The 224,278-nt window shown below is 66.5% G+C and carries 214 protein-coding genes, 2 tRNA genes, 1 other RNA gene, 1 pseudogene and 1 riboswitch (2 of these 219 only partly in view); of the genes and pseudogenes, 129 read left to right on the plus strand and 89 right to left on the minus strand.

Translation table 11 applies throughout. The features are described from left to right. Both GD627_RS02225 and GD627_RS02230 read right to left on the minus strand, forming a co-directional pair. A protein-coding gene (locus GD627_RS02225) for an acetamidase/formamidase family protein (protein WP_146360291.1) crosses the window boundary here: on the minus strand, window positions 1-647 show its 5' portion. It extends 355 nt beyond the left edge of the window; 647 of the gene's 1,002 nt are visible here — the first part of the coding sequence; the start codon lies at window positions 645-647; the stop codon falls past the left edge of the window. 132 nt (window positions 648-779) lie between these two features. Continuing rightward, complete coding sequence (locus GD627_RS02230) at window positions 780-1,343, minus strand: MOSC domain-containing protein (protein ID WP_146360293.1); 564 nt, start codon at window positions 1,341-1,343, stop codon at window positions 780-782. Between the two features lie 166 nt (window positions 1,344-1,509). On the opposite strand from GD627_RS02230, the gene GD627_RS02235 reads away from it, so the two are divergent. After that, window positions 1,510-2,577: a hypothetical protein gene (locus tag GD627_RS02235; protein WP_152271177.1), complete on the plus strand. Its 1,068-nt coding sequence runs from the start codon at window positions 1,510-1,512 to the stop codon at window positions 2,575-2,577. A 116-nt stretch (window positions 2,578-2,693) separates the two neighbouring features. Here GD627_RS02235 and GD627_RS02240 read toward each other — a convergent pair whose 3' ends face one another. Together GD627_RS02240 and GD627_RS02245 are read right to left on the minus strand one after the other, a co-directional pair. Next, a complete protein-coding gene (locus tag GD627_RS02240) occupies window positions 2,694-2,936 on the minus strand; it encodes a hypothetical protein (RefSeq protein WP_146360297.1) in 243 nt (80 codons plus the stop codon). Window positions 2,937-3,084: 148 nt separating this feature from the next. Further along, a complete protein-coding gene (locus tag GD627_RS02245) occupies window positions 3,085-3,648 on the minus strand; it encodes a TetR/AcrR family transcriptional regulator (RefSeq protein WP_152271178.1) in 564 nt (187 codons plus the stop codon). Between the two features lie 87 nt (window positions 3,649-3,735). On the opposite strand from GD627_RS02245, the gene GD627_RS02250 reads away from it, so the two are divergent. The 3 genes from GD627_RS02250 (at window position 3,736) to GD627_RS02260 (ending at window position 7,143) form a co-directional block, all read left to right on the plus strand. Then, complete coding sequence (locus GD627_RS02250; RefSeq protein WP_152271179.1) at window positions 3,736-4,815, plus strand: saccharopine dehydrogenase NADP-binding domain-containing protein; 1,080 nt, start codon at window positions 3,736-3,738, stop codon at window positions 4,813-4,815. Between the two features lie 588 nt (window positions 4,816-5,403). Further along, a complete protein-coding gene (locus GD627_RS02255) occupies window positions 5,404-5,736 on the plus strand; it encodes a hypothetical protein (RefSeq protein WP_152271180.1) in 333 nt (110 codons plus the stop codon). 249 nt (window positions 5,737-5,985) lie between these two features. Continuing rightward, on the plus strand, window positions 5,986-7,143 hold the full coding sequence (locus tag GD627_RS02260; protein WP_152271181.1) for a polymer-forming cytoskeletal protein: 1,158 nt from the start codon (window positions 5,986-5,988) through the stop codon (window positions 7,141-7,143). 87 nt (window positions 7,144-7,230) lie between these two features. On the opposite strand, the gene GD627_RS02265 is transcribed toward GD627_RS02260, so the two are convergent. Together GD627_RS02265 and GD627_RS02270 are read right to left on the minus strand one after the other, a co-directional pair. Continuing rightward, window positions 7,231-8,310, minus strand: a complete 1,080-nt coding sequence (locus GD627_RS02265) for an alkene reductase (protein ID WP_152271182.1) — start codon at window positions 8,308-8,310, stop codon at window positions 7,231-7,233. An 876-nt stretch (window positions 8,311-9,186) separates the two neighbouring features. Next, the gene (locus GD627_RS02270; RefSeq protein WP_152271183.1) at window positions 9,187-10,611 is read right to left on the minus strand and encodes an AAA family ATPase; all 1,425 of its coding nucleotides are present in this window, start codon (window positions 10,609-10,611) and stop codon (window positions 9,187-9,189) included. 174 nt (window positions 10,612-10,785) lie between these two features. Between GD627_RS02270 and GD627_RS02275 the strand changes: the two genes are divergently transcribed. The 6 genes from GD627_RS02275 to GD627_RS02300 are packed head-to-tail and all read left to right on the plus strand — an operon-like array spanning window position 10,786 to window position 17,264. Then, complete coding sequence (locus GD627_RS02275; protein ID WP_152271184.1) at window positions 10,786-12,261, plus strand: fumarylacetoacetate hydrolase family protein; 1,476 nt, start codon at window positions 10,786-10,788, stop codon at window positions 12,259-12,261. Next, window positions 12,258-12,974: a GntR family transcriptional regulator gene (locus GD627_RS02280; protein WP_152271185.1), complete on the plus strand. Its 717-nt coding sequence runs from the start codon at window positions 12,258-12,260 to the stop codon at window positions 12,972-12,974. Before GD627_RS02275 ends, GD627_RS02280 begins: the two co-directional genes overlap by 4 nt. Before the next feature lie 37 nt (window positions 12,975-13,011). Beyond that, window positions 13,012-14,529, plus strand: a complete 1,518-nt coding sequence (gene hpaE, locus GD627_RS02285; RefSeq protein WP_152271186.1) for a 5-carboxymethyl-2-hydroxymuconate semialdehyde dehydrogenase — start codon at window positions 13,012-13,014, stop codon at window positions 14,527-14,529. A 44-nt stretch (window positions 14,530-14,573) separates the two neighbouring features. Then, window positions 14,574-15,659, plus strand: a complete 1,086-nt coding sequence (hpaD, locus tag GD627_RS02290; RefSeq protein ID WP_152271187.1) for a 3,4-dihydroxyphenylacetate 2,3-dioxygenase — start codon at window positions 14,574-14,576, stop codon at window positions 15,657-15,659. A 34-nt stretch (window positions 15,660-15,693) separates the two neighbouring features. Then, window positions 15,694-16,479 carry a 2-oxo-hept-4-ene-1,7-dioate hydratase gene (gene hpaH, locus GD627_RS02295; protein WP_152271188.1) on the plus strand — a complete coding sequence of 262 codons (786 nt, stop codon included), beginning with the start codon at window positions 15,694-15,696 and terminating at the stop codon, window positions 16,477-16,479. Continuing rightward, window positions 16,464-17,264, plus strand: coding sequence for an HpcH/HpaI aldolase family protein (locus tag GD627_RS02300; protein WP_194265930.1), 801 nt, complete (start codon window positions 16,464-16,466; stop codon window positions 17,262-17,264). The genes hpaH and GD627_RS02300 overlap by 16 nt, the downstream gene beginning before the upstream one ends. Before the next feature lie 379 nt (window positions 17,265-17,643). Here GD627_RS02300 and GD627_RS02305 read toward each other — a convergent pair whose 3' ends face one another. After that, window positions 17,644-18,354 carry a M23 family metallopeptidase gene (locus GD627_RS02305; RefSeq protein WP_152271189.1) on the minus strand — a complete coding sequence of 237 codons (711 nt, stop codon included), beginning with the start codon at window positions 18,352-18,354 and terminating at the stop codon, window positions 17,644-17,646. Window positions 18,355-18,583: 229 nt separating this feature from the next. Here GD627_RS02305 and GD627_RS02310 point away from each other — a divergent pair, with 229 nt between their 5' ends. Both GD627_RS02310 and GD627_RS02315 read left to right on the plus strand, forming a co-directional pair. Next, window positions 18,584-19,480 (plus strand): alpha/beta hydrolase family protein, encoded by an 897-nt coding sequence (locus GD627_RS02310; RefSeq protein ID WP_152271190.1) that lies wholly within the window; start codon window positions 18,584-18,586, stop codon window positions 19,478-19,480. Then, window positions 19,477-19,995: a MarR family winged helix-turn-helix transcriptional regulator gene (locus tag GD627_RS02315; RefSeq protein ID WP_210250438.1), complete on the plus strand. Its 519-nt coding sequence runs from the start codon at window positions 19,477-19,479 to the stop codon at window positions 19,993-19,995. Before GD627_RS02310 ends, GD627_RS02315 begins: the two co-directional genes overlap by 4 nt. 195 nt (window positions 19,996-20,190) lie before the next feature. On the opposite strand, the gene GD627_RS02320 is transcribed toward GD627_RS02315, so the two are convergent. After that, window positions 20,191-20,391, minus strand: a complete 201-nt coding sequence (locus GD627_RS02320; RefSeq protein ID WP_152271191.1) for a hypothetical protein — start codon at window positions 20,389-20,391, stop codon at window positions 20,191-20,193. Window positions 20,392-20,664: 273 nt separating this feature from the next. Between GD627_RS02320 and GD627_RS02325 the strand changes: the two genes are divergently transcribed. The 4 genes from GD627_RS02325 to GD627_RS02340 all read left to right on the plus strand — a co-directional run bounded on the left by GD627_RS02325 (window position 20,665) and on the right by GD627_RS02340 (window position 25,573). Further along, window positions 20,665-21,834, plus strand: a complete 1,170-nt coding sequence (locus tag GD627_RS02325) for a sugar ABC transporter substrate-binding protein (protein ID WP_152271192.1) — start codon at window positions 20,665-20,667, stop codon at window positions 21,832-21,834. Beyond that, window positions 21,834-23,489, plus strand: a complete 1,656-nt coding sequence (locus GD627_RS02330; protein WP_194265931.1) for a sugar ABC transporter ATP-binding protein — start codon at window positions 21,834-21,836, stop codon at window positions 23,487-23,489. The genes GD627_RS02325 and GD627_RS02330 overlap by 1 nt, the downstream gene beginning before the upstream one ends. Continuing rightward, window positions 23,482-24,552, plus strand: coding sequence for an ABC transporter permease (locus tag GD627_RS02335; RefSeq protein WP_152271194.1), 1,071 nt, complete (start codon window positions 23,482-23,484; stop codon window positions 24,550-24,552). Before GD627_RS02330 ends, GD627_RS02335 begins: the two co-directional genes overlap by 8 nt. Window positions 24,553-24,616: 64 nt before the next feature. After that, window positions 24,617-25,573 (plus strand): LysR family transcriptional regulator, encoded by a 957-nt coding sequence (locus tag GD627_RS02340; RefSeq protein WP_152271195.1) that lies wholly within the window; start codon window positions 24,617-24,619, stop codon window positions 25,571-25,573. Window positions 25,574-25,577: 4 nt separating this feature from the next. Here the strand turns inward: GD627_RS02340 and GD627_RS02345 are convergent, their stop codons facing one another. The 8 genes from GD627_RS02345 to GD627_RS02380 all read right to left on the minus strand — a co-directional run bounded on the left by GD627_RS02345 (window position 25,578) and on the right by GD627_RS02380 (window position 34,236). Then, window positions 25,578-26,600, minus strand: coding sequence for a fumarylacetoacetate hydrolase family protein (locus GD627_RS02345; protein ID WP_152271196.1), 1,023 nt, complete (start codon window positions 26,598-26,600; stop codon window positions 25,578-25,580). After that, window positions 26,593-27,711, minus strand: coding sequence for an amidohydrolase family protein (locus tag GD627_RS02350; RefSeq protein ID WP_152271197.1), 1,119 nt, complete (start codon window positions 27,709-27,711; stop codon window positions 26,593-26,595). Before GD627_RS02350 ends, GD627_RS02345 begins: the two co-directional genes overlap by 8 nt. After that, window positions 27,708-28,835 (minus strand): FAD-dependent monooxygenase, encoded by a 1,128-nt coding sequence (locus tag GD627_RS02355; RefSeq protein ID WP_152271198.1) that lies wholly within the window; start codon window positions 28,833-28,835, stop codon window positions 27,708-27,710. The genes GD627_RS02350 and GD627_RS02355 overlap by 4 nt, the downstream gene beginning before the upstream one ends. A 43-nt stretch (window positions 28,836-28,878) precedes the next feature. Further along, on the minus strand, window positions 28,879-29,859 hold the full coding sequence (locus GD627_RS02360) for a cyclase family protein (RefSeq protein WP_152271725.1): 981 nt from the start codon (window positions 29,857-29,859) through the stop codon (window positions 28,879-28,881). 26 nt (window positions 29,860-29,885) lie between these two features. Further along, window positions 29,886-30,878: a fumarylacetoacetate hydrolase family protein gene (locus tag GD627_RS02365; RefSeq protein ID WP_246165268.1), complete on the minus strand. Its 993-nt coding sequence runs from the start codon at window positions 30,876-30,878 to the stop codon at window positions 29,886-29,888. After that, entirely contained in the window at window positions 30,856-31,875 is a 1,020-nt protein-coding gene (locus GD627_RS02370) for a VOC family protein (RefSeq protein WP_152271199.1), read from the minus strand. The genes GD627_RS02365 and GD627_RS02370 overlap by 23 nt, the downstream gene beginning before the upstream one ends. Before the next feature lie 170 nt (window positions 31,876-32,045). Further along, window positions 32,046-32,858, minus strand: a complete 813-nt coding sequence (locus GD627_RS02375; protein WP_146360352.1) for a mycofactocin-coupled SDR family oxidoreductase — start codon at window positions 32,856-32,858, stop codon at window positions 32,046-32,048. A gap of 106 nt (window positions 32,859-32,964) precedes the next feature. Continuing rightward, window positions 32,965-34,236 carry a glycosyltransferase 87 family protein gene (locus tag GD627_RS02380; RefSeq protein WP_152271200.1) on the minus strand — a complete coding sequence of 424 codons (1,272 nt, stop codon included), beginning with the start codon at window positions 34,234-34,236 and terminating at the stop codon, window positions 32,965-32,967. A 154-nt stretch (window positions 34,237-34,390) separates the two neighbouring features. Between GD627_RS02380 and GD627_RS02385 the strand changes: the two genes are divergently transcribed. Continuing rightward, complete coding sequence (locus GD627_RS02385; protein WP_152271201.1) at window positions 34,391-35,275, plus strand: dihydrodipicolinate synthase family protein; 885 nt, start codon at window positions 34,391-34,393, stop codon at window positions 35,273-35,275. Window positions 35,276-35,333: 58 nt separating this feature from the next. Here the strand turns inward: GD627_RS02385 and GD627_RS02390 are convergent, their stop codons facing one another. The 3 genes from GD627_RS02390 to GD627_RS02400 all read right to left on the minus strand — a co-directional run bounded on the left by GD627_RS02390 (window position 35,334) and on the right by GD627_RS02400 (window position 37,807). Then, complete coding sequence (locus tag GD627_RS02390; protein ID WP_152271202.1) at window positions 35,334-36,329, minus strand: hypothetical protein; 996 nt, start codon at window positions 36,327-36,329, stop codon at window positions 35,334-35,336. A gap of 111 nt (window positions 36,330-36,440) precedes the next feature. Next, the gene (locus GD627_RS02395; RefSeq protein ID WP_152271203.1) at window positions 36,441-37,472 is read right to left on the minus strand and encodes a hypothetical protein; all 1,032 of its coding nucleotides are present in this window, start codon (window positions 37,470-37,472) and stop codon (window positions 36,441-36,443) included. Then, window positions 37,469-37,807 (minus strand): PadR family transcriptional regulator, encoded by a 339-nt coding sequence (locus tag GD627_RS02400; protein WP_152271204.1) that lies wholly within the window; start codon window positions 37,805-37,807, stop codon window positions 37,469-37,471. The genes GD627_RS02395 and GD627_RS02400 overlap by 4 nt, the downstream gene beginning before the upstream one ends. A gap of 158 nt (window positions 37,808-37,965) precedes the next feature. Here GD627_RS02400 and GD627_RS02405 point away from each other — a divergent pair, with 158 nt between their 5' ends. The 3 genes from GD627_RS02405 to GD627_RS02415 all read left to right on the plus strand — a co-directional run bounded on the left by GD627_RS02405 (window position 37,966) and on the right by GD627_RS02415 (window position 40,713). Next, complete coding sequence (locus GD627_RS02405; protein WP_152271205.1) at window positions 37,966-38,304, plus strand: PadR family transcriptional regulator; 339 nt, start codon at window positions 37,966-37,968, stop codon at window positions 38,302-38,304. Continuing rightward, window positions 38,301-39,284 carry a hypothetical protein gene (locus GD627_RS02410; protein WP_152271206.1) on the plus strand — a complete coding sequence of 328 codons (984 nt, stop codon included), beginning with the start codon at window positions 38,301-38,303 and terminating at the stop codon, window positions 39,282-39,284. Before GD627_RS02405 ends, GD627_RS02410 begins: the two co-directional genes overlap by 4 nt. A gap of 328 nt (window positions 39,285-39,612) precedes the next feature. After that, window positions 39,613-40,713 (plus strand): fatty acid desaturase family protein, encoded by a 1,101-nt coding sequence (locus tag GD627_RS02415; protein ID WP_146360363.1) that lies wholly within the window; start codon window positions 39,613-39,615, stop codon window positions 40,711-40,713. Window positions 40,714-40,810: 97 nt separating this feature from the next. Here the strand turns inward: GD627_RS02415 and GD627_RS02420 are convergent, their stop codons facing one another. The 3 genes from GD627_RS02420 to GD627_RS02430 are packed head-to-tail and all read right to left on the minus strand — an operon-like array spanning window position 40,811 to window position 45,762. Next, window positions 40,811-43,654: a molybdopterin-dependent oxidoreductase gene (locus tag GD627_RS02420; protein WP_152271207.1), complete on the minus strand. Its 2,844-nt coding sequence runs from the start codon at window positions 43,652-43,654 to the stop codon at window positions 40,811-40,813. After that, a complete protein-coding gene (locus tag GD627_RS02425; protein ID WP_152271208.1) occupies window positions 43,651-44,580 on the minus strand; it encodes an FAD binding domain-containing protein in 930 nt (309 codons plus the stop codon). Before GD627_RS02425 ends, GD627_RS02420 begins: the two co-directional genes overlap by 4 nt. Window positions 44,581-44,589: 9 nt before the next feature. After that, window positions 44,590-45,762: an XdhC family protein gene (locus GD627_RS02430; RefSeq protein WP_152271209.1), complete on the minus strand. Its 1,173-nt coding sequence runs from the start codon at window positions 45,760-45,762 to the stop codon at window positions 44,590-44,592. A gap of 506 nt (window positions 45,763-46,268) precedes the next feature. On the opposite strand from GD627_RS02430, the gene uraD reads away from it, so the two are divergent. From uraD to GD627_RS02465, 7 genes are all read left to right on the plus strand, one after another. Next, on the plus strand, window positions 46,269-46,811 hold the full coding sequence (uraD, locus tag GD627_RS02435) for a 2-oxo-4-hydroxy-4-carboxy-5-ureidoimidazoline decarboxylase (RefSeq protein WP_246165270.1): 543 nt from the start codon (window positions 46,269-46,271) through the stop codon (window positions 46,809-46,811). Further along, on the plus strand, window positions 46,808-47,149 hold the full coding sequence (gene uraH / locus GD627_RS02440; RefSeq protein WP_152271211.1) for a hydroxyisourate hydrolase: 342 nt from the start codon (window positions 46,808-46,810) through the stop codon (window positions 47,147-47,149). The genes uraD and uraH overlap by 4 nt, the downstream gene beginning before the upstream one ends. Window positions 47,150-47,152: 3 nt before the next feature. After that, window positions 47,153-48,088 (plus strand): factor-independent urate hydroxylase, encoded by a 936-nt coding sequence (gene pucL, locus GD627_RS02445; RefSeq protein ID WP_425481872.1) that lies wholly within the window; start codon window positions 47,153-47,155, stop codon window positions 48,086-48,088. After that, window positions 48,088-49,407 (plus strand): DUF6986 family protein, encoded by a 1,320-nt coding sequence (locus GD627_RS02450; RefSeq protein WP_152271212.1) that lies wholly within the window; start codon window positions 48,088-48,090, stop codon window positions 49,405-49,407. The genes pucL and GD627_RS02450 overlap by 1 nt, the downstream gene beginning before the upstream one ends. After that, window positions 49,404-50,228, plus strand: a complete 825-nt coding sequence (locus GD627_RS02455; protein ID WP_152271213.1) for a bifunctional allantoicase/(S)-ureidoglycine aminohydrolase — start codon at window positions 49,404-49,406, stop codon at window positions 50,226-50,228. Before GD627_RS02450 ends, GD627_RS02455 begins: the two co-directional genes overlap by 4 nt. A gap of 47 nt (window positions 50,229-50,275) precedes the next feature. Beyond that, a complete protein-coding gene (allB, locus tag GD627_RS17010; RefSeq protein ID WP_425481889.1) occupies window positions 50,276-52,393 on the plus strand; it encodes an allantoinase AllB in 2,118 nt (705 codons plus the stop codon). Between the two features lie 83 nt (window positions 52,394-52,476). Continuing rightward, window positions 52,477-53,322: an HpcH/HpaI aldolase/citrate lyase family protein gene (locus tag GD627_RS02465; RefSeq protein WP_152271215.1), complete on the plus strand. Its 846-nt coding sequence runs from the start codon at window positions 52,477-52,479 to the stop codon at window positions 53,320-53,322. Here the strand turns inward: GD627_RS02465 and GD627_RS02470 are convergent. The 3 genes from GD627_RS02470 to GD627_RS02480 form a co-directional block, all read right to left on the minus strand. Then, window positions 53,319-53,906 carry a dienelactone hydrolase family protein gene (locus GD627_RS02470; RefSeq protein ID WP_152271216.1) on the minus strand — a complete coding sequence of 196 codons (588 nt, stop codon included), beginning with the start codon at window positions 53,904-53,906 and terminating at the stop codon, window positions 53,319-53,321. The genes GD627_RS02465 and GD627_RS02470 overlap by 4 nt on opposite strands. 9 nt (window positions 53,907-53,915) lie before the next feature. Continuing rightward, complete coding sequence (gene rraA / locus GD627_RS02475; protein ID WP_146360401.1) at window positions 53,916-54,383, minus strand: ribonuclease E activity regulator RraA; 468 nt, start codon at window positions 54,381-54,383, stop codon at window positions 53,916-53,918. A gap of 73 nt (window positions 54,384-54,456) precedes the next feature. Further along, on the minus strand, window positions 54,457-55,023 hold the full coding sequence (locus GD627_RS02480) for a TetR/AcrR family transcriptional regulator (RefSeq protein ID WP_146360403.1): 567 nt from the start codon (window positions 55,021-55,023) through the stop codon (window positions 54,457-54,459). A 113-nt stretch (window positions 55,024-55,136) separates the two neighbouring features. On the opposite strand from GD627_RS02480, the gene GD627_RS02485 reads away from it, so the two are divergent. After that, entirely contained in the window at window positions 55,137-56,675 is a 1,539-nt protein-coding gene (locus GD627_RS02485; protein ID WP_425481873.1) for an MFS transporter, read from the plus strand. Here GD627_RS02485 and GD627_RS02490 read toward each other — a convergent pair. Then, window positions 56,672-57,112, minus strand: coding sequence for a universal stress protein (locus GD627_RS02490; RefSeq protein ID WP_146360405.1), 441 nt, complete (start codon window positions 57,110-57,112; stop codon window positions 56,672-56,674). The two genes, GD627_RS02485 and GD627_RS02490, sit on opposite strands and share 4 nt — an antisense overlap. Window positions 57,113-57,385: 273 nt before the next feature. Here GD627_RS02490 and GD627_RS02495 point away from each other — a divergent pair, with 273 nt between their 5' ends. After that, window positions 57,386-58,294 carry an SDR family oxidoreductase gene (locus tag GD627_RS02495; protein WP_152271217.1) on the plus strand — a complete coding sequence of 303 codons (909 nt, stop codon included), beginning with the start codon at window positions 57,386-57,388 and terminating at the stop codon, window positions 58,292-58,294. A 402-nt stretch (window positions 58,295-58,696) separates the two neighbouring features. On the opposite strand, the gene GD627_RS02500 is transcribed toward GD627_RS02495, so the two are convergent. Next, window positions 58,697-59,755 carry a YrzE family protein gene (locus GD627_RS02500; protein WP_152271218.1) on the minus strand — a complete coding sequence of 353 codons (1,059 nt, stop codon included), beginning with the start codon at window positions 59,753-59,755 and terminating at the stop codon, window positions 58,697-58,699. Between the two features lie 197 nt (window positions 59,756-59,952). Here GD627_RS02500 and GD627_RS02505 point away from each other — a divergent pair, with 197 nt between their 5' ends. Both GD627_RS02505 and GD627_RS02510 read left to right on the plus strand, forming a co-directional pair. Next, window positions 59,953-60,453, plus strand: a complete 501-nt coding sequence (locus GD627_RS02505; RefSeq protein ID WP_146360411.1) for a DUF456 domain-containing protein — start codon at window positions 59,953-59,955, stop codon at window positions 60,451-60,453. Between the two features lie 64 nt (window positions 60,454-60,517). Next, window positions 60,518-61,270 carry a class I SAM-dependent methyltransferase gene (locus GD627_RS02510; protein WP_210250439.1) on the plus strand — a complete coding sequence of 251 codons (753 nt, stop codon included), beginning with the start codon at window positions 60,518-60,520 and terminating at the stop codon, window positions 61,268-61,270. 81 nt (window positions 61,271-61,351) lie between these two features. Here GD627_RS02510 and GD627_RS02515 read toward each other — a convergent pair whose 3' ends face one another. After that, window positions 61,352-62,821 (minus strand): S10 family peptidase, encoded by a 1,470-nt coding sequence (locus tag GD627_RS02515; RefSeq protein ID WP_152271219.1) that lies wholly within the window; start codon window positions 62,819-62,821, stop codon window positions 61,352-61,354. 206 nt (window positions 62,822-63,027) lie between these two features. Between GD627_RS02515 and GD627_RS02520 the strand changes: the two genes are divergently transcribed. After that, window positions 63,028-63,909 carry a manganese catalase gene (locus tag GD627_RS02520; protein WP_146360414.1) on the plus strand — a complete coding sequence of 294 codons (882 nt, stop codon included), beginning with the start codon at window positions 63,028-63,030 and terminating at the stop codon, window positions 63,907-63,909. A gap of 90 nt (window positions 63,910-63,999) precedes the next feature. Here the strand turns inward: GD627_RS02520 and GD627_RS02525 are convergent, their stop codons facing one another. The 6 genes from GD627_RS02525 to GD627_RS02550 form a co-directional block, all read right to left on the minus strand. Continuing rightward, on the minus strand, window positions 64,000-64,377 hold the full coding sequence (locus GD627_RS02525) for a hypothetical protein (protein WP_194265932.1): 378 nt from the start codon (window positions 64,375-64,377) through the stop codon (window positions 64,000-64,002). A 20-nt stretch (window positions 64,378-64,397) separates the two neighbouring features. Beyond that, window positions 64,398-65,990, minus strand: a complete 1,593-nt coding sequence (locus GD627_RS02530) for a DHA2 family efflux MFS transporter permease subunit (protein WP_281349954.1) — start codon at window positions 65,988-65,990, stop codon at window positions 64,398-64,400. A gap of 329 nt (window positions 65,991-66,319) precedes the next feature. Beyond that, complete coding sequence (locus GD627_RS02535) at window positions 66,320-66,736, minus strand: META domain-containing protein (protein WP_210250440.1); 417 nt, start codon at window positions 66,734-66,736, stop codon at window positions 66,320-66,322. Beyond that, complete coding sequence (locus tag GD627_RS02540; RefSeq protein ID WP_146360416.1) at window positions 66,727-67,722, minus strand: magnesium and cobalt transport protein CorA; 996 nt, start codon at window positions 67,720-67,722, stop codon at window positions 66,727-66,729. The genes GD627_RS02535 and GD627_RS02540 overlap by 10 nt, the downstream gene beginning before the upstream one ends. A 160-nt stretch (window positions 67,723-67,882) precedes the next feature. Next, on the minus strand, window positions 67,883-69,802 hold the full coding sequence (locus tag GD627_RS02545; protein ID WP_152271220.1) for a heavy metal translocating P-type ATPase: 1,920 nt from the start codon (window positions 69,800-69,802) through the stop codon (window positions 67,883-67,885). Window positions 69,803-69,898: 96 nt separating this feature from the next. Continuing rightward, entirely contained in the window at window positions 69,899-70,123 is a 225-nt protein-coding gene (locus GD627_RS02550; RefSeq protein WP_152271221.1) for a hypothetical protein, read from the minus strand. 144 nt (window positions 70,124-70,267) lie between these two features. On the opposite strand from GD627_RS02550, the gene GD627_RS02555 reads away from it, so the two are divergent. Beyond that, window positions 70,268-70,786 (plus strand): mycothiol transferase, encoded by a 519-nt coding sequence (locus tag GD627_RS02555; RefSeq protein ID WP_152271222.1) that lies wholly within the window; start codon window positions 70,268-70,270, stop codon window positions 70,784-70,786. Between the two features lie 5 nt (window positions 70,787-70,791). Then, entirely contained in the window at window positions 70,792-71,049 is a 258-nt protein-coding gene (locus tag GD627_RS02560) for a hypothetical protein (RefSeq protein ID WP_152271223.1), read from the plus strand. 38 nt (window positions 71,050-71,087) lie between these two features. Here the strand turns inward: GD627_RS02560 and GD627_RS02565 are convergent, their stop codons facing one another. Continuing rightward, a complete protein-coding gene (locus tag GD627_RS02565) occupies window positions 71,088-71,492 on the minus strand; it encodes a four-helix bundle copper-binding protein (protein WP_194265933.1) in 405 nt (134 codons plus the stop codon). 210 nt (window positions 71,493-71,702) lie between these two features. Here GD627_RS02565 and GD627_RS02570 point away from each other — a divergent pair. From GD627_RS02570 to GD627_RS02585, 5 genes are all read left to right on the plus strand, one after another. Beyond that, a tRNA-Ala gene (locus tag GD627_RS02570) sits at window positions 71,703-71,775 on the plus strand. Between the two features lie 186 nt (window positions 71,776-71,961). Further along, on the plus strand, window positions 71,962-72,102 hold the full coding sequence (locus tag GD627_RS16550; RefSeq protein ID WP_186764171.1) for a hypothetical protein: 141 nt from the start codon (window positions 71,962-71,964) through the stop codon (window positions 72,100-72,102). 63 nt (window positions 72,103-72,165) lie between these two features. After that, window positions 72,166-72,726 carry a GNAT family N-acetyltransferase gene (locus GD627_RS02575; protein ID WP_152271224.1) on the plus strand — a complete coding sequence of 187 codons (561 nt, stop codon included), beginning with the start codon at window positions 72,166-72,168 and terminating at the stop codon, window positions 72,724-72,726. A 9-nt stretch (window positions 72,727-72,735) separates the two neighbouring features. Further along, on the plus strand, window positions 72,736-73,665 hold the full coding sequence (locus GD627_RS02580) for an ABC transporter ATP-binding protein (protein WP_246165271.1): 930 nt from the start codon (window positions 72,736-72,738) through the stop codon (window positions 73,663-73,665). Next, a complete protein-coding gene (locus GD627_RS02585; RefSeq protein ID WP_152271225.1) occupies window positions 73,662-74,537 on the plus strand; it encodes an ABC transporter permease in 876 nt (291 codons plus the stop codon). Before GD627_RS02580 ends, GD627_RS02585 begins: the two co-directional genes overlap by 4 nt. A gap of 222 nt (window positions 74,538-74,759) precedes the next feature. Here the strand turns inward: GD627_RS02585 and GD627_RS02590 are convergent, their stop codons facing one another. After that, on the minus strand, window positions 74,760-76,565 hold the full coding sequence (locus GD627_RS02590; RefSeq protein WP_152271226.1) for an HNH endonuclease signature motif containing protein: 1,806 nt from the start codon (window positions 76,563-76,565) through the stop codon (window positions 74,760-74,762). 253 nt (window positions 76,566-76,818) lie between these two features. Further along, window positions 76,819-77,364, minus strand: coding sequence for a GNAT family N-acetyltransferase (locus GD627_RS02595; protein WP_246165273.1), 546 nt, complete (start codon window positions 77,362-77,364; stop codon window positions 76,819-76,821). Window positions 77,365-77,471: 107 nt separating this feature from the next. Between GD627_RS02595 and trxB the strand changes: the two genes are divergently transcribed. After that, a complete protein-coding gene (trxB, locus tag GD627_RS02600) occupies window positions 77,472-78,449 on the plus strand; it encodes a thioredoxin-disulfide reductase (RefSeq protein WP_152271227.1) in 978 nt (325 codons plus the stop codon). 53 nt (window positions 78,450-78,502) lie between these two features. On the opposite strand, the gene GD627_RS02605 is transcribed toward trxB, so the two are convergent. From GD627_RS02605 to GD627_RS02655, 11 genes are all read right to left on the minus strand, one after another. Beyond that, a complete protein-coding gene (locus GD627_RS02605) occupies window positions 78,503-79,762 on the minus strand; it encodes an Nramp family divalent metal transporter (protein WP_152271228.1) in 1,260 nt (419 codons plus the stop codon). A gap of 161 nt (window positions 79,763-79,923) precedes the next feature. Beyond that, a complete protein-coding gene (locus GD627_RS02610) occupies window positions 79,924-80,415 on the minus strand; it encodes a DUF5684 domain-containing protein (RefSeq protein WP_152271229.1) in 492 nt (163 codons plus the stop codon). Between the two features lie 61 nt (window positions 80,416-80,476). Then, complete coding sequence (locus GD627_RS02615; protein ID WP_152271230.1) at window positions 80,477-80,839, minus strand: DUF1622 domain-containing protein; 363 nt, start codon at window positions 80,837-80,839, stop codon at window positions 80,477-80,479. 156 nt (window positions 80,840-80,995) lie between these two features. Next, a complete protein-coding gene (locus GD627_RS02620; RefSeq protein WP_152271231.1) occupies window positions 80,996-81,289 on the minus strand; it encodes a hypothetical protein in 294 nt (97 codons plus the stop codon). Window positions 81,290-81,370: 81 nt separating this feature from the next. Beyond that, window positions 81,371-81,748 carry a hypothetical protein gene (locus GD627_RS02625; RefSeq protein WP_152271232.1) on the minus strand — a complete coding sequence of 126 codons (378 nt, stop codon included), beginning with the start codon at window positions 81,746-81,748 and terminating at the stop codon, window positions 81,371-81,373. A 169-nt stretch (window positions 81,749-81,917) separates the two neighbouring features. Further along, window positions 81,918-83,384: an amino acid permease gene (locus GD627_RS02630; RefSeq protein ID WP_146360443.1), complete on the minus strand. Its 1,467-nt coding sequence runs from the start codon at window positions 83,382-83,384 to the stop codon at window positions 81,918-81,920. Window positions 83,385-83,613: 229 nt separating this feature from the next. Next, window positions 83,614-84,969 carry a GntP family permease gene (locus GD627_RS02635; RefSeq protein WP_152271233.1) on the minus strand — a complete coding sequence of 452 codons (1,356 nt, stop codon included), beginning with the start codon at window positions 84,967-84,969 and terminating at the stop codon, window positions 83,614-83,616. A gap of 55 nt (window positions 84,970-85,024) precedes the next feature. After that, complete coding sequence (locus GD627_RS02640; protein ID WP_152271234.1) at window positions 85,025-86,236, minus strand: glycerate kinase; 1,212 nt, start codon at window positions 86,234-86,236, stop codon at window positions 85,025-85,027. 107 nt (window positions 86,237-86,343) lie between these two features. Then, complete coding sequence (locus tag GD627_RS02645) at window positions 86,344-87,420, minus strand: CdaR family transcriptional regulator (RefSeq protein ID WP_152271235.1); 1,077 nt, start codon at window positions 87,418-87,420, stop codon at window positions 86,344-86,346. Window positions 87,421-87,460: 40 nt separating this feature from the next. Beyond that, a complete protein-coding gene (locus GD627_RS02650) occupies window positions 87,461-88,381 on the minus strand; it encodes an SMP-30/gluconolactonase/LRE family protein (protein WP_152271236.1) in 921 nt (306 codons plus the stop codon). Between the two features lie 128 nt (window positions 88,382-88,509). Next, entirely contained in the window at window positions 88,510-89,193 is a 684-nt protein-coding gene (locus tag GD627_RS02655; protein ID WP_246165276.1) for a nucleoside/nucleotide kinase family protein, read from the minus strand. 142 nt (window positions 89,194-89,335) lie between these two features. Between GD627_RS02655 and GD627_RS02660 the strand changes: the two genes are divergently transcribed. The 3 genes from GD627_RS02660 to GD627_RS02670 all read left to right on the plus strand — a co-directional run bounded on the left by GD627_RS02660 (window position 89,336) and on the right by GD627_RS02670 (window position 91,384). After that, complete coding sequence (locus GD627_RS02660; protein WP_146360452.1) at window positions 89,336-89,632, plus strand: hypothetical protein; 297 nt, start codon at window positions 89,336-89,338, stop codon at window positions 89,630-89,632. 203 nt (window positions 89,633-89,835) lie between these two features. After that, window positions 89,836-90,204: a transfer-messenger RNA gene (ssrA, locus tag GD627_RS02665) on the plus strand. A 130-nt stretch (window positions 90,205-90,334) separates the two neighbouring features. Continuing rightward, on the plus strand, window positions 90,335-91,384 hold the full coding sequence (locus GD627_RS02670) for a glucose 1-dehydrogenase (RefSeq protein ID WP_152271237.1): 1,050 nt from the start codon (window positions 90,335-90,337) through the stop codon (window positions 91,382-91,384). A gap of 132 nt (window positions 91,385-91,516) precedes the next feature. On the opposite strand, the gene GD627_RS02675 is transcribed toward GD627_RS02670, so the two are convergent. Further along, window positions 91,517-92,926: a hypothetical protein gene (locus GD627_RS02675; protein ID WP_152271238.1), complete on the minus strand. Its 1,410-nt coding sequence runs from the start codon at window positions 92,924-92,926 to the stop codon at window positions 91,517-91,519. A 329-nt stretch (window positions 92,927-93,255) separates the two neighbouring features. Between GD627_RS02675 and GD627_RS02680 the strand changes: the two genes are divergently transcribed. From GD627_RS02680 to GD627_RS02690, 3 genes are all read left to right on the plus strand, one after another. Continuing rightward, window positions 93,256-93,549: a hypothetical protein gene (locus tag GD627_RS02680; protein WP_152271239.1), complete on the plus strand. Its 294-nt coding sequence runs from the start codon at window positions 93,256-93,258 to the stop codon at window positions 93,547-93,549. A gap of 140 nt (window positions 93,550-93,689) precedes the next feature. Beyond that, window positions 93,690-94,412: a trimeric intracellular cation channel family protein gene (locus GD627_RS02685; RefSeq protein ID WP_152271240.1), complete on the plus strand. Its 723-nt coding sequence runs from the start codon at window positions 93,690-93,692 to the stop codon at window positions 94,410-94,412. A gap of 154 nt (window positions 94,413-94,566) precedes the next feature. Continuing rightward, window positions 94,567-95,946 (plus strand): NAD-dependent succinate-semialdehyde dehydrogenase, encoded by a 1,380-nt coding sequence (locus GD627_RS02690; protein WP_152271241.1) that lies wholly within the window; start codon window positions 94,567-94,569, stop codon window positions 95,944-95,946. 14 nt (window positions 95,947-95,960) lie between these two features. Here the strand turns inward: GD627_RS02690 and GD627_RS02695 are convergent, their stop codons facing one another. The 4 genes from GD627_RS02695 to GD627_RS02710 all read right to left on the minus strand — a co-directional run bounded on the left by GD627_RS02695 (window position 95,961) and on the right by GD627_RS02710 (window position 99,889). Continuing rightward, window positions 95,961-96,437: a GtrA family protein gene (locus tag GD627_RS02695; protein WP_152271242.1), complete on the minus strand. Its 477-nt coding sequence runs from the start codon at window positions 96,435-96,437 to the stop codon at window positions 95,961-95,963. 179 nt (window positions 96,438-96,616) lie between these two features. Beyond that, window positions 96,617-98,179: an ATP-binding protein gene (locus tag GD627_RS02700; protein WP_194265934.1), complete on the minus strand. Its 1,563-nt coding sequence runs from the start codon at window positions 98,177-98,179 to the stop codon at window positions 96,617-96,619. Between the two features lie 4 nt (window positions 98,180-98,183). Further along, on the minus strand, window positions 98,184-98,999 hold the full coding sequence (locus GD627_RS02705; protein WP_152271244.1) for an alpha/beta fold hydrolase: 816 nt from the start codon (window positions 98,997-98,999) through the stop codon (window positions 98,184-98,186). A gap of 356 nt (window positions 99,000-99,355) precedes the next feature. Beyond that, a complete protein-coding gene (locus tag GD627_RS02710) occupies window positions 99,356-99,889 on the minus strand; it encodes a dihydrofolate reductase family protein (RefSeq protein WP_152271245.1) in 534 nt (177 codons plus the stop codon). Between the two features lie 137 nt (window positions 99,890-100,026). On the opposite strand from GD627_RS02710, the gene GD627_RS02715 reads away from it, so the two are divergent. Continuing rightward, the gene (locus GD627_RS02715) at window positions 100,027-101,820 is read left to right on the plus strand and encodes a thiamine pyrophosphate-requiring protein (protein ID WP_152271246.1); all 1,794 of its coding nucleotides are present in this window, start codon (window positions 100,027-100,029) and stop codon (window positions 101,818-101,820) included. 159 nt (window positions 101,821-101,979) lie between these two features. On the opposite strand, the gene GD627_RS02720 is transcribed toward GD627_RS02715, so the two are convergent. The 3 genes from GD627_RS02720 to GD627_RS02730 all read right to left on the minus strand — a co-directional run bounded on the left by GD627_RS02720 (window position 101,980) and on the right by GD627_RS02730 (window position 105,053). After that, window positions 101,980-103,266: an ammonium transporter gene (locus tag GD627_RS02720; protein ID WP_152271247.1), complete on the minus strand. Its 1,287-nt coding sequence runs from the start codon at window positions 103,264-103,266 to the stop codon at window positions 101,980-101,982. Window positions 103,267-103,607: 341 nt separating this feature from the next. Further along, complete coding sequence (locus GD627_RS02725; RefSeq protein ID WP_146360475.1) at window positions 103,608-104,204, minus strand: HdeD family acid-resistance protein; 597 nt, start codon at window positions 104,202-104,204, stop codon at window positions 103,608-103,610. Window positions 104,205-104,369: 165 nt separating this feature from the next. Continuing rightward, on the minus strand, window positions 104,370-105,053 hold the full coding sequence (locus GD627_RS02730; RefSeq protein ID WP_152271248.1) for a phosphoribosyltransferase: 684 nt from the start codon (window positions 105,051-105,053) through the stop codon (window positions 104,370-104,372). A gap of 133 nt (window positions 105,054-105,186) precedes the next feature. On the opposite strand from GD627_RS02730, the gene GD627_RS02735 reads away from it, so the two are divergent. From GD627_RS02735 to GD627_RS02755, 5 genes are all read left to right on the plus strand, one after another. Then, on the plus strand, window positions 105,187-105,939 hold the full coding sequence (locus GD627_RS02735) for an SDR family NAD(P)-dependent oxidoreductase (RefSeq protein ID WP_152271249.1): 753 nt from the start codon (window positions 105,187-105,189) through the stop codon (window positions 105,937-105,939). A gap of 121 nt (window positions 105,940-106,060) precedes the next feature. Continuing rightward, window positions 106,061-107,026 (plus strand): ATP-grasp domain-containing protein, encoded by a 966-nt coding sequence (locus GD627_RS02740; protein ID WP_152271250.1) that lies wholly within the window; start codon window positions 106,061-106,063, stop codon window positions 107,024-107,026. Between the two features lie 82 nt (window positions 107,027-107,108). Beyond that, a complete protein-coding gene (locus GD627_RS02745; RefSeq protein ID WP_152271251.1) occupies window positions 107,109-108,797 on the plus strand; it encodes a long-chain-fatty-acid--CoA ligase in 1,689 nt (562 codons plus the stop codon). 214 nt (window positions 108,798-109,011) lie between these two features. After that, on the plus strand, window positions 109,012-109,986 hold the full coding sequence (locus GD627_RS02750) for a YsnF/AvaK domain-containing protein (RefSeq protein ID WP_152271252.1): 975 nt from the start codon (window positions 109,012-109,014) through the stop codon (window positions 109,984-109,986). 265 nt (window positions 109,987-110,251) lie between these two features. Next, window positions 110,252-110,749: a hypothetical protein gene (locus GD627_RS02755; RefSeq protein WP_152271253.1), complete on the plus strand. Its 498-nt coding sequence runs from the start codon at window positions 110,252-110,254 to the stop codon at window positions 110,747-110,749. A 93-nt stretch (window positions 110,750-110,842) separates the two neighbouring features. Here the strand turns inward: GD627_RS02755 and GD627_RS02760 are convergent, their stop codons facing one another. After that, window positions 110,843-111,742: a LysR substrate-binding domain-containing protein gene (locus GD627_RS02760; RefSeq protein WP_152271254.1), complete on the minus strand. Its 900-nt coding sequence runs from the start codon at window positions 111,740-111,742 to the stop codon at window positions 110,843-110,845. Window positions 111,743-111,882: 140 nt separating this feature from the next. Here GD627_RS02760 and GD627_RS02765 point away from each other — a divergent pair, with 140 nt between their 5' ends. Further along, the gene (locus GD627_RS02765) at window positions 111,883-115,347 is read left to right on the plus strand and encodes a proline dehydrogenase family protein (protein WP_152271255.1); all 3,465 of its coding nucleotides are present in this window, start codon (window positions 111,883-111,885) and stop codon (window positions 115,345-115,347) included. Here GD627_RS02765 and GD627_RS02770 read toward each other — a convergent pair. Further along, on the minus strand, window positions 115,344-116,960 hold the full coding sequence (locus GD627_RS02770) for an AMP-binding protein (protein WP_152271256.1): 1,617 nt from the start codon (window positions 116,958-116,960) through the stop codon (window positions 115,344-115,346). The genes GD627_RS02765 and GD627_RS02770 overlap by 4 nt on opposite strands. A gap of 177 nt (window positions 116,961-117,137) precedes the next feature. Here GD627_RS02770 and GD627_RS02775 point away from each other — a divergent pair, with 177 nt between their 5' ends. Next, window positions 117,138-117,902: an SDR family NAD(P)-dependent oxidoreductase gene (locus tag GD627_RS02775; protein WP_210250441.1), complete on the plus strand. Its 765-nt coding sequence runs from the start codon at window positions 117,138-117,140 to the stop codon at window positions 117,900-117,902. Window positions 117,903-117,923: 21 nt separating this feature from the next. Here GD627_RS02775 and GD627_RS02780 read toward each other — a convergent pair whose 3' ends face one another. Continuing rightward, window positions 117,924-118,157 (minus strand): hypothetical protein, encoded by a 234-nt coding sequence (locus GD627_RS02780; protein ID WP_152271257.1) that lies wholly within the window; start codon window positions 118,155-118,157, stop codon window positions 117,924-117,926. Window positions 118,158-118,269: 112 nt separating this feature from the next. Between GD627_RS02780 and GD627_RS02785 the strand changes: the two genes are divergently transcribed. The 4 genes from GD627_RS02785 to GD627_RS02800 all read left to right on the plus strand — a co-directional run bounded on the left by GD627_RS02785 (window position 118,270) and on the right by GD627_RS02800 (window position 123,689). Next, window positions 118,270-118,596, plus strand: a complete 327-nt coding sequence (locus GD627_RS02785) for a DUF6221 family protein (RefSeq protein WP_152271258.1) — start codon at window positions 118,270-118,272, stop codon at window positions 118,594-118,596. Window positions 118,597-118,661: 65 nt separating this feature from the next. Continuing rightward, window positions 118,662-120,830, plus strand: coding sequence for a 4-alpha-glucanotransferase (malQ, locus tag GD627_RS02790; RefSeq protein WP_152271259.1), 2,169 nt, complete (start codon window positions 118,662-118,664; stop codon window positions 120,828-120,830). Window positions 120,831-121,093: 263 nt separating this feature from the next. Then, window positions 121,094-122,107, plus strand: coding sequence for an ABC transporter substrate-binding protein (locus tag GD627_RS02795; RefSeq protein ID WP_152271260.1), 1,014 nt, complete (start codon window positions 121,094-121,096; stop codon window positions 122,105-122,107). Window positions 122,108-122,111: 4 nt separating this feature from the next. After that, the gene (locus GD627_RS02800) at window positions 122,112-123,689 is read left to right on the plus strand and encodes an acyl-CoA synthetase (RefSeq protein ID WP_152271261.1); all 1,578 of its coding nucleotides are present in this window, start codon (window positions 122,112-122,114) and stop codon (window positions 123,687-123,689) included. A gap of 50 nt (window positions 123,690-123,739) precedes the next feature. Here GD627_RS02800 and GD627_RS02805 read toward each other — a convergent pair whose 3' ends face one another. From GD627_RS02805 to GD627_RS02820, 4 genes are all read right to left on the minus strand, one after another. Then, on the minus strand, window positions 123,740-124,930 hold the full coding sequence (locus GD627_RS02805; protein WP_152271262.1) for an ABC transporter permease: 1,191 nt from the start codon (window positions 124,928-124,930) through the stop codon (window positions 123,740-123,742). Next, on the minus strand, window positions 124,927-125,808 hold the full coding sequence (locus tag GD627_RS02810; protein ID WP_152271263.1) for an ABC transporter ATP-binding protein: 882 nt from the start codon (window positions 125,806-125,808) through the stop codon (window positions 124,927-124,929). Before GD627_RS02810 ends, GD627_RS02805 begins: the two co-directional genes overlap by 4 nt. A gap of 104 nt (window positions 125,809-125,912) precedes the next feature. Beyond that, window positions 125,913-126,740 (minus strand): response regulator transcription factor, encoded by an 828-nt coding sequence (locus GD627_RS02815; protein WP_152271264.1) that lies wholly within the window; start codon window positions 126,738-126,740, stop codon window positions 125,913-125,915. 78 nt (window positions 126,741-126,818) lie between these two features. Further along, a complete protein-coding gene (locus tag GD627_RS02820; RefSeq protein ID WP_152271265.1) occupies window positions 126,819-128,216 on the minus strand; it encodes a sensor histidine kinase in 1,398 nt (465 codons plus the stop codon). A 225-nt stretch (window positions 128,217-128,441) separates the two neighbouring features. Here GD627_RS02820 and GD627_RS02825 point away from each other — a divergent pair, with 225 nt between their 5' ends. The 5 genes from GD627_RS02825 to GD627_RS02845 all read left to right on the plus strand — a co-directional run bounded on the left by GD627_RS02825 (window position 128,442) and on the right by GD627_RS02845 (window position 133,193). Beyond that, the gene (locus GD627_RS02825) at window positions 128,442-129,617 is read left to right on the plus strand and encodes a M20 metallopeptidase family protein (protein ID WP_146360513.1); all 1,176 of its coding nucleotides are present in this window, start codon (window positions 128,442-128,444) and stop codon (window positions 129,615-129,617) included. A gap of 37 nt (window positions 129,618-129,654) precedes the next feature. Further along, complete coding sequence (locus tag GD627_RS02830; RefSeq protein WP_210250442.1) at window positions 129,655-130,131, plus strand: DoxX family protein; 477 nt, start codon at window positions 129,655-129,657, stop codon at window positions 130,129-130,131. A 260-nt stretch (window positions 130,132-130,391) separates the two neighbouring features. Then, on the plus strand, window positions 130,392-131,372 hold the full coding sequence (locus GD627_RS02835; protein ID WP_152271266.1) for a sugar ABC transporter substrate-binding protein: 981 nt from the start codon (window positions 130,392-130,394) through the stop codon (window positions 131,370-131,372). A gap of 1 nt (window position 131,373) precedes the next feature. Next, on the plus strand, window positions 131,374-132,420 hold the full coding sequence (locus tag GD627_RS02840; RefSeq protein ID WP_152271267.1) for an ABC transporter permease: 1,047 nt from the start codon (window positions 131,374-131,376) through the stop codon (window positions 132,418-132,420). Further along, the gene (locus tag GD627_RS02845) at window positions 132,417-133,193 is read left to right on the plus strand and encodes an ATP-binding cassette domain-containing protein (protein WP_152271268.1); all 777 of its coding nucleotides are present in this window, start codon (window positions 132,417-132,419) and stop codon (window positions 133,191-133,193) included. The genes GD627_RS02840 and GD627_RS02845 overlap by 4 nt, the downstream gene beginning before the upstream one ends. Window positions 133,194-133,313: 120 nt before the next feature. Here the strand turns inward: GD627_RS02845 and GD627_RS02850 are convergent, their stop codons facing one another. Continuing rightward, window positions 133,314-134,645, minus strand: coding sequence for an acyl-CoA dehydrogenase family protein (locus GD627_RS02850; protein ID WP_194265935.1), 1,332 nt, complete (start codon window positions 134,643-134,645; stop codon window positions 133,314-133,316). Between the two features lie 151 nt (window positions 134,646-134,796). Here GD627_RS02850 and GD627_RS02855 point away from each other — a divergent pair, with 151 nt between their 5' ends. The 13 genes from GD627_RS02855 (at window position 134,797) to GD627_RS02915 (ending at window position 147,789) form a co-directional block, all read left to right on the plus strand. Further along, window positions 134,797-135,495, plus strand: coding sequence for a TetR/AcrR family transcriptional regulator (locus GD627_RS02855; RefSeq protein WP_152271270.1), 699 nt, complete (start codon window positions 134,797-134,799; stop codon window positions 135,493-135,495). A 25-nt stretch (window positions 135,496-135,520) separates the two neighbouring features. Next, the gene (locus GD627_RS02860; RefSeq protein WP_194265936.1) at window positions 135,521-136,117 is read left to right on the plus strand and encodes a TetR/AcrR family transcriptional regulator; all 597 of its coding nucleotides are present in this window, start codon (window positions 135,521-135,523) and stop codon (window positions 136,115-136,117) included. A 249-nt stretch (window positions 136,118-136,366) separates the two neighbouring features. Continuing rightward, window positions 136,367-136,888 (plus strand): nuclear transport factor 2 family protein, encoded by a 522-nt coding sequence (locus tag GD627_RS02865; protein WP_152271272.1) that lies wholly within the window; start codon window positions 136,367-136,369, stop codon window positions 136,886-136,888. Between the two features lie 3 nt (window positions 136,889-136,891). Continuing rightward, the gene (locus GD627_RS02870) at window positions 136,892-137,503 is read left to right on the plus strand and encodes an NADPH-dependent FMN reductase (protein WP_152271273.1); all 612 of its coding nucleotides are present in this window, start codon (window positions 136,892-136,894) and stop codon (window positions 137,501-137,503) included. 35 nt (window positions 137,504-137,538) lie between these two features. Further along, a complete protein-coding gene (locus tag GD627_RS02875) occupies window positions 137,539-138,897 on the plus strand; it encodes an acyl-CoA dehydrogenase family protein (RefSeq protein ID WP_210250443.1) in 1,359 nt (452 codons plus the stop codon). A 79-nt stretch (window positions 138,898-138,976) separates the two neighbouring features. Then, on the plus strand, window positions 138,977-140,164 hold the full coding sequence (locus GD627_RS02880; protein ID WP_152271274.1) for an acyl-CoA dehydrogenase family protein: 1,188 nt from the start codon (window positions 138,977-138,979) through the stop codon (window positions 140,162-140,164). A gap of 40 nt (window positions 140,165-140,204) precedes the next feature. After that, the gene (locus GD627_RS02885) at window positions 140,205-140,861 is read left to right on the plus strand and encodes a nuclear transport factor 2 family protein (RefSeq protein WP_194265937.1); all 657 of its coding nucleotides are present in this window, start codon (window positions 140,205-140,207) and stop codon (window positions 140,859-140,861) included. A gap of 64 nt (window positions 140,862-140,925) precedes the next feature. After that, window positions 140,926-141,426, plus strand: a complete 501-nt coding sequence (locus tag GD627_RS02890) for a flavin reductase family protein (RefSeq protein WP_210250444.1) — start codon at window positions 140,926-140,928, stop codon at window positions 141,424-141,426. A gap of 75 nt (window positions 141,427-141,501) precedes the next feature. Next, window positions 141,502-142,191: a VOC family protein gene (locus tag GD627_RS02895; RefSeq protein WP_152271276.1), complete on the plus strand. Its 690-nt coding sequence runs from the start codon at window positions 141,502-141,504 to the stop codon at window positions 142,189-142,191. A gap of 3 nt (window positions 142,192-142,194) precedes the next feature. Next, window positions 142,195-143,046, plus strand: a complete 852-nt coding sequence (locus GD627_RS02900; RefSeq protein ID WP_152271277.1) for a fumarylacetoacetate hydrolase family protein — start codon at window positions 142,195-142,197, stop codon at window positions 143,044-143,046. Further along, window positions 143,043-144,998, plus strand: a complete 1,956-nt coding sequence (locus tag GD627_RS02905) for an acetoacetate--CoA ligase (protein WP_210250445.1) — start codon at window positions 143,043-143,045, stop codon at window positions 144,996-144,998. The genes GD627_RS02900 and GD627_RS02905 overlap by 4 nt, the downstream gene beginning before the upstream one ends. Continuing rightward, window positions 144,995-146,572 (plus strand): bifunctional 3-(3-hydroxy-phenyl)propionate/3-hydroxycinnamic acid hydroxylase, encoded by a 1,578-nt coding sequence (locus tag GD627_RS02910; protein WP_152271279.1) that lies wholly within the window; start codon window positions 144,995-144,997, stop codon window positions 146,570-146,572. The genes GD627_RS02905 and GD627_RS02910 overlap by 4 nt, the downstream gene beginning before the upstream one ends. Next, window positions 146,569-147,789, plus strand: coding sequence for an acetyl-CoA C-acetyltransferase (locus tag GD627_RS02915; RefSeq protein WP_246165278.1), 1,221 nt, complete (start codon window positions 146,569-146,571; stop codon window positions 147,787-147,789). Before GD627_RS02910 ends, GD627_RS02915 begins: the two co-directional genes overlap by 4 nt. Window positions 147,790-147,868: 79 nt before the next feature. On the opposite strand, the gene GD627_RS02920 is transcribed toward GD627_RS02915, so the two are convergent. After that, window positions 147,869-148,522 carry a nuclear transport factor 2 family protein gene (locus tag GD627_RS02920; protein ID WP_152271280.1) on the minus strand — a complete coding sequence of 218 codons (654 nt, stop codon included), beginning with the start codon at window positions 148,520-148,522 and terminating at the stop codon, window positions 147,869-147,871. Window positions 148,523-148,563: 41 nt separating this feature from the next. Beyond that, window positions 148,564-149,751: an acyl-CoA dehydrogenase family protein gene (locus tag GD627_RS02925; protein ID WP_194265939.1), complete on the minus strand. Its 1,188-nt coding sequence runs from the start codon at window positions 149,749-149,751 to the stop codon at window positions 148,564-148,566. A gap of 97 nt (window positions 149,752-149,848) precedes the next feature. Between GD627_RS02925 and GD627_RS16555 the strand changes: the two genes are divergently transcribed. From GD627_RS16555 to GD627_RS02950, 6 genes are all read left to right on the plus strand, one after another. Further along, the gene (locus tag GD627_RS16555; protein ID WP_194265940.1) at window positions 149,849-150,226 is read left to right on the plus strand and encodes a hypothetical protein; all 378 of its coding nucleotides are present in this window, start codon (window positions 149,849-149,851) and stop codon (window positions 150,224-150,226) included. Window positions 150,227-150,727: 501 nt separating this feature from the next. After that, window positions 150,728-151,369, plus strand: coding sequence for an ABC transporter permease (locus GD627_RS02930; protein ID WP_146360516.1), 642 nt, complete (start codon window positions 150,728-150,730; stop codon window positions 151,367-151,369). Then, a complete protein-coding gene (locus GD627_RS02935; protein WP_425481875.1) occupies window positions 151,362-152,639 on the plus strand; it encodes an ABC transporter ATP-binding protein in 1,278 nt (425 codons plus the stop codon). The genes GD627_RS02930 and GD627_RS02935 overlap by 8 nt, the downstream gene beginning before the upstream one ends. Continuing rightward, window positions 152,636-153,415, plus strand: coding sequence for an ABC transporter permease (locus GD627_RS02940; protein WP_152271282.1), 780 nt, complete (start codon window positions 152,636-152,638; stop codon window positions 153,413-153,415). Before GD627_RS02935 ends, GD627_RS02940 begins: the two co-directional genes overlap by 4 nt. Further along, window positions 153,415-154,416, plus strand: a complete 1,002-nt coding sequence (locus GD627_RS02945; protein WP_152271283.1) for a glycine betaine ABC transporter substrate-binding protein — start codon at window positions 153,415-153,417, stop codon at window positions 154,414-154,416. Before GD627_RS02940 ends, GD627_RS02945 begins: the two co-directional genes overlap by 1 nt. Window positions 154,417-154,426: 10 nt before the next feature. Continuing rightward, window positions 154,427-155,104 carry a DUF6308 family protein gene (locus tag GD627_RS02950; protein ID WP_152271284.1) on the plus strand — a complete coding sequence of 226 codons (678 nt, stop codon included), beginning with the start codon at window positions 154,427-154,429 and terminating at the stop codon, window positions 155,102-155,104. 39 nt (window positions 155,105-155,143) lie between these two features. Here GD627_RS02950 and GD627_RS02955 read toward each other — a convergent pair whose 3' ends face one another. Beyond that, entirely contained in the window at window positions 155,144-155,440 is a 297-nt protein-coding gene (locus tag GD627_RS02955) for an EthD family reductase (RefSeq protein WP_152271285.1), read from the minus strand. 87 nt (window positions 155,441-155,527) lie between these two features. Here GD627_RS02955 and GD627_RS02960 point away from each other — a divergent pair, with 87 nt between their 5' ends. The 4 genes from GD627_RS02960 to GD627_RS02975 all read left to right on the plus strand — a co-directional run bounded on the left by GD627_RS02960 (window position 155,528) and on the right by GD627_RS02975 (window position 158,813). Beyond that, entirely contained in the window at window positions 155,528-156,625 is a 1,098-nt protein-coding gene (locus GD627_RS02960; protein WP_152271286.1) for an NAD(P)-dependent alcohol dehydrogenase, read from the plus strand. Window positions 156,626-156,685: 60 nt separating this feature from the next. Next, on the plus strand, window positions 156,686-157,234 hold the full coding sequence (locus GD627_RS02965; RefSeq protein ID WP_146360526.1) for a thioesterase family protein: 549 nt from the start codon (window positions 156,686-156,688) through the stop codon (window positions 157,232-157,234). 107 nt (window positions 157,235-157,341) lie between these two features. Continuing rightward, window positions 157,342-157,977 (plus strand): dihydrofolate reductase family protein, encoded by a 636-nt coding sequence (locus GD627_RS02970; protein ID WP_194265941.1) that lies wholly within the window; start codon window positions 157,342-157,344, stop codon window positions 157,975-157,977. A gap of 80 nt (window positions 157,978-158,057) precedes the next feature. Next, window positions 158,058-158,813 carry an IclR family transcriptional regulator gene (locus tag GD627_RS02975; protein ID WP_152271288.1) on the plus strand — a complete coding sequence of 252 codons (756 nt, stop codon included), beginning with the start codon at window positions 158,058-158,060 and terminating at the stop codon, window positions 158,811-158,813. Window positions 158,814-158,921: 108 nt separating this feature from the next. Here GD627_RS02975 and GD627_RS02980 read toward each other — a convergent pair whose 3' ends face one another. Next, window positions 158,922-161,024 (minus strand): YhgE/Pip domain-containing protein, encoded by a 2,103-nt coding sequence (locus GD627_RS02980; RefSeq protein ID WP_152271289.1) that lies wholly within the window; start codon window positions 161,022-161,024, stop codon window positions 158,922-158,924. A 313-nt stretch (window positions 161,025-161,337) separates the two neighbouring features. On the opposite strand from GD627_RS02980, the gene GD627_RS02985 reads away from it, so the two are divergent. The 3 genes from GD627_RS02985 to GD627_RS02990 are packed head-to-tail and all read left to right on the plus strand — an operon-like array spanning window position 161,338 to window position 163,288. After that, window positions 161,338-162,744, plus strand: coding sequence for an OFA family MFS transporter (locus GD627_RS02985; RefSeq protein WP_146360535.1), 1,407 nt, complete (start codon window positions 161,338-161,340; stop codon window positions 162,742-162,744). Further along, entirely contained in the window at window positions 162,741-162,842 is a 102-nt protein-coding gene (locus GD627_RS17015; RefSeq protein WP_194265942.1) for an MFS transporter small subunit, read from the plus strand. The genes GD627_RS02985 and GD627_RS17015 overlap by 4 nt, the downstream gene beginning before the upstream one ends. A 32-nt stretch (window positions 162,843-162,874) precedes the next feature. Next, window positions 162,875-163,288 carry a DUF5956 family protein gene (locus tag GD627_RS02990; protein ID WP_152271290.1) on the plus strand — a complete coding sequence of 138 codons (414 nt, stop codon included), beginning with the start codon at window positions 162,875-162,877 and terminating at the stop codon, window positions 163,286-163,288. On the opposite strand, the gene GD627_RS02995 is transcribed toward GD627_RS02990, so the two are convergent. After that, entirely contained in the window at window positions 163,282-163,716 is a 435-nt protein-coding gene (locus GD627_RS02995) for a hypothetical protein (protein ID WP_152271291.1), read from the minus strand. The two genes, GD627_RS02990 and GD627_RS02995, sit on opposite strands and share 7 nt — an antisense overlap. A 124-nt stretch (window positions 163,717-163,840) precedes the next feature. Between GD627_RS02995 and GD627_RS03000 the strand changes: the two genes are divergently transcribed. Continuing rightward, complete coding sequence (locus GD627_RS03000) at window positions 163,841-164,878, plus strand: NAD(P)-dependent alcohol dehydrogenase (RefSeq protein WP_152271292.1); 1,038 nt, start codon at window positions 163,841-163,843, stop codon at window positions 164,876-164,878. Between the two features lie 14 nt (window positions 164,879-164,892). On the opposite strand, the gene GD627_RS03005 is transcribed toward GD627_RS03000, so the two are convergent. The 3 genes from GD627_RS03005 to GD627_RS03015 are packed head-to-tail and all read right to left on the minus strand — an operon-like array spanning window position 164,893 to window position 168,078. After that, window positions 164,893-165,990: a phosphotransferase family protein gene (locus GD627_RS03005; RefSeq protein ID WP_152271293.1), complete on the minus strand. Its 1,098-nt coding sequence runs from the start codon at window positions 165,988-165,990 to the stop codon at window positions 164,893-164,895. Window positions 165,991-165,995: 5 nt separating this feature from the next. Then, window positions 165,996-167,252: an acyl-CoA dehydrogenase family protein gene (locus GD627_RS03010; protein WP_194265943.1), complete on the minus strand. Its 1,257-nt coding sequence runs from the start codon at window positions 167,250-167,252 to the stop codon at window positions 165,996-165,998. Window positions 167,253-167,283: 31 nt separating this feature from the next. Then, entirely contained in the window at window positions 167,284-168,078 is a 795-nt protein-coding gene (locus GD627_RS03015) for an SDR family oxidoreductase (RefSeq protein ID WP_152271295.1), read from the minus strand. Window positions 168,079-168,199: 121 nt separating this feature from the next. Here GD627_RS03015 and GD627_RS03020 point away from each other — a divergent pair, with 121 nt between their 5' ends. Further along, window positions 168,200-168,811, plus strand: a complete 612-nt coding sequence (locus GD627_RS03020; protein ID WP_152271296.1) for a TetR/AcrR family transcriptional regulator — start codon at window positions 168,200-168,202, stop codon at window positions 168,809-168,811. A gap of 3 nt (window positions 168,812-168,814) precedes the next feature. Here GD627_RS03020 and GD627_RS03025 read toward each other — a convergent pair whose 3' ends face one another. Continuing rightward, window positions 168,815-170,785 (minus strand): acyl-CoA dehydrogenase family protein, encoded by a 1,971-nt coding sequence (locus GD627_RS03025; RefSeq protein WP_152271297.1) that lies wholly within the window; start codon window positions 170,783-170,785, stop codon window positions 168,815-168,817. A 208-nt stretch (window positions 170,786-170,993) separates the two neighbouring features. Here GD627_RS03025 and GD627_RS03030 point away from each other — a divergent pair, with 208 nt between their 5' ends. The 8 genes from GD627_RS03030 (at window position 170,994) to GD627_RS03065 (ending at window position 177,909) form a co-directional block, all read left to right on the plus strand. After that, window positions 170,994-171,623, plus strand: a complete 630-nt coding sequence (locus GD627_RS03030) for a TIGR03085 family metal-binding protein (RefSeq protein ID WP_194265944.1) — start codon at window positions 170,994-170,996, stop codon at window positions 171,621-171,623. A 109-nt stretch (window positions 171,624-171,732) separates the two neighbouring features. After that, entirely contained in the window at window positions 171,733-172,227 is a 495-nt protein-coding gene (locus tag GD627_RS03035) for a MarR family winged helix-turn-helix transcriptional regulator (RefSeq protein WP_194265945.1), read from the plus strand. Between the two features lie 53 nt (window positions 172,228-172,280). Beyond that, window positions 172,281-172,625: a bifunctional 3-phenylpropionate/cinnamic acid dioxygenase ferredoxin subunit gene (locus GD627_RS03040; protein WP_146360556.1), complete on the plus strand. Its 345-nt coding sequence runs from the start codon at window positions 172,281-172,283 to the stop codon at window positions 172,623-172,625. After that, window positions 172,589-173,863, plus strand: a complete 1,275-nt coding sequence (locus GD627_RS03045) for an NAD(P)/FAD-dependent oxidoreductase (protein ID WP_210250446.1) — start codon at window positions 172,589-172,591, stop codon at window positions 173,861-173,863. Before GD627_RS03040 ends, GD627_RS03045 begins: the two co-directional genes overlap by 37 nt. A 115-nt stretch (window positions 173,864-173,978) precedes the next feature. Then, window positions 173,979-175,022, plus strand: a complete 1,044-nt coding sequence (locus tag GD627_RS03050; protein ID WP_152271300.1) for an iron-siderophore ABC transporter substrate-binding protein — start codon at window positions 173,979-173,981, stop codon at window positions 175,020-175,022. 71 nt (window positions 175,023-175,093) lie between these two features. After that, a complete protein-coding gene (locus GD627_RS03055) occupies window positions 175,094-176,317 on the plus strand; it encodes a mechanosensitive ion channel family protein (RefSeq protein WP_152271301.1) in 1,224 nt (407 codons plus the stop codon). A 110-nt stretch (window positions 176,318-176,427) separates the two neighbouring features. Continuing rightward, window positions 176,428-176,739: a PRC-barrel domain-containing protein gene (locus GD627_RS03060; RefSeq protein WP_146360562.1), complete on the plus strand. Its 312-nt coding sequence runs from the start codon at window positions 176,428-176,430 to the stop codon at window positions 176,737-176,739. 96 nt (window positions 176,740-176,835) lie between these two features. Next, a complete protein-coding gene (locus GD627_RS03065) occupies window positions 176,836-177,909 on the plus strand; it encodes a YihY/virulence factor BrkB family protein (protein ID WP_152271302.1) in 1,074 nt (357 codons plus the stop codon). Between the two features lie 86 nt (window positions 177,910-177,995). On the opposite strand, the gene GD627_RS03070 is transcribed toward GD627_RS03065, so the two are convergent. Continuing rightward, window positions 177,996-179,375 (minus strand): APC family permease, encoded by a 1,380-nt coding sequence (locus GD627_RS03070; RefSeq protein WP_152271303.1) that lies wholly within the window; start codon window positions 179,373-179,375, stop codon window positions 177,996-177,998. Between the two features lie 65 nt (window positions 179,376-179,440). Between GD627_RS03070 and GD627_RS03075 the strand changes: the two genes are divergently transcribed. Beyond that, window positions 179,441-180,424: an NAD(P)/FAD-dependent oxidoreductase gene (locus tag GD627_RS03075; protein ID WP_152271304.1), complete on the plus strand. Its 984-nt coding sequence runs from the start codon at window positions 179,441-179,443 to the stop codon at window positions 180,422-180,424. 40 nt (window positions 180,425-180,464) lie between these two features. Here the strand turns inward: GD627_RS03075 and GD627_RS03080 are convergent, their stop codons facing one another. Beyond that, complete coding sequence (locus GD627_RS03080) at window positions 180,465-181,511, minus strand: NAD-dependent epimerase/dehydratase family protein (protein ID WP_152271305.1); 1,047 nt, start codon at window positions 181,509-181,511, stop codon at window positions 180,465-180,467. Between the two features lie 133 nt (window positions 181,512-181,644). Here GD627_RS03080 and GD627_RS03085 point away from each other — a divergent pair, with 133 nt between their 5' ends. From GD627_RS03085 to GD627_RS16640, 9 genes are all read left to right on the plus strand, one after another. After that, window positions 181,645-182,706 carry a glutathione S-transferase family protein gene (locus tag GD627_RS03085; RefSeq protein WP_152271306.1) on the plus strand — a complete coding sequence of 354 codons (1,062 nt, stop codon included), beginning with the start codon at window positions 181,645-181,647 and terminating at the stop codon, window positions 182,704-182,706. A gap of 105 nt (window positions 182,707-182,811) precedes the next feature. Next, entirely contained in the window at window positions 182,812-183,876 is a 1,065-nt protein-coding gene (locus tag GD627_RS03090; protein ID WP_152271307.1) for a FecCD family ABC transporter permease, read from the plus strand. Between the two features lie 89 nt (window positions 183,877-183,965). After that, a complete protein-coding gene (locus GD627_RS03095; RefSeq protein ID WP_246165345.1) occupies window positions 183,966-184,937 on the plus strand; it encodes a FecCD family ABC transporter permease in 972 nt (323 codons plus the stop codon). Between the two features lies 1 nt (window position 184,938). Then, window positions 184,939-185,850: an ABC transporter ATP-binding protein gene (locus tag GD627_RS03100; protein ID WP_152271308.1), complete on the plus strand. Its 912-nt coding sequence runs from the start codon at window positions 184,939-184,941 to the stop codon at window positions 185,848-185,850. Window positions 185,851-185,954: 104 nt separating this feature from the next. Beyond that, the gene (locus tag GD627_RS03105) at window positions 185,955-186,956 is read left to right on the plus strand and encodes a siderophore-interacting protein (protein ID WP_152271744.1); all 1,002 of its coding nucleotides are present in this window, start codon (window positions 185,955-185,957) and stop codon (window positions 186,954-186,956) included. A gap of 73 nt (window positions 186,957-187,029) precedes the next feature. Next, window positions 187,030-188,058, plus strand: coding sequence for an iron-siderophore ABC transporter substrate-binding protein (locus GD627_RS03110; protein WP_152271309.1), 1,029 nt, complete (start codon window positions 187,030-187,032; stop codon window positions 188,056-188,058). After that, on the plus strand, window positions 188,042-189,145 hold the full coding sequence (locus GD627_RS03115) for a FecCD family ABC transporter permease (protein WP_210250447.1): 1,104 nt from the start codon (window positions 188,042-188,044) through the stop codon (window positions 189,143-189,145). Before GD627_RS03110 ends, GD627_RS03115 begins: the two co-directional genes overlap by 17 nt. Next, complete coding sequence (locus GD627_RS03120; protein ID WP_152271310.1) at window positions 189,142-190,209, plus strand: FecCD family ABC transporter permease; 1,068 nt, start codon at window positions 189,142-189,144, stop codon at window positions 190,207-190,209. Before GD627_RS03115 ends, GD627_RS03120 begins: the two co-directional genes overlap by 4 nt. Before the next feature lie 241 nt (window positions 190,210-190,450). Further along, the gene (locus GD627_RS16640; protein WP_210250448.1) at window positions 190,451-191,413 is read left to right on the plus strand and encodes a M23 family metallopeptidase; all 963 of its coding nucleotides are present in this window, start codon (window positions 190,451-190,453) and stop codon (window positions 191,411-191,413) included. 27 nt (window positions 191,414-191,440) lie between these two features. Here GD627_RS16640 and GD627_RS03140 read toward each other — a convergent pair whose 3' ends face one another. Continuing rightward, window positions 191,441-192,403: a diacylglycerol/lipid kinase family protein gene (locus tag GD627_RS03140; protein ID WP_152271313.1), complete on the minus strand. Its 963-nt coding sequence runs from the start codon at window positions 192,401-192,403 to the stop codon at window positions 191,441-191,443. 132 nt (window positions 192,404-192,535) lie between these two features. Between GD627_RS03140 and GD627_RS03145 the strand changes: the two genes are divergently transcribed. The 10 genes from GD627_RS03145 to GD627_RS03190 all read left to right on the plus strand — a co-directional run bounded on the left by GD627_RS03145 (window position 192,536) and on the right by GD627_RS03190 (window position 203,024). Continuing rightward, window positions 192,536-193,312: an SGNH/GDSL hydrolase family protein gene (locus GD627_RS03145; protein WP_152271314.1), complete on the plus strand. Its 777-nt coding sequence runs from the start codon at window positions 192,536-192,538 to the stop codon at window positions 193,310-193,312. A 210-nt stretch (window positions 193,313-193,522) separates the two neighbouring features. Further along, entirely contained in the window at window positions 193,523-195,118 is a 1,596-nt protein-coding gene (locus tag GD627_RS03150) for an MFS transporter (protein ID WP_152271315.1), read from the plus strand. A 141-nt stretch (window positions 195,119-195,259) separates the two neighbouring features. Next, on the plus strand, window positions 195,260-195,754 hold the full coding sequence (locus GD627_RS03155; RefSeq protein WP_152271316.1) for a MarR family winged helix-turn-helix transcriptional regulator: 495 nt from the start codon (window positions 195,260-195,262) through the stop codon (window positions 195,752-195,754). 109 nt (window positions 195,755-195,863) lie between these two features. Continuing rightward, complete coding sequence (locus GD627_RS03160; RefSeq protein WP_152271317.1) at window positions 195,864-197,006, plus strand: glucose-1-phosphate adenylyltransferase family protein; 1,143 nt, start codon at window positions 195,864-195,866, stop codon at window positions 197,004-197,006. A gap of 374 nt (window positions 197,007-197,380) precedes the next feature. Beyond that, window positions 197,381-197,617 (plus strand): 50S ribosomal protein L28, encoded by a 237-nt coding sequence (rpmB, locus tag GD627_RS03165; protein WP_146360594.1) that lies wholly within the window; start codon window positions 197,381-197,383, stop codon window positions 197,615-197,617. Then, complete coding sequence (rpmG, locus tag GD627_RS03170; RefSeq protein WP_013602737.1) at window positions 197,617-197,784, plus strand: 50S ribosomal protein L33; 168 nt, start codon at window positions 197,617-197,619, stop codon at window positions 197,782-197,784. Before rpmB ends, rpmG begins: the two co-directional genes overlap by 1 nt. A gap of 2 nt (window positions 197,785-197,786) precedes the next feature. After that, window positions 197,787-198,092, plus strand: coding sequence for a 30S ribosomal protein S14 (gene rpsN / locus GD627_RS03175; RefSeq protein WP_146360596.1), 306 nt, complete (start codon window positions 197,787-197,789; stop codon window positions 198,090-198,092). A 302-nt stretch (window positions 198,093-198,394) separates the two neighbouring features. Continuing rightward, complete coding sequence (locus GD627_RS03180) at window positions 198,395-198,682, plus strand: HU family DNA-binding protein (RefSeq protein ID WP_146360598.1); 288 nt, start codon at window positions 198,395-198,397, stop codon at window positions 198,680-198,682. 182 nt (window positions 198,683-198,864) lie between these two features. Further along, the gene (locus GD627_RS03185) at window positions 198,865-201,072 is read left to right on the plus strand and encodes a bifunctional copper resistance protein CopD/cytochrome c oxidase assembly protein (RefSeq protein WP_425481876.1); all 2,208 of its coding nucleotides are present in this window, start codon (window positions 198,865-198,867) and stop codon (window positions 201,070-201,072) included. Next, on the plus strand, window positions 201,072-203,024 hold the full coding sequence (locus tag GD627_RS03190) for an NHL domain-containing thioredoxin family protein (protein ID WP_152271319.1): 1,953 nt from the start codon (window positions 201,072-201,074) through the stop codon (window positions 203,022-203,024). Before GD627_RS03185 ends, GD627_RS03190 begins: the two co-directional genes overlap by 1 nt. Window positions 203,025-203,113: 89 nt before the next feature. Here GD627_RS03190 and GD627_RS03195 read toward each other — a convergent pair whose 3' ends face one another. The 11 genes from GD627_RS03195 to GD627_RS03245 all read right to left on the minus strand — a co-directional run bounded on the left by GD627_RS03195 (window position 203,114) and on the right by GD627_RS03245 (window position 212,364). Beyond that, a complete protein-coding gene (locus GD627_RS03195; RefSeq protein ID WP_152271320.1) occupies window positions 203,114-204,091 on the minus strand; it encodes a hypothetical protein in 978 nt (325 codons plus the stop codon). 107 nt (window positions 204,092-204,198) lie between these two features. Next, the gene (locus tag GD627_RS03200) at window positions 204,199-205,455 is read right to left on the minus strand and encodes an ABC transporter ATP-binding protein (protein ID WP_146360606.1); all 1,257 of its coding nucleotides are present in this window, start codon (window positions 205,453-205,455) and stop codon (window positions 204,199-204,201) included. A 39-nt stretch (window positions 205,456-205,494) separates the two neighbouring features. Continuing rightward, complete coding sequence (locus GD627_RS03205; RefSeq protein WP_152271321.1) at window positions 205,495-206,337, minus strand: carbohydrate ABC transporter permease; 843 nt, start codon at window positions 206,335-206,337, stop codon at window positions 205,495-205,497. Continuing rightward, complete coding sequence (locus GD627_RS03210; protein WP_152271322.1) at window positions 206,338-207,300, minus strand: carbohydrate ABC transporter permease; 963 nt, start codon at window positions 207,298-207,300, stop codon at window positions 206,338-206,340. Beyond that, a complete protein-coding gene (locus GD627_RS03215) occupies window positions 207,297-208,619 on the minus strand; it encodes an extracellular solute-binding protein (RefSeq protein ID WP_152271323.1) in 1,323 nt (440 codons plus the stop codon). Before GD627_RS03215 ends, GD627_RS03210 begins: the two co-directional genes overlap by 4 nt. Before the next feature lie 139 nt (window positions 208,620-208,758). Then, window positions 208,759-209,685, minus strand: a complete 927-nt coding sequence (locus tag GD627_RS03220) for an AEC family transporter (RefSeq protein ID WP_152271324.1) — start codon at window positions 209,683-209,685, stop codon at window positions 208,759-208,761. Between the two features lie 9 nt (window positions 209,686-209,694). After that, window positions 209,695-210,153 (minus strand): aspartate 1-decarboxylase, encoded by a 459-nt coding sequence (panD, locus tag GD627_RS03225; RefSeq protein ID WP_186764180.1) that lies wholly within the window; start codon window positions 210,151-210,153, stop codon window positions 209,695-209,697. 64 nt (window positions 210,154-210,217) lie between these two features. Further along, window positions 210,218-210,291 (minus strand) — tRNA-Gly (locus tag GD627_RS03230). Window positions 210,292-210,400: 109 nt separating this feature from the next. Next, window positions 210,401-210,682 (minus strand): protealysin inhibitor emfourin, encoded by a 282-nt coding sequence (locus tag GD627_RS03235; RefSeq protein WP_152271325.1) that lies wholly within the window; start codon window positions 210,680-210,682, stop codon window positions 210,401-210,403. After that, the gene (locus GD627_RS03240) at window positions 210,679-211,746 is read right to left on the minus strand and encodes a M4 family metallopeptidase (RefSeq protein WP_246165281.1); all 1,068 of its coding nucleotides are present in this window, start codon (window positions 211,744-211,746) and stop codon (window positions 210,679-210,681) included. Before GD627_RS03240 ends, GD627_RS03235 begins: the two co-directional genes overlap by 4 nt. Window positions 211,747-211,881: 135 nt before the next feature. Next, the gene (locus GD627_RS03245; protein ID WP_194265947.1) at window positions 211,882-212,364 is read right to left on the minus strand and encodes an SseB family protein; all 483 of its coding nucleotides are present in this window, start codon (window positions 212,362-212,364) and stop codon (window positions 211,882-211,884) included. 70 nt (window positions 212,365-212,434) lie between these two features. On the opposite strand from GD627_RS03245, the gene GD627_RS03250 reads away from it, so the two are divergent. Further along, window positions 212,435-213,289: a tryptophan 2,3-dioxygenase gene (locus GD627_RS03250; RefSeq protein WP_146360620.1), complete on the plus strand. Its 855-nt coding sequence runs from the start codon at window positions 212,435-212,437 to the stop codon at window positions 213,287-213,289. A gap of 22 nt (window positions 213,290-213,311) precedes the next feature. Further along, entirely contained in the window at window positions 213,312-213,932 is a 621-nt protein-coding gene (gene dcd / locus GD627_RS03255) for a dCTP deaminase (RefSeq protein WP_152271327.1), read from the plus strand. Window positions 213,933-213,967: 35 nt separating this feature from the next. On the opposite strand, the gene GD627_RS03260 is transcribed toward dcd, so the two are convergent. Continuing rightward, entirely contained in the window at window positions 213,968-215,347 is a 1,380-nt protein-coding gene (locus GD627_RS03260; RefSeq protein ID WP_152271328.1) for an MFS transporter, read from the minus strand. A 198-nt stretch (window positions 215,348-215,545) separates the two neighbouring features. Between GD627_RS03260 and GD627_RS03265 the strand changes: the two genes are divergently transcribed. The 6 genes and pseudogenes from GD627_RS03265 to mnhG all read left to right on the plus strand — a co-directional run. Next, window positions 215,546-218,596: a Na+/H+ antiporter subunit A gene (locus tag GD627_RS03265; RefSeq protein WP_152271329.1), complete on the plus strand. Its 3,051-nt coding sequence runs from the start codon at window positions 215,546-215,548 to the stop codon at window positions 218,594-218,596. Beyond that, window positions 218,593-219,078: a Na(+)/H(+) antiporter subunit C gene (locus GD627_RS03270; RefSeq protein ID WP_146360628.1), complete on the plus strand. Its 486-nt coding sequence runs from the start codon at window positions 218,593-218,595 to the stop codon at window positions 219,076-219,078. Before GD627_RS03265 ends, GD627_RS03270 begins: the two co-directional genes overlap by 4 nt. Then, on the plus strand, window positions 219,075-220,685 hold the full coding sequence (locus tag GD627_RS03275; RefSeq protein ID WP_152271330.1) for a Na+/H+ antiporter subunit D: 1,611 nt from the start codon (window positions 219,075-219,077) through the stop codon (window positions 220,683-220,685). The genes GD627_RS03270 and GD627_RS03275 overlap by 4 nt, the downstream gene beginning before the upstream one ends. After that, a complete protein-coding gene (locus tag GD627_RS03280; protein WP_246165284.1) occupies window positions 220,682-221,278 on the plus strand; it encodes a Na+/H+ antiporter subunit E in 597 nt (198 codons plus the stop codon). The genes GD627_RS03275 and GD627_RS03280 overlap by 4 nt, the downstream gene beginning before the upstream one ends. After that, entirely contained in the window at window positions 221,278-221,535 is a 258-nt protein-coding gene (locus tag GD627_RS03285) for an MrpF/PhaF family protein (protein WP_146361660.1), read from the plus strand. The genes GD627_RS03280 and GD627_RS03285 overlap by 1 nt, the downstream gene beginning before the upstream one ends. A gap of 4 nt (window positions 221,536-221,539) precedes the next feature. Then, window positions 221,540-221,926: pseudogene (gene mnhG / locus GD627_RS16730) on the plus strand (monovalent cation/H(+) antiporter subunit G); the annotation flags it as partial. Between the two features lie 178 nt (window positions 221,927-222,104). Here the strand turns inward: mnhG and GD627_RS03295 are convergent. After that, complete coding sequence (locus GD627_RS03295) at window positions 222,105-222,368, minus strand: DUF4235 domain-containing protein (RefSeq protein ID WP_146360634.1); 264 nt, start codon at window positions 222,366-222,368, stop codon at window positions 222,105-222,107. A gap of 90 nt (window positions 222,369-222,458) precedes the next feature. Further along, window positions 222,459-222,593, plus strand: a riboswitch (TPP riboswitch). Window positions 222,594-222,687: 94 nt separating this feature from the next. Between GD627_RS03295 and GD627_RS03300 the strand changes: the two genes are divergently transcribed. Both GD627_RS03300 and GD627_RS03305 read left to right on the plus strand, forming a co-directional pair. Continuing rightward, window positions 222,688-223,305: an ECF transporter S component gene (locus GD627_RS03300; RefSeq protein ID WP_152271331.1), complete on the plus strand. Its 618-nt coding sequence runs from the start codon at window positions 222,688-222,690 to the stop codon at window positions 223,303-223,305. 62 nt (window positions 223,306-223,367) lie between these two features. Then, window positions 223,368-224,278 carry the 5' portion of an ABC transporter ATP-binding protein gene (locus tag GD627_RS03305; RefSeq protein WP_152271749.1) on the plus strand. Its footprint extends 670 nt past the window's final position, so 911 of the gene's 1,581 nt are visible here — the first part of the coding sequence; the start codon lies at window positions 223,368-223,370; its stop codon lies beyond the right edge, outside the window.

Consider the following 224,278-nt stretch of genomic DNA (forward strand, 5'->3'; position numbering starts at 1 on the left):
GCGGTGCCGCAGGCTTCACCTTCGCCCTGGCGGTAGTGGCCGTCGCCGATGGAGAACAGTGCGCCCGGCTGGTTCACGCCGAGGTACACGGTGGTTCCGGCCTTCACCTCCGGGGCGTCCATGTTTCCGCCGAAGCGTTCGGGGACCAGGGAGGAGCGGACCTCCCCGCCGGGAGGAGCCACCCCGACCGTCCCCAGCATGGGTTCCAGCGGCAGGGCGACCTCAAAGTCCCCGAACCGCGCCTGGAAACCGACGGTGGAGCGGGCGGAGTCCACCTGATAGATCCAGGTGGTATCCGGCAACGGATCCTGCAGGAAAGCGGTGCGGTCGGTGCTGGTGAGCCCGCCGAAGAACGGGATGGTGGCGGAGGCGCCGTAGCTTCGCGCCGGGGTCAGCTCCACTATGTGCAGGGCGAGTGTATCGCCGGGTTCGGCACCTTCAACGTAGAACGGCCCGGTCTGCGGGTTGACGAAGTTGAGGTCGACCTTCTCACTGGACAGGTCCTCGACCGAAGTCAGCGCGTTGTTGAACGCGTCCTCCGACCAGAGCTTCAATGCGGTCCCCGGCCGGACCGTCATCACGGGTTCAGCCCCGCCGAAGGTGTACACCAGCTGGTCCGGATGCGGGCGGTACTCAAGGATTTCCATGGGGCCGGATGCTATCGAAGGTTTCCGGTTCTGGATATACGCGGTGTCGGACCTACGTCGCCGGGGACTCCTCGTCGCTCAGTCCGGAGGAGCCGTGCAGTACAGGGGGGACGCCGGCGGCGGCCGCGAGTGTCAGACGCACTTCAGCCGGCTCTGCGGCCCGGCCGGAACCTCGACACGGATCTCATCGCTGATGCTCACCATCCCGCCGCTCAGTACGATGCCCATGACGCCCGTCTTGCGCACGACTTTTCCGGCGCCGTCGCGGGGCAGTACCGCTTTGAGTAGTCCGGTTTGGAATCGGTCGATCTGCCGGCAGGGATTCCGCAGGCCGGTTACCTGAACGACGGCGTCGGGTCCGATACGCAGGAGTGTTCCCTCGGGCAGGTTCAGGAGGTCAATGCCGCGGGTGGTGATGTTTTCGCCCAGATCGGCGGGGTGCAGTTCGAAGCCGTCCTGTGCCAGTTCGTCGAACAGCTCCGCATGGATCAGGTGCACCTGCCGCAGGTTGGGCTCCGTGGGATGGGACCGCTTTCGAAACACATGCTGCACAGTGGTGCCGGAATGAGCGTCTCCCTCAACGCCCAGCCCTTCCACCAGCAGAACCGATTCCATCCGGGCCTTGCTGAAGTTGTGCTTGCTGCTCCGGCTGACCGAGACCACTGCCGGTCCTGGGGGATTCCATCTGACGGCCATGGACGGATCATTTCATATCCCGCCACGGCCTGCGGGAAGCCCCCGAAGCACGCCCACCGTGACGGGAAGTCGATTTTTCCGAACTCGACCTACACCTTGTGCCGACCGGCATTCGGTGCGCGCCGGCTCAAGAGGACACGAACAGGTAATGATTTCGGGGGCCGGTATGGACATGCACGTTCTGGGAACACAGGGTAAAGACAGTACACGTACTAATGTCAATCTTGGGGATGAAATGAGCCGCGTAATGCAATCGAACACTGTTTATCGAGGTGCAGCTACCCGACCTGTGAAGCAGCACCTCAGCACAACCCTGTGGTCCATCCTGACTATTGAGCCGGAGCGTAAGGATGCCGGCGACGACATTATCCGCCATGTTGTTGCCCCTTTGTCTTCCCAACTGCGGGTCGGGGAGGGGGGCCGGTTTCGGTTGTCACGCAGCCTGGAATCCGACCGTCGGGCCGTGCTCCTGCATTTGCTTGCCACCGACGACGTGGCTACGCGTCTATGGAAGTTTGCGCACGCGTTGGCGGACGAAAACGTTGCCACGCTGGGTGCCGTGAAGATCTCCCACTCGCCGGGACTCGTTTATCCACCACGGCCGGGCGAAGCGGTACCTGAGGTGGTGGAATCGGCTCTTGCACGGTTCGGTGGGACAAAGGGCTTGGACCTGGTAACTGAGGTTGGCGAGGTCTCCATGGATCTGACCCTGTGGGCGGTCAACCGCTTCCCCAGCCTCAACACGCGCTCGATGTTGGCCGCCCTGCTTCTCTTCGACGCCGGCCACGCGATGATGCGGGGCCCCCGGTCCGCTGTGTGGCCCGACTGCAGAACCACTAGCTGGGACTTCTTCTGGAACGCTCATCTGCACGCCTGCACAGGTTCTTTTGGCCCGCACGCTGCGCAAGCGCGCAGGGCAATGAGGACCCGGATTGCACCCCGGGTTATGCCCGCACATCGGGTGATGGCCGCTCTTGCCTCAGAGCCGGCAGTGGATGTCTGGCGGAAGCGGTGGGCGAGGGCCATGGATGAGTATTTGTACCGGGCAGACAAACACCGAGTCAGCCGCAGTGCGCAGCAGCTGGCTATGGAGGCTAGCCAGCACGCACTCTACGGGCTGGGCTTCGCGCTCAGGGAGCAGGCGACCCTTGGCCTATACGCGCGTGCCTGGAGTAAGGAAATTGAAGCGCAGTATTCCGGTGAGGAGCATTCGTTGCAGCCGTCAAAACGGTAAGAAACAACGGTGCAGGCGGCACAGTGCCGGATCGGAGCGGAGGATGGCACTCCTTGCTGGCAGCACGGGCTTCCACTCCTCGAGGGGCCAACTCTTTCCCCCCGGAACACTTCCTTCTACATGGGATCTCCCAACGATCTCGGGTGCGGGTCCGGGTTCTTCCACCCGCCCCGGTGCGTCATGGACGGCTCGACTGGTTCCGGTGCCTCCCGCACGACAATCAGGATCGTGGCAATGGGGCCCAACAGGAGGGATAACAGGAACCAGATCCAGCGGGAGCGGTTCTTCTGCTCGGCCAAGCCGGCATTGATCAGCGCCACCATGAACCAGAAGGTCCCGGAACTTATGTAATCGTCCATTGACCCACCTAACCACAAGCCGCAATACGCGCGGGCGCGGCCAGACCGGTGTCGGCTGTGCATGAATGAGCATCTCTGTCCCACGGGCGCCGCCACGAGAGGCGCGAAACTGAATCCCGTTGATACGGGTCATTCTGCAGTAGCTGCATCATTCCGTCAGAAAGCGGGCAATCACTGCGGCCGAAGCGTGAAGCTGGTCTGCGAACGAGCCTGGTGGTTCGTTTCTGAGGGTTCGCACGTACGCGGAGTGGAAGATCCCGGCGGAGAAGACTCCGATGCTGTGGGCATCTGCCGGAGGGGTGCCGCGAAGGACGAGGCCTGCAGCCAGGGCGGCGGCCATGTCGGCCAGTTTTGTCCGCTCGCGCTCCTGAAGCTCGAGACTGTCGTCGATGAGATCCTGGCGAAGCGCCTGGGCGGCCGGGTCGGCGAGGAGATAATCGCCCACCTGTGCAAGGGCTCCCATGACGGCCTCCCGTGCCGTCACATCCGGGGCATACTCCTCCACCAGCCGGGTAATCCGAGGGATGTTTCCGCGTGAGCCGGCAAAGAGCACCTCACGTTTGTCGGAGAAGTGGCGGAAAAAAGACCTCCGGGTCAGGCCGGCCTTCTCGGCAATGTCGGTGACCGTCACCGCGTCGTAGCCGTGCTGCCGGAACAACTCGACGGCGGCGGTGACAAGCCGCTCTTGCGGGTCGGGGTTCCAGCGGGGCATGGGTTCAGTCTATCCATGACGACACAGGGTGCCGTAGGGTGTTCTGACAACACACAGTGTCGTCATGGATGTGCGACGGAGGAACGCATGGACGACAAACGGAAAGATGAGATCTGGATTCTGGGGGCGACGGGCAAAGTCGGCAGGGCCCTCGCCGGGCGGCTCGCGGCAGCACGCATCCCCGGAGTGGTTCTGGTGGGTAGGTCGACGGAGCGGCTCGCCGCGATCGCCGACACCCTCAACGGCTCTGTCCGAACGCGGCAGCTTGCCGGCGTCGCCGAGATGCTCGCCGCAGTGCCACGGGAGCGTCCGCTCGTGGTCATCAACCTCCTAGGCTCCTATGCCGAGACCGCGATCCCGTTGGCGAAGGCATGTATGCCGGACGGCCACTACGTCGACCTGTCAATCGACATCAACACCCTCTCGGGCCTCGTGGATCTCCACGGCGAAGCCCGCGCCGCGAACAGCACGGTCATTGGCGGTGCCGGTTTCGGCGTGCTCGCCACGGAAGCCCTGGTCGTGCGGCTCTGCGAGGGCCAGCCCACTCCTTCGCGGGTGCAGATCGATGCACTCAGCTCCTACGCGCCCGACGACGGGGTCATGGGAGAGGCGCTCGCCATCACCTCTGTCGACGTAATGAGCATGGGCGGACGCGCCTACCGCGATGGGATCCTCACCCCGGTGCCGCTCGGCTCCAACCTCCGAAAGCACGCGCTCCCGGACGGGACAGCAGTGAAGTCCGCCGCGGTCCCCTCGGGCGAGCTGTTCGCCGCCCGCCAGGCCAGCAAGGCACCCACCATCGACTTCACCTCGGCGCTCGCACCGACGTCGCCCCTGATCCGCCCCGCCCTTCCGCTGCTGTCCCGGCTGCTGAAGTCCCCGACGATTCGGCGCACGATGATCACCTCGCTGGCGGCAAGCAAAACAAAAAGGGCGCCGCGGCCCCGCCCGCACTCGTGGGGCCACGCCGTCGTTGACTGGGCTGACGGCACCCGCCGCGAGAGCTGGCTGCGCGCCGACGACGCCATGGACTACACCGCCGACGTACTCACCGCCGTCGTCCGCGCGTTCGTCGACGGAACGGCACCCCGCGGTGCCTTCACGCCTGCCGCCGCCCTCGGCCCCGGCCTCGCCACCGACGCGGGGGCCACTTTCATTGACGGCTGAGGACGGCCACCCGCTCGATGCCCGGGAGGAATCACGGCAGGCAGTACTGGCGCCTGCGCCCCGATTCGAGGTGGCCCTGCTTTCATTAGCTATGGCCGATTCAAAGACTGCGTACCTGGTGTGTGGGACCCTGCTGGCCCTCGCGGGCCTGACAAGCTGCGTGGTCTTCGCCCTGCAGCCGTGGAGAAGCTGCCCGGAGATTGATGACAGTGCAGCCGGGTGCCCCGCCACTCCGGCCGATTCCCTTTTTCTGGTTCTCTCGTTTTTCATCCTGCTGGTTGGAGCGGTTCTTCTTGTCCGGGGGCTCATGCTGAGGCGGCTGCCGCCCGGTTGGTGATCACGGGACGGCCGACGACGGCGACGCCGGGTCCTCCGCCAACACGCTCTAGTTTCGCGCGCCTTCGTCCAGATGTCCCCGCAGGTAGCGGCCGGTGGTGCTGGCAGGATCTGCGGCAGCTTTTGAGTGTCCGCACGTATGCGGAGCCCTTCCGGTCCCGGCCCGTCCAGAAACAGCGGGAAGCCGGAATACTGCCCTAAAATCGCAGCGGAGGACCGGACGGAGGTGGGAACGTGCGCAGACTATGGGGAATGCCCCCTTTGTTCTGGTTCGGCAATATGCTTGTTGCCTTGTTTTTCGCCGCCGCCGTCTGGATATGGGGCGCCTTTTCCGGGGGCCTGGATATTGAAGAGACGTGTGCGGCCAGAGGCCAAACCTACGACCATGTATACCGCCAACTGAATTGGCAGGAGCCCGGCCGGCACTTCCCGCTGCACAACAGGTGCAACGCTGACTACGATGTGGTCCCGTTTTGGGTAAATCCCGCCGTGGTGCTCCTGGTGCTTCTGGCCGCAACCTTCGCCGCGTTCTGCCTCACCCAAGCCATCACGCTGCGGCGGGAGCGGAAGCAACTGCCACTGTAAGTGGTGAGGAGAGCGAGACCCGGGTAGTCCGTGCCGAGGGCGGCACGTGCTGACTCCGTAAATCATCCTCGGTGCCGTCCAACCGCGCCGTCGTCTCTATTGTGTGGCTGACATCTGCTGGACACTGAACATATTGGCCCCAGGACCGCGGCGCCGGATACGCACGGCAGCCCAACCGCGCGATGCCGCTGCATCAGCCCTCTGACGAGGAAGAACAGGCGAACACCGTACCCCGGAAAGGCATTTCCGATGAGACTTCCTTCTCCTACCCGGCGGGCTTTCTCCGCGCTTCTAGCCGTCTGCATTCTGGTCCTGGCGACGGGGTCGGGTGCATTTGCCGCGTCCCCGGATTCCAGCCCACAGTCCGCGCCCTTTGCCGTGGTGAACGACGGCTCCGGTCCGCAGTTCTACAGCGGAGTGAACATCGACGTCCAGGATGACGTCTCCGGTGACGTGTACGTCTCCGGGCAGAGCGTCACCATCAGCGGAAATGTAACGGGGGACGTGATCGCGGCAGCCCAAACGATTTCCATTACCGGCAACGTCGACGGAAACGTGCGGCTCGCCGGGCAGGACGTGACCATCAGCGGTGAGGTTGCGCGCAGCGGAACAATTTTCGCGGCAACCCTCACCATTACCGATGCCGGGTCATTCGGGGATGACCTGGTGGGCGCCGCGGGTGACATCTCAATCTCCGGCGCGATCGGCCGGGATGTCGAGGTCGGCGTCGGAAACCTCACCATCAGCGGGACGGTCGGGGGCAACCTCACGTACAACTCCGACCAGGAGGCCAATATCGCCGCGGATGCGGTCAGCGGCAACGTGGAGCGCATCGCCCCGGAGCCTGAGCAGGAGCCCTCGGCGGGGGAGAAGTTCGTTGGGTGGCTGCTCGGGCTGCTGTATTCACTGGTGGCGCTGAGTCTTATCACGGTGCTTGCGGGCTGGCTCTTCCCCCGTTTGCTGCACCGGGTGACGGACCGGCTCCTGCCCCGGCCATGGCAGGCGCTGCTGGTCGGTTTCGTGGCATCAATCGCCGTTCCCCTGGTGATGCTGCTCCTTCTGGCCACGGTCATCGGGGCTCCCCTGGCGCTGGCGGTCCTTTTGGTATGGATAACGCTCACGCTCGCCACCTTTGTTTTCGGCGCCTATCTCATTGGCAGGCTCATTTTCCGCGGTAACCAGCATCCGGTGATCAAGGCGCTTGTCGGGGGCCTGATTCTCATTGTCGCGCTGCATATTCCGTGGCTGAACATCGTCGTCTGGCTGGCCATGGTGTTCCTTGGACTGGGTGCGCAGCTGCTGGCAATCTACGACCGGCGTCCCTGGCGCCGAGTACCGTCAGCAGCCGGCATCGAGCCGCGGACGGACAGCGGCGGGGACCAGCCCCCAGCCGTCGACTCTAATTGACACGTTCCTGCGTCAGTGCCCGGTGAAAACGACGGCAGGCCTCCCGCATTCCGCGGAAGGCCTGCCGTCGTCGTTCTGCTTAGTTGCCTAGGAAACCGGTTCCAGCATCGGGTAGTCCGTGTAGCCTGCGGCGCCGTCGGTGTAGACGGTGGCCTGGTCGATCTCGTTCAGCGGCAGGTTTTCCTGCCAGCGGCGGGCGAGGTCCGGGTTGGCGATGACGGGGCGGCCGACGACGGCGGCGTCGGCCAGGTCCTCCTCAAGCAGCATGATGGCGTCCTCGCGGCTGGTGACCGTGCCGAAGCCGGTGTTCATCAGCACCGGGCCGCCGAAGCGGTGGCGCAGGTCCTGGATCAGCTCGTCGGCCGGGTCCTTGTGCAGGATGGACAGGTAAGCCGACTTCAGGTCGGCGATGCCGTCCACCAGGGCGGTGTAGGTGGCAGTTACGTCGGCGCGGTCGGTTTCCAGCACGCCCTGGATGTTGTGTTCCGGGGAGATGCGGATGGCGGTGTGCTCGGCACCGACCGCCTCGGCCACGGCGCGGAAGGTCTCGATGACCATGCGGGCCCGGTTCTCCGGGGAGCCGCCGTAGTTGTCGGTGCGGGTGTTGGAGACGGGGGAGAGGAATTCCTGCAGCAGGTAACCGTTGGCACCGTGCAGCTCGACGCCGTCGAACCCTGCCTTCATCGCGTTCTGTGCGGCGGAGACGAAGTCCTGCACGACGCCGGGGAGTTCGGCTTCGGTGAGGGCGTGCGGCACCGGGTAGGGCGCCTTGCCCTCGTAGGTGTGTGCCATGCCTTCGACCGCGATGGCGCTGGGGGCCTGTACTTGGCGGCCGCCGTTGATGTTCTCGTGCGCGACGCGCCCGGAGTGCATCAGCTGGGCGACGATGCGGCCGCCGGCCTCGTGCACCGCGTCGGTGACGCGCTTCCAGCCGGCGACGTGTTCCTCGGTGACCAGTCCGGGCATCAGGGCATTGCCCTGGCCGGGGAAGGAGGGGTAGATGCCGTCGGTGACGATCAGGCCCAGGGAGGCGCGCTGGCGGTAGTGCTCGACCATGATGTCGGTGGGCACGCCGTTGCGGTCGGCGCGCACGCGGGACATGGGTGCCATGACGAGGCGGTTGGGCAGTTCCATGGTGCCGACGGTGAGGGGGGTGAAGAGTTTCAAGTGGGGGTTCCTTCTGTTGCTCGCAGCGGGACTAGGGCTCTCCCGGACTGTGGTTCTTATATGCAGCAACCGTGAGGGGGGTAACGGATATTCCACCAGGTTCGCGACGTCACATCCGTCTGGCGCTTCGCTGGCGGATTATAGTGCTCCGTCACTCCCAGGTAGCAAAAGACAACACCGCTAACCATGCAAGGACGTCCCCACAGGCTGAGCCATTCCGCAAGGATCGCAGCCTTCCAGATGCCCCCATGTGATTGAGTCAGCTGGCCTCATAGACGCTTCGATAGCTCTTTCTTTTTGTGCAAAAGCTACAGGCTTAGCCTGTGGAGCCAAGCAATCATGAGTGGGCAGAGTCTTCAGGCGCACGTACACAGCGATAGGCTTCTTCGTCCTGGCAACCGGCCATTATCCACTCTTCCCAGCCGGTAGAGGACCCAGGGTTGAACCACTGCACCTTTCCCGCGAGCGGGTATCGGTCCGCCAGATCGGCTACGTAACGACGTTGCCTATCGTCCTGCGATGCGACGGGATAACTCTGGAGCATGGACAACTCCACCAGATGAGCGTCCTTCTCCATCGCAGCCCTAACACCGTCATCCTCTAGAGAAGCGAGGTGATTTCGGTAATCACTAACACGCCTATCGTCTTCAGTTCGGATCCGTCGACGGGACTCCATGCTCGCCCACCAACGTAGGAACATTGGGGACGCGTGTTTACGCCACTCGGCGTCTATTGCCGGGGTCAATGCGACACCGACCTGGCAATTCCTCTCCTGAAGAATTTGCGTAAGCCTTAGACAGGCTTCGCTGGTCGGGTGTCTTGCTGGTTCAGTGCAGGAACGTGCGATGTTTGCATCCACCACCAAATAGCGGTCCACTACACGGTTCCACGAATAGCGCTGATATATGCGAGATCGGCGTCTTGAGCAATTTCGTCGAAGTCGAGGGGCCAGTCTCCGAATCGTCCTTTACTGTCGAGATCGGCAACATCAACTTTCGAAAAACCAGTCTGTTCGTCTCGGCTAAACCAATTTAAAGAAACATCGGTCGCCGCTATCTCTCCTGACGCGATCTCGGTCTGAATGGCCCGAATCAACAAGGAACTATGTGTTTCCGCTATGACCTTCACACCCCGCTTGGAAGCGCGTACTAGCGTCTTTGCCAATTGTACTTGAGCACGAGGATGCAGATGGATTTCGGGCTGCTCCAAATACACGATTTGCCCCGGCGCAGCAGCAAGCAGGGCCACTACGACGGGTAAGGTTTGGCTCACCCCGAAGCCAACGTCAGCAACACTTACCATGTCTTGGCTTCCGCCCTGTTGGGCCTGGGGCATGCGGCCCACCAAGAGTTCGACAGCTGCATCGTTCTTTCGGCGTGCGTGCACTTTCCAGGTTAGGCCCAGTCGAGCAAGTTCACCCGCAAGAAGCTTCAGTTTGGTTTCATCCTTAACTGCCCATTCCAATACAATGCTGGCGACGTACGTATCTAAGGTTCCGGGATACGTATCGCCAACGGCAGATCGTGGATATTCACGCTCGGGGTTTCCGCGCAAACCGGGTACATGGATGATTCCTTGCAGAAGCCTTATCCATGATCGGGTGTATGTGCTCAGGAAATCGTCAGCTCCAAAGGATATCGGCCGTTTCCCTTCACGGTTGAATTGAAGGTTGACATCTAGGAAACTCCGCTGTCGCTGCACCGGAAAGGAGAGGGTGGTAGGGCCGCCCCCATCCCCAAAGAAATCTCCTTTGGCAAAGTGACTCATCATGCTTTCCCCGTAGTCGCTGAGAAAATCTTCAACGTCAGCACTTATTAGTCCTTCACCCGTTTCTGTCATTCGAATTGATTGCTCGCCTACGCCAGCAACGTCTTCTTCGATGATGTAACCACCCGCCGTGTCGGAATAGGTTACTTGACGATACACATCGCCCGCACGCATCGAAACTTGGAACTTAGAAACCTGACTAAGTTTTGACTTTCCTTTTGTTAAAGTCTGTGAGGCGTCGGTAAACTTAGCGTTTGGACCAAAAAGCAGGAGCGCGCCAGGATCAAAGCTTGAGTCAAGCGTCTGTTTCATAATCAAAAAAGGCTGCATAAAACTAGACTTGCCTGCACTGTTTGTTCCGGAAATAATGGTTAGCGGGGCGATGCGCAACGTGGTTTCAACGCCAATGGCTTTAAATCCAGAAACAGAGAAAAACAGATCTCCTGAATTGAAGTCCTCGTAGTGAGACGCTATTGGAGGGCGCCGTGTTTTCGATTTTCTGACACGTGCTCGGACCGCTTTGTTCGTTGCCATGTTCCCCCACTCCTATTCGAAGGTGGCGAAGAGTCTGGCTGCTCCTCATTCCTAAGCCTTCGTCGATTAGTGTAGGGGTGCAACTGCTCGTGCCGGTACTAAGCGACCCTTGACGTGATCCACACCACATGTAACCCTGATCATATACGATTTCGTACCTGATCCAGGAGAGACATGGGCAACGACGCCACCACGGACACGCTGAAGCAGGCCGGCAAGGTCATCGCCGTCCACATCAACTACCCCTCACGGGCAGCAGAACGCGGACGCACCCCCGAACAGCCCTCCTACTTCCTCAAGCCCGGCTCCTCCCTCGCCCTCACCGGAGGCAGCGTGGAACGCCCGGCCGGCTGCGAATTGCTCGGCTTTGAAGGCGAAATCGCCCTCGTCATCGGCAAGACTGCCCGCCACGTCAGCATCGAAGACGCCTGGAGCCACGTCGGGGGAGTGACCGCCAGCAATGACCTCGGCGTGTACGACCTGCGCTGGGCAGACAAGGGCTCCAACCTCCGCTCCAAGGGCGGCGACGGCTTCACACCCGTGGGCCCGGCCATCCTCAACGCGGCCGACGTCGACCCCGCCAACCTGCGCATCCGCACTTGGGTCAACGGCGAAATCGCGCAGCAGGACACCACAGCGGACCTGCTCTTCCCCTTCGCCCAGCTCGTGGCCGACCTCTCCCAGCTGCTCACCCTGGAACCGGGCGATCTGATCCTCACCGGCACTCCCGCCGGCGCCTCCGTGGCCGTCCCCGGCGACCGCCTCGAAGTGGAAGTCGACGTCCCCGGCACCGACAAGACCACCGGCCGCCTGGCCACCACCGTCACCGACGGCATCACCCCACTGGCATCTTTCGGCGCGCAGCCGAAGATCGACGACAAGCAACGGGAAGAAGCCTGGGGCTCCGCGGAAAAGGCCGGCCTCGCCCCGCAGCAGCAGGAAAAGCCAAAAACCCTCACCCCGGAACTGAAGGCCAAACTGGAATCGGTCGCCACCGCTACCCTGTCCTCCCAGATGCGCGCCCGCGGCCTGAACAACGTCTCCATCGACGGCCTCACCGGCACCCGCACCGGCCGCAAGGTGGTCGGCACGGCCCGCACCCTACGCTTTGTGCCCAACCGCGAGGACCTCTTCAAATCCCATGGCGGTGGCTACAACGCGCAGAAACGCGCCATCGACTCCGTAGGCGAGGGTGAAATCCTGGTCATGGAAGCCCGCGGCGAAAAGGGCACCGGCACCCTGGGCGACATCCTCGCCCTGCGCGCCAAGCACAACGGCGCCGCAGCCATCATCACCGACGGCGGCGTCCGCGACTACTCCACCGTCGCCGGTATCGACCTGCCCGTCTACTGCGCCAACCCGCACCCCGCCGTCCTCGGCCGCAAACACGTCCCCTGGGACACCGACCTCACCATCGCCTGCGGCGGCGCCACCGTGCAGCCCGGCGACATCATTGTGGCCGACGACGACGGCATCCTCGTCATCCCCCCGGCCATCGCGGAGGAGCTGGTGGAGGCCTGCATCAAGCAGGAACACCAGGAAGAGTTCATCGCCGAAATGGTGAAGGCCGGCCACGGCGTCGACGGGCTCTACCCGATGAACGCCGCCTGGAAGGAAAAGTACGAGGCCTGGGCAGCGGAACAGGCATGAGCGGCGTAAACGGGACCGCCAGCAGCACCGGGCAAGCCGCCAGCACCGCCGTAGGCACCGGCTCCAAATCCGAGCAGGCCTATTCTCTGCTCAAGGACCGCATCCTCGGCGGCGAACTAAGCCCGGGCTACCGCCTGGTGCTCAGCAGCATCGCCACGGAGATGGGCTTCAGCGTGGTCCCCGTCCGGGAAGCCATCCGCCGGCTCGAAGCCGAAGGGCTGGTGCACTTTGTCCGCAACGTCGGCGCCACGGTGGCCGGCATCGACCCGGACCTGTACCTGCACACCATGCAGACCCTCAGCATCATCGAGGGTGCCGCCACCGCGCTGGCCGCACCGAGCATCAGCGCCGGGGAACTGGCCCAGGCCCGCGAGCTCAACAACCAGATGCGCGAGGTCCTGACCAACTTCGACCCGGTCCGCTTCACGCAGCTGAACACTGAGTTCCACGCCCTGCTGTACGCCCGCTGCCCCAATCCGCACATCCTGGAGTTGGTTCACCGCGGCTGGAACCGGCTGGGCCGCATGCGCTCCTCCGTCTTCCGGTACGTCCCGGACCGGGCGCACGCGTCAGTGCAGGAACATGAGGCGCTGCTGGACCTGATCGACGCCGGCGCCGCAGCGGCCGACGTCGAGCACGCCGCCCGCGCGCACCGCACCAACACGCTGAACGCCTTCCTGGCCCAGAGCCACCAGCCGCCCTCGCCGATCTAGAACTTCCAAGAATTCAACGACGAAAGAGGAACACCCCATGACGACGCACTTCGTCCCCGAGAACCTGCCCACCCACATCCAGCACTTCATCAACGGCAAGTTCGTGGACTCCGTCAACGGCGCCACCTTCGACGTGCTGGATCCGGTCACCAACCAGACCTACGCCACCGCTGCCGCCGGGCAGAAGGAAGACATCGACGCCGCCGTCGCCGCCGCCCGCGAAGCCTTCGTCAACGGTCCCTGGCCGAAGATGAAGCCGCGCGAACGCGCCCGCATTCTCAATCGGATCGCCGACGCCGTGGAGGCCCAGGAGTCCCGCCTGGCCGAAATGGAAACCTTCGACACCGGCCTGCCCATCACCCAGGCCAAGGGCCAGGCCCTGCGCGCGGCGGAGAACTTCCGCTTTTTCGCGGACCTGATCGTCGCCCAGTTCGACGACGCCATGAAGGTCCCCGGCGCCCAGATCAACTACGTGAACCGCAAGCCCATCGGCGTGGCCGGGCTCATCACGCCGTGGAACACCCCGTTCATGCTCGAGTCCTGGAAGCTTGCCCCGGCTCTTGCCACGGGCAACACCGTGGTGCTCAAGCCCGCCGAATTCACCCCGCTCTCCGCCTCCCTCTGGGCCGACATCTTCACCGACGCCGGCGTTCCCGCCGGTGTGTTCAACCTGGTCAACGGCCTGGGCGAGGAAGCCGGCGACGCACTGGTGAAGCACCCGCAGGTCCCGCTGATCTCCTTCACCGGCGAAACCACCACCGGCAAGACGATCTTCCGCAACGCCGCGGAAAACCTGAAGGGCATGTCCATGGAGCTGGGAGGCAAGAGCCCCTGCGTGATCTTTGCCGACGCGGATCTGGACGCCGCGCTCGATTCCGCCCTGTTCGGCGTCTTCTCCCTTAACGGCGAACGCTGCACCGCCGGCTCGCGCATCCTGGTGGAACGCCCGGTCTACGACGAGTTCTGCGAACGCTTCGCCGCCCGGGCCAAGACCATCGTCGTCGGCGACCCGCACGACCCGAAGACCCAGGTGGGCGCCCTGGTGCACCCCGAACACTTCAAGAAGGTGGCCTCCTACGTGGAGATCGGCAAGACCGAAGGCCGCCTGCTCGCCGGCGGCGGACGCCCCGAAGGCCTCGAAGAAGGCAACTACATTGCCCCCACCGTCTTCGCCGACGTCGCCCCCGACGCCCGGATCTTCCAGGAGGAAATCTTCGGCCCCGTCGTCGCCATCACCCCGTTCGACACCGAAGCCGAAGCCCTGGAACTGGCCAACAACACCAAGTACGGCCTGGCCGCCTACATCTGGACGCAGGACCTGACCCGTGCGCACAACTTCGCGCAGAACACCGAGGCCGGCATGGTCTGGCTGAACAGCCACAACGTCCGCGACCTGCGCACCCCCTTCGGCGGCGTGAAGTCCTCCGGCCTGGGCCACGAGGGCGGCTACCGCTCCATCGACTTCTACACCGACCAGCAGGCCGTGCACATTTCCCTCGGCAAGGTCCACACGCCCAAGTTCGGGACCGACGACGTCGCCAAGGTCGACGGCTAAACCCTCCCCGACACTTCCCCCCGTTTTTGCAAAGGAGCAATTTCATGAGCTTTGAAGTTTCGAACCCGATCCCCACCCCCAGCATCAACCCGCCGGACATTGTCCGCTGCGCCTACACCGAACTGGTGGTCACCGACCTGGAACGGTCGCGCAAGTTCTACGTGGACGTGCTCGGCCTGCACGTCACCGAAGAGGATGAGAACGCCATCTACCTGCGCTCCCTGGAGGAGTTCATCCACCACAACCTGGTGCTGCGCAAGGGCCCGGTGGCCGCCGTCGCCGCCCTGGCCTACCGCGTCCGCACCCCCGAAGACGTGGACACCGCCGAGGCCTACTACAAGGAACTGGGCTGCCGCACCGAACGACGGAGCGACGGCTTCGTGAAGGGCATCGGCGACTCCGTACGTGTGGAGGACCCGCTGGGCTTCCCCTACGAGTTCTTCTACGAAACCGAGCACGTGGAACGCCTCACCCAGCGCTACGACCTCTACTCCGCCGGGGAACTGGTCCGCCTGGACCACTTCAACCAGGTCACCCCGGACGTGCCCCGCGGCCGCGCCTACCTGGAGGACCTGGGCTTCCGGGTCTCCGAGGACATCAAGGACTCCGACGGCGTCACCTACGCCGCCTGGATGCACCGCAAGCAGACCGTGCATGACACCGCCCTGACCGGTGGCGACGGCCCGCGCATGCACCACATGGCCTTCGCGACGCACGAAAAGCACAACATCATCCAGATCTGCGACAAGATGGGCGCCCTGCGCATCTCCGACCGGATTGAACGCGGCCCCGGCCGGCACGGGGTGTCGAATGCCTTCTACCTCTACATCCTGGATCCGGACGACCACCGCATCGAGATCTACACGCAGGACTACTACACCGGCGACCCGGACAACCCCACCATCACCTGGGACGTGCACGACAACCAGCGCCGCGACTGGTGGGGCAACCCCGTGGTCCCGTCCTGGTACACCGAGGCCTCCCTGGTCCTGGACCTGGACGGCAACCCGCAGCCGCTGACCACCCGCACCGAAACCTCCGAAATGGCGGTCACCATCGGCGCGGACGGCTTCTCCTACACCCGCGAACCGGGTGAGGAAAAGGGCTTCAAGGTCGGCTCCCAGCTCTAATTGCCCTCACCTCTACCGAACAGAAAGTAGTGCGGTGCTAGATAAACCAACCCGCCAGGCGATCGCCGATGAACTGGTCGACGCCAAGCAGACCCGGACCCCGGTGCCGCTGCTGACCGCCCGCTATCCCGAGATGACCATCGAGGATTCCTACGCGGTGCAGAACCTCTGGGCGGACCGGCTGCTGGCCTCCGGCCGCCGGGTGGCCGGACACAAGATCGGCCTCACCTCCAAGGCCATGCAGGCCGCCACCGGCATCACCGAGCCCGACTACGGCGTCATCCTTGATGACATGGTGCTGGAAAACGGCTGCACCCTGGCGTGGGACCGGTACACGCATCCGCGGATCGAGGTGGAGCTGGCGTTTGTGCTCGGCAGGCCGCTCTCCGGGCCGGACTGCACCCTGTTCGACGTCCTGGACGCCACGGACTACGTGGTGCCCGCGCTGGAAATCCTGGACTCGCGGATCGAGATGGAGGGCCGGACCATCGTGGACACCATCGCCGATAACGCGGCGATGGGCGCCATGGTGGTGGGCGGGAACCCGGTGAAGCCGGCCGACGTCGACCTGCGCTGGGTTTCGGCCCTGCTCTACCGGAACCAGGGCATCGAGGAAACCGGTGTTGCGGCCGGGGTGCTGAACCACCCTGCCGCCGGCGTGTACTGGCTGGCCAACAAGCTGGCCGCGCACAACACCTCGCTGGAAGCCGGGGAAATCATCCTCGCCGGCTCCTTCACCCGGCCCATGTGGGTTTACAAGGGTGACACTGTCTTTGCCGACTACGGACCGTTGGGAACCATCACATGCCGCTTCGAGTAGAGGAAACCTTCGCCGCACGGCTGGCCGCCCGCGGCCGACAGACCGGCATGTGGGTCTGCTCCGGCAGCCCCCTGATTGCCGAAATCTGCGCCGGCTCCGGCCTGGACTGGCTGCTGATCGACGCCGAGCACAGCCCCAACGGACTCGAATCGCTGCTGGCGCAGCTGCAGGCGGTGCACGGCTATCCGGTCACCCCGGTGGTCCGCCCGCCCATCGGGGACGCGGTGCTGCTGAAGCAGTACCTGGACCTGGGGGCGCAGAACCTGCTGATTCCCATGGTGGACACTGCGGAGCAGGCCGCGGAGCTGGTCCGAGCCGTCCGGTATCCGCCGCTGGGCATCCGCGGGGTGGGCAGCGCCCTGGCCCGGGCCTCGCGCTGGAACCGGATCGACGGGTATCTCGAGAACGCCGCCGAGTCCGTGACCCTGCTGGTGCAGATCGAAACCGCCGCCGCCGTCGAGAACGTGGCTTCGATTGCCGCCGTCGACGGGGTGGACGGGCTGTTCCTCGGGCCGGCTGACCTCGCCGCATCCATGGGCCACCTCGGCCAGCAGGAGCATCCCGAGGTGCTTGCTGCCGTCGAGCACTGCATCCGCGTGGTGAAGGCCGCCGGGAAACCGGTGGGCGTGAACGCGTTCGCCGAGGCCACCGCCCGCCGCTATATCGACGCCGGCGTGGACTTCATCCTGGTGGGCGCCGACGTCGCGATGCTGGCCCGGGGGAGTGAGGCTTTGGCGGCGAAGTTCATGTCCCCGGCCGAGAACGGGGTTCGGGAGAGTTACTGACCGGGGGTATCGGCTGGTTGCTGCGGTCGGGCCTTCACCGGTTCATAGGGCTGGATCATGGTGCCGGGTCGTTGGCCGGAGGGACGCTCCCCGGAGGGACGCCCCCTGACCCGGCCTTCCCACGCTCCGGTACTGGTGGGTCCCGTGTTTTCCCACCATGCACACCAGCCACACTCGGTGGGAGTTCCGGCGGGCCCAGAGGGGACGGATTGGGTCCGGGAACTGGCCAGACGGCTAGCCGCCCGGAGAATCGACCGGTTTGGGAAATCCCTGCCAGTTTGGGATTTTCCTGCCGGGTAAAGCCGTAGCAAAAAACGCAAACCGGCAGCAGAATCGCGAAACGGCAGGAAAAACCGTCTCCCATCCGGCGCGACACCAGTCAGGGCGCCAGGACCGTGGAACCTTCCTGCGGCAACACGTTCTCCCGCGGCAGGAACGTGCGGCCGCGGACGGGTTTCTCGCCGAAGGACCGGAAGACCAGCGGCAGTCCGCGGGCGGTCCACGGATCGGGTCCGTCCATGGCCTGCACATGCACGTGCGGCTGGGTCGAGTTCCCGGAGTTTCCGCAGTCCCCGAGGTGCTGGCCTTCCTCCACGTACTGCCCGGAGCTCACCCGGATAGAGCCCGATTTCAGGTGCATCACGCCGACCACAGCGCCGCCGTCGGGCACCTGGCCCGCGCCGCCGTCGGGCGCCTGGATGAGGACGTAGTTCCCGGCAATCGCTCCGGCGCCTTGCCGCAGCCGGGCCTGCTGGCCGAGCAGATAGGGGATGAGGGTTAGCTGCGACCGTCGGGCTTCATGGTCGGGCTCGCCGTCGCGGACGGTCACAACCTGGCCGGCAACCGGAGCCAGGATGGGACGGCCGAAGGCAAAGAAGAGCTCCGGCGGCTCGGTGCCTACCGCGGTGTGCCAGCTGACCCAGGGTGCCGTCCGCCCGGACTTGTCCACGCACACAAAGTCGATGGCGTAGGTGGTTGCGAGGAGATGGCTCCCGTGGCTGGGCACCCGGCGCAGCGGGCTGTTCTGCACCTTCCATGTTCCGGTAAACGGGAGGGCGAGCTCCAGCGGGGCGGCGGGGGTGTTCATCATGGTTCCCTTTATAGGGTTCGCGGACCCTCGTGCGCGATGACCTGTGCGGGTTTGACCCCGAGTTTGGCCCGGATGGTGCCGCAGGTTCAGGGGACGAGCCTAACCCGAAAGTGCACTGAGGGCGCGGGCGCGGCGACCAACTCCCTAACTCCCCGGCAGCGTCTCCGGCGTAGACCCACGGAACAAGCGGGGGTACACGGAACCCGCTGTCCCGTGTAGATTACTTCGCATGCGAAATAATAGTGTGGCGGCTGTCACGTCCGAACGAATCAGCATCCCCGTCCCTGCGGGCGGTGCGCTCGCCGGCACCGTGCGCCTGCCGGCCGACGACGCGCCCCGCGCTGCCGTCGTCATCCACCCGGCCACAGCCGTGGCCGAGCGCCTCTACACCGGTTTCAGCGAATACCTGGCCGAAAACGGGTACGCGGTGCTCACCTACGACTACCGCGGAACCGGTGCCTCCGGCAGTCCGAAGGCCAACCGGAAGCTGCGGATGCGGGACTGGATGAGTCAGGACGTTCCGGCCGCCGCGGAGTGGGTGTCCGCGCGGTTCCCGGAGCTGCCGCGCCTGGCCGTCGGGCACAGCATCGGCGGGCATGCGATGGCCCTGGATAACGGCACCGACGGACTGCTGGGGTTCGTGGCCGTGGCTTCGCACGCCGGTGTCACCCGAGCCATCCAGAATCCGAAGGAACGGCTGCGCGTGGGACTGGTCCTGCGGGTCCTCGGTCCGGTCACCAGTCGGCTGCTCGGCGCAGTGCCGGGCCGGAAAATGGGCCTGGGCGAGGACATGCCCGGCGGCGCCATGCTCGAGTGGAGCTCCTGGTCCCGCCGGCCCAACTACTTCTTCGACGATCCGAGCATGGACGCCGCCGAACGCGCAGCCCGGGTCAAGGCCGAGGTCCTGTCCATCGGCTTCACCGACGACCTCTGGGCCACGCCGGGACAGATCGACGCCATCTACGGCCGGCTCACCAACGCCGCGCTGGAGCGGCGCACCTACTCGCCAGACGACGCCGGGGTGCCCGCGATCGGGCATATGGGCTTCTTCCGGCGCGGCGTCAAGGACAAGCTGTGGCCTGAGATCCTCACCTGGCTGGACGGACGGATCGCGAACCGGACATGACCGCGGGCGACGGCGGCGGCGGGACGGGTGACGGCGGACGGACGGGTGACGGCGGCGGCGGGACGGGTGACGGCGGCCGGATGGACGACGGCGGCCGACAGCGGGCTCCGCGGCTGATCTTCCTGACGCTGACCGCCGAGCGGAGGCTGCGGCGGTGGATCGGACGCCGGGGTGAGGACCGCGGCCTCAGCGCGCCGGCCGCCGGCGTGCTGCTGTATCTGTCCGCCTGTCCCGGGGCGAGCACCGGCGAGGTGGCTGAAGCCGTGGACGCCTCGCCGGCCGGGCTGAGCGGGCTGCTGTCCCGGCTGGAGAGAGCCGGTCTCCTCACCCGGTCACCGGATCCGGCGGACCGCCGGATCGTCCGGGTGTACCTGACCGCCGACGGGAAGGCCGCGCTCGGCGTCGTGAAGTCCGCCCTAAGCGAGCTGAATGGAAAGGTCACCGACGGGTTCAGCGCCGAGGAGCTGGCCGTCGTCGCGCGCTGGCTGCAGCACGTGGGGAGGGTGCTGGATTAGTCCGGGTCTGCGAGGAAACCCCGCAGGGCAACGATGAAACCCGTCCGCTTCCGAGGCCTAAGTTCCATGACCTGCAGGCACGCCCAATTGCCGGACAAGCCCTGCGCGGGAACCAGGTCACCGACCACGAGCGAGGTGGTGGAAGTCGGTGAGAAAGGGAACCTCGGTGTTATTGGAGGCTCGGGCCGAGCCGGCTCAGACCGGGCCCGGGCGGAATCCCCGGTAGCCAAGTACTACGGCGAGGCTGAGCCAGATGGTGGCGGAAACGTAGTCGAACCATTCCGATGCGTTGCCGAAAGCAAGTATTGAGAACATCAACATGGCGACCGCACCACAGAAATACATGATGGCGTTACTTGAGCGGTTGTTGGATTCAGTGCCCCCGGGAATTGTCATGCTCGGAAGAATACCTTGTTCCACGCAGCATGCTGTTGAACAGAACGGGGGGGAGGCCCCGATGGTGACGGCGCATGCGCCAAGACCCCAGCGACTGGACTCCCGTAAGCACCGAGCGGCTGCTGCTGCGCCGGGGCCGGTACATCCACGTGGTTATCCGTTAAACAAATACGAGGTATCCCAATTAGTCTCTTCCTGACATAGCCAGGCTCCTTCACAGTGGTTGGAACGTGATGCACGTCACGCTTCCCTTTGACTGTCAATGGAGACCCGATGAGAAGCATGAAGCCGATGAAGGTCCGCGGCGCACTCGGCGCCTTACTGATTGCCAGCCTCGCTCTGGCATCCTGCAGTACGGCAACTGCAGAGGATGAACCCGCTGACGCACCATCCGCTTCGGCAGCAACCTCCGGGAGCACCGACGCCTTGGCTGCCGCATATGAAGGGACGGTCGGCACCCCGCCCACCGAATCGGTTCCAGTCCCCGAAGACCTCACGGCTTGGATTGTCTCCTGCGGACAGTCACAGGTGACGTGCTCGACACCTTCCCAGGCAGCGGCGGATGCGGCGGAAGCCATCGGCTGGCAAAGCAACATCTGTGACGGCCAACTCAATCCCAACGGCTGGGCAAGCTGCATTCGTCAGGGTGTGGGGGCCAACGCGGACGTCATCCTTGTGATGGGCCAGGACTGCTCCAGTTTCCAAGGCCCCCTCGAGGAAGCCCGTGCGGCAGGAATTACGACGGTGGGGGTCGGAGCCAACGACTGTGACATCGACGGCGGCGAACCGCTGTACTCCGGCATCACCAAGAAGCTGGACGGACTGGACAACGAGCAGTGGTGGAACATGGTCGGCAAACTGCAGGCAGACTGGCTGATCGGCCAGACCGACGGCGATCTGAAACTGCTGGAAGTGACGTTCGCCGACGCCAGGTTTGGACCCTGGATCAGCGCCGGCCTGAACGCCGAACTTGAGGACTGTGACACCTGCGAAGTGGTGGGAACACTGCAGCTGAGCAACCAGGACGCGGCGAGCGGCACCATGGCGCAGAAGCTCTCCACCGCCCTGCTCCAGGCGCCGGATGCCAACGCCATCTCCGTTCCGCTGGACGGCTGGTTCCTGGCAGGTCTCTCGCAGGCCATTGTGTCTTCCCAGCGTTCTGACGATCTGGCCGTCATCGGCACCTTCGGGCAACGCAGCAACCTGGACCTGATTGCGGCAGGCGAAGGCCAGGATGCATCCGTTACGTTCAGCCTGGAGTGGGACGGGTGGTCCGGTGTGGACACCGCTCTGAGGCTGCTCGCTGACCAGGAGATTGCCGCCTCCGGCGTCGGGCTCCAGGTAGTGGACGCGGAAACCAACATGCCCGCGGACGGCACCGCCTTCACGTATAACCCGGAAATCGATTTCAAGCAGGCTTATCTGGAGGCTTGGGGCGAGTAGTGGCTGCGCATAACGAACACCGCCGTTCCGTGCCCGCGGCAGCCGCGGGCACGGAACGGCCGGGTGAGCACGCGGGGACCGTTGCCTTGGCCGCGCACGGGCTGGTGAAGTCATTCGCCGGCGCCCCAGCGCTGTCGGGAGTGGACCTGACGGTCAGCGGGGGAACGATCCATGCGCTGCTCGGGGGCAACGGCTCGGGCAAATCGACGCTGATCAAGTGCCTCGCCGGCGTCTACCAGGCCGATGCAGGAACGATCAGCATCCACGGCGAAAACCTTCCGGCCCGGCAGGTGACCCCGCGCCGCGCACGTGCCGCCGGACTGAGGTTTGTTCATCAGGATCTTGGCCTGTTCGACTCCTTGAGTGTGGCGGAGAATTTTGCATTGGACGCGGGTTTCCCCACCAATCCGCTGCATGGAATCCGTTGGCGGGAATTGCAGAACCGGGTGGACGGGCTGCTTGCGCACTACGCCATAGCGGTCCGGGCAACCGACCGACTGGGTTCGCTGCGGCCCAGCCAAAAAACCATGGTGGCGGTGGCACGGGCCCTCGCCGACCAGCAGGAGAGCGAATACACGCTGCTTCTGGACGAGCCGACGGCGTCTCTGGCTGAGGACGAGTCCAGGGAACTGATGGCGGCACTGCGCTCCCGTGCCAACCACGGGCAGACCATCGTGCTGGTGACGCACCGTTTCCGTGAAATCGAGGAAGTGGCAGACCACGTCACAGTGCTCCGCGACGGCATCGTTGCCGGCGGCGGACCCGTGGCTGATACGTCCATCGCTGCCATCGTCGACATGATGTCGGGCGCCAGTCTGACCGCCGGTTCCGCCGGCGTTGAGGCTGCGCTTCGAACTCCGGCGCCGCCGGCTCAGGGGGCCGGCGCGCGGAGTCCCCTCTTTGAAGGCAGGGATCTTTCCAGATTCCCGCTGAGCGACGTAAACCTTTCGGTGGCATCCGGTGAAATTGTGGGACTGGCCGGACTGGCCGGTTCAGGCCGCTCTACCGTCCTGCGAGCGATTTTCGGAGACACCGCGCTGACCGGCGGAAGCATGAGCCTGGACGGGGCGCCCCATGAACCGTCCTCTCCCGCGGACGCGGTCCGTTCCGGCGTCGTCTTCGTACCGGAAAACCGCCACCGGGACGCAGCCTTCCTGGACCTCGGAGTCCGGGAAAATGCCTCCGCCACCGTCATCGGGCGCTACTGGCGCAGGCTCGTGATGAACCTGCGGATGGAACGCGATGAGACCCACCGGCTGCTGGCCGACCATTCTGTTCGCGCTGACGGAATAGAGATCCCGATCAGCAGGCTCTCCGGCGGCAACCAGCAGAAGGTGATCCTGGCACGCTGGTTGCGGCGAAAGCCCCGGCTGCTCCTGCTCGACGAACCAACCCAGGGGGTCGATGTGACCTCCCGCCGGGATATCTACCGGTCGCTGCGGGACATCGCAGCACAAGGGTGCGGAGTGCTGGTGGCCTCCAGCGACCTCGACGAACTCGCCGAGCTGTGCGATCGGATCCTGGTCCTGGTGGAAGGCCATATCGTCGCCGATCTTGACCCCGCAGACACCGGACGCAGTGCACTTGCCGCCGCCGTGATGGCCGCAGATCACACCCCCGTGCACCTCAGGAAGGACCAGAAGACTAATGGATAGCAGCCACGCACCGGCAGGATCCCTCGAGGCCCGTGAAGCCACAGTCGCCGGTCCGGCCGGGTCGGAAAGCTCCCGGTCCCGGCCACAACGCAGGTCGGGAGGCCGGCTTCCGGGCGCGCACCTGGAACGTTTTGCCCTGCCGCTGCTGCTGGTCCTGATCATCGCCTTCTTCGGTGTTTTCCCGGCCAGCTCCACTGTCTTTCTCAGCGGAGCCAACGTCTCGGTGGTGCTGGCAAACCAGTCCGTCGTTACCCTTGTCGCCCTCGCCCTGATATTTCCCCTTGTGGCAGGACACTTTGATTTCTCGGTTGGCGGTATCGCGGTCCTGAGCAGCGTAGTCACTGCAGCTTCCATGGCGCATTTTTCGCTGCCGCTGTGGTTGTCCTGCCTGCTCGGCGTGGCAGTAGCTGCCGTTGTGGGAGCGGTAAACGGACTGCTGGTGGCACGGTTTGGGATGAACGCCTTCGTCTCCACCCTCGGCATGGCCACACTTCTGGGCGGACTCATCCAGTGGTACACCGGCGGGCTAGCCATCATCGGCGTGGATCCGGCGTTCACTACGTTCGGCAGCAGCGCCTGGCTGGGCCTGCCGCGGGTGGTGTTCGTGGTGGCAGTGCTCGCTTTCCTGGCCTGGTATCTCCTGACACACACTCCCTTCGGCCGCGCCCTGTACGCCATTGGGTCCAATAACCGGGCCGCCGTCCTGGTGGGCCTGCCGCTGCGCCGCTACACCCAGACCGCCTTTTGCCTCTCCGGAACCCTGGCCGGGCTGGCAGGAGTCATCCTTGCGGCACGAACGGGCGGAGCCAATGCGGACAACGGAACCTACCTGCTTTTCCCTGCCTTGGCAGCTGTCTTTCTGGGAGCAACCGCCATACTGCCGGGCCGTTTCAACGTGGTCGGAACAGTGGTCGGAGTGCTGTTCGTCGCGGTCAGCGTCAGCGGCCTGACACTGAGCGGCGCCGCCAACTGGGTGGACCAGGTCTTTAACGGCGTGGCGCTTCTTATCGCCGTCGGGCTGTCCAGTTATCTCGGCCGGCGCCGTTCGGGCCAAGGGACGTAGTGGAAGGGCAGCTCTACCGCCCCGCCGGGAAGAAGCAAGTAGCCGCTCGCCTATGCTGTCCCGCATGAAGTCCATCGATCTGAACCTCCTGCCGACGCTTCAGGCCCTGCTGCGGCTGCGGAACGTGTCCCGGGCCGCGGAGCATCTGCAGCTGAGTCAGCCGGCGACAAGCGCCGCCCTCTCCCGGCTGCGCCGCTATTTCGACGACGAACTGCTCGTCCGTTCCGGCAGGCACTTCCAGCTCACCCCGCTGGCGCAGGACCTGGTCCCGCTGGTGGACGAGGCGTTGCAGGGCCTGGACCGGGTCACCGGCATCCGGAGCAGGTTCAATCCCTTCACCAGCGACCGCGAGTTCACCATCGCGGCGTCGGACTACGCAGCAACGGTGATACTGGAACCGCTGCGCCGCATCCTGCAGGTCGAGGCACCTGGTGTCAGCGTGAACGTTGTCTCGGGAGATGCGATGCCCCTGCACCAGGCCGATTTCACCCGCTGCGACCTGATGGTCGGACCCACCGGGTACTCCCTGCCCGGGGAGAAAAAAGCGGTCTTCCGGGACAGCTTCGTGGCGGTGGTCGATTCCGGGAACCCCATCCTGCAGGCGGACACCCTCACCGCGGAGGAGCTCGGCAGGCTCCCGCACGCCGTGGGCAACTTCGGCGCATCGATCAAAACCCCTGCGGACCTCTTCTGGGAAACGCTGGGGGTTAAACGCCGGGTCGCCGCGCAGGTATCCGGGTTGCTTGCCCTCCCGTTGCTCGTTGAAGGGACGGATCTGGTGGCGGTGGTTCCGAAAATGCTCGCCCTCAAATCGCAGCGGGGAGCAGGGATTTCGATCATCGAATTTCCCACGGAAACGGAACCCGTGCTGGTGGAGGCCATGTTCTGGCACCCCAGCCGGGCCCAGGACCCGGCGAACCTGTGGCTCCGTTCCGTGGTCCAGCGCGCCTGCGCGCAGCGGCACCCGGAGAGCACCGTCGTGACCCGCCTGGCGGAGGTCGGCGGAACTCTGCGCCCCTGACGGTTCAGCCCCGCGCCGCCGCGGCGCCGTCGTAACTGCGCGGCAGACGCTGCCGGGGCCGGGCACGCACCAGGGTGGATGCTTCACGCCGGGGACCCACGGTGTTGGTGATGGTGCCGATGCCCTCCACCGTCATGCTGACGCTGTCCCCGGTCTGCAGGGGAGGCGGAGCCTGATCGCCCTGGCGCCCCCACAGTTCGGCAAGGCAGCCGCTGCCGCAGGTGCCGGACCCCAGCACATCCCCCGGAAGCACCAGGGAATCCTGCGAGGCATAGGCCACCAGCTCGGCAAACGGCCAGCCCATGTTGGACAACAGGTCCTCGCCCACCCGGATGCCGTTGACGTCCACGCTCATCCGCAGGTCCAGGAAACCGTCGGCGTCCTGCCGGTGGGCGAACTCGTCGGCGGTGACAATCCAGGGTCCCAGGGTGCCGGCGAAATCCTTGCCCTTGCACGGGCCCAGGCTGACCTTCATTTCCCGGCGCTGCAGGTCCCGGGCGGACCAGTCATTGAAGATGGTGTAACCGAAGATGTGCCGCTGCGCCTGCTCCGCGCTGAGATTGCCCCCGCCGCTGCCGGGAACCCGCCCGACGACGGCGGCGACCTCCGTTTCGAAATCCAGCTGGTGGCAGCCTGCCGGAATGGGAATCTCATCCCCCGTGGCCCGGATGGTGTGCGGATTCGAGAAATAGAACGTGGGGGCCTGATACCACTCCTCCATCACTCCGGGTGCCCCGTCGATGCTGATCCGCATCCCTTCTACGTGCTCCTCGAAGGCCACAAAGTCACGCAGGGAGGCGGGGACCAACGGTGCCAGCAGCACGACGCCGGCCAGCGGGACAGGCGCGCCCGTTCCGGAGGTCGGGGCGCCCCCGAGGATCCGTTCCGCGGCGGCCAGGGACTCGTCCAGCCCGGCGTCCAGCAGGTCATTGACGGTCTGTCCGGCGGGCAGCGGGTACGCCCGGTCCCCCTGGATGAAACCGGCGCGGACCTCCCCGCCGTCGTTCCAGCGTGCGAGCTTAACCATCGTCTGCGTGTCCTTCCGTGGCCAGGGCAGGTGCGGCGCCGGAGTTTCTGAGGCCCGGCCGGATGCCGAGGGCTGCGGCATTGCCGGCGAGGATGCCGTGCTCCTCCCGGGCGGACAGATCCGCGGCGCGGACCTCCCCGGCGGGGTCGTCGGTGCCCATATCGAACGGATAGTCCGAGCCCAGCAGGATCCGGTCCGCACCCGCCGCCGCAGCCAGCGCCCGCAGCTCGGAAGGACTGTGGGTGAGCGAGTCGAACCACAGCCGGTGAAGGTAGGACGACGGCGGGGCGGCGCACCCGTGGGCATCCGGCCGGACCCGCCAGGCATGGTCCGACCGGCCCAGCGTGCCGGGCAGGTAGCCCCCGCCGTGCGCCGCGAGAATCCGCAGCTTCGGGTAGCGGTCCAGCACGCCGGAGAAGATCAGGTGGGAGAGGGCGACGGCGTTCTCCGCCGGCTGCGCCACGGTATTGGCCAGATAGAACCGGTCCAGCCGCTCATCCAGCGAGCAGCCGAACGGATGCAGGAAAACAAGCGCACCGAGTTCTTCGGCGCGGGCCCAGAACGGTTCCAGCCCAGGGTCGGACAGTTCCACGGTCCCGGCGTTCGGATCCTGCCCCGGACTGCGGTTCACCCCGGGGGCGTAGGAACCGATTTCCACGCCCAGCAGCCCGCAGTCCTGCACCGCATGCTCCAGCGCCGCGACCATGGAGCCCGGATCCTGCAGGGGAGCCAGTCCCAGTCCCGCCAGCCTGCCGGGGGCGGATTCCACCAGGTCCCGGACCGCGGTGTTGGCCCGGCGGGCGATTTCCGCTCCGAGTTCCGGCCCGGCGAAATAGTAATAGTGCGACGGCGAGGGGGAGACCAGCTGCACATCGATTCCTGCGGCATCCATGTCCGCGAGCCGCCGGGACAGGTCCACCAGCCGCGGCCAGCGGTCCCGGATCATGGCGCCGGAGATTTTCAGGGATTCGGCTCCCTGCCGCCGGGCGTCGAGCTCCTGGGCGGCCGCGAATTCCGCCGGGGCGCAGACCGCCACGTAGTCCTGCAGCGCCGGCAGGACCACGTGTGCATGGACGTCCACCACCGGGGGCACGGTGTCCGCGCCGCTCATGCGGGGATGCTCACGGCCGCGGCCACGGTGGCAATGACGCCGGGCACATCCGCGTCCCGCATCCGGCCCTCGAGCATCCACTGTCCCAGCTGGACCGATCCCCGGACCACGGTGCGGGCCCGTTCCAGCCGCCGCTGCGTGAAGGCCTCCCAGAGGGAATCGTCCAGGGTGTCCCGGCTGGTCAGCAGATCCGCCAGGACCGCCCCGTCTTCCACGGCCAGCGCTGCCCCCTGGGCGATGGTGGGCGGGCAGCTGTGGGCGGCGTCACCGATGATCACGGCCCGGCCGCGGTTCCAGGGGCCGTCCACCAGATGGGTGGTGAACCGGGTGTAGTTGATCCGTGCGCTGTGGTCGAGGCTGGCCCGGATCTCCGTCCACGGTCCGCCGTAGGCCGCCGCGAGTTCGGCCATGACTTGCGGACCGTCCTCTACCCGCCGTTCCTGGGCATCCTCCACCAGATAGGCGTACATGCTGTCCTTGCCGGTGGGGCAGTATCCGGCAATGTAGCAGGGACCGCCGTAGGTCAGGTCGGTGCGGACCACGTCGGCCGGCCGCTCCACGAACGCCCGCCAGATCCCCATGCCGGTGGGCTCCGGCTCGGCGGAAATCCCGAGGGCCGCCCGCACGGCGGAATGAAGCCCGTCGGCACCGATCAGCAGGTCATAGGCAAGGCGCTCGCCGTCGTCGGTAATCACCGTGACGGACCCGGCATCCTGTTCCACGCCCTTGACCTTCCTGCCGTAGCTGATCCGCACGCCGGCGCCGGCGGCGCGGCGCCGGAGCGCGTCGGCTAGGTCCGGCCGGTACATGCCCAGCGTGGCGGGCAGGTCCGCTCCGCCGGTCCGGACATCATCCACCACCGAGAGCACGGTGCCTGCCGGATCCGGGGCGCGGAACCCGAGCTCGCTGAACGCGAAGCCCTTGGCCTCGATTTCCTCCCAGATGCCCAGCTGCCGGAAAATCCGCAGGGCGTTGCCCTGCAGGGTGATGCCGGAGCCGAGCGGGGAGGGGCCGTCTTCCTTTTCCAGCACCTCCACGTCCACTCCTGCGTCGGCGAGGATAATCGCCGCAGTCAGTCCGGCGGCACCGGATCCGACGATGCCTACTCGCGTCACAGCTGCCATGATGCAAACTCCCTTGTTTTCATTCCGGCGGATGATGAATCGGCTATTTGACGGCGATGGGATTGACCGGCGAGCCGACGGCGCCGGTGATGGGCAGCGGCGCCGCCGTGAGCAGAAAGTCGTACTGCCCGTCCGCTGCGCAGGACGCGGCGAGCTGCTCCGGATCCCACATTTCGCCCAGATAGAGGCCGAGGTTGGGGATGGCGATCTGGTGCAGCGGCTGGAACGCGGTGTCGAATTCGTTGGGCCGCACCTCGAATCCCCACGTGTCGGTGGCGATGCCGGCAATCTCGCTGCGGTGCAACCAGGGCGCCGTGCTGAAGGACAATCCCGGTGCCGGTCCGCCGGCATAATCCCCCCAGCCCTGCCGCCGGGTCCGGGCGTACTGGCCGGTGCGCAGCACCACGATGTCGCCGCGCCGGATTTCCGAACCGGGCCCCTGTTTTTCGATGGTGGCCTCGAGATGCTCCGTGGTGATGGCGAATCCATCCGGCAGTTCACCGTCGTCGCTGCCCAGGCCGGGACCCAGCGCCCGGCCGACGTCGAGCAGCACACCGCGGGTGACGATCCGTGCCGCCGCCGTCTGGATGCCCGTGACCTGGTCACCCTCGCTGGTCACCACCTGCCCGGCCCGCCGCCCGTTCCACGCCTTGCCGCGGTCGAAAATGTGGCCGAGCCCGTCCCACTGCGTGGAACACTGCAGCGGCATCGCAATGAAGTCATCCGCACCGCCGATGCCGTGCGGAAACCCCTGGTTGCCGAACTCCGCCTCGGTGCCGGTGTCCGTCATGGTGTGCACCGGATTGATCCGGCGGCGCCAGCCCTTCTGCGGGCCGTCGGTATCGAACGGCTGGGACAGGGAAAACGTCCTGCCCGTGCGGACCAGCCCGGCCGCTTCCACCCGCTTCGCCTCGTCAATGAAGTTCAGGGTGCCCAGGACATCGTCCGGACCCCACCGGCCCCAGTTGTTGTGCGCGGCGGCCATGGCCGCGATGCTCCCCATCGCGTCGTCGCGGCGGATCATCGCCACGGCTTCGGCATCAATGTCGGTCACGGTGCCACCTCGTCCCTGCAGTGCACCAGCTGCGTTCCAAGTCCGGTGATGGTGCCTTCCATAACGTCGCCGTCGCGGAGCATCCGGCCCCAGTGCGCGCCGTTGCCGGCGGGGCTGCCGGTGAGGATCAGGTCCCCGGGCAGCAGCGGCATCTGCTGGGAGGCGGCGGACACCAGCCGGGCCGCGCTGAAGATCATGTCCGCCGTTGATTCGTCCTGCATGGTGTTGCCGTTGAGCCGCAGCGTCACCGTGAGGTCCTGCGGATTGTCCACGAACTTGGCCGGCAGCACCAGCGGTCCGGTCGGCAGGAATCCCGGCGCGTTCTTGGACCGGAACCAGTCACTGCCGATGGCCGGCATGTCCTTGCGAAAGACGAGATCCCGGGTGGTGATGTCATTGACCATCGTGTAGCCGAAGACGGAGTCCAGGGCCTCCTCGGGACCCACGCGGAAGGTGCGGGTGCCGACGACGACGGCGAGCTCCAGCTCCCAGTCATGGGCCCGGCTGTAGCCCGGAAGCACCAGGTCCTCCGTGGCGGAAGCCATCGCCGTTGGAAGGCCGATGAAGAAGTACGGTATGCCCTCGGCCCGCCGGTCCATGCTGGCGGCCGTGCGTGCCCGGACCTCCTCTTCCGTTTCGTCCGCGTCACGGTGGGACACGGCCAGGTCAATGACGTGCTGGCGGTAGTTGGCGCCGGCCTGCAGGATCTGCCGCGGCTGCAGCGGCGCCAGCACCGTGAGGTCCGCGTAGTCGAGCCAGCCTGCGCCGGCGGAGTCCTCCGCGAGCCGGTCCAGCTGGTCTTCGGCCTTGTCCCAGTGCTCGATGACGGACTCCAGGGTGACCCGGTGTCCGGGCAGGTCCAGAACGGTGTCCGTCAGCGGCAGGACCCGGCCGGCGGATTCCAGCCCGGCCCGGGGTTTCCCGGTGCCGGGGTCCTGGAAGGTGATCAGCGAGTAGGCCATGGTCTCAGCCCCGTCCGTGCTTGGCATAGGGGTTGAGCAGTGCCTGTTTCATTTCCTCCGACGCGCCTTCCTCCGTGGCGGTGAACCCGTCCGCGAGGGGGAAGGATTCCGTCAGCGAATGGGGCATGCTGCCGTTGCGGTAGAAGTTGTTGGAGCCCTGGGCGGGCGTCCAGGTGCGCGGCTCCCAGTCCGGAACGTAGTTGCGGTAGCCGCCCGAGTTCAGCTCCACCCGCAGCGCGCTGGGCTCCCTGAAATACAGGAAATTCTGTTCACCGACGCCGTGGATGGACGGGCCGTATTCCATCGGGGTGCCGTTTTCCATCAGCACGTCCGCCGCGCGCAGCAGGTCCTCGTGGGTATCCACCCAGAAGGCAATGTGGTTGACCCGCCCGGCCGTGCCGGAGGTGTCCATCACCACTCCCAGATCGTGCGACTTTTCATTGGTGGTGAGGACGGAGAAGACCGTGATCGGCGCCTCGTCCAGGTTGGTGAAGGCCATGGTCCGGAACCCCAGGATCCGGGTGTACCACTCGGCGAAACCGCGGACGTCACTGCTGGCCACGGTCACATGATCCAGAAAGCGCGGGGCGGCGGCGTGGCTGCTGCGGCGTTCGGGCCGGTCCGGGTAAATGGAGGCAAAGCCGGGCTCCGCGGTGTATTGCTCCACCTCGTAGAACAGTTTCATCCGGTGCCCGTAGGGACCGGTGAACTGATAGGCCTTGCCGTGGGCGTGTCCGCCCGGAACCCATTCGCCCTGCACTCCGGCGGCTTCCACATTGGCGGCCGCGGTCTCCAGGGCTTCGGGGGAGGCGGTGCGCCAGGCCATGTTTGCCAGGGCCGGTTCGTTTCCGGGCCGGACCACCAGGCTGTAGCGGTAGTAGTCACCCCAGCAGCGGAGGTAGGACGCGCCGTCAACGGTATCCACCAGCCGCATGCCGAACTTCTCCACATAGAACCGGGTGGAGGCCTCGACGTCGGGGCTGCTGACTTCCAGATGGGCCAGATGGGACAGGAGTCGTTCCACGGGCTGTCTCGCCTTCGTTAGTTGCTGAGCTGTTCAGAACCTAACTGTCACGCCGATCGTAGAGCCGGGGAAGCGCTCTTTTCCTATGTCAGGTATCCACGCGGTGGATGGCCGGCCGGGCTCCTCCACAAGGGCCCGGCCGGCCTCCTCTCCGCGCGGGTCCCTCGGCCTCATCGGGCGTTGAAGCCCGCGTCCACGGGGAGGGTCACGCCGGTGATATACCGGGCGTCGTCGCTCACCAGGAAAGCAATCGCGTTGGAGATATCGATGGCCTCGACCCACGGAACAGGCATCAGGTTCTTGACCGCATCGCCGCTGTCCGGGTTGTCGGCGAACAGCTTCTCGAGGACCGGATTCTGGACCATGGGGGTGGCGACTCCCGTCGGGTGGATCGAGTTGACGCGAATGTTCTGCGGGCTGAGCCAGTTGGCGAACGATCTCATGAGCCCCACGACTCCGTGTTTGGCGGCGGCATAGCCGGTTCCGGCTCCACCGTTGCCGCCGGTTCCCTTGAGGCCCTGGGTGGAACTCGTCAGGACGATGGAGCCCGCCTGCTTCGCGATGAGGCTCGGCACAGCAGCAATCACCGTGTTGTAGACGCCTGTGAGGTTGACGTCGATGACATCGAGGAAAGGCTGCTCGCGATCACCACTCAGTCCGAGAGGTGCAATGCCTGCGTTGGCCAGGATGATGTCGATGGGGCCGACGGTAACCTCGCCCTCCTTCACCGCTTTCTCAAGCGCGGCGAGGTCGCGGACATCAGCCTGCTGGGCGAAGATCCGGCGGTCGAGAGCTTCGACGAGGCGCACCGTCTCGGCAAGGTCCTCCGGGGTCGCCATGTCGTATTCGACCGACTCAATCTGACTGCAGATGTCGACGGCAATGATGTCGGCACCCTCCTCCGCCAGCTTGATAGCGTGGCTTCGCCCCTGGCCTCGTGCCGCACCGGTGATGAACGCTACTTTTCCGTCGAGCTTGCCCATGAGGGACTCCTTCATGCGTCGAGTCAGGAAACGCCGTTGATTCCCGACAGTGCCCGACAAGCTAACATGCGGTGCCATCCGGTGGGGAGCAGAATGTACTCGATTTTCACCGGTCCGCTTTTAGCCGGCCGGCCGGACGCACCGGTTCCGGGTCCGTGGCCCAGAACCCCAGCGCGGCCACCGGCAGCAGCACGCCCAGGCTGGTGAACAGCTCCAACGCCGCCGGACCCTGGCCGCTGACCGTGCCGGTGAGCATCATGGTGACGGTGATCGAGGAGAGCATGAATACCGGCACCAGCGCCACCAGCAGCGCGATGCCCGCGGCACGGACTCCGGCCCGGCGTCGTCGCACCGCCACCCACAGTGCCGGCAGCACCAGGGCGATCCAGACCCAGTGGTGGAACCAGGAAATCGGGGAGATCGCGAGCATCACGACGGCGTTCGCGCTGATCGCCGCCACGGTGTCGCCGCGCGCGTCCTCGCGGCGGATGGCGAAAAAGCCCAGCACGACGACGGCGGCCGAGGCCAGCAGCCAGAGCGGACGCTGCAGCGCGTCGGGGGTACCCAGATGTGCGAGGAAGGAATTCAGGGACACGTTGTACATGTCAGTGGTGTCCCCGACTCGGGTGGAATCAAAGAGGGAGTCGAGCCAGAACGTGCGGGACTGCTCCGGGGACGCCAGCCAGCCGACGGCAATGGTGGCGGCGAAAGTGAGGCCCATGGTCAGGATGGCCCGCCAGTCCTTCCGGACCAGGAAGATCAGCCCGAACGCCAGCGGGGTGAGCTTGATGCCCGCGGACAGGCCGATGAGGATGCCGCGCGGGAACCTGGACGACGCCGGGCGGAGCAGGTCCGCGACGATCAGGAGCATGAGCATCGGGTTGATCTGCCCGAAGCCCAGGCCCTCCCGCCACGGTCCCAGGATGCCGATCAGCAGGGTGGCAAGGACGGCGACGCCGGCGCTGCCGCCCAGTGAGGTGCGCAGCTTTGGCGGCAGCACCTCGTTCTCCCGCAGATAGCGGGCGACGAGGAACGCGGTCAGCACCAGGCAGAGGCACGACGTCGCGGTCAGCAGCACCAGCCCGACGGCCTCGGGCAGGACCGCGAACGGCGTCAGCAGCAGGGCCGCGAAGGGTGGATACGTGAACGGCAGGCCGCGGGTGTCGGTCTGGACCAGGATCGGATCGTAGAGGCGGTGCTCACCCAGGCCGAGGAACGCCCGGGCGCCCTCGCGGTACACAGTGAAATCCAGGCCGTGGATCTGCGCGCCGAGGACCACCAGAATCAGGGCGACGGGCAGCCCGACGGCGAGCCACAGGATCCGGGTGCGGGTGCTGGACGCCGGGTTCGCGGGGGAGTCCGCCGTTGATAAGGCCATGCCTGCCAGTTTAGACGGCGGCGTTCCGGCAGCTTGTCGGAGCGCTCCTCATTCTTCGCCGGGGACCGGCCGGACATCGGCGTGCCACCTCCGCGGCGGTGCGCCCACGTGGTGTGCTGGACCGGTCAGTTACCCGACGCTGAAGCGAGGTCCCGTGTTCACCGGCCTGTCCGCCTTTCCCCTGACCCCGGTCATCAATGACACCGTAGATCTGGACCTGTTCACTGCGTTGGTCCGCCGGGCGGCGGAGGTGGGAGCGGATTCCATCGGCGCCCTGGGTTCCACCGGCAGCTACGCCTACCTGTCCCGGGAAGAACGACGCCGCGTGGCGGAGGCCGCGGTCCAGGCAGCCGGAGAGGTGCCGGTGATCGTTGGCATTGGAGCCCTGCGCACCTCTGACGTGCTGCGCGGAGCGGAGGATGCACAGCACGCCGGCGCCGCCGGGCTGCTGCTCGCGCCGGTGTCCTACCAGCCGCTGACCGAGGAAGAAGTGGCCGGCCTGTTTGAAGCGGTGTCCGCGGCCAGTTCGGTGCCCATCTGCATCTATGACAATCCGACCACCACCCGGTTCACCTTCACTGATGAGCTGTATGCCCGGATAGGCGCCCTGCCGCACGTCGAGGCCGTGAAGATTCCGCCGCGTCCCGTTGCAGAGGCAGCCGAACGAATCCGGCAGGTCCGGATAGTGCTGCCCGCGGACGTTGCGCTGGGGGTAAGCGGCGACGAGTTCTCCGGCCCGGCCCTGAGTGCCGGAGCAGACGTCTGGTTCAGCGTTGTGGGCGGCATCCTGCCGGACCGGGCGCTCGCGCTTACCCGGGCCGCGCAGGCCGGGGATGCCGATACCGTCCGGCAGCTGTCGGAGCAGCTGGAACCTCTCTGGAACCTGTTTCGGGAGTTCGGCAGCCTGCGGGTGACCTCCGCGATTGCGTCACAGCTGGGTCTGGTGCCGCAGGACAACCTGCCGGCACCGCTGCGGCCGCTTGGGGAAGCAGCGCAGGTTCGGGTCGGCCGGATGCTCAGCGACCTGGAACCTGCCTAGCGGGCACCACAGCCGACGCCGGTGCCCGCCGCTCGGGCAGGCACCGGCATCCGGGGGGTTAGCGCCCCGTGAGCTCCCGGGCGGTGGCAGCGATCTCTGTCATGCGCGGGTTGAGCTTCTCCAGTTCGGCTGCGTGCTCGGCAATGGCTGCCTTCTTGGCCTCCCGGATTGACGCCGCGAACTCGTCCCGCGCTCCGGTTTCCAGGGAGCAGTTGTAGTACTTCACGGCGAGTGCGGCTTCGGCGGGAGTCGGAACGTAGGCAACCTCGGTGTCGGCGGGGATGATTTCCACGCCGCTGGACTTCTTCGGCCCGCTGCGCTCCGGGTATTCCACCGGCGTGCCCAGGTCAACGCCGGGCGTGATGCCGAAGAGCTGCCCCGGTGCCGGGGTCACCGGTTCCCCGGCGTCGACCAGGCACTGGATCACCTTTTCCTGCAACGGTGCCAGGGCGTCCATGGTCGGGTCGAAGATGCCCGACAGCTTGCTGGCCAGCCGGTTGTATTCGATCAGGGTGTCCTCGGCGCCTTCGCCCAGTGCGGCCCAGGCCTTGGTGTTGCACGCGGTGGCGACGGCGTCGAAGGAGGCATCGTGGACGTAGATCTTGGCGGGGGCGGGCGGCATCGGCTCGGACCGCAGGCCGCGTTCGGTGGCGTCCTGCACGCTGTCGAAGAAGACATCGGCGACGGTCAGCTGGTCCAGGATCTCGCTGCGGTGCTCGGTGCCGGGTTCCGTGGGGATGAACCCGTTGTACTCGGGGTAGCCGTTGTCCGCATAGCACTGGAAGCGCAGGACGTCCTGGGCGAAGAACGCCTGGTCCAGCTCCTCGGCCAGGTACGCCTCGAACGGATCGGCGGAGGAATCGGCCACCGGGGTCAGGGCCGCGCCGGCGCTGCAGCCGGCGAGCACGGGGGCGCCGAGGGCAACCACGGCGAGCCCCGCCAGGTAACGACGACGGCGGCGGGCCTGCGTGCCGGTGTCGTCGGCGGTTGCCGAGGGAGCGGTTGCCGGGGCGGCGGTTGCCGCCGGGCGAGAGGAGAAACGGTTCCGGTTCATGGGGTGCCCTTTCGAGACTGAGTCCAGGTGCGGTGCCGGACCGGCTCATCGGGAGCATGTCCGTAGAACGACTGCGGTAATCAGGTGGAGCAGGCCAAACGGGAAAGCGGCTCAGACGGTGCGGAGCCCGCGTGCCCGGGCCAGCCTCCGGGTACCGGAGGCCAGGGCTGCCACAGCAAGGGCGAGGACAAGGAACGCCCATTCCCAGTGCGCGGCGGCGGTGAGGGGAAGTCTGAGCCCGGCCAGCAGCAGCTCGGCGGTGTTGCCGGACCAGAGACGGATCAGCAGGGGAACGGCTGCCACGGCCAGGCCTGCCGTCCAGGGAAGTGCGCGGGGGCCGCTGACCAGGACCATTCCCACGGTCAGCATCAGTGCCGCCGCCGCCGTCGTCAGGGTCCGGGCATCAACGGCGATCCCGCTTGATACGTCATAGAAGAACAGGGCTGCTCCTCCGGTCAGCCGGCTCACGGCCAGCGCCAGGCCGGCCAGGGAAGCCCCCGCTGTAACGGCAGCAAGGAGCATCCGGCGGGAAGCCGTTGGAGCGGGATTCCCCACCAGTGCCAGCAGTGCCAGCGCACTCAGCGCCAGCATGGGAACCAGTGACGGAGCCAGCAGGCCGGCCACCTGCCCGGAGAGGGGAATCAGCGGAGCAGCGACCGCTGCGCTGAGGTACAGGGTGCGGCGGAGGGAGTGCCGTCCGGCCAGCGTTGCCGCGAACCCGGCGAGCAGTGCCAGATAGACCGCAGCGGCCGCCGTCGTAAACGGCCCCATGGCCATGAGTTCCTCGCTGAACCCTTCGCCGGTGGGCCGCCAGCGCAGCGTGCCCGGCCGGACCCACGGCCCCCATTCGCCCAGCAAAGTCAAGGTGACCGCTAGATATGTAGCCAGGACCGTGGCGGTGAACGCGAGTCCGTTCCGGCGCTTCCTGCCCACGCTGCCCAGGAGTTCCAGGCCGCGGGTTGCCAGTCCGTTGCCCACGAGGTTGAACAGTTCGGCCGGGGTGGCCGTGGTGCGCTGCTCGGAACGGGCGACGGAGAGCAGCACGCCGATCAATTCCTCGCCCTGCTCCCGGCGCCAGCGGCGCGGGTAGGCGCCCAGCGCCCGGGTGTAGGTGGCCTCCAGCTTGGAGGTTCCGCCGCTCATGCTCCGGCCTGCGCTGCACGCAGCCGCAGCTTGGACATTGCCTGCCGGGCGTTGGCTGCCAGGCGGTCCGCTTCCCGAGCGAGGGTGGCGGCACCGCCGTCGGTGATCCGGTAGTAGCGGCGGGCACGGCCGTCCACTACGTCCTCGCCGGAAATCTCCACCAGTCCGTCCTCCCGCAGCCGGTCCAGCACGCCGTAGAGGGTGCCGGGCTGCAGCTTTACCCGGCCGTCGGAGAGGTCCTTCGTCTCGGCGATCAGGGCGTAGCCGTGCTTGGGGCCGTCGGCCAGGGCCGAGAGGACCAGAAAGGTCGGTTCGCGCATCTCATGCTTGCTCATGCCGAGAACGATAGTCAGAAAAACTGAATATAGGGAAGAAAAGGATATAACGGTTGGGTCACGGTTGGGCCGGAGTTGAAACCGTACCGAGACAGGGCGCCGAAAAAGACACGGCCGGCACTGTTTCCATATTCATGTGACATACATATAGTGCTTCCATGAGCACCCGAGAGATGCGCGAACCCACCTTCCTGATCCTGACCGCGTTAGCCAGGGGCAGGCACCACGGATACTCCTTGCTGACCGAAACCAAGAAGCTTTCCGGCGGGAGGGTGTCGCTCAAACCCGGCAGCCTCTATACGACATTGGACCGCCTCCAGGAGGAAGGACTGGTACGGGACGACGGCGAGGAAGCAGTGGCCGGACGGCTCCGCCGCTACTACGCGCTGACTGACAGTGGGGCCGACGCCCTGAAAACAGAGGCCGATCGCATGGAAGCAGGCGCAGATGTCGCCCGACAGAGTCTGCGCATCCGGACCAAAGGGGCACTGGCATGAGCGAGGCAGCATTGGAGCGCGGGTACCGGCGGGCACTGCGGGCCTACCCTGCCAGCTGGCGCGCTCGGCACGGTGAGGAATTCCTTGGGGTAATGCTCGACGTCGCGGCGGGTGAAGGGAGAGGGAAACCGACGCGGTCCGAGCTGCTGCACCTGATGTTGCACGGGACTGCTGCGCGCGTGAACCGGGTTCTGCAGGGCCGCCGCCGGGACCGGATGGCGGCCATCGGGACCATCGGCGGTACGGCGCTCGCGCTGGTGATGATGGTGCTGGGTGAACTTGGCCGGTGGTTCCGTTGGAACAGCTACAACCTGGTGGATCACCCGTTCGGAGCGTTCACCACTCCCGCTGCAATCGCTTTTGTCCTGACCATCATGGCGTTCGCAGCCCTGGCCGCCGGCCGGCACACTACTGCAAGGGTCCTGCACGCGGCTGCTGTGGCCGCGAGCATCGCTCTGGCGGTCGTTCTCGGCGTCACGGATCCCGCCATCCCCGTGCATCCCCTCGTGTTCAGTTTCTTCGGAGCCGCGAATCTGCTGGCCCTGTTCGGCAATCCCGTCCGCACGTCGGTGTTGCGGAGGCTTGTCTTCATCGGCGCACCCCTGCTTGGCGTCTTTATCACCCTCACCAGCTATTTGCAGGGCGGCGGAGCGCAGCGGACCTTCTGGGGCGGCCCCTACCTCATCAGCGACCAGCGGTTGGCGTGGTGGTCCCTGGAGCTAGTGGTGCTTGCCGCGCTGCTTGCCGCTGCCGGGCCGAAAGCGCGCCCCTGGGCCTGCCTGGCCCTCATCCCCCTGGCTTCCCTCCCGCTTTCCGGTATGTTCCTCAGCCTCGGGGGTAACGCGGCTATTGGGCTCATCGGGATCCAGCCCGGGGTCTTCTATGTCTTCTGCTCCGTCATGGGCGTGGTCAGCGCATGGGTGGCCTGGAAGCGGCCCGTGTTGAGCTTCGGAAGCCGGGATGCTAGGCCTGCAGGCTAGTCAGATGCGGCCGGACATTGCGTTACTTTTCGCTCGTCCTAAATCACCGGAAAAACCGGCTAAGCTGGTTTTCGTATATGCTAAGCAGGCTTAGCATATACCGGCCACCAGCCGGAGATTCCAAACCCGCGGATTCGCGTCCCAGCCAAAGACCGGGAAGCGAATCCGGTGCTTTTCCGCAGCCCTTAATGCATCTGCTGCCGGGGCGGGAATCCGGTGTCATGTTCCTCCCCGGTACATGGCCCGGAGTCTGCGGACGCAGTGGTTTTGGTTAATATGACATGGACTTTGTTCGCCGATATGAGAGTGAATTATGGAAGACGCCCTTATGACGGGTGCCAGTGTGGATTCGAGTGCTGAAGGCAAACACCGGCCACCTGGCCCGGCCCGCCAGCGGCATCTCAGCGACTTCACGGCTTTGACCCGACAGGTCCAGGACGCCGGCTATATGCGCCGGAACTACGGCTATTACTGGGCCAAGCTGATTGGATTAACCCTGATTGGCGCGGTGCTGGCCGTGGCATTCATCCTGCTCGGGGATACCTGGTGGCAGATGGTGACCGCGGTGGTGCTGGCATTGCTGATGACGCAGATCGCGTTTCTCGGGCACGACGCAGCACATCGGCAGATCTTCGTATCGCCGAAGTGGAACGAGTGGGTCTCGTTGATCGTGGTTAATCTCTTTGCCGGTATGGGCCTTGGCTGGTGGAATGCAAAACACAGCAAGCATCATGCCGCCCCGAACAAGATCGGTACGGATCCGGACATCGCTCCCGGTGTCCTGGCCTTCACCCCTGAGGCAGCCGAAGCGCGCAAGAACCGTTTCACGCGCTGGCTTGCCACCAAACAGGGTTACTTTTTCTTCCCGCTGCTCCTGCTCGAGGGCGTCAACCTGCATGTGCAGGGAATCAAGCGGGTCCTGGGAAAGGGCCGGATCAAGCGGCGGTGGGTGGAACTCAGCTTCATCACCGTGCGCCTGGCCAGTTATGTGGTGCTGGTCTTCCTGGTGCTTTCACCGGGCAAGGGCGCAGCGTTCATCGGCGTCCAGCTCGCCGTTTTCGGGCTGTACATGGGCATTGCCTTCGCCCCGAATCACATCGGCATGCCCATCGCACCCCGGGAGGCGGGCATCGATTTCCTGCGCCGCCAGGTGTTGATGAGCCGAAACATCACCGGCGGCCGGTGGGTGGATACCTTTATGGGCGGACTGAACTTCCAGGTTGAGCACCACCTGTTCCCCTCCATGTCGCGCCCGAATCTGCGAAAAGTTGCCCCGCTGGTCCGCCAGCACTGCGATCAGCTGGGTGTGAAGTACACCGAAACTGCATTCGGCCAATCCCTGCGGGACGTTACCGCCTATATCAACAAGGTGGGCCGCGGCGGGGTCGATACGTGGGCCTGCCCGCTGGCGAGCACTCACCGCGTGTAAGTTCGGAAAACCTGCTTCCTTCGTTCGCGAAGATCGTACAAACCGGATCACCCCTCAGGGGGTGGTCCGGTTTCGTTTCCGGCAGCGGCCGCAGCGGCTACACCGCAGGAGCGGGCGCGTCCGTTTCCACGGGAACGCGTGCACCCCGCAGCCCCAGATACACCCGGTCCCGCGCGAACGGCGTCCGGACGAACCGGATTCCGGTGGCATCCCGCAGCGCATTGGCCAGCGCCGGAGCCACCGGATTGAACGGACTCTCGCTCATGGATTTGGCCCCCATCGGCCCCAGCGAGTCATCGGTGTCCGCAAAGAAGATCTCCGTGCGCGGCACGTCCGCGAACGTGGGGACGTGGTAGTCGCGCAGGATCCGGGTTTCCACCGAACCCTCGGCGTCGATCCGCACCTCCTCGAACAGCGCCGCTCCAAGCGCCTGGGCGATGCCGCCCTCAATCTGCCCGCGGCACTGCTGCGGATTGACGACGACGCCGGCATCCGCGGCGTGCACGCTCTGCAGGATGCGGAGCTCCCCGGTCCCGGCATGCACCGCTATCCGGAAACCCTGCACGTTGAAGGCCACCGACCGCGGGGTGCCGCCCCACCGGCCCTCCGCGGACAGGTCGATGCCTTCACCGCGGGCCCGGGCGGCGACGTCGGCCAGCGGCATCCGCTCGCCGCCGCACTCCACCGCGTCCGCCAGCAGTTGCACCTGCGCCGAGGTGTTGGAAAACAGGGACGCGGCGAAGCCCTTGAGCAGGAGGGCCAGTTCCTCCGCCGCAGCCAGCGACGCCTTGCCCGCCACCACGGTGCCGGTGGAGCCGTACGCCCCGGTGTCGTGGTCCACCAGATCGGTGTCCGACTGCCGGATCACCACCCGGTCCGCGGTGGTGCGCAGCGCCGTCGAGGCCAGCTGCGCGTGCACGGTGGTGGTGCCGTTGCCGAACTCGGCCGTGCCGACGTCGAGCCCGTACCGGCCGTCCTCGCGCAGGAAAATCCTTGCGTGGCTGATGTGCCCGCGCGGCGGCACGGTGTCGATCATGGCGACGGCGGTGCCCTCCCCGATCAGCCAGCCGCCGTCGTCGTCCGCGCCGGCCGGCTCGGGCGAAACCGCGAGCTCCGCCCCGGACGTCTCCGGCCGCTGCCGGCCCGCGGCCAGGGCGCCGGACACCAGGTCCAGGCACTGGTCCAGGCCGTAGCTGCCGTAATGCACGTCCTCGGCCGGAACGGGGGCGGTGGAGACCATGTCCTCACCCGGCAGCACCACGTTCCGGCGCCGGAACTCCAGCGGATCCATGCCTACGCCGCGGGCCAGCTCATCCATGGCGGACTCGATCGCGTAGATCATCTGGCTTAGCCCGTAGCCGCGGAACGCGCCGGCGGGCAGCGTGTTGGTGTAGACCGAGCGGGCGTCCACCAACTTGTTGGCGCACCGGTAGACGGCCACGGATTCCCCGCAGCCGTGGAACATCACGCCCGGGGCGTGGTTGCCGTACGCCCCCGTGTTGGCAGTGACCTCCAGGGCCAGCGCGGTCAGGGTGCCGTCCGCCGCGGCACCGGCGCGGACCTTCACGGCGAAGGGATGCCGGGTGGTGGTGGCGGTGAACTGTTCCTCGCGGGTCAGTTCCAGCTGCACCGGCCGGTTCAGCTTCAGCGCGGCCAGCGCGACGAGGTCCTCGGTGAGCATCTCCTGCTTGCCGCCGAACCCGCCGCCCACCCGGCCGGTGAGCACCCGCACTGAGGCGGGTTGCAGCCCGAACACCCGGCACAGTGCCCGCCGAATCAGGAACGGCACCTGGCTGGAGGTGCGCACCACCAGCCGGCCCTTCTCATCGAACCAGGCCACGGACCCATGCGTCTCCAGCGCCACATGCTGCAGCCGCTGGCTGTAATAGGTGTTTTCGTGCACGACGGCGGCTTCCGCGAGCCCCGCGTCGACGTCGCCGAGCTCGGAATGCAGTTCCGCCACGATGTTGCCGGCAGCGCCGGGGTGGACCTCGGGCGCACCGGGGGCCAGTGCGGCGTCGGGATCCAGCACCGCGGGAAGGAGTTCGTACTCAACCTTCAGGGCGCGGACGCCTTCCGCGGCGGCCCCCACAGTATCGGCGACGACGGCGGCTACCCGCTGGCCGCGGAACCGGACCACGCGATCCAGGACGCGGGTGTCATCGGGATCGTCGGTGTGCAGTTCGTGCTGGGCGGTGGAGAACAGCTGGTCCGGGGAGTCCTCGTGGGTCAGCACCGCTTCCACACCGGGTACCGCCAGGGCGGCGCTCGCATCAACGGAGAGGATTCGGGCGTGCGCGTGCGGGGAGCGGAGGATATTCAGGTGCAGCAGCCCGGGGAGCTCGTCTGCCGGGATGTCCAAGGTGTAGCGGGCACGGCCGGTGACAATGTCCGGTCCGGCCGGGGCCGGGACGCTGGTGCCCACGGTGCCGGGTCTCGGGCCGACGGCAGCGTCGGCGCCTCCGGCACCCGCGGCGGCTCTTTCCACGCCTCCTCCCGCGCTTCCTCCAACCAGCCGATGCCCGCAGACCGCATCCTCGATGGCCCGGTACCCGGTGCAGCGGCACAGATTGCCCTTGAGGTTCCGCGGCAGATCCTCCTTCTGCTCCTCGTCGAAGGTCGCGGCGGTCATCACCATGCCCGCCGTGCAGAACCCGCACTGGAAACCCTGCGCGTCCAGGAACTGCTGCTGCATCGGATGCAGCGCATCGCCGTCGGACAGTCCCTCGATGGTGGTGATCTCCCGGCCCTCCGCGCGCACCGCCGGATAGAGGCAGCTGTGCACCGGCTTCCCGTCCACGTGCACCGTGCAGGCCCCGCAGTCCCCGGCGTCGCACCCTTTCTTGACGCCAAGGGTGCCCTGCTCGCGCAGGAAGGTGCGCAGGCATTGGCCGGGAAAGGGGACGGCTTCCACCTCGGTCCTGTTGATCCGGTAGGTCATCGGCAATCCTCCTTCGGCGAGGGCTCGGGCTCGGGCGCGGGCTCGGGCCCCGGGGCAGGGTGCGGGGCAGGCGAAGGGGCCGCGGCTGCAGCTCCGGCAACAAAGCCAGGCGCCGCCAGCTCGGTCCGGATTTCCTCGGCAAGCCGGAAGGTCATGTCCTGCCGCCATTCGGGCAGTCCGTGAACGTCGTCGTGCCAGAGCCCGGGGTCCAGGTCCAGCCCGGCCCGCAGCTTGGCGGCGTCGGGCACCGCGGGAAAGCGCAGCTGGACCGGGGCTTTTGTGGCCGCCGTGACGGTGAGGACAAAGCCTCCGTCCGCATCCCGGCGGCCGATCAGCAGCACTCCGGAGCGGCCCAGACTGGTCAACGAGAGCCGGCGGAACGCCGCGCGGGAACGCAGTGCGGCGGCGGGAAGGGTAATGCTGCGCAGCAGTTCGCCCGGCGCCAGGGCGGTGCGGCCGTCACCGATCACCAGCTCGGCCACCGGCACCCGGCGCGAGGTGCCGCCGGGGGAGTGGACCTGGGCGACGCCGTCCAAAGCCGCGGTCAGCGACGTCATGGGTCCGGCGGGCAGGGCCGTGCAGATGTTGCCGCCCACGGTGGAGACATTCCAGATCTTGAAGGAGGCCACAAAGGAGTCGCAGCACGGCTGCACCAGGGACAGTGCGGGCCAGGCGGACACCAGCTCGGGCGGAGCAGCCTCCGGAAACGCGTACAGTTCGGCGATGGTGCAGGTGGCGGCGATCTCCAGGCCGACGTCGGACACCGTCAGCGGGTCCCAGCCAGCCGCCGTGACGTCCAGCAGCCGCTGCAGGGTGTCACTGCCGGAGGAGAAGAGCACCGTGCCGCCGGCCAGCCACGCATCCCCCGGGCGCCACTGCTGCGGGTCCGCGGTGCGGACCAACTCGGAAACGGTGGGCAGGTCCATGGGGGGCCTTCAGCTGGCGTGGAGACGGTTGACCGGATGGATGGGGCCTGACACTGCGCGAAGCGGCTGCCCGCTGGCTGCGGCACCGGATCGGGCGGCCACTATTTCCGCGAAAACGGACACCGCAGTCTCTTCGGGAGTGGCGGCCCCGATATCGAGACCAATGGGCGAGTGCAGCTTGGCCAGCTCGGCACCGGTCAGACCGGCCGCCCGCAGGGACGCCAGCCGCGAATCGTGGGTGCGGCGCGAGCCCATCGCCCCCACATAGGCAAAGTCCCGCCGCAGCGCTTCGGCCAGGACCGGAACATCGAACTTGGCATCATGGCTGAGCACGCACACCACGGTCCGGGCGTCCAACCGTCCGGTGTCCGCCTCCGCGCGCAGGTACGCGTCCGGCCACTGCACGTGCACCTCGTGGGCGGCGGGAAAACGGTCCGGGGTGGTGAAGGCCGGCCGGGCATCGCAGATACCCACGTGGTAGCCGAGCATTCGTCCCTGCCGGGCGAGCGCAGCGGAAAAATCGTTGGCGCCGATGAGCACGAGCCGCGGCGGGGCCAGCCTGGACTCCAGGAACAGGACGGCGCCGGCGTCGCACTCCGCACCGCCCGGCCGGATCCTCGGTCCGCCGCCGAGTTCGACGACGCCGGTGCGGCCGGCGGCCAGCAGAGGAGCGAGGCGGGCGGCGGCGCGCGCCGGGTCGGTGCCGAGCATCATGCCCAGGGCGGGGCCGTGGGCAGCGAGGAGGCGCGCTGCCGTGGCGGCCGTCCCTGCAGGATCCGCGATGAACACCGGACCGGGCTCCGCACCGTCGTCGATCCGCCGGATCAGGGCACAGGGAGCGCCGGCGGCGGGGGCGGCCGGGACAGCTCCGGGAAAGACGGGAGCAGTGAGCACATCCAGGGTGCCGCCGCAGCTGAGCCCGACGGCGAACGCATCAGTGTCGCTGTAACCGAAGGACTCGCGGCGGGGCCGGCCGTCGGCGAGGACCTCCTCGGCGACGGCGACGACGGCGGCCTCGACGCAACCGCCGGACAGGGACCCGTGGATGATCCCGGTGCCGCTGATCAGCATGCTGGTCCCGACGGGGCGGGGAACGGAGCCGGAGGCACGGACGATAGTTGCCACTGCGCAGGGTTTGCCGCCCGCCGTCACGGCGGCCAGTTCCTCCAACAGTTCCAACACTGCGGCATGCCCTCCAGCAACGTTTGCCGACGGCTACCGCCGCCGGGTTGGTCCGGCAATCAAAGCGGTGAGTTCCCCCTGCCGCCATTACCGGGCAGGGGCCTTGAATCCGCAGGAAAATGACAGATTACACAAGTGCATTACCGGAATACTGCTTTCCCGGCTGGAAAAGAATGCCATTCCAATACCTGGAAAGCAGGGTGTTTATCCGTAATGGCCCCGGTAATTGCAGGGAAGCGTACCACGGGGTTTGGGCCAAGGGGATACCCCGCGGAAGGGTGAACCGTTTCACCGCGGGGGTCTCCTGCGGGCGCCGGGTCTCTTCGTCATACGGCTGCGACGCGCCTTATTCCACCGCAGACAGATTCCTTGACAGACACCGCAGCGGCGCAGAGACTGTCTCAAATATCAGTTCCGTTCCCGAACATCGAATCAAGTCGGCCCCGCCGATGGTCAAGGGTGTCCAGCGCCGGCGGCGGAAGAGCTCTGACCGAAAGCTGACACCCGTGCCACCACAAGACACACCACCACAAGACACGCTCCCCGAAGCACCGGACTTCCTCACCGCGTTCAACGCCGCCTCCCGGAAAGATGCGGAGGCAATGCTGCGCCCCTGCGCCGACATTCCCCGCTGGTGCAATGAAGTGGCGGCTGCCCGTCCGTTCGCCACGGCCGGGGAACTGCTGAGCTTCGCCGAACTCGCCGCCCCGGACTTCACCGAAACCGAGATCGACGCCGCCCTGGCCCGGCACCCGCGCATCGGCGACAGGCCGGAAGGCTCCGGAACGGAAGCCAGCCTCTCCTGCACCGAGCAGGAATCCGTGACCGGGCTGGAACACGTCCAGGACCGGTTGCACGCCGGCAACCGGGCGTATGAAGACCGGTTCGGCCGGGTTTTTCTCATCCGTGCTGCCGGCCGCAGCGCCGAGGACATCCTCACCGTCCTCGAAGAGCGGCTGCAGCACACCGACACCGAGGAGATCCCGGTCATCGCGGCCCAGCTGCGCGACATTGCCATCCTCCGGCTCGAAGGACTGCTGAGCACATGAGCGGCAGCCATGTCACCACCCACATCCTGGACACCGCCGCCGGAAGGCCCGCCTCCGGCGTCGCCGTTTCCCTGTGGTCCCTGCACAACGGCGGGCAGACCCGGGTCGGGGAGGGAACCACGGACGGGGACGGACGGATCGGCAGCCTCGGACCGGCGCAGCTGCAGCCGGGCACCTACCGGATCGACTTCGCCACCGGGGACTACTTCGCGGCCGCCGGAACCGAGACCTTTTTCCCCAGCGTCTCCCTGACCTTTCGCCTCACCGACCCGGGCCAGCACTACCACGTGCCGCTGCTGCTGAGTCCGTTTGCCTACTCCACCTACCGAGGAAGCTGAGCCATGACAGAAGCAATGCAGGCCCCGGCGGGGGAAAGCACGGATGCTCCGAGGATCGTGCTCGGCCGCAACCAGTACGGCAAGGCCGAAATCCGGCTGGTAAAGGTCACCCGCGACACCGCCCGGCATTCCCTTGAGGACCTCAGCATCACCTCGCAGCTGCACGGGGACTTCGACGCAGCCCACACCCAGGGGGACAACGCCCATGTGGTGGCCACCGATACGCAGAAGAACACCGTCTACGCTTTCGCGCGCGACGGCGTCGGCTCGCCCGAGGCATTCCTGCTGCGCCTGGAACAGCACTTCACAGCCGGATTCGAGTGGGTCACCGGCGGGCGCTGGGCCGCGGAACAGTACTTCTGGAACCGGATCAGCGGCCACGACCACGCCTTCGCCAAGGACAAATCGGAAATCCGCACCGCCCTCCTGCTGTCCGTGGGCGGCGGGCGGCAGCTGGTCTCCGGAATCAGCGGCCTGACGGTGCTGAAAAGCACCGGCTCCGAGTTCCACGGCTTCCCGCGGGACCGGTACACCACCCTGGCCGAAACCACGGACCGGATCCTGGCCACCGATGTCACGGCCAAATGGCGCTACGCGCCGGAGACGGATCTGTCCGCCCTGGATTTCAATGCCCTCTACGCCTCCGCGCGGACCCTGCTCCTGGATGCCTTCGCCGGCACGCACTCCCTGGCACTGCAGCAGAGCATGTATGAAATGGGCAAAGCCGTGATTGCCGCCCATCCGGAGATCGTGGAGGTGCGCCTTTCCCTGCCGAACAACCATCACTTCCTGGTGGACCTGGCGCCGTTTGGCCTGGACAACCCCAACGAGGTGTTCTTCGCCGCGGACCGGCCCTACGGACTGATCGAGGCATCCGTGCTGCGGGAGGGCACGGACCCCGAGGCGCACGTCTGGAACACCGTGGGCGGATTCTGCTGATGTCCCCTCGGTCCGGTTCCCACCTGCCCCACCCCGTCCTCGGCGCCGACCATCTGGCCCGGCTGGAGGCCATCCTGACGGATACCGACCGGCTGCTCGCCGCCGCCTATCCGGGCGACGGCGGCTCCCGCCAGCCCGTCCACACCGTCTACATTCCGGCCGACCGTTGTCTGCCCGCGTTGCCCGGAACCTGGGGCGAGGACGCGCTGGCCGCCCTGGCGGCGTACGGATCCCTGGCCGAGCTGGCGGACCGGCTGGGCCTCGACCCGGACGTGGCCGGCGCCGTCGTGCCGCTGGTGGAGGCGAAGCTGCGCACCGAACCCATCGAGGACCTGCGCCTGGACTTCGAGGACGGCTACGGCATCCGGCCCGACGCCGAGGAAGACGGCCACGCCCGGCAGGCCGCCGCCGCGGTGGCCGGGGCCGTGGCCGCCGGCACCGCCCCGCCGTTTGTCGGTATCCGGTTCAAGTCCTTCGAAGCCGCCACCCGGGACCGCGGCGTCCGCACCCTGGACCTGTTCCTCGCCGGGCTGCTTGCAGCCGGGGACCTGCCGGACGGGCTGGTGCTGACCCTGCCCAAGGTGTCCACCGTGGAACAGGTCGAGGCCATGGTCTACGTCTGTGAACTGCTCGAGGACGCCCACGGCCTGCCCGAGGGGCGGCTGCGGTTCGAGGTGCAGGTGGAAACCCCGCAGCTGGTCCTGGCCGCCAACGGCACGGTGCCCGCGGCGCAGCTGATCCACCGGGCCAAGGGCCGGGTCTCGGCGCTGCACTACGGAACCTATGACTACAGCGATGCTGTGCAGGTGGCCGCCCCGTACCAGTCCATGGACCACCCCGCCGCGGACTACGCCAAAGCCGTGATGCAGGTGGCCGCCGCCGGCACCGGCGTCCGGCTTTCGGACGGTTCCACCAACATCCTGCCGCTGGGCACACCGGAGGAAATCCGCTCCGCCTGGCAGCTGCATGCCCGGCTGGTGCGCCGCTCCCTGGAACGCGGTTTCTACCAGGGCTGGGACCTGCATCCGGCGCAGCTGCCCACCCGCTTCCTGGCCACGTACGCCTTTTACCGGGAAGGGTTCGACGCCGCCGCATCGCGCCTGCGCAATTACGCGCAGCACCGTGCGGGCAGCGTGCTCGACGAACCGGCCACGGCCCGCGCGCTGGCCCGCTTTGTGCGCCGCGGCCTGCTCTGCGGTGCACTGACCGGTGCAGAGATTGAACACGGCACCGGGCTCAGCGGCGTCGAGCTTGCAGCCCTCGCCCATCCAGGAGCTCATTCCTCCGCCTCCGCCGCCGACGAAAAGGTCCAACAGTGAATAACCCCCGCTACTACGCCCCCGAGGGCGGCCTGCCTGCCCAGACCGATCTGCTCACCGGCCGGGCTGTGGTCACCGAGGCCTACACCGTGATTCCCCGCGGCGTACTGCGGGACATCGTGGTCAGCGTGCTGCCCGAATGGACCGAGACCCGCACCTGGATCCTCAACCGGCCCGTGGCCGGCGGCGCCGTCACTTTTGCGCAGTACCTGATGGAGGTGGCACCGGGCGGCGGTTCCCGGGCGCCCGAACCGGAACTTGAAGTGCAGTCCTTCATTTTCGTCCTCGAGGGCACCCTGACCGTGCGCCGGCTGGGACGGGACCATGAACTGACCCCGGGCGGCTTCGCCTACCTGCCGCCGGAAACGCTGTGGGGAGCATTCAACGAGGGGCAGGAAACGGTGAAATTCGCCTGGATCCGCAAGGCCTACCAGCCGCTCGTGGGACATACTCCGGCCCCGGTGTTCGGCAACGAGGCCGACATCACGCCGACGCCGATGCCCGGCACCGACAACAAATGGCGCACCACCCGGATGATCCCCGTGGACGACGTCGCCTATGACATGCACGTCAACGTAGTGACCTTCGAACCCGGCGCCGTGATTCCCTTCGCCGAAACCCACGTGATGGAGCACGGGCTGTATGTGCTCGAGGGCAAGGCCGTGTACCGGCTCAACCAGGACTGGGTGGAAGTGGAGGAGGGGGATTACCTGTCCCTGCGCGCCTTTTGCCCGCAGGCCTGTTACGCCGGCGGACCCTCGAACTTCCGCTACCTGCTGTACAAGGACGTGAACCGCCAGGTCCGGCTGGGAAGCCGGTGATGGTTCCCGAGGGCGGCGCCCGCGCCGGATACTCCGTGAACTGCTCCATGCTGTTCACCGAACTCCCGCTGCTGGAACGTCCCGCCGCCGCCCGGGCCGCCGGCTTCGACACGGTGGAGTTCTGGTGGCCGTTTGCCGAACCGGTGCCTCCGGCGGCAGAGGTGGCGGACTTTGAGACGGCCATCCGCGACGCCGGCGTGCGCCTGGGTGCCCTGAACTTCGCCGCTGGAACCATGCCTGAGGGCGAACGCGGCCTGCTGTCCCTACCGGACCGCGGTGCCGACTTCCGTGCCAATGTGCAGGTGGTTGCCGGCATCGGGCAGCGGCTGGGCTGCCGGCTCTTCAACGCGCTGTACGGCAACCGGTCCGCGTCCTACCGCCCGGAGGAACAGGACAAGGAAGCACAGCGGAACCTGCTGGAGGCGGCCCGTGCCGTCGCACCCTTCGGCGGGACCATCCTCCTGGAACCGCTCAGCGGTGCTCCGGATTATCCGCTGCGCACCGCTGCGGACGTGTTCGCCGTCCTGGACCGGGTGCACCGGGCCGGGGCGCCCAATGCGGCACTGCTGGCCGATTTCTACCATCTGGCGGTGAACGGCGACGACGTCGGGGCGCTGGCGGCGGCCGATGCCGGCCGGTTCGGGCACGTCCAGATTGCCGATGCTCCCGGCCGCGGAGCGCCCGGCACCGGAACCCTTCCCCTGGCGGACTGGGTCCGGGTGATCCGCAGCGGCGGATACCGCGGGGAGGTGGCGCTGGAATACTTCGCGCCCGCCGAGTCCGCTTTCGACTGGCTGGACTCGCCGGGGCCGGATTCCTCAGCAGCCCGCCCTGCGGAGCGCTACGACCTGGTGATCCGCAGCAACGCCGTCCTCACTCCCGAAGGAATCACCCCCGCTGAGGTGGGAGTGCGGGACGGGGTGATTGCCGCCGTCGTCCCGCTGGGCACCGGGCTGGCGGGGGAGCGGCTGCTGGAACTGGCCGGGGATGAAACCTTGCTGCCCGGGCTGGTGGACACCCATGTACACGTGAATGAGCCGGGCCGCACCGAGTGGGAGGGGTTCGCTTCGGCCACCCGGGCGGCGGCGGCGGGCGGCGTGACCACGCTGATCGACATGCCGCTGAACAGCATCCCGCCCACCGTGACCGTGGACGCGCTGGAAGCGAAGCAGACGTGCGCAGCCCCGCAGGCCGCCGTCGACGTCGGGTTCTGGGGCGGAGCCGTTCCCGGAAACGAAGCGGATCTGCGTCCCCTGCATGACGCCGGCGTCTTCGGCTTCAAATGCTTCCTGGTCCACTCCGGCGTCGACGAATTCCCGTACCTGGAACCGGCGGAAATGGAAACCGTCCTCGCCGAACTGAAGACCTTCGACGCCCTGCTGCTGGTCCACGCCGAGGATCCCGCCGCCATCCTGCCCGCTCCCGCCGGCCCGCAGTACGCCGGCTTCCTGGCCTCCCGGCCGCCGTCCGCGGAAAACAGCGCCGTCGGACAGGTCATCGAGGCCGGGCGGCGGACCGGGGCACGGGCGCACATCCTGCACCTGTCCTCCGCCGAAGCGCTGCCCCTGATCCGTGCGGCAAAGGACGACGGCGTCCGCCTCACCGCCGAGACCTGCCCGCACTACCTGACGCTGACGGCAGAGGAGATTCCCGACGGCGCCACCGCGTTCAAGTGCTGCCCGCCCATCCGCGGGGACGCCAACCGGGAACAGCTCTGGGCCGGTCTGGCGGACGGGACCATCGACTGCATCGTGTCTGACCATTCGCCCAGCACCCTGGACCTGAAGGACCTCGGGCGAGGGGACTTCAGTGTTGCCTGGGGCGGGGTGTCCTCGCTGCAGCTGGGCCTGCCGCTGATCTGGACCGAGGCCCGTGCCCGGGGAATTCCGCTGGAGCGGGCGCTGCACTGGATGTCCGCGGCGCCGGCGGAACTGGCCGGCCTGGACCGGAAGGGCGGCATTGTGCCGGGTAAGGATGCCGACTTCGCGGTCTTCGCGGCCGGAGACACCTTCACCGTGGATCCGGCCGCCCTGCAGCATCGCAACCCGGTCACGCCGTACGCGGGGAAGCATCTCACCGGCGTCGTGCGTCGGACGCTGCTGGCCGGAGTCGACGTCGATCCGGGGGCACCTGCAGGCCGGCTGCTGCGCCGGGGCGAGGCGTAGGGGTGACGCTGATTCGGGTGACAGCGGCCACATGAGCCCGTCGCATTTTCGGAACGGCCAGCCCTGAAAGTAATGTCGTATTCATGGCACCCTTCCGAAACAGCCGCGCCGCTGCCCTTCCCGCAAAACTCTCCCGCTCCTGGCTGCTGGCATCCGCCGCAGATGAAGCGAATTTTGCACCGGCGCTGGCGTCCGAGGCCGATTCGGTGGTCTTCGACATGGAGGACGCCGTCCCCGCCGGAGGCAAGGCCGAAGCCCGCGAACGGGTGGTTGAGGCACTGTCCACCGGCATGACCGCGTGGGTACGCGTCAACGGCATCGAAACCGATTACTGGGCTGACGATCTCGCGGCCCTCTCGAAGGCACCGGGCCTGCGCGGCGTGATGCTCGCGATGACCGAAAAGCCCGAGCAGGTCACGCACACCGCCATGCGCCTGCAGGCCGGCACCCCGGTCCTGGCCCTGGTGGAATCGGCCCTCGGCATCGAGAACGCCACCGCCATCGCCAGCGCACCGGGCACGTTCCGCCTCGCATTCGGCGTCGGCGATTTCCGCCGCGATACCGGTGCCTCGGATGATCCGATGGCCCTGGCCTACGCCCGCTCCAAGCTCGTGGTCGCCTCCCGCGTGGGCCAGCTGCCCGGCCCGATCGACGGACCCACCGTGGGTGCGCTGGGCGAGAAGCTGCTGGACGCCTGCAAGGTCACCCAGAGCATGGGCATGACCGGCAAGCTGTGCCTGATGCCCGAGGCCACGGACTTCATCAACCAGGGACTCTCACCCAGCGATTCGGAAATCACCTGGGCCCACGAGCTGCTGGAGGCGCACGCGGCCGGTGCCGTGGTGGGCGACGGATCCTACCTGCCGCGCCTGGCCCGTGCCCAGAAGATCTCCTCGCTGGCGGACTCCTACGGACTCTGGAACGCCTAGGCGGGTTTGTCTGCCCGCTCCAGCAGCTGGAGCACCAGCCGGGTGAGCGTGAACGCCGCGTCCATGTCGTAATCCGGCAGGCTGATGTCCGCGAACAGGTGCGAGGCACCCATGTAGAGGAAAAGGTCGGCGTCCGGCGTGGATGCGGCCAGGTTCTCCGCGGCGTCGAGGTCACCGCTGTCGACGAATTCCTCATCGGCGTCCATGCCGTGGATCTGCACCGGCACCCCGGCGGGCCAGGTATCCCCGAACATGCCCAGGGGTGCGCAGCCGCTGACCAGAACTGCACCCTTGGCGCCCGGACGGGTCTGGGCCAGCCGCTGGGCAGGCATCACGCCAAGCGAGAAGCCGATATAGACCATCTCCGGCGGGAAGCGCTCCGCGACTGCGACCCCTGCCTCTTCGACCGTGTCCATGCCGATGTCCTGCAGGTACTCCAGACCGTCCGCCAGTTCCGTGAAGGTATGCCCGTCATACAGGTCCGGCACGGTGACCGTGTGCCCGGCCTCGCGCAGGACCTCGGCAAAGGCATCCATGCCCGCCGTGAGGCCCTGCGCATGGTGGAAAAGCAGGACATTGGCCATGGGGATCTCCTAGGGCTCGACGAGAATGCCGTCCTCGTCCGCATACAGCACCGCGCCGGGGCGGAAGGTGACACCGCCGAACTCTACGGGCACATCCACCTCACCGACAGAGTCCTTGGCGCTCTTGCGCGGATTCGAGCCCAGCGCCTTCACGCCCAGCGGCAGCTTGGCGACGGCGGCGCGGTCACGGATGGCGCCGTTGATAACGACGCCGGCCCAGCCGTTTTCGACGGCGGCCCCGGCAATCAGGTCCCCCATCAATGCGGTGTTCAGCGACCCGGCGCCGTCGACCACCAGCACCGCGCCCTCGCCCGGGGAGTTCAGCAGGGACTTGATGATGCCGTTGTCCTCCAGGCAGCGAACAGTGCGGATGGGGCCGGTGAAGCCCACGTGCCCGCCCAGGTCCTGGAACTGCAGGGACACCGAGGCCAGCTCGTCGCCGCGTTCGTCGTACAGGTCTGCTGTGCTGATTTCCATGCCACTACTGTGACAGGCAGCACACCGGATCAGCGACCGGCCACGCCGGACGCTGCCGGGGCCGGCGGGAAAGTTACGCCCGGGTCTGCCGGGCGTGGGACTTCAGCACATCCACGATTTCCAGCAGGTCCGCCACCGAATGCGGGCTGGAATCCCCGGTGGCCTGCGGCCAGCCGCCGGGCAGTCCCTCGTTGTAATAGAGGCCGTCGGCCAGCAGGGTGATTGCGCGGGCAATCCCGGGATCCCCCACCTCGTCGCGGACCAGGTCGAACCAGCTGCGGTGGATCTCCTGCAGCAGCTCCGATGCCACGGGGTCCGAAGCCTGGGCCAGGCGGACCACGCCGATCAGGGCACGGTCCAGCTCGCTGCCCACATACACGGAACCGCGGACCAGGTACCGGGACGGCCCTTCCGGATCCTCGCGCATGGTCTGAAGGTCCGCGGCGGCCAGGTGCCGGAGCTTTTCGATCAGCGCACCGGCCATCGCTTCCTTGTTCTTGAAGTGGTACAGCAGGCCGCCCTTGGAGACCTCGGCGCGGGCGACGACGGCATCGAGGGTGGCGCCGCGTGGGCCTTCATTGATGAGCAGCTCCTCGTAGGCATCGAGGATGCGGTCCCGGGCGGGACGAGTATTCGGCATGCTTTCACGCTACGCCATCTGCCCGCGGATCAGCCTCAATTTGGCACCGTACAGTCTAGACGGTACAGTAGCTAGGCAGGTCTTCTCCTGCCTAAAACCCGAATTGATCATCCTTGAAGGAGGAAGCTGTGCTGGCGGTCCAGGAAAAACCCGCAGTTACGCGTGCAGGAACGCGCGAATGGTGGGGACTCGCAGTCCTGATGCTGCCCGTTCTGCTCATCTCCATCGACAACAACGTCCTGAGCTTCGCCATCCCGTCGCTCTCGCAGGCGCTGGCACCCACCGGCGTCGAACTGTTGTGGATCGTGGACGTCTACGCCCTGGTCCTGGCCGGCCTGCTGGTGCCCATGGGCAGCCTCGGTGACCGAATCGGCCGGCTCCGCCTGCTGATGATCGGCAGCGTGGGCTTCGGCGTCTTCTCCCTGGTGGCGGCCTTTGCGCCCTCGGCTGCCCTGCTGATTGTGGCCCGTGCACTCATGGCCGTCTTCGGCGCCATGCTGATGCCCGCTACGCTGTCGCTGATCCGCAATATCTTCACCGACCCGTCCCAGCGCCGCATCGCGGTGGCCATCTGGGCGGCGGGCTTCTCTGGCGGTGCGGCCCTCGGCCCGATCGTCGGCGGCGTGCTGCTTGAGCACTTCTGGTGGGGCTCGGTGTTCCTGCTGTCCATTCCGGTGCTGCTGCCCCTGCTCATCTTCGCCCCGATGCTGCTGCCCGAATCCAAGGACCCCAGCCCCGGCACCGTCGACATCCTGGGTGTCGTGCTGGTCATGGGAGCAATGCTCTCGGTGACCTACGGCATCAAGGGGTTCGCGCACGACGGCGCGGCGACCGGCCTGCCGTTCATCGCCGTCGGGCTGGTGCTGGGCTTCCTGTTTGTGCGCCGCCAGCTCTCGCGGGAAAAGCCGATGCTGGACGTCCGGCTGTTCCGGAACCCGGTGTTCAGCGGTTCCATCGCCGCCAACCTGCTCAGCCTGTTTGCCATGGTGGGCTTCATTTTCTTCCTCTCCCAGCACCTGCAGCTGGTGGTCGGACAGACGCCTATCGAGGCGGGCCTGACCATGCTGCCCGGCCTGGTGCTGACGATCATCACCGGGCTGGCCGTGGTGCCCCTGGTGAAGCGGCTCCGTCCCGGAATTGTGGTGGCCGGCGGGCTGCTCTTCAACGCAGCCGGGTACGCCTTGGTCTTCGCTGCAGGGGAATCGGTGACCGTCCTGCAGCTGGTCATTGCGTTCCTGCTGCTCGGGGTGGGCGTGGGCGCAGCCGAAACCATTTCCAATGACCTGATCCTGGCGAGCGTGCCGCCGTCCCGGGCCGGATCCGCCTCGGCCATTTCCGAGACGGCCTACGAGATCGGATCCGTGCTGGGCACGGCCGTGCTCGGCAGCATCCTGACCGCCGCGTACCGCAACGGCGTCGACGTCCCCGCCGGGCTCAATCCCGAGCAGGCCGCCTCCGCCGGAGAAACCCTTGGCGGAGCTGTGGAAGCGGCCCGCGGCCTGCCGGCGGAAACCGGCTCAGCGCTGCTGCACTCCGCACAGTCCGCCTTCGACTCGGGCGTCAGCGTCACCACGCTGATCGGCGTGATCACCATGGTGCTGGCCGCCGCCGCTGCCGCCGTGCTGCTGCGCAGGGTTCCCGCGCACCGCTAGTCCCGGTGTGGACGGGCAATCAGCACGGGGCAATAGGCATGGGCCGCCACCGCGGTGCTGACCGAGCCGAGCAGGAGCCCGGCAAATCCGCCGCGTCCCCGGTTGCCCACCACTAGCATTTCCGCTCCGCGGCTGGCTTCAATCAGCACCCGGGCGCTTTGTCCGGCCACCGTCGATTGGGAAAGATCCTGCGGAACGCCGTCCTCGGCGAATGCCGCTTCCACGGCTTCGGCCAGCGCCCGCTCGGCCTCCACCCGCGGCGACCACTCGGTGGTGGGAAACGGCGTGGCCAGTAAGGCCGGATATTCCCACACGGTGACGGCTTCGATCCGGCACCCCAGCAGGTCTGCCAGCCTGCGCCCCAGGCGCAGGGCCTCCAGAGACTCCTCAGAGCCGTCCACGCCCACGACAATCCGGTTTCGGGTTCCCTGCGCCATGGCGCTCCTTCCAGGGGTCTGCACGATACCCAGCAGTCTGCGCTTCTCGAAGGCGTAACGGCCAGAGCAGCGCCGGTCAAAGGTCCTCGAACGGTGCATATGCGGCGGGAGCCCCACCTGTGGTGTCGCCGTGTTCCCGAACCCCGACTTGAGTTGGAACACCGCCCGGGCATAGGGTAATAAGCATGCTTACGTTAGCGTGAGCCCCCGCCTTTTACGGCGGTCCTGGCCGGACCGCCCGAATGGACTGACCTACCGAAAGTGGGAACTTCTATGACAAACGGCAACAAGACAGATCAGTACACCTTCCAGAACCCCGTGGACCGCTACCCGTCCATCGCTCCGCCCGTCCAGGACCAGTCGGAGCCCGGTCTCGACAAGGACATGGCCCCGCACGTGGACCACGGTGAGGACACCTACCGCGGCACCGGCCGGCTCGAGGGCCGCAAGGCACTTATCACCGGCGGCGACTCCGGCATCGGCGCCGCAGTGGCCATTGCCTTCGCCCGTGAAGGCGCCGACGTCGCCATCTCCTACCTCCCCGAGGAAGAGCCGGACGCCCAGCACATCGCCGAGGTGGTCGAGAAGACCGGACGCAAGCTCGTTCGGCTTCCCGGTGACCTGAAGGACCCTGAATACTGCATTCAGCTGGTAGAAGATGCGGTCTCCGCCCTGGGCGGGCTGGACATCCTGGTCAACAACGCCGGCAAGCAGGTTGCCGTGGAGAACCTCGAGGACCTGTCCGACGAGCAGCTGGACCACACCTTCAAGACGAACATCTACTCGTTCTTCCGGGTGACGAAAGCTGCGCTGAAGCACCTGCCGGCCGGATCCAGCATCATCAACACCACCTCCATCCAGGCGTACAACCCGTCCGCGGATCTGCTGGACTACGCCAGCACCAAGGCGGCCATCAACAACTTCACCAAGGGCCTGGGCCAGCAGCTGGCCCCCAAGGGCATCCGCGTGAACGCCGTGGCCCCGGGTCCGTTCTGGACTCCGCTGCAGCCCTCGGACGGACAGCAGAAGGACGCCCTGCCGACCTTCGGCCAGGACACTCCGCTGGGCCGTGCCGGCCAGCCGACCGAACTGGCTCCGGCCTACGTCTTCCTGGCGTCGCCGGAATCCAGCTACGTGATCGGCGAAACCCTGAACGTCAACGGCGGCACCCCCGCGCCGTAACCGTTTCGCTTGGCTAAACGCCTGAGGCCCCGCAATCGCGGGGCCTCAGGCGTTTAAGCTGCCGCAGAGCAGCTTCGTTCCCACACTCTGGGGCAGGTGTGACTGCTGGGGTCCCAGGAGTCACACCAGTATCACTGGGTGGGAAGTCCGGGTAGGAAATCTGCCGTTGGGAAGTCGGCCAGGTGGAAAGTCCTGCCGGTGGGAGCCCCCCGGGTGGGAAATCTGCCGTTGGGAAGTTCGCCGGGTGGAAAATCCTGCCGCTGGGGAAGTCGTCTGGGTGGGAAGTCCGCCCGGTGGGAAGTGGGCCGGTGACGCAGCCGGCGGAGGGGAATCAAAAAGGCGGCCGCTGCACCTCCCGGAAACCGGGGATGCAGCGGCCGCCTGGACCGTGGGGTCCGCGTGTTAGCGGACGGTCGCCTCTTCCGTGCGGTAGTCCGCACGGTCAATGCGCCGGTGGTAACGCATGCCGGCCAGGCCACCCAGGACGGCGCCCAGCAGGGTGGCAACAACGCTCGCGGCGACGGCAATCCAGGTACCGGCGTCCATGCCCTCCAGATCTTCCGGCAGCGGGGCAACCGAGTTCAGCTGGCTGATGCTGCGGATGTCGCTGCCGAAGATCAGGCCCAGGATAATGACGACGACGCCGGCCACCAGTGCCCAGAGCCAGACGGCCAGGCCCTGCTTGGCGCCGTTGAACCGGGCCATGCGGCCGGCAACGTACCCGCCGGCAAAGTAGGAGAGCACCAGGACCAGGAGCATGATGATCGCTCCGATGATGCCGGCGGACTGGTTGGCGGCGGCGGATTCCAGTGCCGCGCCCAGATCGGTTTCCGCCGAGACACCTACGGCAGCGCCGATGGCTGCGGCCAGTGCCGACAGCAGTACCACCATGCCCGTAGCGGTCAGCCAGCCAAAGAATGCCGAGCCGAACTTGAAGCCGCCGAAGCGTTCCTTTTCCCGGGCGAGCAGTGCTTCGCGGTTGGGCAGCGATGCTTCGCGGACGACGTCGTCCCGGTCCTCGGTCCGTCGGTCACTGTTCCGCTTGGCGCCGCGGTCATGCCGGTCGTTGCGGTCCTGACCGTCTTCATGCCGGTTAGCGTAGCCGTCAGCGTCTACGTCGCGATGGTCGCGCACGGCGGAGACCGATGCGGCGCCCCGGTGCTCGCCGGTGCCGGCTGCGGGGGAAGCCGCGACGGGTGCAACCCGGGTGCGGGTGTCTTCGGCGTCCTGCCCGGAGTTCGAACCGTAGGCCGGCGTCGTGTAGTCAGCTGCGTCGTCGTTGGCGTAGCCCGTGACGGGTTCGGCAGCGTGGCTGCCGGCGCCTCGTCCGGAGGCGTGCAGCGGAGCAGTGGGAGCCGCGGCGTCGGTGTCCATGGCCCGGGTGGCGGTGTCCTCCCGGTGGCCGTCTGCGGCGCCACGTCCGGTGTTGGAAGCGTTTGTGTTCCCTGGTTCGGTGCTCATTTACTGCTCTCCTGGTTCCGTCCGGTGAATCGGGCTGAAGATGCCACCTTATAAGCATCCTTAGTATTTCCTCCACCTGAGGGTCGCGTGGCTGCGGAATTCCGGCCGCTGGAACGCTCCGGTGGAGGAGGAACCATCCCAAACCACCCGGAATCCCAAATGCGCCGTTAGCGGAGGACCGGTGGAACACTGGGGGCATGGATCCTGACCTTCTTGTCACCCTCGCCGCCGCCGTGGTGATCGCCGTGGGCCTGATCGGCATTGTGGTGCCCGTGCTGCCGGGCAGCATCCTGATCATCGTTGCCCTGCTGGGCTGGGCCCTCGGGGTTCAGAGCGCTCCGGGCTGGTGGGCCTTCGGCATCGGCGGGGTGCTCCTCATAGCCGGCATGCTCGCCAGTGCCCTCCTCACCGGCCGGCGGCTGAAGGAACGGGAGATCCCCAAACGCTCCATCGTGGCCGGTGTGGGCGTAGGCATTGTCGGTATGTTCACCATCCCCGCCGTCGGTCTGTTCATCGGCTTCGCCGTCGGACTGCTCCTGAGCGAGTGGCTCCGCAAACGGGACCTGCCCACCGCCTGGTCCTCCAGCGTGGCGACCCTGAAGGCGATGGGCCTCGGAATTCTTGCAGAACTGGCGCTGGCCCTGACCGCGGGCGGACTTTGGGGCGGAGCTGTCTGGCTGCATTTCGCCACGCGGTAGTTCGACGACGACGGCGGCCCGCAGCGACCTGCCGGTCAGGCACAGCGGCCAGTAGGCTCTCGACATGAATGAGCCCCGAATCAACCGCCGTCTGCGGTCCGTCGATGACCTGCTGGAGCTGATGGACGGCCTCTTTGCCCAGGACGCGGTGCGCTGGACTGAAACCGCCGGAGGAGTCTGGTGGGACGGGTTTTACTCAGACAGGAACCGTTCCGTGCCGTTCTTTGCGGACAAACCGGACGAAAACCTGGCCGCACTGGTGCGGGACACCGTGCGTCCACCCTTCCGGGCCTTGGACCTCGGTTCCGGTCCGGGCCGCAACGCCCTGTTCCTCGCTGAAAAGGGCTGCACCGTCGACGCCGTGGATCTCTCGGCAAAGGCCGTGCAGTGGGGCCGGGAGCGGGCCCGGGACCGGAACCTCGAGGTCTCGTTCACCTGCGGGGACGCGTTTACGCTTCCGCCCGAGGCCCTCCCCGGACCCTACGGCCTGATTTACGATTCCGGCTGCCTCCACCACCTTCCGCCGCACCGCCGGATCAGCTACCTGCAGCTGCTGGAGCGAACGCTCGCTCCGGGCGGATACCTGGGCCTGGCCTGTTTCGCCAGCGGCCGGATGGGATCGGAGCTTCCCGATGATCAGCTGTACCGGAACGGACGCTTCGAAGCGGGCATCGCCTTCAGCCCGGCAGACCTTCGCTGGCTTTTCGAAGGTTTCGAAGAACTGGAGATCCGGCCCATGATTCCGCAAGGGAACGAATCGCCGCTGTTCGGCGAACCGTTCCTGCTCACGGCCCTTTTCCGCAAACCCGAGGCCTAGCGGCCGCCGGGGGAGCAGCGGCCCGGTGCCCGGACCCACCCTCACGCCCCGGCGGACCCCGGCGTACCCCGGCGTACCGGGTTACTCCGCCCCGGTGACAAACTCCGCGAGGTTCCGCAGCTGGTCTGCACGGCATTCGGGCTTCACATACATCATGTGCCCGGCCTCGTAGTAGTGGTGTGTGAACCGTGCCCTGGCGTCCTCGGACAGCCGCATGTGCGCCCACACGTACTCGGCAGCAGAGTGCGGGGTGGCGCCGTCGTAATAGCCGTAGTCCACGTGCACCCGCAGGGCCGGGTTGTGCACCAGCAGCCGCTCCAGGGTGCCGGTGACATCCACGGGCACACCTTCGAAGCTCTTGTAACTCCACGGCTGGACGCGGCCGGTGAGGATCTCGTACGGCAGGTCATTCTCATAACCCAGCTCGGCACGCAGATAGTGGTTGACCGCCGCCGAATAAGGTCCGTTGATGGCCACCAGGCTGGGGTCATCCCAGTTGATCCAGTCCTGCTGGTGCTCCGGCGCGGCCGTGAACCGTCCGTCGATGCGGCCCACCGCCAGGTTGTCCTCCCGCAGCAGCTCCGCGGAGAACATGGCGTAGTCCCACCGCAGGTTCGTCCGACGGATGAAGCCCTCGCTCAGGGTGGTGATCGCGGCGAGGCGGGCCACGACGTCGTCGTATTCCTCCCCGCTCAACCGCGCACCGCGGTGCAGGGCGTAGGCATAGCCGCGTGAGGCATATTCTTCGGCTTCGCGGACGACGTCGGCCAACTCCCGGCCGGGATGGCGGCCGTGGTAGTGGGCGATGGCCGCGTAGGTCGGCAGGTGCAGCGGATACGGGGTGTCCCGGCCGGGAGCGAAATCCAGGGTGGCCATGTTCAGGACGGTGGAGATCAGGCCCAGGCCGTTGACCGCGAGGCCGTAGGCATCGAACAGGTTTCCGGCCACCGCCACGGCGCGCAGGGTGCCGTAGGATTCGCCGACCAGGTACTTGGGGCTCAGCCAGCGGTTGTTGCGCGTGGTCCAGAGCCGGATCACCTCGGCCACCAGGTCCCGGTCCTCCTCGAACCCGTGGAACTCGGCGGCGTCGTTGCCGTCCACCACGCGGGAGAAACCGGTGTTCACGGGGTCGATCAGCACCAGATCCGCGTGCTCCAGCAGGGTCTGCGGGTTGTCCACCAGACCGAACGGGGGAGGGGTCAGCGCACCGGCGTCACCCGAGTCCACCATCCGCGGTCCCAGCAGCCCCATGTGGAGCCAGACGGAGGAGGATCCCGGCCCGCCGTTGAACGCGAACACTACGGGGCGGCGGTTGGGGCCGGTCTCGGGTGCGTCCGCGGTGTAGGCGACCAGGAAGATCTCCGCCTTGGGCAGGAACCCGTCCGACTTCCCGTCTTTGACCTCCTCCTTGCGGAAGACCATCCGCCCCGTCGTGGTGGTGTAGTCCAGGCCCGAGGGCAGGGTGTGGCGGCGGACGGCAAAGTCGTCCGTCACCTGCGGGGATCCGGGCTGCGGCGGGGCGGGCGTTTCGGGGTGTTCGGGGGAGACCATGGGAAGCAGACTACCTGTGCAACCGCCGGCGGTGCGGGACTGAAACGGTCCAGTCCGCAGTTCTTGCCGGTCGCCCGGTTACCTCGTTTGTTAGCTCTTCCATGCACTCAGGCCGGGGTTTACGTTGGGAGCACCGTGACCGGCGGCGCGGCACCCGACAGTGGGAGTGGTCTCAGGCGGCCGGTCCATAAGGTGCGGAGGATTGCATGTTTTTCCATAAACAGGAACTCCAGTTCAAAGCCACTCCGGACAAGCCGGATGCCGTGTACGCCCGCAAGCTCCAGGAAGTGCTCGGCGGACAGTACGGCGAAATCACTGTGGCCATGCAGTACGAATTCCAGGCTTGGAATGCGCACATTCCCGGCAAGTACCGGGATCTGCTCTACGGCATTGCCGCTGAGGAAATGGGCCATGTGGAGATGCTGGCCATCATGATTGCGCAGCTGCTGGAAAAGGCGCCCCTGGGTATTACCGACGACGCCGTCCAGTCCGATCCCACGGTCGCAGCAGTGGTGGGCGGCATGGATGTGCAGCACGCCATCGTGGCCGGTGCCGGTGCCCGTCCGGTGGACAGCAACGGAAACCCCTGGACCGGCGGGTACGTGACTGCCAGCGGCAACCTGCTGGCCGACTTTACGTCCAACGCCAACATTGAAATGCAGGGACGCCTCGCCGTCGCCCGGCTCTACCATATGACCGATGACCACGGGGTCCGGGATCTGCTGGCCTTCCTGCTGGCCCGCGACACGATGCACCAGAACCAGTGGACCACTGCGGCCCTGGAACTTCAGGCGGAGAACATGGAACAACTGCCGGTCCCCAGCAACTTCCCGCTCAACAAGGAACACCGCGAGGTGTCCTACCAGTACCTGAACTTTTCCGACGGCGAGCATGCGAAGGAAGGTTCCTGGGCCAAGGGTCCGGCGCCGGACGGCAAGGGCGAATTCAGCTACCACGACGGGCCAACGACGTCGGCTCCGATGCCCCCGCCGACCCGCCCGGACGCGCGGTATTACGGCACCACCGACGTGCCCAATCCCGTGGAGAAGGCGGCAGGAAAGGCGCAGGACAAACTGAAGAAGGAGTAAACCGGCCGTGCCTGAACGAGGAGACGTAAACCGGGCGGGGCGGAAACCGGGCGCGGCCAGGAGGCCTGCGCCCGGTTTTGTGCCGAGTGGCTACGCCGGAGTGCGGATTTCCCGTGGCGGCTGCATTTCCTGGGATGCCGGACCGGGACCGACCGCGGCCCCGTCCGCGGGCTCGACGGCGGGCTCGTCCGCCCTGCCGAAGTAGTACGCCAGGAAGAAGGCCATGGAGACGGCTCCGGCCAGCAGGGCAGCGCGGTCGCGGGTGCCGGCCACGCCCCGCCCTAGGAGCGCGGTGCCGCCCACGGCGTTGACGGCGCTCCAGGCAGCGTTGGTTACGGGACCGGAGAGCCCGACACCGGGAGGCGAGGCAAACGGTGACGGGAATTCCCGGCCCTGTACCGCGCTGACTCCGTGCGGTACCGCGTTGGCCAGGAGGACCCCGGCGAAGAACTTCGAAACCATAGTCATGGGGTGAGCGTACCCGTAGATCAGTTTCTGCTGTCCGCCGCGCCTGCAGCGCCCCGGTCCGCTGTGTCCACGGCGTCCACGGTGCCCCGGTCCGCTGTGTCTACGGCGCCTCGGGAATCCGCGGTGTCCCCCGTGCCTGCTGCGGCCTGCGCGCCGCGGGAAGTGAGCTCGGGAGCAGGCTTGGCGTAGAACAGCGACGCCAGCAGCGCCACGATAATCACGGCCGCCGGCAGGAACAGGGACTGTCCCATGGCCTCGGAGTAGCCTGCCTTCAACGCGTCCGGGAACGCCCCGGCAGCCGGTGCGGTCCCGCCGTCGGCTGCACCCCCGCCCAGGTGGGCGGTGAGCCGGGACTGCATGATCGCCGCGATGGCGCTGCTGCCGATCACCGCACCGAACTGGCGGGTGGTGTTGTAGACGCCGGAACCTGCGCCGGCGACGTCGGCCGCCAGATTGCGGGTCGCCGTGAGCGAGACGGACGGCCAGATGCAGGCGTTTGCCAGGCCCATCAGCATCATCGGCAGGACAAGCTGCCAGTACGGCACATCCGGGCTAAGGAGTGCGCCGAGCCAGAGCAGTGACGCCGCCATGGCCGCGAAGCCGAAGACGGCAATGAACTTGGGGTTGCCGCGCTGTACGGTCTTACCTGCGATTGGGGCCAGGACGCCCGACAGGACCGCCATGGGGGCCAGCAGCAGGGCTGCCTGCGTGGGGCTCAGCCCGCGGACGTTCTGCGCGAAGAGGATCAGCGGCAGGGAGAAGGCCGTCACTGCGAACCCCATGCCGGTGATGGAGATGTTGGCCAGGGAGAAGTTACGGTCCCGGAAGAGCTTCAGCGGAAGCAGCGGCTCGGCGCGGTTCAGGTGCTGCCAGAGCACAAACAGGGCCAGCAGCACGATCCCGGCGATGATGAGGGACCAGACGGAGATGGGTCCGGCGATGGTGCCCCAGTTGTAGCTCTCGCCTTCCTGGATGCCGAAGACCAGGGCGAACATGCCCGCCGCACTGAGCAGCACACCCAGGTAGTCGAAGCGGTGCACGGCCGTGGAAAGCCTGGGCACCAGCCGGTAGGCAAGGATGAAGCCCACGATGCCAACGGGCACGTTGATGAAGAAGATCCATTCCCAACCCAGTGCGTCCACGAGGACACCGCCGAGGATCGGTCCCACCAGAGTGGCGACGCCGGCAGTGGCACCCCAGAGGCCCAGTGCGGTGCCGCGCTGGTGCGGCGGGAAGATCCGGGTGATTACGGACATGGTCTGCGGGGTCATCAGTGCGGCCCCGAAGCCCTGGAACACGCGTGCGAGGATCAGCGCATCCACGCTGCCCGCGAAGCCGCACCAGAGGCTGGACAGGGTGAAGACCACCAGACCGATCAGGTATACCCGCCGCGGACCGAACCGGTCCCCGAGCCGGCCGGTGATCAGCAGCGGCACGGCGTAGGCCAGCAGATAGGCGCTGATGACCCAGATGACCTCATCCAGGCCGGCGCCCAGGTCCTCCATGATGGCCGGGGTGGCGATGTTCACGATCGTGGAGTCGACGAGGATCATGAAGAATCCGATAACCAGGGACCAAAGTGCCGGCCACGGTTTGATAGTGGAGTTATTCAAAATGTGTTGCCGTTCGGGAGTAGTGGGGAGAAATTGCGGGGAAGCTGTCCGGGTGGGCTGCGGAGAGCCGCCGTGCCTGGCGAGGACCGGGGACCCGGACCCGACGGACCGCAGGGGCCAGACGGACCGGAAAAGCCGAGGTCTATTCTCGACCCGTCTGCCCTAGACGCAAACCCGTCACCGCGCCCCCGTATTCCGTCCCGCCGTAAACCCTGTGGCCACCTGCGTCGAAAACCGCGCCGTTGCGCGGTTTTGTGGCGAACCGCAGCGAACCCATGGCGGACCCGCGGCGCACCCGTGGCGAACCCGTGGCGAACCGGCACGGAAGGCTAGGAACCGGCGCGCGGACGCTGAAGAACCCCGATTTCCATGCCATCCCGGTCGTAGACCCGCAGGGTGTCGCCGTCCAGGTCAGCGGCGACGCCGGCGGCAAGCCAGGTGTCAATGCCCTGGCAGAACATCATGGTGGAGGCCATGTCCTGCAGGGTGACCCGCGTTCCCTCGATGCTCCAGTGGCCCATCAGCCGGTTGCAGCCGTCGGTTCCGCTGACCCGCCCGTCGGGGTCGAACTCCAGCGACGGCGCTTCGGTATTGGCCGTATCGCCCCAGACGCCGGTGACATCGGCATCCCGTGCGGCGCCGTCGTCGTTCCCCGATGCATTGCCGCACGCCGCCAGCGGGAGGAGCCCGAACAGCAGCAGCGCGGGCAGCAGGGCCGTGGCGGCGTGCCGGGGAGTCAGAGCCACTTGTTCCGCTTGAAGGTCAGATACAGGATGACGCCCATCCCGAGCATCGCCAGGATTGCCAGCGGGTATCCGAATTCCCAGCCGAGCTCCGGCATGTTTTCGAAGTTCATTCCGTATATGGTGCCCACCAGGGTGGGGGCAAAGAGGATGGCGGCCCAGGAGGAGATCCGTTTCACCTGCTCGTTCTGCTCAATGCTGGTCTCTGCCAGGCGGTTGGATGCCAGCGTGGAGGAGAGGGTGAGCGCGTTGTCCAGGATTGCCCGGTAGGCGTTGACCCGGTCGATCAGGCGGAGCACGTGGTCCATCACGTCGCCGAGATTGTCATGCAGGCCCGCGGGGATGCCGTACTGGTCCGCCTGCTGGCGCAGTGCGCCCACCACGGTTTCCAGCGGGCTGATGGCGCGGTGGAACTGGATGACCTCGCGGGAAAGCTCATAGATGCGGCGGGAAACTTCCGCGTCGCCGCCGAACAGCTGGTCCTCAATCTCGTCGATGTCGTTTTCCAGCCCGGCGGCCACGGGGGCATATTCATCCACCACCTGGTCCAGCACGGCGTAAAGCACCGCCTGCGGCCCAAGCGCCAGCAGATCCGGTTCCTGTTCCAGTCGCTTGCGGACACGGGCCAGGTCCGGGGACTCGGCATGCCGGACGGTCACCACGAAGTTCGGGCCCACAAACAGGTGCAGCTCACCGAACTCCACGCGCTCGGCGTCGTCCAGATAGCGGGCGGGACGCAGGACAAGGAACAGCTGGTCACCGTACTGTTCCAGCTTGGAGCGCTGATGGCCGGCCAGGGCGTCTTCGACAATTAGCAGGTTCAGGCCGAATTCCTCGGCCACGGCCAGCAGCTCCACTTCATCCGGGCGGTACAGCCCGATCCAGGCCATGCCGCCGGAGCTGCGGGTGAGCTCGAACGTTTCATCCATGCTGTCGGGGTCATGCCGGCGTTTACCGTCCACATACACCGCGTTGTCGATCAGCGTCATGGGCATTCCCTTAGCGTCGAAACCATGCACGGCACCCGCCGTGCAGAACAATGGGCAGCACCCCCGGCACTGAAGGCCCGGAGCACTGCCCATTATCCCCTGCTCACCGGTGTCGGCGTCGCCAGATGCCCCCGCAGGCCGGCCGCTGCCTAACCTCCGCCTATACGGGGTCCGTCGCGGGCCCCGGCGCGGCCACCGGGCGGGCCGCCGGAACCTGTTCCTTTTGCGTGCTGCCCCGCGGTCCGGTCAGGGCGCGCAGCGCGTTGAGGATGGCGGCCAGGTCCACCAGTTCCTGGATCAGTGCACCCGCCACCGCGGGGATGAACCCGAACGCGGCGGTCACCATCAGTCCCAGGCTGAGGGCGATGCCCAGCCAGATGCTGCCCAGCGCCACCCGCATAGTACGCCGGCCGATCTCGACGGCGTCGGCCACCCTGGCAATGTCATCGGCCACCAGCACGACGTCGGCCGACTCGCTGGCGGCGGTGGACCCGCGCGCCCCCATGGCGATGCCGACGTCGGCCGCCGCCAGCACCGGGGCGTCATTGACGCCGTCGCCCACCATGACCACCGGACGCGGGGACAGCGAGCGGACGGCGTTCACCTTGTCCGCGGGCAGCAGCCCCGCCCGGACATCCGTAATGCCCAAGCCTGCGGCTACGGCGCCGGCGGTGGCCGGACCGTCACCGGTGAGCATCACTGTCCGGCGGATGCCCAGGGCCGCCAGCCGGCTGAGCGTGGCCGCGGCGTCTGCCCGCACAGCGTCGCTCATGATCAACGTGCCGGCAAAGCGGCCGTCCACACCGATGTAGACCACCATCTGCCCGGGCTCCAGATGGGCGGGCACGGTATCCGGGGCAGCCTCCGCCACAAAGCGTTCCTTGCCCACCCGGACCGTGTGTCCGCCCAGCACGGCCTCGACGCCGTTGGTTGCCACTTCCTGGGCGGTGTCCGCGGATTGCAGGGCCAGGCCGTGGGCGGCTGCAGCCTGCTGCACCGAGGCAGCCAGCACATGGGAGGAATACTGCTCGGCGGAGGCGGCCAGGCCCAGCACGTCATCAGTGCTGAAACCCGGCTGCGGACGGATCGCCACCAGCTCGGGGTGCCCGTGCGTGAGGGTGCCCGTTTTGTCGAAGGCAGCGGTTCCGGCCCTGGACAGCTGCTCCAGCACGGCTCCGCCCTTGACGATGATTCCGGTCCGGGCCGCGCGGCTCATACCGCCCAGGAAGGCGACCGGGGCTGCGATCAGCAGCGGGCACGGGGTGGCCAGGACCAGCACTTCGGCAAAGCGGACCGGGTCCCCGCTGAGCGCCCAGGCCAGCCCGGCGATCAGCAGCGACACGGCGGTAAAGGGCACCGCGAACCGGTCCGCCAGGCGCACCACGGGCGCCTTCGAATCTGCGGCCTCGGCCACCAAAGCGACAATGCGCTGGTACTGGCTGTCCGCCGTCGTCGCGGTGGCCCGCAGCAGCACGGCGCGGGTGCCGTTCACGGAACCGCTCATCACCGCGTCCCCGGTTTGCCTGCTGGCCGGAAGGGACTCGCCGGTGAGGGAAGATTCGTCGAAGTCGGCGGGCCCGGAGACGAGTGTTCCGTCCACGGGGACCACTTCGGCGGGCCGGATCAGGAGCAGGTCGCCGGGGGCTACCGCGGTGGCCGGAATGTCCTCGGTACCCAGCTGGGTGTTGCCGCGGGGAAAGCGGTGGGCAATCTGCGGCGCCCGCGCCAGGAGGGCGTCGAGTTCGCTGCGCGCCCGGCCGGCGGCGTAGTCCTCCAGCGCCTGGCCGCCGGAAAGCATCAGGACGATGATCAGCGCTGCCAGGTATTCACCCACAACCACTGTGGCGACTATGGCAATGACGGCGAGGATGTCCAGTCCCCAGTGTCCCCCGAGGATGTCCCGGACCATGCCGGCGGCGGTTTTCGCGGCGACCGCGGACGCGAAGACACCGGCGGTCCAGGCTGCGGCAGTGCCGGCACCGAAGAACTGCAGGAAGAGGAACAGCACACCGACGAGCAGGGTTGCGAAAACCAGCGGGTAGCGGCGGACCGCGTTGGTGATCCGGTTCGAAGTCTCCATGCCTCTGTTTTAGGCCTGCCCGAGCTGGCTTTCCAGCAAGCGAAAGCTCTCCTAACTTTCCGGCCTCAGCTCCGTTCCTCGTCCGTCCCGGTGCTGTTACACGCCGCGCCGTCGGCTGAGCAGCCCGGACATCAGCAGGAGCAGCCCGCCGGCCAGCGGCCAGAGGACGTACATGCTCAGAAGGGCGCCGAAGGCCGCGACCACCAGGCAGATCAGCATGGCAGCGCAGACCAGGACCATTCCCAGCACGATCCGGGTCTGCCCGCGGTGCGGTGACGGGATGGGTGGAAGCCACGCGGGACGTTCATCAGTCCAGCTCATGCGGGCCAGTCTAGGACTGCCGGCCGTGGATGGAACCGCCCTGCCCCGGATTTCTCCTTTCACGGCCAAACCGCTCTTCACGGACCCCGGCCACCGTGAAAGGATGACGGCACCGTACCGCCGATGCAGAGGGAACCTGCCGCCATGAACCAGAGCGATCTCCTAGTTGACGCCTTCGGGCGGGTCCCCGGCATTGTCCGCAGGGTCGTGAACAATCTGGACGCCGCTGCGCTGAACCACCGTCCCTATCCTGAGGGAAACTCCGTTTCCTGGCTGATCTGGCACCTGAGTCGGGTGGAGGACCATCAGATTGCCGAGGTGGCCGGGCAGGAGCAGGCCTGGACCGCAGATGGCTGGGCGGAGCGTGTAGGGCTGCCGCTCGCCGTGGAAGACACCGGGTACGGGCATACCTCGGAGCAGGTGGGGCTGGTGCAGGTGCACTCCTCGGAGCTGCTGCTGGGGTATTACGACGAGGTGCACTCCCGCACCGAGGCCTTCGTCTCGGGGCTGTCCGAGGAGGAACTGGACCAGATCGTGGACCGGGCGTGGGATCCGCCGGTGACGCTCGGCGTCCGGCTGGTAAGTACCCTGGCGGACTGCCTGGAGCACGCGGGCCAGGCGGCATATGTCCGGGGCATGGTGTTGGCACAAGCAAGGGGGTAGGCGGCGTGAGGCAATCGATGATGAAGCTCTTCGGGGACCGGGAAGATCCCCGGATCCGGATCAGGGAGACCTACTGGCCCGATGCCGCGGATCCGCAGGCAGCGGCAACACATTGGGCGGTTGCCGCCATCCGGGCGAGGGGGCTGGATCCGAAAGATCCCCGGGACGGGATAGCCGCCGTCGCCGCCCTCCGTGCGGCGAAACCGGAACTGACGCTGAAGACCGCCGCGTTCCTGGCCAGGAGCGCCGGCAACAGTGCCTGACCCGGCCTGACCCTGCGGTGCCTCAGTGTGATGCCGGCCTAGCCGAGCGAGGTGAGCAGCTTTTCGCACGCGTTAATGCAGCGTTGGCAGGCTTCTGCGCAGATCCGGCAGTGCTGATGCATTGACGCGTGCTGCTGGCATTCTTCGGCACAGGCAGCGCAGGCGGCGATGCAGGCGTGCAGCAGGCTGGCCGTCGCGGGTCCGGAGGCTGCCGTCCGGGAGAGCACTGCTGCGGCGGCTGCGCAGATGTCGGCACAGTCCAGATCCGTGCGGATACAGCTGAGAAGATCCCCCACCATCGCCTCGCTCAGGCACGCATCAGCGCAGGCGTTGCAGACCTGTGCGCACTCTGCGCAGGTACGCAGGCAATCGGCGAGGAGGCGGGGATCCGAGGTACGGGGTCCGCCGGGATGGTTTTCGAACATTTCCGTGATCAGGGCCATGGCGTTCTCCTTGGATGCGGGGAGCTTCGCAGTGCCGCTTTCCCCGGCCGGACCGTGCTGGTTCCTCGACCGTAGCGAGCGGCTCCGGGCATGCCAAGGGACCTGACGGTTTGGCGGGCGCCGGAACGCGTGATTAGAATCGGTGTAGCCTAGCGGGGTGGTTGTTCAGCCCAGTGTGAACTGGGGTACGACGCCGCATGGTGCAGTTTCGGGGCTTTAGCTCAGTTGGTAGAGCGTTTCGTTCGCAATGAAAAGGTCAGGGGTTCGATTCCCCTAAGCTCCACAGTTTGTAGGGTCTGTTTTCTTGTAGATCAAGGAAGCAGGCCCTTTTTGTCTGCCCGGATTCCGGTGCCCGCCTGCCCGAAGCGCGGCGAAACCGCTGGGGTGTGTCGTCGGCCCGGAAGCGGGGGTGGTGGACACAACATGTTTTCCGGCCGCAGGGGTGCGGCACAATGCCTAGGCTGGAAGCATGAAAGTCACCGGCATCATCCGTCCTGTCGAAACCCGTGAACTGGAAGCCGAGGGAGAGGGATTCCTCGAAGCCCGCGAGGCGCTGCAGCAGCAGGTCCCCGAGGGTTGGCAGCTGATCATGGTGACCACCCACCCGTAGTTTTCCGGGGCGGACGCGAGGGCATCGGACCGGTGCCGGAACCGGCGCGCTAGACTCGCCCGCATGTCTATCACCCTCCGGAAGATGACTCCCGACGACGCCGGTGCGGTCACGGCCTTCCTGTCCTCCAATCGCTTCCCTTTCCATATGAATGCAGCCCCCACGGAAGCCGAGGCGAGCCGTCGGGTGGCGGCGGGGCACTTCTGGGGTGGGGAATCCCAGGGATTCTGGGTGCAGCACGATGATGATGACATTGGGCTGGTAGTCCTGGAGGACCTGGCCGACGACAATCCCGTGTTTGACCTGCGGCTGGCCGAAGAACACCGCGGCCGGGGCCTTGGGGTCGACGTCGTGCGTGCCCTGTGCGCATTGGCGTTTACCGAATTGCCGGAAATTGTCCGGTTCGAGGGCCAAACCCGCGAAGATAACCTTGCGATGCGCAAAACCTTCCTGCGCGCAGGATTCGTGAAGGAGGCCCACTACCGGCAGGCGTGGCCGACGGCGGACGGTTCCCGGGTCGCCTCCGTGGCCTATGCGATACTTCGGTCTGACTGGGAACAGAACACGGTGACTCCGTTGGAATTCGACGACCTGTTCCTGGACCATGAATCTTTCCAAGGCTAGGGGAACCGATTGGAAACAACGGAAGCTGCGATTGCCGTTCGAGGACTGACTAAGCGCTACGGCAGCATGACCGCTGTGGATGATCTGTCCTTTGAGGTGGAGGCAGGCAGCGTGTTTGCGTTCCTGGGGGCCAACGGTGCGGGGAAGTCCACCACCATTTCCTGCCTGACCACGGTTCTGCCGTTCGACGCCGGCACCGTCCTTGTCGCCGGACATGATGTGAGCGGCAGCGGAAACGGAGTCCGCGAAGCCATTGGAGTGGTGTTCCAGGATTCGATGCTGGATCCCATCCTCACCGGAAGGGAAAACCTCCAGACCCGGGCCCGCTTCTACTCCGCGGACAAAGCGGCCAACAACGCCCGCATTGAAGAGCTGGGCGGGATGGTTGGCCTGGAGGACTTCCTGGACCGGCGTTACGCCACCTATTCCGGCGGACAACGACGCCGGGTGGACATCGCGCGGGCACTGCTGCACTCGCCGTCGATCATCTTTCTGGACGAACCCACGGCCGGCCTGGATCCTGCCAGCCGTGCCCTGGTTTGGTCCACCATCCACGACCTGCGCGAAAACCATGGCCTTACCGTGTTCCTGACCACCCACTACATGGAGGAGACCGAGGAAGCGGACCGCGTCTGCGTAATTGAGAAGGGCAAGATCATCGCGGACGGTACCCCCACCACGCTGCGGGCCCGGTACAGCAGCAGCATCCTCTCGATCACTTCCGCCGATCCGACGGCGTTGGCATCCCTCGCGGGCGACCTTGGCGTCGATATCGCCGGTGCGGACGGCAAAGTGCTGCGGCTGCGGGTGGACCGGTCCGACACCGCCCGTCGACTTCTTGCGGCGCACGGCGACAGCGTCCTGGATTTCGAATTCCGCCACGGAACCATGGACGATGTTTTTCTGGCCTTGACCGGCCGGCAGGTGGAAGCAGCATGAACGTAGTCCTGGATATCACCGGGCGGAACCTGCGCCTGTACTTCCGTGACCGGCTCAACGTGTTCTTTTCCCTCCTCGGCGCACTGGTCCTGTTCCTGCTGTACACCCTGTTTCTGGGCAACCAGCAAACCGAAAGCCTCGCCGAGTCCTTTCCACTGGCTTCCAAGGAGGACATCAAAGGCCTGGTCGACGCGTGGATGTTTGCCGGGATTGTGGGAATCACCGCGATCACCACGGGACTCGCGGCGGTGAACGTGATCGTGGACGACACCGCAACCGGGCGCTTCCGCGATTTCCTCGTGTCACCGATCAGCCGAGGGCAATTGGTACTGGGCTATCTGCTTTCGACAGTGGTGATCGCCCTGATCATGACCACCGTGGTGTTCGCCGTGAGCCTGGCCTACCTGGCGGCGGCCGACTCCGTGGTGCTGACCGCAGGACAGGTGGCCCGCACCTACGGTTATCTGGTGCTCAGTTGTGCCGCCTTCGGCGCGCTCAGCGCTTTCATTGTCACCTTCGTCCATTCGCCCGGATCTTTCGCGGCGCTGTCCACCCTGGTAGGAACCATCCTTGGTTTCGCTGCCGGGTCCTACGTTCCGGTGGGCGCCTTCCCTGAAGGGGTGCGGAATGTTGTGAGCGCGCTGCCCTTTATGCAGGCCTCCATGGTGGTGCGCCAGGAAATGACCGCCGGGCCCCTGGACGAAGTCACGGACCAGCCCGAAGCAGTTGCCCAGGTGCAGGAGATTTTTGGCATCACCGCTCGGGTGGGCGACTGGGACGTGCCCACGGGTTATGTGGTGTTTGTGTTGGCAGCCATGGTGGTGGTTTTCATCCTGCTGGCGGCGCTGCGCATCCGGTCCCGCATCCGCTGAGCACGATCGATGTCGGCCGTAAGCACGGTCGATGTCGGCTGTACGGGAGGCGGAGCGCTGGTTCCTAAGAGGCGCCCCGGACACTGGTCCGTGCCAGGGTAACCAAACATTGGTTTTTACGAATAGGCACGAACGCTTGCTCGTAGGGCTGGACCCGGACGTCCGGAAGGGCAGTTGGAATGCTGATTCGCATGTTCCGGAAGCTCATGTTCGGAAAGTTCCTCAGAACGGTGCCGGTTCCTGCGGGCTGTCATCCTCACCCAGGGTCGATTCCGTGCCCGGCGGACCAGCGGTGTCGCGTACTACCCCCAGTTCCAGGAAGGGCTCGGTCCGGTAGACCCGTCCCGTCGGGGACGTCCATTCCATCACCCCGGGTGTGGGTTGGGTGGCTTTCCAGAACCCCAGAGTCTTGAACCGGTGGTGCCGGCGGCAGAGGTGTTCCAGGTTTCCGTGTTCGGTGTCGCCGCCTTTTGCCCAGTCGGTGGTGTGGTCGATTTCCGTGACCGCGGTGCTGACCCTGCAGCCGGGGAACCGGCAGGTCCCGTCGCGTGCCCGCAACCAGCGGGCCAGTCCGGCGGGGACTTTACGGCGTCTGCCTACCCCGAGGATCTCTCCGGTGGTTGGGTCCTGGGCCAGTCCGGTCCAGTGGACGGCGTTGCGTGCGAGTCTGCGGGCGGCGTCGGCGCTGATGGGTCCATAGCCGTGGAGTTCGGCCGGCTGTTCGTCGGCTCCGAAGAGGGTTTCGGCGTTGATCAGCACCATGATCTCTGCCCGCGGCAGAACACCTGCGGGACCCTCTTTGCCTGAATCGCTATCCGATGCGTGTCCTGGCTTCGAGGCACCGTCTCCGCGGGGTGAACCTAGGCCGCCCATGAGCAGCTGGGTCAGGATGTCGGCCCGCAGCTGGTCCGTTGTCCGCAGGTCCCCGTCAGCCTGCTCACCCCTAGCCGACGTACACAGGGCCGTGTATATCTGCTGGGCATGTTCGGCCCGTAGATGGGCGGAGAGCCAGGACATGCCGTCCTCGTCCCGTTCCAGGACCACTTTCCGTTTCTCGAACGCTGTCCGGCGCCGTTCGGGAATGGTCTCGGGATAGGTTTTCTCCCGCAGCCTGCGGGCTTTGGCGCAGAACTGTGGCCGGGTTATGCCTTCGGCTTTGGCGAGCAGTTCGGCCTCGAACTCGGGAAGTTCCGCGGAGGGTATGTTCTCGCACTGATCCAGGACCACCTGGGCGTGCGCATAGGAGAAGCGTCCTTGTTCCAGTCCGGTCAGGGTGGCGGTATGGGTGGTGCAGAGTCTGCCGGCTTCGACCATCATGCCTTGGGCGGTGGTCTGGGGAACGTTCAGGATCGCGGCGCATTCGGAGGCGGCGAGGCTGAACGCGAGCCCGGGACCTTCACTGCCGAAGTGCTTGCATACGTCCTTGCGGAACAGTTCCTCCATATGGTTGAGCGCGCGGGCCTGCTGGGCCTGCGTCCACCGGACCAAATGCGACAGACGGGCCAACACCTCACCGGTGGCGTGTTCGTCGAAGGACTCCAGATTCGCCATCGCCAGCACCCCGGTAAAACCGTCGGGAAAGCCATCAACTCCGGTGGCACCAGTGGCTGGTTCCGCAGGTTCAGCGGGTTCGGCAGATTCAGCGGGCTTTGCAGATTCAGCGGCCGCCGACCCTGTGGTGTCCCCTGGATCGTGGCGGGATTCTGCGGGTCCGGTGGTAGTCGAGGCGGACGCGGAATCCGGTGCGGGAATGGGTGCGTCAAAGAGGGTGGCAGCAGGCGCCGAAGCGGCATCGGTGGCCCTAACGCCGGAGGTGGTATCTGTGGAAGTGCCAGTGCCGGTCTGGGTACTGTCGTCGTCGGAGTCCGTACCGTCGCCACCGTCACCACTGGCATCCGGAACCGCCCGATATACCGCCAGCGTGCAGGGCGTGCGTGAAGCATCCGCTTCACCGGTCTGCCCACCCGGCAGCGGGTTGTCGGCGCCTGGTTCTTCGGTTGTCGGTTCGGTGTTCCCGAGCTGATCCATACCCTCAGGATTTCACCCGGCACTGACATTTCCGGCCCGAAAACAGGCCAAAACCGGCCCTCCGGGAAAGCCGGAAATACCTGTCTTTCGTGCGAAATTACCTGCCCTGAAATATGCCCTCCGGGTCAGGTTGTCTCGGACCCCGGGTGAAGCCAGCGGCCGGCATCGGGCAGTTTTTCTGCCGGGGAGGTAACAAGGTAAGGGGCTTATCCAGGCCACCAGGCACAGCATCTCCTTTGAAGGAAAAGACCGCCTACTCAGGAACGGTGCGGACAGCAGAGCCTGCCCCGCCGGCGTCGACCTCGTAGATGATTTCCAGGCCGTCCTCGTCATCCCATTGCTCACCCTTGGCGACAAAACCGTATTGTTCCACGAGGCGCCGGGACGCGGAATTGTCCGGGCTGATAGTGGCACGGACCGTATGGATGGACGGATCGCGGGCAGCCACCTCCAACAACGCCTGGAGTGCGGCCCGAGCGTAGCCCCTGCGCCGGTAAGCCGGATCCACCGAATATCCAACTTCCACCATTCCGCTGTCATCGGGAGGCCCATGGAATCCGGCAACGCCCACGGCCCGCCCCAGCCCGGGATCGTAGATTGCCCGCGAAATCCAGGCCGCGTCTGAGGGGTGCTCCTGCAGCTGGGCACTTCGCATCCGCCACAGCGACTGCCGGTCCTGCGAAAAATGCTCCGTGAGTTCCAACGGCGCCTGCCGGTTGGCTGCGACGAGATTACCGGCGGCGAGCGAATCAATGACGCCGCGGGAAAGCTGAAGCAGTTCGATGCGTACCGCTGCCACTGTGGCTCCTTTGCCGTGTCCGGTACCGCGAAAGCGCGCCCGGGGGTACACACCCTAACCCGCGCCGGGCCAGACTTGAAAGAACGCCGCAGGGAAGGGAAGAGCAGATGGGCACCGATTCCGTTCTCATCATCGGGTCCGGTCCGGCCGGATATACCGCCGGGATCTATGCCGCCCGTGCCGGGTTGAAACCACGGATCCTCGCCGGATCGGTTACGGCCGGCGGTGCCCTGATGAACACCACGGAGGTGGAAAACTTTCCGGGTTTTCCGGACGGCATCCTCGGCCCGGACCTGATGGACAATCTCCGACGGCAGGCGGAGAAATTCGGTGCGCTGGTGGAGTACGACGACGCCGTGTCAGTGGATCTGGCCACCCACACCAAGCGGGTGGCCACCGGCAGCGGGAAAACCTACAAGGCCCGCAGCGTCATCCTTGCCACCGGCTCCGTCTACAAGGAACTGGGACTGCCCGAGGAAAAGCAGCTCAACGGCCGAGGCATCTCCTGGTGTGCCACCTGCGACGGCTTCTTCTTCCGTAACCAGGACATCGTGGTGGTCGGGGGAGGGGATTCCGCCATGGAGGAAGCGCTGTTCCTGACCCGCTTCGCTGCCTCGGTGACCGTCGTCGTCCGCCGGGACGCGCTGCGCGCTTCGCGGATCATGGCCCAGCGGGCCAGGGACCATGCGAAGATCCGCTTTGAATTCAACAGCGAGGTCACCGCCATTTCCGGTACGGACAAGGTCACCGGACTGACGCTCACAGACACCGTCACCGGCACCACGCGGGAGGTGCCGGCGCAGGGAATCTTCGTCGCCATCGGCCATGCCCCGCGGACGGACCTGCTGGCAGGACAGGTGGATCTGGATGGTGAAGGCTATATCAGGGTCGCGGCTCCCAGCACCCAAACCAATCTGGACGGGGTTTTCGCGTGCGGAGACGCCGTGGATCACCGCTACCGGCAGGCAATCACCGCTGCCGGCACGGGTTGCTCCGCTGCGCTGGATGCTGAACGGTTCCTGGCCGCGCAGGCGGATGCGGACAGCATCGCCACCGCTCTGGTGGAAGGTTCCCTGAATCAATAACGCAGTCGGCGGCGGAACGCCCGCCGCTTGCGATGTCCGGCGTGGAACAGGAGTCAGGCGCCGGAAAAGGTCAGCACCAGCAGGGTGATGTTGAGCCCCACCAGCAGCACCGAGACCAGCACCCCCAGTCCCGTGGTCCACCAGCGGTTGCGGTGCGCGCCCATCAGATCCGGCTGTGCCGTCAGCCAGACCAGCGGAATCAGCGCAAACGGAATGCCGAAGGACAGGATGACCTGGCTGAGGATCAGCGCATAGGTGGGATCGATGCCGACGGCGAGGATCGCCAGTGCGGGAAGCAGGGTGATCAGGCGGCGCAGCAGCATGGGAATGCGGACCTTCAGCAGGCCCTGCATGATCTCGGCACCTGCGTAGGCACCCACCGACGTCGACGCCAGCCCGGACGCGAGCAGCCCGACCGCAAACAGGGTAGCCACCGCACCGCCCATTGAGACGGCGATGGCGGCATGCGCCCCTTCGAGGGTGTCGGTCCCCGCCACGCCCTGCAGGGAACCGGCGGCCAGCAGCAGGATGGCGAGATTCACTGAACCTGCCACGGTCAGGGCAATGGTCACGTCCCACTTGGTGGCCGTGATCAGCCGGCGTGTGGTGAGCGTGGCGGTCCGTGCGGGGAAGCGGTCACGCGTCAGCGCGGAGTGGGCGTAAATGGCGTGCGGCATCACGGTGGCACCCAGAATGGACGCGGCGAGCAGCACCGACTCGCTGCCCTCGAAACGGGGCACCAGGCCTTCAACCACCGCACCGCCGTCGGGCGGGGTGAGGAAGACACCGGCCGTGAAGCCGACGGCAATGACCAGCATCAGCGTCACAATGACATATTCGAAGCTCCGGTGCCGTCCGCTGTTCTGCAGTTGCAGCACCACCATGGAGATGCCGCCGGTGATGATTCCGCCCACGAACAGCGGGAGGTCGAAGAGCAGCCAAAGCGCGACGGCGCCGCCGATCACCTCTGCGACGTCGGTTGCCATGGCCACGAGCTCGGCCTGCAGCCAGTAGAGCCGCCGGGCCGGTTTGCGGCCAATGCGTTCCCCGAGCAACTCGGGCAGGCTGCGGCCGGTGACCAGGCCCAGTTTGGCGGAGAGGTACTGGATCAGCCACGCCATGATGTTGCCGGTCACCACTACCCAGACCAGCAGGTATCCGAACTTGGCTCCCGCCGTCATGTTGCTCGCGACGTTGCCCGGATCCAGGTACGCGACGCCGGCCACCAGCGCGGGGCCGAGCAGCCAGAGGATGTTGCGGGGACGGGCCGCAGGACGCGCAGCGGTGTCGGGGGACGGGACGGTACGTGCCATGACAGAAACCTAGCATCCTAAGTTCGGCATGCCTAACAATTTTTCAGGGTCCGCCGCCGGACATCGGTTTTCGCGTTCCGGATGCACGCCGGGAGGACCCCGGAGCAAAGAAGAAGGCGCGCATCCCTGCCGGGATGCGCGCCTTGGACGGATGAAAGGAGTTAGCGTCCGGCCGGCGTGTAGCTGGGCTGGGCCTGGTTGCCCGCACCGAAGGGGGCCTTGCTGGCCTGCGGACCGAGATAGCGGGCGGAGCCGTACGAGAGATAGAAGTACATGATGAAGCTGAAGAGGGCGATCAGCACGGCAATGACGGCGGTCTGGCCGAACACCTTCGCGAGGTTGATCGCCAGGAGCACCACGGCAACAATGTTCAGGAACGGCACCAGGCCAGCCAGGACCCACCAGCCGGACATGCCGGCAATGCGGTACAGAATGACCGAGGAATACACGGGAATGAAGGCTTCCCAGGTCTTCCGGCCGGCTTTCTTGAACATCCCCATCATGGCGAGGCCGCTCAGGACAAGGCTGATGACGAGGATGACGAGGAAACTCGCGATGACCATACCCGGGTCCACGTCTGGGTTAGTGGTGGTGGTGGTAGTGAATTCGGATGCGGAAATCATAAACGGAAGGCTCGAGACTGAATTGATCATGCCGAGAACGATATTTGCTTGGGCATCTATGTCAAGGCTAAAAACTGATTAAGTGGAACTGTTATTTGTTCTTATCCTCCACGGTTTCCACGGGACGCTTCCAGGGCAGGTGCCCTGTCACTTCCAACTGCAGTGAATAACTCAGAAATGTACGAATGAGCACGATAACGGCAAGTATTCCGACCGATTCGAAGGTAGGCGTCACTGCCACGGTGCGGATGATGTCCGCGGCCACCAGCAGCTCCAATCCGAGCAGGATGCTTCGGCCCAGACGCTGGCGGTATTCCTCGTAAACCGGACCTTGCCGACGCAGTGCGGCGGCGAACGCGGCGACGGTGGCGCCCGCGGCCCCGAGGACGATGGCTGCCACCCCCGCCAGGTCCATGAATTCACCCACGGCTTCAATCACATGCTTAAAGTCCACGCGCCAACGTCCTGCCGTCCGGAGCAAGTATCAACGGAACACGGTTCCGTGCGCAGCGGTTTTCGCTGTATTCCTCCATCTGCCCCCGCGCGTTGCGGTGCGTCAAGGGTGCACCGGCCGTGCCGGGACTTGTGCCGAAGTAATCCGCAGATTGGCTCAGGCGGCCAGGGCAGGCTGGTAATAGAAGCGGAAGTCGTCATAGGGGTCACGCCAGGCAGACTCATCCCGGGTAATCCTGCGCACCGTGGGAGCCGGCGTCCACCGGTTGTGGGCCTGGCCGTCGTCGTCAATCCAGTGCAGGAGGACCTCCGTGCGGGTCCAGGCCACGGCCTTCCCATCGACGCTGCCGCTGCCGGTCTGGCAGCGGACGTAGGGTTCCCGGCGGTAGCGGGCGTGGGTGACTGGAGCGGCGGGTGCGACGGGCATCCGGGTGCCGATGGAGGAACTCATGCCTCCACCTTGGCAACTGCCTCTGACATTCCGGTCCAGGACCAGGGAAAGACCGGGGAGGAGCTCAGGCGGTTGAGCGGATCAGGAAGCCAGGTCCCGCCATTTGGCGGCTGCTCGGCCGGTCAGCTCTGCTCCGCGGGCGGCGGCTCGGCCGGGAATCATCCGGATGACAGGTGCCAGCCCGTCCTCCTGCGCCGGGCGGGACTGTGGGGCGGCCGTCGATCGGGCCTGCGATGCAGTCTGTGACCCGGCCTGCGGCTTGTGGAGCACGAGGTATGCCACGCAAATGGGCAGGAAAAGCAGCGAAACAAGTGTCAGAGCGCCGAGGAGGCACACGGCCAGTGCGGCATGAATGGGCGATCCGAAAAGAGCGGCAACAAAATCCGCGGCACCGAAAAGCATCCAAAGCCAGAAAACGGCAATAAGCACTAGTCCGCTGCGTGCGCGACGGAAAAGCATAGTGGACCGCCTCCGCACAGCAGGCATGGTCTGAGACTGACTGCCCATTTGGTAATTCCCCCCGGCTAAGGGCCCAGTTATCCGGAACCCGTACCGCAGATAATAGCCGGTATTTATCGAAGGGGAAGATATGATGCCTGCCGGCATTCCGTGCCTAAGCGGTAACCGCTCAGTTTTCCGGTTGGGGATTTGCCCTCAGGGGCAGGTGCCTTGGACTGTTCGGGTTCAGCAGGGAATGTCGATATCCGTAAAATGCGTAGACCAGGATCCCGATGACCAGCCAGATGGCGAAGCGCAGCCAGGTTTCCCAGTGCAGCTGAAGCATCAGGAATCCTGACGCCAGCACCCCGAAGGCCGGCACCCACGGCATTAGGGGCAGGCGGAATTCGCGCGGGGCGTCCGGTTGGCTGCGGCGGAGCACAATCACGGCCACGCAGACCACCACAAAGGCGGCCAGGATGCCGATGTTGGTCAGATCCGCCACGGCTCGGATGGGGAAGAACCCGGCGAGCAGGGTGGATGCGCCGCCGGCAATCCACGTCACGCGCTGCGGGGTGCCGCGCTTATCGGTTCCGGCGAACCAGCCGGGCAGCAGTCCGTCGCGGCTCATGGAGAACCAGACCCGGGTGACGCCCAACAGGAAGGTGAGCATCACGGTAAGGATGGACAACACCGCGAAGGCTGAAATGACGGTGGCGATGACGGGCAGTCCAACCGATTGGAAGGCCGAGGCGAAACCGGCGGTGGGGCTGATGTCACGGTAATTCTGCATGCCGGTCAGTACCAGGGTGGCCAGAATGTACAGGACCATCGCCACCCCCAGGGACAGCAGGATGGCCTTGGGCATGTGTTTCTTCCCGTCCTTGGCTTCCTCTGCGGCGGTGCTCATGGCGTCATAGCCGAAGACGGCAAAGAATACGGTGGCGGCGCCGGTGAACACCGCCCCGAAACCGCTGGGCAGGAACGGTGTGTAATTGTCCGTATTCACGTAGAAGAATCCCAGCCCCACAATGAACAGCACCAGCAGGACTTTCAAACCCACGGCCACCAGCTCAAAACGGCCGAAGGTTTTGGTGCCGCGGCTGAGGATCCAGGTGATGAACAGGCACACGACGGCGGCGGGCAGGTTGATCAGCCCACCCTGGATAGTATCCGCGGTGCCCTGCATCCAGACCGGCATGTCGATGCCGAAACCGGCGAGGAACTCGGTGAAGTAGCCCGAGATGCCAATGGCCACCACGGCCACAATGGCCGTGTATTCCAGGAGCAGATCCCAGCCGATGAACCACCCGATCAATTCGCCCAGCGCCACGTACCCGTACGTATAGGCTGAGCCGGCACGCGGCACCATGCCCGCAAACTCGGCATAGGACATGGCCGCCGCGGCGCTGGCCAGGCCTGCAACCAGGAAAGAAATCAACACCGCCGGACCCACCGGGGAAGCATCCGCACCCCCGTTGGCCACCAGCCCGGCGAGGGTGAAAATACCGATGCCGATAATGCCACCCACACCGATAGCGGTAAGCTGCCACAGCCCGAGGCTCTTGAATAGTTTGGTGCCGGACTTTTCCTCATCGACGTCGTCAATGGGCTTCCGCCGGAGGAAGGACCTTCCCCCGCCCGAAGTGATGGCCATATCCGCTCCGATCCGTCTGCGGCTTACGCCGTCGGGACTGGGCGCCGTCCAGAGCCCGGGCGCCCGCTACGGCAGCAGTATGAACCCGCAGCGTACGGTCCGGATACCCCTCCGGCCGCTTTTCCGGACGGCCGGAGGAAGCCGGAGAAAGCCGGGCGGCAGGGTGGGGAAATGCCGGGGAAACAGGTACATTCCGTGCCGCAGCCTCAGGGTGTCAGAGCTTCACGTGTCAGAGCATAAACAGGCTCAGCACCCAGACCGCCGCGAAGCCGGCAACGCCCTGTACAGCGGTGGCCGGAGTCAGAGTGCGGTAGGCCGTAGCCGTGGGGATCCGGCTGAACTGCGAAACCACCCAGAAGTAGGAGTCGTTGGCGTGGGACACCACCATGGCGCCGGCGCCGATGGCGAGAACCGCCAGCACGGGACCGGCACCGGTGGCCAGGCCCAGCGGCTCCAGCAGCGGGAGCAGCATGGCCGACGTCGTGACCATGGCCACCGTGGACGAGCCCTGCGCGGTCTTCAACGCCGCCGAGATGACGAAGGGTACGGCGATACCCAGCCCCAGTGTCGCCAGATTGTCGGAGAGGAAAGCGGTGATCGGGCTCTTGCCCAGCACTCCGCCGAAGGCCGCACCGGCGCTGGTGATCAGCAGGATGGGGGCAGCCAGCACAATGGAGTCGGTGATCTGGGTGTTGAAGCTGGTGAGCTTGCCCTTGCCGTTGAGCAGGAACACGGCCGCCACCAGGCCAAAAGCCAGGGCGATGACCGGTGTGCCGATAAAGGTGACGGTGGCGGCCAGGCCGCCTGCACCCATCGGGGCACCGGGCAGCTTGGCTATGGAGGACAGGCAGATAAGCAGGATCGGCAGCAGAATCGGCAGGAAGGCCATAAAGCCGCTCGGCAGCTTTCCGTACTGCGTCTTGAGGTCCTCGTAGCTGACATCCGCTTCTTCGGCGGGGACGGGCAGCAACTGGATGTCCTTCTTCAGGAAGCGGTTGGCATAGAGCAGCGCGGCCCCGGCCGACACCGCAGCGACCACCAGGCCCAGGCCGATCAGCAGGCCCAGGCTGTCCACGACATTGAGGTTGGAGGCAGCAGCCAGCGGCCCGGGCGTGGGCGGAACCATCGTGTGTGTGGCGTACAGGCCGGTCATCAGCGCAATGGACATAGCCACCAGCGACACCTTGGTCCGCTCCGCCATGGCTTTTTTCAGCGAATTCAAAATGATGTATCCGGAATCGCAGAACACCGGAATGGAGACAATATAGCCGATGATGCTCATGGTCAGGGTGGGGAACCGCGTCCCCAAAACCTTGATCAGTGCATCAGCCATGGCAATCGCTCCGCCGGAACGCTCCAGGATCACGCCTATCATCGTGCCGAACAGGATCACCAGGCCGATGTTGCCCATGGTGTTGCCGAACGCCGTCGTAATGGTCGGAATGATTTCCTCAACGGGCAGCCGGAAGGCAAATGCACCGATGAGCGCTGCCCCAAGCAGGGCGAGGAAAGGCGAGATTTTAAGCTTCGCCGTGACGACGACAATGCCGATCACGAGCAGCAGCAGTATCAACAGATCAATCATGGGGTTCCTTTAAAGCGAAAAACGTCGATGTTTATCAACAGGACAAATCATGGAATCACGCGCTTTCGGCGAGTCCAAAACTCCGCTCGGTGCCCGGCAGGAACGCCAGCCCGCAGCAGGCCCGAGCAGCGGCATCCTCAATGAGCAGCTCCGCATTGGCGGTGAGTTCCGCCAGGGTTGCCGGTCCGCGGGCAATGGACACCGCAACCGTGATCCCGGCCTCCATGCTCTGCGCGGCGCTGAGCTGGACGGTTCCCGCGACCACGACGAGCGGACTGGCCGACGGCGCAAGACGCCGGACCGCATCCACTACCTTGCCGCCCAGCGACTGGGTGTCCAGGCAGCCCTCGCCCGTCAGCACGACGTCGGCATGGGCCAGGGCCGCCCGCAGGCCAACCGCATCACTCACCAGTTCCGCGCCCGGGACCGTTTCCGCTCCGAGCAGCGCGACCAGGGACAGCGGCAGGCCGCCGGCGGCACCGAAACCGGGGGCCGTGAGGTAGGTTCCGGGACGGCCGTTTGACTCCACAGGAGGACGGAAATCCGTGAGGACCCGGGCCAGGTTCGCCAGGCCGGCGTCCAGCAGCTTCACATCTTCCGGGCCGGCCCCCTTTTGCGGGCCGAAGACGGCGGCGGCTCCCTGTTCCCCGCAGAGCGGGTTGGCAACGTCCACGGCGACCCGCCATTTTACGGCTGCCGCGCGCGGGTGCAGCCCGGAAACGTCAACCGTGTGGATAGCGCCCAGTCCGGCGCCGCCCGGAGCCACCGGGTTGCCGGTGGCATCAAGGAAACGCACCCCGAGGGCGGAAAGCAGCCCGGTGCCGCCATCGGTGCTGGCCGATCCGCCGATGCACAGCAGGATCTCCTCGACGCCCTCATCCAGGAGGTGCCCGGCAATGGTGCCCACTCCGTAGCTGTCCGCGCGCAGCGGCTGCAGGGGTACATCTAATACGTCGGGAAGCCCGTTCCCCTCGGCCGCTTCGATGATGCCGGTAAGTCCGTCGGCGGACACCCCGTAACGGGCCGTTTTCGGGCGGCCCAGCGCGTCGGTGGCGGCGGTGAACAACGGCGGGCAACGCCAGGCAGCCAGCAGCGCATCGAGGGTCCCCTCGCCGCCGTCAGCCATCGGAATTTCGATAATCCGGGCGGCCGCGCCGAAAGCAAAGCGTGCCCCGCGGGCCATCGCAGCGGCCGCGCCGGCGGCGGAGATACTGCCTTTAAACGAATCAGGCGCAACAACAATCAGGGGCGGGCGGGAATTTGGCACCCTTTCAACATTAGTGTGCCTGCTCTCACAGACCTATGGCTGTTTTAGCCATAATATGCGCCGTCTTCGTGCAGAGGAGCGGCCATATTGCACACCGAGATAGCCGATTACACCCGGGCCGCAATTAAGCCCAGCCGCAGTGTTAACGCGTGGTTTGCGTCCCGGGGGTTCAACTGTGTGATCTCCGCGATGCGGTCCAGCCTCTGGATGACGGTGTTCCGGTGCGCAAAGAGGACACGGGAAGCTTCGGAAATTGACCCGCCGGCGTCCAGGAAAGCGGCCAGCGTTGTCCGCTGGGTATCGGTCAGGTCCGAGATGTGTGCGGCCAGCAGCCCGGCAGCCTCGCGGGGCATGCAGGCCACCGCCAGTTCGGCGCTCAACTCCCGAAGGTGAAGAACAGACTGCGTCGACGGGAGAAGTTCCGGACGGGCGACAAGCAGGTTGAGGGTCTTCGCCGTGGACTGGAGCGTCCCCCCTGCGCTGCAGGCACCACCCAGCAGCAGCACCGAGCCGCTGGCCGACACCGCATCGGCGAGCGCACCGGTGTCGTGGGCAGCCAGCAGGACCCAGAGAGCGCCCTGGAAGGAAGCCGAGCGGTAGCGGTCCGGCCGGGCCAGCACGTCACCGACCAGGCCGGAACGTACCGGGAGCCGGTGGACTGGACGGCCCGTGGGGGTACGGTCCAGGACCGCCGCCATCCTCCAGGGTCCGGGCAGGGACGGGGAGCCGGCGGCCAGTTCCCGCTCTACGGACGCCGAGGGGGCGCCGCCGTTGATGAGGCGGGCGAGCAGTTCCCTGTTCCGCGCCTCACGCAGTGCGGTACTGTCCATTTCCCGGTCGCGCTCCAGCAGCAACCGGATGGTCAGGACCACCACGTCGGCCAGCGGCATCACCACCTCGGGTGCGCCCGTCAGGCCAACCACTCCCACCACGGCACCGTCGAGTTCAATTGGACAGTTCACGCCGGCCCGCATGCCGTCGCGTTCCCCCGCATGCCGGATGACGACGGGGGCACCCGTTGCCACAACCTCCCGGGCACCTGCATGCATCGTCCCGATTCGGGAGGCATCCCGCGAGGCGATGATGAGTCCCGCGGCATCCATGACGTTGACGTTGTGGCGGAGGGTGGGGGAGATACGGTCCACGACGCGCTGCGCCAATGCACCGCCTAACGGCGCTGACATAACCCCAGTCTAGAACGGTGCCAGGTGCCGCGCGGTGCCCCTACCGGTTCGCGCGCAGGGCGGCCGCGGCGTCGCTGGCCGTGGTGCGGATCCGGTACAGGCTGGAGGTTGCCGTCATGTAGAGCGTTCGGCCGTCCTGCCCGCCGAAGCAGACGTTGCTGACGGTTTCAGGCACCGGGATGAACTCCAGCAGCTCGCCGGCCGGGGAGAAAACCCGCACGCCGTCGCCGCCGGAGGACCAGATATTCCCGTCCGTATCCACCCGGAACCCGTCAGGCACCCCCGGAGCAACGCGGACGAACACCCGCCCGTTCTTCGCCTGACGGCCCCCGACGACGTCGTACGCACGGATGGGATTGCCCGCGGACTGCGCCGGACCGTACGGGGAAACCGCTTCCTCGGCAGTATCCGAAACGTAGAGGACGGACTCGTCCGGAGAGAATGCCAGGCCGTTGGGGGCCATGATGTCGGTGATCACCGCGGTCAGGTCCCCGCTGGCCGGGTCGAAGCGGAACACATACCGGTCCCCGTACTCCAGCTCGCCGGGATGGCCCTCGGCCGGGTTGTCGATCCCATAGGAAGGATCGGAGAACCAGATGGTGCCGTCCGACTTCACGACGACGTCGTTGGGCGAGTTGAAGCGCACGTCGCCGAAGCGGTCCACCAGGGTTTCCACGGCGCCGCTGCGGTCGCGTTCGATGGCCCGGCGTCCGTGCGAGCACTGCACCACGGAGCCGTCCGGGTCCAGGGCGCGGCCGTTGGTGAACTCGATGTCCTGCCCGTACACGCTCAGCTCACCGGTGGTTTCGCTGTATTCCAGGATCCGGTTGGACCGGACATCGCTGTACCGCACCGCATTGCGCTCCGGGACCCAGGTGGGGCCTTCGGCCCAGACCGCGCCCGTGCCCACCAGCTCCAGCGAGGCTCCGTCTTCCAGCAGTGTCGAAGGGCGTGCGTTCATGCGGATGTCTCCTTAGGTGGGCGGCGGGGTCGACGGTAGCCGGCTCCTGCGGTCTGCGTCCTGTTATACGCGAGACGGGCCGGCGGCCCAAAGCTGCACGCGTTTCCCGGCGCCGCCGCTGCTGTCGGTCAGCCCCACGGCAGGCGGATCACGACGTCGGCGCGTCCCCGCAACGACTGGATCAGGCGGGCGTTGGGTTCGTCCACGTCGCGGACCCAGGCAGCGGCCTCGTCCGGTTCCTTGCCGAACCGCACGTGTCGTTCCACCAGGCGCTGCAGGCGCAGCTCGTCATCAGGATCGCAGTACCAGACCTCCGAGCACCGGGCCCGGACCTCCTGCCATTCCGGCCGGTCCAGCAGCAAATAGTTGCCCTCCGTCAGAATCACCTTCGCCGCCGGGAACACGGGTATGTCCCCTGCCAGCGGCTGCTCCAGCGTCCGGTCAAAACCGGGTGCGTACACCACGGCGTTCCGCGGGGAGCGGAGCCGGTCCAGGAGGGCGGCATAGCCGTAGGCGTCGAAGGTTTCCGGAGCGCCCTTGCGCTCCAGCAGGCCCTGCCGGGACAACTCCCGGTCGGAAAGGTGAAAGCCGTCCATCGGCACGTGCGCAAACCGCTGCGTTTCGACGTCGTCCGAAGCGCCGTTCAGCGCACGGACCAGCGCTTCCACCAAGGTGGTTTTTCCGGCACCGGGCACCCCGGCAACGCCGACGATTACGGTTCCCGTGTGCCGCCCGGCCAGCGCGGTGAGCCGGGTTTCCAACTCAGCGAGCGTTGTCAGGGAATCCATGGTCCTCCGCTCAGACAGGGTCACGGCCCAGTCTATGATGCACGTCCAGGGGTGCCCGGGAACGGGCCCCTGCCGGAGGAGGCACTGTCAGCCGCTAAACGCGCTGGGGTGTCGCTCGCCGGCCGGGGCATAAGCTGGATCTGTTGCCTACTTTGAGGAGAAAACCTTGTCCCTGCTGACCCCCCTGATCACCAGCGCCGGCCTGATCGGCGGCTTCCAGACCGCTCGTTCCACGGGAAATCGCCCGCTGGGCGGCGCCGTGCTTGCCGCTGCCGGTGCAGCTGCCTTCTCCCTGTGGAAGCGCGACGCCGGCACGGGCACTGCTGCCGCGCTCACCACCGGCTACGTGGCTGCCTTCGGTCTGTCCCACCCGCTGGCCAAGAAAATGGGTGCCTGGCCGTCCGTTTTCACCGTCACGGGCGCCGTGGCCCTGGCCTCGCTGGTCTTCGGCCGGAAGCGCTAGTTTGTAAGTCTTAGCGAGTTTGTAAGGCTTATCGAGCTGCCGTCCCGGTCCGCGGAGCCGTTCCACCGCTGCCTCCCCGAAGGTGTACGAAGGGAAGGCTCCGGCGGGAATGATCCGCGGACCGTCGTCGTTATATTCAGTGACGGTCCGCGAGGGCCGGGCGCAGGCTCCGGAAGGTGCCTCGCTGATTGGTAACTGAATACGGGGATGATCGGTTTCGACGATGTTTGTTGAGCCAGGGGAAGCGGGCCGAGAACGCAGAGTTATCTCGTTAACGCTCTCTGCAAAACAATAAGTGCCAAACCTATGCGCACTGACTTCGCTCTCGCTGCCTAAGCAGCCGGAGTAGTCCGTCAGCCCGGAGTTGCTCTCGCTCCGGATGCTGGCGTCGTTTAGAGGGCCACTGCCGGACACTCCCGCCGTCGGGGTGTCCGGGACAATTGACGGCTGGGCCCGGATCGGCCACCTGTATGCAGGATGGCCGGGGCCGAGAAAATCCGACGCATACTGCGCCCGGAGAAGTCCTGGCAATACAACATCGGACGGGGGTTCGATTCCCCCCATCTCCACACCCTTGAAGGCCCGCCTGCCGTGGCGGGCCTTCTCTGTGTCCGGACACTGTCCGGCACCCGGATCCGTGCCGCCGCGGGCGCGGGGCTAATCTGGGATACAGACAGCAGGCAGCCACGGGAAGGAAAACACATGCAGGCACTCATCATCACCCCGGGGCAGAAGGATTCCCTCGAACTGCGGGACCTTCCGGAACCGGAGGAAGCCGAAGGCAGCGTGCTGGTTCAGACAATCGCGGTGGGCTTGTGCGCCACCGACCGCGAGGTTATTGCCGCCGAATTCGGCACCGCACCCGAGGACCGGGATTACCTGGTGATGGGGCATGAGAACCTGGGCCGCGTAGTTGAGGCACCCGAGGACTCGGACCTTGCCGCCGGGGACCTGGTGGTCGGGATTGTCCGGCGTCCCTGCACTGAAAACTGCCGTGCCTGCGCCGCAGGCGAGTGGGATATGTGCCTGACCGGCACCTACACCGAGCATGGCATCGAAGGGCTGGACGGCTTTGCCCGCGAATACTGGCGCGGAGACCCCGAGGACATGGTCAAGCTCGAACCCTCCCTGGAACGCGTAGGGGTGCTGCTGGAACCGGCCACCATCCTGGCCAAGGCGTGGGAACAGATTGACCGGATCGGGAGCCGCGCCTACTTCCGGCCGCAGGTTGCCGCTGTGACCGGTGCCGGCCCCGTCGGGCTGCTCGCTGCCCTGCTCGGCGTGCAGCGCGGACTGGAAGTGCATGTTTTCGACCTCGAAGATGACGGGCCGAAGGAGAAGCTGGCTCAGGACCTGGGTGCCGTCTTCCACACCGACACCCTGCCCGAGTCCGGTATCAAACCGGACGTCATCATCGAATGCACCGGCGTGCCGACGGTGATCAGCGACGTCCTGCACCACGGCGGCAAGAACTCGGTCACCTGCCTCACCGGCGTCTCCGAGCCCGGAGGCGGGCAACCGGTGGACCTGGGCGCGCTGAACCTGAACCTGGTGATGGACAACCGCGTGGTGTTCGGCACCGTCAACGCCAACCGGCGCCACTACCTCAAGGCCGCGGATGCCCTGGCCAAGGCGGACATCCGCTGGCTCGAGCAGCTGATCTCGCGCCGTGTGCCTCTCGCCTCTTACGCCGAGGCTTTCGAGGACCGCGACGGCGACATCAAGGTGGTTCTTGACCTGCAGGACGCCTAACCGTTCCGGTGCCGGCACGGTAAGGCACCAAACCGACGGCGGCCCAGGCTAAACGCTCAGCTGATAACCCAGCCGGGCGTTTAGCCTGGTTCGTTCCTATCCAGCAAAAGAAGATCCGATGCGCTGCAGGATCTACCCGTTGTCCCGGACAAAAACGGTTTCATAAGCCACATTGAAGTTAGTCTCGAGGCTTGCCGGATGCTCGTCGGCAAAACTTGAACCGTTGATGTCACCGGACAACCTCAGGTCCATGGATACCCGAAAATCTCCCACGCCGGCAGGGACTTCAAAAATAAGCTGTGCTGAGTCGTTGTTCCAGGTGGAAGATTCACGAAACTCGTCTATCCGTATGGCCTCTGCGCTAAACGATTCCCCTGAGATGCTTTCCACAGTCGCGGACGTGACTTCGGTTTTCGGGGTGTACAGCGATGAAAATATGCCCTGCTGCCACACGAGCTCGTGCTTCCATCCCGTATTGACAATGAGCCATGCCTTGCCCTCGGGTGCCCACCCCAGCTCCGGCTCATAAGCATCGCGGGTTGTTGTGAGCTGCGATGCCCCCACGGACGCGTTCATGCCCTCCTCGGATTCGAGTTCACCAACTACTGTTCCACTCTCGGGATCGCTGCCCTGCAATTCGAGTCCGTCGTAATAGGCTGACGCGGACGAGGTGACTGCGCCGGTACCCAACGAGACCGTCTGGGTGAGCCCATCAGTGGTGATTTCCAGTGCCACCTCCGCCTCATCCTCCGGGAGTGACATCGACACAGTGCCATCCTTTGCAGCGCCGATCGAATAGGACTCCCCGCCGCTGGCGAAGGCCAGCGTGGTGGGGACCATTTCCTGGTCTTCCTGTTCCATCCCGTACTGGCCATCAGACGCAGAGTCGCCGTTGACACCTGAAATCGAGATTGATGCGAACCGGCGGTTGTCTCCTGCCATCAGGCGATCGCTGGACGAACCGATCCGTTCGCTGATCTTCCAGTTACTGAGCTGCAGCGAGACCCCGTTGGGCAAATTGACCGCTGAGGTGCCGTCCTCGGCGGTCGTATCCGTGTAGTCCTCCGGGTCCGCCCAGATGGCCTGCTCGGGAGGAGCCGTTTCGGCGTCCGGCTCGGGAATAACGAGATCAACGGGCGGTTCCTTGCCGTCAGGGCGGTAAAGGGTGGCGTTTCCGGCCCCGGAGGCCTCCTGATGGAAATTTTCGTCCGGGTTCAGGGAAACCGCAGTCTGTTTGTCCCCGGTTTGCGTGAAGCTCAAGGTCATGGCTTCCCAGACCTGGTCGTCATCACCGAGGTAATGTATGGGCCCGCAGATCGCGTTCTCGGACATGGCAAGGTCTGCAACCTGTGCATAACACCGGGAGCTTTCGTCCACATTGGACTTTATTCCGTCTGCGCGGTTCTGTATCCACATGGCATCGAGCGATTCAATGGTCTTGTCCAGGTCTTCGACTTCCGAACCTTCATACGTGGTTGCGGGTGAGCCGCATCCGGACAGTATGGCCACAGCCAGCGCAAGGGACGTTGGAAGTGCAGCCATGCGAGTTTTTCTCAATGTGTAATTTCCTCAGGTGAACTATCGATTGGCGACGCATGTCGGCCGGGAGATAGGAGTAGCGTGTATGTCTTATTTGTGCCCAAACGGATGAATATCGGTTTCTGCACACTAAAGACCTATCGTCTGCCTCTGGCCGGGCGTTAGGGCGTCGCGAGGATGGAACGCGGCAACGGACGGTCGCACATACCGACCCAAATCAGCTGTTGACGTTGCTGGGGGAGCCTCTTCAATCCGGCTCACTTCGGTGATAGACAGAAAGGACACCCAAGCCGCCGCGGCGGCTTCCGGCAACCCGCATTGGAGGCACACACATGCGCAAGGACGCTGATCAGCCGGTGATTCCCGGCGGTTCGGAGGCGGACAGGGCGGACCAGGCCGTCTCTGCCGTTCCCGGAGCGGACGACGCCGGACCTTCCGGGGACATCCACCGTGACGGTTCCGAAGCGGACGGTATTGAACAGGACATTCCTGCAGTTCCGGGCGCCGGCGACGCGGGACCGGAGGGATCAGTCCACCCCGAAGGGTCCGAAGCGGACATCCTGGAGCAGAAAGCGGACGTTCCAGGGAACGACGACGATTATCCGCCGGGCGCCGGCGGGGCCTGACCGTAACGCCTGACCGTGTTGTGGCCGGCGGGGGAATGCCTCCGCCGGCCGGATCAGCGGCCCCTCATCGCCGTTCCGCTTAGCGCCGTGCCACGTAGACTGGACGGCGGCACAATGGCGACGGAAACAGCAGGAGCGGCGTGGAGATTTTCGACCCGGGGGCGGTATTCAACGCCGTTGACCTCGCCGGCGTACTGGCCAACGGGGTCCTCGGAGGTGCCGTGGCGCGTCAGCTGCGGATGGACCCCGTGGGGTTCCTGGTCCTGGCGCTTACCTCGGCCCTGGGCGGCGGCGTGCTCCGCGATACCCTCCTGCAGGCCGGAGCGCCCGTAGCGCTGACGAACCCCGCCTATCTCTTCACGGCCATCGCCGGGGCCTTCATCGCCTACGCCATTGAGCTCAAGGGAAAATGGGCAAACCGGTTCCTCATCGTGATCGACGCCGTGGCGCTGGGCTGCTGGGCCGCCACCGGCACCGCCAAGGCGCTGGTGCTGGGGCTGGAATGGCTCCCGGCCATCCTGCTCGGCGTCGTCACCGCCGTGGGCGGCGGTATGATCCGGGACATTGTGGTGGGCCGGGTTCCGGCCATCTTCGGCGGCAACACGCTCTACGCTACCGGTGCGCTGGTGGCCGCCGTCGAAATGGTGATCCTGTACGGGCTGGGCCTGCAGAACGTGGGTATGGGGGTGGCCATCGCCTCCTGCGCAACGCTGTGCATCCTGGCCCGGCGGCGAGGCTGGAAGCTGCCGGGTCCCGGCGATTTCACTGTCCGGCTGGGCAGGCGGTCCCGCACCGAGGACCGCCGGAACTCAACCCAGGGCTGGCCGCGGCCGAGGTTCTGGAAGCCGCGTATCCGCCGCTGATCCGGCGGGCATCCAGGAACCAGCGGGGATTTCAAAACGTCCAGCGCCGACGGCGGTTTGCCTCAGTTTGTCGCCTAAAACAAGAACTACCCCGGAAATAGTCCCGAAAACGCAGGCTTTCGCAGACTGGAATTCCGGGAGTAGCGTGGCTGCCATGAGTGCTTACAAGAGCGTAAATCCAGCCACCGGAGAAACCCTTTCGGAATTCCCTGAAGCGACCGACGTCGAAATCAGCCAGGCCGTCACTGCGGCCCACGAAGCCTTTACCGGCTGGCGGAACGAGCCCGTGGAGGCCCGGGCCAAAGTCATTACCCGCGTTGCGGAACTGTACCGTGAGCGCGCGGACGAGCTCGCCAAGCTGATCGCCCTGGAAATGGGCAAGCCGCTGCGCGAAGCCAAGGGCGAGGTTGCCCTCTCCGCCAGCATCTACGAGTACTACGCCACCCAGGGGCCCGGTTTTATGGCCGATGAGCAGCTCGACCCCAAGGGCGGCGGAACCGCCGTCGTCCGCACGCTGCCGGTCGGTGCGCTGCTGGGCATCATGCCCTGGAACTACCCGTACTACCAGGTGGCCCGCTTCGCCGGACCGAACCTGATGCTGGGTAACACCGTGCTGCTCAAGCACGCCAACAACTGCCCGCAGTCGGCCCTGGCCATGGCGCAGATCTTCGCCGACGCCGGCGTGCCTGAGGGTGCCTACACCAACCTGTTCGCCACCAATGAGCAGGCTGCGGACATCATCGCCGATCCGCGGGTCCAGGGCGTCTCCCTCACCGGCAGCGAGCGGGCGGGCGCCGCCGTTGCCGAGGTCGCCGGCCGGAACCTGAAGAAGTACGTCCTGGAACTGGGCGGCAGCGACCCGTTCATTGTCCTGGACACCGAGGACCTGGACGCCACGGTCAAGGCCGCCGTCGCCGGCCGGATGGGTAACACCGGACAGGCCTGCAATGCCGCCAAGCGTTTCATTGTGATGGAGGACCTGTACGAGGAATTCGTGGAGAAGTTCACCGCCCGGATGGCGGCCATGGAGCCCGGCGACCCGCTGGACCCCGAAACCCGCTTTGGCCCGCTCTCCTCCCAGGCGGCCGCCGACGGGCTGGTGGAACAGATCCGCAATGCCGTGGACCAGGGTGCCACCCTGCGTACCGGCGGCGGACACATTGGCGGTCCCGGCGCTTATGTCCAGCCGACCGTCCTCACCGATGTGACCGCCGATATGCGGGCCTTTTCCGAGGAACTCTTCGGGCCGGCCGCGGTCATCTACAAGGTGGCCAGCGTGGATGAAGCGGTGGAGCTGGCGAACAATTCCCCGTTTGGGCTGGGCGGAGCAGTCTTCAGCGCGGATGAGGAGAAGGCACTTGAGGTGGCGGACCGGCTCGATGCCGGCATGGTCACCATCAACGGTGCCTCCGGGACGCAGGCGGACCTGCCCTTCGGCGGCGTTAAGCGCTCCGGCGTCGGCCGCGAACTGGGCCGCTTCGGCATGGATGAATTCGTCAACAAGAAGCTGATCCGCATCCCTGCAAAGAAGTAGTCCCGGCGCACGGGTTAGGCCGTGCGGGAGTCTTCCGGTGCTTTTTCCGGATGCCCCGCACGGTCGCTCGGGCCGTTAAAGACCACGTAGCGGTACGCGAAGTAGCGGAAAATGTTGCCCAGGCCGATACCCACCACGTTGCCGGAAATGTTGTCCGCAAAGGTGCTGCGGAAATCCAGCACGTAGTGGGAGACATACAGGCATCCGGTGGAGATGAGCAGACCCACCAGATTGGTCAGGGCAAAAAGCAGTGTTTCGCTGCGGATGCTCCGGGTGCGCAGTGTCCGGAAGGTCACATACCGGCTGCCCAGCCACGAAACGGTGGTGGCCACCAGGACGGAGATGACCTTCGCCCAAAGGGGGTGGTCCGGGAGCACGGTGGCTGAGAGAACATTGAACAGGGTGACGTCAACCACAAAGGCGACGGAGCCCACCGCTGAAAACGAGCCCAGACGGCGGACGATCGCGCGTCCTTTGCTGGTTTCTGCCATTACCGATAGATCCGTTCCCACCGTTGCCGCAGCATGCGGCCTCCCGCCCTTGCCGGATGCGCACATCCGGGAGGGACTTTTACCCTTCGGATGATTGCACACCGTGCATTTGGCCGCAAAATCCGCGGCAACGCAAACCGAATCAGGGCAGCGTGGATCAGGAATCAGCGAAGCGCGGATCAGGGCAGGGTGACAGTGAAGACAGTGCCCCTGCCGGCCTCGCTCTGCAGGGCGATGGTCCCGCCGTGTTCCTCCACAATGCGCTTGGTGATCACCAGGCCCAGTCCGACGCCCGGGATCTGCGCCCGGCGGGCGGTGCCGGAGCGGAAGAACTTGGTAAACACCTCCGCTTGTTCGGCGTCCGTCATGCCGATGCCGGAGTCCTCTACCCGAAGGACGGTGGTGCCTGCCTCGGTGCGCCAGGCGCTGACCGTTACCCGGCCGCCGTCGGGCGAGTATTTCACCGCGTTGGAGAGCAGGTTGTCCAGCACCTGGGAGATGCGCTTGGGATCGACCATGGTGGGCAGGGTTTCGGGGACCTCGGCCACGATCTCCACCGCGTTCATCTCGGCGCGCGGGGCGGCCGAGGTGATGCCGGAACGGATGAGGTCGCTGAGGTCGGTGACTTCCTGCACCACGTGGGCCGATCCGGCGGCCGCGGACAGCAGGTCCGAGACCAGGTGCAGGAGCTTCTCGGAATTGCGCTGGGCCACCTTGAGGGAGGACGCCACATAGGGCGGGATGGCGTCCTCTTCATCCAGCGCCAGTTCCAGGTAGCCCATGATGGAGGTCAGCGGGGTGCGTAGTTCGTGGGACACGTTGGCCACGAAATCGTCCTTGGCCGCTACGGCGTTCACCAGCCCGGTGACGTCGCTGTAGGCGATGACGGATCCGCGGAAGGCGTCGTCGTCGCCCTTCAGGGTGCGGGCGGAAACGCTGAGTGCCTTCTGTTCCTCGCCGGTGCCGTACCAGACGAGTTGGTCCGAGAAGGAGTGGCCCCGGGCGGCACGTTTGACCGGACGCTGATCCTCCGGGACAGGGGTGGTGCGGTCCGGACCGAAGATGTACATTTCGGCTTCGGTGGGGCGGTTGGTGAAGCAGGGAGCCGCCAGGCGCTCGTGGAGCTGCTGGCGGGAATTGGTAAGGATCCGGCGTCCGTTCTCGTCGATCACCGCCACCCCCACCCGGACAGTGTTCAGGATGGTCTCAAGGATGGATTCCTTGCGCAGGCTCTCCATCAGAGAGGACTGCAGCACCACGTCCTTTTCCTGCAGCACCACTGCCTGTGCGGTCAGGCTCGCTTCGGCCTCGGCGCGGGCGGCCTCCGCGTCTTCGGCGGTGCGCAGGGCGGAGATGAGCTCCCGTTCATACAGCCGGCGCTCGTGTGCATAAAAGGCCACCACCTGGTCCAGCGGCGGGCGGCCGTCAGCAGCAGGGGAGCGGGTGGCGGAGAGCAGGACCGGGATGCGCCGGCCCTCGGGGCCGAGGAGGTCGACCGCGAGTTCTGCAAAAGCCGCGCTCAGCGCCAGTTGCGGCATGGCATGGGTGGTGTACACAATCCGGTCCCCGACCGGGAGGTACTTCAGGAGGCTGGTGCCGCGGATCTCGTCGATGGACTTGGCGACCCACTTCAGCGCGGTGCCGTTGGCGTCCACCACTGTGCCGTCCGTCAGGGTGACGAAATACCCCGCCGGCGCGGTGTGGGACAGGGCACGGTAATCGAGCTGGAAATCCAGGTCCACGAAACTACTTTGACGGCTGCAGGTAGGAGAGGATGCTGTCGGCGGTCTCCTCGGGGGCGCTGACATGGGGGAGGTGGCCGGTGGCCTTCATCTGCACCAGTGTGCTCTGCGGGATGTGCTCCTGCAGGTAGCGGCCCACATGCTCCGGGGCCAGGAGGTCCTCGGATGCCTGGAGGATGAGGGTGGGGACCGAGACCTTGGGCAGCAGGGCCCTGACGTCGCTGAGGAAGGCCACCCGGGCAAACTGGCGGGCAACCGTCGGGTTGACCCGGCAGAAACTGCCTTCGAGCTCGGCGCCCAGGGCGGGCGCGGCGGGGTTGCCCATGATCACCGGGGCCATGGTGGCCGCCCAGACGAGGTAGTTGGTGTCCAGCGACTCCAGGAGCTCATCCAGATCGGCACGGCTGAAGCCGCCTTCGTAGCCGTCCTCGGGATAATCCATGTAGCTGGGTGAGGGAGCCACCAGGATAATTCGAGCAAGGCGCTCCGCTGCGGTGGCGCCGGCCGAGATGGCCATCATGGCGCTGACACTGTGGCCGATGAAAGTGACATCGCGCAGGTCCAGGTCCTCGCATACTTCCAGGACGTCGGTGACGTAGCCGTCCAGGGTGGCGTACTTGGCCGGGGTATAGGCAGCCGGATCGGACGCGCCGGAGCCAACATGGTCGAAGAGGACCACCTTGTAGACGTCGGTAAAGCGGTGCAGAAGCCGTGACCACATGCCCTGATCACAGCCGTAACCGTGGGCGAAAAGCAGCACCGGTCCGTCTGCCTGCCCCAGCACTTGAACATTGTTCCGGGTGCGAATATCAGTTGTCATATTCCTGCTTTTCCTAAGCCGTTCCCGCAATGGCATGAGCGGAGTCACAGCAAACACTACAGGTTCCGAGGCGATTAAAATGCCACCCGAGACGCGCCGGAATGCGTTTGAGGTGCAGTTCCAGTGCGGATTCATCTGACCACCTGCAAGCATGTCCGTTTCCGCCCGAAGTCCCCCGGGACGGGAATAATGCAGCCCGCTTCGCATGCCGCGGCGGGATGCGGGAAAAATGCGGAGAAAAGGGAAAGGCAAAGGACAGCCGTGCTGCCATGGCGGTATACAGAGGGGCATATTTCGAATTACGTTAAACAGCCCAATTCTGCCGTGGACGGTGCCCGCGAATTGCGGCCCGCTCTTCAGGCGACCGCGTAGCGGAGTTCGACGGCGCCGTTGTTGAAGGAGGTGGCGGACATCAGCTGCATGGGCGGCGTGGGTCCGGACACGGGAAGCAGCCGACGTCCGCTGCCCAGGGCCACCGGCATATACGTAATCCACAGTTCATCCAGCAGTCCGGTCTGGGCGAACTGCGCCGCCACGTTGCCTCCGCCCACCACCCAGATATTCCGCTCTCCCGCAGCGTCACGGGCTTCCGTCACCACCGCCCGGACGTTCCCCGAGGCGAACCGGATGTCCGCTGCCGGCGGGGCTGGGTCCTCCCGGTGGGCGAGCACCCAGCAGGGCTGCGTATATTCCCAGCCCTCCGGCTGCTCTGCCCTGAGCCAGCGGTAGGTCCCCGCACCCATCACCACGGCGCCGACGTCGGCCATGAAGCGGTCATAGTGGTCCTGAAACGCCTCAAAACCGAAATTGAGCAGCCAGTCCAGGCGGTTGTCCTCGGTGGCGATAAAACCGTCCAGGGATGACGCAACGTAATAGATGACCTTTGGCATGCCGCGAGAATAACGGTCTACGGCTACCCGGCGAAGCCTTCTGGGATAGGTTGGTAGCGGAAATACCATAAGCAGCCTGAATGTTTCTCCGGCGGCGGTTGCAGTCGCCGGGACGGGACAACGCGGAAGGGAAAACCATGAGCGGGAAGCTCGTAGCGGATGTGATTGTTGAACGCCTGCAGGCCTGGAACGTGGACCGGGTATTCGGTTACAGCGGAGACGGCATCAATACCGTTCTGGGTGCGATGCGCCGGAGCGGAAACCCCGAGTTCATCCAGGTCCGGCACGAGGAAAACGCCGCCTTCATGGCCACGGGGCATGCCAAATACACCGGCGGGGTGGGCGTGGTGATGTCCACCCAGGGTCCCGGAGCCATCCACCTCCTCAACGGTCTCTACGACGCCCGGCTGGACGGGGCCCCCGTGGTGGCCATTGTGGGTCAGCAGTCCCGCAGCGTTCTGGGCTCCTCCTATATGCAGGAGGTGGACCTGATGAACCTCACCCGGGACGTGGCCTCAGCCTTCCGCCAGCAGATCAATTCCCCCGAGCAGGTTCCGCTGGTACTGGACCGTGCGTTCAAGAAGGCCCTGGCCACCGGCACGCCCGCCGTCGTCATCATTCCGCATGACGTGCAGCAGGCGCCCGCTCCGGAACTGGAGCAGGAGCACGGGATTCTCAACACCGTGCCGGTGTTCAGTCCCGCACGGACGCAGCCGGCCAAGGCGGACGTGCGTGCCGCGGCGGATCTCATCAATTCCGGCGAACGGGTGGCTCTGCTGGTGGGGCAGGGTGCCCGCGACGCCCGGACACAGGTTGCAGCCCTGGCGGAGAAGATCGGCGCAGGCATTACCACCAGCCTGCTCGGGAAACCGTACGTGGATGAAACCTCGCCGCTGGCTGCGGGAACCATGGGGCATCTGGGCACCAGTTCCGCCGGATACGTGATGGACAACTGCGACACCCTGCTGATCATCGGCTCCAGCGACCCGTGGACCGAGTTCTACCCGAAACCGGGGACCGCCCGCGGGGTCCAGATTGACCGGGATGCGTCCGCGGTCGGCAACCGGTATCCGGTGGAAGTGGGCATCACCGGTGACACCGTAGCCGCCTTGGAGGCCCTGATTCCGCTGCTGGACGCCAAACCGGATACACCCTGGCGGCGGCAGGTGGAGGAAAGCGTCCGCCGCTGGCACGAGCTGGCCCGGGTGCGGGCCATGACGCCTGCCAATCCGGTGAACCCGGAGCGCGTGGTGTACGAGCTGAACCGGCGCCTGCCGCACAACGCGCAGGTGGCGGTCGACGTCGGCAGCTCGGTGTACTGGTACGCCCGGCACCTGCAGCTTCCGGAGGGCGTCCCCGCCCACCTGTCCAGCACGCTGGCCAGCATGGGCTGCGCCGTCCCGTACGGCCTGGCCGCGAAGCTGGCGTACCCGGACCGTCCGGTGGTGGCGCTCTCCGGAGACGGCGCCATGCAGATGGCGGGCGTGACCGAACTGATCACCCTGAGCCGGCTTTGGCAGAAGTGGGAGGATCCGCGGTTTGTTCTCTGCGTGCTGAATAACCGGGAGCTGGCCGAGGTCACCTGGGAGCAGCGCGAGATGGAAGGGGACCCGCGGTTCGAGGCCAGCCAGTCGCTGCCGGATTTCCCGTACGCGGAGTATGCCAAGCTGCTGGGGCTGGAAAGCATCCGGGTGGAAGATCCGGAGCTGCTGGGCGAGGCCTGGGAGGTGGCGCTCGCAGCCGAACGGCCGTTCCTGATTGAGGTGGTCACCGATCCCGCGGTGCCGCTGCTGCCGCCCTTCCCCGCCGGCGCGGCCCAGGCGGAGACCATGAAGGACGGCCTGGCACAGGAAGGCGCCGCGGGTGAGCATGCGCGGCGGTTGCTGGATCTTTACTTGGAGCAGGAAGAGGGCCTGTACCGGGACCTGTGAGCAAGGGGGAGTCAGGGGAGTCAGGGGTTCCCGGGTTCCACCGGTGCCGGAGGGGCGGGCGCACCCGCTGCAGGTGCGCCCGTCCCTCCGCCCGGTTTCGGGTTTCGGATCAGGTCTCTCGGTGCACGGTGCACGGTTCTAGGTGCATGGTGCATGGTCCTAGGGGCGGGCCGGTGCACCCAGCTCCACCGGATCTTCATCATTAAGGTAGGCCGACTCGGAATGTGCCATGAGGTCGATGCCCTTGAGCTCACTCTCCTCAGGGATGCGCAGCCCGATGGTCAGCTGCAGCACCTTGGCAATCAGCCAGGTCACCACGAAGGAGTAGACCAGCACGGCGGCACAGGCGACTGCCTGGATGCCGAGCAGGGAGAAGCCGCCGCCGTAGAAGAGCCCGCTCACCCCGTTGGGTGCCGCCTCGGTGGCGAACAGGCCAATCAGCAGAGTGCCCAGCAGGCCGCCGACGGCGTGCACCGCCACAACATCCAGTGAGTCATCGAAACCGAGGCGGAACTTCAATTCGATGGCCAGCGAGCACACGAGCCCGGCGATCGCACCGATGGCGACGGCGCCCAGCGGACTGACCGCCCCGCAGGCGGGAGTGATGGCCACCAGGGCGGCAATCAGGCCCGACGCCGCGCCCAGGCTCGAGGAGCGGCCCAGCCGCAGCCGTTCCATCAGCATCCAGCCGAGGAGGCCGGCGGCCGCCGCGACAGCAGTGTTCAGGAAGACCACGGAGGCGGAATGCCCGGCGCTCAGGGCGGAGCCGGCGTTGAAGCCGTACCAGCCGATCCACAGCAGGCTTGCTCCCAGCAGGATCAGCGGCCGGCTGTGCGGCTGGCCGTGAGAGTGGGGCCAGCCTTTGCTGCGGCCCAGGACCAGGGCGAGGGCGAGGGCGGCAACACCGGCGTTCAGGTGCACCGCGGTGCCTCCGGCGAAGTCGATGGCGCCCAGCCGGTTGGCAATCCAGCCGCCGACGACGGTGCCGTCAGCGTTGTCGAAGGCAAACACCCAGTGCGCCAGCGGGAAGTAGACCAGGGTGGCCCAGAGGCCCGCGAAGACCATCCAGGCGCCGAACTTCATCCGTCCGGCGGCGGACCCGGCCACCAGGGCCGTGGTCACGCAGGCAAACATCAGCTGGAACGCCGCGAACAACGCCCCGGGAATGGAAGCGGCGGGATCTTCCGCCAGAAGTGAGGAAAGCCCGAGATATTCCAGCGGATCCCCCAACAGGCCGAGCCCGCCCAGCGAATCTCCAAAGGCCGCGGAATAGCCGTACAGCACCCAGAGGACCGCCACGAGGCTGGCCCCGCCAAAGCACATCATCATCATGTTCAGGATCCGCCGTGAACCCACCATGCCGCCGTAGAAGAAGGCGATTCCCGGGATCATCAGGCAGACCAATGCGGAGCTGGCCAGCAGCCAGGCCGTGTTTCCAGAGTCCATGGAGGTACTCCCGTTCCGGTCGTGCGCCCGTTTCTGCCTCTGCCGATGCAGCCGGGCGGAGAATAAGGACGGGCCAGCCCCCCGTGGCTGGCCGGGCACCGAAGGTACCGGCGGTGCTGCTTTAAGCCTGGGGCCGGGATGTTACGGCAGGGAGCGCGTTGAGGTTAGCGGTGCGTTAACGGCGGCTGGACGTCTGCTGGGAGTATCCCGGACAGGGCGCTGCGCCTGACGGCCGGCAGGGGAGAGGCGGGGCTTGGCTGAGGCGTGACGAAGCGGGGTACCCGGAGCCGGGGTATCCGGAACCGGGGTATCTGAAGCCGGGGTGCTTGGGAAGCGGGAACCTAGGCGTTGCGGGGCATGCCGCGCCCGAACGCGAAGGCGCGGACAATCTGCATGATGCCCAGGACGACGAGGAAGATGCCGCCGTAGATCACCAGTACGGCGAGGGAACTCAGGGGAAGGAAAAGCACCACGATTCCGGCCAGGATGCTGAGGATCCCCAGGATGATCGCGAACCAGCGGGATCCGCCGCGGTCGGACTCGGCCAGGGCCATCACGCCCTCCACAATCCAGGCGATTCCGATGACCAGCCCGAGGGCGGTGAGGGTTTCCGCCGGGTTGCGCATGGCGATGACGCCTACCGCCACAAGGGCCAGGCCGATCAGGATGTTGAGGATTTTCAATCCCACTCCCAAACCGGTGAAAACCCCAAGCAGGATACGGACGGCGCCGGCGACAATGAAGTACAGGCCAAAGAGGACGGCGAGAACGTCCAGGGTTGCCCCGGGCCAGAAGAGCACCAGCAGCCCCAGGACCACAGAGACCACCCCGGTGGTCGCCAGTCCGAGGCGGATGCCGCGAATAGCTGTCTTGGCCAGGTTCAGGGCATCTAAGGCGAACCCGCCCTCTTGCTGGAAAGCGCTGCCTGATGAGGACATTCTTAAGACCTCCAGAGAGATTTTCCCCCGGTCCGGCGGACGCCGAACGCCCCCAATTATCCGCCGGGACCGGCCGGCTTCTCTAGTGATTGGTTCCGGAACCGGCCGCCCGGCCCGGGATAAGGTTCCTACCCTGAAACCCAGCCTTGCCCCCGATACCAGTCCCTACCCCTGAAAACCCAGTAGTGCCCGGACTTCGGTGTCAGTGGTCTGGCCGAACCGGCGGTAGGCGAGCCCCACGGCTTCCAGTCCGCTGTCCGGCCAGGCCACGACAACGTTGTCGGCCGGCGGGATGAGCAGCCCGCCGATACTCCCGCACGCCACCGGCGCCGAGGCGACCAGCAGCCCCGGACCAAGCTTCCGGACCGCTCCGAGGGCTGCACGCATGGTCGCCCCGGTGGCCAGCCCGTCATCCACCGCAATGACGGTAGCGCCGGTGATACTGCGCGCCGGGGCTCCGGCCCGGAACAGTTCCTCGCGCCGCCGGACCTCGGCAAGCTGTTCTCCGGCCGCGGCCGCAAACAGGTCCTCCGCGGCGGGGTCGCGGCGGCGCCAGGAGCGCAGCACGTCCTCGTTGCGGACCACGCAGACCGTTCCCGCGATGCCGGCGACTGCACCGGCGGCCAGTTCCGGCTGCTCCGGATGGCCGATTTTGCGGACCACCACGACGTCGAGGGGCGCCGCCAGTTCACGGGCCACCTCTGCGGCCACGGGAACGCCGCCGCGGGAAAGTCCCAGGACCAGCAGCCCCGGCGCACCCGCATAGGGCAGGAGTTCGGCGGCGAGAGCCCGGCCGGCGTCGGCGCGGTCCTGCCAACGGGCCGGGGGAGGCGACGGGGCAAAGTCCATGGGGCAGACGGATTCAGTGGGGGGAACTCCGGTTCGGTGCTCCTCCCAAGCTAGGGACCGCCGCCGGCTCCGGCAAGGGGGGTGCACAACCGGCCGCGTTGCCAAAGCCGCCGCGGCATAGAACAGTGTCGGTATGACGCAGACAGCAGTGATCACAGGAGCCACATCAGGGATCGGCGCGGAGTTCGCCCGGCAGCTCGCCCAGCGCGGGTACAACCTGGTGCTTACCGGCAGGAATACCGAGCGGCTGGAATCCACCGCAGATGAGCTGGCGCGGGATTACTCCGTGAAGACGGAGTGGATTGCCGCCGATCTCGCCACCGGGGAGGGGGTGGCCGCCGTCGCGGACCGCGTGGGGCAGCCCGACGTCGGACTCCTGGTCAACAACGCGGGCTACGGGCTGAAAAACGATTTTGCCCGCAACGAGCTGCAGGCCGAAGTGGACCACCTCAACGTGCTGGTCAATGCGCCGCTGCAGCTGAGCCATACCGCACTGAATGCCATGTCCTCCCGCGGCGGCGGCCGGATCATCAATGTGGCTTCGGTGGCCGGCTTCCTCCCCCGGGGAACCTACAGTGCAGCCAAGGCGTGGGTCATCAATTTCAGCCGCTGGGCCAATATCTACTACGGGGGCCGCGGCATCACCGTGACCGCTGTGTGTCCGGGCTTTGTCCACACGGATTTCCATGCCCGGATGGAGATGGACAAGACCGTGTATCCGAAGTGGATGTGGCTTAACGCGGACCGCGTGGTGCGCGAGGCCCTGGCGGATGCCTTTGCGGGCAAGGGCATCTCCATTCCGTCCAAGCGCTACCGCGTGCTGGCGACGGTGGGCAACCGCGCCCCGCAGGCACTGGTGGCGCGGCTGGCCGGCCGGGGCCGGTAGCCGGGGGGAGCGGACGACGCCGGACGTCACGGAAGCTGGCGGCGCCCGGGCAGCGGGCCTAGGGTTGCCCTGCACCGCGGCCCTTCCCCGGGCCGGCGACGAACCGGCGAAAGCGAGTCCCATGAGTACCCCCACGGTCTATGCCCTGCATGAGAATCCGGAATGGTTTCCGCCCTTCGCGCGCGCCTTCGAAGCCGAAGGCATCCACGTGGAGGAATGGCTGCTGACCGACGGCGTCCTGGACCTGGACTCCGTGCCGCCGGAAGGCATCTTCTGGTCCCGGATCAGCGCGTCCTCGCACACCCGGGACCACGGCCTGTCCAAGGACTACGCCCGGGCGGTGCTCTCCTGGCTGGAGGCGCACGGCCGGCGCACCGTCAACGGCCGCCGGGTGCTGGAGATGGAAATGAGCAAGGTGGACCAGCTGACGGCGCTCCGGGCGGCGGGCATCGACACCCCGCGCACGGTGGCCGCCGTCGGCCGGCACCGGATCCTGGCCGCGGCCAGGGACTTCCAGGCCCCGTTCATCACCAAGCACAACCAGGGCGGCAAGGGGCTGGGAGTCCGTAAGTTCGATTCCCACGAGGAACTGGCCGACTATGTGGCGTCGGAGGACTTCGAGGAGCCGGCGGACGGCATCACCCTGATCCAGGAATACATCGTGGCCGCGGAGCCGTTCATCACCCGGGCGGAGATTGTGGGCGGGGAATTCATCTATGCCATCAAGGCGGACACGGCCCGCGGCGGGTTCCAGCTCTGCCCTGCCGACGCCTGCGCTATTGACCCGTCCACCGGCAGGCCGATCATGCCGCCGGGCGCCACCATCGCACCGGATGCGGACACCCAGCTGTTCAGCCTGCGGGAGGATTTCGACTCCCCGGTGATCGGCAAGTACCTGGAGTTTGCCCGCCGCAACCGGCTGGAGGTCTGCGGCATCGAGTTCATCGAGGCCGCGGACGGACGGCTGCTCACCTATGACGTGAACACCAACACCAACTACAACGCCGCCGTGGAAGCCGTTGCTCCGCAGTCCGCGCCGCGTGCCCTGGCCCGGTATCTCGCGTCCCTCGGCGCCGCCGCGGAATAGCGTGGCGCGGCTCAACTTTTTTATCCACAGGCCTGTGGCCTAGCTATAGTCGTGGTATTGGCCAACCCCGAAGGAGACCTCCATGTCCGCTGCCCTGGAACCGCATTGGGTCAAGAACTACCAGCCCGGCGTCCCGGCGCAGATTGAGCTGCCCACGGAATCCCTCTCGGCCATGCTGGATGACGCTGTGGAGCGGTTCGGCGGCAAGGTGGCACTGGAATTCTTCGGCGCGGAAACCACCTACAAGGAGCTGGGCGACCGGATCAACCGGGCGGCCGAGGGCCTGCGCAAACTGGGCGTGCGCAAGGGCCACCGGGTGGCCATCATCCTCCCCAACTGTCCGCAGTACCTCATCGCGTTCTACGCCGTGCTCCGGCTGGGCGCCGTCGTCGTCGGCCACAACCCGCTGTATACCGAACGCGAGCTGCGCCATCAGTTCGAAAACCACGGCGCCAAGGTGGCCATCGTCTGGGACAAGGCGGTGGAAAAGGTCCAGGACTTCCCCGACGACGTAGCCGTGGAAACCATCGTGGCAGTGAACATTACCAGGGCGATGCCCCGCATGAAGCGAATGGCGCTGGCCCTTCCGGTTCCTTCCCTGCGGCGCACCCGCGCCGGCCTGACCGTCAAGACCGAGAACACCATGTCCTGGGAGGAGCTGCTGGATTCCGCTCCGCTGGCGCCGGAGCATCCCCGCCCGGACGTCAACGACCTCGCGGCCCTGCAATACACCTCGGGCACCACCGGCGTACCCAAGGGCGTCATGCTCACCCACTACAACCTGCGCTCCAATGCCCTGCAGGGCAAGGCCTGGATGCACGGTGCACAGGAGGGCAAGGAAGTCATTTACGGCGTGCTGCCGATGTTCCATGCCTTCGGCCTCACCCTGTACCTGACCTTCTCCGTCCTGACCGGCTCACGGCTGGTGCTGTTCCCCAAGTTCGACGTGGATCTGGTGCTGACCGCAGCCAAAAAATCCAAACCCACCGTCTTCTGCGCCGTTCCGCCGATCTACGAAAAAACCGCCCACGAGTCCAAGAAGCGCGGCGTGGACCTGTCCACCATCCGTTACGCCATCTCCGGCGCCATGACCCTGCCTGCCGCGACCGTGAAACTCTGGGAAGAGGTCTCCGGCGGCCTGCTGGTGGAAGGCTACGGCCTCACCGAATCCTCGCCGGTGGCCCTGGGCAATCCGTTTGCTGACTCGCGCCGGAACGGCACCATCGGTGTACCGTTCCCAAGCACCGAGATGCGCGTGGTGGACCCGGAACACCCGGAGAACGACGTCGAACCCGGAGCCGCCGGTGAACTGCTGATCCGCGGGCCCCAGGTCTTCGCCGGGTACTGGAACAACCCGGAGGACACGGCCGAAATCCTGCTCGACGGCGGCTGGCTGCGCACCGGTGACATTGTCACGGTGGACGGGGACGGCTTCGTGAAGGTGGTGGACCGCCGCAAGGAACTCATCATCACCGGCGGGTTCAACGTGTCCCCCTCCGAGGTGGAGGACGTGCTGCGCACCGCCCAGCACATCCTCGATGCCGCCGTGGTGGGCCTGCCCAAGGCGGACGGCGGCGAGCAGGTAGTGGCCGCCGTCGTACTGCAGGAAGGCTCCGAGTTGGATGAAGCTGCGCTGCGCGCCTACTGCCGCGAACGGCTGACTCCCTACAAGGTGCCGCGCAGGATCGTGGCCATCGAGGAACTGCCCAAGTCGATGCTGGGCAAGGTGCTTCGCCGGCAGGTCCGGGACACCCTGCAGCAGGACGCGTAGTTCCTTCCTCTCAGTAAGTACCTATTGACGCTCTCCCGGCTGGCGGGTGGAATTGTAAGTGGGCTTGGTATCTGTGCCAGGTTTCCCACCACGCAACCAGCCGGCCCGGAGCCGCAGGCGGTTCAGCCATCGCCCGTGTTGTCTCCGCTCAGGCGTGTGGTGAACTGCCGTCGGTCAACCGGCTCGGCGGATTCGCAGTCGCGAGGAGAACAAGATGATCACGAATCAGCAGGTCGAAGGACTTATGAGTGGTTCAGGCAATGTGATGGGCCCGAACGGTGACCGGATCGGTTCCGTAGGCACCTTCTACCTGGATGACCAGACCGACGAACCGGCATGGGTCACCGTGAACACCGGCCTCTTCGGTACGTCGGAAACGTTCATTCCCCTCAGTGAGGCAACCGTTGAGGGTGTTGACGTTATGGTTCCCTACTCCAAGGAAGAGGTACGGAACGCGCCGCACATTGAAAGCGACGGGTCGATCAGCCCCGAGGAGGAAGTCACCCTTTACCGGTACTACGGATTCAGCTACGACGACGGCTCGTCCGAGTCGATTTCCGAAACCGACACGATAACGGGCACGCGGGACAGTGACCTGCGCAGCGGCACGGTTTCGGACAGCCAAACGGCCGGAACCTCCAGCAGCACGGGGACGTCCGACTTTTCGGATTCCATGCACACGGATTCGGATTCGTCGCGCACGGATTCCTCGCATTCGGGAATCAGCGGAGACGACGCCATGACCCGTTCGGAGGAACGCCTCAACGTCGGCACCGAAAACCGGGCTGTGGGCAAGGCGCGGCTGCGCAAGTACATCGTGACGGAGACCGTCACCAAGCAGGTGCCGGTCAGCCACGAGGAAGTGCGGATCGAGCGTGAACCCATCACGGATGCCAACGCCGGTGATGCCCTCTCAGGTGCTGAACTCACCGAGGACGAGCACGAAGTGACGCTCCACGCCGAAGAGGCAGTGGTATCCAAGCACACGGAGCCGGTGGAGCGCGTACGCCTGGAGACCGAGACGGTGACCGGCACGGAGAGCGTGTCCGAAGAGGTCCGCAAGGAGCAGATCGACACGGACATCGACGATTCCTCCAGCCACGGAAAGTCCAGCGGATCGGGGTCCGGCGGTTCGGGTTCGGGGTCCTCCGGCTCCGGCTCCGGTTCGGGGTCCGGTAGCGGCCGCTAGGTTCCACACCTCCTGAGCGCACGACTTCTAAGCGCACGACGGCGGGTCCCGGGTTTCGGGGTCCGCCGTTTTGGTGTGCGGGGCCGGGGTAGCTGTTGTGTTGCCCGCTGGATCAGGACTGCTGAGCAGATAACGGGCTTATCGCGCGGTCATAGCCCCATTAGCTGCTCAGTAGGCGTGCCGGGAAGGCAGCGGCGCCAAAAGCCCCGCCGGTCCGGTGCAGGTGCTAGGTTGGGGCAACTGTCCACGATTTCCAGGGGAGACCATGAGGAAAGCCGCCGCCGCCATTCCGATCCTGGCTCTGCTGCTCATCACCGGCTGCGGCGCGGAGCCAACGGAGCCGGGAGCTGCCTCCGCCCCGGCTTCCGGCCCTGCTTCCGCCCCTGCTTCCGCCGCGGCAGGTGCCGGGTCGACCGCCGAGGCAGTGGCACTGGACTCAGCAGGGGAAACGTGCCGCAGGCTCCTCGGGGCCGACGGTAACGGCCCGCTCCAACAGGTCACCTCCCTCGTGAAAATCGGTGGCGGGACCAGCAGGTTCGAAGGAAGCGTGGAAACCGCCCGCGCCCTTCACCAGGAGATCCAGGGTTTGGCCAAGGATGCCCCTGAACAGATGCTGCCGCAGTTGAAGGAGCTGTCCTCCCCGGTGGAGAACACGCTAATGATTGCTGACAGCCCGGGTTCCGCCTGGACCTTCAACCCCGAGACCTGGTCTCGTGCCGCTGCGGAGCTCGAGACCGGTTGTGCGCCGTATCGGGCCCGCTAGAACCCGGGGCGGGATGATGGGAACAAGGGCCGCCCTTCCGGCGTAGGCCGGGGCCGCTCTTCAGTCCCACCCCGGAACCACAGGCACGGCCGGCTACGCCACCAGCCGGGCGGTCCGTTCCAGCACCTCGCGGCAGGCAAGGATGGCTGGACGCCGGCTGCCGGCCTCGCGCACCGAAGTGAAGATGGTCCGCCGGGGCTTGCCCGGCAGTTCCAGCAGCCGGACGGTCGGCGTGCGGCCGGTCCACACCAGCTCCGGCATAAGACCGACGGCGTTGCCGGACTCGATCAGCCGGATCTGCGCCTGCAGGTCAGCGGTCTCGTACCGGACATCCGGCTCGAACCCCGCCTGCCGGCACGCCTGCTCGGCCCAGTGCCGTGACGCCGCCCCGCGGGGCTCCATCACCCAGGCGAGGGATGCAGTGTCGGCGAGGGAACGGATCCCGCCGTCGTCCAGGCCGCCCGACGGCACCGCCAGGTGGATGGCGTCGGTGGTCAGCTCCATCCGGTCCAGCCCGGGGTGCCGGGGCGCCGCATGCCCGGGATACTGCTCGGCAATCACCAGGTCGAAATCCCGTGCCCACGTCTCATACAGCGCCGTTTCCGGTTCGCGCTGCGTCATTTCAATCCGCACCTCGGGGTAGTCCCGGCCCAGGATCGTCAGGGCATCCGGCATCAGGGCCAGCGCGGCGGATTGGAAAACCGCCAGCCGGACCGTGCCCGCAACCGTGGTCAGGGACTCCGCCAGATCCGCCTCCGCCCGTTCCATGGAGTCCAGGATCTGCGCGGCATGGTCCACCAGAATCTCGGCCTGCGGAGTCAGGGTGACCCGCCGTCCGGTTTTGCGCAGCAGCTCCACCCCCACTTCCTTTTCCAGCAGGGCCAGCTGCTGCGAAACCGAGGAAGGGCTGAAGTTCAGGGCAGTGGCCACGGATGCCAAAGTACCCCGCACCTTCAGCTCGCGCAGCAGCCGCAGACGGCGGATATCCAGCACTCGGAACTCCTCCTCGATTGTTCAGGAAAGCTGACCAGTACCAGTCAGAAAAGATCGCTTTATCTAATTGAACTACAAGCGGATGATGGGTCAGTACCCCGGGGGATAACCACTTGTTAGACGAAAAGAGCACCAGGACAATGACCGATACCTTTGAGGACCGCGCCGTCGCGGATGCTGTCCCCAACGCCGAGCTGGCAGAGCAGTCCGTAGCCCTGGTCCGCCGCTGGCTCACCGAGGCCGCTGCCGTCCCCGTGGACGCCTCGGCCGCCCAGCTGGCCGGCGTCCTGAAGGACCCCGACGGCCTGGGCTTCACCGTCGGCTTCGTGGACGGCGTTGTACGCCCCGAAGATATCCGCGTCGCCGCCCGCAACCTCGCAGCACTGGCGCCCCGCGTGCCCGGCTTCCTGCCCTGGTACATGCGCGCTGCCGTGCGCGCCGGCGGCATCCTCGGCCCGGTAGTTCCGCAGGTGGTCATTCCCGCCGCCCGCAAGGTGCTGCGCGAAATGGTGGGCCACCTGATTGTGGATGCCACGGACGCCAAGCTGGGCAAGGCCATCGCCGGTATCCGCAAGGACAACATCAGGCTGAACATGAACCTCCTCGGCGAGGCCGTCCTCGGCCAGCACGAGGCAGCGCGCCGGCTCGAAGGCACCCACGCCCTGCTGGCCCGCGACGACGTCGACTACGTCTCCATCAAGGTCTCCGCCACCGTGGCCCCGCACTCCCCATGGGCCTTCAACGAAGCCGTTGAACACGTTATCGAGTCACTGACCCCGCTCTTCCGCCGGGCAGCCCAGTCTCCGGTGAAGAAGTTCATCAACCTGGACATGGAGGAGTACAAGGACCTGGAGATGACCATGGCGGTCTTCACCGGCATCCTCTCCAACCCCGAATTTCGGGACCTGGAAGCCGGCATCGTGCTCCAGGCCTATCTGCCGGATGCCCTCTCGGCCATGATGCGGCTGCAGGACTTCGCGGCCGCACGCCGGGCCGACGGCGGCGCCGCCATCAAGGTGCGCGTGGTCAAGGGGGCCAACCTGCCGATGGAACAGGTCGAAGCCTCCCTGCACGGCTGGCCGCTGGCCACCTGGCACACCAAGGCGGACAGCGACACCAACTACAAGCGCGTGATCAACTACGCCCTGCACCCGGACCGCATTGGGAACGTACGCATCGGCGTCGCCGGGCACAACCTGTTCGACGTCGCCTTCGCCTGGCTGCTGGCCGGGGAACGCGGGGTCCGGGACGGCATTGAATTCGAAATGCTGCTGGGCATGGCCGCGGGCCAGGCCGAAGTGGTGCGCCGCGACGTCGGCAGCCTGCTGCTCTACACCCCGGTGGTGCACCCGGCGGAGTTCGACGTCGCCATCGCCTACCTGATCCGCCGCCTCGAAGAAGGCGCCAGCTCGGAGAACTTCATGTCCGCCGTGTTCGAACTGGCCGAGAACGAGGCACTGTTCGAACGCGAGAAACTGCGCTTCCTGGCGTCGCTGGAAAACCTGGATACCACCGTGCCTGCCCCGCACCGCGTCCAGGACCGGAACCTGCCCGCCGCCGCTGCCGCCACGGACAGCTTCGACAACACCCCGGACAGCGACCCGTCGCTGCCCGCCAACCAGGCCTGGGGACGGGACATCCTCTCCCGCGTCCCCGGCTCGGACCTGGGCAAGGCCGCCGTCGCCGCCGCCGCGGTCAACACCGAAGCGGAGCTCGACGCCGTCATCACCACCGCGGTCACCACTGCCAAGGCCTGGGGAGCGCTCAGCGGTGCCGAACGCGCCGAGGTGCTGCACCGTGCCGGCCAGGTCCTCGAAGCCCGCCGTGCGGAACTGATGGAGGTCATGGCCGCGGAAACCGGCAAGACCCTGGACCAGTCGGACCCCGAGGTTTCCGAAGCCATCGACTTCGCCCACTACTACGCCGAGCTCGCCCGCGAACTCGACACCGTAGAGGGTGCCCGCTTTGTCCCGTCCCGTCTGACCGTGGTCACCCCGCCGTGGAACTTCCCGGTGGCCATCCCCGCCGGGTCCACCCTGGCCGCGCTGGCCGCCGGCTCCGCCGTCGTCATCAAGCCCGCCCGCCAGTCCGCGCGCTGCGGCGCGGTCATGGTCGAAGCGCTCTGGGAAGCCGGCGTCCCCCGCGATGTCCTGCAGCTGGTGCAGCTGGGCGAGCAGGAACTGGGCCGGCAGCTGATCTCGAACCCGGCCGTGGACCGCGTGATCCTCACCGGCGGCTACGAGACGGCCGAACTGTTCCGTTCCTTCCGCCCGGACCTGCCGCTGCTGGCGGAAACCTCGGGTAAGAACACCGTGATCGTCACTCCGAGCGCGGACTTCGACCTCGCGGCCCGCGATGTTGCCGCGTCCGCCTTCGGGCACGCCGGGCAGAAGTGCTCCGCCGCGTCCCTGGTCATCCTGGTCGGGTCCGTGGCGAAGTCCCCGCGCTTCCGGAACCAGCTCGTGGACGCCGTCCAGTCCCTGAAGGTCGGTTACCCTGAGGATCCCACCACGCAGATGGGCCCGGTCATCGAACCGGCCGCCGGCAAGCTGCTGCGGGGCCTCACCGAGCTCGGGGAAGGGGAAACCTGGCTGCTGCAGCCCGAGCAGCTGGATGAGAGCGGCCGGCTGTGGAGCCCGGGCATCCGCACCGGCGTCCGCCGCGGCTCCGAATACCACCTCACCGAATACTTCGGGCCGATCCTCGGCGTGATGACGGCCGAGACGCTGGAAGAGGCCATCGACATGGCCAATGACATCGACTACGGCCTCACCGCCGGCCTGCACTCGCTCGAACCGGCGGAAATGGATGTGTGGCTGAACCGGATCGAGGCCGGCAACCTGTATGTGAACCGCGGCATCACCGGTGCCATCGTCCGCCGCCAGCCCTTCGGCGGCTGGAAGAAATCCGCCGTGGGTGCCGGTACGAAGGCCGGCGGCCCGAACTACCTGATAGGCCTCGGCAACTGGGAAGCCGTTGCCGGCACCTCCGAAGCGGCCGTCGAACTGCCCGCTGCAGCACCGTCAGCACGCCTGGTGGCTGCCGCGGAATCCGCCGGGTCGGTCTTCACCGCCGACGACGCCGCCTTCCTCCGCCGCGCGGCGAACAGCGACGCACGGGCGTGGAACAACGAGTTCGGCACCGCCAAGGACGTCTCCGTCCTGTCCGCCGAGCGCAACGTCTTCCGGTACGTCCCCGTTCCGGTCACCGTGCGCCTGTCCGAGGGCCAGCCGGCAGCCCGGCTCGTCCGGGTCCTGGCCGCAGCGCTGACGGCAGGGTCAACAGTGACCGTGTCCACCGCCGTCGACCTTCCCGCCGGCGTGCGGGCCGTCCTCGCCGAACTCGAACTGGAGTTCCGGGTGGAGGACGACGCCGCCTGGCTGGCCGGCGCTGCCGCGCTGGCTTCCGGCCGGGTCCGGCTGATCGGCGGCTCCGTGTCGGCGCTGGCCGAGGCCACCGGCGGCACCCCGGATATTGCCGTGTACGCCCAGCCCGTCACCGAATCCGGCCGCCTGGAGCTGCTGCCGTTCCTGCACGAGCAGGCCGTCAGCATCACCGCGCACCGCTTCGGAACGCCGAACTTCCTTTCGGACGCGCTGATCTAGGCGTTTACGGGCGGTTCCGACTCCGACGCCGAGCGGGAAGCACGCAGCAGGAAACGCTGCAGCTTCCCGCTCGGCGTTTTCGGAAGCTCGTCCACAAAGTGCACGGCCCGCGGGTAGGCGTGCGCGGCGTACTGCGTTTTCACCAACTGCTGCAGCTCCGCCGCCAGCTCGGGGGACCCGGTGCCGGAACGGAGCACCACGTAGGCCTCAAGCCGTTCTCCGCGCAGTTCGTCCGGCACCCCGATCACGGCGCTTTCGGCCACCTCGGGATGCGTGGCCAGCACGGATTCGACCTCGAACGGGCCAATCCGGTAGCCGGCCATGATGATCACGTCGTCATCCCGGGCGGAGAAGTAGGTATAGCCGTCGGCATCGCGGGCACCGGTATCCCCGGTGAAGTACCAGCGCCCGTCACTGCTGTAGCGTTCGGCGGTTTTCTCCGGATTGTCCGTGTACCCGCGGAACCACATCAGCGGGCTGGCCGGAACATCAATGGCGACCCGTCCCTTCTCACCCGGTGCGGCCGCGGTGTCCTCTTCCAGCGCCAGCACTTCGGTGCGGTAGCCGGGCAGGGCGTGGCCCATCGACCCCGGGCGGATCTCCCGGGACACCGTCTCCTCCCAGCCGTTCACAATGCACATGCCCATTTCCGTCTGCCCGTAGTGGTCCCGCACGGCGGTGCCCAGGCAGCGGGTGGCCCATTCGATGGTTTCCGCATCCAGCGGTTCGCCCGCACTGGAGGCGCGCTGCAGCGCCAGGGGGCCGACGCCGTCGGGCGCCTCCGCACGCAGCGAGCGGAAAATGGTGGGCGCGGCGGCGAAGTTCGTGACGCCGAACCGCTCCAGAACCTGCCAGCACAGCTTGGCGCTGAAGCCGCCGCGCAGCAGCAGGTTCCGCCGGCCTGCAGCCAGCGGCGCCAGGATTCCGTAATACAGGCCGTAGGCCCAGCCCGGATCGGCAGCGTTCCAGAACACGTCCTGCTCCTGGACATCCAGGCCATGGTGGAAGTAGGCGGAAAACGCTTCGAGTGCCTGCATCGGCACGGGCACCCCCTTGGGCGCCCCGGTGGTGCCTGACGTGAAGATTTCCACGAGCAGGTCCTCCGGGTTCAGGACCACCGCCGGCATGCCGGCCTGTTCGGCTGAAAGCAGCTGCTCCCAGTCCGGAATCTCCGGGGCGGAATCCGGGGCCGGTCCGGAGGCAAGGACCGTCAGGCCCAGCTCGGAAACCAGAGGAACAACCTTGTCCAGCTGGTTTCCGTCGGCCACCACCACCCGGGCGCCGCTGGTGGACAGCCGCACGGAAATGGCGGGCGTGGCAAACGCGGTGAAGAGCGGCACATGGACCGCCCCGAGCCGCCAGAGGCCCAGGAGCACGGTCACCAGGTTTCCGCTCTTGCCCATCAGGGTTGCCACCCGGTCCCCGCGGCGCACCCCCAGCCGGGCAAGCGCCGCCGCTGCCCGCTCAGAGCTCTCCTGCAGTTCCCCGTACGTCAGGTCCGTGGCAGACAGGTCCTGTTCAATGACGGTAAAGGCCACCGAGTCGGCTGGATGCCGGTCGCACAGCAGTACCGCAGGTGCCAGTGGTTCCCGGACAGTGAGGGCATCGAACATTGGATACGGCTCCGTTCTCTTGCAAATGTGCCGCAGGTCACTCCGCGGCCGTTGTCTCCATGCTAGGTCTCCGCCGCCGGCCGGCGGACATTGTGTCCGAAAGGGGCAGCGGCCCAAGATGGGGACCGGGGGATCAGCGGGGCGGCTCGGACCGGCAGGCAACCGGAAGGCGGAACCATGGAACCGATGCTCAACGGCAGGAATGCCGTCATCTACGGCGGAGGCGGCAGTATCGGCGGAGCGGTGGCATCCGCCTTTGCCCGGGAGGGGGCGCGGGTGTTCCTCGCGGGACGCACACCCGGCCCGCTCGAAGCCGTGGCGGAGAGGATCCGGCATCACGGCGGGACGGTGGAAACCGCCCTGGTGGATGCCACGAACGAGAGGGCGGTGAACGAGCATGCCGATGACGTGGTGGCAGCCGCCGGCAGCCTGGACATCTCCATGAACGTGATCCAGCACGGAGATGTGCAGGGGATGCCGATGGCTGAAATGTCCGTGGCAGACTACCTGCGGCCGGTCGCCACCGCCGTCGAGACTTTTTTCCTGACCTCCCAGGCCGCCGCCCGGCATATGATGCGGCAGCGGTCCGGGGTGATCCTGGTGTTCGGCGGATCCGGGAATCCGGTGCCCGGCCTGTTCCTGGGCGGGCTGCAGACGGCCTTCGAAGCGATGGAATCCATGCGCCGCCAGCTGTCCAGTGAGCTGGGATCCTACGGGATCCGGGTGCTGACCCTGCGCAGCGGCGGGATTCCGGAAACACTGCCGCAGAACATGGAAGGCGCCGGCGAAATCGCCGACGCCATGACCCGCTCCACGATGCTGGGCCGCGCCGCCACCCTGGACGACGTCGGCAACGTGGCCGCCTTCGCAGCCTCGGACCGGGCTGCGAGCATGACGGCCGCCACCCTGAACCTCAGTGCAGGCGCCCTGGTTGACCGCTGAGCCCGCCCGGAAGCGGAGTGGCTACACTTTCCAGAACGTGAAGTCGTCCATGCTGGCCGCCGTCCGCAGGCCCGTGGACTCATCGCGGATCCAGACAGTGGACAGACCGGGGGCGGTGTCCTGGACCTCCCCGCGGAAATAGGTGGTGCCGCCGCTGCGGGCTTCTACGGTGTCTCCGCGGCGGAGGGAACGGATACTGCGCACACGCTTGGCGCGCGCCGTCGTACGGGGGGAGTGGACGTTGGCTACCGGCAAAAGGCGTCTCCTGTTTAGTTGATACTTACAGCAACCACGGCTTGGGTCTTAAATATTCCCGTTCGTGCATGGACTCCTGACCGGCAGGCACCGGGGCAGGTACGATTCGGCCATGGATATCGTCGATTTCCTGGTCACACGTTTCCAGGAAGACATCTCCGAAGCCCGCAAACTACTCGCATCCTCCGACGTTTCACTCTCAGACCGCTGGTACGAGGAGCGGCTGCTGAAGGAATGCGAAACGAAGCTGATGGTCATCGAGATCATCGGTGGCGCCCGCCGCCATGCCCTGTCGCGCATGGTGGTGGATCCCGACGACGATCCGCAGTTCCGCGAGGAACTGGAATGGACGCAGCTGGCGCTCTCCGCCCTCGCTGCCGTGCATGAGGACCATCCGGATTACCAGGACAACTGGCGGCTGACGCAGGAACACCCCTAGCGGGCAGGGCCCGTGCCCCGGTGACGGAAGTGCGTTCAGCGGGGCCGGGGCCATAGATTGGGTTCATGAGTGAAAAGCCCAATGCCCTGTCCGCACCGGATCTGCTTCACCAGCTCGCCGATTTCCACAAGGTGGCCACCACCTTCACCGGATGGGACGGCTCAGAGCAGCCGGTCTCGGATTCCACACTGCGCAGCGTCCTGTCCGCGATGGGCCTGGCCACCGGCTCGGAACAGGACCTGGAGCGGTCCCTGGCCGAGTCGAAGACGGCCGCCTGGAAGCGGGTGCTGCCGCCCACCGTCGTCGTCCGCCGGGGCAAGCCCGGCACCGTGCCGGTCCACCTGCCGCCGGGCAGCTCCGCGCAGCTGACGCTCCATCTGGAAGAAGGCTCCGCGCAGGAACTCGACTGGCCGTCCGCCCCGGTTGAGGAACGCGACGTGGACGGCGCAGCCGTGGCACGCACCATGGTTCCCCTGCCCGCGGGCCTGGACCTGGGCTGGCACCGCCTGGAGGTGCACTGCGGCGACATTTCCGGCAGCGCCGTGCTGGTGGTGACCCCTGACCGGCTCGACACTGCGGACGCGCTCCAGGGCCACCGCGCCTGGGGTGTGCAGGCCCAGCTGTACTCCGTCCGTTCCTCCCGGTCCTGGGGGATTGGGGACCTCACCGATCTGGCGGACCTCGCCGCCGTTGCGGGCACGGATTACGACGCCGGGTTTGTCCTGATCAACCCGCTGCACGCTGCGGAGCCAGTGCCCCCCATCGAGCCGTCCCCGTATCTGCCCACCACCCGGCGGTTCTTCAATCCGCTGTACATCCGGGTGGAAGCCGTACCGGAGTACGCCTACCTTCCGGACAGCCAGCGGCAGGCCGCCGAGGAAGCGGCCCGCTCGCTGTACCCGGCCAACACCTCCTCGGCGGAACTGGACCGCAATGCCAGCTATGCCGCCAAACTGGAGGTGCTCCAGGACGTCTACCGGGTCAAGCGCAGCCCCAGCCGGCGAAAGCAGTTCCACGCCTTCACGGCTGACGCCGGGCAGGGCCTGGAGAACTTTGCCCGCTGGTGTGCCCTGGCCGAGGAACTGGCCCCCGGCGCTCCGGAATGGGCCGAGGCCACCGGCCCGGAGAGCGACTACGTGGTCAGCCGGCTGCCCAGGCTGCAGGACCGGATCGATTTCTTCAAATGGCTCCAGTGGATCTGCGATGAGCAGCTCGAAGCCGTCCAGCGGGCCGCAAAGAAGGCCGGCATGGGCATCGGCGTGATCCACGACCTGGCCGTGGGAGTGCACCCGAGCGGCGCCGATGCCTGGATGCTCCGTGATGTGCTGACCGCCGGAATCTCCGTGGGCGCACCGCCGGACATGTTCAACCAGCGCGGCCAGGACTGGAGCCAGCCGCCGTGGCACCCGGGACGCCTGGCCGAGTCCGGCTACGCCGCCTACCGCGACATGATCCGCACCATCCTCCGGCATGCCGGAGGTATCCGGGTGGACCACATCCTGGGCCTGATCCGGCTCTGGTGGATCCCGCAGGGCGCCGAGTCCCCGGGCGAGGGCGCGTACGTGTACTACGACCACGAGGCCATGATCGGCATCCTGGCGCTGGAGGCGCAGCGGGCCGGCGCCGTCGTTATCGGTGAAGATCTGGGCGTCTTCGAGCCGTGGGTCCAGGAATACCTCGCGGAGCGCGGAGTGCTGGGCACCTCCATCCTGTGGTTCGAGCAGACCGACGACGGCCCGCGTGCCCCGGAGGACTACCGGACGGGTGCGCTGACCAGCGTCAACACCCATGACCTCCCGCCGACGGCGGGGTACCTGGCCGGGGAACACGTAAACCTGCGCGAATCCCTGGGCCTGCTTAACCGGCCGGTGGAAGAAGAACGCAAGGCCGACAGCGAGGCGCAGGAGGCCGTCCTGGACGCGCTCCGGCAGCGCGGACTGCTGCCCGAATCCGCCGCCGGGCAGGTGGCCGGACAGATGCACGGCGAGGAAGTGCAGCAGACCGTGGAGGCGCTGCACGAATTCATCCTGCAGACCCCCTCGGTGCTTCTGGGTGTGGCCCTCGCCGATCTGGTGGGCGAGAAGAAAACCCAGAACCAGCCGGGGACCGCAGATGAGTATCCGAACTGGCGGATTCCCCTCTGCGGTCCCGACGGCGAGCCCGTGTTGCTGGACGATTTGGAGCGCAATGACAGGTTCCGCTCCCTGGCCGCCCTGATGCAAAAGGGGATCTAGGGTCACCCACGCGCCCGTCGTCGGGCGTCGCCGCGGGCGCGGCTTGGCACCGGTGCGGCGGTCTGCTTTGGCGGACCGCCGCACCGGCTTTTAAGCGAACCCGGGGTCCGGTGCCCGCCGGTGCGCGGGAAAAATTCTGTTGACATTTTCAACGATTCGGGGTGACATGGATCACACACCGCCACGGGGCGCGGCAGGTCTCGGATCCGCCGCCGGAGTGACGGCCAGGGCACCGCTCAACCACCACAATGAAGAGGTAGGTCATGAGGAACACGATCACCGGGAAACTGTCCACTGCTGCGGCAGGCGGAGTTCTGCTGGCACTGGCCCTGACCGGCTGCTCCGGGGGCTCCACTGCGGGATCCGACGCCGAATCCTCGCCGTCGGGCAGCGCCGGTTCCGGCAGCGGGGAAATGCAGGAGATAGTGGTGGGGGTCCTGTCCATCGCCCCGTCCTCGGCCATGCAGTACGGCATCGATGAGGGCATCTTTGAAAAGCACGGGCTGGATATCGAGCTCCAGCCGGGCACGGGCGGCGCAGCCATGCTGCCGGCAGTCTCCACGGGAGACATCCAGTTTGCCGTGGGCAATCCGCTGTCAGTCATGGTGGCGAAGGACAAGGGCCTGGACATGAAGATCGTGTCCGGATATTCCAACTCGCTGGCCGAAGGCAATGACATCAACGGCGTGGTGACCCGGGCCGATTCAGGAATCACTTCCTTCGGGGACCTGGAAGGAAAAACCACTACCGTCAACGCGATCAACACCCAGGGCGATCTGACCATCATGGAAGCCGCTGCCCTGGACGGTGCGGATCCGGAGAAGATCAAGTTCAATGAACTGCCGTTCCCGGACATGGAAGCCCAGCTGGAAATGGGCAACACGGACGCCATCTGGCTGCCCGAACCTTTCCTGAGCCGCGCCCTGGCCAATCCGGACTACGCGCTGGTTGGCTATCCGAACCAGGAAGCGGTCCCCGGGATGCCCACCATGGTCACCTTCACCTCCGGCCGGTACGCGGACGAGAATCCTGACACGGTCAAGGCCTTCAAGGAAGCCGTCACCGAAACGCTGACGCAGGCACAGGCCAACGTCGACGACGTCCGTGCCACGCTGCCGGCCTTCATGGGAATGGACGCCGCAGTGGCCGAGAAACTCAACATGGAGGAGTTTGACGGCGAACTCCGCAGCGATCAGCTGGACGATATGGGTGCCCTGATGCTGAAGTACGAGTTCGTTGCAAAGGAACCGGACGTCGATGCCATGACGGTGCAGTAGCGCCATGGAAAACCAAGGGCTGGGATCTTGGATACACCGCCGGCGCCGTAAATCCGCCGGCCGGACGGCGCTGGTCTTCCAGGGCCGCAGCATCAGCTACTCGGAGCTGGACGAGCGGATCAACCGGCTGGCACAGGCGCTGCGTGCCTCCGGCGTGGACCGCGGCACGCGGGTAGCGTTCCTCGGGGACAATCATCCGGCCTTTCTGGAGACGTTCTTCGCCGCGGGAACGCTGGGCGCCGTTTTTGTTCCGCTGAACACCCGCCTGGCGCCGCCGGAGATCCGGTTTGCGCTGCAGGATTCGGGCAGCCTCGTGCTGGTGCACACGGGTGCGCTTGCCGGGCTGGCGCAGCTGGGGTCCGCCGACACGTCGGTGACCGTGCGGCTGGAAGTGGCCGACGGCGCCGCATCCGCCGGTCGGCCGGCGGCGGGCGGGGCGGCGGGCGGCGTTCCGGGGGCGGACGCAGCAGTGCCGGACTTCGACGCCGTGATTGCCGGGGCCTCCCCGGACCGGCTGGACCTGCCGGTTGGCCTGGATGACGCGGCGATGATCCTCTACACCTCCGGCACCACGGGACAGCCCAAGGGTGCCCTGCTGTCCCACGCCAACCTGGCCTGGAACTGCTACAACGTGCTGGTGGACTATGACGTGTCCGGGACCGAAGTAGCCCTGATGATCTCCCCGATGTTCCACGTTGCGTCGCTGGACATGGGTGTGCTGCCGGTGCTCCTCAAAGGGGGAACGGTGGTGCTGGAAACACGGTTCGAACCCGGCCGCACGCTGGCCGCCATTGAGCAGTACGCGGCCACCTATATCAGCGGCGTGCCCACCACGTTCCAGATGCTGTGTGAGCATCCGGACTGGGATAAGCGGGACATCAGTTCGCTGACCACCATCACCTGCGGCGGATCGGCGGTGCCCCTGCGCGTCCTGGAGGCCTATGAGGCCCGCGGGCTGTCCTTCTCCAACGGTTATGGAATGACGGAAACGGCTCCGGGTGCCACCGCACTGCCAGCGGCCCGGTCCCGGGAAAAGGCCGGTTCCGCCGGGCTGCCGCACTTTTTCACCGACGTGCGGGTTGCGGGTCCGGACGGCGCGGTGCTTCCGGCGGGGGAAGTGGGGGAGATCCAGATTTCCGGACCCAACGTCATCCGCTCCTATTGGAACCGGCCCGCTGCCACCACGGATGCCTACGCCGAAGGCGCCTGGTTCCGGTCCGGGGACATGGGCTATTTCGACGACGACGGGTACCTGTTCATCTCCGACCGGCTGAAGGACATGATCATTTCCGGCGGGGAGAACATTTATCCGGCCGAGGTGGAGCAGGCCGTCGCCGAGCTGGAGGCCGTGGCCGCCGTGGCCGTGATCGGGGTGCCGGACAGCAAATGGGGCGAAGTCCCGCACGCGTTGATCAGTCTGCGGGAGGGATATGCGCTGACTTCCGAAGAAGTGCAGGAACACCTCTTCGGCCGCCTGGCCCGGTACAAGGTGCCCCGCACCGTCACGATGGTGGAGGACTTTCCCCGGACGGCGAGCGGAAAAATCCGCAAGGCCGAGCTGCGCCGGCAATACCCCGGCTAAGCCGTCACGGCTCGGCGTGGGGCGGGGAGCAGGGCTCCCCGCCCCACAGGCTACTGCTCCAGCTTCATGGCCTTGCGCAGGGTCAGCGAGCCGCCGCTCTGCATAACGGCGCGGCGGTAGATCCGCTCGCCGAAGCGCAGCAGGCCGTAGGCGGCCACCAGGGCGATGGCCAGGGAGGCCAGGGTCTGCCAGAGCGGCACCTCGCCGTTGAGCATCCGTACCGGCATGGCCACGGAGGAGACCACCGGCACGAAGGAAGCAGTAACCAGCAGCTGCCCCTTGGCGAACATGCCGGCGAACAGGGCGACGATGATCACGGTGAGCACCGGCGCGGAGCTGTTGTTCAGATCCTCGCTGCGGCTGGCCATGGAGCCGATCATGGCCCAGGCGGAGGCGAGGATCAGGAACCCGGCCAGGAAGAAGACCAGGAACCAGCCCGACGCCGGGATGATGGTTCCCACGGTTTCAGCGGTTCCGGTGAGGTTCAGTGCCAGCAGGGCGGCACCGGCATAGAGGGCGAGCTGGACCATGGCGAGGATGGTGTTGCCGGCCACCTTGCCGTAGAGCAGCTGCCGGATGGGGATGGCGGTGGCCAGGATTTCCACCACCCGGTTCTGCTTTTCCTCCAGCACCGAGGTGGCGATGGCCATGCCGAAGACAATCGCGGCCATGTAGAACAGGAAGGCGAAGACAAAGCCGACAATGGTGGCCAGAAGCTGGTTCTCCGCGCTTCCCTCCAGCAGCTCCGCTTCGAGCTCGGAGCCGGCCAGCAGTGCCTCGGCGGTGGTGCCGGCATCGGCCGCATTGGCCTCCAGGGCGTAGCCGCGCAGTGCCTCCGACAGGTCCGCCTGCAGGCCGTTGTCGATTTCGCTGAGGCCGGTGAGGGTCCAGGTGCTGCCGTCGCTCACCAGGGCGGCGTCGGCCTCGTCGTCGCGGACCAGCTGCAGGGCGGACTCGGGGGAGTCGGCGGTGACGCTGCTGAAGACCGTGTTGCCGCCGTCGGCCTGTCCGGCCTCGTCCGCGAGGGCGACGACCGCCTGGCCCTCGCTGCCGGTGACGGCCACCGTGTACTCTGCGCCGCGGGAACTCATAAACGCGTTGAACAGGACGGTGCCCACGATGATCAGCAGGGTGACCAGAGTAGAGATGAGGTAGCTGCGGTCACGGGCCTTCACCATCACCTCGCGGAGGGTGACGATGGCCCAGGGTGCGGTGCCGGCGGTGCTGCGTTCGGTGCTCATGCTGTGACCTCACGGTAGATCTCGCTCAGGGACGGGCGGATGGGGGAGAACTGCTCCACGGTGCCGCGGCTCAGGGCTGCGGCGAGCAGGCGCTGACCGGCGGCGTCGTCCTCGAATTCGACGACGGCGTCCGGCCCGGCGACGTCAATCACACGCACGCCGGTCTCTTCCCGGATCCAGCCGGCGTCGGGATGAACAATGATCCGGTGCCGGGTGGCGGCCCGGGCACGCAGGTCCTCGCCGGTGCCGGAGGCGATCATCCGGCCCTGCTGCAGAACCACCAGGTTGTCGCAGAGCCGGTCCACGAGGTCCAGCTGGTGGCTGGAGAAGAGCACCGGAACCCCCTGCGCGGTGTAGTCGCGCAGCAGTTCCACCATGGAATCCACGGCCACCGGATCCAGGCCGGAGAACGGCTCGTCCAGGATCAGGGCAGTGGGCCGGTGCATCAGGGAAGCGATGATCTGTACGCGCTGCTGGTTGCCCAGGGACAGGGATTCGAGTTTGTCCTTGGTCCGGTCCGCCAGCGCGAACCGTTCCAGCATGTCCCTGGCGGAGCTGCGCGCATCATTCTGGCTCATGCCGTGCAGCTGGCCGAGATAAACCAGCTGGTCCAGGATCGGCTGCTTGGGATAGAGGCCGCGCTCTTCGGGCATGTACCCGAAGCGGGAGCGCATCTTCGCCGTCAGGGGTACATCATCCATCAGGACTTCCCCGGCGCTGGGCGTGAGCACCCCCATGATCATCCGCATGGTGGTGGTCTTGCCAGCGCCGTTGGCGCCGACGAAGCCGGTCATCTTGCCGGACGGGACGTCGAAGGTGACGTCATCCACGGCGGTTTTATCTCCGAAACGACGGGTGAGGCTGCGGACCTGCAGCATGGGCTGCTCCTTTTCCCGGAACCCGGGGCTGGTGGCGATCTTTGTTTCGAGCTTAGGCAGAAGAGCACCGGAGCGGATCGCCCGCAGGGGGGAAGCTGCACGCCTCAGCCGGCGGCCGGCTTGTCCCCCGGGAGGATGAGGCCCGACTCATAGGCGAACACCACGGCCTGTACCCGGTCCCGGACCTGGATCTTGCCCAGCAGGTTGGACACATGCGTTTTCACGGTTGCTTCGGCCACGAACATGCCCGCCGCGATCTCGGCATTGCTCCGGCCTGCGGCAACGTTCACCAGTACCTCGCGCTCGCGGACGGTCAGCGACGCCAGCAGTTTCCGCTGCTCCGCGGTGCCCGACGGCGGCGCGGGCGGTCCGGGGATTGTCCCGCCCAGCGTTCCGGCCAGCGTCCCGGCCGACGGGACGACAGTGGGGGCCGAAGGGTTTCCGGCGGGATTATCTGCCCTCGGGGTGCCGGCGGGCATGCCCGGGGAACCGGCGGCCTCGGCATGCAGCTGCCGGGCGAAGCGTTCAATGACCCGGACCGTCATTTCCGGCGCCAGCAGGGCGTTGCCGCCCGCGACGGCATGCACCGCCGCGACCAGGTCATCCGGGTCGGAGTTCTTGAGCAGGAAGCCGCTGGCTCCGGCACGCAGGGCGTCAAAAAGGTAGTCATCCCGTTCGAAGGTGGTGAGGATAATGACCTTCGCGGTGCCTGCCTGCACCACCTGTTCGGTGGCCCGGATGCCGTCCAGCACCGGCATCTGCACGTCCATCAGGATGATGTCCACGGGGTGTGCCGCGGCGAACTCCACGGCTTCAAGGCCGTTGGCGGCCTGGCCCACTACTTCGATTTCGTCCTCGACGGAGAGCATCATGGCAAAGCCTGCCCGCAGCAGAGCCTGGTCATCGGCCAGCAGGACCCGGATCGGTTCCATCGGGTATGTCTCTCCTTCTTCAGACGGCATGCCTCCGGGACGCCGGCAAGGAGCCGCCCCCGGCTTCCACGGTAGCGGTCAGCGCACGGGAAAACGGACCCGGACGCGCCAACCCCCACCGGCCCGGGGTCCTATGTCCGCGGTGCCCCCGTGCAGATCGGCCCGTTCACGGATGCCCCGGATGCCGAAGCCCGAGCCGGCGGTGCTGCCGGTGCGGGGCCTGCCGTTGTCCACGGTTTCCACCTCCACCCAGCCGGTGCCGGCCGCCGAGGTGCCCGTGCGCAGGGCGACGACGGCGGAGCCCGCGGTGGAGTGCCGGCGGACGTTGGCGAGGGACTCCTGGACGGTGCGGTAAATGGACAGGCCGAGCGGCGCGGGCACCCGGTCCAGTACCTCTGAGACATCCCGGTGGAAGGACACGGACAGGCCCGGCTGCTTCTGCACCAGATCGGCGAGGTCCGCCAGGCCGGGCTCGGGAGTGCGCTGCACGCCGCCGTCGGCCTCCGGATCCGTGGCCTCCCCGGCGCGGAGCACGCCCAGCAGGGACCGCATTTGTTCAACGGCCTCCCGGGAAGATGCCTCGATGGACTGCAGGGCCTCCGCCGCGGCCTGCGGTTTTTTCTCCAGCACGCGCCGGGCCGCGCCGGCCTGGACGCCGATAACCGAGATGTGGTGGGCGACGACGTCGTGCAGCTCCCGGGCGATGCGCAGGCGCTCGTCCAGCACCGCCTGCCGGGCCAGCTCCGTGGCCTGGCTTTCCAGCTGCGCGGACTGCCGGACCAGCAGTTCACGCTGGTGCGCGCTGCGCCAGGCATTCATGCCGAACATGATGGCCCCGCCGAAGTAGGCGGCGTTGATCGCCAGGTTGTACAGGGCCAGGGAAACCAGGGGCGGCAGGAACCCGCGGTGGGTGTCGTCGCCTTCCATGATCCGTTCCAGCATGGAGTCATAGGAGGAGGAGACGGTGAAGGAGAAGATGACCCACAAAGCCATGACGGCAATGACCACGGTGGTGCCGAGCCAGAGCATCCTCCGGTCCTTTGCCCAGGCTACGGCAGTGTAGAGGGAGGCGAAATAGGCGGCCTGGAAGGTTGTCTGGACGGCGACCGAGGGCACCAGCAGGCTGAGGCCCAGAAACGCGGCGCTGCATACCAGCATGACGGCCACCGGATAGCGGCGGCGCACCACCAGCGGCAGGATGATTCCGGCCAGGGCCAGATGCTGGAACCAGATGGGACGGGTTTCCCCGGCCAGCGCGCCGATTCCGCGGCTGACCTCGAGGAGTAACGCCGAGACGAGCAGCAGGACCAGGGCCCCGACGACGTCGTGGCGCTGCTGCGCGCGGGTAGGTGCCGGACGCTCCCAGTCCTCCCCGGTCCGCCAGGGGAGCCGGGTGCGCCACCTCAGCCGGGCCTGGCCGCGGTCTTCGCTGCCGGTCTCGGCGCCAACCCTGTCGAAGGCCATGGTCTCGATCATGGTGCCCAGTCTAGGAGCTGCACGGTCGGAGGGGCTCCGCCGCGGGGATGAGGGTCCCGGGGATGAGGGCCGTCCGGACGGTACCTGTCCCCTCCTCGGCCCGGATACGGCCCCGGAAGGCCCCCGGCCGCTGTGCTGGAGCGAAAGGAATGATTTACTGCGTAGGTAGTAAACGGCTGACCGGGACGGCAGCCGGCCATCAGCGTCGATGACAGGACCTCAAGCATGTTTGTACAGGAAGCACAGGCGATCCTGCCTGAACTGGTGGCCCTGCGGCGCGAGCTGCACCGGGACCCGGAGACCGGAATCAACCTGCCCCGGACGCAGGAAAAGGTTCTCGCTGCCCTGGCGGGGCTGGACCTGGAAATCATCCTGGGCATCAAGACCACGTCCGTGGTCGCCGTGCTGCGCGGAGCCGAACCCGGACCCACGGTCCTTTTGCGCGGCGACATGGACGCCCTGCCGGTGAGCGAACTGACCGATCTGGACTATGCCTCCACCAACGGTGCCATGCACGCCTGCGGACACGACCTGCACGTTGCCGGCCTCGTGGGCGCCGCCCGCCTGCTCTGCGCCCAGCAGCAGGACCTCTCCGGCAACGTGATCTTCATGTTCCAGCCGGGGGAGGAGGGCCACGACGGGGCAAGCCTGATGCTGGACGAGGGCGTGCTCGACGCCGCCGGGGAACGTCCCGTTGCCGCCTACGGCATCCATGTGCGTCCCGGGCCGCTGGGGGTCTTCAGGACCAAGCCCGGTACCTTGATGGCGGGGGCGAACGAACTGCGCATCACCGTGAAGGGTTCCGGCGGCCACAGTTCACAGCCGCAGACGGCCATAGATCCGGTGCCCGCGCTGACCGAAATCGCCACCGCGCTGCAGATTATGGCCACCCGCCGGTTCTCCGCCTTCGATCCGATTGTGCTCACGGTGACGCAGCTTTCGGCCGGGGAAGCGATCAACGTCATTCCGGATACCGCCAGCCTCGGCGCCTCGGTGCGCACCCTGTCGGAGGAATCCCTGGACCGGGTGATTGTGGAGTCCAAGGCGCTCGCCGAGGGCATTGCCGCCGCGCACGGGTGCAGCGCGGAGGTGGATTTCACCATCAGGTACCCGGTCACGTGCAACGACGCGGACCGGACGCGGGAGGCCGTCACCGGGCTGCGCGAGATCTTCGGCGAGGACCGGGTGCTGGAATCCCGGGATCCGCTGATGGGATCGGAGGACTTCTCGCTGGTGCTCAACGAAGTTCCCGGGACCTTCATCTTCCTGGGCGCGACGCCGCCGTCGCTCAACCCGGTCACTGCGGCGTGGAACCATTCCCCGCGGGTGGTTTTCGATGACTCGGTGCTGGGGGACCAGGCTGCCGCCCTGGCCCAACTGGCCTACAACCGGCTGACCTAGGGGTCTTCCTGCCGGGCGGGGGTGCTAGCGTCGGGGCATGTCCGCTTTGTCGAAGGTCCTTGCCCTTGCCGCCCGTCCGGCACCGCCGACGTCGAAACCCCGCCGCATCGGTGCGATTGTGCTCGGGTCATTTCTGGCGTTCGCCGGCACCTCGCACCTGAGCTTCGCCCGGCAGGAGTTCCAGGCGCAGGTGCCGGAGTGGGTGCCGCTGAATGAGGATGCGGTGGTGCTGCTGTCCGGCGTGGTGGAGATCAGCCTGGGTGCGGCGCTGATCCTGCTGCCGAAACGCCGCGTCCCCGTGGGACTGGCTGCCGCGGCGTTCTTCATCGCGATCTTCCCGGGCAACATTTCCCAGTACGTCACGCACACGGACGCGTTCGGCCTGAGCTCCGACCGGGCCAGGCTGGCCCGGCTGTTCTTCCAGCCGCCGCTGGTGCTGTGGGCGCTGTGGTCCACCGGTGCGTGGAAGGCGCTGCGGGCGGAGCTCTCAAGCGCCGGCCGCACCCGGCGCTGAGCCCACCCGTCGCTGGGGGCCTCCGGTGCTGGGGAATGGTCGAAGAACAGGTAGCAGAGGCGGGCCGCGTTCCATCGCTTCAGGAATGAAGGAAGTGGGCGCGCCTGAGCGCCCGGGCCGCACGGCACATTCACCTCCGGACCACGTCCTGAGAGGGTATTGCAGATTGGGCTACTGGTCGGTACAGTGCAGAAACCGATAACGTCCGGTCGGGTGTCTATCGTCAGCAATGCTGCCATCTCAGTGCACAAGGAGTTTCAATGAAGAACACTCGCGCCCTCACCATCGCAGGGACTGCTCTCGCGGTCGGCCTGTTGACCCTGTCAGGATGTTCCGCATCCGAGGAAGCAGTTGCCGATCCCGCCGGTTCCGGCGGTTCCGCCGGTACGGAGTCGAAGGGAGAGATTGCCTTCTTCACGCCGTCCTCCCAGATCGACGTCGTCGCGGCACTGGCCGACGGCGTGGTCGAGTACTTCGAGGGTGAGGGGTACACCGTCTCCATCCAGGACGCGAACTTCGACGCGGTGAAGCAGGCCCAGCAGATCCAGCAGGCCATCGACACGCACAGCATCGTGGGCGCGTGGATCATGCCCGTGGCGCCTGAAACCGCCGCTCAGAGCCTTGCGGCACTGCAGGCGGCGAAGATCCCCGCAGTCGTGGAGGGTCCACCCATGTCGGTCAATCTGGAGGGTCCTCAGCCGGGGATCGCATTCGACGAGCCGGACTTCTTGAAGTACGGGACCATGATCGGTGACACTGCAGCGAAATGCGCCGTTGACGGTGAAGGACGCGAGGCGCTGTTCCTGATGCCGCCTGATGCCGCGGGCGGCACGGAGCAGGTCATCGGTGCCATCGAGGATTCCTTTGCAGCCGGAGCCCCGGATGTCCCCATCGCCGCGACCGGCGAGGCCGCGGACATTGCGAGTGCACAGACCACCGTCTCGCAGCTGCTCATCGCCAACCCTGATGCGAACGTCATTATTGCCGCAAGCGATGAGACCGCGCTCGGCGCGGCGGGTGCCTTCAAGGCAGCCAACAAGACTCCGGCCTGCATCGTGGCCGGCGGCGGCGGAGACGCGGCCGTGGCCGCACTCGAGGCCGGAGACATTACCTCTGTGGTCAGCTGGGACTACTCCAGTGCCGTTGGCGAGGCCGGAGCAGACCTTATCCGCCTGATCTCCGACCCCACCTCCCTGGGCGGGATCATCGAGACTCCGGTGAAGGCTACGGGCGGTAACTAATATGGCGCTGATTACCCGGGCTGAAACGGTGGGTCAGATCTCACCGAACAACGCCCTGCCGTGGAAGATCCGCGGGCTGCTCCTGATCCGTGACCAGGGCCTGCTGGCCCTCTTCATCGCGATCATCGCCGTCTTCGCCTTCTGGGGGGCTCCGTACTTCCTTACCCTCCCCACTGCCATCTCGGTATTGAACGCGGCAGCAATCGCGAGCATCTTCGCCGCGGGTGTTGCTGTGGGAATCATGACGGGAGTGCTGGACCTCTCGGTGCCCGGCACAGCCGCCCTGGCGGGGGTCGTCACCGGACGCCTCCTTCAGGAGGGGTTGCCGGCGGGACTGGCGATCATGTGCGGCTTGCTGATGGGGCTCCTGGTGGGTGTCGTCAACGCCGTCGTCGTACTCCGGGGGTTCAACCCCCTCATCGTCACCATCGCCATGCTTAGTGTGCTCAGCGGAGCGTCGCTCCTGATCGCCGGCAGCTACAACATCTCAGGGCTCACCCAGCTGGTGTTCATGGGGACACGGACGTACTTCGGCATTCCCGCACCGGTGTACATAGCGGTGGTCCTCTTCATCATTCTCACGGTGTTCCTCAAGTTCACCCGCGGGGGAACGCGGCTGCTGGCCGTCGGCGGCAGCGCCGAGGCCGCCCGCCGCGTCGGCATCGCGGTGAACTGGTACCGCATCCTTGGCTTCGCGATCTCCGGTCTGTGCGCAGCCCTCGGGGGAATCGTGACCGCGGCCTACATCACGACCGCTGTCCCGAGCGCCAGCGTGGGCACCGTCTTCACCGCGATGACGGCTGTTGCCCTTGCCGGGGTGCCGTTCGTCGGCGGGCGGGGGAGTCTCCCCCGAGTCGGGCTCGGCGTGATCGTGGTATCGACGATCTCTGCCGGACTGCTGCTGGCGAAGGTGCCGGCGGACTGGTCGTCGGTGGTGACGGGTGTGCTGCTGGTCGGCGGTCTCGGCCTGAACATGTGGACGACAAACACAACGTCAAAGCTCCTTCTCGCCAGCGGCGACGACGGCGCGAAAAGAGGGACACGATGAGCGACGCCGCACTGGAACTGAAGGACATCTCTGTCCACTACGGATATGCCCGCGCTCTGGAGCGGGTGTCCCTGGCCGTCAGTCCAGGCGAGGTGGTTGCGCTGCTCGGCGACAACGGTGCCGGCAAATCGACGCTGCTGAAGGTCATGTCGGGCGCGCACAGCCCCAGTTCGGGGCAGATCCTCGTGCACGGGCGTCCGGTGGATTTCAAGTCGCCGAGGGATGCTTCCGGCGCCGGTGTCCAGATGGTGTATCAGGATCTCGCCCTGGTGGAGGCGATGGATATTGCCGGGAACCTCACCCTGGGGCGGGAGCAGATCATGCGCGGGCCTCTCGGGTGGTTCGGTTTTCTCGACCACAAGGCGATGCGGCGTGAATCGGAGCGCGAACTCGACGAGTTGGGCATCCGGACGGCGCCGGTGACCCGCCCCGTGGAGATGCTGTCCGGCGGGCAGCGCCAGGTAATCGCCATCGCCCGGGCCAGCGCGCGGTTGCCTGAGCAGGGCATCCTGCTCATGGATGAGCCGACGGCTGCCCTCGGTCATGAGCAGACCGAACTCGTCGAGGAGCTCATCAAGGCACTCGCTGCACGCGGCACCTCGATCGTCGTCGTCACCCATAACCTTCCCCTCGCCTTTGCCGTGTCCGACCGCACCATCGTCCTCAACCGGGGACGCAAGGTGGCCGACACCGCAACGGGGTCAGTGGACAAGGAAAGCGTCATCGGGTGGATCACGGGAGCCTCCGTCCAGGAGGGCGTCCTCGAGTCCTGAGCTGCACACAGGGGGAAGGCCGGGCGGGACTTGCCCCTTCCCTCCACAGCAGCCCCGAAAAAACGATCCCGGGTGGAACCAAAATTCCACCCGGGATCGTTTTAGCGTCTGCCGTGCCGGCTACTTCTGTGCACCCTTGTCCTGCAGCCCACCGGCGAACATCTTGAACGGCGGCTGTCCGAGGAGTCGGCGGCCGCTGATCTCCGCCAGCGATTCGAGACGCATTGCGCCGTGGGAAAGTATGACGGCTGCGTCGCGCGAGTAACGCTGGAGGGGGTTGGACAGTGACATGCCCGACGACCCCAGGATGCGCAGGAGGAGGTCGATCGCGTCTTTCGCAAGCTGACCGGCGAAGGCCAGATCGGTGCATCCCTGCGCTTCCTCGTCGCCGGTGTAATCTTCGCCGAGAACCGCGAGATGGTCGATCTCGTCCGCATACTGGAGCACCGTCGCGCCCGCAACGCCGAGAAGCGCCTTGGCCTTGCCGGCTGCAACCTGGCTCGAGGCCATTTCGGCAATCGTGTCATAGGGCGGGCTGAACGGCTTCCGTTTCTGCGCGAGCTCCTGGAACACTTCCAGGGCACCCTCGGCCATGCCGACCAGTGCCGCCATGTTCAACACCGTGGCGGTCATCATGGATGCCCGGGTCTTCGCCTGGTAGGCAAGACCCGCGAACCGGTCCGCCGCAGTGTCCAGGTACATCGGAAGCTCTGCCATATCAATAAAGCGATGATCGGGCACGAACATCGGCTTGGTGGTGGTGATGGAATTTGAGTCGGATGCCATCATGCCGGCCACATGCCAGTCATCAAGCGGTTCGACGTCGGCCGGATCCATCATGAGCAGGGCATGGCCGCTGCGGTCTCCGTCGGTCCAGGCGGCACCGCCGAAAAGCCAGGCGGCGTCGTGGTTTCCCGATACATAGGTCCACTTCCCCTCGACCTTCCAGCCCCCTTCCGCTCTGACCGCCTTGCCTGTCACGGCGGCGAACGTTGAGCCCCCGGCGGACAGCGGGCCGACATGGCCCTGCTGTCGGCTGTAGAGCTCATCCACCAGGGGCTTGGGGAAGGCGCTGACCATGCGGAGGCTGGTGCCGACGAAGAAGGTCCAACTTGCCGCGGCGTCGCCCTGTCCAAGGGCCCGCGCAATCTCAGCGATATCGCGGGCGCCCAGGGCGGAGCCGCCGTACTCGATGGGCGCGCAGGCGCGGTAGAGGCCAAGCTCGGTGAAGGCCTCGACAATCTCCGGGCTGAGCCGGCCACGGCGTTCGGCCTCGGGTGCGAGCTCCCGAATGCGGTGCTGGAGGGCACGCGCCCCGGTTGCGAGCCGCTTCCCCTCCGCGCTGAGGTACCTGGCGGCCGGGGCATCCAGAGAGCTGGACCGCTCAGGGGGAGGCCCCGGGGGGAGGCCCGGGCTCAGTTCGTCAGGTGGCTGGGGAAGGGTGTCAGTCATATCATCTCCATCTCTACGGCTGGCCTGTACTGTACGGATCAGTTCGCTTATTGTCCATGCTTTCCGTACTGCTCCGTCCAGCACATAGGATGGCGATGAGCGGCGATTCGCAACTGCGGGTCGCGTCAGAGCGCAAACAGAGGAGTGCCGAATGCCACGGGCAAAACGAAGCGGCGGACGCAGCAAGCGCGACGCAGTGCTCGATGCTGCTGTTGAACTGCTGTTGCTCAACGGGTATGACGGCACGTCCATGGATGCGGTGGCGGCCCGGGCCGGAGTGTCCAAGACAACGGTCTACGCGCACTTCTCGGACAAGCTCGAGCTGTTTAAGGCTGTCCTGCAGCATGGAAGCATGGAGCTCGGAGAACGGTTGCGCGAGCTTCGGCAGCGCGACGCTTCGGTGGAGGGATCCGCTGAGGACCGGCTGGTCGGCGCACTGGTTGCAGCAACCAAGGCCGGCACGGGCGTGCAGGCCATAGCGTACTTCCGCGTGATGATCGCTGAGCACAACCGGCGGCGCGAGATCCAGGCTGCCTTCAACACCATCCCGATGCCCGATGTCTCGGACATCATCAGCATCATCGCCCAGCTGCTGGTTGACTATGGCTCCGAGCACGGCTTTGACGTTGATCGGCCGGAGGCGCATGCCTCAATGCTCCTGCGGATGACGGTGTCCGGCATCGAGTTCGATGCACTGATCTCAGACTTCGATGTCTCCGACGAGCTGCTGGAAGCCCATGTCGAGTACATTGTGCGTGTCTTCCTGCGCGGACTGCGGCCGATCGCGGGGGAGCGGGACCTGGTGCTCAAGCCCGGTTACGACTATCCGTGGGGCCCGGCGCTGGGCTAGGCATGACTGGAGAGAGGTTGTGACGGTGAGTGATCCAACGGAACGGCCCCGGCACAGCCGGCTCTCGCCGCACCGTGAGGCAGAGATCCTTGCCGAGACCCTTGGCCTGCTCGAGGAAGTCGGTTATGAAGGTCTGGCCATGCCCGCCGTGGCGAAACGCGCCAAATGCAGCACGGCGACGATCTATCGTCAGTGGCAGGGCAAGCCGGGCCTGGTGATGGCTGCCCTCAGGTCGCACTCCCAGCTGGGGGAGCCTGTCGATGTGGATACCGGCACCCTGCGCGGCGACCTGCTTGCCGTCATGGAGCAGATCGCCCACGTGGCGGAATCCGAGATGACGCTTCTCGCGGCCCTCGCCCACGCGTCGATGCGCGATGAAGCACTCGCGGAGACGATGCGTGAGCAGCTCTCCGCTCCTGCCGGTTCCCCGTTGGACCGGGTTATCGACCGCGCCGTCGAGCGCCGGGAAATCTCCGTTGATGCGACCGTTCGGCGGTACTGCCATCATGTGTTCCTGTCGATGCCGCTCGCCAAACACCTGGCGGAGGGGACGTTTCCTGACCGCGAGTATTTGACCGGCTTCGTCGACACGATTCTGATTCCGGCGCTCTCGCACCGCTGACACCTCACGCTCCTCCCCCCCCCGGATCGTGGGTGACCGGGGGCTAACAGTCATGCCCAAAAACCGTGCCGGAACGCACCAGCCTCCACGGCCATCTCCTGCCGCAGGAACGGATTGCGACAGTGTCGGGGGTTGCGCTCCCTGCGGCGTGGCAGTAGCGTGACCCTCGAGTTGATCGAAACGATGACGTTTCGATTCGCCGCCGCCCCGTAGCGCGGCGCGCCGACAGTCGCAGAGAGGATCCACAGCATGGCTGGATTTACCATCACCAATGGCATCGCAGAGATCAGTGATCCCGCGATCTATCAGAACTGGCTCGACAACGAGGAGTTCAAGGCGGCAGTCGCGGCAGATTCCTCGCCGGAGCGCACCGCGGTCAAGCGCCTGCTCGTCGACTTCGAAGCAGATCTGGCCCGCATCGTCCGTGATGACAAGGTGCAGGAACAGGTCGCCGAGGTGATGACCCGATATGCCGCCGAAGACTATGTCCAGCACGACCCGAACGCGGCCGGCAACGGACTCGGGAACCTCATCGAGCACTTCCGGCACGTCCCGGCCGTCGGGATCGTTCCGCCGCCGGTGGTGAGTGTCATTCTCGACGGCGAGGTCGCCTGCCTCATGATGCGCGAGGTCGTGCCGGATCCCGTTGTTCCGGGAGGGACGTACGAATGGAACATCCTCACTGTGTTCCGCGTGCACAACGGCAAACTGGCGGAGCACTGGAGCACTTTCCGCAAGGCGGTCCCCGGCCGGAATCCGCTGGGGGACTGACCGATGCCCAAACTGCAGATCATTGTCGGCAGCACTCGCCCCGGCCGCCTCGCCGGACCCATAGCAAAGTGGGCCTTCGAGCGAGCGGCGGCGGATGGGAGATTCGAGGTAGAGCTCGTCGACATCGCGGAGTATGAACTGCCCGTCCTCGACGAACGCCACCACCCTGTCCTGGGACGCTACGAGCATGAGCACACGCAGCGGTGGGCCGCGAAAATCAGGGAAGCGGACGCGTTCATCTTCGTTTCACCGGAGTACAACTACGGGCCGTCGGTCGCCCTGCTGAATGCTTTCGACTACCTCGGGCGCGAGTGGATGTATGCTCCCGTCGCCTTCGTCAGCTACGGCGGCATCGCGGGAGGTCTCCGTGCAGTGCAAGTCATGAAACAGATCGTCACGACTGTTCGCATGATGCCGCTGCCGGACGGCGTTGTGCTGCCGCTTGTTATGCAGAACTTTGAGGCCGGCGACTTCGTGCCGCCGCCTTCCGCCCAGGGTGCCGTCACACCGATGCTGACGGAACTGCTGCGGTGGACGCATGCGCTGGCGCCGCTCCGTGCCGAAGGCCCGCCGCCCCCGACGCTGCCGTCGGGTCCGCCCGCACCCCGCCCCTGATCACGGAAGCCTCAAAGAAGAGATTGGATCCCTCGATGAAGACACCACTCACCATGCCGGCGGCGTATGTTCCCGGCGGGAACCCGCCCCCGCCGGACGGGCTTCCGGCCGCCAGGGCGAAGTTCCCCGAATCGCCGTATCTGAGTGATGCCGGCCGCCGGATGTGCCACGAGATTGTCCGGCTCCTTCCGCTGCTGCGCGAACAGGCCGCTGAGGGGGAATCGCTCGGCGCACTCACCCCTGCCACCCTGGAGGCGGTGGACCGCGTCGGCGCCTTCAAAATAGCGATCCCCACCGAGCTGGGCGGCTACGCACTCGGGGCCCGCGATACTGCGGAGATCGTGAGGACACTCGGCCGGGGCGATGCGGCAGCCGCCTGGCTGGTCATCGTCTCGAGCGCGACCCGGAACATCCTCGGCTTCGACACGAAAGTCCGCGACGAGGTATTTGCGGGAATCGACGAATGGGTCGGTCCGCTCGTGTTCGGTGCAACCGTCTTCGCTCCGAAAGTCGGCGACGGCCGCAAGGTCGACGGCGGTTATCAGGTGAAGGGCAAGTGGTCATTTGGCAGCGGCAGCAAGCACGCTGCCTGGGGCTCGGTCGGATTCGAGTATGACGACCCGGCAAGCGGCGAGCGGCGGCGTGCAATGGGGGTCCTGTCCAGGGACCAGTACACGATCGTGGACGACTGGCACGTCATGGGGCTTCAGGCGACCAACTCGAACAGTGTCCGGGCGGACGAGGAGGTCTTCGTCCCCGACTACCGCGTTGTCCACACGGCTGACCTTCCACGTCTGAGCGATGCCCTTCGCGGAGCGTATTCGGGGTTGGGCTTCAAACACGGCGCGTTCGGGATGATGATCGGCAGCAGCGGCGCGTTCGCCGCGCTGGCCATCGGGATTGCAGAGGGGGCGCTTGATTCGTTCCTGGCGCAGGCCGCAAAGCGTCCGCCGTTCAATCTGCCCTACCCGACTATGTCGGAGATGGCATCAATCCAGGTTGTCGCCGGCAAAGCGCGTGCGGTCATCAACGCGGCGGACGCGGTCCTCGCCCGGCACATGGACGAAGCCGACCGGCGGGCGCTCGCGGGAGAAGACTACCTCCCGTCCGAAGAACCCGAAATCACCATGGATCTGGTCCACCTGATCCACCAGTGCCTTCACATGGTGGACGGACTCCTCCTCGCCCTCGGCTCGTCTGCGGTTGCGCTCTCGAACCCGCTGCAGCGTGCGGTGCGGGAGATTCATGTCCTGGCCACGCACGGTGCCTTCCGGATCGATCCGATGGCCGAGATCAACGGGCGGGACCTGTTCGGGCTCCCGCCGTTCCCAATGATGGCGGCCCTCAGCTCTCCGGCGGCCCCGCCTCAAGGGACGCCCCCGCCGCGGCCGTAGCCCTCTCCTCCTGAAGCACCCCTCACCTCTTCTCACCTCACCTTCGCCATATCCCGCCACCAAGAAAAGGTTCCCCGTCATGTCCCCTCTGCTCACCGCCCCACTCCCTTCCGAACTCCTGTCGAATGCCGAAGCACTGGTTCCCCTGCTGCGGGAGCGCGCGGCCGAGACCGAGGAGCTTCGCCACCTCCCGGCCGCAACGATTTCCGACTTCGAGAAGGCCGGCCTGTTCAGCGCGATGCTCCCGGCCACACTGGGCGGCTCCCAGATTGACCTCGTGGAGTTCGTCGACATCGTCCGCACCCTGTCCCGGGGCGACGCCTCGGCCGGGTGGGTCGGTGCGTTCCTCATGTCCCACAATCTCCTGCTCGCCCGTTACGGGGCGGAGGCGCAGGCCGACTTCTTCCAGGGCGGTAAGTACGCGCTGGCAGCGGCGGCGGCCACCCCTCCCGGAACAGCGGTGGAGACTGAGGGCGGTTACCTGATCAGCGGTCGCTGGCGCTTCGCCTCCGCCGTGATGCACGCGCAATGGGTGATGGTCAGCGTGGTCACTCCTGCGGGACCGCTCTCGGTGGCAGTACCCATCGAGGACGTGACGATCATCGACACCTGGCAGGTCCCCGGCATGAAGGGCACCGGCAGCAACGATGTCATGGCGCAGGACCTCTTCGTTCCCGAGCACAGGACGATCGAGTTTGGCCTGTTCTCCGCCGACTCGGAGCGGGCCGCTGCCCTGCACCCCGGCTACCCGCTCGCGGCGTACCCCGTCAACCGCATCCTGCCCGTCATCCAGGCCGCCGTTGCGCTCGGCACCGCGGACGCGGCCCTGGAGCTGTTCCGCACCAACGCGGGCAAGCGTGTCCGCATGCAGACGGGGCAGCGAATCGTGGATGACCCGCTGGTGCGATCGGCCTACGCCCACGCCTGGGACCTGCTGCACGTCGCAGAGCTGCAGATGAGGGACGCACTCGACATGACGGCCGCCATCTACGGACCTGAACACTCGCGGGAGGCCAGCCTGGAGAACCGCGCCGTGATCAATCTGGGCCTCACCGGCGCAGGGACCAAGGCCTTCGCTGCCGTGGACCTTGTGGTGCGCTCGTCGGGGGCCTCCATTTTCCGCACGGGGGACCCGCTGGAACGCATCTGCAGGGATGTGCAGGTCATTCGCAATCACGCATCGGCCGACTTCATGACCATGAGTGCCGTTGCCGGCGGTGTCCTCCTCGGACAGGGGCTCGGCGATTTTGTGGAACCCCTGTTCTGATCCATATCGCCACTCCATCCCTCCGTCACGAAAGGGCATGATGTCCGAACCTGCAGAGATCGCTCACCGTCTGGAACGCCTCGAAGCCGTTCACGAAATCGAAAACCTCATGGGGCGTTATGCGTTCTACCACTCGGCTTATCGGGACGACCTGATTCCACCGCTGTTCGCGGACCGGGAGGATCTGGTCGTGGAGATGCCGTTCGGTACGTTCACCGGACCGGACGCCGCCCGCAGGGCGTGGGCACCACCACCCGCGAAGGCTCCTGCGCGCGATCTGGCCGGCGAGTACGCCGAGCACCTGCTCACGACGCCGGTGGTGGAAGTCGCCCGCGACGGGCGCACTGCCCGGGCGGCGTGGATCTCACCCGGCGCCGAGGCACATCACCTCGGGTGGATTGAAGGCAACCCGCTGCGCGGGCTCTGGTACTGGGGGCGTTACTCGGCGGACTTCATCCGTGAAGGCGATGCCTGGAAACTCTGGCATTTCAGGCTCTCGGCCACCTTCATTACGGACTACAGTGCCAGTTTCACCGATACAGCCGCGCAGCTGAGCCCTCCGCCGCTGCCGCCGGTCGGCGTCGACGGGCCGGATGCCCCGCCACGCGGGCAGGTACCCTACTCGCCGGTCTGGGACCCCCGTGAACTCGCGCTCGCCCCGGAGCCGTACAGCACCTTTCCCGGCACACCGCAATAAACCCATTGCACTTATCTGCACTACACCGTACAGTACGACTATGAATCTCAATGAGGAGGTACCGGTGGATACACAGACAGAAGTTTCCGTAGATCCGCAGGCATTCCGCGCAGCTATGGGAGCCGTCGCCACGCCCGTCTCCATCGTGACGACCACTCTCGGTGTCCCGCACGGGACAACCGTCAGTGCGTTCGCATCCCTGTCGCTCGATCCGCCGATGGTCCTCGTGTCGCTTCAGCACGACTCGGACCTGCTCGAGCTGATCGCACGGTCAGGGCGGTTTGGTCTCAACGTCCTGGCCTTCGACCAGGCGGGGATCGCCTCGACCTTCGCCAGGCGTGGGCTGGACCGTTTCGCCGGTGTGAACTGGGTGATGGATCAGGGATTGCCGCGCATTGACGGCATCGCCTCATGGGCGGCGTGCCAGGTCGTGGACCTGGTGCGGGCGGGCGATCACACGATCGTGACGGGCCTTGTCGGCGCTGCGGACAGCTTCGACGTTGCCGGCCTCGTTTACCAGCACCGCCGGTTCGGTCACTTCACCCCGGTGGAGCCGGCGGCCTAAGGGCCCTCCTTACAACCGAGCCGTAAGTACAGCAATGAATCGGCTGCAGCGCAGCCGCCGAGTAAAGGAACAATGATGTCCCAGTCCATCTATGCCACCACGCCGAAACCGCGGCCCATCCGCGCACCAAAGCTCCACCACGCGACCTTCATGACCATGGAAATCGACCCCATGGTGAAATTCTACGAAGCTGTCTGCGGCCTGCAGCCGATCTTCTACTCGGAGAACGCCGCATGGATGGTCAACGATGAGGCGAACCACCGCATTGCACTTCTCCGGATCCCCGGAACGGTCCCGCCGGTGGACAAACCCCACTCGGCCGGAATCCACCACACGGCGTTCGAATACCCCGACTTCGACTCGTGGCTGGACAACTACGTCCGCCTGCGGGACCAGGACATTCTGCCCGCCTTCAACATGGACCACGGCATGACGATGTCCATGTACTACACCGACCCGGACGGGAACGGCATCGAGATCCAGGTGGACAACTTCCATGACTGGGGCAAATCGAGCGAGTGGATGTGGGCCTCGCGCGAGTTCGCGGAGGACCAGCTCGGACCGCAGTTCGACCCGGACAAGCTGGTTGCCGCCCGCGAGGCGGGGATGGACCACGACGAAATCCACCGCCGCGCGTATGCCGGCGAGTTCCGTCCCGCCGTCGAGGTTCCCAACCCGTCCTTCCCTGACCGCTGGGCCGAGAAGATCGCGGCGAATCCCGAGCTGCTGCGCGGAGTTCCCTTCCCGCTCGCTGCGGAGGCCTGACACATGCGTATTGCCAACCTGAACGGCCGTGCCTCCCTCGTGACCGAGGGGGGAGCAGTCGACATTGCCAAAGCCTCCGACGGCGCTTTCGGCCCTGACCCGATGGATGTCTACGAGCGCTGGAGTGACTTCTCCGCCTGGGCGGCCGAGGCCGCCCTGCCTGCTGGTGTGCCCTTCGAGCCGGCCGATCTCGGCATCCCGGTCCCGCGGCCGCCGCAGGTGCTTGCCATCGGCGTGAACTACAAGGACCACGCCGCGGAGGCCAACATCCCGGCACCCGAGGAACTGATCGTCTTCACGAAGTTCCGCTCCAGCCTCGCAGCGCCCAACGTGCAGGTCGAACTGCCGAGCGACGACGTCGATTACGAAACCGAGATTGTCGTGGTTATCGGTAAGGAAGGCCACCGGATCGGGAAGGCCGATGCGTGGCAGCACGTGGCCGGCATCGCCGTCGGCCAGGACTACTCGGAGCGCACGGTACAGCGCCGTCCCCCCGTGCCGCAGTTCTCGATGGGCAAATCGTTCCCGAATTTCGGACCGTTTGGACCGTACGTGGTCACACCGGACGAATTCCCGAACCGTGACTCCATCTCGTTCCACGCGGTGCTCGAGCGCCCGGGGGAAGAGGCGATCACCGTTCAGGACGGCGACACGGATCAGCTGTTCTTTCCGATTGACGAGAGCATCCACCGGCTCTCACAGATTGTGACGCTGCTGCCCGGGGACATTATCTTCACGGGCACGCCGGCGGGCGTGGGACTTTCGCGCGGGATCCTGATGCGGCCGGGCTATCGCCTCACCAGCACCCTCGACGGCTTCGGCTCGTTCACGAACGAGTTCACCGCGGCATCGTGACTCAGACGTCCGAGGCGCCCGAAGTCACCTGGGCGCCCACCGAGGAAAGCATCCGGAACACCCAGCTGTGGGCGCTCCGTGAGCTCGCCCTCGAACGCCACGGCGTGCTCCTCGATGACTACCCTGCCTTCTGGCGGTGGTCGGTCGAGGAGCCCGGGGCCTTCTGGGATCTCGTCCGTGAGCATGCGGGCCTGATAGGTGACGGGCTGGTGGGACCTGCCCTGTCGGAGCGCCGCATGCCCGGCGCGGTCTGGTACCCGGAGGCCCGGCTGAACTATGCCGAGAACGTCCTGCGGCATGCGGACGCACGGCCGGATGAGGTGGCAATCGTCGGACTGTCCGAGGACGGGCGCAGCGAGTGGACCTGGGCCGGGCTCCGGGATCGCGTCGCCGCCCTCGCCGCCCGCCTGCGCGGCCTCGGCGTCGGGCAGGGCGACGTCGTCGCGGGGGTCTTTCCGAACATCCCCGAGGCGATCGCTGCGATGCTCGCGGCCGCATCCCTCGGCGCCATCTGGTCCGTGTGCTCCCCCGACTTCGCCAAACCCGCCATCGTCGACAGGCTCGCACCGCTGGAGCCCCGCGTGCTGCTGGGTTTCTCCGGCTACACGTTCAAGGGCCGTGCGGTCGACTCCCGGCCGCTGGTGGACTCGGTTGGTTCCGCGCTGCCCACGGTGACCGACGTCGTGTACCTCGACGACCTCGATGCCTTGCCGCCCGCACCTGCGGACTACCGGCGCCTCCCGTTCGACCACCCCTTGTGGGTTCTCTTCTCCTCCGGAACCACCGGCGTCCCGAAGGGAATCGTGCACGGACACGGCGGAATGCTGCTCGAATCCGCCAAGGGAATCGGGCTGCAGTTCGACCTTGGTCCGGGCGATCGCTACTTCACCGCAGCGAACACCTCCTGGATGGTGTGGAACACCCTGCCGAACACGCTCAGCGTCGGGGCGTCCGTGGTTACCTTCCCCGGTGCGTCCATGTGGCCGGATGCCGACCGCCAGTTTGCCCTCGTCGCGGAGACGCAGGCGACGATGCTCGCGACCGGCGCGGCATATCTTGCCCTGGTGGAGAAGTCCGGTCTGCGTCCGGGGGACCGCTACGACCTCTCCGGCCTGGGCACGATCATGTCAACGGGCTCGGTTCTCGCCCCCTCGACCTGGCGCTGGGTTCACGCGGCAGTCAAGGCCGACGTCCATCTCTCCAGTGATTCCGGCGGTACCGATATCTGCAGCGGTTTCATCGGGGGCAACCCCTGGCAGCGCGTGCACCTCGGCGAACTGCAGGGCCCGACGCTCGGAACTCCCGTCCAGGTCCGCGCCGAGGACGGCCGGGAGGCGGCCGACGACGAAGTGGGCGAGCTCGTGCTGACCGGGCCGATGCCGTCGATGCCGGTCCGCTTCTGGGGCGATGAGGATGGCGCCAAGTACCGCGCAGCGTACTTCGAGGCCGATCCCGCCGTCTGGACGCACGGCGACTGGATCAGCCGCACCCCGCGCGGAGGCGTGGTGGTGCATGGAAGATCCGACGCGACGCTTAACCGCGACGGCGTGCGGCTGGGCAGCGCGGAGATCTACGCCGCGCTGCAGACCCTGGACGAGGTGCGTAACGGCGTCGTTCTGGGGATCGAAATGCCGGGCGGGCGGTACTGGATGCCGCTGTTCGTCGAACTGGCCGACGGCGTCGAACTCAGCGACGACCTGGTGGCGCGGATCCGGACCGCCATCCGTTCCCGGGCGACGGCGCGGCACGTTCCCGACGCCATCGAGGCCGCGCCGGGCATCCCCGTCACGTACTCCGGTAAGCGGATCGAGGTGCCCCTGAAAAAGGTGTTCCTGGGGCATGACCAGGCCAAGGCGGTCAACCGCGGATCGCTGCAGAACCCGGAGACGGTCGACTGGTTCGTCCAGCGGGCCCGGGTGTTCAACGAAGAGAATGGAATCAAAGCCAAATGAGCGACAACGATGTCGATGTGCTTGTAGTGGGGCAGGGTGTGGTTGGGCAACTGACCTCGCTCTACCTTGCACAGCGCGGGTACCGGGTGCTGGCCGTTGAGCAGCACCGCGAGCCGTATTCTCTGCCCCGGGCCGTCCACTACGATCCGGACGTCAACCGCTTCCTGGCCGGAGTGGGCCTGGACGCCGAGGAGCAGGCCACGTTCAGCGAGCCTGCCCTGAGCTATGACTGGCTGACTGCCGATCGGCAGCTGCTGCTGACCTTCCCCGCACCCCTGGACGGGCCGCAGGGCTGGCCGGAGTCCACGATGTTCGCCCAGCCGGACCTCGAAGCCGCGCTGCGCAGGCACCAGGAAGCGGCCGAAGGGCTCGAGATTCGCTGGGGGACCGCGCTGACCGGGTTTGACCAGGACGCCGAGGGGGTGTCGGCGTTCATTGACGGACCCGCCGGCAAGACCACCGTCCGGGCCGCATTCCTGGTGGGATGCGACGGCGCCAACTCAGCCGTGCGGGAACTCGCCGGGCTGGCAATGACGGATCTGGACTTCAGCTCGGACTGGCTGGTGATGGATCTCCAGATGGCCGAGCGTGCATGGACACCCGAGAACGGCCAGATCTGCGACCCGCTGCGTCCCACATCTGTTGTCTCCGGCGGTCCTGGCCGCCGCCGCTTCGAATTCATGCTGATGCCGGGGGAGGACGCCGCGGCATTCACGAGCACCGGAAACGCCTGGGAACTCGTCGCACCCTGGGGGGTGGACCCTGGGAACGCGGACCTTGAGCGTCTGGCGATGTACACGTTCCACGCGCGGTGCGTCACCGAATGGAGCCGCGGACGCGTGTTCGTCGCCGGCGATGCCGCGCACCAGATGCCGCCCTTCTTCGGCCGCGGCATGGTCTCGGGCGTCCGTGATGTTGCGAACCTTGTGTGGAAGATTGACCACGTGCTGAGCGGAGTCGCGCCGCTTGGCCTGCTCGACACCTACGGGAGCGAGCGGGGTGCACACGTCCAGCATGCGCTGATGATGTCGCTGGAACTTGGGCGGATGATCTGCGAGACCGCCCCCGCCAAGGTTGAGGCGCGGGACGCGCACTTCCTCAGCACCGGGCCCTTCCCGTGGAATGCCCTTCCTCCCATGCCCCCGGAAATCCTCGGTCCGGGCTTCTTCCCCGGCGGTGCGCCCGGGTCCGATCCGGTCGCCGGCCGAATCGGCGTGCAGGGACGGCTGCGCGGCCTCGACGGCAGCGAGACGGCCGCAGACCGGATTACCTGGGGTGAGTTCGTGGCCTTCGTCGACGGGCGCGTGGTGAGCGAGGACGATGCGGAGCGTATCCGCGCGGCCAGGCCCGCCGGATTCCCGTGCAAGGTCATCGAGGTCATGCCCGCCGATACCGCGGCCCGCAACCGCCACAGCGGCAGCGACGTCGACGGCCGGTACGGGGAGGTCTTCGACTCGGCCGTGGCCGTCGTCTACCGTCCGGACTTCCATGGGTTCGCCTCCGCAAAGACCGTTGACGACGCCATAAACCTCATGGCCGCCCTTGAAACAACCCAGCTGGGGGAATCCGCATGACCATGCTCACCGACAACGACGCCGTCATTGTCTCCATTGCCCGTACAGCCATCGGACGTGCCCGCAAGGGCGGCCTCGCAGATGTGCGCGGCGATGAACTGGCCCGCCAGGTCTTCGCCGGCGTCATCGACCGTGTACCAGGATTGTCCATCGACGACGTCGACGACCTGATGCTCGGCACGGCGGCCCCCGACGGCGAGCAGGGTTTCAACATGGCCCGCGTCGTGGCGACGCTGCTCAATTACGACACGCTGCCGGGCACCACTGTGAACCGCTTCTGTGCCTCCTCGATCCAAACCACCCGGATGGCCTTCCATGCCATCAAAGCCGGGGAGGGAGACGCGTTCCTCGTCGGAGGCACCGAGTCGACATCACACGCCGCCCCGCCTGCCGGGGCCGGCAACGCCGCGTTCGACGCCGCCGCCGAACGCACCGCGCAGGCGATGCTGTCGGGGGAGCCGTGGCATGACCCACGTGCCGAGGGGGAAATGCCCGACGCCTATATCCAAATGGGCCACACGGCGGAGTACGTGGCGCGGCTGACCGGCGTCAGCCGCGCGGAGCAGGACGCCTTCGCCGCACGCTCGCAGCATCTGGCGGCCGAAGCGCAGGCCAGCGGCTACCTGGCGCGTGAAATCGTGCCCGTGGTACGGCCGGACGGATCGGTCTTCGACCAGGACGACTCGCTCCGCCCGGGGACCACGGCTGAGGCGCTGGCCGAACTCAAGCCCGTGTTCTCGCCCGTCGGAACGGTCACGGCAGGCAACGCCTGTCCGCTGAATGACGGTGCATCCGCCGCAGTGGTCGTCTCCGGACGGTACGCGAAGGCGCACGGTCTGCAGCCCCTGGCGCGCATCGTCTCGACCGCCGTCTCGGGTCTGTCGCCGGAGATCATGGGGCTCGGGCCCGTGGAATCGTCGCGGCGGGCGCTGCGTCGGGCCGGCCTGACCATCCCTGACCTCGACCTCATCGAAATCAACGAGGCATTCGCCGTCCAGGTTGTGGCTTCTGCGCGGGAGCTCGGGATTGACGTGGACCGTCAGCTCAACACGCACGGCGGGGCAATTGCCATCGGGCATCCGTTCGGTGCGACAGGCACCCGCCTCATCGGCACGCTGATCAACGGGCTGTCGGCCGGGGACAAGACGCTTGGCATGGCCACGCTGTGCGTGGGCGGCGGGCAGGGAATGGCGATCGTGCTGGAGCGCCTCAGCTGATCGGCAGAACGGAAAGCGGCCGGGTGATTCGATCACCCGGCCGCTTTTCCGTTGTTCCTGGCGCTTTGTTCCTGCGTGCTTAGAACTCGTCCTCATCGACGAACGTGGCATAGGGCTCGGGCGCGTGCACGAGTTCCTTGGGATCCCACGACGGGGTGTACTCAACCTGGAACCGCGGAGCGCTGTCCGGTCCGCCGTTTCCAATCGGGGCGGGCGGCCGGGGGAGGCTGCCGTCCGTGAAGCTCTTGTAGTAGTCGGCAACAAATGTGAGGGAGTTCCGGTACTTCCAGATCTTCCAGGCGCCCTCCTCCTTGCGGAAGACCAGGTGGTAACGGCCCCAGTACCAGAACCCGTGGAGAGGATTGCCCTCGACCCATCCGAGGTGGTGCGCCTCGGCGCCCGGCGTGATCCAGGCGGCCTTCGCCGTTTCGAGGTCGTCAGCAACCTCGATGACGGGTGTGGACAGGAGGTGCTCAACGTACTCACCGCTGAGGTCGCGGGGCGGCAGGCCTTCGTCGAGAGCGCCGACGAAGCAGCGCTGCGCGGCGTCGGAACCGGTGTAGCGGCCGAACGGGAGTTCGATTACGGTGTCGGGCCGGGTGCTGAAGTACGGCACAATCGGTTCGTTCGCATAGGCGGAGTGGAGGAACTCAATCCTTCCCATGATGTTCGAGATCTCGATGTAGGCCTCGGTGCGGGAAATCCGGCGTTCAAGTGCAGCAATGTCGGTCATGCGGTCTTCCTTTTCAGTAAATGGTGGGCAGTCGGAGCGACTTAGAACATGGGCTCGGCGTAGTCGCCGATACCAACGCCGAGCAGCGCGCCGCCCGCGACCGATGCCATGGTCTCGAAGTCGACGGCGGCGTGATTGCGCATGACCTGCGTGTCCCGGACGATCCGTTCCAGGGGGTCCCCGGTGCGGAAGATGGAGGCACCGGCTGCCCGCACCACGAGGTCGACGGCCTGGAACGCTTTCTGCCCGGATCCAGTCAGCCCCAGATTGATGCGGGCACGATCCGCGAGCGTCGCGGGACCGGCCGAGTCCCTGCCGTAAACCCGGTCGGTGTGCGCAAGCGCGTCATGCAGCTGGAGACCCGCGACCTGGACGAGGTCCCATGCCTTGCCGTAGGTCTGGCGGGTGATCGGCTCGTCGATCTGCTTCTGCCGGGTCTGCATCCGGACCCGCTTGCCGACGCCGGCCGCGAAGAGCTCAAGGGCGGCGTCGGCGGTGCCGATGGCGACGGCGGAATGGATGAGGTTGAGCGTGCGGTTCATGGGGTAGCCGATGAGCGGGTATTCAGTCAGGGCCGCACCCTCGTTGTGCTCGGACGAGTACACGGGGAAGGAAACCGTGCGGTGGCGCGGAACAAAGAGTCCCTCCACCTTGATGTCGTTGGAGCCCGTTGCCTTCATTCCGGGCACGTGCCAGGTGTCGACGATCTCGGTCTCACTGACGGGCACCACAACGCTGAGAGGACCATCGGGGGACATTGCACTGAGCGCGGCCCACTCGGCGTGGAGAACACCGGAGCCGAAGCGCCAGGTGCCGGAGACGGTATAGCCGCCCTCCACCGGGGCTGCGGCTCCGGGCGGGCCCGCAGCTGCGACAGTGAGTCCGTACGGCTTGTCCGCGAAGAACTCACCCTGTGCCTGCGCGCCGTAGCGGTAGAGGAGGGTTGAGTGCGAGATGAGGAATGCGGCAATCCAGCCGGCGGAGGCATCGCCCCGCGAAAGGACACGGACGAGGTCTGCGAACTCGCTAAGGCCGAGTGCGGAGCCTCCGTGTTCAGCGGGCACCATCGCTGTGAAGAATCCGGCCGAGCTGAAATCCTCGATGGTCTCCTCGGGCTGCCGCCGGAGGTTCTCGGCCGCGGATGCACGCTCCCGCAACAGCGGGACCAGCTTTTCCGCGCGGGCGATGAGCTCGCTTGCTGTGGGGGCGGTCGTTGTCGTCGTCGACATCGGTATACCTCTCGTGGGTGACGTAATAACCGAACTATACTGTACGTACCAGTTCAGTGTTGCACAATCGTCTTCCGCCGCTGAGCTTCGCGCATTAATGTCGCCGTCTTCCGGCAAACCAAACGGGGATGCGGGGCGTGCCCAGCTGTTCTTCCCGTCTCCGCCGGTGCTGTGGGCGCTCTGGTCCACCGGTGCCTGGAAGGCGCTGGGGGCGGAGCTGAAAAACCTCCGGAAACTGTCCCGTACTGAAAAGTGGAGGGAACGCTTTAGTGGGGCCTTCCTGTCATCGCGCTCGTTGATCGGTTCCTCCAAGTGCCCAGCGCCGCTGAGGCAGCAGGAGGGGCCGGAGGGCGGGAGGGGGAAGGTCATGCGGGTTCCCCGGTTCCGTGACCTGACCATGGTCATGTTGATGCACGGCACCGGCGGCGAGGGACTCCAGCCCCCGTCGGCGGAGGGCGAAGAGGCTTGGCCCTGAACACTCATCTACTGAGCAGGTAACGGGCTTATCCCCGCGGAATAACCCCGCTATCTGCTCACCGGATTCTGCTGAGCACCGTTATCTGCTCAGTAGATGCCGCACCGCAGGTTCATGGTGCAGTAGGCGCTGCCTGCCGGCCGGTTAGAGGGTATCTGCTGCGCTCTGAAGGGACAGGAGTCCCTGTTTCCCGCAGAACATCCCAGCCGCGCAGAAGTCGAGTCGCCCCGGAATATGAGCCCCACACGGTCCGAGCCTCGAAGCCTTCCTCAGCCGCGAACCCTCGGAAGCAGCCCCGAATCCCATCCCCGCACGCCCTTCGGTGCCCCGGAAAACCCCGGCCCGGAACCGTTGCGAAAGCGTCACGTTGTTCCGGTTGGGGCCTTTTCGGCGCTTAATGTGAAGTAGGTAACGGTAAGGTTGCTTGGTAGTTTTCGCCCGGAAGCCCAGTGAGGCCGGGCATCGACCGGACATACGTAACCAAAGTGAAGAGGTCTTGATGTGTGGGAATTCGTGGCGGACCGGTATCAGCAGATCCTGTTCGCCGGATGGCAGCACTTCAGCCTAGTTGTTCAGTGCCTGATCCTGGCCACGGTCATTGCCGTGGTCATCGCAGCCCTGGTGTACCGCAGCAAAACCCTCAGCGGACTGGCCAACGGCGTTTCCGCGGTGGGCCTGACGCTGCCGTCCTTCGCCCTGATCGGCCTGCTGATCGCGCCCTTCGGCTTCGGTGCAGTGCCGGCCGTCATCGTTGTGGCGTTTTATGCCACCCTGCCCATCCTGCGTAACGCAGTAGTGGGCCTGTCCGGGATTTCCCCGACCGTGGTCGAGTCTGCCCGTGGCATCGGGATGAGCCGGCTGCGCACGCTGCTGCGCATCGAACTGCCGCTGGCCTGGCCTGTCATCCTCGCCGGAGTCCGCGTGTCCGCGCAGATGGTGATGGGCATCGCCGCCATTGCGGCCTATGCCCTCGGCCCGGGACTGGGCGGCTTCATTTTCACCGGCCTGTCCCGCCTGGGCGGCGCCAACTCCCTCGAATCCGTAGTGGTCGGCGTCGTCGGCGTCATTCTGCTGGCTCTGCTCCTTGACCTTCTCCTGGTCGGCCTCGGCCGGCTCACAACCCCGCGAGGTATCCGTGTCTGAGACTGAATCCATAACCAACGGCGCCAAGACCACCACCGCCACCGGCATCATGCTCGACGACGTCACCAAGCGTTTCCCGGGACAGACGAGGCCCGCGGTCGGCGGACTAACCATGGAAATCCCGCGGGGCAGCATCGTGATGCTGGTGGGCCCGTCGGGCTGCGGCAAAACCACCACGCTGAAGATGATCAACCGGCTCATCGAACCCACCAGCGGGCGGATCATCCTTGACGGCGATGATGTCACCGGGATCGACGGCGACCAGCTGCGCCGCGGGATCGGCTACGTCATCCAGGCCGGCGGGCTGTTTCCGCACATGACCGTCGCGGCGAACATCGCCGTCGTGCCCAAGATGCTCAACTGGGACAAGGCCCGCATCCAGGCACGCGTGGACGAGCTGCTTGAACTGGTTTCCCTCAACCCGGCCCTGTACCGGGACCGCTACCCGAAGGAGCTGTCCGGCGGTCAGCAGCAGCGCGTGGGGGTCGCCCGCGCCCTGGCTGCCGATCCGCCGGTGCTGCTTATGGATGAACCGTTCGGCGCCGTGGATCCGATCACCCGCCAGCGGCTGCAGGACGAGCTGCTGCACATCCAGTCCGAACTGCACAAGACCATCGTCTGCGTGACCCACGACTTTGACGAGGCAGTGAAGCTCGGAGACTGGATCGCCATCTTCGATGAAGGTGCCCAGCTGGTGCAGTATGACTCGCCGGAACGGATCCTCGCCAACCCCGCCAACGAGTTCGTGGAGAACTTCATCGGCTCCGGCGCGGGCCTGAAACAGCTCACCCTGACCCGCGTCAACGAGGTGGACCTGGTGATGCCGGTTACCGCCAACGCCGGCGACCTTGCGAGCGACACCCTCTCCCGGCTGCAGGGCGAGGGCGGGCAGAACGCCGTGGTGCTGGACGAACGCGGCCGGCCCATCCAGTGGCTCTCCCGCCGCCAGCTGGCACGCCTGGACCGGCACACGGACGCCGTTGACCCGAAGCTGCCGGTGATCGGCAACCAGGCCACCCTGAATGACGCCCTGGACACCATGCTGGTCTCCAGCACCGGCGCGGCACTGGTCACCGGCCCCCGGGACCGGTTCCTCGGGATGGTCACCGTCCAGACCGTGATGGAAGCGATCACGGCCGCGAACGACGCCGCGCAGCAGGGCTCCTCGAGTGCTCCCGTCGGCATCAACAGCGGCGTGATTGAACGCAGCGACGGAGCCTCCGCCCCGGTGGAGGGCGACGCCGCGCCCGCCGGACAGGGGACGCGATGAGCACGGTCCAGTCCGCCGCGCAGGCGAGGGTCGAAGCCGAGAGCGGCGCCGGTCCGACGTCATGGCGGCCGCTGCTGCTGCAGCTGGCAGGCATCGCGGTGGCCTTCGGGCTCCTGGTGCTCTGGCTGAACACCGCCGAGCTCAGCGCCACCGAACGCACCACCCTCGCCCCCGCCGCGCTCTGGGACTACACAGTGCAGCACCTGCTGCTCACCGGTGTGGCCGCGGTGATAGTGCTGGTGATCGCCATTCCGCTCGGCGTGCTGCTGACCCGCGGACCGATGCGCCGGTACACGGGCACGATCATGGCAGTGGCCAACATCGGCCAGGCCGCGCCGGCCATCGGCCTGCTGGTGCTGCTGGCCTTCTGGCTCGGCTTCGGCTTCCGGGCAGCCATCACCGCCCTGGTGGTCTACGCCCTGCTGCCGGTCATGCGGAACACGATGGTGGGGCTGCAGCAGGTGGACCCGCGCATTGTCGAGGCCGGCCGCGGCGTCGGCATGAGTTCCACCGGCGTGCTGTTCCGGCTGGAACTGCCCCTCGCGGTGCCCGTGATGCTCTCCGGTGTGCGGACCGCCCTGGTGCTCCTGGTGGGCACCGCCACACTGGCCACGTTCGTCAACGGCGGCGGCCTCGGCATCCTCATCACCACCGGCGTGAACCTGAACCTGACCACCGTGCTGGTTGCCGGCGCCCTGCTGGTGGCGTTGCTGGCCCTGGTGGTCGACTGGATCGGCCGTGTCGTCGAGCACGTTGCCCGGCCGAAGGGACTCTGATGAACAAGCCGGCAAATGCACGGGTCCGTCTGGCTGCCGCAGCCGCCGCCGCCGGCGCCCTGCTGTTTTCGGGCTGCGGGCTCCAGCCTGCCGATTCCTATGTGCCCGAGGCCGAGCCCGGCCTGATCCGGCCGGTTGAGGACCTGCCGGAGGACGCCAAACTCACCGTGACGAGCAAGAACTTCACCGAGCAGCTCGTCCTGGGCAAGATCGCGGTGCTGACCACGAAGGTCGCCGGCTTCGACGTCACCGACCTGACCAACGTTCCCGGCAGCCAGCCGGCCCGTGAGCTGCTCCTCTCCGGACAGGCCGGAATGACGTGGGAGTACACCGGCACCGGATGGATTGCCTATCTGGGCCAGAGCGAAGGCATCCCCGACAAGCAGGAACAATGGCAGGCCGTGCATGATGCGGATCTGGCCAACGGGGTGACGTGGGGCGACCCGGCACCGCTGAACAACACCTACGCGATGGCAATCCGGAGCGAAGCGGCGGAGGAACTGGGCGTGAAGAGCATTTCCGACATTGCCCGCCTGCCGGTGGAGGAACGGACCTTCTGCCTGGAAGCCGAATTCAATTCCCGGCCGGATGGCATGAATCCCATGCTGGAGAAGTACGGCATGCCGCGCGGCACCCCTGACGGGGTGCCGGACGCCAACATCGGGATCTACGACACCGGTGCCGTGTATTCGGCCACGGACGCCGGAGAGTGCAACTTCGGTGAGGTCTTCGCCACCGACGGACGGATTGATTCGCTCGGGTTGACCGTGCTGGAGGATGACCGGTCCTACTTCCCGGCGTACAACGCCGCACCGGTCTTCAACACGGAGGTGCTGTTGGAGTATCCGGTGCTGGCGGACATCTTCGCGCAGGTGTCCCCGTTGCTTACGGATGAGGAACTGCGGAAGATGAACCTTGCCGTGGATGTCAACGGCCAGGAGCCTGCCGACGTGGCCTTCGACTGGATGGTCGGGAAGGGCCTGATTACCGTACCCGAGTGAGGTGGAACCCGTGGACCTGCCAGCCATCCTTGACCCTGGGCGCGAACAGCAGGCCGCCGGGCTCCTGCGGAGCTACTACACGCGGAAACTGACCTCGGGGCGCGTCCGCACCGGAGCGTACTTCGACACCTGGGCCGGCGGAGGAGCTACCCCCGACGCCGTGAACCGGCTGACCGCCGACGACCTGGTGGCGATCACGCTCCTCGGTGAGGACCTCAAGGGCCCGGCGGCCCTCGGGCTGCTGGGCACCCATGCTGCCGCCATCGCCGCTCTGCTTGAATCCATCCCCGCGGATCTGGACATGGCGGACGTGACTCCCCGGGACTTCGCGCAGCTGTACGGCAAGGACAGTGCTGCCTGGCAGCTGTGGGACGTGGTCCGCGGATATGCGGGCGGGCAGTGGAGAATGGGGGCCGCAAAAACCAGCAAGCTGCTGGCCCGCAAACGTCCCCGGCTGATTCCCATCTGGGACCCCGCGCTGACCCGGGCAGCGGACCTGACCAGCTCGCTGACCTACTGGGCGGAATGGCACCGGCTCCTCACTGCCGACGGCGGCGCCCTGGCGCGCCGCCTGGATGCCGTTCAGGCGGCTGCGGGCCTGCCGTCCCCGGTCTCCGCCCTGCGGGCCATGGATGTTGTCCTGTGGATGGACGCTAAGCAGCGCAGCTACCGGAGCGGCGGGGAGTGAGCCGGAGCTGCGGGGAGTAACCCGGAGCTGCGGCGCCGGTTAGCGCCGGTAGGTGAACACCGTCACCCCGCCGGAGGCAAAGTGGGGGATGTCCGCGTTGGCCAGCTGGCCCTCGGCGGTGGTCATGGCCTCCCGCATAGCCCGTTCGTCGTCGAAATCCGCCTCAAACAGTGCGAAGTACGGCGCCGTGCCTTCGGTTCCGGTGAGCTGGTGGGAATGCCGATAATTGCGTATGCCGGGAATGTTGCGTGCCAGCGGCAAATGGACGGTAGTGAAATGATGCCGAAATGCGTCATGGTCCAGCGGGTGTCCGTAAAGGACAACAAGGGTCTGCATGCGGGGCAGGGTAGCGCGGCCAACGACGCCGGGACAGGGTGGCGCGCGGAGGGAGACAGTCCGGGCGTGCCGGGCTAGGGTCCTGTTATGGTCCTTTCCAGCTCTGCAGCCCCGGCGTCCGCCCCGGCCCTGCCCCCTGTCATGCGCGTGTCCGTCCTCCGTGTTCCCGAATCCGGGGCCGCACCCGGAGAAGCAGGGCACGGGGCTCCCAACGGGCTTTCCGTCGAGGAACGTCCGCTCCCGCTGCCGGGGCCGCACGAGGTGCTGGTGCGGGTGGCCGCCGTCGGTGTGTGCGGCAGCGACGTGCACTATTACCGGCACGGCCGGATCGGAGCGTTCGTGGTGGAGCAGCCGCTGGTGCTCGGCCACGAAGCGTCCGGGACCATTGCCGCCGTCGGAGCCGCCGTGGATCCGGCACGGATAGGCCAGCGTGTCTCGATTGAGCCGCAGAAGCCCTGCCGCCGCTGCGACCAGTGCAGGCAGGGCCGCTACAATCTCTGCCCCGACATGGCCTTCTACGCCACGCCTCCGGTCGACGGAGCGTTCGCTGAATATGTCACCATCGAGGCCGATTTCGCCCACCCCGTACCGGACACCGTTTCGGACGAGGCCGCGGCCCTGTTGGAACCGCTGTCGGTGGGCATCTGGGCCTGCCGGAAGGCCGGCGTCGGTCCCGGGCAGCGGGTGCTGGTGGCCGGCGCCGGACCGATCGGGGTGATTGTTGCCCAGGTGGCCCGCGCCTTTGGAGCCAGCGCCGTTTACATAAGCGACATTGCACAGGACCGGCTGGACTTCGCCGCCCTGCACGGGGCCACGCACACCCTGCATGCCTCCCAGCCGGTGGACGGACTGGAAGTGGACGCATTCATTGACGCTTCCGGTGCGCCCAGTGCCGTCCGCGCCGGCATCCGGGCCGTGGCCCCGGGCGGACGGGCCGTGCTGGTGGGCATGGGCGCCGAGGACGTGGAGCTGCCGGTCGGCGTGATCCAGAACCGCGAAATCTGGCTCACCGGCGTTTTCCGCTATGCCAACACCTGGCCGACGGCCATCTCGCTCGTGGCCGAGGGCAAAGTGGACCTGGATGTGCTGGTCACCCACGAATTCGGGCTCGGCGAGGTGCGGGAAGCGCTCGACGCCGGGCGCGAACCGGGTGCACTGAAGGCCATGGTCCAGCCGTGGCGCTGACGGCCCGCGGTCCGGCCGTGTCGCCTCGACACCAAGTTACTGAGCGGTAATATAGCGGCCATGCACCTGATACTGCGCACCATCCTCATCCTGTTCCGTGCCCGCCGCCGCGCCAAGCTCGGTTTCTTCGACACCTCCTCGGTGCCCATGACGGTGCTGGTGACCGACATCGACTTTGCGAAGCACCTGAACAACGGGATGTACCTCTCGCTGATGGACCTGGGCCGTTTCGACCTGCTGGTCCGCAGCGGCATGTGGGACCTGATGAAAAAGCGCGGCTGGGGACCGGTGGTCAACAACGAGACGATCAGCTTCCGCAAGTCCCTGCAGCTGCACCAGAAGTACAGTATCGAAACCAAAATCATCGGCTTTGACGACAAAGCCGTGTACCTGGAGCAGCGGATGGTGGCCGACGGCGAGATCTATGCGAGCGCCGTCATCGGCACCCGCTTCGTTTCCAAGCAGGGGCCGGTCAGCAACGCGGAGATTTTCGAAGCCGTGAACGCCGTCCCCCCGGCAGACATGGAACTGCCGGAATGGATCACGGAGTGGCGAGCTGCCGTGGCGCTGCCGAGCACCCGCCGTCCCGCCCCGCACACCTGGGCCTAGGCAGCGTCACCGCACTGCGCCGTCACACCGCCCGGGGGCTCGGAACCGTTGACACCCCCGGGCGCCGGGCCGAACCTTGAATGAGCAAGGGTGGCCTAGGGACAGGGATGCTCGTGAAGCTGACGGTCAATACTTTCCTGACCCTGAACGGCGTGATGCAGGCGCCGGGCAGCGTGGAGGAGGACCCCTCCGGCGGTTTCACCGGGGGCGGCTGGCTGACCCCGCATGCCGATCCGGACCTGGAGCAGATTGTGTCGGAATGGTACGGCATGGCGGATGCCCTGCTGCTGGGACGGCATACGTACGACATGATGCAGCCGTATTGGGAGGAAGCCAACGACCCCGGGGACTTCATTGCCCGGGCCCTCAACGGACTGCCGAAGTACCTGGTCTCCACGACGATGCCCCCCGTGCCCTGGCACAATACCCATTTGCTCCACGGGGAGCTGGTGTCCAGCGTGGAACGGGTGAAGTCGCTGCCCGGCGGCGAAGTGCAGGTGCACGGCAGTTACCAGCTGGTTCAGGCGCTGGCTGCGGCGGGGCTTGTGGATGCGTACCGGCTGCTGATTTTTCCGGTGGTGGTGGGCCGGGGCAAGCGCCTCTTCGAAGACATCCGGGAGGCTGCCTCGTACAGCATCTCCCGGCCGCAGACCACCCGGGCCGGAGCTATCTCGGTGACGCTGCATCCGAAGGTGCTGCCGGCCGGGCCGGTTTCCGACGCCGGATCTGAATTCTCTCTCTGAAGGCGTCTCAGCCACCTCCGCCGGGAAAAAAGTTTCCGCCCTGCGATAAAGTGTGGGCAAAGCGTCGGGGAGGGGCAAGGATGGCTGAGCGGGCCGCGGGATCCGGCGTGCAGTCGGTGGAACGGGTTTTTGAACTGCTGGAACGGATTGCCGACGCAGGCGGTGCGGTCACGCTAAGTGAACTGGCTGCCTCAGCCGAGCTTCCCCTGCCGACCATCCACCGGCTGCTCCGCACGCTGGTTGGCCTGGGATATGCGCGGCAGCTGCCCAACCGGCGCTATGCCCTTGGCCCGAAGCTCATCCGCCTCGGAGAAGGCGCCAATCAGCAGTTGGGTGCGTTGGCGATGCCCCAGCTCAAAAGCCTCGCGGACGAGCTGGGCGAGACCTCCAACATGGCGGTGCTCGACGCCGACATGGTGGTTTACATAGCCCAGGTACCGTCCCGGCACTCCATGCGGATGTTTACCGAAGTGGGGCGCCGGGTGCATACCCATGACACCGGCGTCGGCAAGGCCATCCTGGCGCAGCTGCCGGATGAGCAGGTCCGCGGCATTGTGGGCCGGGCCGGGATGCCCACCCCCACCGGGCGGAGCCTGGGCAGCACCGAGGCCCTCCTGGCGGATCTGGGCGGGATCCGGGAACGCGGGTACTCCGTGGACGAGCAGGAACAGGAACTCGGGGTGCGCTGCTTCGCCATGGCCGTCCCGAACGCACCCACGCCTGCCGCCGTCTCCGTCTCCGGACCTATCTCACGCGTGGATGAGGCGTTTGCGGAGCGTGCGGTGCCTCTGCTGCGTGCGGCCGTGGAGGAGATCTCCGCCGAGTTGAACCGCTAGGGCCGTCCTGCGGGGTTGGTTCCCGGGCACGGAAAAGGGCAGGTACCGCGGCTGCGGTACCTGCCCTTTCAGCAGTGATGCGATGTGATGTAGTAGTGCGGTGGTGCCTTAGCGCTGGGTTCCGCGGCGGGTGCCGGCAATCAGCATGCCGATCGGTACCAGCAGCAGGAGCAGCGGGATCAGTACGGCCAGGATCTTCGGGGACGTCATGATCTCCCCCGGAGTCAGGGCCGTGGTGCTGGCCCGCATGGTGTCGGCACCTTCGGAGATCTTGCCGTTGCCGTCAGCCAGGGTCTTGCTGCCTTCGGCCAGCTCGCCGTTGCCGTCGGCCAGTTCAGTAGCGCCTTCCTTCAGGTCCTTGGTTCCGGTGGTGAGGGTCTTGCCGCCGTCGTTGAGCTTGACCATGCCCTCGTCCAGGGACTTGGTGCCCGTGACCAGGCGGCCGGTGCCTTCGGAGAGGCTGATGGTGCCGTCGTAGATCTTGTAGTTGCCGTCGGCCAGCGTGTATGCGCCGGTCTCCAGGGTGGTCAGGCCGGTGGCCAGGCTGCCGGCACCGGCAGCAAGCTTGCCGTTACCTTCGGCCAGCGTGTATGCGCCGCCCTCCAGGGTGCCGAGGCCGGTGGTGAGGCTGCCCGCACCAACGGCGAGCTTGCCGTTGCCCTCGGCGAGAGTGGACGCCCCGGTGTTCAGCGTGTTCAGCCCGGTGGCGAGACTGCCTGCGCCGACGGCGAGCTTGCCGTTGCCGGCCGCGAGATCCTTGGACCCGGCTTCGAGTTCACCCAGTCCCGAGGCGAGTGCCCCTGCCCCGTCGGCGAGTGCGGCGTTGCCTTCGGACAGGGCCGCTGAGCCCTGCTTCAAGGTCTCCAGGCCCTTGTCGAGCTTCGTGGCGCCGGCAGAAAGCGTGCCGGCCCCGGCGTAGAGCTGTTCGATGCCATCGGCGGCGGAGGCGGCACCGGCGGCCAGGGCCGGTGCCGCAGCCTCGTTATTGAGCTGGGCGAGACCGTTGGACACGGCGCCGGCACCGTAAATAAGTCCGGGTGCTTCTGCGGTTCCGTTGCCCTGCAGGCCAATGTCGATCCCGGCAACCAGGCGTTCCAGACCCTCGAGCTTGGCAGCAGCCAAGCGCAGACGGTCGGCCTTTTCCTGGCCAATCAGCAGTTGAAGCTGATCAGCAGCGGCTTCGAGCTCAGCAGCGCCTGCGGACTCACCGGTCGGGCCGTAGGGGACGAGGTCCGCCTTGATCTGGCTGGCCACTGATTCGCTCTGGCCCTCCTGCACGCCGTTGATGCCCGCGTTGATCTGCAGCACCCCGCCGTTGACGGCCGCTGCGCCCGGAGCGGCCTGGGCGATGCCGCCCGCAACCTGCTGTGCGCCGCCGGCCAGGCCGGGCGCACCGTCGGCGAGGGGCTTCATTTTCGTGTAAAGGTCATTGGCTCCGGCCGCAAGGGCGGCTGAACCGTCCTTGGCGTCCGCGGCGCCGGCGGCCACTTGCTTGGCTCCATCGGATGCACTCTTGGCGCCGGTGGAGAGTTGCTTGGCGCCCGCGTTGGCGTCCTTATTCCCGGCGGCAACCTTGTTCGCGCCCTCCGCCGCGCTCTTGGCGCCGGTGGAGAGTTCCGTGGCACCGTTGTTGGCGGTGGTGGCTCCGGCGGCGAGCTTGCCTGCGCCGTCGGCCGCGCTCTTGGCACCGGCCGTGAGTTCCTTCGCGCCGTTGTTGGCGGTGGTGGCTCCGGCGGCCAGCTTGCCTGCACCCTCGGAGGCGCTGTTGGCGCCGGTGAGCAGCTGGACTGCGCCGCTGTTGGCGGTGGAGGCGCCGGCAGCCAGCTTATTGGCACCCTCGTTGGCGGCCTCGGCACCGGTGAGGAGCTTGAGGGCTCCTTCATCCAGGGTGGTGGCCCCGTCCTTCAGGGTGGTGACGCCGGTCTTGGCGGTGGAGATGCCCTTGGTCAGCGTGTTGGCGCCGTCGTCAACCTTCTTGGTTCCGGCAGCGACCTTGTCGGCGCCTGCCTTGGCCTTATCGGCGCCTGCCTGCAGGTCGCCTGCGCCCGTGGACGCGCGCTCGGCGCCGTCGCTGAGCTCCGTTGCTCCGCTGGCAACCTTGCCCGTGAAGAGCACGAAGAAGGCAAGCAAGAGGATGAGGAACAACGCCAAAAGTACGGTTAAAAGTGTATGCGGGCGGCTAGTGGTGCGCCCGGACGTGGAACTCGTCATTGAATATCCTTTTTCTGCTTCTTACTGGGTTGAGACTGACTGCGCGGCAATTCCTACGCCTGAGGGCGTAACCTGCGCCGGGTGCTGTTTGGCCGAATGCGTCACCACATAGAGACGCTGCCCGGCCAATGGGAAGTGTGATGTCTGTTACATCTAAGCTACCCGCGGGTAACAAAGCAATAGTTTTTGGAAATTAGTTACCGGCGAGTAGGTTTGCGCCGGTATTCGCGCGAATGCGTGTCGGCAGGGGGAACACGGCGCACATGGGGCATCGTTATTAGCTGACAGAAATACGTGAGATAAGGGAGTTTGTATGAGCTGGCTGGACCGCGACCGAACCATCGCGCCGCCTGGATTCAATAGGTGGCTGATCCCGCCTGCAGCCCTGGCGGTGCATTTGTGCATCGGGCAGGTGTACGCCACGAGCGTTTACAAGACGGCTCTGGTGGAGTACTTCGATGCAAGCCTCACGCAGATCGGCGTGATTTTCTCGATTGCCATTGTGATGCTCGGGCTCTCCGCAGCAGTCATGGGCACCTGGGTGGACCGCAACGGCCCCCGCAAGGCCATGTTTGTCTCCGCCGTTTTCTGGGCGGGCGGTTTCCTCATCGGTGCCCTGGGCATCTTTACCGGACAGCTTTGGCTGCTGTACCTGGGCTACGGCGTCATCGGCGGCATCGGCCTGGGCATCGGCTACATTTCCCCGGTCTCCACCCTGATGAAGTGGTTCCCGGACCGTCCCGGACTCGCAACCGGAATGGCCATCATGGGCTTCGGCGGCGGCGCGCTGGTCGCCAGCCCGCTGTCCTCAGCCCTTCTGGGCTTCTTCGATCCGGACTCCGGAACCGAAGGCTGGGTAGCCAGCGGCGACGCCGTGGGCAAACTGTTCCTCACCCTGGCACTGGTGTACCTGGTGTACATGCTTTACGGCGCATGGAGCATCCGGGTACCGGCGGCCGATTGGAAGCCCGAAGGGTTTGACCCCACCAAGGTCAAGGCCAAGGCCATGGTCTCCACCAACCATGTTTCGGCGGCCAACGCCATCAAGACCAAGCAGTTCTGGCTGGTCTGGATTGTGCTCTTCTGCAATGTCACCGCGGGAATCGGCATCCTCGAGCAGGCCGCCCCCATGATTCAGGACTTCTTCCGCCAGCCCGACGGCGCCTCCCTGGTCACAGCCGCCGTCGCCGGCGGGTTCGTGGGACTGCTCTCCATCGGCAACATGGGCGGGCGTTTCGTCTGGTCTGCAACGTCGGACCTGGTGGGCCGCAAGCGCATCTACATGATCTACCTCGGCCTCGGTGCCGCCCTGTACATCCTGCTGTCCCTGTTCGGCGGCGGGTCCACGTTCCTGTACGTGGCTTTGGCGTTCATCATCATCTCCTTCTACGGAGGCGGATTCGCTACGGCTCCGGCCTACCTGCGGGACCTCTTCGGCACCTACCAGGTTGGCGCGATCCACGGCCGCCTGCTCACCGCATGGTCGGCCGCCGGCATCGCCGGTCCGCTGATCGTCAACTCGTTCCTGGATTCCAAGGGAACCCCCGGTGAACTCACCGCCGCGGCCTACCAGCCCGCACTGTTGACCATGGTGGGCCTGCTGGTGGTGGGCTTCATCGCCAACCTGCTGGTGACTCCGGTGGCATCCCGCTACCACGAGCCGCAGTCCGCACCGGCTGCCCCCGAGCCGGCCGCTACCCTGAATGGAGAACGCGCATGAGCAAGGCACAGTTGACGGTGGGTTGGGCGCTGGTGGGAGTTCCACTGGCCTACGGGATCTTCCAGACCCTGAGCAAGGCTTCGGCGCTCTTCGGCTAGGCCCGGCTACGGAACACGGGGAGGGACGGGTGATGGTGAGCTGGAGTGATTTTCCTGTCCTCACGAAGGAAGACGACAGCTACACCCACCTGCCCTTCTCCGGCTGGTTCCTGATGACGGGGTGGGCGGCGGGGCCCGAGCATACCCGCCGCCGCCCCGGCACCCTGAATGACATCCTGCCCTCCCGCGAGATCCTCTCCGGCGAGGACGAGGAATGGCTGTATGAAATGGCCAATGACTATCTGGCACTGGCCGGCATTCCGCCGGCCCCGCGCGGATACGTCTGGTTTCTGGCCCGGCCCGCAGGGATTACCTCGGATGAATCCCTGTGGCGGCGGCTGAACGACGCTATTGACGAGCTCGGGGGCCTGCCCCGCCTCGACGGCCCGGCATACGTTACGGGCGCCTATCCGGTCATTGCGGAAGCGGTCCGCCGGCTTTACTGACCGGCTGCCGAATCCCTGCGCCCCCGAGAATCCTTCGCGTCCATGGCCTGGTCCAGAAGCAGGGAACTGAGCGCCGACGCCGCGGCCATCACCCGCCGCGGCCGGGCCACCCCGCGCCGGACCAGCCAGGCTTCGACACGTTCGTCCAGCACCAGTGTGAGTGCCAGGACTCCGCTGGCGGTTGCGCCCACCATGGCAGCGACAACAGCCGGACCGGCGAGCCTCATCCGCGGGCCGGTCCCGCTGCCTGCCGTTTCCCTCCCTCTTTGGGCACCGGCCCGGACGGCCAGGGCGCCGAGGATGCCGAGGGCTGCTCCCGGGACCAGCACAAAGCTACGGCGTGTCCGCGGAGACCAGTCCGCCGGACGCTGCAGGGTGAACAGCCCCGAGGAAGCAGCAAGGGCAAGCGAAAGCGGAAGATTCTTCATGGCCCACACGCTACCCGCCGCCCGGAGGGCTGTGGAACTTAGGTGGCGGGTGCAACGCTTAGGGGGCAATGTCCGTCCACCCGTGCCGTGGATCCCCCGCCGGTGCGGAGAGCAGGAGCATGCCATGAAGGCCCTTCAATACCGCGCAATCGGCCAGCCGCCCGAAGTGGTGGAAATCGATACCCCGGAACCCGGCCCCGGACAGGTCCGGCTCAAGGTCACCGCCGCCGGCGTCTGCCACTCGGATGAATACATCATGAGCCTGCCGCAGAGTGAATACATTTACGGCCTTCCCCTGACCTTGGGGCACGAAGGTGCCGGCGTGGTGGACCGGATCGGCGACGGGGTGCAGAACATCGAACTCGGTACCTCCATGGCGGTCTACGGACCCTGGGGCTGCGGCATGTGTTACGAGTGCGCCAGCGGCAAGGAAAACTACTGCCGGAACGCCGCGAAGCTCGGCATCGCCCCGCCGGGCCTGGGTGCCCCCGGCGCCATGGCGGAATACCTGATTGTGGACAGCCCGCGGCATCTGATCCCCCTGGGGGACCTGGATCCGGTGCAGAACGTATCCCTGACGGACGCCGGCCTCACCCCGTACCACGCGATCAAGGGTTCCCTGGAGAAACTGCCTTCCGGTGCCACGGCGGTAGTGATCGGTGTGGGCGGCCTCGGCCACGTGGCGGTGCAGATCCTGCGGGCCATGACGGCGGCCACCGTGGTGGCGCTGGACATTGACGAAGCCAAGCTGAACCTGGCCACCGACGTCGGAGCGCACTATACCTTCCCCTCCGAGCCCGGAGCGGTGGATATGGTCCGGGATTTGACCGGCGGCCGGGGCGTGGACGCGGTCTTCGATTTCGTCACCAACCAGGCCACCCTGGACCTGGGCCAGGCAATGGTGGCGGCGCAGGGAGACCAGGTCCTGGTGGGCGTCGGATCCGGCACCTTGCCGGTGGGCATGGCTGCAACCACGGCTTGGGAAGCGTCCATCCGGGCGCCGTACTGGGGATCCCGGTCGGAATTGTTCGAGGTGCTGGACCTCGCCCGCAGCGAGGGTATCAATGTCCATACCGAGACCTTCACCTTGGATGATGCGCCGGCGGCCTACGAGAAGCTGAAAAACAACCAGCTGATCGGCCGCGCCGTCGTTGTGCCGTAACCCCGGGGAAGGCCCTACAAGGGTGCCGGAGCCAGCCCGGCGAACCCGGCGGCGGCACGCAGCAGCTGTGGCACCCCGGCCTCCAACGACGGGCCGAAGACCAGGTCATGGGGCCGTTCACCCTTGAGCCAGCGGGTGTAGATGGCCTCGCAGAAGATGGACGCCTTCCACAGCGCCAGCGCCTGGTACCAGGGCAGCGCATCCAGGTTCAGGTCCATCCGCTGCCGGTACGCCTCGATGACGTCGGCCCGGGTGTAATACCCGGGGTGCCGGGTCACGCCGGTTAGCTCCAGGGGCGTGGAGGCACTGCCGGGTTCCGAATAGGTGGCGGTGAGATAGCCCAGGTCCGCCAGAGGATCGCCGACGGCGGACATTTCCCAGTCCAGGACGGCAATGACACGCGCGGGGGACTGGGGGGCGAACATCAGGTTTCCCGGCCGGTAATCACCGTGCAGCACCGCCGCGGCAGAGCTCTCGGGCACGTTGTCCGCGAGCCAGCTGCCGATCCGGGCCACCTCGGGCAGGCTGCGCGTGGTGTTGACGTCCCACAGTCCGGAGAACCGGGCCACCTGGCGCTGCAGGTAGCCCTCCGGTCTGCCGAAGGAGGCGAGGTCCCCGCTGCTCACGTCCACGGAATGGATGCGCACCAGGGCGTCCACGACGGCGGCACTGGTGGCCCTGCGCTCCTCCATGGAGGACAGGTTGGGCGGAATGGTGTTGGTGATGACCAGGCCGTCCAGGTAAGCCATCACGTAGAACGGCACTCCCAGCACGGACTCGTCCTCGCAGATGGCCAGGATTTCCGGCACCGGCACCCCCTGTCCGCGCAGCAGCTGCTGGATCCGTGCCTCGCGGACCATGTCATGCGTGGAGCGCGGCAGCGGCGGGCGCGGGCCGCGGCGCAGCACAAAGTCCTCGGCCCCGCGCCGGATCCGGTAGGTGATGTTGGACTGCCCGTCCCCGATGGAGGTCCAGGACAGCGGCCCTGAGCCGAGTCCGTGCTTGTCGAAAAACGCCGTGACCTCGTCCAGGATCAGCAGCGGGGGAGAGGCCAGTGCTTCGGCATCGGACCGGGTGGCTACAACTTCGGTGCCGTCAGGGCTGGTGTGCATGGGGTTCAGGCTTTCGCGTCGGCTGGGAAGGCGGCGGCATCGATCGGAGCGGAAACGTCGGCAAGGTCCGGAGCGCCGTGCTCCGCCTCGCGGCGGCGCCGGGCGGAGGCGCGGCGGGCAATGGCCCATTTGTGCGTCTCGTTGGAACCGTCATAGATGCGGAAGGCGCGGACCTCGTTGAGGTAGGCGGCCAGCGGCAGCCGGTCGGTCACGCCGTCGCCGCCGCACAGCTGCAGGCTGCGGTCGATCACCCGGTACACGGCTTCGGAGGTGTGGGTTTTGGCTACCGAGGACAGGGCCGAGCCGGCCTTCGCGTCGGTTTCCAGCAGGGCCGCGGTTTTGGTGATGATGGCGTCCGAGGTTTCAATGTCGATCACGGACTGGGCAATCATTTCCTGCGCCAGGCCGAGCTCGTTCATTACGGAACCGAAGATCTCCCGCCGGTTGGTGCGGTCCAGGGCAATGTCCAGGGACCGCCGCGCCAGGCCCAGCCAGCGCATGCAGTGGGTCAGCCGGGCCGGGCCCAGCCGCACCTGCGCGTAGCGGAACCCTTCGCCCGGTGTGCCCAGCACGGCGTCGTCGGGCACAAATACGTCCTCGAAGTGCACGTGCGGATGTCCGCCGCCGATGGCGCGGTCCATGGTGTGCAGCTGCTCGCCGATCCGCACGCCGGGGGTATCCATGTCCACCAGCAGCATGGTGGCTCCGGCGGGCGCGCCGTCCACGGCGTCGGTGCGCACCATGGCGATGCAGAACGCCGCGTTGTTGGCTCCGCTGGTGAAGCGTTTATGCCCGTTGATCCGCCAGCCGCCGTCCACCTTCTCCGCACGCGAGGCCAGTGCGGCCGGATCGGAGCCGGCACCGGGATGCGGTTCGGTCATGCCGAAGCAGGAACGCGCCTCCCCGGCAACCAGCGGAACCAGGTAGCGGCGTTTCTGCTCTTCGCTGCCGATCAGGTGCAGCATATGCATGTTCCCCTCGTCCGGCGCCATGCAGTTCAGCGCCGAGGGGCCGATCAGCGAGTATCCAGCCTCCTGGAAGATGGGGGACCAGTACTGCAGGGGCACGCCCTGCCCGCCGTATTCCTTCGGCGCGTGCGGAGCGTAGACTCCGGCCGCCTTGGCGGCGGAGCGCAGCTCCGCCAGCAGCTCCTCGGGAACGACGGCGCCCGGCCGCGGTTCCGCGGGCATCACCGTACCCCGGATGAATTCACGGGTGCGCAGGCGCAGGTCTTCGATGTCCGGTGGGAGTGCGGTGCTCATGGGCAGTCCTTAGGGGAGGCGGTGGAGACGGTCAGGCCGCGCCGCCGGCCACGAGCAGGCCGCCGTCGAGGTTGAGGATCTGCCCGGTGACCCAGGCGGCGTCGTCGGAGGCAAGGAAGGCTGCTGCCCCGGCAATATCCTCCGGAGTACCGAGCCGCTTCAGCGGGTAGGCGGAGCTCACCTTCTCCTCGCGGCCCTCGTACAGGGCGCGGGCAAACTGCGTCTTGACGACGGCGGGCGCCAGCGCGTTCACGCGGACGGAGGGAGCAAGTTCAACGGCGAGGGTCCGGGTGAGCTGTTCAACCGCTGCCTTGCTGATGCCGTAGAAGCCGATGCCGTGGGCCGGAGTCTGGGCCGAGACCGACGAGAGGTTCAGCACCGAGCCGCCGCGCCCCCGGAAATCCAGTGCCTCATGGGCGCAGACGGCGGAAACCCAGGCGAGCGTGCCGAGCACATTGACGTCCAGGATCCGGCGGGCGGCCTCCGGATCCAGATCGCTCAGCGGACCGTAGACGGGGTTGATGCCGGCATTGTTCACGAGGATGTCCAAGCGGCCCCAGGTTTCAGCCACCGTGTCCAGCACCTCGGCGCGGTGGTCCGGATCATCCGATTTGCCGGCCAGGAACAGCACGGAGCCTTCCGGGAACTCGGCGGCGGCTTCCTTCAGCGGACCGATGTTGCGGGCCGTGATGCAGACCTTCGCCCCTTCGGCGGCCAGGCGGCGGGCAATGGCCAGTCCGATGCCGCGGCTGGCGCCGGTAACGACGGCGGTTTTACCGTCAAGCCGCGGTCTGCCGGCAAACTGCCGGGGCGTCTGTTCCGTCATGTGCTCCGCCAACTTCCACTTGCAGGGGCTACCGAGCGACCGCTCGGTACGGTTAGTCTGGTGCAGGTCCCGGAAAGTGTCAAGGATCACATCCGGGTATTCGACCGTTGAGGGGACGTCCATGACCGCATCCCGTACGCAGTTCGACTGGCGGGACTTCTCCGTTCCCGCCCTCCCGCCGCTGCTGCGTGCCGCGATGGACTGCTTTGTGGAGCACGGATACCACGGCACGGCCATCCGGACCGTGGCCGGCCGCGCGGGTCTGTCGGTGCCCGGCCTCTATCACCACTACCCCTCCAAACAGGCGCTGCTGGTGGGGATAGCGGAATCCGCGATGGCCGATCTCCATGCGCGAAGCACCGCAGCCCTGGCCGAGGCCGGCGACGACGTCGAGGATCGGTTCGCCCTGCTGGTCGAATGCCTCGTCCTGGTCCACGCCTACCGGTGGGAGCACGCCTTCATTGCGGCCAGCGAGATCCGGAGCCTGGATGCTCCCGCCCGGGCCGGACACATTGCCGCCCGCGACCGGCAGCAGAAACTGCTCGACGACGTCGTGGCCGAAGGGGCGCGGCTGGGCCGCTTCGGCACCGCCCATCCCAAGGACGCGAGCCGGGCGGTGACCACCATGTGCACCGGCGTAGCCCAGTGGTACCGCACCGGTGGACCGCTCAGCCCCGAGGAGCTGGCGGTCCGCTACGTGCAGATCTGCCGGGGCGCGGTGGGTGCGCCTTAACCGCTACCGGTACCGGCGGTGCAGGTTCTCCTTCGGAACAGACCCGGGAGCGGTTTCGGAAATCCACGGTCCGGTCCCCTCGGACGCATCCAGCACCCCGTTTTCCTGCCAGGTGTAGCGTCCGTCCAGGATGCCCTTGGAAAGCTTCCGGTCGGAGTCATCCGAGTTACGCCACAGGCCCTCGAACAGCGACTCGATTCGGACCCGGGACTCCCGGCTGAAGGCGTCCGCGAGCTCAAACGCCCCGGCACCCTCCGCGGGATCCTCCCGCCGGATGTTCGCTGCCCGCAGGCATGAGGCCGAGATCGCGAAGATCTCCGCACCGATGTCCACAATCCGGCCCAGGAAGACCTGGTGGTGTTCCAGCCCTGCCTGCCAGCGGGCCATCCCGAGAAAGGTGGAGCGGGCCAGCCGGCGGGAGGCCCGCTCGGCGTAGCGCAGATGCCGGGCGAGGACGCCGAACTCGGCATAGGACGTAGGCATGTTTCCCTTGCCGGCGGCGAGCGTGGGCAGCCATTTGCCGTAAAAACCGCTGGCCTTCAGTGCGGCACGGGCTTTGGCCCCCGCCGGGGCGTCCGCAACCGCCAGGTCTCCGGCCGCAGACAAATGTGCGTCCACTGCCTCGCGGGCAATGAACAGGTGCATGATCTCGGTGGATCCCTCGAAGACCCGGTTGATGCGCAGGTCCCGCAGCTGCTGCTCGGCCGGGACGGCGCGTTCGCCGCGGGCCGCGAGGGAATCCGCCGTTTCGAAGCCCCGTCCGCCGCGCACCTGCACCAGTTCGTCGGCAACGTTGTAGGCCATCTCGCTGGCCCAGAGCTTGGCCAGGGCGGCCTCGATGCGGATGTCCTTGGTGCCGGCGTCGGCCAGTTGGGCCGAGAGCTCGAAGACCGCCTCGAGCGCGAAGCTCGTGGCCCCGATGTAGGCGAGCTTCTTCGCCACTGCCTCATGCCTGCCGATCGGCCGGCCCCACTGTTCGCGGGCGCCCGCCCAGCCGCGGGCGATCTTCAGCGACCATTTGCCGGCCGCCGCGCACATGGCCGGGATGGACAGGCGGCCGGTGTTCAGTGTGGTGAGGGCGATCTTCAGGCCCTGGCCCTCCCGGCCCAGCCGGTTGGCTGCGGGCACGCGGACGCTGGTGAACCGGGTGACACCGTTCTCTATGCCGCGCAGGCCCATGAAGTTGTTCCGGTTCTCCACCGAGATGCCGGGGGAATCCATTTCCACCACAAACGCGCTGATGCCGCCCTTGGAGTCGCCGTGCGGCGGCACGGCGGCCATCACCACCACGAGTTCGGCAATCACTCCGTTGGTGGTCCAGAGTTTCACGCCGTCAATCACATATTCGCTGCCGTCCTCGGAGGGAATGGCCGTGGTGCGCAGCCGTGCCGGGTCGGATCCGACGTCGGGCTCGGTGAGCAGGAAGGCGGTCACCGCCCCGGCGGCGCAGCGCGGCAGGTACTCCTCTTTCTGTGCGTCGTTGCCGAAGACCTTCACCGGCTCCGGGACGCCGATGGACTGGTGGGCGGAGACCAGTGCGCCGAGGCTGGGGTGGACGGAGCCCAGGATCATCAGGGCGCGGCCGTAGCTCAGCAGGGACAGCCCGAGGCCGCCGTACTGCCGGGGAATCTTGATGCCGAAGACACCCAGGTCCGCGAGCCCGCGCAGGTTCTCATCCGGAATCACGCCGGTGCGTTCGATTCCCCGGCCGTCGATGGTCCGGCAGTAATCCGTCAGTACCTCCAGGAACAGCCGGGCACGGGCATCTTCGTCAGGATCCGCCGGAGGCAGGGAGCCCACCAGGTCCAGGTTGTAGTTGCCCAAGTAGATGCCCTTGGCGAAACTCGGACGGGATTCCGCGGTGTCTCGGGCGGCTTCGGTGGCGTTGCGTGCGTCCTGCTCAGTGACCACGCGTTCCTTGATTCTGCGGGCGCTTCTGTTCCGGCTGGCGTCCGAAATGTCAGTGGTGCTCATGGGATTTCTCCTCCGTCACGGCCGGGCTGCCCGGTGCCGGTGCCGGCATCGGCGCAGCAGCCCCGGCTCACTGTGGGGACCATGCTACGCGTCAGTAGGTAGGGGTAAAGGGGGTTCGGTGGCTAATGTTGGCGGCAGGCTGCAATGTCGGAGGGAACCGCCTGGAACGGGCGGGAAACGGCAGCGGCACAACCTGAGGGAGAACAACATGGCATGGGTGGAGACGGAACGCGCTGAACTGGTCCGGACGCTGCGGGAGGCGGATCCGCTGGCACCGACGCTGTGTGAAGGCTGGGATGTGCGCCGGCTGCTGGCCCACCTGGTGCTCCGTGAACACGCGCCCTGGAAGATTGCGGCCGATGCTGTGCGCCGGCCGAAACCAGGGCAGGAAGTGCACCTGGGTGCCGAGGCTGCCGCCGCGGGCACGCCGGAGGGGTATGCGGCCCTGGTGGACCGGTTCGCCGCCGGGCCCGGCCGGTTCTCGCCCTACCGGCTGGATGCGGCAAACCTGGTGGAATACGTCATCCATCATGAGGACATCCGCCGCGGGGACGGCATGGCTGCACCCCGGGAACTCCCCGCCGGACAGCAGCAGGCCCTGTGGAAGCAGCTGGGCCTGATGGCGCGGATGGGATACCGCACCAGCCCCGTGGGAGTGGAACTGGCGCTGCCCGGTTCCGGCCGGCGCCGCGTGAAGAACGGTGCGTCCTCGGTGCTGGTTTCCGGAGACGTGGTGGACCTTGCCCTGCACTCCATGGGCCGGCGTGCGGCGGCCAATGTGAGCATCGAAGGCGGGGGCGAGGCGGTCCGGATGTTCAGGCAGTGGGCAGCCCGCTAATATTGCCCGGCTTGACAAGCACCCCCTCTATGCGGCTGAAATAGTAAGCACACTGATTGTTTCAGCGGAGCAGAACCGCCTACCAATGACGTATCAGGGAAGCAGGAAGATGCAGAACGAGGGGGACTGGGAACCCGTGCGGCTGCTCTCAACGGCTGCACGACTGGTAAGACGGGAAGTAGATAACTCACTGCGGGCCGTGGGGTTGACCCAGGAGCGCGTGACGGTGCTGAGGGTGCTTCTGGCAGACGGACCCATGCGGCGTGCGGAACTGGCGAGACGCCTGCGCGTCACCGCGCAGACCCTGGGCACGGCCTTGGCGAGCATGGCGGGGCAGGGCCTTGTGGAGGAGGTGCCGGCCGGCACAGTGGGGCGGTCCGGACGATGGATGGCGATCTCCGAGCGCGGGCAGAAGCTGCTCGCTGATGCCGAGAACCTCGAGCAGGACCAGTCCACGGCCGGAATCGGTCCGGAGCTGCGCCTTGAGCTGATGACACTCATCCGCGGACTCGAACACGGCAGGCCGCCGTCCCCCGGAATGCCCTCTGGAACCGGTATGGCTGACGGATCCCGGCTGGCGGCGCCGGCCGACCCGCCGGGGTAACGTGTTGACCAGGAGTAATTCGTACCTGGCCACGGGCCGGAGGAAGGAAGGGCATGAGCGAGGGTATCCGCGTTGCCGGTGTCGACGAGATAGAGGAGGGCGAAGCCCTCACGGTGGACGCCGAAGCGGCTGGTACCGCGGATGATATTGCCGTGTTCCACAGCGACAACGGACGCTTTTATGCACTGAATGACACCTGCACCCATGAGGATGCCTCCCTGGCCGACGGATGGATCGAGGGCGACGAAGTGGAGTGCCCCGTCCATTCCGCACGGTTCTGCCTGCGTACCGGTGCTGCCCTGTGCCTGCCGGCCCTCACCAATACGAAGGCCCACCGGGTCGAGGTGCGCGACGGAGCCGTTTGGCTGTACCCCAACGTGAGTCCGCTCGACGCCTGATGGGTGCTGCCCCCGCGTCAATCGCCGTGGCGGGCGGCGGAATCTCCGGGTTCAGTGCCGTCCGCGAACTCCGCCGGCAGGGTTATACCGGAACCCTGCACCTTGTGGATGCTGCAGGCCTGCCCTACGACCGGCCTCCGCTGAGTAAGGCGTTCCTTGCCGGCACCCTGGACCGTCCCGCCCTGCAGCTCGCCCCCGCCCGGTGGTACGAGGACAACGGCACCTCGGTTATCGCCGACACCGTGGACACCCTTGAGCCCGGCAACGGGATGGGCCCACCCGTCCTTACCCTCGGCTCGGGCAGGGAACTTGCCGCCGACGTCGTCCTGCTCGCGACCGGCGCCCGTGCCCGCCGGCTGCCGCTGCCCGGAATGGACCTGCCCCGCGTCTTTACGCTGCGCAGCGCCGGCGACGCCGAACTGCTGCGGGAACAGCTGGCACCCGGTGCGCACCTGGTGATCCTGGGCGCAGGGTTGATCGGCGCCGAAGTGGCTGGAACGGCACGTGCCCTGGGCGCGGCCGTCACGCTGGTGGATCCCGCCGAGCTGCCGTCCGCGCAGGCCGTAGGCCCGGAAATGGCCCACTACCTGCAGGGGCTCCACGCCGCGCACGGGACAACCTGCGTGCGCGGCACCGCTGCGGCGATCACCCCGGACGGGGCGGGTGTGACTGTGGAGCTGGCGGACGGCGGCAGGCTGCGGGCCACGGCCGTGCTGGTTGCGGCGGGCAGCGAACCCGAGACGGCACTTGCCGAAGCGGCAGGACTCGCCGTGGACGGCGGCGTGCTGGTGGACGGATCAGGGCAGACCTCCCATCCGCGCATTTTCGCCGCCGGTGATTCCTCCAGGCACCGGAATCCCGACGGCAGGCCGGGGCGCCGCTTCGAACATTGGGATGCCGCCCGCCGGACGGGCGAGGCGGCCGCCGCCGGGATGCTCGGCATCGATCCTCCGGCCGGGGCGGTGGACTGGTTCTGGTCCGACCGCTACGGCGTGCACCTGGAGGTGGCCGGCAGTATGGCGGCCCCGGGACAGAGCGTCCTCCGGGGCGGACCCGGTCCCGGGTTCACCGCCTTCCGGCTCGGTCCGGACGGGACGCTGGCGGGCGTGGCCGCCGTCGACGGCGGAACGGCCGTGCGTGCGGGGCGGAAGCTGATTGAAACCGGTCGTCTCCTCGACCCGGCGCAGCTGGCCGATCCCGCCGTTGACCTGCGCCGGCTGGCCCGCGGAAAGGCCTGAAGGACCGGTCCGGACCGATTAGGCAAGGTTAATGTTGCGTAATTGGCCGGGTCGTGGGTTAACCTAGCTTCTGGGGGGTCCGTTTCGTTCGTTATTTATATCCAAGGAGCCCACTATGGCCCTGTCCCGGATGCGCCGCGCTGCCGCGGCGGCCGCCGTCGCCGTCCTGTCCCTCTCCGCCTGCTCCACCGGCGCAACGGGTGAAAACCAGGCCTCCGGCACCGCCGCGGAAGACCAGTTCCCCGTCACCATTGAACACGCCTTCGGCGAGACCACCATCGAAGAGGCTCCCGAGCGGGTTGCCGCCGTGGCCTGGGCCAACGCCGAAACGGCGCTGGCGCTGGACGTGGTTCCGGTGGGCATGCCGCTGATCGAGTTCGGCGGCAATGACCACGGCACCACCCCCTGGATTGACGAAGCGCTGGATGGCCTGGACGCGTCCATCGGCACGGAAAACGCACCGGTGCAGTATTCCGAAGCCGACGGCATTGCCTTTGACGACGTCGCCGCCACCGATCCCGACGTCATCATTGCCGCATACTCCGGCCTGTCCCAGGAGGATTACGACAAGCTGAGCAGGATCGCCCCCGTGGTCGCCTACCCCGAGACGGCGTACGGCACCCCCTGGCAGGAGACCACGAGCATGATCGGCAAAGCCCTGGGCAGGAGCGCCGAGGCCGAACAGCTGATCGCCGACACCGAGCACGCCATTGCGGACAAGGCCGCTGAATACCCGCAGCTGGAAGGCAAGTCCTTCATCTACGCCAACCTCGTTCCGGGCGGGGATACCTCGATCTACACCGATCTGGACAGCCGCCCCAGGTTCCTCCAGGCCCTGGGCCTCACCATGGCCCCGGTGGTGGAGGAGAACATCAAGGGCGAGGAGTTCTACATCACGTGGTCGAATGAAAACCTCGACCAGCTGGATTCGGACATCTTCCTCAGCTGGGTGGCCAGCCAAGAGGTTGCGGACAGCCTTGCCTCCGATCCGCTGCTGGGCCAGATTCCCGCCGTGAAGAACGGCAGTTTCGTGGCCGACGCCGATCCGACGCGCACCGTCTCCATCTCAGCCATCAACGCCCTGAGCATTCCCTACGCCCTGGACAATGTGGTGCCGCTGATCGCCGACGCCGCCACGGCTGCCGACAACGCAAAGTAGGATCCGGCTCCTCCGGGTTGCGGGTCGGCCGATTGGACACTACGCCCCGTCGGTTTGCAATCATTTCAACCATGGATGACCTGCTTTCCCTGACCAGTAGTTTCACGCCGCTCTTTGCCGTCCTGGCGGCGGTGGGTGTGGCGCTGATCCTGGCCCGGGTCCTGCGGGAGGTGGTCCACCGGGCCTTCAGGAAGACGCCCGGCATCCGGGAAATCACCGTGAAGGCCCGGAATCCGCTGCGGCTGGGGCTCTCGCTGATCGGGGCGCGGATCGCCCTGGGCGCCACCGCCCACGGCGCCGTCTGGTTGAAGCCGGTGGACTACGTGTTGGTGCTGGGCCTGATCGGAGCCGTGGCCTGGCTGGCCGCGGTGCTGCTGCTCGTCATTGAGGCACTGCTTCTCACGAAGTACAGCACGGATACCCGGGACAACCGCAGGCTCCGGCGGCTCAAGACCCAGGTCATCCTGGGGCGGCGGGTCGGCATTGCCGTGGTGATCAGCCTGGCCGTGGCCTGCGTGCTGCTGACCATACCCGAGGTCCGTGCACTGGGCGCCGGTATCCTCGCTTCCGCAGGTGTCCTGTCCATTGTTGCCGGCCTCGCCGTGCAGGGCACCCTGACCAACGTCTTTGCCGGCATGCAGCTGGCCTTCACCGACGCGATCCGGGTGGACGACGTCGTTGTGGTGGAAGGCGAATGGGGCACCATCGAGGAAATCACCATGACTTATGTGGTGCTGCACATCTGGGATGACCGGCGGCTGATTCTGCCGTCCACCTACTTCACCACCACTCCGTTCCAGAACTGGACCCGGCGGCGGTCGGACATCCTGGGCACGGTGGAACTGGACCTGGACTGGCGCGTGCCGGTGGGGGAGCTGCGCACCCTGCTGAAGCAGACCCTCGCCGACACCGATCTGTGGGACCGGCGGACCAGCGTCCTGCAAGTGACGGACGCGGTGAAGGGAGTGGTCCGGATCCGCATTCTCGTGAGCGCAGCGGACAGCGGAACACTCTTCGATCTGCGCTGCCTCATCCGCGAAACCATGGTGACCCGGCTGCAGGAACGGCACCCGGAAGCGCTGCCGCGCCAGCGCTGGGAGGAAGTCCGGCCGCCCGTCCGCGATGCGCACGCCGCACCGCACCCGGCGCCGCGGCCCCGTCACGGGGACACCAGCGACTCCCAGTTGTTCACCGGCACCTTTGAAGCCGTGGAACGGCGGGCGAATTTCTCCGGCCCCGGCGAGGGCGTCATTGGTGAACGCGAGGAAAACGCCGACGGCACCGGGCGGCACTGACCCGCCGTTCTCCGGCAAAGGCGGCACGGAAGTGTTGACAGGAGGCGCTGCGCCGGGCGGAATAGGAACCCCGGCAGTTCCGCCGGGCCGCCGAGCGAGGGGACGAGAAGATGACCGATGCCTTTATGCTCCACGAAATCCAGGGCTCCAGCGTCTGGGCCAACGACGGCGAGCGGCTGGGCCTGGTGGGGGAGGTGCACCTCGACCGGAACACCGGTGATCCTGTCTGGATCACCGTTGACCTTGGCCTGTTCGAGAGCGAGGAACACTATGTTCCCCTGGTCAGTTCCCGCCGTGACGGGCAGGACATCTTTGTGAACTACTCGCGGCACCAGGTAGCCCATTCACCCGGAGCCCACCCGGAGAACCCGCTCAGCCCCGGCGAGGAGAACATTCTGATGGAGTATTACGGCCTGCGCTAAAGAGCCGGCCCCGGTGCGTCAGCCGAATCCCTTTGGTGCTAAGGACGCTTACTAATAGCATGGGGGTCAGAACACCCATCCCAGCAGGAGGCTCCAGTGTCGCAGGAAACGAACAGCAAAGCCGAGACAGCACCCAGTCCGGACGATGCCAGTAAACCGGATAAACCCACCGAAGTCTCCAAGCCGAGCTGGAAATACATCCTCAAGAAGACGGTCCGGGAATTTTCCAAGGACCAGTGCACCGACCTCGCCGCGGCGCTGACCTACTACACGGTCCTGGCGATCTTCCCGGCGTTGCTGGCCATGGTCTCCATTCTGGGTCTGGTGGGACAGGCCGAAAGCACTACCAATGCGCTGCTGGACTTCGTGAAGCAGTTCGCCCCCGAAGACGCCGCAAAGCTGATTGAAGGACCCATTGAGCAGCTGACCTCGTCCAGCGGTGCCGGGCTTGCACTGATCGTCGGTATCGCAGGCGCCCTGTGGTCCGCCTCCGGCTTCGTGAAGGCATTTGGCCGTTCCATGAACCGGATCTATGAAATTGAGGAAGGCCGGCCCGCCTGGAAGCTGCTTCCCACGCAGCTGCTGGTGACCCTGCTCCTGGTCCTCATGGCGGCCGCACTGCTGCTCATGCTGGTGATCTCCGGTCCGATCGCCGAAGCGATCGGCAACGTCATCGGCCTCGGCAGCGAAGCGGTGACCGTCTGGAACATCGCCAAGTGGCCGGTCATGGTCATCTTCGCCGTGCTGATCATTGCGGTCCTCTACTACGCCACCCCGAACGTGAAGCAGCCCAAGTTCCGTTGGATGAGCATGGGATCGCTCATCGCTCTGGTCATCCTGGCGATCGTCACCGCGGGCTTCAGTTTCTACGTCGCGAACTTCGGCAACTACAACGCCACCTACGGCGCCATCGGCGGCGTCATTGTGCTGCTGCTGTGGATCTGGCTGGCCAATGTGTCCCTGCTCTTCGGTGCGGAATTCGACGCCGAGGTGGAGCGCGGCCGCGAACTGCAGGCCGGCATCCAGGCGGAGGAGTCGGTACAGCTTCCCCCGCGTGACACCCGGCAGACGGAAAAGCGCCAGGAACAGGAAGAGAAGGACATTGCCGAGGGCCGGAAACTGCGCCAGCAGCACGCCGGCAAGGATTACGACGACGACCTGCACGAGTAGTCCCGCGCAGCATTAGCCGCGCAGACTGAAACCGCCCCGGACCGAACGGTCCGGGGCGGTTCTGTTTGCAGGTTCGGCTTCCGCGTCTAGCGCTCGTGCGGCTTTCCCGGAGTGTCACCCGCCGGATCCTTCGGGGCGCGGGGCTTGGAGCCCAGCGTCCTGCCCTTGGCCAGCCGCCGTGCTGCGAAGAGCACCAGGCCCACGACCATCAGGGCGCCGGCCCGCAGCCACGTGGAGCCGTCCTGCTGGCTGAGCAGCAGGATGCAGGACGCGATGGCCAGATAGGGGACCACGAGGGGGGTCTTGAAGTGCTTTTCCTCCACCGTGTCCCTGCGCAGCACAATCACCGCCACGTTGGTGCTCATGAACACGAAAAGCAGCAGCAGGACCACAGTCTCCGCCAGCTCGCCCAGCCCGCCGGTGGTAGTGAGGATCATGGCCACCAGGGTGGTGGCGACGATGGCCACCCACGGCGTCTTCCGCCGGGGGAGCACCTTCCCGAAGACGGCCGGCAGCAGGCCCTGTTCCGCCATGCCGTAGGTCAGGCGGGAGGACATGATCATGGTCAGCAGGGCGCCGTTGGCCACGGCGACCAGGGCGATCAGGCTGAACAGCCATGCGGGCACGCCGAAGCCGGTGGCGCTGACCACGTCGAGCAGGGGTCCGGTGGATCCGGCCAGTTCCTCGGTGGGCAGGGCGATGGCTGCTGCGAGTCCAATCAGGACGTACACCAGACCGGCGGTGAGCAGGGCGCCGAAAAGGGCCTTGGGGTACACCCGGCGAACATCCCGGACTTCCTCGGCAACGTTGGCGGAGACCTCGAAGCCCACAAAGGAGTAGTACGCGAGGATGGAGGCGGACAGGACCGCCGTGCCGGGGTTCACTCCGGCGGGGAATTGGGTGATCTGCTCGGGGGACCCCTCGCCCTTGCCCAGCATCAGGCCCACCAGCACGATGACCAGGACCAGTCCGGACACCTCGATCACGGTCATGACCACGTTGCTGCGCACCGATTCGGAGATTCCGCGGGCGTTCAGCAGGGCCACCAGCAGCAGGAAAACGAGGGCGGCCGGGACCGGAGGGACATCCAGGAACGGTTTAAGGTAGTCGCCGGTGAAGGCCAGCGCCAGGCCCGCGGCACTGGTCACGCCGGCGGCGAGCATCGCGAAACCGACAAGGAACGAAATTGCCGGGACCTTGAAGGCGCGTTCGGCGAACACCGCGGCGCCGCCGGCCTTCGGATACTTGGTCACCAGCTCCGCGTAGGACGCTGCGGTCAGCAGCGCGAGCACCAGGGCAACCAGCAGCGGCACCCAGATGGCACCGCCGACCTTGCCCGAGACCTCACCCACCAGCGCATAGATGCCTGCACCGAGCACGTCACCAAGAATGAACAAATACAGCATGGGCCCTGTGATGCCCTGCTTGAGTTTGGAGGCAGGCTTCTCCTGCACGGGTTTTTCCATAGGAGACAGTTTAGACAAGATACTAAGAATGCTGATGATTCCTGGCGATCCTGTAAAAATTAGCTATGACCAGTTCTGAATCTGCACCAACAGTTCCCGAGTACGACGTAGTTATTGTGGGCGGCGGCATGGCCGGCCTCACTGCCGCACTGGTACTGGGCCGGGCCCGCCGCCGGGTCATGGTGCTCGACGCCGGAGCCCCGCGGAACTCGCCCGCCGGCCACGTCCACGGCTTCCCCACCCGTGACGGCATGCCCCCGGCCGAGCTGCTGAAACTTGCCCGTGATGAGGTCCGCGGCTACGGCGTCGAAGTGACGGAGGCGACGGTTGCCGCCGTCGAACCCAACGGCACCGTTCGAACAGGCGACGGCCGCGAGTTCCGGGGACGCCAGCTGATCCTCGCCACCGGGATACGGGACGTCCTGCCGGACATCGAGGGCCTGCGTTCCCGCTGGGGCCGCGACGTGCTGCAGTGCCCCTACTGCCACGGCTACGAAACGGCGGACAAGATCCTCGCCGTGCTGGGCACGGAGGAAACCTCCATCCAGCAGGCGCAGCTGGTCCGCACCTTCTCCGCGGACGTGGTGCTGGTCCTGCACGCAGACATCTCCCTGAGGGACGAGGATGCCCACGGCCTGGCCGCGATGGGCATCCGTGTCCTGGCCGGCAAAGTGGCGGAACTAAGTATTGAAAACGACGCCCTGGCCGGCCTGGTGCTGGCTGGCGGACGGACGGTGCCCTGTGAGGCGTTGTTCCTGGAGCCGGCCGCCGAAATGGACAAGGGCCTGACCGAGCATCTGGAAGTGGACGACGACGGCTGCATTGTCACCGACGAACTGGGGCGCACCAGCCGGGAACGGATCTGGGCCGTGGGCAACGCCACCGATCCCTCCGCCCAGGTGGTTGCCGTGGCCGGAGATGCCTACCGCCTGGCGGTGGTGGTCAACGCCAAGCTGCTCGAAGAAGACCTAGGCCGGGCCGTGGAATCCGCCGGGGCCAACCCCCTGGAGGGCATGGTGGAAGCGGCGGCGCTTCGCGAAGCGGTCTAGGGGTCCGCACCGGTGCGGCCGGGCGGATCCCGCGGTTCCGCTAGGCGCGCTGCCGGTTCCGGGGCGCCAGCAGCGGGGAGCCGGCCACGCCGTCGCCGGCGCTCATCCCGTCCAGCACATACTTCAAAGATTCCAGCGAGGTGCGGCGCGGCTGCCAGCCGAGGACCTCACGCGCCCGGGTGGTGTCCATGACGGGTGCCCCGGCCGCCATGTCGATCCAGCCGGGATCGGTGGCCTGCAGATGGGCTGCCCAGGTCAGGCCGACGACGGCGCGCACCAGTTTCACCGGCACGTTCAGTACGCGTTTGGCGCCCAATACGCCGGCCAGCAGTTCCGGGGTAATGATCGGATCGGCGGCAATGTTGAAGGCCCCCTCCGCACGCTGGTCCACCACGCGCCAGTACGCGTCGGCGATATCGTCTGCGTGGACGGCCTGGAAAACGAACTCGGCGGGCAGCGGAACCAGCGGCAGGGAAAGCCGGTTGAGGAAGAACTTGGGAATCAGCCGGCCCACAAAGTAGCTGCCGATCTCGCTTCCGGCGTCGGAGGAGAAGATCAGTCCCGGGCGCAGGCGGGCCACCGCGATCTCCGGGTATTCCAGTTCGAACCGGTCCAGCAGCGCTTCCTGTTCGCCCTTGTGCCGGCTGTAGTGCGAGCTGGCGATGCCGCGGGCGGGCCAGGACTCGTCCGTCAGGCGGTCCTTCGGGGCCGGGCTGTACGCGCCCACCGAGGAGGCGCAGACAAACTGGCGCACCCCTGCTGCGGCAGCGGCGGCGAGGGCGTTTTCCGTGCCCTGGACATTGACCCGGTGCAGCTCCGCTTCATCCCGGTTGGGCTGGATCAGCCAGGTCAGGTGGATCACCGCGTCCGTCCCGCGCAGGGCTTCGGTTAACCTGCCGACGTTCCCGGTGTCCCCGATATCGACGCTGTGCCACTCGACGTCGTCATACGGAGGCATCGAGGTGTCCGGAATCCGGCGCGCAATCCCCACTACCTCAAGGTCGCCGCGCCCGCTTCGGGCGGCGGCCAGCCGGCGCAGAATGGCTGTCCCCACGTTTCCGGTTGCTCCGATGACGGCTACTCGCATGGTCCAGGCCCTTCCGTTTGCCCAACTGCCGGCGTTTCCTGTCGACTCTACCGCCGCGCCCTTCTTCCGGCAGCCTTTCCGCCCGCCGGAAGGCAGACCGCCGGCGGGGCGGATAGAGGCTAACCTGTTGGACATGACCACTGAGGGAACAGCGCAGGCGAACGGCTCCGGAGACCACAGCACCAAAGGCTCCTATGTGACCGGCGGGACCGAATACACCCGGGACACGAACTACATCGAAACCCGGATCACCCGTGACGGCCGTGACGGCTACCCCGTGGAGGCCGGCCGCTACCGGCTGGTGGCCGCCCGCGCCTGCCCCTGGGCCAACCGGACCATCATTGTCCGCCGGCTGCTCGGGCTGGAGGACGCCATTTCGCTGGGGCTGCCCGGCCCCACCCACGACGCGCGCAGCTGGACCTTCGACCTGGACCCCGACGGCAGGGACCCGGTGCTGGGGATCGAGCGGCTGCAGGAAGCGTTCTTTAAGCGGGTCCCCGGCTACCAGCGCGGGATTACCGTCCCGGCGATCGTCGACATTCCCACCGGTGCCGTGGTGACCAACAACTTCCCGCAGATCACCCTGGATTTCTCCACCGAGTGGAAGGATTTCCACCGCGAGGGCGCGCCGGACCTGCTGCCCGCGGAACACCTGGAGGAAATGGAGCAGGTCAACAAGCGGATCTTCACCGAGGTGAACAACGGGGTCTACCGGTGCGGGTTCGCCGGCTCGCAGGAGGCCTACAACGCGGCCTATGACCGCCTCTGGACTGCGATGGACTGGCTGGAGGACCGGCTCTCGAAGCAGCGCTACCTCATCGGGGACACCATCACCGAAGCCGATGTCCGGCTGTTCACCACCCTGGTGCGCTTCGACCCGGTGTACCACGGACACTTCAAGTGCAACCGGAACAAGCTCACCGAGATGCCCGCATTGTGGGGCTACGCACGCGACCTGTTCCAGACCCCCGGGTTCGGTGACACCGTGGACTTTGAACAGATCAAGGCGCACTACTACATAGTCCACGAGGACATTAATCCCACCGGAATCGTGCCTCAGGGACCGGACACCTCCAACTGGCTGAGCGGGCACGGCCGAGAGGCCCTGGGCGGGCGGCCCTTCGGTAATGGAACCCCTCCCGGACCGGTCCGGGAATCGGAGCGGGTAGCACCGGGGCACGGCGCCGGAAACTAAGCGAAAGCCGCTGACCTAATACGCAACATAAACGTTTCTTAAAGGCCCTCACCATAGGCTAGCCTTACTTAAGAAAATTGCCTGTTGCCCTAGGGAGGTGCCGACGTGAGTGTTGCCGCACGCCCGTCGGCTCTTTCTCACCGGCCCGCCGCCCCGGCCGGCCCCCAAACTCCCGGCAGCAGGCGGCGTGCGGGCCTTCTTCTCCTCACCCTGCTGGTGCTGGGCCTCGCCTGCGCGGCCTCCGTGGCCATCGGGGCCCGTCCGATAGCGCCCGGCACGGTCTGGGACGCCGTGACCGCATTCGATCCTTCCAACGGCGACCATGCGGTGGTTCTTTCCCGCATTCCCCGCACCGTTTTGGGTGTACTCGCCGGTGCGGCCCTTGGCCTTGCCGGAGCGGCCATGCAGGGAGTGGCCCGCAATCCGCTGGCGGATCCGGGCATCCTGGGCGTCAATGCCGGTGCCGCCTTTGCCGTGGTGCTGGGCATTTATGTTTTCGGCGTTACCCGCCTCACCGGCTACGTCTGGTTCGCCCTGGCCGGCGCCGCCGCAGCCGCCGTCGTGGTTTACCTGGTGGCAAGCCTGGGCAGGGAAGGTGCCACGCCCGTGAAGCTGGCCCTGGCCGGCGCCGCCCTGAGCGCCGGACTGATGTCCCTGCTCAGCGCCGTTTTGGTCTCCAGCCAGCAGACACTGGACACGTTCCGGTTCTGGCAGGTTGGCAGCGTGTCCGGCCGTGACTGGGACACCATCCTCGCCGTGCTGCCGTTCCTGGCCGCCGGTGCCCTGATTGCGGTCAGCACCGGACGCATGCTGAACGGCCTGAGCCTGGGTGACGATGTGGCCCGCGGGCTCGGCCAGCGCGTAGGACTCAGCCGGGGGATCACTGCGCTGGGCGTGGTGCTGCTGTGCGGAGCGGCCACCGCCGCCGCCGGTCCCATAGCGTTCATCGGTCTGGTCATCCCGCACGTGGTGCGAAGCTTTACCGGTCCGGATTACCGCTGGATCCTGCCTTTCTCGATGCTCCTCGCTCCGGCGCTGCTGGTCAGCGCGGACGTGGCGGGACGGGTGCTGCTGCCGCCGGGGGAAATTCCCGTTGGCGTCACCACGGCCGTGATTGGTGCCCCGGTGTTCATCTGGCTTGTGCGCCGGCGGAAGCTGGCCGAACTGTGAATGCCCTCGCCCGGACTCCCCGCATCGCCCCGGACGGTGCGGCGCAGGCCCTCCGCACCGTCCGGAAAACCGCCGGGCGCCGCCGGACGCTGGTGCCCGCGGTGCTGGCCGGTGCAGTGCTGGCACTGTTTGCGGTGTACGTGCTGCTGGGAACCTATTCCTTCACGATTCCGGATTTCTTCCGGATCCTGTTTGGCGAACAGATACCCGGGGCCACCTACATCCTGATGGAAAGCAAGCTCCCGCGCGCCGTCGTCGGCACCCTGATTGGGCTGGGATTCGGGATCGCCGGAGCCGTCTTCCAGACGCTGCTGCGCAACCCCCTGGCCAGCCCGGACATCATCGGCATCAGCTACGGTGCCAGCGCCAGCGCGGTGTGCGCCATCGTGCTGTTCGGCGCGGCCGGAACCACCGTGTCCGCCGCCGCCCTGACCGGGGCACTGCTGGTGGCCCTGGCAATCTATCTTCTGTCCCGCCGCGGCGGAGTGGCCGGATACCGGCTGGTGCTCGTGGGCATCGGTTTTGCCGCCGTCCTGCAGGCACTGGTCAACTTCCTGCTGACCCGGACGGATATCCGGACCGCGTCCGAGGCGCTGGTGTGGCTCAACGGCTCCCTGAACAACAGCAGCTGGGACCGGGCCGCCGTCCTGGCCGGTTTCCTGCTGGTGCTGCTTCCCGCTGCGGCTGTGCTCGCCCGCACCCTGCGCGGCCTGGAATTGGGCGACGACGCCGCCGCCGGCCTGGGCATCCGGGTGGAACGTGCCCGCCTGGGCCTGATCGTCGTGGCCGTAGGCCTGGCCGCCGCAGCGACCGCGGCTGCCGGACCGGTGGCTTTTATCGCGTTCCTCTCCGGTCCCATCGCCCGGCGGCTGATGCACGGGCAGGCCAGCCTGCTTGCCGCCGGCCTGGTGGGTTCGTGCATAGTCCTGGCGGCGGACTTCGTCGGCGCCAACCTCGTCCCCGGAGTCACCCTGCCCGTAGGCGTTGTGACCGGTGCCCTCGGGGCCCCTTTCCTTCTGTGGCTGCTGGTCACGTCAAACCGCGTAGGCCAAGGAGGCTGACATGGAAAACCTGCTTTCCGCTGAAAAGCTGGAGCTCGGATATGACGAGCGCAAAGTGGTGGATTCGCTCTCGCTCACCCTGCCCGCGGGCAGGATCACGATCATTGTCGGCGCCAATGCGTGCGGAAAGTCCACCCTGCTGCGGGGCCTGGCCCGGCTGTTGAAGCCCGCCGGAGGAACCGTCTACCTCAACGGCAAGGACATCCACGCCCAGCCCAGCCGGCAGGTGGCCCGCACCCTGGGGCTGCTGCCGCAGACGCCGACGGCACCCGAGGGGATCACGGTGGCGGACCTGGTCGGACGAGGCCGCTACCCCCACCAGGGCTGGTTCCGGCAGTGGACGGCCGCCGACGACGACGCCGTTGCCGCGGCGCTGGCAGCCACCGATACCGCGGACCTGGCCGGACGGAATGTGGACGAGCTTTCCGGAGGCCAGCGCCAGCGGGTCTGGATTGCCATGGCCCTGGCGCAGGAGACAGACATCCTGCTGCTGGACGAGCCCACCACCTTCCTGGACGTCACCCACCAGATCGAGGTCCTGGACCTGATTACGGACCTGAACCGGCGCGCCGGCACCACCGTGGCCATCGTGCTCCATGACCTGAACCTCGCCGCCCGCTATGCGGACCACCTGGTGGCCATGAAGGACGGACGGATTGCCGCAGAAGGCGCCCCGGCCGACGTCGTCACTGAAGAACTGGTCGAAACGGTCTTCGGACTGGCGTCCCGCGTCATCCCGGATCCGGTCTCCGGCACCCCCATGGTGGTGCCCATGGGACGGCACCACAGCGCGGCGCCGGACCCGGAAGAGGAACCGGAACCGGCCGCATCCACGACCCGGGGCTACCTGCCCAACCCCGGGGACCGCCGGCACGAGTCCGGCATCAACGAGCCCATGGAGGCCGCATCATGACCCACGTCCGCTCCGCAGATGCAGCCGCCGCCGCAGCCCCCGCCGGGACCGCCGGTGCTGCGCCCGCGCGTCATGGCCGCCGGGTACGCAGCAATGCTGCCGTGATGTCCTTCGACGTCGAGGTCAAACGGGTGCTCCGGCTGGGCGCCAACTTCCAGCGCATCACCTTCACGGGGGCCTGCCTGGCGGATTTCGGCGTGCAGGGCCAGACCCATGACCTGCGGATCAAGGTGATTGTGCCCTGTGTGGATGCCGAGGGAACGTCGCTGCCGCTGCCGGACCTGTCCACCCTCGACTCCGGGTGGTACCAGGACTGGTTGAAACTGGATCCGTCCACCCGCGGCTGCATGCGCACCTATACCGTCCGCGGCGCCCGGTGTTCCGGAGCGGAACCGGAGATTGACGTCGATTTTGTGCTGCACTTCGATGAGGACGGCAAAGGCGGTCCCGCCTCCAGCTGGGCCGCTGCCGCGAAGCCGGGGGACAGGGTCTGCATTATCGGGCCCAATGCCGCACAGTGCGTGACCGCCGAATCCTACGGCGGCATCGAATGGCGTCCCGGAATGGCCCGCCACGTGCTGCTCGCCGGGGATGAAACAGCCGTTCCGGCCATCACCGCGATCCTGGAAGCCCTGCCGGAAGACGTGACCGGCCACGCCCTCATGGAGATCCCCACCAGCGGGGACCGGCAGGAAATCAGCACCGGTTCCGGCGTGCAGATGATCTGGCTGGCCCGGGGATCGCGGCCGCACGGGGAACTGCTCGACGCCGCAGTGCGCCAGGTCGTGGCGCTGCCGGGCTGGGCATCGGTGGAAACCGCCGACGGCATCCCCTTCCGCCCCAGTCCCACCCTGCGGGAACCCGAGGAAGTCAACGTGGACGAGGCCATCCTCTGGGAGACACCGCAGCGGCTGGATCCGGCTGTGGTGGAAGCCTCACGGAACCCGCATGCGCCCTCGGGCGCCCTTCCCTTCTACGCCTGGATTGCCGGTGAAGCGGCCGTGGTGCGGGGCCTGCGCCGCTATCTGGTCCGCGACGTCGGCATCGACCGGAAGCAGGTGGCCTTTATGGGCTACTGGCGCAAAGGCCGTGCCGAGCTGTCCTGACGGTTCCGACCTCCCCCGTTTTTGTTATGACCTGCCCGCCGTCCGGCGGGCAGGTCCCTCTGAAAGGAAAACCATGAAAAGAACTCCGCTCGCCCTGCTGGCGGTCCCGGCAGTCCTGCTGGCCCTGAGCGGCTGCGGCGCCGATGCCGCAGAGAGTCCGGCATCCGACTCCTCCGATTCATCCGCGTCGGAGCAGTTCCCGGTCACCATCGAGTCTGCGCTGGGAGAGGCCGTCATCGAGCAGAAGCCCGAGCGCGTGGTCACCATCGGCTGGGGGTCCGCGGACACCGCCGTCGCGCTGGGCACCACGCCCGTGGGCGTGGAAGAGGTCACCTGGGGCAATGACGAGCACGGCAACTATCCGTGGGTCACCGAAGCCATCGAGGAACGCGGCGACGATCTGCCGGCCACCTTCACCGGCGGACAGGACATCGACATCGATGCCATTGTGGCGCTGGAACCGGACCTGATCCTGGCCCCGAACTCCGGGATCACCCAGGAGGACTTCGACATCCTCAATGACCTTGCCCCCACCGTGGCCTACCCCGAAAAGGCGTGGAACATTGACTGGGATGAGCACATTTCGCTGATCGGCAAGGCCCTGGGCGAGCCGGAGGCCGCGGAGGACGCAGTAGCCGGCATCAAGCAGGACCTCGCCGACAGCGCCGCCGAGCACCCCGAGTTCCAAGACAAGACCTTTGCCTACGTCTGGGGCGGCGGGGCTCCCGGTTCCCTGGTGCTGTACAACGAGGGCGATGCACGGGTGGACATCCTCACCGCGCTGGGCATGACCGTGGCTCCGGAAGTTGCGGACATTCCCTCGGCAGAAGGCAGCTTCACCTCGGAACTGGGCCTCGAAAACGCGGCCAAGCTCGACAACGTGGACGTCCTGTTCACTTGGTATAACGACGAAGCAGAGCAGAAGGCCACCGAGGACCAGCGCCTGTTCGCCCAGATCCCCGCCGTCGAGCGCGGCTCCGTGGTGCGTAACCTGGACCGCCAGGTGGGCATGGCTTCCAGCTTCCTGACCCCGCTGAGCGTCCCGTGGGTCCTGGACCGCTTTGAGCCGATGATCGAAGAAGCAGTTGCCAAGGTCGACTAATCCGGCACCTGTTGTGGTTCCGGCGGAAGCCGGACACCAGGGAGCGGCCGGTGCGGGTGCACCGGCCGCTCCTCGGCGTTCCCTGCTCAGCGCAGGGAAGGGGACGGCGCTGCTGGCGGCCGGCCTCGGGTTACTGCTGCTGGCCGTCCTCACCAGCCTGGCCGTCGGCGCCCATCAACTGACCCCGGCGGAAGTAGCAGCGTCCTTGTGGACTGAAATCACCGGCACGGGCAGCACCTACGCCGACGACGTGGTGGCCAGCCGAGTGCCGCGGACCGTCCTGGGCCTGATCGCCGGGGCGGCCCTGGCCGTAGCCGGAGTCATCATGCAGGGCCTGACCCGGAACCCGCTGGCGGATCCGGGCATCCTCGGCGTGAACGCCGGTGCCGCCGCCGCGATGGTCACCGGGATGGCGTTTTTCGGCTTGGGCGCCACCAGCGCGAATGTCTGGATTGCCCTGCCCGGCGCCCTGCTGACCGTTCTGGTGGTGTACGGCCTCGCCTCCGGCCGCCGCGGTTCCACACCGGTCCGGCTGGTCCTGGCCGGCACGGTGATTTCCGCGGTGCTGATGTCTTTCATCCAGGCCATTGCCCTGACCCGGCCCGAAGTGTTCACCATGTACCGGTTCTGGGCCGTCGGCTCCCTGAGCGGACGGACGATGGAACAGGCCTATGACGTCCTGCCGTTCTTCCTGGTGGGGCTGGCCGCAGCCCTCACCACCGGGCGCTCCCTGAACGCCCTGGCGCTGGGGGAAGAGGCCGCAGCCTCGCTGGGCCTTCGCCCGCAGGCCACCAAAATCACCGGCGCCCTCGCCGCCGCCGTGCTCTGCGCGTCGGCCACCGCCGCCGTCGGACCCATCGGCTTTGTAGGCCTCGCCGTACCGCACATCGTGCGCAGCTTCACCGGCCCGGACCACCGCTGGCTGCTGGTCCTCAGCGCCGTCGCCGGCCCGGCACTGCTGCTTTTCGCCGACGTTGCCGGCCGCCTGGTGGCCCGGCCCGGTGAAGTGCTCACCGGCGTCATCACCGCCCTGCTGGGTGCACCCCTGCTGATCCTGGCCGTCCGCCGGATGCGGGCCGTGGCATGAGCGGCGCCCGCACCCGCGCCGGGACCCGTCCCGCATCCCGGACGCTTACCTTCCGGGTGGGCCGGAAGGCCAGCTTCAGGTACCGCCGGCGCAGCCTCCTGACCTGCCTCCTCCTTACCGCCGCCGTGATCCTGGTGGGAGCATTCACGCTGACCGCCGGGGACCTTGGACTGGGCTGGGGGGAGTTGTTCTCGCTCGTGGTTTCCCCGCCGGAGGGAAGCGCCTCCTTTGTGCTTGAACGGCTGCGCGGACCCCGGTTCCTGACCGCCGTGGGCGCCGGAATGGCCCTCGGCGTGGCCGGATCCCTGTTCCAGACCGTGACGCGCAACCCGCTGGGGAGTCCGGAGGTGGTTGGGCTGACCAGCGGAGCGGCTGCCGGAGCCGCCGCGACCACGCTTTGGCCCGGCTACCTTCCGGTGCCGGTTGCCGCCGTCCTCGGCGGAGGTATCGCGGTGGGACTGGTCTGGCTCAGCACCGGCCGCGGATTTGCGCGGCCCGGGAAACTGATTGTGGCAGGCATCGGCATTTCCGCCGTAGCGACCGCCCTGACCTCGCTGGCCATGACCACCGTGGGGGAGCAGCAGGCGCAGACGCTCGCCTTCTACCTGAATGGATCCCTGGCCTCCCGGTCCTGGTCCCATGTGGCAACCATCGCCGTCACCCTGGTGCTGGTGCTCCCCGCCGCCGCAGCCCTGCAGCGGCAGCTGAACCTGGTGTCTCTGGGAGACGAAATGGCTGAAGCCTTGGGCGTCCGGGTGGTCCGTACCCGCACGATCGCCATCCTTTTGGCCGTGGTGCTGGCCGCCTGTGCCGTCAGCGTCTGCGGACCGGTGGCTTTCGTTGCGCTGGTCGCCCCGCAGATTGCCCTGCGCCTGCTGGGCGTCTCCTCTCCGGGAGTGGTGGCCCCGGCGCTGGTGGGAGCGCTGGTGCTGAGCCTGTCCGACTTCACGGTGCAGCAGATCGACGTCGGCGCGGCCCTGCCCGTCGGGATCTTCACGGCGGCGCTAGGCAGCCTCTACCTGGGGTATTTATTGTTCGGGGAAGCGCGGAAGGGCGTGCTCTAGCCGGCTGCCCCGAGGTGCAGGACACGGGGGAAGATGGGGTTGGCCACAAAAAGCGGACAGCGGCGCCCGCCCGTTTTTAGAATTGAAGACAGGCCGGCGCGCTGATCGGCGGACCTGGACGGTCCGGCCGGCGGCGTGGGATTCATCCGGCTGCACAGCCTCCGCGGCCCGGTGAACACTGCCCGGGCGCGGCACGGCCTTTCATCGCCATAGAGTCCTTGACCAACGCACACTGAGGTGATTGTTGACCGAGCACTTCTTCAACTCTTCCCGTTGCAAGACCGCCGAATCAAAGACCACCGAATCAAAGACCGCCGAATCCCCGGTTCGGCTCCGCACGCTCCGTGATGTCCGCACCCGGGCCGCCGATCTGGGCAGCCGGGCCGGTACGGAGATCGGAACCTCGGCACGGAAGCTGGGGGACCGCAGCCGGGAACTGGGTGCCTCCGTCAGGAACTGGTTCGAGGGGCTCGACGCCCCCAGCCGCCGCACCGGCGCGCTGTCCATCGCCGCAGCCGTCGCGCTCGGCGGTCTGGTCACCGGCACGGCCGGTGCCGCGGAACCGGACCTGCAGATCGAACGTCACGTGGTGGTCACTGAGCTGTCTGCCGACTGGACCGGGAACGGAGCCACCGGGAACGGCGCGGCCGGGACCGGAACGGCCGGAAACGAAGCGGCCGGGAACGAAGCGGCCGGCAACGGCCCGGACAGCCCCTCGCAGGCAGACCCCGCAGCGCCCGCAGCGGCGGAAGCCGCGCCCGCCCCGGAGGCCGCCCCGGAGCCCGCTCCCGAACCCGCTCCCGAACCGGTCCAGGGACCGGTGCCGCCCGTGGATGACATGGTGGTCACCTCGCCCTTCGGCAACAGGAACAACCCGCTGGCCCCCGGCTCCCTGGAATTCCATACCGGCACGGACTTCGGTGCCGTCACCGGAACGCCCGTGAAGGCCATGCTTGGCGGAACCGTGACCGAAGCCGGCTGGCATACCACCGGCGGCGGCGGACTGCGCGTGGTCATTGACCACGGCGACGGCGTGCAGACCACCTACAACCACCTCAGCAGCATCGACGTCAGCGTGGGGCAGACGGTGGACGCTGCAACGGTGGTCGGCGGCGTCGGCAGTACCGGCAACTCCACCGGACCGCACCTGCACTTCGAGGTGCTGCGGCACGGAGACTACGAAGACCCGATGGGCTGGCTGTAGCCGGCCCGCCGGGGCGGCCGGCGGGGGCTACGGCACCGGGTTGGTGAGAACAGCCGGATCCTTCTTGCCGTGGGGCATCCGGATGCGCAGCGCGCCGGCTTCCATCTCGAAGAGGATGTGGGTGGCGCTGCCCAGATGGTCCCCGTCCATTTCGAAGTCCAGCGGGGACTCTGCCCACACCTCGGCACGCTTGCCCTGGTAATACTCCACCGCGGTGCTGCTGCCCCTGCCCCGGCGCAGCAGTCCGGTGACCACGCCCACCCAGCCCAGCCTGCCCTTCGGGGCCAGGGTCAGGATGTCCAGCAGGCCGTCATCCAGTTTGGCGCCCGGGAAAATCTCCAGGCCGCCGGTGATCTTGCCGCAGTTTCCACCCATCACACTGCGCAGCCGGCGGTGGACCGGCTTGCCGCCGTCAATCGAAATGGTGGTCTTCACGGGCTTTCCGGGAAGGTTCCGGATGCCCGCATCCACGTAGGCCAGCCAGCCGATCTTGTCCTTCAGGGCGTCCCTCGTGTCCGCCATCATGCCGGCGTCGTAACCGAGTCCCGCCATGACCAGGAAAGTATCGCTGTCCACTGCCTCGTCAACGGTCACGTGGACGACGTCGATGCGCCTCTCGGTTCCGTTCAGGGCGGCACGGACCGCCTGCTCCGGATCGTCGACGCCGATGTCCAGGTTGCGTGCCAGCAGGTTCCCGGTGCCCAGCGGCAGCAGGCCCATGGGGAAGGAAGTGCCGGCCAGCTCGGCGGCCACACACCGGACGGTACCGTCTCCGCCGGCCGCTATGACCAGGTCGACGCCGGCCTCCATGGCCTTGCGTGTCATTGAATGTCCCGGATCCTCCTCCTCGGTCTCGAAGAACAGGGGCTCATCCCAGCCTTCATCCGCGCAGATCTCGGCCACACGCACGCGAACGTCGAAGTCCGTCTTCTTGATCGGGTTCACAATGACAGCGGCGCGTTGGCGTACCGGGGTCTCTGGGCTGGTCATGGCGTCCTTATCGTAAGCATGCGTACTTTTTAGGTTCGGGTCTGAGTCTAGCCCGACCATCAGCCTGCAGACGGCTGCCGCGGTAGACGGGGCGTGAACGCAGGAACTCCCGGATGCTTGTAGCCTGTTGGGGTGACTTTTGAGCAGCGGTACGTGGCCCTTGGAGATTCGTTTACGGAAGGCGTGGGGGATGACGACGAGTCGCGCCCCAACGGGGTGCGCGGCTGGGCGGACCGCGTGGCCGAACAGCTGGTGCTGGCTGACAGTTCCTGGGGCTATGCCAACCTCGCCATCCGGGGTAAGAAGCTGCACCAGGTCCTGAACGAACAGGTGGACGCCGCCTTGGCAATGTCACCCACCCTGGTCACCATCTATGCCGGCGGCAATGACATCCTCCGGCCCAAGGTGGACATTGACGGCATCGTTGCCGCCTATGACGCCGGGATTGCCAAGCTGTGTGCCAGCGGAGCCGCCGTGCTGGTTTTCACCGGGTTCGACTCCGGCAGCTCCCCGGTATTCGGCCGTACCCGCGGACGCACGGCACTCTACAACGAACTGGTGCGCGAGGCAGTGGAGAACAACGGCGCCGTGCTGGTGGACTACTGGCGGATGAAGAATCTGCAGGACGAGCGGTACTGGGCGGTGGACCGCCTCCACATGTCCCCGGCCGGTCACATGCTCACCGCGAAGAAGGTGCTGGAGGTGCTCCGCGGCACCGATGCCATCGACACTCCGGAGCTGGAGGAGCAGCCGGCCCGCAACCGCGTGGAGCAGCTCCGCCGGGACGCCCAGTGGGCCCGCGAATACCTTGGTCCGTGGGTCAGCCGGCGGCTCCGCGGAGTCTCTTCCGGAGACAACCTCAGCCCCCGCTATCCGGTGCTGACGCACCCGCCCCTGCCCGTTTCCTAGGGGATTGTGCGGCAATTCACACTATCCGCGATAAGTACTTTGTTTGCTGACCAGTTCCGGTCCCGGGCGTGCCGCTGACGGGCGCATTGACGCTTCCCGATTCGTTGCCTTCGGTGCAATTTCCTAAACTTGTAGGTCTGCCCGGCACCGTGTGGTGCTCGGGCGGCTGCTTTTGTCTCAGCAGCCGACTTCGATCGAGGGAAGGCCCACATGTCGAAAGATGCACCGCCCCACATTTCCGGAACCCCGGATGCACCGTCCACATCGACGGCCCGCAGGACCCGCAGGTCCCCCCTGCGGCGCCGCCGCCTTGAGGTGGGCGACGTAAATGTCGTCGACAAGTCCATGATGAAAAAGGCTGTCGGCGGCACCGTCGTCGGCAACACCATGGAATGGTTCGACGTCGGTGTCTACGGCTATCTGGCCGTCACCATGGGTGCCGTCTTCCTCTCTGAAGCCGACAAGGACGCACAGCTGCTCTTCAGCCTCGGCGTCTTCGCGGCAACCTTCATTGCCCGCCCGCTGGGCGGTGTTGTCTTTGGCCGCCTCGGTGACCGCATCGGCCGGCAGAAGACCTTGGCCATCACGCTGCTCATGATGGCCGCTTCCACTTTTGCCATCGGCCTGCTGCCCGGCTACGACACCATCGGCATCTGGGCTCCGATCCTGCTGGTGCTTATGAAGCTGCTGCAGGGCTTCTCCACCGGCGGCGAGTATGCCGGTGCCACCACCTTCGTCTCGGAATACGCCTCCGACAAGCGTCGGGGTTTCCTGGCCAGCATCCTGGACCTGGGCAGTTACATGGGCTTTGCCCTGGGTGCCGCCGTCGTTTCGGTGATGCAGCTGCTGCTTTCCGAGTCCGACATGGTGGGCTGGGGGTGGCGCATTCCCTTCCTCGTTGCGGGACCGCTGGGTGCCATCGCGATCTACTTCCGGCTGAAAATCGAAGAATCCCCGGCCTTCCAGGCCACGCTGGACGCCCAGGAAGCCAGTGCCAAGGCCGGTGACGAAACCGATTCCCTGGGCACCGTGGGAATTTTCCGTGCCTACTGGCGCCCGATCGTTCTGGCCATGGTCCTCGTGGCCGCCGTCAACTCGGTGGGCTACGCGCTGACGTCCTACATGCCGTCCTACCTGACCGATTCCAAGGGCTACGACCCGATCCACGGCACCCTGCTGACCATCCCCGTCCTGGTGTTGATGGCCCTGTGCATTCCGCTCGCCGGCAAGCTCTCGGACCGGATCGGCCGCCGCCCCGTGCTGTGGATCGGTGCCGGATCCACCATCGTGCTGGCTGTTCCTGCCTTTGTGCTGATTGGCCAGGGACCGGTTGTCACTACGCTGCTGGGCCTGCTGCTGCTCGCCGTCCCGGTGACCTTCTACGTGGGCAACCTGGCCGCCACGCTGCCCTCCCTGTTCCAGACCTCCAGCCGCTACGGTGCCATGGGCATCTCCTACAACATTGCCACCGCCGTCTTCGGCGGCACCGCTCCGCTGATCATGCAGGGCCTGATTACCCTCACGGACAATGACATGGCCCCGGCGTACTGGCTGATGTTCACCTCCGTGGCCGGTGCCATCGCAGTTGTCTTCATGAAGGAATCCGCCAACCGGCCGATGCCCGGTTCCATGCCGAGTGTGGACACCCACGCCGAGGCACGCGAACTGGTCGCCGGCCAGGATGAAAACCCGCTGCTCGACGTCGACGCGTTGCCGTTCGACACGCTGGGCAGCCAGCAGGCACCTGCTGCCTCCGGCGGGACTGCAGGCTCCGCCGAGGCCGCGGATGCCGGCACCGGCCGTTAGCCGGACCGCCTGAGCCATCCGCCTGCCGGACCGGCCGGACGCCCCCGGGTGTCCGGCCGGCCTGTTTCCGGGGGCCGGTTGGCCCGCTGCGCCCTGCCTGCGATGATTGAACCCTAAAGTTTCCACGAGAGGACGGCCGGCATGACCGAAAACGCCCCGCGCTGGCTCAGCCCGGGCGAGCGCCAGGCCTGGCTGGCACTGTTCGCCGTGTCGAGCCTGCTGCCCGCCACGCTCGACGCCGATCTGTTCCGCCGCGCCCGGATTACGCTCTTTGATTACCACGTCCTCGCCATGCTGTCCGAGGCCGAGAACAGGTCCCTGCCCATGAGCGAGCTGGCGGCGCGGTCCAATGCCTCCCTTTCGCGCCTGTCCCACGTAGTCAAGAAACTCGAACAGCGCGGCTGGATGTCCCGGACCCCCTCGCCGTCGGACGCGCGGGTTACGACGGCGGCCCTGACGGACGAGGGGATGGCCGCCCTGGCGCAGCTGGCGCCGGACCATGTCGAGAGCGTGCGGCAGGCCGTCTTTGACGGGCTCTCGGACAAGGACGTTGCCGATCTGGAGCGGGTGGGGAAGAAAATCCTCGCCCGGCTCGACCCCTGCAACGGTATCCTCGGCCCGGACCAGGCGCCCTAGCCCGCCGAAGTCAACTTGTTGCCCGGGGGCCTGCTCTTGTTAGCGTGGACAGTACCGAATCACCGAACGATACGAACGCTATCCACGGCACGATGAGAGGCACCACAGCATGCGCGTACCCCGAATCCTGACCGTCATTCTCGCCGGCGGCGCCGGCGGCCGGTTGGGAAGCTTGACGGACCACCGGGCGAAACCGGCCATCCCTGTCGCCGGGTCCTACAACCTGATCGATATTTCCCTCTCCAACCTCCACAACAGCGGCTTCGGCGATGTATGGATCGTGGAGCAGTACAAGCCCCAGTCCCTCAATGACCAGCTGGTCAGCGGTAGGCCCTGGGACCTGGACCGCACCCAGGGCGGACTGCGGGTGCTCCCACCCTTCCAGGGCGGCGGCGGTGAAGGCTTCGCCCAGGGCAACGCCGACGCCCTGTACCGCCAGGCGGACTACATCCGCGAGTTTGATCCGGACCTCGTCCTTGTCCTGAGTGCCGATCATCTGTACCGGCTGGATTACCGCGACGTCGTCGAGGCCCATCAGGAAAGCGGCGCCGCCCTGACCATGGTGACCACCCGCATCAACAACAACCCGGGTGACCACGGGGTGGTGGAGGTTTCCGGAGGATTGGTCACCGGATTCGACTACAAGCCCAAGAACCCGAAAACGGACCTGGTGGCTGCGGAGATCTTCCTTTATGAGACAGATGTCCTGTTGAAGGCGCTGGACACCCTGGTGCAGCGGGACGGGCAGCTCGAGGACTACGGCGACCAGCTCATTCCCTATCTGGTGGAGACGGAAAAGGTGGTGGAATACCGGCTGCCCGGCTACTGGCGGGACATGGGCACCCCGCGCAGCTACCACCAGGCACATCAGGACCTGATTGACGGCCGGGGCCTGGACTTTGACGATCCCGGCTGGCCGATCCTTTCCGCCAGTCCGCGCCGTCTGCCCGCGTATGTGGGGCCCGACGGCGTTGCGGTCCGCAGCCTGCTGTCTCCCGGGGCGCGGGTTGAAGGCACCGTCCGCCGCAGCGTTCTCAGCGCCGGAACGGTGGTGGAAGCCGGCGCCGAGGTGGATAACTGCGTGCTGCTGGACGGTGTGGTGGTCCGGTCCGGTGCCCGCATCGCCAACCTGATTGTGGACTCCACTACGGTGATCGGCGCGGGCCGGGAACTGGACGGGGCGGAGCTGGACCCGGAAAACGGCGTGGCGGTGGTGGGGCGCGATTCCAAGGTGGACCCGCCGTCGTCGTGATACCCGGCACGCAGGTACCTGCGAGTTTGAACGAAACGCCCGATGCCCCTAGGATAGAGAGGCGTTAAGTCGTGTGTGTGTTAACCTGTTCCGCTTCGCGCGGGCAGGAGAACATTTGCACGGCCACCCGTATAAACCTAGAATTGAAGGCTGTCGAGCCGGGTTCTCCCGTTCGGCCGCCTGAACTTCACCGTCTTCCCCGCGGCGAGGCACTTCGGCTGGATCTCACCCCGCCAGGTCAACCTCCGGAAAGTCGCAGTAATAACGGTGTCAAAACTGGTGGCGGGACGCTCTTTATGGCAGGTGCTTAGGCGCTTTGGCCTTGTGTCTGTTTTTTGAGGACCGTCATATTTACTACAACTGGAGGAGAGATCATGGCAGCTTACTGCCAGGTAACCGGAGCCATCCCCGGCTTTGGTCACAGCATTTCGCACTCGCACCGCCGCAACAAGCGTCGGTTCGACCCGAATATTCAGAAGAAGCGCTACTGGGTTCCGTCCCTGCGCCGCAACGTGACGCTGCAGGTTTCTGCACGCGGCATCAAGACGATTGACATCCGCGGCATCGACGCTGTTGTTACCGACCTGATCGCGAAGGGTGTGAAGCTGTAGTGGCTAAGGATAAGGACGTACGTCCGATCATCAAGCTGAAGTCCACTGCGGGCACCGGCTACACCTACGTAACTCGCAAGAACCGTCGCAACGATCCGGATCGTATGGTTCTGAAGAAGTACGATCCCAAGATCCGCCAGCACGTCGAATTCCGTGAGGAGCGCTAAGAATGGCAAAGAAGTCCAAGATTGCCCGCAACGAGCAGCGCAAGGTTGTTGTTGAGCGTTACGCTGCCAAGCGCCTCGAACTGAAGAAGACCCTGGTAGACGCGAACGCTACCGACGAAGCCCGCGAAGCTGCACGCCTCGGCCTGCAGAAGCTCCCGCGCAACGCTTCCCCGGTCCGCCTCCGCAACCGCGACCAGATTGACGGCCGCCCCCGCGGTACCCTCCAGAAGTTCGGTATCTCGCGTGTGCGTTTCCGCAACATGGCCCATGCAGGCGAACTGCCGGGTATCAAGAAGTCCAGCTGGTAAGCACTGCCTACCGCTGTAAAAAGGACGGTCCCCTGACGGGGGCCGTCCTTTTTTGCTGTTAGGGCAGGGTCGGGGCGGCGCTGGTTGCCCCGTCGGCGCCGGCGGGCAGTGCGCGGCAGCCTGTTGGGCGAGTTGATCCTTCGGGGGGAGCAAAAGCCGCTTTTCGACCCGAAAATCCGGAAAAATCCGCTGAATACAGCGGATTTTGCGGGAGTTGGGGGTCCAAGCTGGTAAGTTTTCGAACAGAGGTGGTTTCGCATCCGCGATCCGCTCGAATTATCCAGAGTCCAGGAGGACATAAATTGGCTATGAACCGCAGTGAACTTGTTGCCGCAGTTGCAGAGAAGTCCGGCAACAGCCAGACCGCAGTGAACGGCGTGCTGGATGCCGTCTTCGACATCTTCGTCGATTCCGTTTCCAAGGGCGAGAAGATCACCATCCCGGGCTACCTGGCAGTTGAGCGCACCGACCGCGCTGCACGTACGGGCCGCAACCCGCAGACCGGCGAAACCATTCAGATCCCGGCAGGCCACAGCGTTAAGCTGACCGCCGGCTCCAAGCTGAAGGCCGCTGTCTCCACCAAGAAGTAGCATCACGCCGCGGCCGTGTGCCGCAGCTTGAGGAGGACCGGCACCCTGGGGGTGCCGGTCCTCCTGCGTCTGCGGGCGGCACGAATCCCCGGATCCGCCCGGGGACTTAGCGGAGGCCACGGGGCGCTCAGGTTCCGCGCCGGGATTGGCCCTATTTTTACAGCGGGTAGAGAATGGATACTGTGCCCAAATCCGTAAAAAACCAGTCCGCCCGCTCCGCCGGGACTGATCTGCTTGCGCAGCCCGGCAAGGGCGGCGCTCCACGCGCGGCAGGCGAGGCCGGGAAAGCCGTTCCCGCCGTGCGCAGCGGCTGGCTTGCTGCCTCCTTTGCGCTCGTGTTCCTGGTTCTGGCCGCTGCCCTGCTGTTTTCCGGGGCGGCCGGCGCCGCTCAGCTGGGGGACGCCGGGTCACTGACCCGCTGGGGACTTCCGGCAGCCAAGGCCCTGCAGAATATCTCCATGGCCGCGGTGATCGGCTCCCTGGTCTTTGCGGTGGGGATCCTTCCCAAGAACCTCAACTTCCGGCGGGTCCGCAAGTCGGCGTCCGGCCGGCAGGCGCCCGCCGAGCCGGAGCATCCCGCGTTTACCCGTGCCCTGGCCCTGACCTCCGCGGCGTCCGTGGTGTGGACGCTTTCCGCCCTGGCCGTGATGGTCTTGACGTATTCGGACGTTTCCGGCCTGCCGCTGGGCTTTGACGCGGGGTACACAGCGGGGCTGGGATCCTTCCTGACGGACTTCTCCACGGGCCGGGCCTGGCTTGCCGTGAGCATTATTGCCGCCGTGGTCACGGCCCTGACCTTCGGCGTGCGGTCCGTCGGCATGCTGGCGTTTACCCTGGTCCTTTCCGTCGGTGCCCTGCTGCCCCAGGCGCTTATCGGCCATTCGGCCGGCGGAGACGACCATTCTGCGGCCGTGAATTCCATCGGGCTGCACCTGCTGGGCGTGTGCCTGTGGATCGGCGGAATCATTGTCCTGGCCGTCATCTCCCGGCAGCTCGGTTCCATTACCGGAGTGGTACTCACCCGGTTCTCGGCCCTCGCAGGCTTCGCCTTTGCGCTGGTGTTCCTCTCCGGCGTCGTGAACGCGTCCCTGCGGATCACCTCGCTGGACCAGCTCGGTACGCCGTGGGGAGCGCTCGTGCTCTTCAAGGCAGCACTGACGCTCCTGCTGGGGATCCTGGGGCTGATGCACCGCCGCTGGGTTATCCCCCGGCTTGCCGGTGCCAACCCGTCCCGGACCCCTGCGCGGGAAGGCAGCACCGGCGGTGTCCAGCAGGGCGGCCTCTCCGCCCAGCGCGTGCTCTGGCAGCTCATTACCGTGGAACTGGCCATCATGGGAGCCGTGTCCGGTGTGGCCGTTGCACTGGGCCGCACCGCGCCGCCGCGCTCGGAGGAGCTTCCCACGAATGCCTCGCCAGCCCGCATCCTCACCGGCTACGACCTTCCCCCGGAGCTGACCGGCGAACGCTACCTGACCGAATGGCGGCCGGACTGGCTGTGGGTGGCAATCATCCTGACCCTGGCCACCGCCTACCTCATCGGCCTGGTCAAGGTCCGGCGCCGCGGAGACAAGTGGCCGCTCCTGCGTGCAGCCTGCTGGCTGACCGGCCTGCTGGCGCTGGGATACATCACCTCCGGCGCACCGGCGGTCTACGGCATGGTCCTGTTCAGCACCCACATGCTGGGGCACATGGCCCTGACCATGGTGGTTCCGCTGTTCCTGGTCCTCGGCGCACCGGTCACCCTGGCGCTCAAGGCCCTGACACCGCGGACGGACGGCACCCGGGGCATCCGCGAATGGATCCTCATAGGAGTGCACTCGCGCTTCTCGAAGATCGTCACCAACCCGGTCTTCGCCGCAGTGAACTTCGCCGGCTCCATTGTGGTCTTTTACTATTCAGACCTCTTCGGCTTCGCCCTGCGTGAGCATGTGGGGCACGAGCTGATGGTGGTGCACTTCCTGCTCACCGGCTACATCTTCATCCTGACGATGATCGGCATCGACCCCCTGCCCAACCGTGCACCGTATCCGCTCCGGCTGGTGATCCTGCTCGCCACCATGGCCTTCCATGCCTTCTTCGGGGTGGCGGTGATGGGCGGCACCGCGCTCATCCAGGCGTCCTACTTCGGGAACATGGGTCGGGAATGGGGGCTGTCCGCCCTGGCGGACCAGCAGCTGGGCGGCTCGCTGATGTGGGGCATCGGCGAAATCCCGACGCTCTTCGTGGCCATCGGGGTGGCATATCAGTGGTCCAGGAGCGACGCACGGGAGACCCGGCGCTCCGATCGTGCAGCCGAGCGGAATAACGACGCCGATCTCACCGCTTACAACAACATGTTTGCAAACCTGGCCCAGCGTGACGCCGGGACCCCGGATCAAGGAGATCGTTAATGACTGAAACCGTGCGCGCCGGATACCGGGTGCGGGCCTCGGAGCTCGAGGGCCGCAACTGGCTGAACACCGGCGGCCGGCAGCTGAACCTGGAGGATCTCCGCGGCAAGATCGTGTTGCTGGATTTCTGGACCTTCTGCTGCATCAACTGCCTGCACGTGCTGGACGAGCTCCGGCCCCTGGAAGAGAAATACTCGGATGTGCTGGTCACCGTGGGGGTGCATTCCCCCAAGTTCGAGCATGAAGCGGATCCGGTGGCTCTCGCAGCCGCCGTCGAACGCTATGAAATCCACCATCCCGTACTGGATGACCCGGAGCTGCTGACCTGGCAGGCCTACACCGCCCGCGCCTGGCCCACCCTGGTGGTCCTGGACCCGGAGGGGTACATCGTGGCGCACCTGTCCGGTGAAGGGCACGCAGCGGGCCTGGAATCGCTGGTGGCCGAGCTGGTCGAGGAGCACGAGGCAAAGGGGACGCTGCACCGCGGCGACGGCCCCTACGTCCCCGCGGAGCCCAGTGCCGGGGACCTTCGCTTCCCGGGAAAGGTGACCGCGCTGCCCGGGGGTACCTTCCTGGTCGCCGATACCGGCCATCACCGCCTCGTGGAACTGGATGCCGACCTGACGGCTGTCCGCCGCACCATCGGCGACGGCACCAAGGGCTGGCAGGACGGCAGTGCGGAAACGGCACGCTTCAACGAACCCCAGGGCGTGGCCCTGCTCCCGGCCGACGTGGCGGAAAAGACCGGGTACGACGTCGTCGTGGCGGACACGGTCAACCACCGCCTGCGCTCCGTGAACCTTGCTACCGGGGCCGTGCGGACCATCGCCGGCAACGGCGTCCAGCGGCTCCTGGATGCCGGGAACCAGACCAAGGCGGGCGCGTCATCCGCCGGGTCCGGGGAAGCAGCGGACAACAGCGCTCCGGCTGACTCCTCGGATCTGGCTGACGCCCGTCCCCTGGACGTTTCGCTGTCCTCCCCGTGGGACCTCGTCTGGTCCTCGAAGCTGCAGCGGCTCGTCATTGCCATGGCCGGCACCCACCAGATTTTCAGCTTCGATCCGGTCTCCGGCGCCGTGGCGGTCCTTGCCGGCACTGGCCTGGAGGGCCTGCTCGACGGCGCGGCATCGGCTGCGTGGTTCGCCCAGTCCTCCGGACTGGCCGAGGACGGCGACGGCAACCTCTGGGTCGCCGACTCCGAAACGTCGGCGCTGCGCCGCCTCACGGTGGACGAAGCAGGAGTCACGGTGGGCACCGCCGTCGGCACCGGCCTGTTCGATTTCGGGTTCCGCGACGGCGATTCCTCCGTGGCCCGGCTGCAGCACCCGCTGGGCGTAGCGGTGCTGCCGGACGGGTCCGTGGCCATTGCGGACACGTACAACGGTGCGGTCCGGCGCTACGATCCCGCGACCGGCACCGTCTCCACCTTGGCGCGCGGACTCTCTGAGCCCTCGGACGTCCTGGTGGACACCAGCTCCGCCGAACCGCTGCTCATTGTGGTCGAGTCCAACCGGCACCATCTGGTCCGCCTGCCGATTCCGAAGGAAGCCCAGTCCGTGGACGAGGGAGCCCGGCAGACGCAGCGCCCCAAGACTGCCGTCGAATCCGGACCCCTGTCCCTCACCGTGCGTTTCGCCGCACCCAGGGGACAGAAGCTCGATGACCGGTGGGGAGATCCCACCCAGCTGAAGATCTCCGCTTCGCCGGAGGAACTGCTGGTCTCCGGCGGCGGCACGGCCACGGGCCTCACCCGTGAGCTCGTCCTTTCCGACACCGTGACGGAGGGCGTCCTGCACATCACGGCCCGCGCAGCGGCCTGCGACGGCGAGCCCGGCGGCGAGATCCCGGACCACGCGGCGTGCCACATGTACCAGCAGGACTGGGGTATCCCGGTGGTGCTGCAGGCCGGAGGGGACTCCGAGCTGGTCCTGGACCTGCGCGGACTGGACTAAGCGCGCGCTGGACTGAGCGCCGGCCATAACAACGTCAGGCGGCGGCACGGAAGGATCCGTGCCGCCGCCTGACGCGTCTGCGCGAAAGGTTACTCCACCTGCGGGCTGAGCATGACGTTGTCTCCGTCCACCCGCAGCGAGGCCGTAAATGTGAAGGGCTCCTCGGCCACCAACGGGCTCTTGTCCCCGGTGAACAGGTCCACCTGGGTCGCGGTGACGCGGGCGGTTCCCCGCAGGGGACTGAGTACCCAGCGGCCCTCCGCCTGCGTCAGTTCGACCTCCGGATAATCCGCGATGCTCCAGCGGATCGGCTGTTCCACCCGGTTGTTGGTGAGGTGGTAGAACGGGCAGCCGGGCGGTGCCAGCCGGTCGGCTGCCGTGCAGCTGTCGAGGAATTCACGGATACCGGCATCGATCTTGGCGACCAGTTCCTTAGTGGCCTCCGGCTCCAGGGCGAGCCGCGGATTCCCCTCCGCCGTCACCAGCGTCACCTGCTCCGGGGCGGCCAGATACTGGCTCTGATAGGAGGCCGCAACCCGCGAGAGGGGGAAGGCCGCGAAAGTGTTGGCGCCCTCCGGAAGCGTCACCCGCACGCCATTGAGGGCTGCTTCGCGCAGGGACGGGGCACTCACCTGCACGGTGGGCAGCGCGGATGGCACGAAGTCCCAGGTATCAAAAAAGAACCAGCGTTTGCCGGTGTTTTCCAGCACGAAACGCGCGGTCTCTTCAGCGGAGCCGTAGGCATAGTCCACCGCGACTTCAACCCTGCCCCCGCCGACGTCCTCGGCAGCACCGATGCTGCGCACCTGCAGTCCCTTGACCGAGGCCCGGAGCGCATCCCCGTCCAGCAGCGCGGCGTTGGCATCGGGAACCTGCGCGTTGAGCAGTCCCAGTGCCTGTCCGCCCTCCCCGTCCGCGAGCTTCTGCAGATAGCTTTCGACGTGCCGGTCAGGGCCGTACGCTTTCGCGTTCACGAAATAGATCACGACGACGGCGGCCGCGACCGTAAGCATGAGGGCAAGCAGCCAGGCGGCCACTGCCTTGATTACCGATGATGTTCCCTGCACTGGTATTACGTTACCCGCCCGGAACAACGAAGGCCGGATCGGTTCCCCGCTCCGGCCTTCGTGTCAGGAGCCCCGGCGGCGGCCGGGCGCCCCGGGGCGCGGGGGCCCTAGGAAGCCGCCGGCATTGTCTCGTGGGCAGCGGCGATTTCCTCGGCACGGGCGGCGTTGGCTTCTTCCGTCAGCTCGGCACCGGCATCGGCATCACGGGTCAGGTTCTCACCGGTCTCCGGGTCGAACAGGTGCACCTTCCGGGTGTCCAGCCATAGCTCGGCGTCGCGGCCGCCGCGGATCCGGCTGGCGGCGTCGAGGGTGACCACCACCTGCGGGCGCAGCTCGTCAGCGTCCATGTCACGGGCCAGGTTGTCCAGAAGTTCCCGCACCTCGGGGGTGGGGTCGAAGTGGATGTACCCGTACTGCTCGTTGCCCAGCCACTCCGTATGGGTGATGGGTGCCGTAAAGGTGGAACCGTGGTGGCGCTTGCTTTCCTCCACCAGGGACGCGTCCTCGAAGAACTCGGGACGGATGCCGACCAGGACCACCTTTTTGCCGGCAGCCTTCGCCGCCTTGTCCTCGGGAATGTGGATGTCGCCGACGGAGGTCTTCAGGACGCCGTTCTCCAGTGTTGCGGGCAGGAAGTTCATCGACGGGGATCCGATGAAACCGGCCACGAACAGGTTGATGGGCTGTTCATAGAGCTCGCGCGGGGAGGCGACCTGCTGCAGCACGCCCTTCTTCAGCACGGCCACCCGGTCACCCAGGGTCATGGCCTCGGTCTGGTCGTGGGTCACGTAGACACTGGTGGTGGCGAGGCGGCGCTGCATCTGCGCAATCTCCGCACGCATCTGGCCGCGCAGCTTGGCGTCCAGGTTGGAAAGCGGCTCATCGAAGAGGAACGCGTCCGCCTGACGGACAATGGCCCGGCCCATGGCCACCCGCTGGCGCTGGCCGCCGGAAAGGTTGGCCGGCTTGCGGTCGAGGTGATCCGTCAGTTCCAGTGTGGCGGCTGCGTCGGTAACCAGCTTGCGGACCTCCTCTTCCTTGTACTTGCCCTTGTTCAGGCGCAGCGGGAAGGCAATGTTTTCATACACGGTCAGGTGCGGGTAGAGCGCGTAGTTCTGGAACACCATGGCCAGGTTGCGGTCACGGGGTGCCTTGTCATTTACGCGCACACCGTTGATCAAAAGGTCGCCGGAGGTGATGTCCTCCAGGCCTACGATCATGCGCAGCAGCGTCGACTTGCCGCAGCCCGAGGGGCCCACCAGGATGATGAACTCTCCGTCAGCGATGTCCAGGCTGACATCATTGACGGCCGGGAAACCGTCGCCGTACTTCTTGACGAGGTTCTTGAGGGTAATAGATGCCATGGTTAGGGATCCTTTTCTTTCGTCCGGGTGCCGAAGGGACTAGCCCTTGACGGCGCCCTGGGTTAGGCCGGAGACGATTTGGCGCTGGAACGCCAGCACCAGGACAACTACGGGGATGGTGACAATGATCGCCGCGGCGGAGATGGCTCCGGTGGGTTCCTCGAACTGGGATGCGCCGGTGAAGAACGCCAGCGCCGCCGGTACCGGGCGCGCAGCCTCCGTGGAGGTCAGCGAAATGCCGTACACGAAGTCGTTCCAGGCGATGAAGAACGCGATGATCGCGGTGGTGAAGACGCCGGGGGCCGCCAGCGGAACTATGGCCTTGCGGAACGCCTGCCATGTGGTGGCTCCGTCAACCTGCGCGGCCTGCTCGAGTTCCCACGGGATCTGCCGGAAGAAGGCTGCCAGGGTCCAGATGGAGATCGGCAGTGTCAGGGACAGGTAGGGGATGATCAGGCCGGGCCAGGTGTCATAGAGACCGATGTTGCGCCACAGGTTGAACAGCGGGGTCACGATGGAGATCACCGGGAAAATCGAAACGCCCAGCGCCGTGGTCAGCACCAGCTTCTTGCCCGGGAAGTCCAGCCGGGCAATGGCGTAGGCGCACAGGGTAGCCAGAATGACCGCGATAAAGGTGGAGATCAGGCAGATGCCGATGGAGTTGCGCAGGCTGCTCAGGAACAGCCCCTGCGCATCGCCGACCAGGATCTGCTCGTAGTTGCTGAAGGACCACTTGGTCGGGAGGAAGGTCCCGGAGGTGAGGTCGCTGGGCAGCTTGAACGAGGTCGCGAGGATCGACGCCACCGGGAACAATGCGTACAGGACAACCAAAACCGAAATAATGGTCCAAATCGTCCGCCGTTTGGCAGGTGAGGACTTCACTTAATTACCCCCTCGGGCGCCGGAAAGGTCCACTTTGAACAGTTTGATGGCGATGAAGCAGATGATGATCACGCAGATGAACAGCAGGACCGATACGGCCGAGCCCATGCCGATTTCCAGGCGGGTAATCGACGTGCGGTAGGCCAGCAGGGAGAGCACCTCGGTCCCGTACGCACCGTTGGTCATGATGTACACGTTGTCGAAGATGCGGAAGGCGTCCAGTGCGCGGAACAGGACGGCAACCATGATGGCTGCCTTCATGTTCGGGATGATCACCTTGGACATCCGCTGCCACCAGGAGGCGCCGTCGACCTCCGCCGCTTCGGTCAGTTCGCCGGGGACCTGGGCCAGGCCGGCGAGCAGCAGCAGCGAGATGAACGGGGTGGTCTTCCAGATTTCCGACGCCATGATGACTGACAGTGCCGTCCAGGTATCCGCGAACCAGTTCAGGTCGGCGTCGACGCCCGGCACCCAGCTGAACCAGTTGTTGACGTAGCCGGAGTTGATGTCGAAGGCGTAGAACCAGGCGAAGGCCGAAACCACGGTGATGATGCCGTACGGCACGAGGATGGCGGTGCGCAGCCAGCCGCGGACGGCCTTCAGGGCACTGTTCATGATCAGGGCCAGGGCAAAGCCGAGGATCAGTTCAACCACGACAGTGATGACGGTGATCAGCACGGTGACGCCGAGGTCACGCCAGAACAAGGTGTCCGAAAGGATGGTGGCGTAGTTGCCCAGGCCGATGAACTCCCGGTCCGACGGAGCCGTGAGGCGGTACTTGAACAGGGACTCCCAGAGTGCCAGGAGGATCGGATAGGCGGTGACCGCCAGCATGATGATGAAAGCGGGTCCGGCGAGCCAGAAACCCAGCCGCCGCTCCGCCTTGGCACGGTCGCTGAGTGGCTGTTTGGGCTGGGTGGACCGGGCCGGGGCATCCCGGACCGCTTCGACGGAAGTGCTCACAGCAGTTTCTCCCCTCTAAGGACTTCGAGGATGAATTCCTGGCTCTCGGCCGGGGTGGTGTCCGGATTGACGTCGCTCGGCGGAGTCCAGGTCTGCTGGATGCCGGTGGAAATTTCGTTGTAGTACGGGGTCTGCGGGCGCGGTACGGCCAGCTCCAGCGAATCCCGGATGGTCGGTGCCATCGGGAAGGTTTCCTCGAGCCCCGGCGAGTCGTAGGCCGCTTCATTGGAGGGCGGGTTGCCGTTGGTCTCGAAGTACTGGGCCTGGTTCTCGGGGGAGACAATGCACTCGATGGCCTGGTACGCCAGATCCGGGTGCTGGCTATTCGAACCCACGCCGAGGTTGATGCCGCCCAGCGGGGGAGCAGTCTCTTCACCCTCGTTCATGGCCGGATACAGGGCCCAGCCGATGTCGTCAATGAGGGACGCCGGCAAGGCGCCTTCCTCGACCGACGCGTTGGTGGCCGGCCAGACGAACGGGTAGTTGACCATGAACGAGCCCTGGTCGCCCTGGAACTGGATCATGGAGGTGTTTTCCGTCTGGGTCGGCAGCCCGGGACCGCCCAGGCCTTCCTTGCCGATTGTGGAAACCACTTCGGCGGCCTGCTTGCCTGCGTCCGTGTCCAGCCCCAGCTTGATTTCATCCGCCGCGGCATCCGGATTCTCCACGATCTTGCCGCCGGCCGATGCCACCAGGGCGTTGACCCACACGGTCATGGATTCGGCCCGCGCGCCCTGCACGCCGATGTACTTGTCCTGGCTGCTGGCCGCTTCGATGATCTGGTCCCAGGTCACGGGCTGGGTCATGTCCAGTCCTGCCGCCGAGGCCACGGATTTGCGGTACCAGAGGATCTGGGTGTTGGCCCAGAACGGGACCGCGACGACTTTGTCCTTCCACTTCGCTCCGGCGAGGGCGCCTTCGAGGACACCCTCGGTGGTGCGCTCGGCAACATCGTCGGGAACCGGTGCCAGATATCCCGGTTCGGCATATTCGGGAACGTTGGGCGGGTCAAGGCTCATGATGTCCATGCTCTTGTCCCCGGCTGCCAGCCGTCGGGCCAGCTGTTCGCGCTGGGCGGCGGCGTCATTGGGGAGCAGGGACGTTTCGATGGTGTAGGCGCCCCCGGAAGCGTCACTGCACTGCTTCGCGAGTTCTGCCTGTCCGCCGGCATCGGGGTTGATGTACCAGGTCAATGTCGGGGCTGCGCCCTCGTCGGTTCCGCAGCCGGATAGGAGTGTCGCGCCCAGGGCCAGGGCAACGCCGGCCGCTGCCCGTGCCCCTTTCCGGGTATGCCCCCAGTATCTTGCGTCCTTTGGCATCGGTACTGTGCCTCCACCTCGTCGTAAGCGTCCCCTGCAGCCGTGCATGAGACGGACTGCACACTAAGCAGCCTTCGGCTCGACCCTATGCCTTGAACGTAATTTACGCCACATCGGAAGCCCCAAACCCGATAGCGGGTCAGGCCAGCAGCGCTGCCACCAGGACAAGGACCGGAAGCGAGGCAATGGTGGTGAGCAGGACGGTGTCCTTGGCCACCAGCACGCCTTCCTCGTAGCGGGCCGCGGCAACGAACACATTCTGGGCGGTGGGCAGCGATGCGGTCACGACGACGGCGAACAGCAGGTGTCCCTCCATGCCCAGGAGGAAGCGGGCCAGCAGGAAGGCAAGCAGCGGCTGGACAATGAGCTTGAAGGCGGAGGCCAGGACGACGTCGACCCGGCGGCCGCCGTCGGCAGTGAGCGGCCGGGAACCGACCAGGGAAATGCCGAAGGCAAGCAGCATCGCCGGAACCGCGGCCCCGCCGATCAGGGAGACGGGCTCATGGATGATTTCCGGCAGCGCGGTGCCGGTGGCACCCAGCACCAGGCCGATCAGCGAACCCACAATGATGGGGTTGCGCACCACCTGCCCGGCAAAAACCCGGAGTGAGGTCCGCCGGCCGCTGGTGGCCGAATCCATCAGCATCAGGAAGAACGGCGTGTAGAAGGCGAGCTGGAAAATCAGCACGGGCGCGATGTAGGCGGCGTCCCCGAGGACATACACGCAGATGGGCAGGCCGAGGTTGGCGGCATTCACCAGTGACGAGGACATGCCGGAGATGAGGAGCTCGGGCAGCGGACGGTGAAGCCACCAGCGGGTGGCCAGCACATACAGGCCGGCCGTGACCAGTGCGCTCAGGGCGGCCACCAGCAGCGGAAACGAGAAAACCGTGTCCAGGTCCGCATCGCTGAGGGTAATGAGCAGCAGTGCGGGGGACGCGACGAAGAACGCCAGACGGCTCAGGACGGTCTGGGCGTTTTCCCCCAGCACGCCGAGCCGGCCGATGCCGTACCCCGTGAGGATGATGATCCAGACAACTGCGAATCCGGTGAGTACCCCCAGCACCGGATGCTGCTATCCGGCGTGGGTGGGTACGTCCGGGTTCGCCATGACCTGGGTGTTGTCCAGGGCCAGCGGAGGACGCTGTGTGCCTTCGGTGACGGCTTCGGCCGGGTCTGTGCCCAGCTCCAGGATGCGGTTGGCGGAATCGACATGGACAACCGTGGGCACGAAGCTGAGGGCCTCTTCGGTGGTCATATCGGCGTAGGTGATCAGGATGACCGTGTCACCGACCTGCACCAGGTGGGCGGCGGCACCGTTGATGCCGAGCACGCCTGTTCCACGCTCGCCGGCGATGGTGTAGGTCTCCAGCCGGGCGCCGTTGGTGACGTCCACAATGGAGACAAGCTCGCCGGGCAGGATATCCGCGGCCTCGAGGAGGTCAAGATCGACCGTTACGGACCCTACGTAGTGCAGGTCGGCATGGGTCACCGTGGCGCGGTGGATTTTGGACTTAAACATTTTCCGGTTCATCGCGGACCAGTCTACGCCGATTGTGCGGAGTTTCGATCCGGGGGTTGACACCGGATGGATGAGCTGGAGCGGGCGACGGGAATCGAACCCGCGTATCAAGCTTGGGAAGCTAGCGCTCTACCATTGAGCTACGCCCGCAGTGTCCGGAGGAGATCCGGCACAATCCCTAACTTTACATGGAACCGGCGGGTTGCCTAATTCGCGTACGGACGCGCGGACGTACGGCTCAGGACAGGAGCAGCGGGCGTTATTCGCCGGCAGGCCCCGGCCCGGCATCCGAATCGGCACCGGACCGGGCGCGTTCCACAAGTTCCCGCCACCGGCCCTTCACCTGTCGTTCCGGGATGGTGACGGCCGCCGGTCCCACGGAAATCTCGTAGGTGAACCGGTCCGGTTCGTTGTCCGGGGCCTCGGGCGGATCGCTGAGGAGCGGCAGCCACCGCTCGTGTGCCTCTTCGGAGCTGACCTGCGTGCTCCAGGTGCGCTGCATACCCGAAAAGCCGCCGCTGCGCACTACCACCAGTCTCATACCATGACGTTAACCTCTGTCCACGCGGCCTGAACAGCAGTACTTTCCTCCGTGCCCGCTCCGTAGCGTTTTTCCGCGGCCGTGAGCGTGGCGGCGGCGAAGACGGCAAAGGTCGCATCCGCGGGGAAATTGGGTTCAGTGATGGTGTCGTACCAGATCCGGCCGGCGCGCTCCCAGGCATAGCCGCCCAGGGCCTTTGCCGTCAGGTAAAAGGCCCGGTTGGGGATACCCGAATTGATGTGCACGCCGCCGTTGTCCGCGGAGGTCTTCACGAAGTCCTCCATGGACGCAGGCTGCGGGTCCTTGCCGAGTACGTCGTCGTCGTAGGCGGTGCCGGGTGCCTTCAGCGACCGCAGCGCGTGCCCCTGCACCTGCGCGGTGAACAGTCCTTCGCCGACCAGCCAGCCGGCCTGGTCTGCGGTCTGCCCCAGCAGTTTCTGCTCCACCAGGACGCCGAAGACGTCCGCCACCGATTCGTTGAGTGCCCCGGCCTGGTCACGGTAGTTGAGCTGCGCCGTGTACTGGATGATGCCGTGGGTCAGCTCGTGGGCAATGACCGTGAGGGATTTGCTGAAGCGTTCGAACACTTCGCCGTCGCCGTCGCCGAGCACCATCCGGGTGCCGTCCCAGAAGGCGTTGTCGTAGTCCCGTCCGTAGTGCACCGTGGCCTCGAGCGCCCGTCCTGCGCCGTCCAGCGAGGACCGGCCGTAGGCGTCGCTGAAGAGGGCGTAGGTGGCGCCCAGACCGTCGTAGGTTTCATCTACGGCCGGGTCGCCGGTGGCCGGAGCTCCCTCGGACCGCACCACCGTGCCGGGCAGTTCCTCCATGCCGAGGGCATCGGAGATGGTGCGGCGCAGCGACGGAGTGAGCGCCGTACCGGATCCGCGGGACGGGGCGGCGTGCGGCCCTGAACGCGCCGATTCAACTTTCCTGAAGCCGGTCAGTGCCCGGCGTGCCGCCTTGGCCGCTGTTGCCTTGGCGGGGTCTTCGGCCGCGGCAAGCCGGGCCAGCAGATACGGCGGAACGATGGAGCAGATCGAAGAAGCCACGCTCGAATTGGTCACTGTACAGCCCTCCTCTGTGGTGAGGTTCCCCAGCGTAGGCTCCGGCACTGACACGGCAAGGGGCAGGACTGCAAAAACGGCATCAAATGGCCATAACGCAACCTAATCGGCTGTTTTCGGCCTTCGGCCGCCGGATCAGTCCTGTTCGGGCCGTACGGAGTCTTTCGCCTGCTCGGCGGTCTGTTCGTAGGCTGCGACCAGGGAGGCCACCACATCGGGCCCGATCTCCAGGCCGACGTCGTGTCCCGGGTTCACGGACATGCCGTACCCCGGAGCGATGCTGCGGATGGTTGCTTCACCGCTGGCTTTGACGACCACCGGTGCAGCCTCGCGCAGCTGGGCGGGGATGCGGTCCGGGGAGCTGAAGGTGGCGGCTACGGAGTACTCCGCATCGGGGGCCTTCAGGACCACGGCCTGGAAGGTGGACGGATCATCGTCCTTCGCGAGGCGCCCCACGCTGAGCAGTTCCGAGGTCCAGATGACGGACATGACCTCGCGGTTGCTGAGCCGTCCCTCCCGGCCGGCGGTGATGGCCTCTTCCAGCGCCGCGCCCGGGGCCGGGGCGTCATCATGGGCCAGCGGCATTGCCGGGATATCGGGGGTGTTGTCCGGTTCCATGGGGGACTCCTTGGGAAGGTCGGGTACCAAAACTCCAAGTCTGGCATATCCGGAGGTTACCGTGGTGGGCATGAGTCCGAACGAGAATACCCGCAGCCTGGAGGCAGGCATTGAGCGGGACTTCAGCGACAAGATGAGCTACGGGTCCTACCTGGCCCTGGATGACCTGCTCTCCGCGCAGCATCCGGTGAGCCGTCCCGAGCACCATGACGAGATGCTGTTCATCATTCAGCACCAGACCTCGGAACTGTGGCTGAAGCTGGTCCTGCATGAGCTGCGGGCCGTGCGCACCCGGCTGGCGGCGGATGACCTGCGGTCGGCGATGAAGGGCATTGCCCGGATCAAGCACATCCAGCGCTCGCTGACCGAACAGTGGTCCGTGCTGGCGACCCTGACCCCCTCCGAATACTCCGAGTTCCGCGACGACCTCGGGGCGTCCAGCGGCTTCCAGTCCTACCAGTACCGGGCGGTCGAGTTCCTGCTCGGCAACAAGAACGCGGCCATGATTTCCGTCTTTGCAGCGGACCCGGCCGCCTCCTCGCTGCTGTCCGGGCTGCTGGAGCAGACCAGCATCTATGACGAGTTCATCCGTTACCTCTCCCGCCGCGGCTACGCCGTGGCGCCGGAGCTCCTGACCCGGGACGTGACGCAGGCGCACGTGTATGACGAGTCACTGCTGGCTGTCTACAAGCACGTCTACGAGAACCCGGCCGGAAACTGGGACGTGTACGAGGCCTGCGAAGAGCTGGTGGATCTGGAAGACAACTTCCAGCTGTGGCGTTTCCGACACCTGAAGACGGTGGAACGGACCATCGGGATGAAGCGCGGAACCGGCGGATCCAGCGGTGCCGGCTTCCTCCGCCGGGCCCTCGAACTCACCTTTTTCCCCGAGCTCTACGCGGTGCGGACGGAAATCGGCCGCTAGGGAGATGCGCTATTTTTGAAGAGTGCTGATTTCTGACCGCGACATCCGAGCCGAGATTGCCGACAACCGGATTGCCCTGGACCCCTATGACCCCGCCATGGTCCAGCCCTCCAGTATCGATGTCCGCATCGACCGCTTTTTCCGGCTCTTCGACAACCATAAATACGCCCACATTGACCCCTCGCAGGATCAGTCCGAACTGACCCGCCTGGTGGAAGTGGATCCGGATGAGCCTTTCATCCTCCACCCCGGCGAGTTTGTCCTGGGTTCCACCTATGAGCAGGTCACCCTGCCCGACGACATTGCGGCGCGGCTTGAGGGCAAATCCTCGCTGGGCCGGCTCGGTCTGCTCACGCACTCGACCGCCGGTTTCATTGACCCGGGCTTTTCCGGCCACGTCACGCTGGAGCTGTCCAACATGGCAACGCTGCCCATCAAGCTGTGGCCCGGTTCCAAGATCGGCCAGCTGTGCTTCTTCCGGCTCAGCTCCCCGGCCGAGCACGCCTACGGCTCCGGCCGGTACGGCAACCGGTACCAGGGCCAGCGGGGCCCGACGGCGTCGCGCAGCCACCTGAACTTCCACCGCACGGACGTCAGTGCCGCCGGCGCCGCTAATGACGAAGATGCGGTCAACGCCTCCTAGCGGCGAGACCGTCAGGCCCATAAGCCGAACCGGAGTCAGTGCGCCGTGTCGGCGGCCGCGGGCTTCCGGGCGGCGGGGGAACGGACCGGAAGCAGGACCAGCAGGCCCGCCAGGAGCACCGCCACAATGCCGATAATGCCGTAGCGCTGCGCACCGAAAATCACGATGCACGCCGAGAACAGTGTGGGTGCCAGGAAACTGACGGCCCGCCCGGTGGTGGCATACAGGCCGAACAGTTCGCCTTCCTTGCCCTCCGGGGCGAGCCGGGCCAGGAACGCACGGGATGCGGACTGTGCCGGGCCCACAAACAGGCACAGTGCCAGGCCGAAGATCCAGAAGGTGGTGTCACCGGTCCACTGCAGGCCCAGCATGTCCTGGTCATCGGGGCCCAGCACCACAACTGCAGTACCGGCGAGGATCAGCCCGATCAGTGAACCGATGATGACGGCTTTGGGGCCGGACCGGTCGTCCAGGAAGCCGCCGATTACGGATCCGACGGCGGCCACCACATTGCCGAAGATCGCGAACATGATCACCTCGGGGAGTTCCCATCCGAAGGTTCCGGACGCGATGACGCCGCCGAAGGTGAAGACCGCTGCCAGTCCGTCCCGGAAGACGGCGCTGGCGAGCAGGAAGTAAATGGTGTGCGGGTCGGTCCGGAAAAGGGCCTTGATCCGCTGGAACAGCAGCCGGTAGGACGCCACGATCCCCAGCCGCGCCACCGCGTCCTGCCGGGGAACTTCGGGCACGGCAAACATCAGCGGCAACGCGAAGAGCAGGAACCAGACTGCGGAGAACAGGGCCACGAAACGGATATTCATACCGTCTTCGGAGGTGACCCCGAACCAGCCGACCTCCGGCTGCACAAAGCCGACGAGCACGAGCCCCAGGGCCGCAATCCCGCCAACATAGCCCATGGCCCAGCCCAGGCCGCTGATCTTGCCCACCGAGGCGGGCGTTGAAATCTGGCTGAGCATGGCGTTGTAGTTGACGCCGGCGAATTCGAAGAACAGGTTGGCTGCGGCGATCAGGGCCACACCCAGAATCAGGTAGTCGGGGGAGGGGAGGACAAACCAGCACCCCGCGACCAGGGCGCAGGTCAGCAGCGTATTGACGGTCAGCCACCTGCGGCGGTGTCCCCCGGCGTCGGAGCGCTGCCCGGTGACGGGAGCCAGGACAGCCACGGCGACGCCGGCAACGGCAAGGCCTGCGCCGAGGACGGCGGAATTGTGGTCTTTGTCGCCGAAGGAGGCGGACGTCAGGTAGACCGTGAAAACGAAGGTGGTCATCACAGCATTGAAGGAAGCGGACCCCCAGTCCCAGGCAGCCCATGCGGCCACCTGCTTCCGGCGTGTAGGTGCTGGGGCGCCCGCCGAGGGGCCTCCCGGGGGCGTGTTTTTTGTGCTGAGACTCATGCCGCAGAGCCTAGCGGCTGCGTCGCGCAGAGGCGGTATTCAGCCTCCAAAACGCCGTTTCCCGCCCCGGCCGCCGAACTGGCCGAATAGGAGAGGGCCGGTGCGGCATGGGTAGAATGGATACACCGACCTTGACCGCCCCCTTGATAACTCCAGCCGTTTGAGGCTGCACATCAATAAAAAGCCCGGGAGATCATAGTGCTGTTTGTGCTCACCGTTTTATTTGCGGTGGCATTGGCCGCGCCCTTGTTGTTCCGGCGGGTTGGCCGGTCTGCGTTCTACATTCTGGCGGCTTTCCCCGCTGCCGCCTTCGTGTGGCTGATGGCCACTTTCCCCCGTTACACGGGTGCGGACCAGACCCTGGCCTCCGGAGCGCCGAACGCGCCCCCGTCCGTCACCATCGCCTGGATTCCGGACCTCCGGGTGGAGCTTGCCTTCCGCCTGGACACGCTCTCAGCGGTGCTGTCCATCCTGATCCTCGGCGTGGGCGCCCTGGTCCTCTTCTACTGCGCACGGTACTTCCGGCCGAATGACCCCAAGATGGGCAGCTTCGGTGCACAGCTGCTCGCGTTCGCCGCCGCAATGTTCGGCCTGGTGACGGCTGATGACCTGATTCTGCTGTTCATCTTCTGGGAACTGACCACCATCCTGTCCTACCTGCTGATCGGGTACTCCGCGCATCGGCTGTCCGCCCGCCGGGCAGCGCTCCAGGCCCTGATCGTCACCACCTTCGGCGGGCTGGCGATGCTGGTCGGCATGATTGTGCTCGGCACCGTCGCCGGGACCTACCGGATCTCCGAAATCATGGCGATGGCACCCGAGCTGGCGGCCTCCGGAACGCTGGTCAATGTTGCCATTGCGCTTCTGCTGGTCGGTGCCGTCTCCAAATCAGCCCTGTTCCCGTTCCACTTCTGGCTTCCCGCGGCCATGGCGGCCCCCACTCCGGTCAGCGCCTACCTGCACGCCGCGGCCATGGTGAAAGCCGGCATCTACCTGATCGCCCGGCTGGCGCCCGGTTTCTCCGAGACGCTGCTGTGGCATCCCATCGTGCTGGTCCTGGGACTGGCCACCATGCTGCTGGGCGGCTGGCGTGCCCTGCGCCAGTTCGACGTCAAACTGATCCTCGCCTACGGCACCGTCAGCCAGCTCGGTTTCCTCACGCTGGTGGTCGGGCTGGGCAGCCGGGAAGCCGCCGTCGCCGGCCTGGGGCTGCTGCTGGCCCACGGGTTCTTCAAGGCGACGCTGTTCCTTGTGGTCGGCATCATTGACCACCAGGCCGGAACCCGGGACATCCGCAAACTCTCGGGCATCTACCGCACGGCACCGAAACTCGCCGTCGTTGCCGTGATCGGTGCGGCGTCCATGGCCGGCGTGCCGCCCCTGCTGGGCTATGTCGCCAAGGAATCCGTCTATGAGACGTTCGTGCATTACGGGGAACAGCAGGGCTCCTTCGCTGCCTGGCTCCTGCTGGCAGGCGTAGTCACCGGTTCCATCCTTACCTTCGCCTACAGTGCCCGCTTCGTCTGGGGCGCGTTCGCGGTGAAGGAAGGCTGCACGGCCACTCCCTTCAAATCTGTTTCCTGGTCCTTCCTCGCGGCCCCGGCCGTTCTCGCCGCAGCCACCGTCGTCTTCGGCCTGTGGCCCTCGCCGCTGGATTCGGTCATCGCCTCCTACGCGGATCTTTTCCCTGCGGAGGGCAAACCCACCCACCTGGCACTATGGCACGGGCTGACGCCGGCCCTCGGCCTGACCGTGCTCACCCTGGGCATCGGCGCCGTCCTGTTCCTGATGCGCCGCCGGGTGGAGTCCTTCCAAAGCTCCGTCGCGTCTCCGATTGACGCGGAGCGGACCTACCGCGGGTCCATCGGCGTGCTCGACGACGTCGCGGTGTGGGTGACGGGCCGGACGCAGCGTGGTTCGCTGACGTTCTACCTGTTTGTCATCCTGAGCATGGCGATCGTGACTCCGCTGACGGCGCTGATCCTGCGGTCCGCGCCCATGCCGCAGGACTTCCGCTGGTTCGATAACCCGCTGCAGGCCGTGATCGGCGCCGGGGTGGTCCTGGGCGCGGTAGCCGCGGCCCGCGCCACGAAGCGCTTCCTGGCCGTGCTCATGGTGTCGGTCAGCGGCTACGGCATAGCCCTGATTTTCGCCCTGCAGGGTGCCCCGGACCTGGCCCTGACACAGATGCTGGTGGAGACGATCGTCCTGGTGGCGTTTGTACTCGCCCTGCGCTCCCTGCCCGCCCGGCTCTGGAAGCGTGAACCCAAGCGGCACCGGACACTGCGGGCGCTGCTCGGCATCGCCTTCGGCGCCAGCATGGTTGTCTTCGCCATGACCGCCATGGCCTCCCGCGTGGCTGCCCCTGTTTCCCTCGACTTCCCGCCTCTGGCCTACGAGGGCGGCGGCGGCTCGAACATCGTCAACGTCACCCTGGTGGATATCCGCGCCTGGGATACCTTCGGCGAAATTACCGTGCTGGCCATCGCCGCCACCGGTCTTGCCTCGCTGATCTTCGTCCGCGGACGCGTCGACAAGCGGCGCCGGGCGGAGGGGGTGGCCACCGGTTCGGTGGACCGGGGCCGGGAGCAGTTCGCCCCCACCGGCCGCCGCCAGGCCACCCTGGCCCTGGCCCGGAAGTTCTCCAGCGTGGGCCGCGACGCCTGGCTGGTGGCCGGCCGGACCCTGGCACCCGAGCGCCGGTCCATCATCTTCGAGGTCATTACCCGGCTGCTGTTCCACTCCGTCATGCTGTTCTCGGTCTACCTGTTGATCGCCGGCCACAATGCGCCCGGCGGCGGGTTCGCCGGCGGGCTGATGGCCGGGCTCGCGCTGACCATCCGCTACCTGGCCGGAGGCCGCTTCGAGCTTGCCGAAGCGAGCCCGGTCAGCGCCGGCACCCTGCTGGGCGGCGGATTGGGTGTCATTGCCCTGTCCGCAGCTGCGCCGCTGTTCTTCGGCGGGCAGATCCTGCAGAGCGCGATCCTCAAGTTCACCTGGCCGGTCTTCGGGGAGGTCAAATTCGTCACCTCCACGATTTTCGACATCGGTGTCTACCTGGTGGTCGTGGGGCTGGTGCTGGACGTCCTGCGCACCCTCGGATCGGAAATCGACGAGCGCAGCGAGGGCGACGCCGACGACGAGGACGGCACTGACAACGACAGCATTGTGGAGGAACCCCAGATCCCGGATATTGCCACCAGCCCCGCGCCCGGCTCCCGTCCCGAAGAGGAAGAGGTGGCACGGTGACTGTGAACCTCACCCTTCTCCTGGTCATGGGGTGCCTCTACGCAGCCGGCATCTACCTGCTGCTGGAGCGGAGCCTGACCCGGGTGGTGCTGGGCCTGACCATGCTCACCAACGCCACGAACATCCTGCTCCTGGCCACGGGCGGACCCGCCGGGCTCGCGCCGATCTTCAACAAGGACCTCGCGGCGGACGCCTACAACGATCCGCTGCCGCAGGCCTTCATCCTGACCTCGATCGTGATTTCCTTCTCGGTCACCGCCTTCATGCTCGGCATCATCTACCGGTCCTGGATTCTGAGCCGGCAGGACGAGGTCCAGGACGACATTGAGGACCGCCGCGTGGCCAGCCAGAGCAGCTTCGATGCTGAAGACGACGCCGACGTCCCGGAGGACACCACGGAATTCACTCCGCCGGAGGAAGCCGAAGAGGCGCCCGGCTCCCAGCGCGGCAACACAGCAAACGAACCGGAGGCAACCCGATGAACACAGCCAGCCTTGCACCGCTGGCCGTGGTGCTTCCTGTCCTCGGAGCCGCCCTCGCCTTCATCCTGATCCGCCACCAGCGTTCCCAGCGGGTGGTGAGCATCGGCGTCCTCAGCGTCACCCTGCTGCTTGAGGTGGTGCTGCTGTCCTCCGTCTGGAACTCCGGTGCGCAGGCGGTAAACCTGGGCGCCTGGCTTCCGCCGTTCGGCATCACCATGGTCGTGGACCAGTTCTCCGCCCTGATGCTGGTGGTCTCTTCGGCCATCAGCCTCTCCGTGCTGATCTTCGCCGCCGGCCAGGGCATGGCCGACGGTGATGAAGACGGACCGATTTCCATCTTCCACCCCACCTACCTGATCCTCGTGGCCGGCGTGTCCAACGCCTTCCTGGCCGGGGACCTGTTCAACCTGTACGTCGGCTTCGAAATCCTGCTGACCGCCAGTTACGTGCTGATGACCCTGGGCGGCACCACACCGCGCATCCGGGCAGGCGTGACCTACGTGGTGGTCAGCGTGGTGTCCTCGCTGCTGTTCCTGATTTCCATTGCCATGATTTACGCCGCCACCGGCACGGTGAATATGGCGGACCTGGCGCTGAAGCTCGGTGACCTGGACCCGGCGGTGCAGCTGATGCTGCACCTGATGCTGCTGGTGGCGTTCGGCATCAAGGCCGCCGTCTTTCCGCTCTCCTTCTGGCTGCCCGACTCCTATCCCACCGCGCCGGCACCGGTCACGGCCGTTTTCGCCGGCCTGCTGACCAAGGTGGGTGTCTACGCCATGGTCCGGACGGAAACCCTGCTCTTCCCGGGCGACCGGATCAACACGCTGCTCATGGTGGTGGCGGGACTGACCATGCTGGTGGGCATTCTGGGTGCCCTGGCCCAGACCGACATCAAACGAATGCTTTCCTTCACCCTCGTGAGCCACATCGGCTACATGGTGTTCGGCCTGGCGGTGGCCACCGTGCTGGGCATCGGCTCCGCAGTGTTTTACGTGGTGCACCACATTACGGTGCAGACTTCCCTGTTCATGGTGACCGGCCTGATTGAACGCCGCGGCGGCACCGCGAACATGGACCGCCTCGGCGGGCTGGCGAAGCTTTCCCCGCTGCTGGCGGTGCTCTACTTCATTCCGGCCATCAACCTGGCCGGCATCCCGCCGTTCTCCGGGTTCCTGGGCAAGCTGGGACTGATGCAGGCAGGCGTGGAGCTGGGCACCCCGCTGGCCTACATTCTGGTGGCCGCGGGTGCAGCCACCAGCCTGCTGACCCTGCTGGTCATGGCGCGGGTCTGGAACCGGGCCTTCTGGCGGACCCCCGAGGACGCCGTCCACCCGGACCCGATCCTGCTGGCGACCAGCGGCGACGGTTCCCGCCTGCGCAATTCGGAGAATGTCAGTGAGCACTCCACCGGCCGGTTCTCCGGCCGGGATACCGTGGACCTGCTGCCCAGGACCATGGTGTACCCCACCGTGGGCCTGGTGGCCCTCGGCGTTGCCCTGACCCTGGCGGCCGGGCCGCTGTTCTCCCTCAGTGACGGAGCTGCCCGGGACCTGCTGGACCGCACCCCGTACATTGAGGCCGTCCTGGGCGAGGGGGCAGCGGAATGACCAAGCAAGCACGCATGCGAAACCGCGCCCGCGTTCCCCTGCTGCAGGAGCTGCCCCTGCTGGTCTGGCTGGTGTTCCTCTGGGGAGCGCTCTGGCAGGACTTCAGTGCCGGCAACCTGGTGTTCGGAGCGGTGATCGCCTTCTTCGTGGCGAACATCTTCTACCTCCCGCCCGTGGAGCTCAGCGGCAGGTTCAACCCGTTCTACGCAGTGCTCTTCGCCGGACGCTTTCTCTACCAGCTGGTGCAGGCCAGCTTCCACGTGTTCGGGCTGGCCCTGTTCCGCGGCCCGCAGATCCGCAACGGAGTGATCGGGGTGAAGCTGCGCAGCAGGTCGGACCTGCTGGTCACGGCCACCGGGCACGTGCTGTCACTGATTCCCGGCTCGCTGGTAGTCGACGTCGACCGTTCCACCTCAACCCTGTACCTGCACGCACTGAATGTGTCCACGGCGGAGCAGGCGGAAAAGGTGCGCGAAGAAGCATTGAACGCGGAGGCGTGGCTGATCCGCACCATGGGAACCAAAGAGGAGCTGGCCGCCCTGCGCGCCGAAACCGCTGAGACACGTAAACGAAAGATCGGAGGCCGGGCATGATGAGCGTAGCCGTGGTGGCGGTATCCATCATGCTGGCCGTGGCCGGTGCCGGTGCCATTTACCGGATTGCCCGCGGCCCCTCCATCCTGGACCGGGTGCTGGCCTCGGACGTCCTGCTGGCCATCGTCGGCGCGGCCCTGGTCACGGACATGATCGTTTACCGAAACCTCGATTACCTGGCCCTGCTGGTGGCCATTTCCCTGATCGGCTTCATCGGGTCCGTGACGGTTGCCCGCTTCGTGACGGACAGGCGGTAGGACCATGGAAGAGACCGTTTATGACGCCATAACGGCCGTGCTGATGCTCGGCGGCGCGTTGATGTCCCTGGCCGCGGCCATCGGCCTGATGAGGTTCCCGGACCTGCTGAGCCGCATGCATGCAGCCACTAAACCCCAGGTGCTCGGGCTGCTGCTGTTCCTGCTGGCGCTGGCCGTGGAATTCCGCAGCTGGAAGCTGCTGCCGGTCCTGGCCGTGGTGTGGATCTTCATGCTCCTGACCGCGCCCGTCTCCGCGCACATGGTGGGCCGCGCCGGGTACCGGACCAAGCACCTGCGGCCCGAACTGCTGGTCATCGATGAGCTGGACGACGTCGTCGAGCGTGCCCAGCGCCTGCTGCGGGAAGCCGAAGAGGAAGTCCTGGAAGACGACGAGGACGATCCGCAGGTGGACGACGATCCGGGGCACACCTACACGGGGGAGCTCGACGACGATGAGATGCTGCGCAGCCGCGGAACCGCAGCCGGCGGGTTAAACAGCAACGCCCAGCGCCCGGGACAAAATCCCGAGGGCTGAGCGCAGCTTCTCCGCCCGGGGCGGAAGATGCGGTCTAGACGATTTCCGGCGTCTTCTGGTAACGCTGGATGGCCCGCTGCGTGCCGCGGTTCGTGAGGACGCGGATCACCGAACTGACAGCGCCGGAGACCACGGCGAAAACCACTGCGGAGCGCAGGCTGTTTTCCAGGCTGCCCTCGGCATCCTTGGGCGGCTCGTTGCCGGTGGCCTTGGTCCAGATGAAGTCAATCACCTTGGCGGCGACGATACCGGAGAGGATGCTCGCTCCGGTTCCAAGCAGTTTGAGGATCAGGTTCATGAATACTCCTAGCTTCGGGCGTTTTTCCTAACCCTACGGTACCCGTCTGCCCGTGACCGGATCGGGGCGCGTGTGTAGAGTGGAACCGCAAACATACGACAGGGGAGCGCCGTCCCGCATCAGGTCCTTCGGACCGCGGAGATGAGGCGCTGAGAGTGCGGATCTCCGCAGACCCTCGAACCTGATCCGGTTAGTACCGGCGAAGGGAGTCGAGATCTCAGGGAAGTGCACCCGCGGGCCGGCAGCTGCCGGGCCCAGGGGAAACCACCGGTTCGCCGGGGGCTGCATTGCCCTCCCCTCCTGATATCAGGAGGACATCATGAAAGATCTTTCCGCAGCACCCCGCCGATCCCGGCCCGCAGCCTCCGGGCGCACCTGGCGGGTGGTGGATATTGTGGTTGCTTCCGTTCTGGCGGTGGCCGTTGGCGTCATCTTCTGGGCCTGGGGCCTGGGCTACGCCGGAATCAGTGCGCTGACCTCGGCCTTTCCGCCGCTGGCGGGTCTGTATGCGGGCGGCTGGCTGATTGCCGGAGTGCTGGGCGGGCTCATCATCCGCAGGCCGGGAGCCGCCCTCTACTGCGAAATGCTTGCCGCTGCCGTCTCGGGAGTGCTGGGCACCCAGTTTGGCCTGACCGTCCTGCTTTCCGGATTCCTGCAGGGTCTCGGTGCCGAGCTGGTGTTCCTGCTGTTCCTGTACCGCAGGTTCTCCCTTCCCGTGGCACTGCTGGCCGGGATGCTGTCCGGAGTGTTCCTCGGACTGAGCGAGAACGTGCTGTACAACGTGGAATGGGCGGCACAGTGGAAGCTGCTGTACGTCCTGCTCACCGCGGTCTCGGGTGCGCTGCTCGCCGGCGGGCTGTCCTGGCTGGCGGCCCGCGCCCTGGCCCGGACGGGCGCCCTGGCGCCGTTCGCCTCGGGCCGGACAGGAACGGCGTAACGGTGCTGTTCGGCAGGAAGCGCCAAGGGCACACGTCCGGCCACACACCCGCGGCCGTTTCGGTGCGGCCCGGCGGCGCCGTTGAACCGGAAGCCGGCTCCCGGGTCCGGTCCCGCCCGGCGGCAGTGACTGCCCGCGGCTGGGGCTGGCGGCACGGAGGCAGGTCCGCGCAGGCGGTGTCCGGAGTGGACCTGACGGTTTCCCCCGGGGAGCGTGTGCTGCTGCTGGGCGCCTCAGGCGCCGGAAAGTCCACGTTCCTGCATGCCCTGGCCGGCGTGCTGGGTCCTGACACCGGAGGGGAGGAGCAGGGCAGCCTGACCCTGGACGGCAACCATCCCTCGGATCCGGCCGCCCGGGGCAGGACCGGGCTGGTTCTGCAGGATCCGGAGTCCCAGACGGTCCTGTCCCGGGTAGGGGACGAAGTGGCGTTCGGCGCGGAGAACCTCGCCGTCCCGGCCGCGGAAATCTGGCCCCGCGTGCACGCAGCCCTGGCCGACGTCGGGCTCCGGGTTCCGCTGGACCGCTCCACCTCCGCACTCTCCGGGGGACAGAAGCAGCGCCTGGCCCTGGCCTCCGTGATGGCCATGGAACCGGGCCTGCTGCTGCTTGATGAACCGACGGCCAACCTGGACCCGGACGGGGTGGGCGATGTCCGGGACGCCGTCACCCGGGTGCTCAACCGCACCGGGGCAACCCTCATTGTGGTTGAACACCGCGTGGACGTCTGGGCAGGCATTGTGGACCGGGTGGTGGTGCTTGCCTCCGAAGGCGGGGTGCTTGCCGACGGCACGCCGGAACAGGTGCTGGGCAGTCCGGAGCACCGGCACACCCTGGCCGACGCCGGCGTCTGGCTTCCCGGCACCACCCCGGCCATCCCGGGCGGTGCCTGGACCCCGCCCGCCGCAGGACCCTGCCTGCTTCAGGCCCGCGGGCTCGCCGTGGCCCGTTCGGTCCGCGGCCCCGCCGTGCTGTC

This window comes from Arthrobacter yangruifuii, from assembly GCF_009192775.1.
Classification (GTDB): domain Bacteria; phylum Actinomycetota; class Actinomycetes; order Actinomycetales; family Micrococcaceae; genus Arthrobacter_B; species Arthrobacter_B yangruifuii.

What these genes read in the sequence shown, in the direction of transcription:
- GD627_RS03040 (WP_146360556.1), top strand. Translation starts at nt 172,281, where the DNA reads ATGAGCGAGGGTATCCGCGTTGCCGGTGTCGACGAGATAGAGGAGGGC.
- GD627_RS02310 (WP_152271190.1), top strand. Translation starts at nt 18,584, where the DNA reads ATGCGAAATAATAGTGTGGCGGCTGTCACGTCCGAACGAATCAGCATC.
- GD627_RS02960 (WP_152271286.1), top strand. Translation starts at nt 155,528, where the DNA reads ATGGTCCTTTCCAGCTCTGCAGCCCCGGCGTCCGCCCCGGCCCTGCCC.
- malQ (WP_152271259.1), top strand. Translation starts at nt 118,662, where the DNA reads ATGAGTGAAAAGCCCAATGCCCTGTCCGCACCGGATCTGCTTCACCAG.
- uraH (WP_152271211.1), top strand. Translation starts at nt 46,808, where the DNA reads ATGAGCGGCAGCCATGTCACCACCCACATCCTGGACACCGCCGCCGGA.
- GD627_RS03260 (WP_152271328.1), bottom strand. Translation starts at nt 215,347, where the DNA reads ATGAGTCTCAGCACAAAAAACACGCCCCCGGGAGGCCCCTCGGCGGGC.
- GD627_RS02810 (WP_152271263.1), bottom strand. Translation starts at nt 125,808, where the DNA reads ATGCTGCAGGTCCGCAGCCTCACCCGTCGTTTCGGAGATAAAACCGCC.
- rpmB (WP_146360594.1), top strand. Translation starts at nt 197,381, where the DNA reads ATGGCAGCTTACTGCCAGGTAACCGGAGCCATCCCCGGCTTTGGTCAC.
- GD627_RS03025 (WP_152271297.1), bottom strand. Translation starts at nt 170,785, where the DNA reads ATGAGCACCACTGACATTTCGGACGCCAGCCGGAACAGAAGCGCCCGC.
- GD627_RS02745 (WP_152271251.1), top strand. Translation starts at nt 107,109, where the DNA reads ATGTCCGCTGCCCTGGAACCGCATTGGGTCAAGAACTACCAGCCCGGC.
- GD627_RS03235 (WP_152271325.1), bottom strand. Translation starts at nt 210,682, where the DNA reads ATGAGACTGGTGGTAGTGCGCAGCGGCGGCTTTTCGGGTATGCAGCGC.
- GD627_RS02990 (WP_152271290.1), top strand. Translation starts at nt 162,875, where the DNA reads ATGGTGAGCTGGAGTGATTTTCCTGTCCTCACGAAGGAAGACGACAGC.
- GD627_RS02690 (WP_152271241.1), top strand. Translation starts at nt 94,567, where the DNA reads ATGAGTGCTTACAAGAGCGTAAATCCAGCCACCGGAGAAACCCTTTCG.
- GD627_RS02970 (WP_194265941.1), top strand. Translation starts at nt 157,342, where the DNA reads ATGCTCGTGAAGCTGACGGTCAATACTTTCCTGACCCTGAACGGCGTG.
- GD627_RS02305 (WP_152271189.1), bottom strand. Translation starts at nt 18,354, where the DNA reads ATGATGAACACCCCCGCCGCCCCGCTGGAGCTCGCCCTCCCGTTTACC.
- GD627_RS02915 (WP_246165278.1), top strand. Translation starts at nt 146,569, where the DNA reads ATGACCATGCTCACCGACAACGACGCCGTCATTGTCTCCATTGCCCGT.
- GD627_RS02520 (WP_146360414.1), top strand. Translation starts at nt 63,028, where the DNA reads ATGTTTTTCCATAAACAGGAACTCCAGTTCAAAGCCACTCCGGACAAG.
- GD627_RS02820 (WP_152271265.1), bottom strand. Translation starts at nt 128,216, where the DNA reads ATGATCGAGACCATGGCCTTCGACAGGGTTGGCGCCGAGACCGGCAGC.
- GD627_RS03015 (WP_152271295.1), bottom strand. Translation starts at nt 168,078, where the DNA reads ATGACGGAACAGACGCCCCGGCAGTTTGCCGGCAGACCGCGGCTTGAC.
- GD627_RS02880 (WP_152271274.1), top strand. Translation starts at nt 138,977, where the DNA reads ATGTCCCCTCTGCTCACCGCCCCACTCCCTTCCGAACTCCTGTCGAAT.
- GD627_RS02465 (WP_152271215.1), top strand. Translation starts at nt 52,477, where the DNA reads ATGGCACCCTTCCGAAACAGCCGCGCCGCTGCCCTTCCCGCAAAACTC.
- GD627_RS02525 (WP_194265932.1), bottom strand. Translation starts at nt 64,377, where the DNA reads ATGACTATGGTTTCGAAGTTCTTCGCCGGGGTCCTCCTGGCCAACGCG.
- GD627_RS02740 (WP_152271250.1), top strand. Translation starts at nt 106,061, where the DNA reads ATGAGTACCCCCACGGTCTATGCCCTGCATGAGAATCCGGAATGGTTT.
- GD627_RS02715 (WP_152271246.1), top strand. Translation starts at nt 100,027, where the DNA reads ATGAGCGGGAAGCTCGTAGCGGATGTGATTGTTGAACGCCTGCAGGCC.
- GD627_RS03085 (WP_152271306.1), top strand. Translation starts at nt 181,645, where the DNA reads ATGACCACTGAGGGAACAGCGCAGGCGAACGGCTCCGGAGACCACAGC.
- GD627_RS03285 (WP_146361660.1), top strand. Translation starts at nt 221,278, where the DNA reads ATGAGCGTAGCCGTGGTGGCGGTATCCATCATGCTGGCCGTGGCCGGT.
- GD627_RS16555 (WP_194265940.1), top strand. Translation starts at nt 149,849, where the DNA reads ATGTCGCCGTCTTCCGGCAAACCAAACGGGGATGCGGGGCGTGCCCAG.
- GD627_RS02575 (WP_152271224.1), top strand. Translation starts at nt 72,166, where the DNA reads ATGTCTATCACCCTCCGGAAGATGACTCCCGACGACGCCGGTGCGGTC.
- GD627_RS02735 (WP_152271249.1), top strand. Translation starts at nt 105,187, where the DNA reads ATGACGCAGACAGCAGTGATCACAGGAGCCACATCAGGGATCGGCGCG.
- GD627_RS02945 (WP_152271283.1), top strand. Translation starts at nt 153,415, where the DNA reads ATGAACAAGCCGGCAAATGCACGGGTCCGTCTGGCTGCCGCAGCCGCC.
- GD627_RS02800 (WP_152271261.1), top strand. Translation starts at nt 122,112, where the DNA reads ATGGAAAACCAAGGGCTGGGATCTTGGATACACCGCCGGCGCCGTAAA.
- trxB (WP_152271227.1), top strand. Translation starts at nt 77,472, where the DNA reads ATGGGCACCGATTCCGTTCTCATCATCGGGTCCGGTCCGGCCGGATAT.
- GD627_RS02250 (WP_152271179.1), top strand. Translation starts at nt 3,736, where the DNA reads ATGGACGACAAACGGAAAGATGAGATCTGGATTCTGGGGGCGACGGGC.
- GD627_RS03010 (WP_194265943.1), bottom strand. Translation starts at nt 167,252, where the DNA reads ATGAGCACCGCACTCCCACCGGACATCGAAGACCTGCGCCTGCGCACC.
- GD627_RS02515 (WP_152271219.1), bottom strand. Translation starts at nt 62,821, where the DNA reads ATGGTCTCCCCCGAACACCCCGAAACGCCCGCCCCGCCGCAGCCCGGA.
- GD627_RS02920 (WP_152271280.1), bottom strand. Translation starts at nt 148,522, where the DNA reads ATGACCGACATTGCTGCACTTGAACGCCGGATTTCCCGCACCGAGGCC.
- GD627_RS02755 (WP_152271253.1), top strand. Translation starts at nt 110,252, where the DNA reads ATGAGGAAAGCCGCCGCCGCCATTCCGATCCTGGCTCTGCTGCTCATC.
- GD627_RS02565 (WP_194265933.1), bottom strand. Translation starts at nt 71,492, where the DNA reads ATGGCCCTGATCACGGAAATGTTCGAAAACCATCCCGGCGGACCCCGT.
- GD627_RS03110 (WP_152271309.1), top strand. Translation starts at nt 187,030, where the DNA reads ATGAAAAGAACTCCGCTCGCCCTGCTGGCGGTCCCGGCAGTCCTGCTG.
- GD627_RS02240 (WP_146360297.1), bottom strand. Translation starts at nt 2,936, where the DNA reads ATGGACGATTACATAAGTTCCGGGACCTTCTGGTTCATGGTGGCGCTG.
- GD627_RS03190 (WP_152271319.1), top strand. Translation starts at nt 201,072, where the DNA reads ATGACTGAAACCGTGCGCGCCGGATACCGGGTGCGGGCCTCGGAGCTC.
- GD627_RS03160 (WP_152271317.1), top strand. Translation starts at nt 195,864, where the DNA reads ATGCGCGTACCCCGAATCCTGACCGTCATTCTCGCCGGCGGCGCCGGC.
- GD627_RS02980 (WP_152271289.1), bottom strand. Translation starts at nt 161,024, where the DNA reads ATGACGAGTTCCACGTCCGGGCGCACCACTAGCCGCCCGCATACACTT.
- GD627_RS02550 (WP_152271221.1), bottom strand. Translation starts at nt 70,123, where the DNA reads ATGAGCTGGACTGATGAACGTCCCGCGTGGCTTCCACCCATCCCGTCA.
- GD627_RS02705 (WP_152271244.1), bottom strand. Translation starts at nt 98,999, where the DNA reads ATGACAACTGATATTCGCACCCGGAACAATGTTCAAGTGCTGGGGCAG.
- GD627_RS02850 (WP_194265935.1), bottom strand. Translation starts at nt 134,645, where the DNA reads ATGACTGACACCCTTCCCCAGCCACCTGACGAACTGAGCCCGGGCCTC.
- GD627_RS02720 (WP_152271247.1), bottom strand. Translation starts at nt 103,266, where the DNA reads ATGGACTCTGGAAACACGGCCTGGCTGCTGGCCAGCTCCGCATTGGTC.
- GD627_RS03060 (WP_146360562.1), top strand. Translation starts at nt 176,428, where the DNA reads ATGACCGATGCCTTTATGCTCCACGAAATCCAGGGCTCCAGCGTCTGG.
- hpaD (WP_152271187.1), top strand. Translation starts at nt 14,574, where the DNA reads ATGAGCTTTGAAGTTTCGAACCCGATCCCCACCCCCAGCATCAACCCG.
- GD627_RS02555 (WP_152271222.1), top strand. Translation starts at nt 70,268, where the DNA reads ATGAACCAGAGCGATCTCCTAGTTGACGCCTTCGGGCGGGTCCCCGGC.
- GD627_RS03005 (WP_152271293.1), bottom strand. Translation starts at nt 165,990, where the DNA reads ATGCACACCAGCCCTGACGGCACCGAAGTTGTAGCCACCCGGTCCGAT.
- GD627_RS02260 (WP_152271181.1), top strand. Translation starts at nt 5,986, where the DNA reads ATGAGACTTCCTTCTCCTACCCGGCGGGCTTTCTCCGCGCTTCTAGCC.
- rpsN (WP_146360596.1), top strand. Translation starts at nt 197,787, where the DNA reads ATGGCAAAGAAGTCCAAGATTGCCCGCAACGAGCAGCGCAAGGTTGTT.
- GD627_RS03030 (WP_194265944.1), top strand. Translation starts at nt 170,994, where the DNA reads ATGGCATGGGTGGAGACGGAACGCGCTGAACTGGTCCGGACGCTGCGG.
- GD627_RS02425 (WP_152271208.1), bottom strand. Translation starts at nt 44,580, where the DNA reads ATGGACCTGCCCACCGTTTCCGAGTTGGTCCGCACCGCGGACCCGCAG.
- GD627_RS02730 (WP_152271248.1), bottom strand. Translation starts at nt 105,053, where the DNA reads ATGGACTTTGCCCCGTCGCCTCCCCCGGCCCGTTGGCAGGACCGCGCC.
- GD627_RS02620 (WP_152271231.1), bottom strand. Translation starts at nt 81,289, where the DNA reads ATGAGTTCCTCCATCGGCACCCGGATGCCCGTCGCACCCGCCGCTCCA.
- GD627_RS02490 (WP_146360405.1), bottom strand. Translation starts at nt 57,112, where the DNA reads ATGGCGCAGGGAACCCGAAACCGGATTGTCGTGGGCGTGGACGGCTCT.
- GD627_RS02795 (WP_152271260.1), top strand. Translation starts at nt 121,094, where the DNA reads ATGAGGAACACGATCACCGGGAAACTGTCCACTGCTGCGGCAGGCGGA.
- GD627_RS02750 (WP_152271252.1), top strand. Translation starts at nt 109,012, where the DNA reads ATGATCACGAATCAGCAGGTCGAAGGACTTATGAGTGGTTCAGGCAAT.
- GD627_RS02480 (WP_146360403.1), bottom strand. Translation starts at nt 55,023, where the DNA reads ATGCCGAATACTCGTCCCGCCCGGGACCGCATCCTCGATGCCTACGAG.
- GD627_RS02275 (WP_152271184.1), top strand. Translation starts at nt 10,786, where the DNA reads ATGGGCAACGACGCCACCACGGACACGCTGAAGCAGGCCGGCAAGGTC.
- GD627_RS03100 (WP_152271308.1), top strand. Translation starts at nt 184,939, where the DNA reads ATGGAAAACCTGCTTTCCGCTGAAAAGCTGGAGCTCGGATATGACGAG.
- GD627_RS03250 (WP_146360620.1), top strand. Translation starts at nt 212,435, where the DNA reads ATGAGTCCGAACGAGAATACCCGCAGCCTGGAGGCAGGCATTGAGCGG.
- GD627_RS02510 (WP_210250439.1), top strand. Translation starts at nt 60,518, where the DNA reads ATGAATGAGCCCCGAATCAACCGCCGTCTGCGGTCCGTCGATGACCTG.
- GD627_RS02335 (WP_152271194.1), top strand. Translation starts at nt 23,482, where the DNA reads ATGGATAGCAGCCACGCACCGGCAGGATCCCTCGAGGCCCGTGAAGCC.
- GD627_RS02320 (WP_152271191.1), bottom strand. Translation starts at nt 20,391, where the DNA reads ATGACAATTCCCGGGGGCACTGAATCCAACAACCGCTCAAGTAACGCC.
- rraA (WP_146360401.1), bottom strand. Translation starts at nt 54,383, where the DNA reads ATGGAAATCAGCACAGCAGACCTGTACGACGAACGCGGCGACGAGCTG.
- GD627_RS03300 (WP_152271331.1), top strand. Translation starts at nt 222,688, where the DNA reads ATGAAAGATCTTTCCGCAGCACCCCGCCGATCCCGGCCCGCAGCCTCC.
- GD627_RS03050 (WP_152271300.1), top strand. Translation starts at nt 173,979, where the DNA reads ATGGCCCTGTCCCGGATGCGCCGCGCTGCCGCGGCGGCCGCCGTCGCC.
- GD627_RS16550 (WP_186764171.1), top strand. Translation starts at nt 71,962, where the DNA reads ATGAAAGTCACCGGCATCATCCGTCCTGTCGAAACCCGTGAACTGGAA.
- GD627_RS03000 (WP_152271292.1), top strand. Translation starts at nt 163,841, where the DNA reads ATGAAGGCCCTTCAATACCGCGCAATCGGCCAGCCGCCCGAAGTGGTG.
- GD627_RS02650 (WP_152271236.1), bottom strand. Translation starts at nt 88,381, where the DNA reads ATGAACGCACGCCCTTCGACACTGCTGGAAGACGGAGCCTCGCTGGAG.
- GD627_RS03150 (WP_152271315.1), top strand. Translation starts at nt 193,523, where the DNA reads ATGTCGAAAGATGCACCGCCCCACATTTCCGGAACCCCGGATGCACCG.
- GD627_RS02995 (WP_152271291.1), bottom strand. Translation starts at nt 163,716, where the DNA reads ATGAAGAATCTTCCGCTTTCGCTTGCCCTTGCTGCTTCCTCGGGGCTG.
- GD627_RS02400 (WP_152271204.1), bottom strand. Translation starts at nt 37,807, where the DNA reads ATGAGCAAGCATGAGATGCGCGAACCGACCTTTCTGGTCCTCTCGGCC.
- GD627_RS02230 (WP_146360293.1), bottom strand. Translation starts at nt 1,343, where the DNA reads ATGGCCGTCAGATGGAATCCCCCAGGACCGGCAGTGGTCTCGGTCAGC.
- GD627_RS02940 (WP_152271282.1), top strand. Translation starts at nt 152,636, where the DNA reads ATGAGCACGGTCCAGTCCGCCGCGCAGGCGAGGGTCGAAGCCGAGAGC.
- GD627_RS03155 (WP_152271316.1), top strand. Translation starts at nt 195,260, where the DNA reads ATGACCGAAAACGCCCCGCGCTGGCTCAGCCCGGGCGAGCGCCAGGCC.
- GD627_RS02695 (WP_152271242.1), bottom strand. Translation starts at nt 96,437, where the DNA reads ATGGCAGAAACCAGCAAAGGACGCGCGATCGTCCGCCGTCTGGGCTCG.
- pucL (WP_425481872.1), top strand. Translation starts at nt 47,153, where the DNA reads ATGACAGAAGCAATGCAGGCCCCGGCGGGGGAAAGCACGGATGCTCCG.
- GD627_RS03215 (WP_152271323.1), bottom strand. Translation starts at nt 208,619, where the DNA reads ATGCCAAAGGACGCAAGATACTGGGGGCATACCCGGAAAGGGGCACGG.
- GD627_RS02375 (WP_146360352.1), bottom strand. Translation starts at nt 32,858, where the DNA reads ATGGGCAAGCTCGACGGAAAAGTAGCGTTCATCACCGGTGCGGCACGA.
- GD627_RS02840 (WP_152271267.1), top strand. Translation starts at nt 131,374, where the DNA reads ATGGCGCTGATTACCCGGGCTGAAACGGTGGGTCAGATCTCACCGAAC.
- GD627_RS02255 (WP_152271180.1), top strand. Translation starts at nt 5,404, where the DNA reads ATGCCCCCTTTGTTCTGGTTCGGCAATATGCTTGTTGCCTTGTTTTTC.
- GD627_RS03275 (WP_152271330.1), top strand. Translation starts at nt 219,075, where the DNA reads ATGAACACAGCCAGCCTTGCACCGCTGGCCGTGGTGCTTCCTGTCCTC.
- GD627_RS02785 (WP_152271258.1), top strand. Translation starts at nt 118,270, where the DNA reads ATGGATATCGTCGATTTCCTGGTCACACGTTTCCAGGAAGACATCTCC.
- GD627_RS02900 (WP_152271277.1), top strand. Translation starts at nt 142,195, where the DNA reads ATGCGTATTGCCAACCTGAACGGCCGTGCCTCCCTCGTGACCGAGGGG.
- GD627_RS02835 (WP_152271266.1), top strand. Translation starts at nt 130,392, where the DNA reads ATGAAGAACACTCGCGCCCTCACCATCGCAGGGACTGCTCTCGCGGTC.
- GD627_RS02875 (WP_210250443.1), top strand. Translation starts at nt 137,539, where the DNA reads ATGAAGACACCACTCACCATGCCGGCGGCGTATGTTCCCGGCGGGAAC.
- GD627_RS02350 (WP_152271197.1), bottom strand. Translation starts at nt 27,711, where the DNA reads ATGAGCGGCGCGGACACCGTGCCCCCGGTGGTGGACGTCCATGCACAC.
- GD627_RS02925 (WP_194265939.1), bottom strand. Translation starts at nt 149,751, where the DNA reads ATGTCGACGACGACAACGACCGCCCCCACAGCAAGCGAGCTCATCGCC.
- GD627_RS02610 (WP_152271229.1), bottom strand. Translation starts at nt 80,415, where the DNA reads ATGATCAATTCAGTCTCGAGCCTTCCGTTTATGATTTCCGCATCCGAA.
- GD627_RS02300 (WP_194265930.1), top strand. Translation starts at nt 16,464, where the DNA reads ATGCCGCTTCGAGTAGAGGAAACCTTCGCCGCACGGCTGGCCGCCCGC.
- GD627_RS02500 (WP_152271218.1), bottom strand. Translation starts at nt 59,755, where the DNA reads ATGAGCACCGAACCAGGGAACACAAACGCTTCCAACACCGGACGTGGC.
- GD627_RS03035 (WP_194265945.1), top strand. Translation starts at nt 171,733, where the DNA reads ATGCAGAACGAGGGGGACTGGGAACCCGTGCGGCTGCTCTCAACGGCT.
- GD627_RS02450 (WP_152271212.1), top strand. Translation starts at nt 48,088, where the DNA reads ATGTCCCCTCGGTCCGGTTCCCACCTGCCCCACCCCGTCCTCGGCGCC.
- allB (WP_425481889.1), top strand. Translation starts at nt 50,276, where the DNA reads ATGCTGTTCACCGAACTCCCGCTGCTGGAACGTCCCGCCGCCGCCCGG.
- GD627_RS02415 (WP_146360363.1), top strand. Translation starts at nt 39,613, where the DNA reads ATGACGGGTGCCAGTGTGGATTCGAGTGCTGAAGGCAAACACCGGCCA.
- GD627_RS02325 (WP_152271192.1), top strand. Translation starts at nt 20,665, where the DNA reads ATGAGAAGCATGAAGCCGATGAAGGTCCGCGGCGCACTCGGCGCCTTA.
- GD627_RS02315 (WP_210250438.1), top strand. Translation starts at nt 19,477, where the DNA reads ATGACCGCGGGCGACGGCGGCGGCGGGACGGGTGACGGCGGACGGACG.
- GD627_RS02805 (WP_152271262.1), bottom strand. Translation starts at nt 124,930, where the DNA reads ATGAGCACCGAACGCAGCACCGCCGGCACCGCACCCTGGGCCATCGTC.
- GD627_RS17015 (WP_194265942.1), top strand. Translation starts at nt 162,741, where the DNA reads ATGAGCAAGGCACAGTTGACGGTGGGTTGGGCGCTGGTGGGAGTTCCA.
- GD627_RS02625 (WP_152271232.1), bottom strand. Translation starts at nt 81,748, where the DNA reads ATGCTTTTCCGTCGCGCACGCAGCGGACTAGTGCTTATTGCCGTTTTC.
- GD627_RS02365 (WP_246165268.1), bottom strand. Translation starts at nt 30,878, where the DNA reads ATGCCAAGCACGGACGGGGCTGAGACCATGGCCTACTCGCTGATCACC.
- GD627_RS02670 (WP_152271237.1), top strand. Translation starts at nt 90,335, where the DNA reads ATGCAGGCACTCATCATCACCCCGGGGCAGAAGGATTCCCTCGAACTG.
- GD627_RS02410 (WP_152271206.1), top strand. Translation starts at nt 38,301, where the DNA reads ATGAGCGAGGCAGCATTGGAGCGCGGGTACCGGCGGGCACTGCGGGCC.
- GD627_RS03200 (WP_146360606.1), bottom strand. Translation starts at nt 205,455, where the DNA reads ATGGCATCTATTACCCTCAAGAACCTCGTCAAGAAGTACGGCGACGGT.
- GD627_RS02540 (WP_146360416.1), bottom strand. Translation starts at nt 67,722, where the DNA reads ATGACGCTGATCGACAACGCGGTGTATGTGGACGGTAAACGCCGGCAT.
- GD627_RS02380 (WP_152271200.1), bottom strand. Translation starts at nt 34,236, where the DNA reads ATGGCCTTATCAACGGCGGACTCCCCCGCGAACCCGGCGTCCAGCACC.
- GD627_RS02865 (WP_152271272.1), top strand. Translation starts at nt 136,367, where the DNA reads ATGGCTGGATTTACCATCACCAATGGCATCGCAGAGATCAGTGATCCC.
- GD627_RS03105 (WP_152271744.1), top strand. Translation starts at nt 185,955, where the DNA reads ATGTCCTTCGACGTCGAGGTCAAACGGGTGCTCCGGCTGGGCGCCAAC.
- GD627_RS02630 (WP_146360443.1), bottom strand. Translation starts at nt 83,384, where the DNA reads ATGGCCATCACTTCGGGCGGGGGAAGGTCCTTCCTCCGGCGGAAGCCC.
- GD627_RS02405 (WP_152271205.1), top strand. Translation starts at nt 37,966, where the DNA reads ATGAGCACCCGAGAGATGCGCGAACCCACCTTCCTGATCCTGACCGCG.
- GD627_RS02885 (WP_194265937.1), top strand. Translation starts at nt 140,205, where the DNA reads ATGTCCGAACCTGCAGAGATCGCTCACCGTCTGGAACGCCTCGAAGCC.
- GD627_RS02815 (WP_152271264.1), bottom strand. Translation starts at nt 126,740, where the DNA reads ATGGAACCGATCCGGGTCCTGCTGGCCGATGACCAGGCTCTGCTGCGG.
- GD627_RS02235 (WP_152271177.1), top strand. Translation starts at nt 1,510, where the DNA reads ATGGACATGCACGTTCTGGGAACACAGGGTAAAGACAGTACACGTACT.
- GD627_RS02545 (WP_152271220.1), bottom strand. Translation starts at nt 69,802, where the DNA reads ATGGAGACTTCGAACCGGATCACCAACGCGGTCCGCCGCTACCCGCTG.
- GD627_RS02680 (WP_152271239.1), top strand. Translation starts at nt 93,256, where the DNA reads ATGCGCAAGGACGCTGATCAGCCGGTGATTCCCGGCGGTTCGGAGGCG.
- GD627_RS02590 (WP_152271226.1), bottom strand. Translation starts at nt 76,565, where the DNA reads ATGGATCAGCTCGGGAACACCGAACCGACAACCGAAGAACCAGGCGCC.
- GD627_RS02390 (WP_152271202.1), bottom strand. Translation starts at nt 36,329, where the DNA reads ATGAACCGGAACCGTTTCTCCTCTCGCCCGGCGGCAACCGCCGCCCCG.
- GD627_RS02910 (WP_152271279.1), top strand. Translation starts at nt 144,995, where the DNA reads ATGAGCGACAACGATGTCGATGTGCTTGTAGTGGGGCAGGGTGTGGTT.
- GD627_RS02270 (WP_152271183.1), bottom strand. Translation starts at nt 10,611, where the DNA reads ATGGCAACGAACAAAGCGGTCCGAGCACGTGTCAGAAAATCGAAAACA.
- GD627_RS02505 (WP_146360411.1), top strand. Translation starts at nt 59,953, where the DNA reads ATGGATCCTGACCTTCTTGTCACCCTCGCCGCCGCCGTGGTGATCGCC.
- GD627_RS02355 (WP_152271198.1), bottom strand. Translation starts at nt 28,835, where the DNA reads ATGGCAGCTGTGACGCGAGTAGGCATCGTCGGATCCGGTGCCGCCGGA.
- GD627_RS02360 (WP_152271725.1), bottom strand. Translation starts at nt 29,859, where the DNA reads ATGATCCGCCGCGACGACGCGATGGGGAGCATCGCGGCCATGGCCGCC.
- GD627_RS02395 (WP_152271203.1), bottom strand. Translation starts at nt 37,472, where the DNA reads ATGAGCGGCGGAACCTCCAAGCTGGAGGCCACCTACACCCGGGCGCTG.
- GD627_RS03020 (WP_152271296.1), top strand. Translation starts at nt 168,200, where the DNA reads ATGACCGCATCCCGTACGCAGTTCGACTGGCGGGACTTCTCCGTTCCC.
- GD627_RS02975 (WP_152271288.1), top strand. Translation starts at nt 158,058, where the DNA reads ATGGCTGAGCGGGCCGCGGGATCCGGCGTGCAGTCGGTGGAACGGGTT.
- GD627_RS02895 (WP_152271276.1), top strand. Translation starts at nt 141,502, where the DNA reads ATGTCCCAGTCCATCTATGCCACCACGCCGAAACCGCGGCCCATCCGC.
- GD627_RS02585 (WP_152271225.1), top strand. Translation starts at nt 73,662, where the DNA reads ATGAACGTAGTCCTGGATATCACCGGGCGGAACCTGCGCCTGTACTTC.
- GD627_RS02645 (WP_152271235.1), bottom strand. Translation starts at nt 87,420, where the DNA reads ATGTCAGCGCCGTTAGGCGGTGCATTGGCGCAGCGCGTCGTGGACCGT.
- GD627_RS03070 (WP_152271303.1), bottom strand. Translation starts at nt 179,375, where the DNA reads ATGGAAAAACCCGTGCAGGAGAAGCCTGCCTCCAAACTCAAGCAGGGC.
- GD627_RS03280 (WP_246165284.1), top strand. Translation starts at nt 220,682, where the DNA reads ATGACCAAGCAAGCACGCATGCGAAACCGCGCCCGCGTTCCCCTGCTG.
- GD627_RS02965 (WP_146360526.1), top strand. Translation starts at nt 156,686, where the DNA reads ATGCACCTGATACTGCGCACCATCCTCATCCTGTTCCGTGCCCGCCGC.
- GD627_RS02675 (WP_152271238.1), bottom strand. Translation starts at nt 92,926, where the DNA reads ATGGCTGCACTTCCAACGTCCCTTGCGCTGGCTGTGGCCATACTGTCC.
- GD627_RS02280 (WP_152271185.1), top strand. Translation starts at nt 12,258, where the DNA reads ATGAGCGGCGTAAACGGGACCGCCAGCAGCACCGGGCAAGCCGCCAGC.
- GD627_RS02605 (WP_152271228.1), bottom strand. Translation starts at nt 79,762, where the DNA reads ATGGCACGTACCGTCCCGTCCCCCGACACCGCTGCGCGTCCTGCGGCC.
- panD (WP_186764180.1), bottom strand. Translation starts at nt 210,153, where the DNA reads ATGAACCGGAAAATGTTTAAGTCCAAAATCCACCGCGCCACGGTGACC.
- GD627_RS02830 (WP_210250442.1), top strand. Translation starts at nt 129,655, where the DNA reads ATGTCCGCTTTGTCGAAGGTCCTTGCCCTTGCCGCCCGTCCGGCACCG.
- GD627_RS03120 (WP_152271310.1), top strand. Translation starts at nt 189,142, where the DNA reads ATGAGCGGCGCCCGCACCCGCGCCGGGACCCGTCCCGCATCCCGGACG.
- GD627_RS02825 (WP_146360513.1), top strand. Translation starts at nt 128,442, where the DNA reads ATGTTTGTACAGGAAGCACAGGCGATCCTGCCTGAACTGGTGGCCCTG.
- GD627_RS02725 (WP_146360475.1), bottom strand. Translation starts at nt 104,204, where the DNA reads ATGTCCTCATCAGGCAGCGCTTTCCAGCAAGAGGGCGGGTTCGCCTTA.
- GD627_RS02470 (WP_152271216.1), bottom strand. Translation starts at nt 53,906, where the DNA reads ATGGCCAATGTCCTGCTTTTCCACCATGCGCAGGGCCTCACGGCGGGC.
- GD627_RS02245 (WP_152271178.1), bottom strand. Translation starts at nt 3,648, where the DNA reads ATGCCCCGCTGGAACCCCGACCCGCAAGAGCGGCTTGTCACCGCCGCC.
- GD627_RS02710 (WP_152271245.1), bottom strand. Translation starts at nt 99,889, where the DNA reads ATGCCAAAGGTCATCTATTACGTTGCGTCATCCCTGGACGGTTTTATC.
- GD627_RS03055 (WP_152271301.1), top strand. Translation starts at nt 175,094, where the DNA reads ATGGATGACCTGCTTTCCCTGACCAGTAGTTTCACGCCGCTCTTTGCC.
- GD627_RS03140 (WP_152271313.1), bottom strand. Translation starts at nt 192,403, where the DNA reads ATGACCAGCCCAGAGACCCCGGTACGCCAACGCGCCGCTGTCATTGTG.
- GD627_RS02870 (WP_152271273.1), top strand. Translation starts at nt 136,892, where the DNA reads ATGCCCAAACTGCAGATCATTGTCGGCAGCACTCGCCCCGGCCGCCTC.
- GD627_RS02495 (WP_152271217.1), top strand. Translation starts at nt 57,386, where the DNA reads ATGACAAACGGCAACAAGACAGATCAGTACACCTTCCAGAACCCCGTG.
- GD627_RS02345 (WP_152271196.1), bottom strand. Translation starts at nt 26,600, where the DNA reads ATGGTTAAGCTCGCACGCTGGAACGACGGCGGGGAGGTCCGCGCCGGT.
- GD627_RS02845 (WP_152271268.1), top strand. Translation starts at nt 132,417, where the DNA reads ATGAGCGACGCCGCACTGGAACTGAAGGACATCTCTGTCCACTACGGA.
- GD627_RS03295 (WP_146360634.1), bottom strand. Translation starts at nt 222,368, where the DNA reads ATGAACCTGATCCTCAAACTGCTTGGAACCGGAGCGAGCATCCTCTCC.
- GD627_RS03075 (WP_152271304.1), top strand. Translation starts at nt 179,441, where the DNA reads ATGACCAGTTCTGAATCTGCACCAACAGTTCCCGAGTACGACGTAGTT.
- GD627_RS02770 (WP_152271256.1), bottom strand. Translation starts at nt 116,960, where the DNA reads ATGTTCGATGCCCTCACTGTCCGGGAACCACTGGCACCTGCGGTACTG.
- GD627_RS02340 (WP_152271195.1), top strand. Translation starts at nt 24,617, where the DNA reads ATGAAGTCCATCGATCTGAACCTCCTGCCGACGCTTCAGGCCCTGCTG.
- GD627_RS03245 (WP_194265947.1), bottom strand. Translation starts at nt 212,364, where the DNA reads ATGGAACCGGACAACACCCCCGATATCCCGGCAATGCCGCTGGCCCAT.
- GD627_RS02855 (WP_152271270.1), top strand. Translation starts at nt 134,797, where the DNA reads ATGCCACGGGCAAAACGAAGCGGCGGACGCAGCAAGCGCGACGCAGTG.
- GD627_RS02635 (WP_152271233.1), bottom strand. Translation starts at nt 84,969, where the DNA reads ATGATTGATCTGTTGATACTGCTGCTGCTCGTGATCGGCATTGTCGTC.
- GD627_RS02955 (WP_152271285.1), bottom strand. Translation starts at nt 155,440, where the DNA reads ATGCAGACCCTTGTTGTCCTTTACGGACACCCGCTGGACCATGACGCA.
- GD627_RS02985 (WP_146360535.1), top strand. Translation starts at nt 161,338, where the DNA reads ATGAGCTGGCTGGACCGCGACCGAACCATCGCGCCGCCTGGATTCAAT.
- GD627_RS02765 (WP_152271255.1), top strand. Translation starts at nt 111,883, where the DNA reads ATGACCGATACCTTTGAGGACCGCGCCGTCGCGGATGCTGTCCCCAAC.
- GD627_RS02420 (WP_152271207.1), bottom strand. Translation starts at nt 43,654, where the DNA reads ATGACCTACCGGATCAACAGGACCGAGGTGGAAGCCGTCCCCTTTCCC.
- GD627_RS03080 (WP_152271305.1), bottom strand. Translation starts at nt 181,511, where the DNA reads ATGCGAGTAGCCGTCATCGGAGCAACCGGAAACGTGGGGACAGCCATT.
- GD627_RS02775 (WP_210250441.1), top strand. Translation starts at nt 117,138, where the DNA reads ATGGAACCGATGCTCAACGGCAGGAATGCCGTCATCTACGGCGGAGGC.
- hpaE (WP_152271186.1), top strand. Translation starts at nt 13,012, where the DNA reads ATGACGACGCACTTCGTCCCCGAGAACCTGCCCACCCACATCCAGCAC.